Here is a 225,301-nt window from a genome sequence, read left to right as displayed (position 1 = left end):
TACCACCGATGCTGGCCAGGTTCGCAGGTAATAATGCAATACCGCTCCCCATCATATTACCGGCGACGACACCGGTACAGGCAAATAGCCCGATCTTCTTGGCAGAACTCATGGTTGTTTTTCTCCTAAGTTTATTTGGGAGGTACAGATCATGATACAGAACCATTAATTGACCCGACCAACTGCCAACAAGATTACTGATTTGTACGAGATAAGTCCTAAAGATAAAGTGAAATAACAACAAACATCAGACAAATGATATTTTGACCTTTTTCGCTTAACATATAAACATGACAACAGGGTGTCAGAAAAAGATAAACATCGTTTAGTTACATGGAGTTAGAGTGGGATGTGAGTGTTACTGAAGTGTTATTCAAAGCCTCCTGAATGCTAAATACAAATAACAACCAGAGGCTTCATGAGAAACATAAATTTAACCTCATCATGCCCAAAACCTTGCGCATGATGAGGGTTTACTTATTCTGAAGAGAGGAAATTGTCGAGATACGGTACCACCCGATTAACTGATGTCTGGAAAACACCGTTTTCAATCCAGTACAGGGTATCCCCGCCGGGCCGTAAATTAAACGCGGTGATGTAAGAATCGGCAGCCAGTCGGTTCTCTCCTTTCATCTCATAGACTTTGCCTAACAGCACATAATTCAGCCACGACATCTCTAAATCAATCGCACTGTTAATCGCGGTATTCGCTTCGTCGACTTTACCCTTACCCAACGAATCTACCGCTTTTATTTGATAATAAATCGCCATGTCTTTAATACCCGGCATCTCCCCTACCCGCTCAACCTCACTGTAGAGGGCAGCTAGCTGTTTATCGTCCAGCGGCTGCTGCGAATGGCGTAATACATCCACCAGCGTTTTTTCGGCATAGGCGTAAATAAAATCCGGCGCCCGCTTAATCACATCATCCAGCAGGCTACTGGCTTTACTTAATGAATCAACATCGCCCTTCATTAACAGCTGATGCGACTGGTAGAAATAGGTTAACGCCACGCTCTGCGAGGGCTGATATTGCCTGAGCATCGCCTGCATCCGCGCCGGCCACGGTTGCGTCAGGGCATCCGACAGGCTGTTCATCAGATCGTTCTGAATGGTCAGCTGGTTGTCGTTGGTCACAAAGTAGCGTTTATCCAGCATCGTCGAGCTGTCGGCGTTATCCACCAGCTGGACCGACATAAAGCACTGCTGCGCCCGATAGTGGCGCTGATTGACGAACTCAATGGTCAGCGTTTTCCCGGAGCTGCTCGGCTCATTGATGTTGTAGTCCGTTTTGTCATGCACCATAAAGGTCGAGAAGGTGTTCAGCGAGGTGGTGATCAGGCTGGCCAGGCCGACCGCGTAAGAGTGCTGCGACGACCAGTTGGCGCAGGAGTTACCATTGACCAGGTGGATATCGATATCGCGCGGATTGAGCAGCAGGCGCGCCTTGTTGACCGGCGGCCGCGACTCCATGCTCGACAGCGCCACCAGCGCCACACAGGTGCCCAGCGCCAACAGGAACAGCCCCCACACCAGGGCGGTGGTGAGGCGTTTGCGGGCCGATGGCGCGCTGGCGACAGCGGGAGCCGCCGCTGGCGCTGTCACCGGCGCGGTAAGATCGGCGGAGGAGTCGGGGGCTTCTGGCGGCCCACCGGCAGCCGGTGGCACGGGAATAGCGGTCGACGACGAAGGCGTCAGCGCCTCCATCTGCGGGGCGAGTTCCTCCCCCTCCTCGGTGCACCAGATCACCGGCACCGTGAGCTTATACCCCCGTTTGGGTACCGTCGCGATGTACTCAAGGCTAACGTCGTCGCCGTCTTTGAGCGACTTGCGCAGTTCGGAAATACTCTGCGTGACGACGTGGCTGGTCACAACGTTCCGGGTCCAGACGTTTTCGATAAGCTCGTCCCGGCTAAGCACTTCCCCCGGATGGCGGGCAAAAAAGACCAGAAGATCGATTAAACGCGGTTCAAGGGTAAGCTGGCGCCCCTTCCTGCTGATTTGGTTTACAGAGGGGGTTACCAGCCATTCACCGACGCGAACAACAGGTTGTAGCATACAAGAAAGCCCCAGACAAAAAGGGAAAGGCGCGATGATAACACATTTGTCCTACCTATTTTTGCCAGGGGTCACTCCCTCAGGCATTAGGTCAGAATTGGCTTTTTATCAACAATAAAAAGCAATAATTCATTAACATCGTGATCATGAAATTTATATATAGCGATAAAAACGCATTTCCGCTGCCGCAATTGCCTAAGGCAATTCCGATGGCAGAAAAAAAATGAGCCCGGAGGCTTAACGCGCTCCAGGCTCAATGCGTCGCGCGCCGCTACGGCACGCTTTTAAAAAGGTTATTTATACACTTCCGCTGTGGCTTCGAAGTTTGGACCATGCTCGCGCGCGGCGGTAATCACGTAATATTTTCCGCCTTTCTCATCGGCCAGCTTAGAGAGCTGATCGTGCAGATCGGAAGGTGAAGAGAACTCGCCACCGGACGGCCCTACCGAGATCGGTCCAACCTTGGTCAGTTTGAAGTGTTTCACTTCTTCTTTGGTGATCAACTGTGCGGCGGACGCGCCAAATGCAACGGCGGAAAGGGCTAACGCGACTATCACTTTTTTCATCCTGCAATCTCCTTGGAATTAGCCTTCAGTCAGGCTCTTTCAGTATAGACGGCGATTTACTGAGCGTGCTACCGATGCGCTTATTTTTCGGCCGAAGCGTTCAGTAACGCGGCGGTACCCCTTCCGGGCGAGTCTTAAAACGCCGGTGCAGCCACATATATTGCTCGGGCGCCATCAGGATGCACTGTTCGATAATCTGATTCATCCAGGCCGCCGTGACCTCGGCGCTCGCCAGCGGCGGCGTGCGCTCTGGCGTCAGAGAGATCAATTCATACCCCATGCCGTTGGGCTTGCGCCGCGGAACAAACGGCACAATCGTCGCCCCGGACATTTTCGCCAGCATCCAGGTGCCGGTGGTGGTCGCCGCCTGCTCGACGGCAAACAGCGGGGCAAAAACGCTGCTGGCCGGGCCGTAATCGTGATCTGGCGCGTACCAGAGGATCTCCCCCTCTTTCAGCGCCCTGACCATCCCTTTCAGATTTTTTCGATCCAGCATGGTCTTGTTCGAACGCAAGCGTCCCCAGGTCTGCAGCCAGTCAATCAGCGGGTTATCATTGGGCCGGTAGACGCCAATGCCCGGGGTAAACATGCCATACATTCGCGCCCCCATTTCGAGGGTCAGAAAATGAATACCGATCAGTAAGATGCCCTGCTTTTGTTCCAGAAGCTCCACCACCTCGTTAACGCCGCTGGTCTCGGTCCAGCGCGCCACCCGGTGCGTCGGCCAGAACCAGGCCATGCCGGTCTCCATCAGCCCCATGCCCAGCGATTCAAAGTTTTTCACCAGCAGCGCCTCGCGGTCGGCGGCGCTCATCTCGGGAAAGCAGAGTTCGAGATTACGTCTGGCAATCCGCGCGCGGCTTTTCATCACCCGCATTGCCAGCCGCCCAAGCGCCGTTCCCAGACGGTAGATCACCGGATACGGTAATTGCACCAGCAGCCACAAAAAGCCAATTCCCAGCCACAACAGCCAGTAACGCGGGTGCAAAAGCGCGCGGGAAAATTTGGGTAAATTTGACATAGTAATCCTGTTAATTCACTCAATAATAGCTGAGCAAAAACCGCGAAATAAAGTAGCGGATCCTGCATGTTATATTTTTCCAATTCGTGCGGTAATACTCAGACACAAAGGGCGTTATTATACGTCGCTCCTTGAGTAATTTCAGCCCTTGCGATGACGGCTACTCTATTATTAGGCAGATCGCGTAAAATTTCCTGTTTAATGCATAAATAAATAAACCTAACCTCTACGGCGCGGCCGATTGTCGATAAAATCGCCAGTACATTTGCCTCAGCCTCTCGACCAGTGCCTCGTTTACTCACGCTCTATTATGGCGATAGCAAACGCAAACAGGCCGTTCAGCCCGGTCTGATATGGCCAGCATGCGGTTATTTGTGACTGGGGCAAAGGTTAAGCATCGACATTGCGGATCCTTTTCCCAGATATGCTACGTTTACAGCGCTCATTCGACGCAAGTGCCTTTGCCGACGTCGCCGCTTTCAGAAGCCATAGTGAGAAGGAACTATGACAATGAATTATCAATTAGTGAAGCAAGTCAGAGAAAATAGCCCATTAAGAAAAAGCTTCATTGACCTTGCCGTTAAGACTTTTGATCTGTCTTTTGAAGAGTGGTATCAGCAAGGTTACTGGACCGACGCCTATATCCCCTACGCCTTTGTCGAACGCAATAAAGTTATCGCTAACGCCTCGGCCAATATCATCGACCTGCGCTGGCAGGGCGAGCCCCGGCGTTATATTCAGATTGGCACCGTGATGACCGAACCGGACCACCGTAATAAGGGATTAGCCGGCCAGCTTATCCATCACATCCTGCAGGACTGGCAGCAGGAGGCGGACGCCTTCTTTTTATTCGCCAATCCCACCACGGTGGATTTTTACCCCAAATTTGGCTTCACCCGCAGCGAAGAGCATCAATATATTATGCCGGTTTCCCCGCGAGCCGGTGATTTTCGTAAACTGGATATGGACAGCGCTGACGATGTCGCCCTGCTCCGCCATTACTATGAAAAATCCAACCCGTTCTCACCGCTGCGGGTGGAGCATAACTTTGGCCTGCTGATGTTTTACTGCTCAGCCTTTATGAAGCATTTTGTTTATTACTCGGCAAAAAATGAGGCAGTGGTCATCGCCATGCAAAACGGTCCGGTGCTGATCTGCTTTGACCTCTTCTGCGAGGAGGGTAAGAGCCTGTCGACGCTGGTCAACGAACTGGCCGATGACCATGTTTACCAGGCCATCCTCGGTTTTACCCCTAATGAAGACCGGCTCGGCGAGTATGAGAAAATAGAGGGAGAAGATATCCTCTTCGTCTATGACCAGAAGGAAAACCTGTTTAAAGACAGGAAGTTGATGTTTCCTTTACTGGCGCATGCCTGACGACGCCACGCCGTCAGGCCGATCAGTTATAAGTCACCACGAAGGTCGCGCTGGCGTTCGCCTCGCCCGCAGTCACTGCGGGCTGCGTCTGGATATAGCGGGCCTGATAGGATAAACGATAGTTCGTCTGACTGCCTTTATTCCCGGACCAGACCTGGCTCACCTGGTTTAGCGGCACCAGCGCGCCGCCGGCGCTGAGGATTTGCACGCCAAGTCCGGATGCGCCTTCAGGTTGGTCATCGATTTTAATCACCTCGTTGGCGGCGACAGCGCTGTCCACCGTCGCGTTAAACTGCATAAACACGCTGCCGACATTTTCACAGTTCGTCAGGTTGATGTTAAAAGGAACCGGGGCGGTGGTGCTGTTGAGCCCGGTAAACGCGGTTTTGTTATGCCGCCCGAGGAAGACGTTAATGTTTTTACTGTCGTCAGTAATCTTGCAGGTGGGTGATTTGACCTGAATACAGAGCCCACTGACGCTAAAGCGCATCGCCTGTACTCCGCCAAGATAAATATCACCAAGGTAATCGTTAAGGCAATACTCGCCCGGCGGCGGTAGACCGCCGTTATCGGCAATCCGCCAGAAATAGATGGTCGGTTTTTTATTTTCCGCCTGAAATGCGCGCTGGCCGGAAAATACCGGCGCTGAGGGCCAGGCCGTGAACAGGGGATCGAAATTAATGCCATCCTGTTCCCCCATCTGGAAGCTGTAGCCAATGCCCGGCAGGCGGTCGATGCTGTAGATATCCCCGGGCTTGCCGTCTCCCGCCGGGCCGACCCGTGAGCCGCCGATGCTCTGAAACCCGCCGGGCTCGCTGCCGCTGCAGGCGATCTCCCAGCGTTCGTTATTAGTGATAATCATCCCTCCGTAGCTGTATAGCAGGGAGCCGATGGGGCGATTGCTGACGTCAAGGTTGATACTGGCCTGGCTGACGTTCACTGAATACTCGATAGTTTTGCCACTGACCATCTGGCACGCTGCCGACAGCGAGGCGCAGTATCCGCCGGCCAGCAGAAGCGGTACCCCTGATGCGATGATTTTTTTCATATTACTTCTCCTTTATTCCCGGCCGGCAGACCTGATGCGGCGTACCGCGGCTAACCTGTTGCGCCGCGTCGCCGCGGATGGCATAGGCCAACCGGCAGCGTTGCCCGCTGCGTTCGCCCCATACTACCGAGACGCTGCCGTCGGCCTGCGGCACCCGGGCATACAGCAGCCCGCCCTGACCGACGGCGCCAACCGCCCGACCGCTGTCGTCAAACACCTCCGCGCCCAGCGGGGGCGCCGCGCCATCCGGCAGCGTGACATGGGCAAACCAGGGATAGCCGGTACGCGTGACAAATTTGACCTTCACCGCCGCGCCCGAATCGGGCACCACCGTCGTGCTGCTGGAGACAATCTCCACATGGTCGTTCAGACCCTGCGGATCGAGATCCAGCCAGTTATCGGTAAAGGGATCGAGGTAAGGGATGATCGTAAAACCCTGGCGGTTTATTGGCTGTCCGAGGCGGTTTGCCACCCGAGCGCCCGCCGCGCCGGGCGCTTCCACAATGGCGAAAGTTTCCCCCAGTTCGGGGGTGGCGGTCATTCCGCCCTGATGCGCCACCAGGGCGCCCGATGCCCCCAGCGAGTACTGCTGCTGGTGGCGACCGGCGCTGGCGCTGGCATTCAGGTACGCATAATCCGTACGCAGGCTACCGTTGCCCCCAACGCTGGCCTCGTGCGGGTTCTCCCGCGGCATGTCGTAGCTGGCGGTCAGGCCATAGCTAAAGGCATTTTTCTCGCCAGCGCTGCCGGTATAGCTGGACTGCAGCTGGCTGCCGTAGTTCTTATCATGGTTAAAGCGGGTAGTCAGGCTGCCCGCCAGCCCGAACGGCAGCGAAAAGGAGACGCCCACCACCTGATTATTGCGGTGATGAATATCCTGACTCTGCTGGGCGTACAGGTAGTAATTGAGCTGGCCATAGCGGTTGGCGTACCCCAACTGATAGGAGCGCCAGCGGTGGTGGTGGACATCCTCGCTCCAGATTCCGTTAAACGACAGGCTGCCGCTGCCGGCCTGCTGAGACAACGTCGCGCTGTAGCGGGTCATCTCCCGCCAGTCGTTGGGGTAACGGTCGTGCTCCCGGACGGCGTCGCGAATGGAACGATAGTTGCCGTCGTTGCTGTGGCTCATCGAGACCAGCATCCGCGTATCGGACGCGAAGGATTTTGATGCGGATACCCGCCAGCGATACCCCTCCTGCCAGCCGCGTTCCCTGCCCTTCGCCGCAGAACGGGAAAGATCGACCGCCAGCGCCCCCCAGTAGGTATTGAAGGCGCTGCCGACCAGCGTCGAGTAATAATCCGTCGTCGCGTTGGCGCCGGTATAGCCGCTGACATAGTCATTGAAGCCGTACTGCGCCGTGGCTTCGCCAAATCCCGGCCGCCCGGCGATCCCGTCCTCATCCAGATAGCCCAGCGACAGGTCATAGTAGACCGCGCCTGCCCGCACCAGGCCAGGCAGCGCGGCGTACGGCACGGTAAAGGTCTCCTGACTGCCGTCCGCCTCATGGATCGTTACCTGTAAATCGCCGCCGGCGTTGGTGGGATAGAGATCGTCAAAGGTGAATTTGCCCGGCGGAACCGTGGCCTCGTACAACAGGGCGCCGTTCTGGGTGACCGTCACGCGGGCATTGGTGCGCGCCACGCCGCTAACCGACGGCGCAAAGCCGCGGCGGGAGCCCGGCAGCATGCGCACATCGGTAGCCAGCCTGCCGCCGATAAAACTGACGCTGTCAAAGAAGGTTCCGTCGGTCCATCCCTGACCCAGCCGTAACGTGGACGCCCAGTTCACTACACTTCTCTCAGCCCAGGTGGCAATGCTATCCCAGTGTGTATTCCCCTCCTGCGCCTGGTAGCTGGACTGGTGATGTAAACGCCAGCCAAAGGCGCGCAGGCTGGCATCCAGCCCGAGATAATGATGGCTGCTGCTATCCCCGTCGACGATGCTCTGATAGCTGTTGGCCTGATAGCGCAGCACTGCGGCGGGCACGCCGCTATCCACCTTCTTCAGGTTCACCGCCCCCCGATAATGGGGTTGCAGTAGCGCCTGGGGCATATTCACCCGCAGGACGTTTTCCCCGCTGTCATACTCCCAGCCGATCGCCTTATTGATCTGCGAAAAGCGCAGGCAGGTGGCCGCCGCCGGCCACTGGGCATCCTTCAGCTGCAGGGCGTCGAACAGCGAGGGCGAGATGCAGGGCTCAAGCTGGCCATCGTGTTCCTGGATAACAAACGTTTCTTCCGCCAGGTCCCGGCCATTCACCGAGAGCGTGCTGCGATACTGTCCGGCGTGCAGCGGATTACCGTATTGATATTTCTGGAGATCAACCTGCGCGGCGCCGTGCAAATGGGCGCGGTTAAAACTAAACGCCTCTGCCGCCCATGCCTCCTGCCAGGGAAGGAGCAGCATCAACCCAAACTTGATCTCCCTGAGTTTCATAATAATGTCCTTACTGAGGATAATTATGATTCACTACCGCGCCGTAATCATTGATGGTGGTGAAGCTGAATTTCTCCGGCAGCGTACGCAGCGCGACCCCTTTAAGCGCGATCTCCAGCGAGGAAAAAGGGGCGACCATGCCAGCGGACTGTTTTTGTCCGTTAAGGGTGATGCTGTCGATGGTGATATAGCGCGATGAGGCATTGCTCACCCGCAGCCCATTGCCCGTGGGAGCCAGCGCCCAGCGCAGGGCATTCTCCGGCGCCATTTTTTCCGCCGCCACGCCTGCCGGACGGTAAAACAGCTTGATACGCGACCGTATCGCGAGCTGGAGGTAATTGATTGCCGTGCCGTTTTTCGGCTCAGGCGGGATGTCCAGCAGATTAAACCAGAACAGCGACTCCCGATCCTGCGGCAGACGGCTGCCGTTGAACACCAGGCGCCAACTCTGGCCCTTTCCCGGCTCGATACGCACAATCGGCGGCAGCACAATAAACGGCGCCGAATCTTTTTCCGGTTGATTTTGCACGCGGCCATCGTCGACCCAGACCTGCGTCAGAGAGGGGGTCTCCCCCATATTGGTGGCCCGGACGGCGATCTCTTTTTTGTCGCCGGGAAAAATAATCCGTGTGCCGTCAATAACCATGCTGGCGTCCGCCGAGGGTAAAATGCAGGACAGCAGCCATGCCAGAACCATACGCCGCATATTCACCTCCTCCTTGCCGGGTGGATAAACGGCCCCTGAGCGGGGCCGTGGACAGGGTTTACGGATAGACCACCGTAAAGTTGACGTAGGTAGCGACTTTTCCAGCCGTAGCGGCGTCGGTCGCATAGTAGCGGGCATAGAAAGGCAGCGAGGCGGAACCATCCTGCTCAGCCACCGCCACCGGGATCACGTCCGGGCGAGCAATGGTGCCGTCTGCAGCGACCGCCGGGCTCTCCGCGAGGTTAATCGGCGTAAACCGGGTGTTCAGCAGTTCCACATCGACGTTTTCTGCTTCCGTGCCGTCAGACAGGGTATTTTTTAGTCGGCCCTCCGTGGAAACGTATTGATCTTTCTCGAAGTACACCGAGACATCAGCCCCTGGGGTGCAGCTCGTCAGATCGATGGTGAAAGGAACCACGCCCGCCGTCTCACCCGCGCTGCTGAGCGCTGAACGCTGGACCGTCGGCAGGGTCACCGTCTTATCTTTATTCACTACCGTACAAGTATTTTCGATGACTTCACCATTAAAGGTGACTTTGCCATCAGCAGCCTGTGCCGCTACCGGAGAAAGCATCATCATCACCACGAAAGATGCCATTCCTCTGCTGTATTTTTTCATATTCACTCCTCATCACCACGCTTATGGAGAATCGTTCAGGAAATACCCCTGGCGTACTTTATACGTACAATTTATTAATGCTCATTCCATTGGATTAACCAGTTATCTTTTAACCCCTTCCCTGCACTGACATCCTACTCACTTCATTGTTTATTATTCAAATTCGCCACCAGGACCATTTCTAATTTTTATAGAAAAGTCTTAACACCACTCTGAAAAAGAAATAAAACAAATGCGCAATAAAAGCACAACTTATTGTAAATAAATGATAATTTTTATTATATGTTTTCCATAAAATATTCGCAAAATGCGATCTAAATATCTCACCCTCATTATTAACCACCTCCTCCCACGTTCTCCCCCCTCGATTGAAAGCGCAGGGAGTATGTTATTTCAGACGGGTATTCTCTACAGTAAATTGTCGAATCAGGCAGGACAGCATGCACAGCGTATTTATGCCAGGAGGTCATTATGTTGATCTGCATTGCGGATTCAGAATATTTTAATATTGCGCTGAAGGCGTATATTAATGAACCAAACAGCAAGCCTCTGGATATTAAAGAAATGCTCTGTTACCCGTTTAGCGGACAGAGTGAGATGTTCTATACTTTTTTTGCGACCGATGCCGGAGCCCGGTTAAGCACCATCCTTATTGATTACAGCAGCGTCAGCATCGAAGTACTGCAGGTCGCGCTCAGTTTAAAATCGTTTAATCCCCTGATCCGGATCTTTATTTTTGCCAAATCAGGCTACCCGTTGAGCGAGCTCGAAAGCAGCCTCGCCATTGTGCTTGGCGCAGAGTTCATCACCAGTTTTGCCGGGCTCAGTACGGCGCTTGCCCGCGCTCCGCGCTGGACGTCGCCCCCCGCCGACAAGCTCTATATCGCCATACCTGACAGCTATAACCTGACCCGTAAGGAAACTTTTTTAATCAGCCTGTTGATGGGGGGAATGCCGTTGTGTCACGTGGCCAGCACCATGCAGCTCACGATCAAACGGGTCTACTACTACCGTTCACGCGTCCTTAGCAAGCTGGCGGTGAAAAATAACGTGGAACTGATGAACAAAGTTCAGGGGATGGTGTTGCGCCACTACCGACAGGAGACAGGCCATGAAATCGTATCTCTACGCTAAAAATCGCCTCATGTTGATTATCCTGAGCTGGCTAAGCGCAGACGAGGCGTTGCCATCTCGTCACGATTTCCAGCAGACTGAAGCCATCCTCAGCACCCTGCATATACCGTATGTGCTGAAGTCTGACCTTGATCAACTGAGAGCTACGCTACAGCCATTACTCGCCACACCCGGGCCGCAGGCCTGTGAGGTAGGCGCTTTTCTCAGCGCCCTGTTGGCGCTGTATACCCGGTTAACCGAATATACCGCCGTCGAGCACTATCTGCTCTCCCGGCACCTCTGAGTGACATGCTGCCAGGGCAGGAAGACGCCGCGCGCCTCCTGCCCGTAAGGCATTACCTTGGGCCAGCAGACTGCTCGCCGCGTCGGGAGACGTAATCCCGATAGCCCTCGCCAACGTAAATCTGCCGTGGCCGGTAGATGGTCAGCGGCGCCTGGTGCATCTCGTTCCAGTGCGCCACCCAACCGACCGTCCGACCGACCGCGGTGACCACCGCAAACATCGACGAAGGCAGATTCATCGCCTTGAGGATCACCGCGGTATAGAAATCCACGCTCGGCGACAGGCCATTGTCCACAAAATAGGGGTCGGTCAGCGCCACGTCCTCAAGGGCCATCGCCACCTGCAGCAAACGGTCGGACATGCCTACCTCCGCCAGTACCCGATGGCTGGTTTCACGCAGGATCCCGGCGCGCGGATCGCGGTGACGGTAGCGCGAGTTGCCAAAACCCAGCCGGCGAAATGCCTGCGGATCGCGCTTCGCCTGGCGCAGAAACGCCGGAACCTGATCGACGCTTTCAATCTCCTCCAGCATTCGCATGCTCGATTCATTGGCGCCACCGTGCATTGGCCCCCACAGCGACGCCAGCCCGGCGGCGACGCAGGCGAATAAATTCGCCCCGGAGGAGCCCGCCGCACGCACCGTGGTGGTCGAGGCGCACTGCCCGTGATCGGCATGGAGCACCAGGATCTGGTTCATCGCCTGCTCGATGACCGGATTCAGAACATATTTCTCCGCCGGGATAGCAAACAGCATCTGCAGGAAATTTCCGGCATAGGAGAGATCGTTGCGCGGATACGCGGCGGGTTGTTCAATGGTGTACTTGTAGCTCATGGCGGCGATAGTGGGCATTTTCGACAGCAGCCGGGTGGCGGCCAGCGCCCGGTGCTGCGGATTTTCCACATCCAGGACATCATGATAGAACGCCGCCAGCGCCCCCACCAGGGCGCACATCAGCGCCATCGGGTGCGAATCGCGACGAAAGCCGCTGCACATGCGGGCTATCTGCTCGTGGACCAGAGTATGGCGGGTGATGGTCTCGCGAAAGGTTTGATAGCTGGCCTCATCCGGCGCGTCACCGTTCAGCATGATGTAGGCCACTTCGAGAAAATCGCACTGGCGAGCCAGCTGATCTACCGGATAGCCGCGGTGCAGCAGCACGCTGTTTTCTGTATCGATCCACGAGATCGCCGACTGGCATCCGGCGGTATTGGCGAAGCCGGGGTCATAGCTGCAGAATCCGGACTGATTTAGCCCGCGCATGTCGACTCCCACCGGCCCCCGCGTTCCCGGCACCTGCGGCAGGGCGATGGGCGGTTGTTGCCCGGCAAAAGAAAGCGTTAACGGTGTAGTGCTCATCCTGTTAGTCCCCCAGCAAGCTTATCAGCGACCTGAAGTCATTCTTCAGGCGGAAAGACCAACATAACCAATGTGATGCCGCTTATTCATTGATGTCATCACTATAACCCTGACAAAGAGGATATTTTGCTGGCCTTCACGGGGAAACAGGCCGTCTTTCCCCAGCCCACCGCCGGATAGCGGCACAAATCGCCAAGGATAAAGGCGATCATCGCTGTCAAAATTTACGCTGAGTAAAGAAAGGATGAAGAAGAGCTACCATGAATTTTGTGCTGTCGATGACCCTCATCTGCATTACCATCGCCTGGCTGATGATGAGCCTGCTGCCAGTGTAGATGCACCGCTAACCGCCACGCCAGTGGTCTGGATAACCCCTCCTTCAATTGATTTCCGCCGTAGTCTTCGCCTCTGAGGTTTCACAAGAGCCATATAAGAAGTACTGGTTGCATATCAGGCTGTTGCGTTTTCCCGCCGAGGGGTAGGCTAAAGGCCCACTGTTAAGGAGGTGATATGTCTGGACTGATCAATCCACATGCGGCCCCGGAAGAAGCAGCCTATGCGCTGCTGATTGAGCTCGTTCGCGCCCAGCGCGTGCCGCAATATGAAGGCGAAATTTCCGGCCTGCTGGCGATGTACGACGAAGCTGTTAAACACTTTAAAGAGAAAGAGACCGAGCGTTAGGCGTGGACATCGTGGTGCGAGGAAAGCGTGACGCCTGCGGAAGAGGCGCAGGCGTTGGCTGGATAGCAGCTTGCGTCATCAGCTGCCGCGGTAGGTAGAGTATCCGTACTGACTGAGCAGCAGCGGGATATGCAGTTTTTGATTTTGCTTTGTGACATTGAAAATAACCGGGACCACCGGGAAGAACGTATTCATGTTTTGGCTTTTAAAATAGTCACCGGTTTTAAACGTCACTTTATAAACCCCCGGCTCCATATTCTCCGCCTGCGGATAGAGCGATTTAATCCGCCCATCGGCATCCGTTTTACCGGTGGCGATATGCTGCCAGCTCTCCCCCTGCTGTTTATCCAGCTCAATCTGCACCCCCGGTGAAGGGAGCCCGGTTTGCTGATTAAGAATGTGTACGCTGAGCGTCCCCTCTGGCGCCGCCAGCGCGCTGAAGCTGAGCAGAGAAATTACGGAGGCGATAACTAATTTCATAATCGTGACCTTATTGGGCAAGTGAAAGTGCCCTAACTATAGTCAGCGCGGCGGGGAAAAAAATTAAACTTTTTGTTATCAGATTGCGGTTATTCGGCGGGGAAAGGCGCAACTGGATGTGCGCTGAAACAGGCCATAAACGGCCTTCTGCACAGGGAAAGTCGGCTAACAGATATGATCTTTTCATCTTGAAAAGCAGACCTTTTCCGGACGGCGGGTAACGAACGTCCGGGACCTGTCGCTGATGCTTATACCGTGAGCCGATCGTTGTCAGAAGAGGGATTGATTGTATATAGACTTTGGATAAATGTTTGACCAGGATGGGCTCATAGCTTGTCACTAATACGCTCAATTTTACAAGGACTAACCCGATGCCATTACCCGATCGTCTGCAACCAGCCAAAGTAAACCGCCAGAAACTGCAACAGCTAGCGGACATGGCCGAAGAGATACTGTCGCAAATTGATAATGGGGCCAAGGAAGAAGATGCCGGATTGAAAATGTTGATAGATAGCTGGAATAGTCAGGTCATTAACCCATATGCATTCTCTGATTTCCGGGACTTCTCTTCATGGACCAGTGCAAAAGACTTCACCCGGATGGCATTTAATCAAGAAAAATATGTGGCGGATTTAACCTGGGATGAGCTGATTCAGATCATCCAGTTTGTGTGTCAGGCCGAAGGTAAGGAATCTGAACAAAGCTACGCGCTGGGAGTGCTGGAGAAAAACTTTGATGCCAATCCATCCGACCTTATCTACTGGCCAGATGAATGGTTTCAGGATAAAGACATGCTTCATGTCGATTTGACGCCTGAAGAAATCGCCGGATACCTGATGGCAAAATCTGGCCGGCGGCTAAGCGATGCGCCGCAGATCGAGCTGAAGTATCCGATACCTTCAAATACGTAAGGTATATCAGCGCTCAGTTTGTAGATGTTGAAAGAATGGGATAGCGGCAAAATCACCGATCACCTGGATTTATATCAGGCGCCGCTACGCTTTCTCCTTGTCGGAGACTGGGCTTAAACTGCCGCTGGTGTGTTCCGCATCACGGCTTAGGCCAGCTACGTCCTGCTTCTGGTTATCACTGGTCATTTTGTCGCGGCTGACAATTAGGCTCCCCTGACCACGACCCGGCGCCGAAGGTGTAGCCCAGGCCACCACTGAGGCTGTTCTGCGTGTTGTCGTAGTGGTCATTGCACCGCAGGCTGGTTATCACCAGGCAGATAATGCGTCGCCTCCATTTTCTGAAATCCAGCAGAAGCAGGAAATCTGGGATCATTATTCATATCCCGCAACTTATTGCCTTGTGAAGGATTTGATTCAACCTGTTTCCAGAACGTTTGCTCATTCAAATCCCTCGGCGCTGTAAATTGTTTACCCGGCTTAGCCGTCGAGATCTTCTCCGCTGCTCTAATCAGTATTGTGTTATCAATAATACCGGCTGCTTTACCCACTAACGATAACGCTTTTTCTGCCGGGATTGACGTCAGCAGAGCCAGCGCGTAATCCTTCGCCTCTTCCGCTGTCAGCAACGCCATTACCGTATCCGAGCCCGGGTTATTACTCAGGATGGTTTTGATAATATCCGCGCTTTCCGGCAAGTCGCCGCGTACGATATCCTTTAACCCGGCCTGTACCTGCTCCGGCGAAAGATTGTTGTCCTGCGCATACTTCACCCAGGATGTGGCTGCCTGTCCGGTTTCCGTCATCCCTTTTGGCAGACTCAGCGAGTTAGTCTCAACAACAATCCCAACCACAAAGGCTGGGATCTTTTCGACATAGATTAAAATCCCTTTACTTTAAAAAGGCGGAATAATGCGAGTCCAATGCCTCCAATGCTTCCACCATAAAGTCCTAATTTTGCTCCGTGCAAAACATCTTGCCAAGTTGTATTAAAACCATCGCCAAGCAGCCACAGTAACAACGAAAAAAAAATCTTTCCGCATACAGATAATGCGATCATGAATAAAATCGTAGCAGCTAAGAGAAATAGAGACTGAACACATCTAACTCGGAGATCATTTTTCATTTTTATCTCCTATTTTTTTTATTACCTGTTCAGCTCCTTTACCGCCTCCCTCTGATATTACTGAAGCTCCAATATTACCCATATTGCCTGGAAGCTTACCAGGCAACATCTCCTTAGAGATCCCCAGTTGACCTTTAATTTCGGTATATTTCAGCAGGTCAGGATTAAACTTAGGATCCCAGCCGCCGGTTAGCCATTTACCAGCCGCATTTGTGCCTGAAGAGATTAGTTTGCCTCCCCAGTAACCGCCAGCAGAACCCAGACCATTAGTAATTGCTCCTGTTAAAGGATTGTCACCGTTGATCTGATTGGTTAGCGCGCCACCGGCTGCATTCCAGCCCACTGTTCCCCATAAGCCATTCCCTATGCTTGCAACGTTTATCCAGCCAGCAACAACAGAGTTACCTGTACTCTTCTGGCCGCTGTTGTCGACGCTCATCGACAACAAAAGTGGGCGCTCCGCTGTCGCCGTCAGGTTAACGATGGAGCCGCCAGGTTTTTCGCCCGGCTGGATTTCAATTTGCACAGGCGTCGCGCGCGTGCGGTTAATCTGCTCCATCCCCTGTTCGATATCACGCAGGTTAAGAATATGGCCTTCCAGCCCTGGAAACGCCATTGTTAACTCACGTTTAGCCGCCCCTTCCATGGTGATTTTTTCGAGCTTTCCTTCAAGAATAGTCAGATGTAATACCCCGGAACGTAAATCCTGCTCGGTCAGAAAAGCGCGGCTGGTAATATATCCCCGACTGATATACCAGTCGGAAATAATATTTACGAGTTTAGTAATACGCGCAATATCCATGCACTGCCCAAGCCAGGGCTGGACTATTTTTTGCTGCTGACGCGGATCAATAAGCGTCGCGCCATCTAACGCGATGCGATGGATAGAAAAACAGGGACCATCAGAGGCTTCAGCCTGCGCAGGCATCGCCGCGTGAAGGCTGGGCGTGGCGCGCTCCAGCGATTCACGTTGCTGCTGGTTCTGACGCAGTAATTGTTGCTGCTGTTGCTCAATGCTGTCGCGATCGGCTGGCGATAAAAAAGCGGCGTGGGTGGTCAGACTCAGCGTCATTAGTCCCAGAGCCAAATACAGAGATTTCATCCGTGTTCTCGTTATTACTTAACGTGCAGTGCAAAAACATATTCCATTATATGTTGCGCGGATTTAAGCATGAAACTTACGGTATGTGAACATGAAATAATGAATGAGGATCGTTTTGAGGATAATGACTTTTGCGCAGCAAAATAGACGGCAGGGGAAAATAACGAATGTATTAACACGTAGTTGAAATATGTTTTTCAACCGCAATAGCACAGCCAGGTTACAGGATAGGGAAAATGGTGTCCGGTACGAAAAAGCAGCAAGAGGATAAGAAGCTGATATTGAATGGCACGCCCTACAGGATTCGAACCTGTGACCTACGGCTTAGAAGGCCGTTGCTCTATCCAGCTGAGCTAAGGGCGCCCTGAGAAGCGAGTGCTTCGCGGAGTGAAACGCCTGGAATTATACGGTCCACGTCCGTTGAGTCAATCCATTTTGCCAGGAAACTGCGGGGCTTATACGATGCTGGCGAAATATCCCTCAGCAACTGTACAAGAAGCATACCACCGGAGCTCATGCGCGCGAAAATTCACTTAGTGGCCAGGCGCAACACACCAATGACCCTGGACTTAACAGGGTCAAAACAGGCTAAATTCACCGCATACAGGATAAAACAGCAAACGAGGACTGACAGCGAGGCCCGCTTCTGACAAAATATCCTCATCCCCCTTTCGTAAAGATACAGATGGAATCCTCTCTCTGATGGCAGCAAAAATTATTGACGGTAAAACGATTGCGCAGCAGGTACGCTCTGAGGTTGCGGAAAAAGTGAAGGCTCGCGTTGCGGCCGGAAAACGCGCCCCTGGGCTGGCCGTCGTGCTGGTCGGTAGCAACCCGGCCTCGCAGATTTATGTCGGCAGCAAGCGCAAAGCATGTGAAGAAGTGGGCTTCGTCTCCCGCTCTTACGATCTCCCGGAAACCACCAGCGAAGCCGAGCTGCTGGAGCTTATCGACACCCTGAATGCCGATAAGACCATCGACGGTATTCTGGTTCAGCTGCCCCTGCCGGCAGGGATCGACAACGTCAAAGTGCTCGAGCGCATCGCGCCGGATAAAGACGTCGACGGCTTCCATCCCTACAACGTTGGCCGCCTGTGCCAGCGGGCGCCGCGCCTGCGTCCGTGCACTCCGCGCGGTATCGTGACCTTGCTGGAACGCTACAATATCGACACCTACGGCCTCAATGCGGTGGTCATTGGCGCGTCCAATATCGTCGGTCGCCCGATGAGCATGGAGCTGCTGCTGGCCGGCTGCACCACCACCGTGACCCACCGCTTTACCAAAAACCTGCGCCATCACGTCGAAAACGCCGACCTGCTGATCGTTGCAGTAGGTAAACCGGGCTTTATTCCTGGCGAGTGGATTAAAGAAGGGGCGATTGTGGTCGATGTCGGCATTAACCGTCTGGAAAGCGGCAAAGTGGTCGGCGACGTGGTGTATGAAGACGCCGCCGAACGCGCATCCTACATCACCCCGGTTCCCGGCGGCGTTGGCCCGATGACCGTCGCCACCCTGATTCAGAACACGCTGCAGGCGTGCGAAGAGTATCACGACGTTGAGGAGGCCTGAGATGGCGACATTTTCCTTAGGTAAACACCCGCACGTTGAGCTGTGCGATCTGCTGAAGCTGGAAGGCTGGAGCGAAAGCGGCGCCCAGGCGAAAATCGCTATCGCTGACGGGCTGGTGAAAGTTGACGGCGCGGTGGAAACCCGCAAACGCTGCAAGATCGTCGCCGGTCAGACGGTGAGCTTTGAAGGCCAGAGCGTCACCGTCACGGCCTGACAACGAAAAGAAAAACGCCCGCTTTTGCGGGCGTTTTTTTATGGCTTACTTCCGGCGCCAGGTGGTGCCCTGCGGGCCATCTTCCAGCACAATGCCCATCTCGTTAAGACGGTCGCGCGCCGCATCCGCCGCCGCCCAGTCTTTCGCTTTACGCGCGTCCAGACGCTGCTGGATCAGCGATTCGATCTCCGCCACTTCCGCGTCGTCAACCTGCGCGCCGCTCTGCAGGAACGCCTCCGGCTCCTGCTCCAGCAGACCCAGCACCGCAGCAAGCTTACGCAGGTGGGCCGCCATGGCGTTCGCCGCGGCCGCGTCCTCGGTTTTCAGGCGGTTTACTTCACGCGCCATATCGAACAGCACCGAATAGGCTTCCGGGGTGTTGAAGTCGTCGTCCATTGCCTCGATAAAGCGTGCTTCGAAGGCTTCGCCACCCGCCGCGTCGACGGATTTGTCCGTCCCGCGCAGCGCGGTGTACAGACGCTCCAGCGCCGAACGCGCCTGCTTGAGGTTCTCTTCGCTGTAGTTCAGCTGGCTGCGATAGTGGCCGGACATCAGGAAGTAGCGAATCGTCTCCGCATCGTAATACTTCAGCACGTCGCGGACGGTAAAGAAGTTACCCAGCGATTTCGACATCTTCTCGCGGTCAACCATCACCATGCCGGAGTGCATCCAGTAGTTAACGTACTCGCCGTCATGGGCGCAGGTGGACTGGGCGATTTCGTTTTCATGATGCGGGAACATCAGATCCGAACCACCGCCGTGAATATCGAAGTGGTTGCCGAGCTGCTTGCAGTTCATCGCCGAGCACTCGATATGCCAGCCCGGACGACCCGCGCCCCACGGCGACGGCCAGCTTGGCTCGCCCTCTTTCGACATCTTCCACAGGACAAAGTCCATCGGATTCCGCTTGACGTCAACCACGTCGACGCGCGCCCCCGCCTGCAGTTGATCGAGATCCTGGCGTGACAGCAGACCGTAATTCGGGTCCGTCGGCACGTCAAACATCACGTCGCCGTTATCTGCGACGTAAGCATGGCCTTTAGCGATCAGCTGCTCGGTGATCTCAATGATCTCCGCGATATGGTGCGTTGCGCGCGGTTCGCTGTCGGGACGCAGAATATTCAGCGCGTCAAAATCTTTGTGCATTTCGGCAATCATGCGATCGACCAGCGCGACAAAGCTTTCGCCGTTTTCATTAGCGCGCTTAATGATTTTGTCGTCGATATCGGTGATATTGCGCACGTACTTCAGCTTATAGCCAAGAAAACGCAGATAGCGCGCCACGACATCAAAGGAGACGAAGGTACGGCCATGGCCGATATGACAGAGATCGTAAACGGTAATACCACACACGTACATGCCGACTTCCCCGGCATGGATAGGTTTAAATTCCTCTTTCTGGCGCGTCAGTGTATTAAAAATTTTTAACATCGAAGATTCCGTGTAGACGTGTGTGGGTAATGAAGTCTCTATAATACCCATAATTCAGACCGGACGCAGCACACATTGCAAGGTGCATCGACCCCCGCGGTTATGCTATAACACCCCCCTATATCTCACCCGACATCGGGTGCTGGCACCACACTCATCGGAACAGGATGCAAAAATGGTTACTTTCCACACCAATCATGGCGATATCGTAATCAAAACGTTTGACGACAAAGCGCCGGAAACAGTTAAAAACTTCCTGGACTACTGCCGCGAAGGTTTCTACGACAACACCATTTTCCACCGTGTTATCAACGGCTTTATGATTCAGGGCGGCGGTTTCGAACCGGGCATGAAACAAAAAGAGACCAAATCTCCGATTCAGAACGAAGCGAACAACGGCCTGAAAAACACCCGTGGTACGCTGGCAATGGCCCGTACTCAGGCGCCGCACTCCGCCACCGCCCAGTTCTTCATCAACGTGGCCGATAACGACTTCCTGAACTTCTCTGGCGAAAGCCTGCAGGGTTGGGGCTACTGCGTTTTCGCCGAAGTGGTTGAAGGCATGGACGTGGTAGACAAAATCAAAGCGGTTGCCACCGGCCGCAGCGGCATGCACCAGGATGTGCCGAAAGATGATGTGATCATCAAAAGCGTCACCGTCAGCGAGTAATTCGTGGCGACACTTTTTATTGCAGATTTGCACCTGCAAACAGAAGAACCGGCGATCACCGCCGGTTTTCTGCGTTTTTTACAGGGAGAAGCCCGCCAGGCGGACGCCCTGTATATCCTTGGCGATCTGTTTGAGGCGTGGATCGGCGATGACGATCCGAACCCGCTGCACCAACAAATTGCCTCGGCAATCAAAGCCGTCGTCGACGCCGGCGTGCCGTGCTACTTCATCCACGGCAACCGCGATTTTCTCGTCGGCCAGCGCTTTGCCCGCCAGAGCGGGATGCTCCTGCTCGCCGAAGAAGAGCGACTGGACCTCTATGGCCGTGAAGTGTTGATTATGCATGGCGACACGCTGTGCACCGATGACCCAGGCTATCTGGCGTTTCGCGCCAAAGTCCACACCCCGTGGATCCAGCGTCTGTTCCTGGCCCTGCCGCTGTTGATCCGCCGCCGCATCGCCGCCCGCATGCGCGCCGACAGCAAAGCCGCCAACAGCAGTAAATCAATGGACATTATGGATGTGAATCCACAGGCGGTAGTTGACGTCATGGAAAGACATCATGTGCAGTGGCTGATCCACGGCCATACCCATCGCCCGGCGGTCCATGAACTGCAGGCCAACGGCCAACCCGCATGGCGCGTGGTACTTGGCGCCTGGCACAGCGAAGGTTCGATGGTCAAGGTGACACCGGACGACGTCGAACTGATCCACTTTCCGTTCTAGTTCCTGCGCGAGCACAATTCCGAAACCGTCTTTTGCCCGGGTAAAGGTGCGCGCTTCCCCGCGTCCTGCATGCTAGTCTCCCACGACATCACTCTCAAGGAACGAGCATGAACAGAAAAAAGTGGAGTCAGCCGCTGATGTGGGGAACGATCATCGCGATCCTCAATCCGTTAGGGGTAAGTTATATCGCCTTAGTCGGCGTCGCTATTGGCAACACGCTGACGTTTGTCTGGTGTGCAATGCTGGCGTGGGCCATCTATTTCTATGCCATTTATTTGCTCTGTACCCGCCCTCACGATAGTCGGCTGGTACAAATCTATTTACTGGTGATGGGCACCCTGATGCTCCCTTGGGGGTTAGTGCTGCTCATCACCTGTATCATGAATGAGATAAAGGCCACTAAGCCGCGATCGACGTCATCACTGAACGAGACAAAAGACGGCTAACCATGCGCACGCAACCGTTTTCCTTGCTGGCAGTTCATGCTATTCTCTGTGGCCTCTAAAGCAGTGTGAAACACACCCACAGGAGTTTTAAGACGCATGTCTTCCCGCAATAATTCGGCGCGTATCGCCATCGTGATGGGGTCCAAAAGCGACTGGGCTACCATGCAATTTACCGCAGAAATCCTTGATGCCCTGAACGTTCCGTACCATGTCGAAGTGGTCTCCGCCCACCGCACGCCCGATAAGCTGTTCAGCTTCGCTGAAAGCGCCGAAAGCAATGGCTATCAGGTGATTATTGCAGGGGCAGGCGGCGCGGCGCATCTGCCGGGCATGATTGCGGCGAAAACCCTGGTGCCGGTGCTCGGCGTACCGGTTCAGAGCGCGGCCTTAAGCGGTGTCGACAGCCTCTACTCCATTGTGCAAATGCCGCGCGGCATTCCGGTCGGTACGCTGGCTATCGGCAAAGCTGGCGCAGCGAATGCTGGCCTGCTCGCCGCGCAGATCCTTGCCCAGCATGATGCCGAACTGCACCAGCGCCTGAGCGCCTGGCGTCAGGCACAAACCGATGAAGTGCTGGATAACCCGGATCCGCGGGGTGCGGCATGAAACAGGTATGCGTGCTCGGTAACGGTCAGTTAGGTCGCATGCTGCGCCAGGCCGGTGAGCCGCTGGGCATCGCCGTCTGGCCGGTGGGGCTGGAAGCCGACCCGGAAGCGGTGCCGTTCCAGCAGAGCGTCATCACGGCAGAAATTGAACGCTGGCCGGAAACCGCCCTCACCCGCGAGCTGGCCCGCCATCCGGCGTTCGTCAACCGCGATGTCTTCCCGATTATCGCCGACCGCCTGACGCAAAAGCAGCTGTTCGACAAGCTTGGCCTGGCCACTGCCCCGTGGCAGCTGCTGGCGGATAAAAGCGAATGGCCGGCGGTGTTTGCTCGTCTCGGCGAGCTGGCGATCGTTAAGCGTCGCGTCGGCGGCTACGACGGCCGCGGCCAGTGGCGCCTGCGCGCTGACGAAACCGCGCAACTCCCGGAGGATAACTACGGCGAGTGCATCGTCGAGCAGGGGATTAACTTCTCCGGCGAAGTGTCTCTGGTGGGCGCCCGCGCTCATGACGGTAGCACCGTCTTCTACCCGCTGACCCGCAACCTGCATCAGGACGGTATTCTGCGCGCCAGCGTGGCCTTCCCGCAGGCCAATGCCCGCCAGCAGGAACAAGCGGAAAGCATGCTGACGGCGATCATGAACGAGCTGAACTACGTCGGCGTGATGGCGATGGAGTGCTTCGTCACCGCCGAGGGGCTGCTGATCAACGAGCTGGCGCCGCGCGTGCACAACAGCGGCCACTGGACGCAAAATGGCGCCTCCATCAGCCAGTTTGAACTGCATCTGCGAGCGATTACCGACCTGCCGCTGCCGCCGCCGGTGGTCAACAGCCCGTCGGTAATGATCAACCTGATCGGCACCGATCTCAACTACGACTGGCTGAAGCTGCCGCTGGTGCACCTGCACTGGTACGATAAAGAGGTGCGTCCGGGTCGCAAAGTCGGGCACCTGAACCTCACCGACAGCGATACCGATCGCCTGAGCGCGACGCTGGAAGCGATCAAGCCGCTGCTGCCGCCGGAGTACACCAGCGGCCTGTTCTGGGCGCAATCGCAGCTCAGCTAAGCCCTGCGTGCCGGGGATTTGATCTATCCCCTTCCCCGGCACACCTTGAGGCGCGTACAATCCCCCCCTTGCTGTAAAGCCCATTTCTGTTTTGACTTCAGAGGATACCCCATGACCAATGGGACGGATTATCGCGCCATTCTCGCCAGCGATACGCCACTGATTGACGTACGCGCCCCGGTGGAGTTTAGCCAAAGCGCGATGCCGGCGGCGATCAACCTGCCGCTGATGAATGATGAAGAACGCGCCGCGGTCGGCACCTGCTACAAGCGTCAGGGGCCAGAGGCGGCGCTGGCGCTCGGCCATAAGCTGGTTGATGGCGACCTGCGCGCCAGCCGGATCCAGGCGTGGCTGGAAGCGTGCGCCCGTTACCCGCACGGTTACCTGTGCTGCGCCCGCGGCGGCCAGCGATCGCATATCGTCCAGCAGTGGCTGAAAGACGCTGGCGTGGAGTACCCCCTGATCGTCGGCGGCTATAAAGCGCTACGCCAGGCGGCGATCCAGGCCACCGACGAACTGGTACAGCGCCCGATTGTGCTGATTGGCGGCTGCACCGGCAATGGCAAAACTCAACTGGTCTGCTCGCGACCGGACGGTATCGATCTGGAAGGGCTTGCCCATCACCGCGGTTCTTCATTCGGTCGAACCCTGCAGGATCAGCACCCGCAGGCCACCTTTGAAAACCACCTGGCGGTCAGCCTGCTTAAAAAAGCCGAACAGCAGACCCGCTGGGTGCTGGAAGATGAAGGCCATATGATCGGTGCCAACCATCTGCCGGAGTGCCTGCGCCTCCGCATGGCGCAATCGCCGCTGGCGGTGGTGGAAGATCCATTTGACGTTCGCCTCGAACGGCTGCGCGAAGAGTATTTCGATCGCATGTATCGCGACTTTATCGCCGCGTATGGCGAAGAGAAAGGCTGGCAGGCATACGGCGAGTACCTCCATCACGGTCTGTTTGCCATCCGCCGTCGCCTGGGGCTGCAGCGTTTTGCTCAGTTGACTGAACGGCTCGATGAGGCGCTGGCGCAGCAGCAGCGCACCGCCAGCACCGAGGCGCACTTCGCCTGGCTGGTGCCGCTGCTGGAAGAATACTACGACCCGATGTATCGCTATCAGTTGGGGAAAAAAGCCGGGAAGATCCTGTTTCGCGGCAGCTGGCAGGAGGTCGCCGCCTGGCTGGCGAAGTAATCGCATGCGCTATTGTCCCGGCTTGCGGCGTAAACGCCTTAGCCGGGCTACTGGTCGGCGCGATTTATAGCCCCGGTAGCGCAGCGCGACCGGGGAGTTGTGACCGCTTAGAAGTCGTAGCGCAGACGCACCAGGTTCATATCCCCCAGGTTGTCGGTGCTGGAGGTAAACACGTGTTCGTAGTCAACGCGGAAACCGTAATCCAGCTGGAAGCTGATCCCCAGACCGTTATCGATACGCTGGTAGTTGCGGCCATTCACGTACTGCAGGCGGTCGCCCATAAAGTACGGCTGAATAGATTTAACAGCGTATTGATTGATCGGGAATTTATAGCCCGCAAAATATTCAATCCCCCAGGCGTCGCCGGCGAAGTAGTTATGCACATCGGTTTTTTTGGTGGTGAGGAAGTTCTGATACCAGCCGCCGCCGAAGGAGAAGGTCCAGTTATCCGGGGTCCAGCTCAGCGCGGTACCGACGATGTTCTGGTCATAGGTTTTGCTGTCGGCGCTTGACGGGTCGCGCATTTCGGCGCGGGTATAGTTCCACGCGGTACCCCAGGTCAGGTCCTTCATGATGTGGTAGTCCGCACCAACAGAACCGCCGCCTTTACGCTTGTAGCGCAGGCCGTTGCCAGGCAGATACTCACTATCTTCGAACAGATAAGAGCCGTATAGATCGACATCACCCACGGTTTTCTTATATTTCAGCATATTACGTGAACGATAGGAGCCATCGTAATCGCCGTTAATACCGTTTCCCGGGGCCTGGCCGATCATGTCGTAGTCCCAGATATCGGTTTTCACCCCCACCACATCATAGTAAATGCTGTTCTGCTGCCCGTAGGTTAACGTACCCCAGGTATCGCTTTTCAGGCCGGTATACAGCATGCGGCGGGTGGTATTGTTCGCGCCTTCCGCATAGTGGTTATCCCAGTCAAACAGCGCCGGAATGTTCACCCCCAGTTCGTAGTAGCTGATCCAGCTAATATCATCGAACAGGTAGTAATCCGCCGCGAAGCGGAAACGGGTGCCGCCGTCGAAACCATTACGCTTATAGGAGCCTTTATCGCCATCGCCGGTCATCATGTTGAACTGCGGACGAATACTCCCGCCGACGGTAAAGTTAAGCCGGCTTAACGGATCGCCCGCCTGCGGATCTTGTTTCAGCAGCGTGATCTCCGCGTGGGAAGCAAATGAAGCGAACACCAGTGTTGCGCCGATCGAGACCGCCAGCGCTTTTATTTTATGTGCCATAGTTTTTCCTTGATTAATAAGCAACCTTATATTTACCAGCTGAATATTAACCGCGAATCAGTACAGCGTGTTGTCGGTTTTTTAATGTTTTGTGCGCTTAAAAATCAACGAGTTATCAATTTGTGCGCTTAAAATAAAAGCGCCGCCAAAAACGGCGGCGCATCATCGAAATGCAATAATCTTACTGGCTAAACTGGCGGAACAACGCTTTCCCTTTTAACAAACGCAGCCCCAGCCCGCCGCCGCACAGAGATAACAACACCGCTCCCGTCAGCGGCAGCATCACCCACAAGCGCCAGTCCGGCGTCCAGGGGAAATCAAATACTTTCGTCTGCAGCATCGCCAGCGCCACTTCCGCGCCTATCGCCGCCACCAGTCCGGAAACCAGCCCCAGCAGGGCAAACTCCGCCCACAGCGTGGCGCGCAGCAGCGATTTCCCGGCCCCCAGCGTGCGCCAGACCACCAGCTCCTGATGCCGCTGGCGCATACCGACCTGGACCTGCGCCAGCAACAGCAGCACGCCGCAGGCCGTGACCAGGCCCACCATCACCTCCAGCGCCCGGCTGACCTGGGAGAGCACCTGGCCGACCTGACGCAGGATGGCGCCGATATCCAACAAGCTAACGGTGGGAAACTCGCGGTTCAACTGGGTCAACATCGCGGGACCGTTATCCCAGCGGAAGCTGGTGAGCCAGCTCTGCGGCTGCCCGTCCAGCGCCCCGGAGGGGAAAATAAAGAAGAAGTTGGGCCGCAGGCTCTCCCAGTCAACTTTGCGCACGCTGCTGACCTTCGCGCTGAAGTCCTGAGTATCGCCGGTAAAGGTCACCGTATCGCCGATCTTCACCCCCAGCCGCTGCGCCAGTCCCTCTTCAATCGATACCTCGCCCGGCTTCGGCGGCCAGCTACCGGCCACCAGCGGATTATGATCCGGACGCTGTTCGCTCCAGGTGAGATTAAGCTCGCGATTCAGCGCTTCGTCTTTGTTCCCGTCCGTGGAGTGACCGTTGATCTGCGTCAGACGAGCCCGGACGATCGGATAAAATTCCGCCGCCCGGGTCTGGTGTTCGGCGAGGAAAGTCTTCACCGGCATTATCTGCTCAGGGGCAATATTGATCAGAAAGTAGTTCGGGCTCTGCGGGGGCAACTGCTGCTGCCAGCGGTCAAGCAGATCGCCGCGCAGCACCAGCAGCAACGCCAACAGCATAAACGACAGGGAAAACGCCGCCAGCTGGCTGAGGGTCGACCACGGCTGGCGCAGCAGGCGGTTCACCGCCAGACGCAGCGGCAAGGCTTTGAGCGTCAGGCGTTTGAGCAGCCACAGCAATCCCCAGCCCACCAGGCCGCACAGCAGCGCCAGCACCACCGCCCCGGCCAGCACCGACCACAGCAGCGGGCTGCCGCCCATCAGCCAGGCCAGCCCGCCGACCACCACCGCGCAGACCACAGGAATATAGTGTTTCAGCGGCCAGACGTTAGCCACCACATCCTGACGCAGCACTCGCAGCGGCAGGGTCGCCAGCAGCAGTCGATACGGCCGCAGGCCCACCAGCAGGGAAATGACGCCTGTCGCCCCGATAGCCCACAGCCACGGCCAACCGCTGGCAGCGGGTAGTGCGGCGGGCAGCACCGGTTTGAGCATCAACAACAGCAGGCGCTCCAGCGCCAGGCCCACAACCCCGCCGCTTATCACCGACAGCGTCAGCAGCAGCAGCCACTGGCCGACGATGAGCTTGCGCAGCTGCGCCCGCCCGGCGCCCAGCGTCTTCAAAATTGCGACCAGATCGTAGCGACTGCGGCAGTAGTGGCTCATCGCCACGGCGATCGCGGCAACGGCCAGCAGCAGCGTCAACAGCGCGGATAACAGCAGGAATTGCTGCGAGCGCTCAAGGGATTTGCCCAGCGCGCTGTCGTCCTGTTCAAGGCCAGTCCAGCGATGTTCCGCGCCGAGCTTCGGCAGCAGCCATTGTTCATAATCCGCCAGCTGTTGCGCGTTACCGGCGAACTTATAGCGCCATGCGACGCGACTGCCGGGCTGCACGGCCCCGGTTTTTGCCACGTCAGCCATATTCATCATCAGTCGCGGCGCCATCTGGAAGGGGTTAAACCCTGCATCCGGCTCCTGAATCACTTCCCCGGCAATGCGCAGCGTGGCATCGCCAACGTCAATCGTATCGCCGGTTTTCAGGTTCAGGAGCGCCATCAGCCTTGGCGCCAGCAGCACGCTCCCCGCCTGCGGCTTCAGCCCCGGCGGCTGCGTCTCGAGGGTGCCATACAGCGGATAGCGGTCATCCACCGCCTTAACGTCCGCCAGCTGCGGCGTATCACCGGCGAACGTCATGGTGGCGAAGCTCAGCTGCTCGCCGACGGTCAGCCCTGACTTCCGCGCTTGCGCGATCCACTCGGCGGGTACCTCGCGCGAACTGCGCAGCGTACGGTCGCCGGCCATAAACTCACGGCTTTGCTGGCTAAGGCCTTTCTCCATCCGATCGCTTATCGACCCCAGGGCCAGCACGCAGGCCACGGCGAGGCTTAACGCCAGCCAAACGATCAGCAGCGACGGCGAGCGCCATTCGCGCCAGAACCAGCGGGCGATCATGCTTCCTCCCGCAGTTGGCCATCCACCAGGCGCAGACGGCGGTCGCAGCGCGCCGCCAGCAGCGGATCGTGAGTGACGAGGATCAGGGTGGTGCCGTGTTCGCGATTAAGCGAGAACAGCAGATCGGCAATTTTGTCCCCGGTCTGGCGATCGAGGTTGCCGGTGGGCTCATCGGCGAACAGGAGGGCCGGGCGCCCGTTGAAGGCCCGGGCCAGCGCCACCCGCTGCTGTTCGCCGCCGGAGAGCTGCGCCGGCAGGTGGTGCAGGCGTTTGCCAAGCCCCAACTGCTCAAGCAGCGCGCGGGCATCGCCCTGGCTCTCACTGTCGCTGGCGCCGCGCAGCAGCGCCGGCAGCTCGACGTTCTCCAGGGCGTTGAGCGTCGGGATGAGCATAAACGACTGAAAAACAAAGCCAACGTGCTGCGCCCGCAGCGCCGCCCGCGCCTCCTCATCCATCCGATGCAGCGGTTTGCCCAGCATCGAGACTTCCCCGCTGCTGCCATCGTCCAGGCCAGCGAGGATCGCCAGCAGGGTCGATTTACCGGAACCTGACTCGCCGATCAGGGCGATGGTCTGCCGCGGTTTGACAACCAGCTCAACTCCGGTAAGGATGGAGAGCTGATGCTCTCCCTGACCGACGGACTTCTTAAGATGATGAACTTCAAGTATGTTTTCCGCTGGCATGTGCCTTTCCTGTTTTTGTTCCTGTTTACCTGCCGCGCAATGGCGGCGGACACGCTGCTGATCCTCGGCGACAGCCTGAGCGCTGGCTATCGAATGGCGGCCAACGCCGCCTGGCCTGCGCTGCTCAATGAGAAGTGGCAGGCGAAAACACCGGTGGTGAACGCCAGCATCAGCGGCGATACCTCGCAGCAGGGGCTGGCCCGCCTGCCAGCGCTGCTTAAGCAGCATCAGCCGCGCTGGGTGCTGGTTGAGCTCGGCGGCAATGACGGGCTGCGCGGTTTTCCGCCACAGCAGACCGAGCAAACACTGCGCACCATTATTAAAGATATCAAAGCGGCCAACGCCGAGCCGCTGCTGATGCAAATTCACCTGCCGGCGAACTATGGCCGCCGCTATAATGAAGCCTTCGGCGCGATTTACCCGGCCCTGGCCAAAGAGTTCGATATTCCTCTCCTGCCTTTTTTTATGGAGGAGGTCTATCTCAAACCGCAATGGATGCAGGACGACGGCATTCACCCAAATCGCGACGCGCAGCCGTTTATCGCCGACTGGATGGCGAACCGGCTGGCTCCCTTAGTTAATCATGACTCCTGAACGCCAGGGGTCGCTGACAGGTAAAGTTATGCAAAAAACGGTTTTAGTGACAGGCTGTTCCAGCGGAATTGGTCTGGAAAGCGCGCTGGATTTAACCCGCCAGGGCTTTCGCGTGCTGGCGGCCTGCCGCAAAGCGGAGGACGTCGCGCGGATGCAGGAGCTGGGGCTAACCGGTATTTTGCTCGATCTGGATGACCCACAGAGCGTGGAGCGCGCGGCGGCGGAGGTGATTGCGCTGACCGATAATCGTCTCTATGGCCTGTTCAATAACGCCGGTTATGGCGTCTATGGCCCGCTGAACACCATCAGCCGCCAGCAGATGGAACAGCAGTTTTCCGCCAACTTTTTCGGCGCGCATCAGCTGACCATGCTGCTGCTGCCGGCGATGACGCCGCACGGCGAAGGGCGCATCGTGATGACCTCCTCGGTGATGGGGCTCATCGCCAGTCCCGGTCGCGGGGCCTATGCCGCCAGTAAATACGCCCTCGAGGCGTGGTCCGATGCGCTACGCATGGAATTGCGCCACAGTGGTATTCAGGTCAGCCTGATTGAACCGGGCCCGATCCGCACCCGCTTTACCGATAACGTCAACCAGACGCAAAGCGATAAACCCGTAGAAAATCCGGGCATCGCCGCTCGCTTTACCCTCGGGCCGGAGGCGGTGGTGGAAAAAGTGCGCCACGCTTTTACCAGCGATAAGCCAAAGCTGCGCTACCCGGTCACTCTGGTGACTCACGCGGTGGCGCTGCTCAAACGCCTGCTGCCTGCCCGCGCGATGGACAAAATTATCCACGGCTGAGTTGAAGCGCGGCATGCCGCCCCCATGTAAAACAGAAATCGACTAACGAGAAATGCCCATGTCCGAACAGAATATTGTCAATATTAGCGAAGCGAACCTGCAGCAGACGCTACAGCAGTCCATGAACGTCCCGGTGCTGTTTTATTTCTGGTCTGCCCGCAGCCAGCACTGCGAACAACTGACCCCAGTCCTCGAGCGCCTGGCCGCCCAGTATAACGGCCAGTTCACGCTGGCGAAGGTTGATTGCGACGCCGAGCAAATGCTCGCTTCACAGTTTGGTCTGCGCGCCATCCCTACAGTTTATCTGTTCCAGAACGGCCAGCCGGTGGACGGTTTTGAAGGCCCGCAGCCGGAGGAAGCGATTCGCGCCCTGCTGGATAAAGTCCTGCCGCGTGAAGAGGAGCTGAAAGCCCAGCAGGCGCTGGCCCTGATGCAGGAAGAAAAATACGCCGAGGCATTACCGCTGCTGAAGGAAGCCTGGCAGCTGTCGAATCAGGACAGCCAGATTGGTCTGCTGCTGGCGGAAACGCTGATTGCCCTGCACCGTTCCGATGAAGCGGAAAGCGTGCTGAAAACCATCCCGCTGCAGGATCAGGACACCCACTATCAGGGTCTGGTGGCGCAGATTGAGCTGCTCAAACAGGCCGCCGACACCCCGGAAATCCAGCAACTGCAGCAGCAGGTGGAACAGAATCCGGACGATGCGCAGCTGGCCTCCCAGCTGGCGCTGCAGCTGCATCAGGTCGGGCGTAATGAAGAAGCGCTGGCGCTGCTGTTCAGCCATCTGCAGAAGGATTTAGGCGCCGGCGATGGCCAGGCGCGCAAGATGCTGCAGGAGATCCTCGCCGCCCTCGGTACCGGCGATGCGCTGGCCGCCAAATACCGCCGCCAGCTGTATTCGCTGCTGTACTAATCAGAGGCGCTGACCCGGATAGCGCTACGCTTATCCGGGCTACAGATTACGCCGTGGTAGCCCGGGTAAGGCGTGAACGCCGCAACCCGGGATCGTTCATGGGTGCTTTTTCAGCTGCGTTACCACCAGCTGATGACGGGCATTGAAGAACTTCCGGTAGGTCAGATAGCCGGCGATAATCGTCGACAGGCTGGCGGTCGACAGCAGCATAAAGGTCACCATGATCTGGTACTTAATCGCCTTCACCGGGTCAATACCGGCAAAAATTAGCCCCGACATCATCCCAGGCAAGCTCACCAGCCCGACCGTTTTCGCTGAATCGACGGTGGGAATCAATGACGCGCGAATGCTCTCGCGAATCAGCCGCGCCGCAGCCATCTTCGGCGTCGCGCCGAGGCTCAGCTTCTCCTGAATCTGCTGCTGCTCGCTGCTGAAGCGCTGGCCCATATTGTTGTAGCACAGCCCCACCGCCACCATGGCGTTCCCGGCCACCATCCCGGCAATCGGGATCACCTGCATCGGCACGAAGGCGATCGACCCCGAAAAGACCAGTACCGCCAACGTTAGTCCGGCGCCAGTGGTAATAGCGATAAACGACGAGACAAAAGCTTTATCGATATATTTACTGCGCTTCTTCGCATTCCACGCCGCGTTAAAGCAGATAAACAGCACCATCAACAGCGTCAGAACCGCATGATTGACGTTAAAGATATATTTCAGCACATAGCCGACGATAATCAGCTGCACGATCGCCCGGCAAATACTCCAGATAATATCTTTTTCCAGTGCCAGTTTTTCCCGATAGCTGACCAGAATAGCGATCAGCACCAGCACCATCGACAGCGCCAGCGATTCGTTCGTAATGTTATGCCCGTTCATGCTGTACCTCCTGCATGTTTCCGCCGGCAGGTTGCAGCGTAATCACTTCATCGGCATGCGAAATTTCGTTGCGATCGTGGGTGACCCACAGAACAGCGACCTGTTTTTCCGTCGCGTAGCCATGAATAATGTCATTCACATTCTGTTTATTACTTTCATCCAGCGCGCTGGTAATTTCGTCCAGCAGCAGCACGCGCGGTAGAAATTGTAAATTGCGGATCAGCGATACGCGCTGCTTTTCCCCGCCGGACAGTTCGTTAATAGACTTTTCCAGCATATTTTCGCCAAGGCCAAAGCGCTGCAGGTCAGCCACCAGCGCCTGCGGATCGGGTTGTTTGTTGCGGATCTGCCACGGAAAAATCAGGTTATCGTAGACTGAATCACCGAACAGCGCCGGCGTCTGCGCGCAGTAAGACACCTGCTGACGATAGGTTTCCGGCGACAGCGTCGCGATATCCACATCGTCAAAAAACAGGCGTCCGGAGGTTGGGCTGAGCAGCGAGGCGATAATCTTCAGCAAGGTGCTTTTCCCGCAGCCGGAAGGCCCGGTAATCAGCTTAAATTCTCCGGGTCTGAGCTGAAGAGTGATATTGTGTAAAATAACTGCGTCGTCGGTCTTAAACCCCACACCCTCGAGACGCAAAAGCGCGTTATTTTCCTTCATGAGTCTTCCTGATTATTTTCTGAAACACCGCTAGTTTACCCCACTTTCCTTTCTCCAGGATGAGGAGAAAGATATACTCAGTTTAAACATGCGCTATTTCCTTGTAGCGCCCCACCAGGCAACAAGACAGGAGGTTTTTGATGCTGATTTTTATTCCTATCCTTATTTTCGTCGCGCTGGTCATTGTGGCCGCGGCGGTGAAAATTGTCCCGCAAGGCTATCAGTGGACGGTAGAACGTTTTGGGCGCTTTACCCAGACGCTGCAGCCGGGATTAAGCTTAGTCGTGCCGTTTATGGACCGAATCGGCCGCAAAGTGAACATGATGGAGCAGGTGCTCGACATCCCCTCGCAGGAGGTTATCTCCCGGGATAACGCCAACGTCACCATCGACGCGGTCTGCTTTATTCAGGTGATTGACGCGCCAAAGGCCGCCTACGAGGTCAGCAATCTTGAGCAGGCGATCGTCAACCTGACGATGACCAATATCCGTACCGTGCTCGGCTCGATGGAGCTGGACGAAATGCTCTCCCAACGCGACAGCATTAACACCCGTCTGCTGCATATCGTTGACGACGCCACTAATCCGTGGGGAGTAAAAATCACCCGCGTCGAAATTCGCGACGTTCGCCCGCCGGCGGAGCTTATTGCCTCAATGAACGCCCAGATGAAAGCCGAACGTACCAAACGCGCCTATATCCTTGAGGCCGAAGGGGTGCGACAGGCGGAAATTCTGAAAGCGGAAGGGGAAAAGCAGTCGCAGATCCTCAAAGCCGAGGGGGAACGGCAGTCCGCTTTCCTGCAGGCCGAAGCTCGCGAACGTTCCGCCGAAGCGGAAGCCCGCGCCACTCAGATGGTCTCCTCGGCAATCGCCTCGGGCGATATTCAGGCGATCAACTACTTCGTGGCGCAGAAGTACACCGATGCGCTGCAGCAGATTGGCGCCGCTAACAACAGCAAAGTGGTGCTGATGCCGCTGGATGCCAGTAGCCTGATGGGATCGATTGCCGGGATCAGCGAGCTGATCAAAGAAGGCGCTGGCGATCGGAAAAAATCATGATCGACATGATCTTCGCCCATCCGCATCTGTTCTGGTTAAGCCTGGGCGGGCTGCTGCTGGCGGCCGAGATGCTTGGCGGCAGCGGCTATCTGCTGTGGAGCGGCGTCGCTGGCGTGGTGACCGGCGCCCTGACCTGGCTCCTGCCGCTGAACTGGGAATGGCAAGGGACGCTGTTTGCCGTTCTCACCCTGCTGGCGGCGTGGCTGTGGTCGAAATGGCTGCGCAAGCGGGTCAAAACGCAGCGTCCGGCCGATGCTCAGCTCAACCAGCGCGGGCAGCAACTGGTGGGCCGCCGCCTGACGCTGGATGCCCCGCTGGTAAACGGCCGTGGCCATGTACGCGTGGGCGACAGCTCCTGGCCGGTGATTGCCGATGAAGACCTCGCGGCGGGCAGCAAGGTTGAAGTAATTGCCGTAGAAGGAATTACGCTACGAATCAGACCCGTCGTCCGTTAAGCCTGCGCCTTGCGATGGCAGCAGCCGGAAAGATTATCGATAATCGGGCACTCCGCGCTGTCGTCGCCGGGGCAGGATTCGGCCAGCGCCAGCAGGTGCGCGCGCATATTTTGCAGCTCGCGGATATGGTTCTCGATATCCGCCACTTTCTCCAGCGTGCGTTTTTTCACATCGGCGCTGTGCCGCGACGGGTCGTTGAACAAGGCCACCAGCTCGCGGCACTCTTCCAGGTTAAACCCCACCTGCCGCGCCTGGCGCAGCAGCGTCAGCTCATCGAGATGCTGCTGACTGTAAGTGCGGTAGCCGTTTTCGCTCCGCAACGGCGGCGTCACCAGCCCCTTCTCTTCGTAAAAACGAATCGCTTTGCTGGTTAAACCGGTTTTTTTCGCCACATCGCTGATATTCATTTTTTCTCCTTGACCTTCCCCTTGCTGGAAGGTTTAACCTTCTTAATACTCGATGAAAGAGTGGGTCTGGTCAATCGTTGACCGGAAAATTATTCAGGAGTTATTTATGTCTAACACTATCGACCTGACGCTGGATGGCCTCTCCTGCGGCCACTGCGTCAAACGCGTGAAAGAGAGTCTGGAACAGCGTCCTGACGTTGAGCAAGCCGAGGTGACCCTCACTGAAGCCCATGTCACGGGCAGCGCCAGCGCGCAAGCGCTGATTGATACCGTGAAACAAGCCGGATACGGCGCGGAGCTCAGCCACCCAAAGGCTAAACCGCTGGCAGAATCATCAATCCCGTCGGAAGCACTGACAGCGGCCACTCCTGAGCTTCCGGCAGCCCATGACGAAGATGACAGTCAACAGCTGCTGATCAACGGCATGAGCTGCGCCAGCTGCGTCTCCCGGGTACAAAACGCGCTTGCCGCGGTGCCGGGCGTCTCACAGGCGCGGGTTAACCTGGCGGAACGCACGGCGCTGGTGATGGGCAGTGCGTCCGCCGCAGAATTAGTGCAGGCGGTGGAGAAAGCCGGCTATGGCGCGGAGGCGATCGAAGACGATCTGCAACGCCGCGAACGCCAGCAGGAAACCGCTATTGCTACGATGAAGCGTTTTCGCTGGCAGGCGATTGTCGCCCTGCTGGTCGGCGTGCCGGTGATGGTCTGGGGGATGATCGGCGATAACATGATGGTCAGCGATGACAACCGTTCGCTGTGGCTGGTTATCGGCCTTGTCACCCTCGCTGTCATGGTCTTTGCCGGCGGCCACTTCTACCGCAGCGCGTGGAAAAGCCTGAAAAACGGCACCGCCACCATGGATACGCTCGTGGCGCTCGGCACCGGCGTCGCCTGGCTGTACTCGATGAGCGTCAACCTGTGGCCGCAGTGGTTTCCGATGGAAGCCCGGCATCTGTATTACGAAGCCAGCGCGATGATTATCGGCCTGATTAACCTCGGCCATATGCTGGAGGCCCGCGCCCGCCAGCGCTCCTCGAAAGCGCTGGAGAAACTGCTCGATCTGACGCCGCCTTCAGCCCGCGTGGTGACCCCTGAGGGGGAAAAGGATCTGCCGCTCGCGGAAGTTCAGGCGGGTATGACGCTGCGCCTGACCACCGGCGACCGCGTTCCGGTTGACGGCGTGATAAGCCAGGGCGAAGCCTGGTTTGATGAAGCAATGCTCACCGGCGAACCGGTACCGCAGCAAAAAGGCGATGGCGATGCCATTCACGCCGGCACCGTGGTGCAGGACGGCAGCGTGCTGTTCACCGCCAGCGCCGTCGGCAGCCAGACCACGCTGGCACGTATTATCCGCATGGTGCGCCAGGCGCAGAGCAGCAAACCGGAGATCGGCCAGCTGGCGGATAAAATCTCCGCCGTATTTGTTCCGGCGGTGGTCGCCATTGCGCTGATCAGCGCCGCGATCTGGTACGTCTTCGGCCCGGCGCCGCAGATCGTCTATACCCTGGTCATTGCCACCACGGTACTGATTATCGCCTGTCCGTGCGCGTTAGGCCTGGCGACGCCGATGTCGATTATCTCCGGCGTTGGCCGGGCGGCGGAGTACGGTGTGCTGGTGCGCGATGCCGATGCGCTGCAGCGCGCCAGCGAGCTCGACACCCTGGTGTTCGATAAAACCGGCACCCTGACCGAAGGCAAGCCGCAGGTGGTGACTGTAAAAACCTTCTCTGGCATTGATGAAGCGACTGCGGTGCGTCTTGCCGCCGCGCTGGAACAGGGCTCAAGCCATCCGCTGGCGCGAGCGATCCTCGATAAAGCCGCCGACAGTTCGTTGCCGGAAGTGAGCGGCTTCCGCACCCTGCGCGGCCTTGGCGTCAGCGGCGAAGCGGAAGGTCATCGCCTGCTGCTCGGCAACCAGGCGCTGCTCAACGAGCAGCATATCAATACCGCCGACATAGAAAGCGAGATGACGGCGCAGGCCTCGCGCGGCGCCACGCCGGTGCTGCTGGCGGTGGATGGTCAGGCGGCCGCGCTGTTCGCCATCCGTGACCCGCTGCGCGAAGACAGCGTCGACGCCCTGGCCCGCCTGCATCGGCAGGGCTACCGGCTGGTGATGCTTACCGGGGATAACCCCACCACCGCGAAGGCCATCGCCAAAGAAGCCGGCATTGATGAAGTGATCGCTGGCGTGCTGCCGGACGGTAAAGCCGATGCCATTAAACGACTGCAGAGCCAGGGGCACAAAGTGGCGATGGTTGGCGACGGCATTAACGACGCTCCGGCGCTGGCCCAGGCCGATGTCGGGATCGCCATGGGCGGCGGCAGCGATGTCGCTATTGAAACCGCGGCGATCACCCTGATGCGCCATAGTCTTCACGGCGTGGCCGATGCGCTGGCGATTTCGAAGGCGACCTTACGCAATATGAAGCAGAACCTGCTGGGCGCGTTTGTCTACAACTCGCTGGGTATCCCGATTGCAGCCGGGATCCTCTGGCCGCTGACCGGCACCCTGCTCAATCCGGTGGTCGCCGGCGCGGCGATGGCGCTGTCGTCGATCACCGTGGTGAGTAACGCCAACCGCCTGCTGCGCTTTAAACCAAAAGAGTAAACGCCGTCAGATGAAACGGGCGCTGACGTTGTTCGGCGCCCGTTTTTTGCTGACACAAGAAAAGCCCGCCGGAAGGGTGACGTGTATCACCATATGCGCTAGCATGAAGTCCTCACACTTCGGAGCGCGTATGGGCCTGTTAAACCGGATAAAAATGCTGTGGCGAGCCGCCGTCGGCTCGTCTTATTCCTGGCCTGCGATGGATATCGTCCTGCCCGGCGAACGCTATTTGCACCTCGTCGGCAGCATCCATATGGGCACCCGCGACATGGCGCCGCCGCCAGCGAAGCTTCTGAAAAAAATACGCCAGGCCGATGCGTTAATCGTCGAGGCCGATATCAGCGGCAATGAAACCCCGTTTAGCAACCTTCCCTCTTACCCGCCGCTGGCAGAACGTCTAAGCGATGCGCAGTTGAGCGAGCTAGAGGCGCGAGCCGGCGAGCTGGGCCTGTCGGTCGGGCTGTTCGACAGCCAGCCGCTGTGGCAGGTGGCGATGGTGCTACAAGCCACCCAGGCGCAGAAGCTGGGACTGCGGCCGGATTACGGCATCGATTATCAGTTGCTGATGGCCGCCCGCGAGAGCAACATAACGGTGATGGAGCTGGAAGGCGCCGACAGCCAAATCGCGCTGCTGCGCGATCTGCCCGACGGGGGGATGGCGCTGCTGGAGGATACGCTGAGCCACTGGCGGACCAATGCCCGCCTGCTACAGGTGATGATCGGCTGGTGGCTGGAGCAACCGCCATCGCGCGGCGCGGTATCGCTGCCGACGACCTTTAGCCAGTCTTTGTATGATGTGCTGATGCACCAGCGCAATCTCGCCTGGCGCGAGACGCTGCTGGCCTTGCCGCCGGGGCGCTACGTGGTTGCCGTCGGCGCGCTGCACCTGTATGGCGAAGGGAATCTGCCGGATATGCTGACCTAAAAAAATGGCCAATATTGCTATTGGCCCGTCAAAGAGGAATTTCATCATTATTATTATCCCGGGATTTGCATCCCGGATCGTCTGATTGTCGCTCAAAGTGACCATCACTGCCAACACTATTGCGCAAGATGGTACTATTTTTTAGACAACCTGCGGGCGTATTCTGACGTCACGCAAAACCGGTTGGTAAGAAGGATAGCTATGACTCCCGCCGTTAAATTACTCGAAAAAAACAAAATCCCCTTTCAGATCCACAGTTACGATCACGATCCCAATGAGACCAACTTCGGAGATGAAGTGGTGCGCAAGCTCGGCCTCAATGCCGACCAGGTTTACAAGACCCTGCTGGTCGCCGTTAACGGCGATATGAAGCATCTGGCGGTCGCCGTCACCCCGGTCGCCGGGCAGCTGGATTTGAAGAAAGTGGCGAAAGCGCTGGGCGCCAAGAAAGTCGACATGGCCGACCCGATGGTGGCGCAGCGTATCACCGGCTATCTGGTGGGCGGTATCAGTCCGCTGGGGCAGAAGAAGCGCCTGCCGACGGTGATTGACGCCCCGGCGCAGGAATTTGCCACCATCTATATTTCCGGCGGCAAACGCGGTCTGGATATTGAGCTGGCGGCCAGCGATCTGGCGCAGCTTCTGGACGCGAAGTTCGCCGATATCGCCCGCCGCGATTGAGCACACCATCCCGGATAGCGGCGCACGCGCCTTATCCGGGCTACCCAACTCGTAGCCCCGGTAAGCGCAGCGCCACCGGGGAAATAGCCAACCTGAAACCCAGGCTTACTGCCAGCTCACCTCGCTTTTCGGCTCGTAGGCTGCCGCATCCAGCGGCGAGTTCTTCTCGATATACTCTTTCAGCACTTCGGCATCGATAAAGCCGGTATTCACATACCCGGGTTTATCGGCAATGTTCGGATATCCATCGCCGCCGGTAGCGTTAAAGCTCAGCGTCGCCATCCGGTAGGTCTTCGCCGGATCCACCGGTTCGCCTTTGATTTTCAGATCGTTCAGTTTGCCATCTTTGGCCACGAAGCTGACGTTGGCAAACTGCGGATAGGCGCCGGAATCCGGCTTCATCTGCGCGACGGCGGTCAGGTAATCCACCACCTCCTTGCCGCTCATATCGACATAGGTCAGCACATTGCCGAACGGCTGGACCTTCATCACATCCTTATAGGTGATATCGCCCGCCTCGATGGAGTCGCGGATCCCACCGCCGCTCATCACCGCGAAATCCGCGTTGCTGCGCGCCATCTGCGCCGCCAGCAGCAGGTGGCCCATATTGGTCTGCACAAAGCGCACTTTACTGCGGTCGCCCTCCAGATGACCATTCACGCTACCGATTTTGACCTGCAGTTGCGCTTTGCCTTTGTTCTGGAATGGCGTCAGCAGCGACATCATCTGTGGGTTCTCTGCGATCTGCGGCGTATACAGCACCCGCTCGCTTTGGCCGTTATCGTAAGTTACTTTTTTCTTCAGGTTCACCGGGATCAACTGATAATGCACCAGCTTCATCTCACCGTTGCGGAACTCAAAATCGGCGCGGCCGACGTATTTGCCCCACTCATGCGCCTGGACGATCCAGATGCCGTTCTGACGATCCGGCGCGCACGGGGTGCCTGGCACATAATCGACCTGCTTTTTATTTTCCGACGCCATGCATACCGGATCCTGCGAGTGACCGCCGACGATCATCGCCAGCGATCCCGCAGGTAAACTCCGCGCCATTTCAACGTCGCCCGGCGCGTTAGAGCCGTGGTTGCCATTGTCGTAATGGCCCATATGGGTGGTGGCCAGGATCACGTCCGGCTTTTCATTCTGCTGCAGCTCCTGGATCACCAGCTTCGCCTCTTCCGCCGGTTTGCGGAATTCGATATCGGTGAAATATTCCGGATTGCCAATCTTGGCCGTATCGTCGGTGGTTAAGCCAATCACCGCGATTTTCAGCCCGCCGCGCTTAAACAGCGCCCAGGGTTTGAACAGCCGTTCGCCGGTGCTTTTCTGATAAATATTGGCCGACAGGAACGGGAACTTCGCCCACTTTTCCTGCTGGCGCAGCACGCTCAGCGGATTATCAAATTCATGGTTCCCCACCGCCATTGCGTCGTAGCCGATCAGGTTCATGCCGCGAAAATCGGGCTCTGCATCCTGTAAATCAGACTCCGGCACGCCGGTATTAATATCGCCGCCGGATAACAGCAGGACGCTCCCCCCTTCCGCCGCCACTTCTTTCCGGATGCCATCGACCAACGTTTTCTGCGCCGCCAGACCATATTCGCCGTAGTCATTGCGCCAGAAATGGCCGTGATGATCGTTGGTGTGAAGGATGGTAATTTTATAGGTTTTATCCTGCTCATAGGCCTGTGCGGACAGGCTGCCCAGCGATAAGGCGGCAAATAACGCCAGCGCTACGCGATGTTTAAAATACTGCATGCTTCACTCCCTGACTTAATCCCAAGTGCCGAAAGTATAGCGAGTTAGTCGCGTTGACAAATATGTTTTCAGAATTGCGACTTCCTTCACCCCCTAAGGACAGGTATGTTAGTCGGATAATAATTCCACCTGCATTCTCTATACGCCTTCGCGTTGTATGGCATTGCGTCAGCCCGTTGGTTATATTTCCCATGTAGTAGCCGGGAAAATCAGGGTCGTCGCCATGGCGTATAAATGACGAAAGCTATATAAAAAAGTGACGTGAACCTATGGCAATCAATCAGACCGCTCAACCCCTGTCCGGCCCCGCTGCGCCGCCGCAAAAAGCACGCACCTCGTTTGGCATCTTAGGCGCGATCAGCCTGTCCCATTTGCTTAACGATATGATCCAGTCGCTCATCCTTGCGATTTACCCACTGCTGCAGGCGGAGTTCTCCCTTACCTTCGTGCAGATCGGGATGATCACCCTCACCTTCCAGCTCACCTCATCGCTATTCCAGCCGGTGATTGGCTACATCACCGATAAACGCTCGATGCCGTGGTCGCTGCCGGTGGGCATGTGCTTCACCCTCTGCGGTTTGATTCTCCTGGCGCTGGCCGGGAGTTTCGGCATGGTGCTGCTGGCTGCCGCGCTGGTGGGTACCGGCTCCTCGGTTTTCCATCCGGAATCATCCCGCGTGGCGCGGATGGCCTCTGGCGGCCGTCACGGCCTGGCCCAGTCGCTGTTCCAGGTCGGCGGCAACTTCGGCAGCTCGCTTGGTCCATTGCTGGCGGCGGTGATTATCGCCCCCTATGGCAAAGGCAACGTCGCCTGGTTCGTGCTGGCCGCCCTGCTGGCTATTGTGGTGCTGTCGCAAATCAGCCGCTGGTATGCCGCACAGCACCGTATGAATAAAGGCAAACCGAAGCCGCTGATCGTTAATCCGCTGCCGCGCAATAAGGTGATTCTGGCGGTAGGTATTCTGCTGATGCTGATTTTCTCGAAATATTTCTATATGGCGAGCATTAGCAGCTATTACACCTTTTATCTGATGCATAAGTTCGGATTATCGGTGCAAAATGCCCAGCTTCATCTGTTTGCCTTCCTGTTCGCGGTTGCCGCCGGGACGGTAATCGGCGGGCCAGTTGGCGATAAAATTGGACGTAAATATGTGATTTGGGGCTCTATCCTCGGTGTGGCGCCGTTTACCCTCGTTTTACCCTACGCCAGCCTTGAATGGACGGGGATTTTAACGGTGATTATTGGTTTTATCCTCGCCTCGGCCTTTTCCGCTATCCTGGTCTATGCGCAGGAGCTGCTGCCGGGTCGAATCGGCATGGTTTCTGGCCTGTTCTTCGGCTTCGCCTTTGGCATGGGTGGCCTTGGCGCCGCGGTGCTGGGCCTGCTGGCGGACCATACCAGTATCGATCTGGTGTATAAAATCTGTGCCTTCCTGCCGCTGCTGGGTTTCCTGACGATATTTCTTCCTGATAACCGGCAAAAAGCCTGATTATCCGGCGGCCAAAGTGCAACGCTGGCCGCCGTTATCCCTTGCGCCATCAGCCTGATGCGCGCATTCCCTCCGCGATTTTCCCTTCTGTGCCTTTTGGCCGGTTAATTCCATTTTTTTGCACAATTCAAGAATTATTCATAAACAAAGTGAACGTTTTTGTCATAAACTATTACCCGGATAGGGTAGCAAAATGGACCGATACACCACTGGAAAGGAGACGGAATGCACCACGCAACACCGCTTATCACCACCATTGTCGGCGGCCTCGTGCTCGCCTTTATTCTCGGCATGATTGCCAATAAGCTACGTATTTCTCCTCTGGTGGGATATCTCTTAGCGGGCGTGCTGGCCGGACCTTTCACCCCAGGCTTTGTTGCTGATACCAAACTGGCTCCTGAACTGGCAGAACTCGGCGTGATCCTGCTGATGTTCGGCGTCGGGCTGCATTTTTCCCTGAAAGATCTGATGGCGGTAAAGTCGATCGCCATTCCCGGGGCCATCGCCCAGATAGCCGTGGCGACGCTGCTGGGTATGGCACTTTCCGCCGCCCTTGGCTGGTCGCTGATGACCGGCATCGTCTTTGGCCTGTGTCTCTCCACCGCCAGTACCGTGGTGCTACTGCGCGCCCTCGAGGAGCGACAGCTTATTGACAGTCAGCGCGGGCAGATTGCCATTGGCTGGCTGATTGTGGAAGACCTGGTGATGGTCCTGACGCTGGTCCTGCTGCCAGCGATTGCCGGGATGACGGAGAAAGGTGACGTTGGCTTCGCCTCTCTGGCCCTCGACCTCGGGATCACCATTGGTAAAGTGGTGGCCTTTATCGCCATCATGATGCTGGTCGGTCGCCGGCTGGTGCCGTGGATCATGTCGCGCAGCGCCGCCACCGGCTCACGCGAGCTGTTCACCCTGTCAGTGCTGGCTCTGGCGCTGGGCATCGCCTTCGGCGCCGTGGAGCTGTTTGATGTTTCCTTCGCCCTTGGCGCCTTCTTCGCCGGCATGGTGCTTAACGAATCTGAGCTGAGCCACCGCGCCGCCCATGACACCCTGCCGCTGCGCGACGCCTTCGCGGTGCTGTTTTTTGTCTCCGTCGGCATGCTGTTTGACCCGATGGTGCTGGTGCAGCAGCCGCTGGCGGTGCTGGCGACACTGGCGATTATTATCTTTGGTAAATCCGCCGCCGCCTTTTTCCTCGTGCGTATGTTTGGTCATTCGCCGCGTACCGCATTGACCATTGCCGCCAGCCTGGCGCAGATTGGTGAGTTTGCCTTTATTCTCGCCGGCCTGGGGATGGCGCTTAACCTGCTGCCGCAGGCTGGACAAAACCTGGTGCTGGCCGGGGCGATCATCTCGATTATGCTCAACCCGGTGCTGTTTACCCTGCTGGAAAAATATCTCGATAAAACCGAAACCCTCGACGAGCAGACGCTGGAAGAGGTGCTGGAAGATGAGAAACAGGTGCCAGTCGATATCTGTAACCACGCGCTGCTGGTTGGCTTCGGCCGCGTCGGCAGTCTGCTGGGCGAGAAGCTGATGGCCCAGGGGATCCCGCTGGTGGTGGTTGAAACCTCGCGTACCCGCGTGGATGAGTTACGCGAGCGCGGGATCAGCGCGGTGCTGGGTAATGCCGCCAATGAAGAGATCATGGAACTGGCGCATCTCGACTGCGCCCGCTGGCTGCTGCTGACTATCCCCAACGGCTACGAGGCCGGAGAGATTGTCGCTTCCGCACGGGAAAAATGCCCGAATATCGAGATCATCGCCCGCGCCCATTACGATGATGAAGTGGACTACATTATCGATCGCGGGGCTAATCAGGTGGTGATGGGCGAGCGGGAAATTGCCCGCGCCATGCTGCAGCTTCTGGAAACGCCACCGGCCGGTGAAGTCGTCACCGGCTGATGTACTGCCCTCTCCCCGTCGGGAGAGGGACGCGCTTACCGATCCCAGTACGCCTCTTCCAGGCTGTCCTCACGCTCCGGCAGGCCGCGGGTTAAACGCGGCGAGTGCTGGTTCAGTACCTGATAGCTCACGCGGTTGGCATATTTACACACCTGCGCCAGTGAGGAGTAGGTCAGCCATTTGCATTTGTGCTTGCTGGAGTTGGGCACGTTATTGCGGTGGTAGTTATTGGCGGTGATGTCATGCAGCAGCGCCGCCAGGGCGCCGTCGCCAGCGCCGTTGGTATTCATGATTTTTTCAGGCCCGCCCATATACGGGGCGATATGTGAATAGATACGCAGCGGATTAACGCAATCCTGGTGGCGCATCGCACGGCTGAATTCAAACTGGTTAAACTCCGGGATCGCCCCCGGCAGCAGCGGATGCTGGGTTTTCCGCTTCGCCTCTTCTTCGGTAAAGCCCGCCATATACAGGCCCGCCGGGCCGGCAGTGCACAGCACCAGGTCGACCCAGTCCAGCGCTTTATCCGCCGCCGACAGCGGATCGGCAAAACCGGTCAGGGCTTCCCCTTCCTCTTCATTCATCGCCAGAATCGAGACATGCTCCTGCAGGAACTGCTGCCACCACGCCGGGTTATCGGCAATCACGTATTTAGTTCCGAGAGTTAACACCACCGGCACATCATGCTTTTTGGCGTACTCGATGGCTTTCATCGTGGCGTCTGGCATCGGCTCGCCCGGCTTGCAGCGTACCAGGTAGGAGGTGAGCACCAGCGCCGAGGCGCCGGCGATCACCGCTTCCGGAATGCTTTCCGGGCGCAGCTTGTTCATGTGACCCGGGCTGATGGCGAAGGTGCGCTCGCCGCTGTCGCTGATCAGGGTAAAACAGCGGCCAATGGCGCCGTCGACGCCCTGCAGATAGTTCAGATCGGTGCGGCTGGAGGTATTGCACAGGTAGCGATAGGCATAGCCGCCGATGTCGATATTGCTGCACATCACGCCAAGCAGCACCGAGCGATCGTCCGCCAGCACCGAGTAGTTGTGCATGGTATTGCCGATGGTGCCGCCGGCAAACTGATGGGTAATGAGATTATTGCGTACCAGCTCCTGGTACAGCGCCTCGGCGACGTCATCTTCAATCACCAGCGAGTGGCCCGCGCTCAGACCATAGCGTACGATAAACGCTTCATCCACTTTCGCTTCGATATCCACCAGCGTCTGGTCGATACCGACCACCCAGGAGATGCTGGATTCATTCTCCGGCTGAATTTGCTGCAGCAGCGGGTCGCGGGCGTTGACGGGAAAATAGTGTTTGGATTTGCGTTTACCGGGAAATTTCATAGTGGCGCTTAAATGACAGGGAACAAGCGGGAAATAGTAGCATATTCCCCGCCCTGCGCGCGATCAGCGATAAGGCGCCGTCAGGTTGACCATCATCTCAATATGCGCCACATCCGCATTTAGCGCCGGAATATATTCATACTGCTCGCCACCCGCTTCGAGGAAAACTTCCCGGTTCTGAACAGCAATCTCTTCCAGCGTCTCGAGACAGTCGGCGGCAAACCCCGGGCACAGCACCTGAATATGCTTCGTCCCCTGCTCGCCAAGCATCTTCAGCGTCTCATCGGTGTACGGCGTCAGCCAGGGTTCCCGGCCAAAGCGCGACTGGAAGGTCATCATCACCCGCTCCGGCGGCAGCCCCAGCGCGGAAACCAGTTCCCGCGTGGTATCGCGACAGCGCTGGGGATAATCATCGCCCTGGTTGGCATAGCGCTGCGGGATCCCATGGTAGGAGAGCAGCAGCAGATCGGGTTCCCCGTGCACCGCGAAGGAGGCGCGCACGCTGGCCGCCAGCGCATGGATATAGTCCGGGTGATCGGCATAGTCGCGAATAAACGAGATACCCGGAATAGCGCGCTTTTTCGCAAGGATCCGCGCCAGCTCATCCCAGACGGCGGCCACCGTCGAACAGGAATATTGTGGGTACAGCGGCAGCACCACGATGTGTCCCACCCCCTGCGCCAGTAAATCATCCACCGCGCTGGCCAGCGACGGCGAACCATAGCTCATGCCCAGCGCCACCGGCGTATCCGGCAGCCTGGCGGCCAGCGCCTGCTGCTGGCGACGGCTGTATACCATCAGCGGCGATCCCTCCTCCATCCACACGGACTGATAGAGCTTCGCCACGCGCGGGGAGCGAATCGGCAGTATGACGCCACGCAGCAGCGGCCACCATAGCAGACGAGATGTATCCACCACCCGTTTGTCGCTGAGGAATTGTCGCAGATAGCGCTTCACCGCACCGGGGGTGGGCGCATCGGGAGTGCCTAAATTGGCCAGCAAGATACCTGTTTTCGTCTGATGCATTACCGCCTCTTAACCATTTGAATCGCAGCCAATTGTAGCTGAAATGGCGCTAAACGGAACCAATCATAGCAAAAGGTAGAAATGAGAGGAGTTCTCATCCTGCGGCAGCAGGATGAGAAAAGGCTTTATCAGCCGAGGATTTTTTCCAGTTCAGCGCGCACGTCAGCTACCGCTTTGGTGCCGTCGACTTTGGCATATTTGGTGTTGCCCGCCTGCGCTTCTTTGGTGTAGTAGCCGATCAGCGGTGCTGTCATCTGATGGTATTCCACCAGGCGCTTACGCACGGTCTCTTCCTGGTCGTCTTTACGGGTGGTCAGCTCTTCGCCGGTCACGTCGTCTTTGCCTTCCACCTTCGGCGGATTGAATTTGATGTGGTAGACGCGACCGGATGCCGCATGAACGCGACGGCCAACGATGCGGTCGACGATCAGTTCGTCCGGCACGTCGAATTCCAGCACGTAATCAACGGTAATACCCGCTTCTTTCATGGCGTCAGCCTGCGGAATGGTTCGCGGGAAGCCGTCCAGCAGGAAGCCGTTACGGCAATCTTCCTGGGCGATACGCTCTTTCACCAGCGCGATGACCAGCTCATCGGTTACCAGCTTGCCGGCGTCCATAATGTCTTTCGCTTGCTTACCGAGCTCAGAGCCGGATTTTACCGCCGCGCGCAGCATATCGCCGGTGGAGATTTGCGGAATACCGTATTTCTCCATGATGAACTGAGCCTGAGTTCCTTTACCCGCGCCCGGAGCGCCAAGCAGAATAATACGCATTACGAAAATCCCCTCAAAAGTCGATTCAATTTTTCAAAAACGCTAAACCATACCACCAGAACGGCGATGGCTCAAGGAAGGCGGTGCGGCTGAAACGGTTAATGGTGAGATATTTTACCGACAGGGAGGATTATGCCCCTCACCCCGGCCCTCTCCCTCAGGGAGAGGGAGAAAACCCGTCCGGCGCCGGGCCGTCCTATCAAGAAGGGGGAAACACTGCGCCGGGCCGTCCCTCACCCTTCAGGGATACGCGAGGAGCAGCGCCGGGCCGTCCCCTCTCCCTTCAGGGAGAGGGTTAGGGTGAGGGTGTCCGTTGGCGGATGAAATTTACGACGCCAGCAGCTGGTTCATACGGCGGATAAACTGGTTCGGATCTTCCAGCGTGCCGCGCTCGGCCAGCAGCGCCTGATCCAGCAGCAGCTCTACCCATTCGCCGAACTGCGCGTCATCCTGGGTATCGGCGGCGCGTTTCACCAGCTGATGCGCCGGGTTCAGTTCGAAGATGTATTTCACTTCCGGTGCCGCCTGGCCCGCTGCCGCGAACAGCTTCGCCATCTGCGTGCTCATCTCATCGGCATCGGTAGTGACAATCGCCGGGGTGTCGGTCAGACGATGGGTCAGACGCACCTCTTTCACCCGGTCGCCAAGCAGGTTTTTCACACGCTCAACGAACGGCTCCAGCGCTTTTTCAGCTTCTTTGGTGGACTCGTCCACTTCATCCTCCAGCTTGTCCAGCGACTCGTCGGCTTTCGCCACCGACTGGAACGCTTTGCCGTCGAACTCGGTCAGGTAGCTCATCATCCACTCGTCGATGCGATCGGAGAGCAGCAGAACTTCAATCCCTTTCTTACGCAGCAGTTCGAGGTGCGGGCTGCTCTTCGCCGCCGCATAGCTGTCGGCAGTGATGTAGTAGATCTTCTCCTGGCCTTCTTTCATCCGCGAGACATACTCTTCCAGCGACACGGTCTGCGCGGAGGAGTCGGTATGCGTCGTCGCGAAACGCAGCAGTTTGGCGATCGCTTCCTGGTTGCTCGGATCTTCCGCCGGGCCCTCTTTCAGCACCAGGCCGAACTGTTTCCAGAAAGTTTGATATTTTTCAGCGTCGTCTTTCGCCAGCTTATCCAGCATCTGCAGCGCGCGTTTGGTCAGCGCGGTACGCAGGTTGCGGGTCACGCTGCTGTCCTGCAGGATTTCACGGGAGACGTTCAGCGGCAGATCGTTGGAGTCGATCAGGCCACGCACGAAGCGCAGGTAGTTCGGCATAAACTGCTCGGCGTCGTCCATAATGAACACACGCTGCACGTACAGCTTCAGGCCGTGTTTATGATCGCGGTTCCACATATCCCACGGCGCCTGCGACGGGATATACAGCAGGCTGGTATACTCCTGCTTACCTTCCACGCGGTTGTGGCTCCAGGTCAGCGGGTCGCTGTAGTCGTGAGCGATATGCTTGTAGAACTCTTTGTATTCGTCGTCGTTCACTTCGGACTTGCTGCGGGTCCACAGGGCCTGCGCCTTGTTGATTTTTTCCCACGAAATCACGGTTTCGCCGTCTTTCTCTTCCTGCTTTTCAATCTCAACCGGCAGCGCGATATGGTCGGAATACTTGCTGATGATGGAGCGCACGCGCCAGTCGTTGAGGAAATCGTCTTCGCCCTCACGCAGATGCAGGGTGATTTCGGTGCCGCGATCGGCTTTGGTGATGTCGGCAACGGTATATTCCCCTTCGCCGGCGGATTCCCAGAACACGCCATTCTCAGGTTTATCGCCCGCCGCACGGGTACGCACGGTCACTTTATCCGCCACGATGAAGGCCGAATAGAAGCCGACGCCGAACTGGCCGATCAGCTGGCTGTCTTTCGCCTGGTCGGAACCCATCGATTCCAGAAACGCTTTGGTGCCGGATTTGGCGATAGTGCCGAGATGATCGATAACCTCTTCCCGGTTCATGCCGATACCGTTATCGGCGATGGTCAGGGTGCGGTTGTCTTTATCAAACGAAACCCGTACGCGCAGCTCGCCATCGCCCTCATACAAATCCGGCTGCGACAGCGCGCGGAAACGCAGCTTATCGGCCGCATCAGAGGCGTTGGAAATCAGCTCACGCAGAAAGATTTCTTTGTTGGAATAGAGGGAATGGATCATCAGGTGCAGAAGTTGCTTTACCTCTGACTGAAAACCACGAGTTTCTTGTCCTTTCATCTGATTCAACCTCAACAATGCCATTTTAAATGGGGTAAAAAACCGTTGAGTGGGAGATGGGGACTGCGGGGAAATTTTTCAAGCGGAGGCGGCGCTGGCCGCCTCCATTTGTTCAGAAAGTAATCTTGTGACGACCGGCCAGCGAGTGGGACAGCGTGGTGCCGTCGACCATTTCCAGCTCGCCGCCCACCGGCACGCCGTGGGCGATGCGGCTGGCATCAACGCCATACTGCGCGCACAGCTCCGCGATGTAGTTGGCCGTCGCCTCACCCTCAACGGTCGGGTTAGTGGCAAGGATCACCTCGGTGATCGACTCCGCTTCCAGCCGTTGCTCCAGGCGATCGAGCCCGATGTCATCTGGCCCGATGCCGTCGAGCGGCGACAGGTGCCCCATCAGCACGAAGTAGCGGCCGGAATACTGCCCGGTCTGCTCAATGGCGTGGATATCCGCCGGACTCTCCACCACGCAGATCTGGCCGTTTTCCTGGCGACGCGGGTTGCTGCAGATATTGCACACCTCCTGCTCGGTGAAGGTGCGGCAATCGGCGCAGTGGCCGATCTCCGACATCGCGCGCGTCAGCGCCTGCGCCAGGCGCATACCGCCGCTGCGATCGCGCTGCAGCAGGGTAAACGCCATGCGCTGCGCCGACTTCGGGCCAACGCCCGGCAGACAGCGCAGCGCTTCCATAAGCTGAGTCAACAGCGGGCTGGTTTGCATCAGAACGGCATCTTGAAGCCTGGCGGCAGCTGCATACCGGCAGAAACGGAAGCCATCTTCTCTTTCTGGGTCTCTTCAATGCGGCGCGCGGCGTCGTTAAACGCGGCAGCCACCAGATCTTCCAGCATCTCTTTGTCGTCTTCCAGCAGGCTTGGGTCGATTTCCACACGGCGGCAGTTGTGCGCGCCGTTAATGGTCACTTTCACCAGACCCGCGCCGGATTCGCCAGTCACTTCCAGCTGAGCGATCTCTTCCTGCATCTTCTGCATTTTGTCTTGCATCTGCTGGGCCTGCTTCATCAGGTTACCCAGGCCGCCTTTTCCACCAAACATAGGCTTCTCTCTCAGTCATCGTTAAAGGTACTGAATGCCAGTCAGACTGGCGTTCAAATGGGGCGGATACTCTCTTCATCCAGATCGGCGTCGAAGAAACGACGCAGGGTCTGAATGTTATTATCCGCGATAATGGCTTCGCGCGCCTGCGCGAGCTTTTCTTCATAAATAGCCTGCCGCCACTCCAGCGGCGTACGCATCGCGGGATTATCATCTTCCACGATGGTCAATTCAACCGGCGTACCGTACAACACCCCCAGCGCTTCAGCCAGCTTTTGCTGCGCGCCGGTGGAATTGAGGTGACGCTGGCTGGGGCGCAGATGCAGACAGACGCGGCTGCCCTCCTGCTCTTTCCACGCGTTGAGCGCCACCTGCTCGACCAGCTTAGGTACCGCCAGCCGGCTCACTTCCGCCGCCCAGCTGTCGCGCTCGACCGCTTCTTCGGCGAGCTTGGCCGCCAGCTCCGGCGTCTTCTCATGCTCCAGCGCTTTTTTCAGCGCTTTTGGCGTGGCGACTTCGACTTTGGCCTCTTCAACCACTGTCGTGGCCTTCCAGCGATAGGCCTCTTTCTTCGCCGGGGCCTGCTCAAGGGCAGCCGCCGCCGGACGAGCCTGGACGCGCTCGGTAATCGAACTCAGTCGCTCCAGCGCAGCGTTATTCACCGGCCGCGCGCGGGAAGCGGCTGCCGGTTCACTCTTTTTTGGAGTGGTTGCTCCCTGGCTGCGCTGCAGGTGGCTGCGGGCCGCCAGCACCTGGCTGGTGGTCGGCGACAAACTCTGCGACGGCTGCTGCGGCGGCGCAGCGGGGGCAACCGGCTGACGCGGCGCGGGCGCGGCGGTCTGTGCTGGCTGCACTTCCGGCTCTGGAAGCGGCTTACGCGGATGAAACGCCAGCGCGCGGAGCAGCGTCATTTCGACGCCCATTCGCCGGTCCGGCGCATAAGGCAGCTCTTTGCGGCCCATCAGCAGCGTTTGGTAGTAAAGCTGAACGTCGCCCGGCGGTACAGTTCGCGCCAGCTCGCGCATCCGCACTTCGACCGTGGCCATATCGGCGCCCAGCGCCGAAGGCGACAGCTGTACCATGGCGATGCGGTGCAGCAGGCTCTGCATCTCCACCAGCAGTGCCTCCCACTCGACGCCGCGTGCGGCGGCGTCATTGACGCCCGCCATCACCCGCTCGCCGTCGGCAGCGACCAGCGCTTCAATCAGCGACAGCGCCTGATCGTCATCAAGGGTGCCGAGCATAGTGCTCACCGATGCGGCCGTCAGTTGTCCTTCTCCACTGGCAATCGCCTGATCGGTCAGGCTTAAGGCATCGCGCAGGCTGCCGTCGGCTGCCCGCGACAAGAGCTGCAGCGCGCGGGGCTCAAAGGCAATCTGCTCTTCGCCAAGAATATGCTCCAGCTGATGGCGGATCTGTTCAACATCCAGGGCTTTGAGATGGAACTGCAGGCAGCGGGATAAGATCGTCACCGGCAGCTTCTGCGGATCCGTCGTCGCCAGCAGGAATTTGACGTGCGCTGGCGGCTCCTCCAGCGTTTTTAATAACGCGTTGAAGCTGTGGCGCGACAACATATGGACTTCGTCGATGAGATAGACCTTAAAGCGGCCGCGGGCCGGCGCGTACTGGACGTTATCCAGCAGGTCGCGGGTATCTTCGACTTTGGTGCGCGAGGCGGCGTCAATCTCAATCAGATCGACAAAACGCCCCTGTTCAATTTCCCGGCAGTTATCGCACACGCCGCAGGGGGTGGCGGTGATGCCGGTTTCACAGTTTAACCCTTTCGCCAGCAGACGGGCGATGGAGGTCTTACCGACCCCGCGGGTACCGGAAAAGAGATAAGCGTGATGAATGCGCCCTAACGACAAGCCGTTCGCCAGTGCGGTCAGCACATGTTCCTGGCCGACGACGTCAGCAAAGGTTTGTGGGCGCCATTTACGGGCTAAGACCTGATAACTCATGGGCTGGCTCTGAAACGCTGGAAGGTGAAATCACGAAGGGGTCATGCTATCACAGCCCCGCCCGATCGGCGAGGCTATGTGGAGGGATTTGCTTAGTGGCCCGGGAACGGCACCAGGCTGTAGCAGTGGATCCCCAGCTTCTCCAGGCGCTGTTCGCCGCCCAGATCGAACAGGTTGATAATGAAAGCGGCATCGTGCACTTCGCCGCCGAGACGGCGGATCAGTTTGACCGTCGCGTCGATGGTGCCGCCGGTCGCCAGCAGATCGTCCACCACCAGCACCTTGTCGCCCGGTTTGATTGCGTCAACGTGGATCTCCAGCTGATCGGTGCCATACTCCAGCTCATAGCTCTCGGCAATGGTTTCACGCGGCAACTTACGCGGCTTGCGAACCGGAACAAAGCCCACGCCCAGCGCCAGCGCAACCGGGGCGCCGAACAGGAAGCCACGCGCCTCAGTCCCTACCACTTTGGTAATACCCGCGTCTTTGTAGCGCTCGGTCAGCAGTTCAATGCTAAGCGCGTAGGCCTTCGGGTCTTCCAGTAAGCTGGTGACATCGCGGAAAAGAATGCCAGGTTTTGGATAATCCTCGATACTCTGGATGCTGTTCTTCAGATATTCAAGCTGCTGTGCAGTTGCGGTCATAAGTGTATGCCTGATTGAAACGGTGTTACCCACGGGCGTGCAAAAGGGGCCAAAGAAACATTTGTTTAACCTTTGACCAGGCTTGCCCGCGCTCGAAAACGCCAGAATTTACTGGCTGTCAGCAACAATTGCAACAGGCATTATTGCGCATCAGTGCTTTTGTTGCTTTGCGTCAACCACCGGAATGCGCCACATAAAGATCAGCAGGCAGGCCAGAATGACCAACAGCATGATGCGCACCCACGTAAGCTTAACCAGCCACAGCGAAATAGCAAAAGTCACCACGATCATCGCAATGGCGCGTGGTTTGGCGCCGCGAGGCATCGCGCGGTACTGCTGCCAGTGGCGAAGATAGCCGCCAAACCAGGAGCGATACAGCAGCCACTGGTGAAAGCGCGGCGATGAGCGGGCAAAGCACCAGGCGGCGAGCAGAATAAACGGCGTCGTCGGCAGCAACGGTAAGAAGATGCCCAGCGTACCCAGCGCTACCGCCAGCCAGCCGATAATGGTTAGAATAACAGGTGGCATAATGCGAATCGTTATCAAACAGATGAGGCTACTGTAGCACAGTTGGCTGGAAGGGAATGGAGAGGTGTGGTGAAAACAGCTCAACTTTTACAAACGCTGAACGATCAGCTCAGCGAGCTGGCCGCGCTGGTGGCGCCGCTGGCGGAGCACGCGACCCTGAGCCCACGCTTTGACCGTCAGCTCTTTCATACCCGCAGCACGCTGATGCAGGACTATCTGGCGGAAGCCCGGCAAAACTTTTCCCAACTGAGCCAGGCCGTCGAGCGCCAGCAGCTGCCGCAGGTGGTCTGGATTGCCGAGCGTCTGGCGGCGCAAATCGCCGCGCTGCGTCGTGAAACCGCCACCTGGTCCTTGCGCAGTTGGGACCACGCGTCGCCAACGCTGAGCCGCTGGCAGCGCCGTCGCCTGCAGCATCAGGAGTATGAGCGCCGCCTGCTGGCGATGCGCGACCAACGTCAGCGTCAGCTGGCGCAGGCGACCAGCCTTGACGAGCAGCAGCGGCTGGGGAAAGAAGTTGAAGCCTACAGCGGCCGGTTGGCGCGCTGCCGACAGGCACTGGACAAGATTGAAAACGTACTGGCGCGGCTGACGCGCTAACAGGAGAGCCCGATGTCGCTGGAAAATGCATCCGATGAGGTCAAACTGGCCGTCGATTTAATCATGTTGCTGGAATCGCATCAGATCCCGGCGCAAACCGTGCTGGGCGCGCTGGAAATTGTCAGGCGGGATTATGCAAACAAGTTAAAAAACGCGGAAAGCGGGTCGCAAAACCCAGAGAAGTAGGATGTTGTCTCCGGCAGTGTGCTGGCAGTCTGGTCCTCTGCGCATGACGCCACTGGAGACAATATTGATGGAAAAAGTCAGTCAAACCCCACACGACGCGGTGTTTCGCCAGATGCTCATGCATCAGGCGGTCGCGAAGGATTTTTTGCAGTTGTATCTCCCCGCGCCGTTTCTGGCGATCTGCGAACTGGATTCGCTGCAGCTGGTCTCCGGCAGCTTTGTTGAAGAGGACCTGCGCGCCAGCTATTCCGATATCCTTTACTCACTGCGCACGCGTCATGGACCGGGCTATGTGTACGCGCTGATTGAGCACCAGAGTACCCCGGACAAGCTGATGGCATTTCGCCTGCTGCGCTATGCGCTGGCCGCCATGCAGCGTCATCTGGACGCCGGCCACGACACGCTGCCGCTGGTGGTGCCCATTCTGTTTTATCACGGCAAAGTGAGCCCCTGGCCCTGGGCCCGCAACTGGCAACAGCTATTCGCCGATCCGGCGCTGGCGAAGACGCTCTATAGCAATGATTTTCCGCTGGTGGACCTCACCGTAATGCCAGATAATCAGATCGCCCGTCATCGGCGGATGGCCATGCTGGAGCTGCTACAAAAGCATATCCGCCATCGCGATCTGGCCGAGCTGCAGGTGCCGCTGATTGCGCTGATGACGCAAGGCTATCTGACCGAAGCGCAGCTGAATACGCTGCTGCGCTATATGTTGCAGGCGGGAACTACGGAACATCCGGGGGCGCTGATCCGCACGCTGGCGGCGCAGTCGCCCAGGCATAAGGAGCTGATGATGACCATTGCCGAATGGCTGGAAGAAAAAGGCCGTAAACAGGGACAGCAAGAGGGTGAGCAGGAAGGTCGAGAAGCCGCCACTCGCAGCATCGCCGCCAGAATGCTGGCGCGCGGCCTCGAACGTCAAACCGTGCAGGAGCTCACCGGGCTCAGCGATGAAGAACTCGCCGCGCTGGCACCCTGAAGCAGCAGGGGCGGCTTTGCGCCGCCCCTCTTCGATCAGGACGCGGTGGTGGGCGCCAGATCGTCCCCCTTCCCGTCCCGCTTCACTTCGGTGACTTCATCGCCTTTTTCATTGCGCAGATGAACTTCCAGCTGGTTAAAGGCAATGTTAATGTCATTCTCCCGGCACAGGCGGTCGATGGCGCGGTTGAGCTCATCCACCGTGTAGCTGCGATCGCGCAGTTCACGAACATACAGACGCAGTTCATGATCCAGCGTACTGGCCCCGAAGGTGGTGAAGAAAACCGCTGGCGCCGGCTCCTGCATCACTTTCGGATGATCGTGCGCGGCCTTCAGCAGCACCTCTTTCACTTTATCCAGATCGGAGCCATAGGCGACGCCGAGGCGGATCACCACCCGGGTCACGGTGTCGGAGAGCGACCAGTTGATCAAGCGCTCGGTAACGAACGCCTTGTTCGGGATAATTACCTCTTTGCGATCGAAGTCGGTGATGGTGGTCGCGCGGATACGGATTTTGCTTACCGTACCGGAGAAGGTGCCGATGGTTACCGTATCCCCAATGCGCACTGGACGCTCGAACAGAATAATCAGACCGGAGACGAAGTTACCGAAGATCTCCTGCAGGCCAAAACCTAAACCAACCGACAGCGCGGCCGCCAGCCATTGTAGTTTATCCCAGGAGACGCCCAGCGACCCGAACACCGTCATCGCCCCGATGGCGATAATCGCATAGTTAAGAATGGTGGTGATGGCGTAGGAGGTGCCCTGACGCATATTGAGACGCGAGAGAACCAGCACCTCCAGCAGACCCGGCAGGTTGCGTATTAGCGCCCAGGCGACCATCGACGCCACAATGGCAAACAGCAGACTGCCCATCGTGACGCTGCGCACCACGCTGGCCCCCGCTTCGGTACCGTTGTAGTGCCAGAGGGTAATGCTGTCGAGATAGGCGAAAACGGTGATCAGATCAGACCAAATCGCCCAGAACATGACCGCGAACAGCGCGATCATCACCAGCATGGTGATGCGCAGCGTCTGCTGGTTGACCTGCTCGAGAGCGATAGTCGGCTCCTCCTGCGGCTCGGCGCCTTCCGCGCCCTCCTTCACCAGATGCTGACGGCGCGCCAGCGCCCGGCGCCAGGCGATACGTCGCGCCGCCACGCTCAGACCGCGCAGCACGGTCTGGTACAGCAGGTTCCAGATCATCACCAGATACACGGTCTCGATCCAGCGTCCCGCCAGGCGCAGCGTGGTGTAGAAGTAACCGGTCGCCGTCAGCACCATCAGGGCTACCGGGACAATAGACAGCACGGTGATCGTCAGCAGGCGCAGGCTGTGTGATTCTTTATCACGCCAGCTTTCCCGACACATCGGCCAGACCAGCACGGCAATCAGCAGCAGATTGAAGAAAATCACAAACTGCCCCAGCACGTCGTCCATCAGGTTCAGTGGCGACAGCTCGGAAATCACCGACCAGAAATTCAGCGGCAGCAACGCGAGGCTGACGCGAACAATTTGTCGCCGCCAGTGGCTGGTCAACTGCGCAGGCATATTGAAGTGGCTGACCGCCACGCCGTTCTTTTCCAGCACTTTCCAGCACAGACCAAAGACCAGCCAGAACATGGCCAGCTTTTTACTGTACGCCCACAGCAGTCCGCTGATATTAAGCTGCATGGTGAGTAAGATCAGGCCAATCGCCAAAATTACCAGCACCACCGGCAAGGCCCGAATCAGGTCGATCAGGATCGCCTTTGGCGTATGCAGCTGGGTATCGTTGCGCAGCTGCCCCACCTGGGAAGCAAGCTTAGCCTGATAATCCTTCAGCCACTGCAGACGCCAGCGGATCAGGCCGGCAATCAGCAGCAATGGTAAACCGGCCAGGAAAGCGATAAACACCGCGGGCCACGCTTTTTCCCAGTTCACGGTGATTTTCATCGCCTTAAACTGACCTTTCAGCGCTTCCGGGAAGGCCTTAATCCACTCCCAGTCCATCGGTTTATTGCTGTTCACCCAGAAAATTTGTTGGGTCAGAATTTCCTTCAGACTGCTCGAGACGCTCATCAACTGCTGCTGGTTGATCTGCAGGTTGATGGCCATCATCAGCTGGTTCCCCAGCTGTTTGTTGAACTGGTCAAGCAGTTCGCGGCGCATGTCGATCACTTCCAGTAGCGCGGCGTGGACTTCATCGTTCACTTCGCTGCTGTGCCCCTCCTCCAGTTTGGCGACAAAGGCGTCGCTCTGGAACAGCGCGTCGCGCTGCTGGTTCACCTCAAACTGCTCGAGCCGCAGGTCGGCGATGCGGTTGGTCATATCCTGCAGTTCGTCCGCCGACGGCAGCGTCTGCTGTTGCTGATAAAGAATGCGCGACAGCAGCAGGCTCCCCCGCAGAACTGAAATTTGCTCTTTAATATCCCGTTCAGACTGCAGCGCGCGGTCGAGCCAGTTCTTCACCTGGATATTGCGCTGCACCAGCTGGTTACCGTTCTCCGTCGCCTGGATCAGCTTCTCGCTGAGCTGATGGTTAATATCCAGCTCCTGCTTAACCAGCGGATTGGCCTGAATTCGCGTGGTTTCGTCCGGGGTGACCGCCTCCTGGGCGGTTTTCTCCGTCAGCGTAAGCCGCTTGCTGTTCACCGCCTCCTGCAGCAGCTGCAGCTGATGCTCCAGCCGGTTGCTCCAGGCGGTGACGTAGTCACGCTGCTTCTGCAGGGTATCCTGCAGGACGGTGTTGCCTTCGAGGCTCTTGCGCTGCTGCTCAATCTGCGCGTTGAGCAGCGCCTGTTGAGCCTGCAACAGCACCTGCTGGGTCGGGCGCAGCGTCTCGTCGCCCACCGAGGTGCCATTCAGCCGATTGCGGATCTGCTGCAACTGTTGGGAGGCGTTATACATCGCGTTCTGCACACGTTCCGGCTGCGTTTGCAGGGAAACCAGCTGGCTGTTATAGGTCGCCAGATCGTTTTGCGCATTCTGCAGGTCGTCCAGCGTCTGAGTGACGCGTGATTCCAGTTGACGCAGAGAGAGCGTACTGAGCGTTTTGCGCGTGGCGGCGTCGTCGGGGACGTCGCTCAGATTGTTGAGACTATCCACCGCCTGGCGCAGCTTCGCCGGGGCTTGCTCGACCTGCTGACGCAGCTGTGCCGTCTCGCTTTTGATGCGCTCGATTTTATCCAGCGTTTCCAGCGTCTGGGTCAAATCCTGCTGGACCAGTTTGTCCTGCGGAGTCAGTTCTTTTTGCTTGTTTAACGTATTGAGCTGGCTCTGCACCTCTGCCCGGTCAGGGAGGTCCGCGGCGCGGCCCTGGACTGGGCTGAAAAGGCCAATAAAGCAGAGCAGCGTAATGAAAAAGATAAACGTGGCGCGTTGCCTGGAGATCGTGTGCAGCATAGTTAATATGAATGAATGCAAATGCCGGAGAATACCGGGGGTCGTCGCAAGCGCGCAGAATAGCACTTCTCTTCGCTGGCGAATAGCGGCGGACGGCGCTAAAAATTCACGTACATCCGCGCGCTAACGTTAAGCTGTCAGGCTCTCCGGGCCGCGTAGCGTAGGACAGAACTGATACATCTCCAGCAGGATGGCGACGTAGTCGCGCGCTTCCGCATGCAGGTCGAACGAGTCAGGGGCAAACAGCCAGTTTTCCATCAGGCCGGAAAGGTAGCTGCGCATTAACACAGCCGCCCGCCGGGTGAGTAAATTGGCGGGCAACAGCTTCGCGGCGATGCACTCTTTTAAGGTCTGCTCGATACGCTCGTAGCTCGCCAGGGAGAGCTGCCGCTGGGCCTGCTGCACTACGGTCATCTCACCGACAAACTCACACTTATGATAGATAATCTCCATCATTAATCGTCGACGTTCCTCTGTCACTGTCGCTTCAAGAACATAGACTAATATCTCCCTGATAACTGAGAGTGGATCGTTGGGGAATTTTGCCCGATACTCAATTTCGAGATCGCTAATACTGGCGTCTGACAGCTCCCAAATTTCGTTGAATAAATCTGATTTATTCTTGAAATGCCAGTAGATAGCCCCCCTCGTTACACCCGCAGCTTTTGCAATTGTTGCCAACGAGGTAGATGATACGCCTTGCTGCGAAAACAGACGCAGAGCAACATCCAGAATCAGTTGCCGGGTTTCACGTGCCTGTTGTTTGGTTTTTCGTGCCATAGGTTAATGACTTTACAGAGGTTACGTTTACATACATTTGTGAATGTATGTACCATAGCATGACCATAATAGAAAGACTGTAGTGGGTTTGTGGTTGTTTGAGCCACTGAACATTTTGAAATTGGACACTCGAGGTTTACATATGAACAAAAACAGAGGGTTAACGCCTCTGGCGGTCGTTCTGATGCTCTCAGGCAGCTTAGCGCTAACAGGATGTGACGATAAACCGGCTCAACAAGGAGCCCAGCACATGCCGGAAGTCGGTATTGTGACGCTCAAATCCGCACCTCTACAAATAACCACCGAACTGCCAGGCCGCACCAGCGCCTATCGCATTGCGGAAGTCCGTCCTCAGGTCAGTGGCATTATTTTAAAACGTAACTTCGTGGAAGGTAGCGATATCCAGGCCGGCGTCTCCCTGTATCAGATCGATCCCGCCACCTATCAGGCCAGCTATGACAGCGCCAAAGGCGACCTGGCAAAAGCCCAGGCGGCGGCGAACATGGATCAACTGACGGTCAAGCGTTATCAGAAACTGTTAGGCACCAAATATATTAGTCAACAAGACTACGATACCGCCGTCGCAACGGCACAGCAGAGCAATGCGGCCGTGGTCGCAGCAAAAGCAGCTGTTGAAACCGCGCGCATCAATCTGGCCTACACCAAAGTCACTTCACCTATTAGCGGCCGTATTGGTAAATCCGCGGTGACCGAAGGGGCGCTGGTGCAGAACGGTCAAACGACTGCCCTGGCAACTGTTCAGCAGCTGGATCCGATCTATGTTGACGTCACCCAGTCGAGCAATGATTTCCTGCGCCTGAAACAGGAGCTGGCCGATGGCCGCCTGAAACAGGAAAACGGCAAAGCGAAAGTGGAGCTGGTGACGAATGACGGTCTTAAGTATCCGCAGGCCGGCACGCTGGAATTTTCGGATGTCACCGTCGATCAGACCACCGGCTCTATCACGCTGCGCGCGATTTTCCCGAACCCGGACCACACCCTGCTACCGGGGATGTTTGTGCGTGCCCGTCTGGAAGAAGGGGTTAACCCTGACGCCCTGCTGGTACCGCAACAGGGTGTTACCCGTACGCCGCGCGGCGATGCCAGCGTCATGGTGGTCGGGGAAGGCGATAAAGTCGAAGTCCGCCAGGTCACTGCTTCTCAGGCGATCGGCGATAAATGGCTGGTCACTGACGGTCTGAAAACGGGCGATCGCGTTATCGTCACCGGCCTGCAAAAAATCAAACCAGGCGTGCAGGTAAAAGCGCAGGAAGTAGCTTCTGATGATAAACAGCAAGCCGCAGGCAACGCGCCATCAGAACAAACCAAGTCTTAACTTAAACAGGAGCCGTTAAGACATGCCTAATTTCTTTATCGATCGCCCCATATTTGCATGGGTGATCGCCATCATCATCATGCTGGCTGGGGGATTATCGATCCTCAAATTGCCGGTAGCGCAATATCCGACGATTGCGCCGCCAGCAATTTCCATTACCGCCATGTACCCCGGTGCTGACGCCGAAACTGTGCAGAACACCGTGACTCAGGTTATCGAACAGAATATGAACGGTATCGACCACCTGATGTACATGTCCTCCAATGGCGACTCCACCGGTACGGCGACCATCACCCTGACCTTCGAATCCGGCACCGATCCGGATATTGCCCAGGTTCAGGTACAGAACAAGCTGGCGCTGGCGACGCCTCTGCTGCCGCAAGAAGTACAGCAGCAAGGGATTAGCGTTGAGAAAGCGTCCAGCAGCTTCCTGATGGTTGTCGGCGTTATTAACACCAACGGCACCATGAACCAGGACGATATTTCGGACTACGTGGCGGCCAACATGAAGGACCCGATCAGCCGTACCAGCGGCGTCGGCGACGTTCAGCTGTTCGGTTCCCAGTACGCGATGCGTATCTGGATGGATCCGAACAAACTGAACAACTTCCAGCTGACGCCGGTGGACGTGATCAGCGCCCTGAAAGCGCAGAACGCCCAGGTGGCCGCGGGTCAGTTAGGCGGTACGCCGCCGGTGAAAGGCCAGCAGCTTAACGCCTCGATCATCGCGCAAACCCGTCTGACCAATACCGAAGAATTTGGCAACATTCTGCTGAAGGTGAACCAGGACGGTTCCCAGGTTCGTCTGCGCGATGTCGCCAAAATTGAACTGGGCGGCGAAAGCTATGACGTGGTGGCGAAGTTTAACGGCCAGCCGGCATCCGGTCTGGGTATTAAACTGGCTACCGGCGCGAACGCGCTGGATACCGCCAACGCTATCCGTGCAGAACTGGCGAAGATGGAGCCGTTTTTCCCGTCGGGCCTGAAAATCGTTTACCCATATGACACCACCCCGTTCGTGAAAATCTCTATTCACGAAGTGGTTAAAACGCTGGTTGAAGCGATCATCCTGGTGTTCCTGGTCATGTATCTGTTCCTGCAGAACTTCCGCGCCACGCTGATCCCGACCATCGCCGTACCCGTAGTCCTGTTAGGCACCTTTGCGGTACTGGCAGCGTTTGGCTTCTCGATAAACACCCTGACGATGTTCGGGATGGTGCTCGCCATCGGCCTGTTGGTGGATGACGCCATCGTCGTAGTCGAGAACGTCGAACGCGTGATGGCGGAAGAGGGTCTGCCGCCGAAAGAAGCGACGCGTAAATCGATGGGACAGATTCAGGGCGCGCTGGTCGGTATCGCCATGGTGCTGTCGGCGGTATTTATCCCGATGGCGTTCTTCGGCGGTTCAACCGGGGCCATCTATCGCCAGTTCTCCATCACCATCGTTTCTGCGATGGCGCTGTCGGTACTGGTGGCGTTGATCCTGACGCCAGCGCTGTGCGCCACCATGCTGAAGCCTATTCAGAAAGGCAGCCATGGCGCGACCACCGGTTTCTTCGGTTGGTTTAACCGCATGTTCGATAAGAGCACGCACCACTACACCGACAGCGTAGGCAACATTCTGCGCAGCACCGGTCGTTATCTGGTCCTGTATCTGATCATCGTGGTGGGCATGGCGTGGCTCTTCGTCCGTCTGCCGAGCTCGTTCCTGCCGGACGAGGACCAGGGGGTATTCCTGAGCATGGCGCAGCTGCCTGCCGGCGCCACCCAGGAGCGTACGCAGAAAGTGCTGGATGAGATGACGAATTACTATCTCACCAAAGAGAAGGACAACGTGGAATCCGTGTTTGCGGTTAACGGCTTCGGCTTCGCCGGCCGCGGCCAGAACACCGGCATCGCGTTCGTCTCGCTGAAAGACTGGAGCCAGCGTCCGGGTGAGGAAAACAAAGTTGAAGCGATCACCGGCCGGGCGATGGGCTACTTCTCGCAGATTAAAGATGCGATGGTGTTCGCCTTTAACCTGCCAGCTATCGTTGAACTGGGTACCGCGACCGGCTTTGACTTCCAGCTCATTGACCAGGGCGGTCTGGGCCACGAAAAACTGACCCAGGCGCGTAACCAGCTGTTTGGCATGGTGGCGCAGCATCCTGACGTGTTAACCGGCGTGCGTCCTAACGGTCTGGAAGATACACCGCAGTTCAAAGTCGATATCGATCAGGAAAAAGCCCAGGCGCTGGGCGTCTCCATCAGCGACATTAACACCACGCTGGGCGCAGCCTGGGGCGGGAGCTATGTCAACGACTTTATCGACCGCGGCCGCGTGAAGAAAGTGTACATCATGTCTGAAGCGAAATACCGTATGCTGCCGGAAGACATCGGCAAGTGGTATGTTCGCGGCAGCGATGGTCAGATGGTGCCGTTCTCCGCCTTCTCTACTTCGCGTTGGGAATACGGTTCGCCGCGCCTGGAACGCTACAACGGCCTGCCGTCCCTGGAAATTCTCGGCCAGGCAGCGCCAGGCAAGAGTACCGGTGAGGCGATGAGCCTGATGGAAGAGCTGGCGGGTAAACTGCCTTCCGGTATCGGCTACGACTGGACCGGGATGTCTTATCAGGAACGACTGTCCGGCAACCAGGCCCCTGCCCTGTATGCCATTTCGCTGATTGTCGTCTTCCTGTGTCTGGCAGCGCTGTATGAGAGCTGGTCAATTCCGTTCTCGGTCATGCTGGTCGTTCCGCTGGGTGTGGTCGGTGCGCTGTTAGCCGCTACCTTCCGCGGTTTAACCAACGACGTTTACTTCCAGGTGGGCCTGTTGACCACCATCGGCCTGTCGGCGAAGAACGCGATATTGATCGTTGAATTCGCCAAAGACCTGATGGAGAAAGAGGGTAAAGGGCTAATTGAGGCAACGCTTGAAGCAGTGCGTATGCGTCTGCGTCCGATCCTGATGACCTCCCTGGCGTTTATCCTCGGCGTTATGCCGCTGGTGATCAGCTCGGGTGCCGGCTCCGGCGCGCAGAACGCCGTCGGTACTGGCGTAATGGGCGGGATGGTGACCGCGACGATTCTGGCCATCTTCTTCGTGCCAGTGTTCTTCGTGGTGGTTCGTCGCCGCTTTAGCAAGAAATCGGAAGATATTGAGCACAGCCATCAGGTTGAGCATCATTAATCGTCACACTTGAACAAAGGGCCGCCTTCGCGGCCCTTTTTTTGTCCGTCGCAACAGGGCACATATTGCCATTGTTTATTTTTCACACTGCATTTAATATATATTGATATGGTCCTGGCTATTTTTTCACATTGCCTGGCACTTATGATCTTTACACACTCATTGACCAGGAATAATCCTAATACCAACGCCCGCGGCCGGCGGTTTCTGAACGCGACAGCTGCCTGCCTTAAGCCGATGATTGATAAGACTTCTCTATTTCTCGGGCTGTGCGCCAGGGCCTGCGAAATTAATTCGTCTATTTTTAAGATAATTTCTCTCTGATAATTGTAATTTTTCGTAATAGCACGATGAAATCTGTTGGAGAGTGGATTATAGTTAAATCAGCAGGATTACTCAGTTAGTGTCAGGTCGGTTAGTCGTGTTCATCCCACAACGGTGTTTGTTAGTCGTCGTTTAAACCACTCAAAAGGGGATGCGTTATGGACGAATACTCGCCAAAAAGACATGATATTGCACAGCTACGCTTTCTCTGCGAAACGCTGTATCATGACTGCCTTGCAAACCTGGAAGAGAGCAACCATGGCTGGGTCAACGACCCGACTTCGGCTGTCAATCTTCAGTTAAATGAATTGATCGAGCACATTGCCACATTCGCGCTTAATTATAAAATTAAGTACACTGAGGATAATAAACTGGTCGCTCAGGTTGACGAATATCTGGACGATACTTTTACCTTGTTCAGTAACTACGGCATTAACTCAACGGATTTGCAAAAGTGGAAAAAATCCGGTAATCGACTATTTCGTTGCTTTGTCAACGCCAGCCGGGAAAACCCGGCCAGTCTCTCGTGTTAGAATTATTACAATCAAAAGGTGGAATTATGTCTGATAAGCCATTAACTAAAACAGACTATTTGATGCGCTTACGTCGTTGCCAGACAATTGACACGCTGGAGCGCGTCATTGAAAAAAATAAATATGAACTGTCTGATAATGAACTGGCGGTATTTTACTCAGCCGCCGATCATCGTCTGGCTGAACTGACCATGAATAAGCTGTACGATAAGATCCCGACCTCAGTCTGGAAGTTTATCCGCTAATCGACGCGCACAACGTGGTCTGCTGACCGGACGAAACGCGTCAGCCGCCGCAGGGTATCTTTGTGATAGTCATCACATCATTCAGCTAACAGCAACCCTGTAACCGGTTTCTTTTTTATACTGCTACGGCCATCTAAAGTCAGGTATAAGGAAGACCCATGAGTGAAGAAAAACGTAAAATGATCGCCGGTGAGCTCTATTTATCTGGCGACCCAACGCTTCGCGCCGATCGCCTGCGCGCCAGACAGTTGTTACACCGTTATAATCATTCCTCCCCGGATGCGCAGGAAGAACGTCAGCATATTCTGGCCGAGCTGTTCGGTCGCGCCGGCGATGCGTATATCGAGCCAAGCTTTCGCTGCGACTACGGCTACAATATCTTTCTCGGCAACGCGTTTTACGCCAATTTTGACTGCGTGATGCTGGACGTCTGCCCTATTCATATTGGCGATAACTGCATGCTGGCGCCGGGCGTCCATATTTATACCGCCACCCATCCGCTGGATGCCGAGGCGCGTAACAGCGGCCAGGAATATGGCAAACCAGTGACCATCGGCCACAATGTGTGGATTGGTGGGCGGGCGGTAATCAATCCCGGGGTGACCATTGGTGATAATGCGGTCATTGCGTCCGGTGCTGTCGTCACCAAAGATGTACCGGCCGGGGCCGTTGTCGGCGGCAACCCGGCGCAGATCATTAAGCGCCTTCCGCTACCAAATCCGTAACTGTTATGGTTTTCTGTAACTGATCTGTTACTTTCTCCGTGGAATATTGCAACATAAAATAGCCTTCAGGCTAAGCCTGCCACGCCTGGTCCGCCGGGCGCGCACGGCTGGCTCATTGCAGAATTCGGGGACCAAGATGACAGAAATACAACGCCTGCTAACTCATACCATTGACGAACTCAACGTTCAGGAAAAACGCGATAATCGCCCGCGTTTTAGCATCAGTTTTATCCGCAACCATCCGGGGCTGTTTGTTGCCATGTATGCCGCGTTTCTGGCGACGCTGGTGGTCATGCTGCGCTCTGAAACGCTGGTAGACTCGGTCTGGTTGCTGGTGGTGCTGTTCATCCTGTTCAACGCCTTTTTCTTCTTTGATGTCTATCCGCGCTATCGTTATGAAGATATCGATGTCCTCGACTTTCGCGTGTGCTACAACGGGGAATGGTATAACACCCGCTTTGTTCCCCGGCAGCTGATCGAGCGTATTCTTCAGTCGCCGGATGTCGATAGCGAGCAGAAGGCGCAGCTCAAAAAGATGGTCGCCACCAAAGGCGAGCTCTCCTTCTACGACGTTTTTACGCTGACCCGCGCCGGTGCTGCACAATAAGACGATTTAGCGTCCGCAGCGCCAGCGGATAGCGGGAAGCAGAAGTATTACCATATCCCAGCACCAGCCCGCTCCGCCCCCGCTGCGGGTCGAGATAGAAATGACTTAACGCGGCAGGCGCCAGTTGAAACTGACGCGCCTGCTGCGCAATCGCCTGGTCATCGAACCCTTCCATTGCGACTGTCAAATGGAGCCCCCCTTCCCCGCCAAGGACCTCGCATGGCACGGTTATCTCTTGCGCCAGTGCCTCACGCAGCTGTTGTTGGCGCTTGCGGTACAGGCGACGCATGGCCGCCAGATGGCGAGCATAGTGCCCCTTCTCAATAAACCTGGCCAGCGCCCGCTGTTCCGTGCGGTGTCCTCCACGCAGCAACGTGCCAATCACATCCTGAACGGCATCCGCCAGCGCAGGCGGCATCACCATGAAGCCAATACGCAGCGCCGGAAAGAGCGTTTTGCTGAAGGTACCGAGATACACCACCGGGGCATCCGGCACCATCCCCAGCATCGCCGGGATCGGCTCTCCGCTATGGCGAAACTCGCTGTCGTAGTCATCCTCCACAATCCACGCCCCGTGCAGGCGGGCGTACTCCACCAGCGCCAGACGTCGCGCGGCGCTCATGACGCTCCCGAGGGGATACTGATGAGAGGGAGAGGTGAAGATCAGCCGGGGCGGCTCCGCGACGCCGTTGGCAATCCCCATCCCTTCGTCATCGACCGCCATTCCGCTGACCCGCAGCCCTGCGCGCTGGAAACTGCTCCTGGCCCCCAGGTACCCCGGCTCTTCCACCCACACGCTGTCGCCTGGATCCGTCAACAGCGAAGCGCATAAGTTCACCCCTTCCAGCGCCCCTTCGGTAATGACAATCTGCCGAATATCGCAACGGATCCCCCGGGAGAGCGCCAGATGACGAGCGATAGCTTCCCGCAGCAAGGGGTCGCCTGCCGCCTCGCCATAGCCCAGCAGCGCGCTGCCCTCGTCGCGTAAGACGTTATCCATCAGCCGCCGCCACAGCGGCAACGGGAAATAGTTCACCGCCGGCATGCCAGGGGTAAACAGCAGCGCCGGAGAGTCGCGACGCATCGCGGCTGGCAGCCCTTGCAGCCGCTCAGGCAGCACAACGGGCGGCACCTTCACGGCCTCTTCGCGGCAGGCGGCGAGCGGTACCACCTGCGTCCCCTGACGGCTCCGCGTCAGGTACCCCTCCAGCGCCAGCTGCTCCAGGGCAGCATTGACCGTATTCCGCGACAGCTGCAGCCGTCCGGCCATCACCCGCGATCCGGGCAAACGGCAGTTGGCCGCCAGAGTTCCCTGCAGGATGGCATGGCGCAATGTGTGGTAAAGGGCCCGCTGCAGGGTTTCATCCGATCGGTGCTGTATCCCCTGCGTCACCAGCGTAAAAAAACCATCGTCCGGTATGTTCATCTCATCTCCTCGTGGCCCTATAAAAACATACGCCTGTGGCACTTTTTATGGAACCAGTGAGCGCGTACGCTGCCTGAAAAACCCCGCTAAGGAAACCGCAATGCGTGAATACAATCAGTTTGGACAGGAACTCGGCGCCGCGCTGCCTGACTGGCAACCGCGTCCATGGCCAGCACGGCAGGTATTACAGGGCAGCCGCTGTCGGCTCGAACCACTGACTCTCGCGCATGCCAGCGACCTGTTTGCTGCTCACCAGCTGGCGCCAGACGCCCGCAGCTGGACGTGGCTGCTGCGTGAACCTGAGAGCAACCTTGCAGAATTCAGTGCCTGGGTGGAGCAGGTCGCCACGCTGGCAGACCCGATCCATTTTGCCGTCGTTGACCAGCGGCAAGGGAAGGCGGTTGGCTCACTGGCATTAATGCGCATCGACGCCACCCACGGCGTGGTAGAGGTGGGACATGTGCATTTTTCACCGTTGCTGAGCCGAACGGCTATGGCCACCGAAGCGCACTGGCTGTTAATGCAGTATGTGTTTGATACGCTCGGTTATCGTCGCTATGAATGGAAATGTAATAGTCTCAATATGCCGTCGGGCCGGGCGGCAAGACGGCTGGGTTTTCAGTACGAAGGACGTTTTCGTCAGGCACTGGTGAGCAAAGGACATAACCGGGATACGGACTGGTTTTCGGTGATAGACGGCGAATGGCCGCAGCTGGATAACGCCATGCGGCAATGGCTGGCCGCCGACAATTTTACCGCCGACGGCCAGCAGCGCCGCATTCTGGAGAGCTTCCGTTAACGACGTTTTTTGCGCCCCTGCACCGCTTTAAAGCGGGGGTTGCTCTTACAGATAACGTACAGCCGCCCTTTGCGCTTGACCAGCTGACAATCCGGGTGGCGCTGTTTGGCGCTGCGTAATGAGTTAACGACCTGCATCATGCCTTCCTTTTCGCATCAATAAAGCCGCCGAAGCGCTGACGGAACCGGGCCGCGCTGCCCTCGCTGGCGAAGGTTTTTTGTTTGCCGGTGTAGTACGGATGCGATTTCGAGGAGACGTCGATCGTTACATACGGAAAAGTTTCGCCGTCGAGTTCAATCACGCGATCGGTGCGGATGGTGGAACCGACTTTAAAATACTCATTAACGCTGGTGTCGTGAAACACCACCGTGCGATAGGGGGGATGGATATGGGCTTTCATGATGACCTCGTCATTATGTTATAACATAACATTTAAGTTACGCCGTTCCACGACAAAGATCAACCATGTTCAAATTAAGGGTAATGGGCCTAAGGCGAGTTTCCCCGCCTTAGGTTTCAGGGCGCCAGACGGTGGGCGATGGCGCGTAGCTGTTCCGCGATGGCCTGCAGATCTTTGCCTTGCTCAGTTCTGGCGCCGCTGGAATGACGTATCACCAGGCGCGCCGGCAGGATGGATGAAGTATGTGGCGCACCGCTGGTGCTGGCGAGGATCCGCCGCACCGCTTCTTTCCCCTGCAGATCGAGGTCCAGCGACACCGTACTCAGCGCCGGATAGAAAAAGGAGCTTTCGTAGGTATCGTCATAGCCAATGACGGACTTCTCCCCCGGCACCGCCACCTGGTGCTGATGGAAGGCGCTGAGCACCCCCAGCGCCATCTGGTCATTACCCACCAGCACGGCGCTGAAATTGGGCGTTTCGCGCAGCATCTGCAGCGCGCCGGCATAGCCGCTTTGCGCATCCCAGTTGCCGTGCAGAACGGTCACCGGCTTCAGGCCGTAGCCCTCCAGAGTCTCCAGCCAGCTTTTCAGCCGGAGTTTGGCCGAGACGGAGCTGTCCGGCCCCGCCAGCAACGCGATCTCCCGATGCCCCATCTCATAAAGATATTTGACGCTGGCCCGGGTGCCATCTGCCGGATTAAACGAAACGTTAAACACGGAACTGTAGGGGTCGACATCGAGAAAAAGGCAGACGATATCATCGTTGTCAGCGGCGATTTTCTGCGCCTGCTCGGTCTCCAGCGGCACGTTGATAATGACTTTATCCACCCGCTGAGATTTCAGCTCATTGATGGAATCCTGGATACTTTGGTTGACGCTCTCATCGATCATCGAAATCAGGACCTGGTAACCTTCCAGATTGGCATAGCGTTTTACCGCCGCCGCCACCTGGGAAGGCGCATGCCAGGCCAGCGAAATCGTCACCAGCCCGACCGTCTGACTCTCCTTCCCCACCAGCTGCTGCGCCAGCCGGTTTGGCACATAGCGTAAGGCCTCTATCGATTTCTCCACCTTGCGGCGCGTCGCTTCGGATACATTGGCAGATTTATTGAGTACCCTGGACACGGTCTGGTAAGAGACGCCCGCATGGCGTGCGACGTCTTCCAGAGTAGCGCTTTTAGACTTCATGGTCCGGTTCCTTATGTTGTTATCCCATGATTGTAACAGGGGCCATTTGAAAAAACGCTCACCGCCACCTTTCATCGCAAAATTACACCACAAAAAGTATTACGTTCACAACATAGTTAATTGTGAATCACCTCACCCATCACAACAAAAACCAGCATGATTATTTGCACTTAGTCACACAATAATCATATCTCGTTTGCCTGAAGTTACATTTAGGCATTTTATGACATCAGTTATGTGAACGTAATACAAAACAATAAGAGGATAGAGATGAATACGACACTGCGCGCCCTTTCCGCCGCGTTAGCCGCTGCGCTAATCGCCCCTTCCGCGTTTGCGGCGACCGCCGCAATCCCGAGTATCGATTTCCATGGCTATATGCGCGCCGGGGTTGGGGTCTCCGGCGATGGTAGTGAAGCGGAATGGCAAAAGAACAAGCTGGGCCGTTTGGGTAATGAATCGGATACCTATGGTGAGCTGGAGCTGGGCTCCGAGGTCTACAAGAAAGATGACGTCAGCTTCTATCTCGACAGCATGGTCAGCATGGTCTCCGACGGCTCTAACGATAATGAAACCACGCTGAATGATGATGCACAGTTCGGTTTACGTCAGCTGAACCTGCAGATCAAAGGGCTGATCCCCGGCGATCCGAATGCAGTGATTTGGGGGGGTAAACGTTACTACCAGCGCCACGATCTGCACATCATCGATACCAAATACTGGAACATATCCGGCTCCGGGGCCGGGGTGGAAAACTACACCCTCGGCCCTGGCGCCGTCTCGCTGGCCTGGATCCGCGGCGATGCCAACGACGTTGACTATCGTGTCGATGGCGACAGCAACGTCAATATTAACTATATCGATTTACGCTATGCAGGCTGGAAGCCGTGGTCGGGTTCGTGGACCGAATTCGGCATCGACTACGCCATGCCGAACACCACCAAAAAACAGGACAGCTACGGCGGGCTGTACGATGCCGAGAATGGCGTGATGCTGACCGGTGAAATCAGTCAGGATATGCTGGGCGGCTATAACAAAACCGTGCTGCAGTATGCCAACAAAGGGCTGGCGCAGAACATGGTCTCCCAGGGCGGCGGCTGGTACGATATGTGGAACTACGTGAACGATGCCACCGGCTATCGCGTGATTAACACCGGCCTGATCCCGATTACCGAAAAGTTCTCCATCAACCACGTCCTGACCTGGGGCTCGGCGGATGATATTACCGACTACACCGACAAAACGCGGATGCTGTCGCTGGTTGCCCGCGGGCAGTATCAGTTCACCGACTACGTCCGCCTGATTGGCGAAGTCGGCGGTTTCTATCAGAAAGACAGCTATAACAATGGCACCAGCTACAAACAGGCCGGTGAGAAATATACCATTGCGCTGGGCCTCGCGGACGGGCCGGACTTTATGTCACGCCCGGAATTACGCATTTTTGCTTCATACCTGAATGATTCTGAAGATGGTAAACCGTTTGAAGACCAGACGGCGAATAATACCTGGAATTTCGGCGTGCAGGTTGAGGCCTGGTGGTAATATCGCGCTGGTAAGACAAAAACGTTATTTATATCTCCAACTGTAAGGTCATTAATTACCCTCCGGTAATCATTATTGCCACTGCTGTCTTTGTCTTATTTTCGGGATAACCTGTTTTCAGGTTATCCCGTTTTATTTATTTCCTGGTAACAAAATGCTCATCCAGCAATTGACGCAGCGCATCGGACTGCTTACCGAAAATAGCATGCACCTGCTGGCCGAGAATAATGACGCCCAGCGCGCCCTGCTGCTGTAATGCGTCAGTATCCACGGCCGCAAGGTGACGAACCGTCACCCGCAGACGAGTAATACAGGCATCCACTTGCGTAATATTCGCTTCGCCACCAAAGGCCTGAATAAGCGCCTCGATTTGCTGTTTTTCCGCCTCGCTTAACGGCTGTGCCGGACGTGCAGGAGAGAAATAGTGCAGAAAGGATTTTAAACTCACCATCATAAGCTCCAGGTTTAAGATAAAAAAAGCCTGCTCAGCAGAGCAGGCATGGAGAAGAAGAAATTACGCGTGGCGACGAAGAATACGGCAATCCCATGCTGAGAGGTTCAGCGGGTCCGGCGCCGCCGCGTCGGTCAGGCAATCCCGATACCCCGGCGGCAGAGTCAGAGTATGACTTTGCGCGCTGTAGTTCTGCAGGAAGACAAACGTACTCTCACCGTCGGTGCGCGCGGTAGCCACTACGCCGGGCGGTAAATCCGCCGCTATCGCTCGTGGCAGATCCAGCTCCCTGCTCAGGGCAGCAAAGAAATCGCGCTGGAAGGCTAAATCGTTGCGGGAGGCGACATGCCAGGCTTTACCTTTCCCGAAACCGTTCACCGTCACCGCCGGCCGTCCGGCATAGAAATCATCCCGGTAGGTGGCCAGCGTCTGAGCGCTCTCGGTATGGATTAGTTCACAGAGATGCCGCACCTGATAGGGACCCTGCAGACCGCACTGATTCCCGGCAAGCCCCTGCACAAGATTAAACTCGCCGTCATTCAGACAGTCGATCTCTTCCGCCCAGATCCCCAGCAGATTGCGCAGCGGGCCCGGGAAGCCGCCGAGATAGCAGAGATCGGACTCATTGACGATGCCGGTCCAGTAGGTGGTCACCAGGTGGCCGCCGCTGGCGACAAACGCCTCTGCCCGCGCGGCAAAACCGTCGCGCACCATATATAACATCGGGGCAATCACTAACCGGTATGGCGTTAAATCGACATCAGCGTCAATCACATCGACGGCAATGCCCTGTTCCCAGAACGGACGGTAGTGTTCGTTGACCGTCTTCTCATACTCCATACCCAGATTGCGCGGCCCCTGGGCGTCATCAAGCGCCCAGCGGTTTTGTTGGTCGAAGATAATCGCTACTTTCGCCTCGGTGCGACAACCCCGGACCTCCGGTAGCTTGCTCAGTATCTCGCCGAGCTGGCTGACTTCACGACCAATACGGGTATCAATGTGCCCGACGTGGTCAACCACCGCGCCGTGAAATTTCTCAACCGAACCGCGGCTTTTCCGCCACTGGAAATACTGCACCGAGTCGGCGCCATGCGCCACCGCCTGCAGCGAGGAGAGAATATGCATTCCCGGCTTCTTCAGTTTGCTGGTCGGCTGCCAGTTGGTGGCGCCTGGTGTGGACTCCATCAGCACAAACGGTTTGCCGCCCTTCAGGCTGCGCATCATGTCGTGATACATCGCGGTGTAGCAGGCCAGTGCGGTTTCGTCTTTATCGCGGTGCCACATCGGATAGCTGTCCCACGAGATAAAGTCCAGTGCCTTTGCCAGTTGCCAGTAGTCGTAATCGTAGAAATACTCCATAAAGTTAGTGGTCACCGGCAGGGAGGCGTTAGCCGCCTTCAGCGGGGCAATTTCATGGCGGCAGAAATCGGTCACCTGAGCGGTGTTAAAGCGATGCCAGTCAAGATTGAGACCGTGGATTGACACCTCGCCCTGTGGCGCAGGTGATTCAATTTGCGACCAGTCGGTATAGGTATGACTCCAGAAGGTGCTCCACCAGGCCTGGTTGAGGTTCTCCAGGGTCTGGTAACGCGCCTTCAGCCAGTCACGAAAACGGTTCTGGCAGAGATCGCAATGGCATTCACCGCCATATTCATTGGAAATATGCCAGCCCAGTACCGCCGGGTGTGAAGAATAACGCTCTGCAAGCAGGGTATTGATTTTCAGGGTTTTCTCGCGATAGACCGGTGACGACATACAGTGGTTGTGACGGCCGCCGTGCAGGGCCGGCACCCGATCGCGTCCCACCCGCAGAACCTGCGGATAGCGCTGAGACATCCACGCCGGACGCGCGCCGCTCGGCGTGGCCAGAAAAACATGAATGCCGGCGGCATACAGTTTATCGAGGATAGTATCCAGCCAGGCGAAATTAAATACCCCTTCGCGTGGCTCCAGTTTCGCCCAGCTAAATATTCCCACCGACATCACATTGCATTTTGCCTGCTGCATCATGGCAATGTCTTTATCAATAATATCGGGGTCATTCTCCCATTGCTCCGGATTATAATCCGCGCCATGCAGCAGCGTACTAACCTTCGGATGTAAAGGTGCAAATTTATTCATAATAAACTTCCTGAAAAAAACGACAAAAAATTAATTAAAAACTTTTACCGACGGCAATACTTTTCCCTGGCAATCAAATAGCGCCTGATTTTCACGTGCATTGCCTTCTTTCCACTCGTCGTGGATATATTTCATCCCCGCCGGGGTAGCCCAGGTATTTCCCGGCACGGCAATCCACGTGGGCTCCCAGTAAAAAATACCTTTGCCGCGCTGGTCGGGAACATCTATGACGGCCTGCATCAGATCGTGAATATAGTGATATTGCCCCTGCACGGTGGCGGGATAACCCCCGTCCTTTTCCTCTTTCGCCTGGAAACTATTTTCCGCGTTGTCGCAGTTGGCCAGGGTATAGGCATAGGCCGCCTCGACGACGATAACGTCTTTGTTATAGCGTTTGCTGATGTCATCCATGTTAGCCTTCAGGGCGCTGATCGGGCCATTCCAGTAGGTGTACATCGACAGACCAATCACGTCATACGGTACATGGCGTTTATCAATCTCATCAAACCACCAGCGGAAGGTATCGTTCTTGGTCCCTTCGGCCAGATGCAGCATGATTTTCACTTGCTCGCCGTTACGTAGATTCTCCTTCAGGCCATCAATGGCCGCGTTCAGCAACCCGGCCAGCCGGTCGAACTCGCCGCCCCCCTGCCCCCAGCTTTTCCCTTCCGGCCACAGGATGCCGCCGTTGATCTCATTGCCGATCTGCACCATATCCGGCAGGACGCCTGCCTGCTTAAAGCGGGCGATGGTATCGCGGGTATAGTCATGAATCGCCGTTTTCAGCTGCGGATAATCCATCTTTTCCCAGGCTTTCGGCTTGAACTGCTTGCCGGGATCGGTCCAGAAATCGCTGTAATGAAAATCGAGCAGCAGTTTCATCCCCTGGGCTTTCGCCCGTTTCGCGAGGGTCAGGGTGGTGGCCAGGTCGTTATTTCCGCCGCCATAGCCCTCGCCGCTCGCCGATTGCGGATCCACCCACAGACGGAGGCGAACATAGTTGACGCCGTTCTCTTTCAGAATCGCGATCGGATCCTTGCGCTGATTATTCTGGTCGTAGAACGTCGCCCCGTGCTTTTCGGCATTCAGCAGCGTGGAGATATCCGCGCCTTTGATAAAGTCCGCCGGCATGCCCTGAAACGCGCGGGTTTCAAGCGCGTCCGCGGCCAGAGAAGAGGTGGAGAAACTGCATGCCAGACAAACCGCAAGCCATGCGGGGGTGAATCTTTTCATGTGCTTATCCTTTAGTACTGCCCGAGGTCAGGCCGGAGACAAAGTATTTTTGTAACGCCAGGTAGAGGATCGCCACCGGTACGGCAATCAGCACCGCCCCCGCCGCGTAGGTGGTGTAGCTGGCACCCATTTTTTGCGCCACCAGGTTATACAGACCGATAGGCAGCGTGTATTTATCCGGGGTACGCAGGATGGTACTGGAGAGGATGAAATCGCCCAGCGGACCGGTGAAGGAGAACAGCGCCACCACCGCGAGGATCGGCCTCGACAACGGCATGATGATCTCGATAAAGATGCGAAAGCTGCTGGCGCCGTCCATGCGGGCGGACTCATCCAGATCTTTGGGGATCGCGTCGAGATACCCCTTCATCAGCCAGGTATTCATCGGGATCATCCCCCCGACGTAGATCAGCACCAGCGCCAGATGGCTGTTAATCAGGCCAAGCAGTTGCGATAGCACAAAGATCGCAATCAGCGCGGAAAACTGCGGGATCATCTGCAGCAGCAGGAACAGCATCAGCCCGTTCTGCCGCCCTTTAAAGCGGAAGCGGGAGAAGGCGTAAGCGGTAAAGCTGACGCTAATCAGGGTCAGCACCATGGTCAGAAAGCTGATTTTCATCGAGTTCCAGTACCAGGTGAGGTAATTCACATTGCCATTGAACAGATCGGCATAGTGCTGGAACGACAGGTTTTCCGGAATGATCGAGGTACTGAGCAGGCTATTGCCGGCGTTCAGCGACGCCCCGACCGTCCAGACCAGCGGATAGATGATCACCACCGAGACCAGAATAACCACCAGCCAGGTGAGAGAGAGTCGGATCCACTTTTCGCGTTTAATACTGGGTGATTGAGCCATGTTGCTTCCCTTACGCCATGTCGTCATTTTTGAAGGATTTGGTGGCGCGGAACTGCCACAGCGCCAGGCCGACGACAAAGATCGACAGCAGGATCGTGATGGTCGCCGCGATGGCGTACTGCGACGAGGACATCGTCAGCTTATAGATCCACGACACCAGAATATCCGTCCCACCGGCGTTGGAGCCTGCCACCGCAGGACCGCCGTTGTTAAACAGATAAATGATGTTGAAGTTATTAAAGTTGAAGGTGTACTGAGTGATGATGATCGGCGCGATCGCGTACAGCACCAGCGGCAGAGTGATGGTGCGCAGACGGGTAAAGGCGCTGGCGCCGTCCATCGTCGCCGCTTCATACAGATCGTCCGGGATCGCCTGCAGCACGCCGGTGGTCATGGCAAAGACAAACGGGAAGCCAAGCCAGGTCTGCATCATGATCAGCGCCGTTTTAGTCCAGAACGGGTCGGTCAGCCATGCCTTCGGGCTGATACCGAAGAACGACAGGATCGCGTTGTTGATGACCCCGAATGAATCGTTGAACATACCGGCAAAGACGAGGATGGTGACAAACCCCGGCACCGCCCACGGCAAAATAAAGATGGTGCGGATCAGCGGCTTAAAGCGCAGATCTTTTTGATTCACCAGAATCGCCAGCAGCACGCCCACCGTACACTGCAGGGTGGTCGCCAGCAGCGTCCACACCACGGTCCACTGCAGCACATCCAGGAAGGTGGAGCGCCAGATAGAGAGGGTGAAAATATTGACGAAGTTTTTCAGCCCCACCCAGTCCACCAGCTTCGCCGGCGGCGTGTGGTACAGGTTGTAGTTGGTGAAGGCGATGGCGAAACCGAACAGAATGGGAAAGATCACCACAAACACCAGCAGAATAAAGCCCGGGGTGATCATCAGGTACGGGAAGCCGTCGCTCAGCAGCATCTGGTACTGCTTACGCACGCTGTTCAGGGCGATCCCCTCATCGCGTTTTTTGCCGTTCAGCCACGCATCCCGCAGCGAGAGAAAATAGATCAGCACGCCAAAGGCGACGATCAGCACACTGATAATCCCCTCCGCTAACAGGAAGATAGAGTTATCCCGCGGTACCTCTTCACCCAGGGTATATAACCCCCACAACCCCTCACGCAGGAAATCATAAAAAATCCCCAGAAAGCTGCTCAGCAGCACCAGGAAGACCAGCCCTTTCAGCCACTGGCGATGATAAAACTGACCGAAACCCGGCACGATTGCCAGCAGCAGGCCGCACCATGCATGGCGCCCGGGCCCGCGTGCGTCGCTAAAATTTTCGCTGGAATGGATGCTCACACTCGACTCCTTCTACAAACGGGAGGTCCCCCTCCCGCTCGGTGACTTCACGTGACGGTGAATTACTGATTGCTGGCCTGCATTGCTTCGATCTGCATCGTGATCTGTTTCACCGCGTTATCGAGCGCGGCCTGCGGCGCCTGCTTACCGGTGAGGCTCAGTTCAAGCGCGGCGTTGGCCGGCCCCCACACTTCCCCCATCTCCGGAATGCCCGGCATCGCCACCGCTCGCGCCGACTGGATGGCGACGGCACTGGCCTTTTGGTCGTTTTTAATCACCGGATCGTCAATCATCGCCTTCAGCGGCGGAATTTCGCCGGTGGCGACATAGCGGGCTTTCACATACTGCGGCTGGTTGATGAACTCGATAAACTGTTGCGCCAGCGCTTTGTCTTTACTCCAGGTCGATACCACATAGCCTTTGACGCCCAGGAAGGAGCTCATCGGCTTGCCGTCCGGCAGGGTCGGCAGGGGCGCCACGCCATAGTTAATGCCAGCGGCTTCATACGGCTGGAAGGCCCAGGGGCCGTTGATCACCGCCGCCGCTTTTTTCTCGGTAAACAGGGAATCGATGGCATTCAGCCCGTTATCGCCGAGGATCCCCGCTGGAAAGACCTTCTCGGCATAGAATTTTTTCAGGAAGGTGACGGCTTCGACGGCGCCGGGGGTATTGAGGCCCACTTGCTGCGGGTTAAAGCCACCGCTGTCGTTTTTAGCAAAGATATAGCCGCCCATCGGGCCAATCGCCCCCCAGCTGTAATAGATCTGGTCAAACTTGGCGAGCAGGCCGTATTTGTTCTGCTCGCGCTGGGTTTTCGAGTAGTCCAGCCAGGCCTGCAGGCTGTCCAGCGGCTTGTCGATCAGGTCCTTGTTATAGATAAGCACCAGGGTTTCCACTGCTTTCGGGATCCCGTACAGCGCGTTGTCCATGCGGAAGGCATTGATGGAGGCTGGCGTAAAGGCATCCTGTTTCGCCTGATCGACACTGAGCGGCGAGAGTAGTCCCTGAACCACGGCGCCGCCGAGCTGGTCATTCGGGATCACCAGCACGTCCGGCCCAATGCCCGCCGGGCCGTCGAGGCGCAGTTTTTCCAGCTGCTGGGCATAAGGCATCTCCTGGAGATTAACCTTCACGTTGTACTGCTTTTCAAAATCGCTAACCGCGGTTTTGATGCCGGCGGATTTTTTAATGTCTTCCCAGACGTTGAGCTGCCCGGCGGCGTGCGCCTGCAGGCTGGTGAGTTGCCCCGCCGCCAGGGTGGTAAGGATCAGTGCAGCAAGCGTGTTCTTTTTCATTATCAACCTCATGTGAAGGTATAACAATTTAATGGTTTTTATTGGGCTTATTTCTGCCAGTCAGAAAAATAAATCACTTCAAACTGCCGAGTTATATGAGAAAAAGGTTCCGGCTCTCTTTTGTTATACGCTACCCGTAGATCGCTGACAAAACTACCATAAGCTGCCAGTTGTGTGATCATCATTACAGAAATGAAACGCCGCTGTATGGCGCTAAAACTGCGGAAGTTATAGTCAGGGCATGATTTTACTGCTGTTGAACATCGCCACGCTGATTTGTTACACGTAATACAATTCATGCTACACACAGCGACAAAGCAACGGCAAACAACAGCTACTCACTTCGGGGAATGTGAATGTCCAATATACGACTGAGGAATGTCACCAAAAGGTTCGGCAGCACGGTGACGCTGCACCAGGTCAATCTCGATATTGAAGATGGCGAGTTTGCCGTTTTCGTCGGTCCTTCCGGCTGTGGAAAATCGACGCTGCTGCGCATGATTGCCGGTCTGGAAGAGGTCAGCGAGGGTGAAGTGCTGATCGGCGATGAGGTGATGAATGATGTCGTGCCCGCCCGCCGCGGCGTGGCGATGGTCTTCCAGTCCTATGCGCTCTACCCGCACATGACGGTGGCAGAGAACATGGGCTACGGGTTGAAGGTGAATAAAGTGCCGAAAACGGAGATCCGTCGCCAGGTGGAAATGGTGGCTAAAACGCTGCAGCTCTCGCACCTGCTGGATCGTAAACCGAAGCAGCTCTCTGGCGGCCAGCGGCAGCGCGTGGCCATTGGCCGGGCGATCGTGCGTAATCCCCGGGTGTTTATGTTCGATGAGCCGCTCTCTAACCTCGATGCGGAGCTGCGCGTCGATATGCGCCTGCATATTGCCCGTCTGCACCAGGAGCTGAAGACCACCATGGTGTATGTCACCCACGATCAGGTAGAGGCGATGACGCTGGCCGATAAAATCGTGGTCATGAACTACGGGAAAGTCGAACAAATGGGTTCGCCGATGGCGCTGTATTACAATCCGGTCAACAAATTCGTCGCCGGCTTTATCGGCTCGCCGAAGATGAACTTTTTGCCGGCCATCGTCAGCGACTGGCAGCCGGAACGCTTAACGGTCACCCTCGCGCAGGACCATCAGTTGGTCCTCAATATCGCTACCCAGCCGCTGAAGCCCGGCGCCGCAGTGACGCTGGGGATCCGGCCAGAGCATCTCACGCCCGACGTCACTACCGGTACCGTGGTGGAGTTTCAATGTGAAGTGGTGGAGCGTCTGGGTAACAATACCTATCTGTTCGGCCAGTGCTACGGCCACGATAACGTCAAGGTCCTGCTGCCCGGCGACGTCCATTTCCGCCCGTGGCAGAAAATAAATCTGGCCTTCGATGAGCGCTTCTGCATGGTATTTGATGAGAATGACCTGCGTATCAGCGCTGATATCCCGGCGCCGGATGCGCACTAGCTAACATATTGCTGTCATCTGCGCCGCGTATGCTGCGACTGAATGCCGGAACACACCCTGCCCGGCATTCACACCCTCATTTTTATTCTGCTGCATCGGAATCATCCTTCTCTCCCGGCATCGCAGCCTCTCGCGATGCCGGTTTTTTCGCGACCTCAGCTCACTTCTCTCGCTGCGCCTGATTTATCTTTCGCATATACTGATGACACCCGGCGAACGATAAGGACACAGGCATGAGGACCCGGCATCTGGTGGCGCTGTTTACAGGGGTGCTGATACTGGCCATCATCCTGCCCATCTCACTCAGCATCTGGCAGGCAGCGCGGCAGGCCAAGCTGCAGTTCTATCGTGAACTGGATGACTATTCCAACCGTATCGTCGTCCGCACGCTGCAGGTTGCCGATCAGGCCAGGGAAGCGCTACGTGAGGCCGACTCACACACCGCCGCCTCCTGTAGCCCTGAGCACCTGCTCACGCTCCGCCGCATCGCCTATACCCATCGCTACATTCAGGAAGTGCTCTGGCTGCGTGATTCCGTGCCGCAATGTTCCTCCCTGGAAGACCATAGCGTCGCGGTCACCTTTCCCCCGCCGGACCACATTGCCCCTGACGGCTATCGCACCTGGCTGACCTCAATTAACGATCTCGGCCTTAATCACCAGATGACGGCCATGGGCAGTCAACAGCATATGGTGATGATCGATCCCATCTCTTTTATCGATGTGGTTCCTGCCAGCGAGGAGAAGATCCATACCATGCTGTTTGGTTTGGATCACCTGAAAATGGTGATCAGCAGCCAACCGCTGCCGGATACGGTCTGGCAGCGTATTAAAGATCCACATGTTAATATGCTGACGCTGGATAACACGGTCTATCGGATCCAGCGCATTCCCGAGCTGGGCTCCGGCATCGTGACCTGGTCGTCGACGCTGCCGCTGCAGCAGCGTATTCGCCAGCAGCTAATCTTCTGGCTCCCTGTCGGCATCTTCACCAGCCTGCTTGCTACCTGGCTGCTGCTGCGCCTGCTGAGACACCTGCGATCACCACGCAACAGTATGCTGGACGCCCTCAACTCCAAAGCGATTCAGGTTTACTACCAGCCGATAATCTCGTTGCAGGATGGGAAAATCGCCGGGGCCGAGGCGCTGGCCCGCTGGCAGCAACCCGACGGCACCTTTTTATCGCCGGATATTTTTATTCCTCTGGCCGAGCAGACCGGGCTGATTACGCAGTTGACGGAAGATATCGTCAGGAAAATTTTTACCGATCTCGGTCCCTGGCTGCGGCAGCGGCCGGAAGTGCACATCTCCATCAACCTGTCGGTAGATGATTTACGCTCGCCCACCCTACCGACGTTGTTACACGATCAGCTGCAGCACTGGGGGATCGCCGCCGAACAGATCATCCTTGAAATCACCGAGCGCGGATTTGTCGATCCGGAGACCACCATGCCGGTGATCGCTCACTACCGTCAGGCCGGGCATCGTATCTCGATTGATGACTTTGGCACCGGCTACTCCAGCCTGAGCTATCTGCAGAAACTGGACGTCGATACGCTGAAAATCGATAAATCTTTTGTCGATACCCTCGAGTACCGGCCGCTGACGCCGCACATTATTGAAATGGCCAAAGCGCTCAATCTGGCCACCGTCGCCGAAGGGGTGGAAACCGAAAGCCAGCGCGACTGGCTACGACAGCATGGCGTCCAGTACGCCCAGGGATGGCTGTACAGCAAGGCGCTGCCGAAAGAGAAGTTCATTCTGTGGGCGGAAAATAACCTGCATGCCCATTAAGCGACAGGAGCGTTGAGCGGAACGCCAGCCGGAGCGGCCTCTTGGCCGCCCGCGCCTGGGCGCTACTTCAGATAGGATTTAATGACCTGCATCACCGTTTCCAGATCCGCTTCACGCTGTGTCTCTTCAGGCTCTTTCACCACATGGTCGGTCAGATGCCCCTGAATAACCTGCAGCATCATACCGTTGACCGCGCCGCGAATCGCCGCCAGCTGCTGTAGCACCTCAGCGCACTCATGCTCGCGATTGAGCATTTTCTCTAACGCGGAACTCTGCCCCTGAATTTTTTTCAGTCGGGTCAGTAACATTTTTTTGTGTCGAACTGTATGTGACATTGCACGATCCACCGTTTCATTCTGTCCGTGATTACCGACCTTCATCATCAGTAACGCCTGCCAGCATAGCATGATCCCTTTTGTCAGCCGCTTTTTCTACTGGGGGGTAGTATTTTACTACTGGGGGGGAGTAGGATAAACGCACTTTTGGCAAGGATCCCGATATGAACGATTTCACTTCCCTTCTGCAGCAAGGTAATGCCTGGCTGTTTATTCCCAGCGCGATACTGCTCGGTGCCCTGCACGGCCTTGAACCGGGCCATTCAAAAACCATGATGGCCGCCTTTATCGTGGCGGTACGGGGAACGTTAAAACAGGCGGTGCTGCTGGGGCTGGCGGCGACGGTTTCCCATACGGCAGTGGTCTGGCTGATCGCCATGGCCGGCCTGTGGTTTGGCCGCGGCTGGAACGCGCAGACCTCCGAACCCTGGTTTCAGCTGATCTCGGGGATAGCGATTGTACTGATTGCCTGCTGGATGCTCTGGCGCACCTGGCGCGAATCGCAGCCCCATACGCATCATGATCACCACCATGAACATGATCACCACCATGACCATCACCATGCGTCCTCATCCGCCGTGCCGCTGGTGGCGGAGGAGTGGCAGGACGCGCATCAGCGGGCTCATGCTCAGGAGATCAACCGGCGCTTTAATGGCCGCCAGGTGACGACCGGGCAGATCGTACTGTTTGGCCTGACCGGCGGGCTGATCCCCTGTCCGGCGTCCATTACTGTGCTGCTTATCTGTTTACAGCTGAAGAAATTTTCGCTTGGCGCCACGCTGGTACTGGGCTTTAGCGTTGGTCTGGCGCTGACGCTGGTGGCTTCCGGGGCTATCGCCGCGCTGAGTCTTAAACAGGCCACCCGCCGCTGGCCCTGGCTTAATGATGTCTCGCGCAAGGCGCCCTGGTTCTCAGGTTTACTGATTATCGTGGTGGGGATCTACATGATGGTTCACGGCCTGAGCGGCCTGTAAGCGTCGGCTCGCCCTCTTGCGGATAGAGAGGGCGAGTCGTTAATTCAGGAGACTATCTCCTGCGGAGTGCTGACCGCTTTGCGGCTGACGGGCTGGCGAAACCACGGCAGGCACAGCTGGATCAGCGGCCCAATCGACAGCGCGTAAATCACGGTGCCGACGCCAAACTTACCGCCCAGCAGCCAGCCAATCACCAGCACGGTAAGCTCAATAGCCGTACGGATACCGCGTAATGACCAGCCGGTACGAGCGTGCAGACCAGTCATCAGGCCATCACGCGGCCCGGGGCCAAAGCCCGCGCCGATATACATCCCGGTGGCGATAGCATTCAGCACAATCGCCCCCACCAGCAGCACACTGCGAGCCACCAGCGACTCCAGCGGCGGCAGGACGGCCAGCGTGGCATCCGCCGCCAGCCCCAGCACGATAACGTTGCTCACCGTGCCGAGCCCCGGCATTTGCCGGATCGGGATCCACAGCAGCAGCACCGCCGCGCCGGTCAGGATAATCACCGTACCGAAACTGATACCCAGCTGTTTAGCCACCCCGAGATGGAAAACATCCCACGGATCGGCGCCAAGATTGGCATGCACGAAGAGCGCCGTGGACACGCCATAAAGTACCAGGCCGATATATAACTGCAGCAGGCGACGAAGCATATTTTTTCCTCTACATCATTGCGAATGCCCTTATCATCAGCAAAAATGGACTGATAATTAATGGCCAGTTTTGGAAAAGTGGATCGCTATGTCAACCCGACGCTTTGGAACACAATCGCTGGTACGCCTGCTCGGCAACTGGCAGGAGTCCACTTCACGCACGCCGCTATGGCGTCAGCTAGCGGAAGCGCTCCGCCTGCTGATCCTCGACGGTCGCCTGACGCTGCAAACGCGCCTGCCCGGCGAGCGTGAGCTGGCGGCGGCGCTGAACGTCAGCCGGACGACCATCGCCAGCGCGCTCGGCCAGTTGCGGGAGGAGGGCTTTCTCTACAGCCGCCAGGGAAGCGGTTCGCGCATTGTTTTACCAGAACGCCCCGCCGACCTGCCGCCCCCCTCAGGCATCCCCTCCTCGCTGAATCTCTCTACCGCCGCCCTCAGCGCCGGACCGGAAGTCCATCAGGCCTTCCAGCATGCCATGACGCTGCTGCCGCCCTACCTGGGCCAGACCGGCTACGATCAACAAGGGCTGCCAGTACTGCGGGAGGCGATTGCCCGTCGCTACAGCGAACGCGGTCTGCCGACGCGGCCCGATGAAGTGATGGTGGTCAACGGCGCCCTCAGCGCCTTCGCATTGATCCTCCGCCTGTTTACCGGCCCGGGTGACCGGGTGGTCATCGATGCCCCCACCTATCCGATGGCGATTAGCGCCATTCAGGGCGCCTCCTGCCGCCCGGTCGGCGTCGCGCTTCCACAGCAGGGATGGGACTGTGATGGACTCGCGGCGACTATTGCGCAGACCGCGCCGCGTCTGGCGTGGCTGATGCCGGATTTTCACAATCCCACCGGGCGCTGTATGGATGCTCCCACCCGCCAGCGGGTCGCGGACATCGCCGCCAGGACGCGGACGACGCTGGTGATCGACGAGACCATGGTTGATCTCTGGTATAACGCGCCACCGCCCCCGCCGCTGGCCTGCTTTAATCCCGATGCCGCGGTGATCACCATTGGCTCAGCCGGGAAAAGTTTCTGGGGGGGACTGCGCATCGGCTGGATCCGCGCCAGTACGCGAACCATCGCCTCCCTTATTCAGGCTCGCGATTCCCTGGATTTGGGTACGCCTCTGCTGGAGCAACTGGCCTGCAGCTGGCTGCTGGCCAATGCCGCCACGCTGCTACCGCCGCGGCGGGAAATGCTGAAGGCGCGCCGGGACATGTGCGAAACGTTAATGGCGGAATATTTTCCCCGCTGGCGATTTTCACCGCCGAAAGGTGGGCTCTCTTTTTGGGTGGAACTCCCTGACATGCTGGCCACGCTGTTCTCTGCGCGCGCGGAAAGTCAGGGGATCCATATCGGCACCGGCACGCGCTTTGGTCTTGAGGGAGCCTTTGATCGCTATTTGCGTCTGCCATTTACACTGCCAGACGAAGCATTGCGCCAGGCCTTCTCCACGCTACAACCGCTGTGGCAAAGCCTTGCAGAACAGAAGGAAAATACGCGTTTGCGGAAAATAATATAAGAAAATATCGACGGGCTGGCATCAGCCCGTCAAATGACCATCATCCATGAGGTATATGAGATGTTTTTATAAAATTGCCTGAGTATCCTGCCCTCTGGTTATGGCATCCCGGTGACAGAAATAAGGCAATTTCATTAATGCTGGCGCGGAATAGGAAACCCTTTCAGGGAAATAATAAAGCCATCTTCATCTTTTTTAATTTTAGCGCCGGTGTCACACCAGTCGGAGGCAATGCGAAAGAACTCATCACTACCGATATTCCAGTTCAGGCGCACGTGTTTTACGTATCCTGAGCGCAACATATCGCAGGCTTCGCTATAGTTGCTGGCTGTAGAGAATTGTTGTTTCATTTTTTCTTCTTCAGAAGTTTTCTTAATGCTTTGATTTCTTTAGGGGTTAATGGGGTCGCTTCCTCTTCGGTATGCTGGCTGTCAATGTCCTCTTCCGTCACCCCCGCCTCACCTGCTGATTCCTCCAGCTGAAAAGCCAGCTGCAGCAGCTTTTCCGTTGCCGTTCCCAGGTTCTCGTTATTCACTTCCGCATAATGACGCAGCTTCTCTTTTAACTCGGCGTCAATTTTTACATTCAAAACCACTGTGGTCATAGCTACGCTTCCCGTGCAATAAAATCATCATAATTAATACACGAAGTTAACATGCTGATCCAGAGATATATTTTATAGCATGGCTCTGGCAACAAATTCCCATCAATAAGATGCCTTTTATTTATGACATGCAAATGACATTAATATTTCAGTAGCATTTCAGATTTATGACAAGTAAATATTATGGAATAAAAACGGGTTGTTTTAGCAACAAAAAATAATATGTGATCCGTATCAGATATTAATTATAGCAGGGATAAAGACCGGACAAATACAAGGGAGATATCAGGAGGGCGAAATGGGTGGGGGCCCTGCCAGCTACATCCCGGCACACACGTCGTCTGCTCTGGCTGCTTCCTTCCGGACCTGACCTGGTAAACAGAGTAGCGTTGCGGGAGAACCAACAGAGCCCCCATTGAGAGCGTTAGTTACCCAACGCGCTGGCGCATTATCCCTGCTGACCTGGTGAATTGCAAGCTCACCCCGATCGCCTGCTGGTTTATTGCACAATACGCCAATAAAACCAACAACTCACGGCCAGGCTGTGAGATTGGGAGCACGCGCTCAGCACATTGCCGGGTTATCCACCATACTTAGCCCTCTTGCGTCACCTTTAATCATCAGCACCTTGTCTCGACGGTAATCGAATGACTGACTCATCACCACAGACCATCACTCTGCCTTTACCCGCTATTGAAGGGATGACCATCGCCTTTCATGGCGTGAACTATCTGCGCCCGGAAAAAATGCTCGACTTCGCGACCATCAGCCAGACCCCCGTGCGGGCGGTCACGCCGCTGGCGCTGCTCTATTCCACCGTCGGCGTGCTGCGCCAGGTGGAACTGCGCAAACTGCCCGTCTACATCAGCGGCCGGGTGGTGTACCCCATTTCGTCGCTGACCATGCCGGGCCTGCGCGCGAAACTGATCATTAACGCCACTTCGCAGCGGTTGAAATTTCTCGAGAGCCTCATCGCCAGTTCACCGTCTGACAATGTCCATGGCATGCAGATCCTCGGCCTGGCCCTGACCTTCACTGTCGAACAACCCGCCTGAACCGAGGCAGGCTGTACAGCCTGCGCCTCAGCGCTTATGCTGGCGTTTTCCGGTTAACAGGGCTGAACATGGATCCGCACGACACATTCCCCCAACGCGTCTGGCATATCGTGGCGTCGATACCGGAAGGCTATGTCGCCACCTACGGCGATGTCGCCCGCCTGGCCGGTTCACCGCGCGCCGCGCGCCAGGTAGGTGGCGTACTGAAGCGCCTGCCGGAAGGGTCAACCCTGCCCTGGCATCGGGTGGTCAATCGCCATGGCGATATCTCCCTCACCGGGCCCGATCTTCAGCGACAGCGCCAGGCGTTGCTGGCCGAAGGGGTTCAGGTCTCCGGCAGCGGCCATATCGATCTCCAGCATTATCGCTGGGTTTACTGAAGACAAAAAAAAGCCCCCGTCAGGGGGCTCGGCGAGCTTATTGCGCAACGGGGACGGCGGTCTGCGTGACCGGAACCAGCGTCAGGTCGGTATGCGTCCCCCCCTGGTTTATCACCGTCTGCACGGTATCGGTAATGAACATTAGCTGGCCGTTCACCGCGATCGCGGCACTCAGCAGAATACGGGCGTTCGGCTGAATGTCTGCCGGATTGTAAGGCAGGGCAAAGTTAAATGGCGCCTGTTTGCCTTCGGTACGCACCGCTTTTTGCGACAACACGCGGGCTGGCGCATCTGCCAGAGAAGCATCCGACAGGGTCACCGTCAGTACCGCATCCGGCGGTAAAGCGATTCTCTGGCGGATATTAATCGTCCCCGTAACGCTCGGCTGCTGCTGTGCCACGCTCAGCGTCGCGATGCCATAAGGGTCGGGCGCGGCTGCCTGAGTCGAAGAACTGGTAGAGTGGTGATTAGCACAGGCGGTTAGCGTCGCGGCGACGGCTAAGGCACTAAACATATAGGCAAATTTCATGATGTTCTCCTTATCATCCCTTAATACCCAGGAGGATGTTCCGCCGCTTCGCCGGCAGGAACTTTCGTGTCGTCAATAAGTGTGGCACAGATCTCAGATTTGTTCCTGTTGCCCCCTCGTTATTCAGATTATTACACCCATCGGACCACTTGCGATTCCAGGTTATACTTTGCCACATCACGCGCACCGCGCTGCGCCGCTATCATTAATTGAGGATAAGTATGAGTCAGGCACTCTCTAACCTGCTGGCATTATTAGATCTGGAAAAAATTGAGGAAGGGTTATTCCGCGGACAGAGCGAAGACCTGGGATTGCGCCAGGTTTTTGGCGGCCAGGTGGTGGGCCAGGCGCTGTATGCGGCAAAAGAGACCGTGCCCGTTGAACGTCTGGTACATTCGTTTCACAGCTACTTTCTGCGCCCCGGCGACAGCCAGAAACCGATCGTCTACGATGTGGAAGTACTGCGCGACGGCAACAGCTTTAGCGCCCGGCGAGTGGCCGCCATTCAGAACGGGAAGCCGATCTTCTATATGACCGCCTCATTCCAGGCGCCAGAGCACGGCTATGAGCATCAGAAAGCGATGCCGCCGGCCCCCTCTCCTGACGGCCTGCACTCGGAAACCGATATCGCCCGCAAGCTGGCACACCTTCTGCCGCCGCAGGTAAAAGATAAATTCCTCTGTGATAAACCGCTGGAGATCCGCCCGGTCGAATTTCATAACCCGATGAAAGGCCATATTGCTGAACCGGTGCGCCAGGTGTGGCTGCGCGCCAATGGCGCTGTTCCCGACGATCTGCGCATTCATCAATATCTGCTGGGCTATGCCTCGGACTTTAATTTCCTGCCGGTGGCGCTGCAGCCGCACGGCGTCGGCTTCCTTGAGCCTGGCATGCAGGTCGCCACTATCGACCACTCAATGTGGTTCCACCGGCCGTTTAATATCAATGAATGGCTGTTATACAGCGTTGAAAGCACCTCGGCCTCCAGCGCCCGTGGCTTCGTCCGCGGCGAGTTCTACACTCAGGATGGAACGCTGGTGGCTTCAACGGTCCAGGAAGGGGTGATGCGTAACCGCAACGCATAAAAAAAGCCTCCCTGACGGGAGGCTTTTTGCTACAGGGAGAAGGGTTTTCTATCAGGCGTTGTAGGCGTTTTCGCCATGGCTGTTGACGTCCAGTCCTTCGCGCTCCTGCTCTTCTGGTACGCGCAGCCCCACGGTCATGTCCGCCACTTTGTAGCCAATGAAAGCGACAACGCCCGACCAGACGATGGTAATCGCGATACTCTCGAGTTGCACCAGCAGCTGATGGCCCATGGTGACGCCTTCTGCATAACCCACGCCGCCCAGAGAGGTGGCCGCGAAGATACCGGTCAGGATACAGCCGACGATGCCGCAGACGCCGTGGACGCCGAAGACGTCGCAAGGGTCATCAACCCGCAGCCAGCGTTTCAGCGCCGTTACGCCCCAGATGCCCGCCAGACCAGATGCGATACCCACAATCAACGCCCCACCGACACCGATATACCCACAGGCTGGTGTGACGCCAACCAGACCGGCAATCGCCCCGGAGCAGGCGCCCAGCAGTGAAGGTTTACCGCGCAGAGCCCATTCGCCAAAGGTCCACGCCAGGATGGCAGCCGCTGTGGCGACGACGGTGTTGACGAAAGCCAGTGCGGCAATTTCGTTCGCTGCGCTGGCGGAGCCGGCGTTGAAGCCGAACCAGCCCACGTAGAGGATGGCGGTTCCGGTGAACACCATCGGCAGATTGTGCGGTTTGAACGCTTCTTTGCCGAAGCCCACACGTTTGCCCATCATGTACGCACCCACCAGCCCGGCAACCGCGGCGTTGATGTGTACAACGGTGCCGCCCGCGAAGTCCAGCGCGCCGTGGGTCGCCAGCAGACCGCCGCCCCAGACCATGTGCGCAATCGGAACATAAGAGAGCGTCATCCACACCACCACGAAAATCAGCACGGCGGAGAAGCGAATACGCTCAGCCAGCGCCCCCACGATCAGCCCGACGGTGATACAGGCGAACGATCCCTGGAAGGCCACGTGGATGTACTGATAGAAGGTGCCCATTAGCGCTTTCAGTTCAATATTTTTCAGCATCACCCAGTCAAAGCTACCGAAGAAACTGCCGCCGGTGCCGAAGGCCAGGGTATAGCCATAAATCACCCACAATACGCAGACCAGGCCAAAGGTCACAATTACCTGAGTCAGCATGGAAAGGACGTTTTTGCCGCGGATCAGGCCGCCGTAAAACAGCGCGATCCCCGGGATGGTCATAAACAGAACCAGCGCGGTGCAAATCATCATAAACGCGTTATCGGCTTTGTCCGCCACTGCGGGCGCGGCCATTGCCAGTCCCGGAAGAAGGGCTAATGCCCCCAGACCCGATTTCATTGTTGCCATTTTCATTGTTTCGTTCCCCATCACTGTGTGGTCTGGAAATTACAGTGCCGCTTCGTCAGCTTCGCCGGTACGGATGCGAATGACGCGCTGCAATTCAGCGACAAAAATTTTGCCGTCGCCAATTTTTCCGGTGTAAGCCGCTTTGCTGATCACATCGATGACTTCATCCAGCTGATCGTCGGCAATCGCCACATCAATCTTCACTTTTGGCAGAAAGTTGACGCTATACTCGGCGCCGCGGTAGAGCTCCGCATGACCTTTCTGACGGCCAAAGCCCTTGACTTCAGTGACCGTCAGGCCCTGAATGCCGATGGAAGACAAGGCTTCACGCACGTCTTCCAGTTTGAATGGTTTGATTACCACGGTAACCAGCTTCATAAGTCCCCTCCAGGCAGTATTCGGTAATGGCCGCAGCTAACACGATGGATATAAAGCAAGGGCTATGCCAGAAATGAAAAAAGGCCGCAGAGCGGCCCTTTGATGGTAAAAAACAGGGGACAGGTCAGACAATTGCCTGCTGAAACGCGTTTGCAGCGCAAAAATGCACCACAACAGTGCATTTAATGTAACGTTTTTGCACCACGGCAGGCCACGCTTTCTTCGCTGCCTGCTGGTGGTGCATCAGGCGCTGAGCGACTCTTCCCGGGCGCTGGCCGCCAGCTCTTCGCCAGCCAGCTGCAGCTGATACATCTGCCAGTAACGACCCTTCGCCGCCAGCAGCTGCTGATGGGTGCCCCGCTCGACAGCCTGACCGCGATGCAGCACCAGGATGGTATCGGCCTCAACGATGGTTGACAGTCGATGGGCGATAACCACGAGGGTGGTATGCTGGCGGACTTTCGCCAGCGCCTGCTGGATCGCCTGCTCGGTGCCGGAGTCGATGTTTGCCGTCGCCTCATCCAGAATCAATACCTGCGGGGTCTCCACCAGCACGCGCGCCAGCGCCAACAGCTGTTTCTGCCCAACGGAGAGGTTATTGCCCTGCTCGCCCAGCTGAGTGTACAGGCCATCGCTCATGCTGCGCGCCACCTCCGCCAGTTGCACCGCCTCCAGCGCTTCCCAGACCTGCGTCTCACTGATATCCCGACCCAGCGCGACGTTGGCGTAGAAGGTATCCGCCAGCACCACCGGATCCTGTTGCACCATCGCGATGCCCCGACGCAACGCGCTGTGGCTGAGGGAAGCAAGCGGCCGGCCATCGATGCGGATCTCCCCGAGGGTTAACGGGTAATAGCCCATCATCAGACTCGCGAGAGTACTCTTCCCGCTGCCGGTATGCCCGACCAGCGCCACGAAGCTGCGGGAGGGAATATCCAGACTGATATCCTGCAGGACCAGTCGATCCCCCCGGTAGGCAAAGGAGAGATGGTCAATTTCCACCCGGCCGCTGCTCAGCGGCGCGTCATCCGAGCCCCACGCCTGGCGCGGGCGATCCATCAGCTCAAAAACGCGTTCGCCGGCGACCACCGCCTGCTGCAGCATCGACTGCTGGGTGGTCAGCTCAATAAGCGGCTCGTTAAGGCGTCCGAGATAGCTGATAAACGCGTACAGGACCCCGACCTCGATCGTGCCCACCGCGCTAAAGCCAAACAGCATCAGCAGCCCGCACAGCACCAGCGAGGAAAAAAGGCTCAGCAGCGGGCGCAGCAGAAAACCGTCGAGGCGCAACGTCTGCATCCGCGCCAGATAGTGGGCATAGCTGGCCTCGCGCATCCGTTCGCCAAAGCGCGCCTGCTGGCGGAACTGCTGGATCACCCCCATGCCGTTGATCACTTCGTTGAAACCATCGTTGATATCAGCAAGCCAGGCGCGCACCCGGCGCACGATCGGCGTGCTATAGCGCTGATAGATGATCATCACGATCAGCACCGCCGGGAAGATCGCGATCGCCACCAGCGCCATCCGCCAGTCGAGGCTAAACATCGCCACCAGCATCGCGCCGATCAGCGCCGCGCTGCGCAGCACCGTCGCCACCACCGTCACGTACAGATCGCGAATGACTTCCGTATCGTTGGTCACCCGCGAGATAAGCTGCCCAACCGGCTGGGTATCAAACTCGCTGAGCGGCTGATGCAGGGCGGCATCCATTACATCGCTGCGCAACTGCTGGACGACGCCGACCGCGGCGCGGTTAAACAGCAGCGACTGGTTATAGTGCAGTAATGCCGCCAGCAGCTGCAGGCCGATATAGGCTACCGCCAGGCCTGCCACCAGCTTCAGCGGGAGCGTATGCTTCGCCACCATATTATCGATGAAATAGCTGATGAGCAGCGGGCCGCTCACTTCCGCCGCCGCCGCGATCCACATCATCCCCACCGCAATGGCCAGCGGCTTACGCCAGGGATAACCATAGGCCAGCAGGCGTTTAAGCGTCGGCCAGAGTTCGGTAAAGCTACGCATCCAGGGCCTCCTCTTGCGCCTGCGGAACCTCGTCAAGCGCGGCTTCCAGCTGCTGGTAACGATACATGTCGCGGTACCAGCCTGGCTGCACGGCCAGCGCCTCATGGCGGCCACGCTGGGCAATATGCCCATGCTGTAACACCAGAATTTCACTGGCCTCGGTCAGCGCCGACAGCCGGTGGGCGCTGATAATCACCGTCCGCCCCTCCCCCCACTGGCGCAGGTTGTGCAGGATCTGGTGCTCCGTACGGCCATCTACCGCCGACAAAGCATCATCAAGGATCAAAATTTCAGCCTCCAGCAGCAGAGCGCGGGCAATCGAGATGCGTTGTTTCTGGCCGCCGGAGAGCATCACGCCGCGCTCGCCCACCTCGGTATCGTACCCCTGGGGCAGGCGCAGAATGTCGTCATGCACGCTGGCCAGCCGTGCCACGCGTTCAATCTGCGCCGGTGTCGCATCCGGTTTGCCCAGCGCGATATTATTGGCGACGGTGTCAGAGAATAAAAATGGCGTCTGATTGACCACCGCCAGCCGGGCGCGCCAGCTGTCGAGCTGCAGACGCGGCAGCGGCAGATCGTGAAAGCGGATCTCGCCGCTGGTGACGTCAAAATGACGTTGCAGCAGCGCCAGAATGGTACTTTTACCGGCGCCCGTCGGCCCGCAGATACCCAGCATTTGCCCCGGCTGGAGGGTAAAATTAACCTGCTCCAGCGAAGGTTTACTCGCCTGCGGATAGATGAAGTTGCGGATGGCAACCTGCAGGACACCGCGGCCTGCCGGCACTGCTTCAGTACCGTCGTCCACCGCTGGCGCCTCTTCGAGCATCGTGCGGATACGGCCATAGGCCGCGCTACCGCGCTCAACAATGTTAAACATCCACGCCAGCGCCAGCATCGGCCAGATCATCAGGCCAAGATACATCACAAAGCTGGTCAGCTGGCCCAGCGTCAGGCTGCCGTGGATCACCATCCAGCTGCCGCCGCCGATAGCCAGCAGGTTAGCGGCCCCAATGGCGATATAGATGGTGGGGTCGAAACGCGCGTCAATGCGTGCCACGCGCATATTTTTCGCGCCGGTATCGGCGGCATCGGCGGCAAACTGCGCCGACTGGCGATCCTCCAGCCCAAAAGCCTTAATCATGCGGATGCTGGTCAGGCTCTCCTGTGTGCGATCGTTAAGGCTGGAAAAGGCCGCCTGGGCCACGCGAAAACGTTCGTGAAGCGCATCGCCGTTGCGTTTAATCGCCAGCGCCATCAGCGGCATCGGCAACAGCGCCAGCAGGGTGAGCTGCCAGCTAATCTGCGTCGACATCACAATCAATACCGCACAGCCCATCACCATCGAATCCACCAGGGTTAACACCCCTTCACCGGCGGCAAATACCACCCGGTCAACATCGTTGGTGGCGCGGGCGATCAGATCGCCAGTGCGATGGCGCAAATAGAATGCCGGATGCTGGCGGCTCAGTTGCCGGTAAAAATCTTCCCGCAGTTCGACCGCCAGCTGGTAAGAGGCGCCGAACAGCAGCACGCGCCAGACATAGCGCAGCAGGTAGACCATTACCGCGACCAGCACCAGCGCGCCGATCCACATCCACACCTTCTCTGCGGTGTAATGTTGTTGCGTCACGCCGTCCACCACAATGCCCACCACCTTCGGCGGAATAAGCTGCAGGACGGCAATAATGGCCAGCAGGGCAATCGCGCCAAGATAGCGGCGCCACTCCCGGCGGAAGTACCAGCTGAGTTGAGCAAATAATCGCAAGCAGTAAAATCCTGATTTGTAATGGGTTACGGCGCAATACCGTTATTCGACAGGCAAGGCGGTGGTATATTTTATCTGTTCCATGGCAAAACTCGAAGTGACATCCGACAGCCCCGGCACGCTGTTCACTAAACGTTTATAAAAATCGTCATAGCGTTTCATATCGGCCACCTGCACCCGCAGCAGGTAATCATACTCTCCTGCCATCCGCCAGAAGCCGAGCACCTCCGCCATCTGCGTCACTTCGCTCACAAAATGGCCATACCAGTCGCTGCTGTGATGCTGAGTCTTGATCAGGACAAACGCCGTCAGGCCCAGCCCCACCTTTTCGGCATCCAGTAAGGCGACACGCCCGCGCAAAATACCTTCATCTTCGAGCCTTTTCAGGCGCTTCCAGCAGGGCGTGGTGGTCAGATTAACGGCATCGGCCAGCGCCTGCAAAGAGAGGGTGCAATCTTCCTGCAGCAGCGCCAGCAGCTTACGGTCAATTTTATCTAGCATAGGGCATCCGAAGAGAAAATTTTGCTCTCATAATGGTAATCCAAAGGCTAAATGGCAACAATTTTTCCTGCGCTTTCCGCTAAGCTAGGCACAAAATGACAAACAGGAAATCACGATGAATAGCGCCTGGGTTAAACATGCCATTAGCGAAATCAACGCCGACTATCAGCGCTCCGCCGACACGCACCTGATCCGTCTGGCGCTGCCCGCGTTTCCGGGCATCCACCTGTATCTGAAAGATGAAAGCACCCACCCTACCGGCAGCCTTAAACATCGCCTGGCGCGGTCGCTGTTTCTCTATGGCCTGTGCAACGGCTGGATCAAAGAAGGTACGCCGATTATTGAATCCTCCTCGGGTTCAACCGCCGTTTCGGAGGCCTACTTCGCCCGCCTGCTGGGGCTGCCGTTTATCGCCGTGATGCCTTCCTGCACCGCCAAACGTAAGATCGAACAGATCGAGTTTTACGGCGGACGCTGCCATTTTGTGCAGAGCGCCTGCGAAATCTACGATGCTTCCGAAACGCTGGCCCGCGAGCTGAACGGCCATTATATGGATCAATTCACCTTTGCCGAGCGGGCCACCGACTGGCGCGGCAATAACAATATCGCCGACAGTATTTTCCGTCAGATGAGCCATGAACCGCACCCGCAGCCGTCATGGATCGTCATGAGCGCCGGCACCGGCGGCACCTCGGCAACCATTGGCCGCTATATTCGCAGCCAGGGCCATGAGACGCAGCTGATGGTCGTTGATCCGCAGAATTCGGTCTTCCTCGAATACTGGCAGACCCGCGACGCCACCCTGCGCAGCCCGGTCGGCAGCAAAATTGAAGGCATCGGCCGCCCACGCGTCGAACCGTCATTTATTCCCGACGTCGTCGACGAGATGCTGCGCGTACCGGATGCGGCGAGCGTAGCCACCGCCCTGTGGCTGGAAACACAGCTTGGGCGCAAGGTCGGCGCTTCTACCGGCACCAATATGTGGGGCGTATTGCAGCTGGCCGCGCGGATGCGCGAGGAAGGGCGAACGGGTTCCATCGTCACGCTGTTGTGCGACAGCGGTGAGCGCTACCTGGAAACCTATTACAACCCGCAGTGGGTGGCCGCCAATATCGGCGATATCGCGCCCTGGCAGGCGGAGATCGCCGCGCTGGTCGGCAGGCGATAAAAAAAGCCAGATAGAAAACTATCTGGCTTGCCGGAAGGGTCTCTCTATTCGGGGGAATAAGGAAGATCAGGATTATCCAGCCAATGCGTTAAAAAGTGGGAGACCGCCTGATGCCGGCAGTCTCCGATAACCTGAAGATGCGGCAGCTCGGCTTTCAGCTGCGGCATCGCGTTGCCCATGATAAAACCCCGCCCAACGCTGCCCAGCATCTCGCGGTCATTCATCGCATCGCCAAACGCCATGCACTCCTGCAGGGTGAAGCCTAAGTGCTGGCTGAGCACCGCCAGCGCCGCACCTTTATTACACCCGACCGGCAGCACTTCAAGACAGTCCATCGCCGAGAAGCAGAGAAACGCGCGATCGCCCAGCGTCTCATTCAGTTGGATCCGCAGGCGGCGGAGATCGTCATGATCGCCGCAAAAACAGATCTTGGTGACATGCTGCGCCGACATGCGTTTCGGATCGCACAGTTGATAGTGAAAGCCGCTGAAGACATGCGCTTGCAACAATTCAGGCCTTGCCTGACCGGTGAACCAGCCGCCATCGTTAAACACATGCATGCTGGCCTGAGTATCCCATTTGCTGTGCAGCACCGCTTCCGCCGCCTCGGGAGCGAGATCCTGGCGATAAAGCTCCTCCCCTTCCAGCGAATGGATGCGCGTCCCGTTGCCGGTGATCAGAAATGCGTCCAGGGAAAATTCGCCAATCACATGGTGCATCTCCAGCACATGGCGACCGGTAGCGAACGTCAGGGTGATATTACGTTCCCGCAGCCGTTTCAGCGCGGTGAGCGTTTGCTCGCCGAGACGATGGTCCGGCATCAGCAGGGTGCCGTCCATATCAAATGCGGCCAGTTTTGCCATGGTGTATTCCCCGATGTGTGATGGGCTTCGCTTGTGTTGCAGTATCACCTGGGATATACGGAAGTAATAGTGAATAGATATTATTAATTGTTCCGGGTTTACAGCGGCCCGGTGGATGACGGCCCCCATGCGACTCTTACACCGTTTAAATCAATACCAGCGATTGTGGCAACCCTCAGCCGGGGCGCCGCAGCAGGTGACCGTCGGCGAACTGGCGGAGCGCTGTTTTTGTAGCGAACGCCACGTCCGCACTCTGCTGCGTCAGGCGCAGGAGGCGGGGTGGCTAAGCTGGCAGGCCAGCTCCGGGCGCGGCAAACGCGGACAGCTCTCATTTCACAAAACCCCGGAAAGTCTGCGCAACGAGATGATGGAGCAGGCGCTGAACAACGGTCAGCAGCAAAACGCGCTGGAGCTGGCGCAGCTGGCCCCGGTGGAGCTGAAAGCCCTGCTCCATCCCTTCCTCGGCGGTCAGTGGCAAAACAATACTCCGACGCTGCGTATTCCTTACTATCGCCCACTGGAGCCGCTGCGTCCTGGCTTTCTCCCCGGACGTGCCGAGCAGCATCTGGCCGGGCAGATCTATGCCGGGCTGACGCGCTTCGATGAAGGCGACAATATGCCGATCGGCGATCTGGCGCATCACTGGCAGGTCTCGCCGGACGGCCTGCGCTGGCATTTTTACATTCGCTCCACGCTGTACTGGCACAATGGCGATGCGGTGCAAACCGCACAGCTACGGCAGCGGTTACGGTTGCTGCTTGAGCTGCCCGCCTTACGGACCCTCTTCGCCAGCATCAGCCGTATCGATGTCACTCACGCCCAGTGTCTCACCATCACGCTGCATCGTCCTGACTACTGGCTGCCGTTCCGCCTGGCCAGCTACTGCAGCGTGCTGGCGCATCCCGACGATCCGGCCATCGGCTGCGGGCCATTCCGCCTGAAGCGGTTTAGTCCGGAACTCGTCCGCCTGGAGAACCATCCCCGGTATCACCTGCAGCATCCGCTGATCCAGGCGGTGGAATACTGGATCACTCCTCAGCTCTTTGACCGCGATCTCGGCACCAGCTGCCGCCACCCGGTGCAGATCACCATCGGCGATCGCGAAGAGCTCCACAATCTGCGCCAGGTCAGCAACCGTATCAGCCTTGGCTTCTGCTATCTGACCCTGCGCCACAGCCCGCGTCTTAGTAAAACGCAGGCCCAGCGGCTGGTGTCGATAATCCATCACTCGTCGCTGCTGGAAACACTGCCGCTGGAGGAGGATCTGATTACGCCAAGCCATGAGGTGCTGCCGGGATGGTCCATCCCGCAGGGACCGGAAAACAACGCGGTGCCGCTGCCGGCCAGGCTCACTCTACTCTATCATCTGCCGGTCGAGCTTCATGCGATGGCCGAGCAACTGAGGCAACGGCTGGCTCTGCTGGGCTGCGAACTGACGATCATTTTTCATGACGCCAAAAACTGGGAAGGCTGTCAGCATCTGGGGCAGGCCGACCTGATGATGGGCGACCGACTGATCGGCGAAGCGCCGGAGTACGCCCTGGAGCAGTGGCTGCGCTGCGATATGCTGTGGCCTAATTTGCTGACCGGGGCGCAATATGCCCATCTGCAGGCGACATTAGACGCCGTGCAGTCTCAGCCCGACGCCCGCAGCCGCAACGATGCGCTGCGCAACGTGTTCAACAGTCTGATGGAAGACGCCATCATGACGCCGCTGTTCAAGTATAACTATCGGATCAGCGCGCCGCCGGGGGTTAATGGCCTGCGCCTCAACGCCCGGGGCTGGTTTGACTTCGCCAGCGCCTGGCTGCCGGCCTCGTTGACGTGAGAGAGCTGGTCGCCGCGCGCGTCTGGCGCTACCATAGCGCCTTTACTCATTTAGTCAGGAATTGCCATGAAACGCGCCGTAGTTGTCTTCAGCGGAGGACAAGATTCAACCACCTGTCTGGTGCAGGCTCTGCAACAGTATGATGAAGTGCATTGCGTCACTTTTGATTATGGCCAACGCCACCGCGCGGAAATCGACGTTGCGCGCGAACTCGCCCTGAAACTGGGCGCCGTCGCGCATAAAGTGCTGGACGTCACTCTGCTCAACGAACTGGCAGTCAGCAGCCTGACCCGCGATAACATTCCGGTACCGGACTATCAGCCTGATGCCGAAGGCATTCCCAACACCTTTGTCCCCGGGCGCAATATTCTGTTTTTAACCCTGACGGCAATCTACGCCTATCAGGTGAAAGCCGAAGCCATCATCACCGGCGTGTGCGAGACCGACTTCTCCGGCTACCCGGACTGTCGCGATGAGTTTGTCAAAGCGCTGCACCACGCCGTCAGCCTTGGGATGGCGAAAGACATTCGCTTTGAGACGCCGCTGATGTGGCTGAATAAAGCCGAGACCTGGGCGCTTGCCGACTTCTGGGGTCAGCTGGATCTGGTGCGCCAGGAAACCCTCACCTGCTACAATGGCATTAAGGGCGATGGCTGCGGCCAGTGCGCCGCCTGTAACCTGCGCGCAAACGGACTCAACCAGTATCTGGGGGACAAGGTCGGCGTAATGGCGGTGATGAAGCAAAAAACCGGGCTGGCACAGGCATAGCCTCCGGGGAGCGATTTACCGGAGCTTTGACTCAAATTCCCCGGTAGCGCGACGCTTACCGGGGCTACGGGTTCATCACCTGCCGTGGGCCCGTCACTCGCACGTCGGTTGTCAGCGCAAGTTCATCTGGTCAAGTTTCTCACGCAACTCCCCTTCCAGCGGCAGCGCCTTCTGGGTTTTCAAATCGATACAGACGAAGGTAATCAGCGCATCGGCCACCACTTCGCCATTGGGGTTGAGGGTGACCACCTGACTAAGGGTGCCGCTTTTGCCGTTGAGTTGCTCCAGTTTGCTGCTCACTGTCAGCACATCGCCCAGCACCGCCGGACGACGGTAGTTAATATTGATATTCACCACCACGAAGGCGATGTTTTTCTCCATCATCCACTGAAACGCGGGGCTGTTTTCCAGGCCGTCCCAGCGGGCTTCCTCAAGGAACTCCAGGTAACGTGCGTTGTTCACATGCTGGTAGACGTCCAGATGATAGCCGCGAACTTTAATTTGTGTCTGCATAGCACTAATGCCTTTCTGTTATTGTTGTTTATGAGGTAAGAGGTCACACCACTTGATGCAACCTCTTTATCCTGGCAAAAAATCACCGCTGTGCAAGGTCTGGCATAAAATTTACAGCGTCAGATGGGCTAAATTGCGCTCCACCAACGCGCTCCCCATTCCCGGGACCTGCTTCAGATCATCGAGGGTTTTGAACGGCCCGTACTCTTCGCGGTAGCTGACAATGGCCTGGGCTTTTTTCAACCCTACGCCATTCAACGCCTGCGCCAGCTGTTCGGCGCTGGCGTGGTTAATGCTGACTTTTGTCGCCCCGTTGTCGGTGTCGCCGGGCACCGCTTCCGCCTTCGCCGAAGCGGTCGCCTGCACATTTTCTTTATTCACTACCGCTTTACCGCTGGCGGGTGCCACCTGCGCCCCCTGTACCCCTACCGCGAAAACCAGAACGCCCGCGGCCATCAGTGTTTTTATTCCATATTTCATGCTGATATCTCCTTGTGTGTAGACAGCAAGGTTACGATAGCGTCAGTGCGGATGGCCGACAAAAGGCAAATCACAGAAATGGAAAGGGCCGCGAAAGCGGCCCTTGAGGATTACATCATGTTGCTCATTTTTGCGAGACGACGCGAAATTACTGCTGCTGGTCGATGCTGTCACCCAGCTTAATTTTCGCCGCCTTGCGCAGGTTGCTCATCAGCGCTTCGAAAGCGATTTGGGCGTTGTTCTGGGTAATCCCCTGAACCATGGCCTTCTTCTGCTCTTCCGGCATGTTGCCTGCTTTCACTTCATCCAGCGCCACCAGCACCACATCGCCTTGCATATTGCTGCCAACGCCGTAGACCGGTTTGCCCTGCTGCGGCAGCGGCAGAGTGAATGCCAGCTGGCTCAGCGGATCCTGGCCGGTACGGGAAAGCGTCTGCGGCGCGCCAAAGCTCAGGCCAGCCGCCTTCATCGCTTCATCGCCTTTGCCGTCTTTCAGCGCCGCCAGCAGCTTGTCGGCGTCCAGTTTCGCCTGCTGTTCCGCTTTATTGTGCTTAACGATATCGCTAACCTGCGCCTTCACTTCAGCCAGCGGCTTCACCGCCTCGGCTTTGTGCTCGCTGATGCGCAGAACAAATGCGCGATCGCCGTCAACGGTAATGATGTCGGAGTTGCTGCCTGGCGCGCCGTTCTCACCCACCAGACCGCCGTTGAAGATAGCGTCAGCGACCGGTTTAAAGTTCAGCTCTTCCGGCAGGTTATCGCGGCCAAACCAGCCGGTTTCCACCACCTTCAGTCCGGCGACCTGCGCCGCGCCCGCCAACGACTCATTATCGTTGCTGGCCGCATCGCTCACCTTCTGCTGCAGCGCGTAGTAAGCATCCAGCGCTTTTTCCTGCTTCACTTTCGCCGCAATGTCATTACGCACGTCAGCCAGCGGCTTCACCTGCGCCGGCTGGACGTCGTCCAGACGGGCCACCAGGAAGCCAACCGAGGATTTGATCACGCCAGACAGCTGGCCTTTCTCTTTCAGCCCGGCATCTTTCAGCTCTGGCACCGTAGAGGCCTCTTCCATCCACCCCATATCGCCGCCGTTGCGGGCAGAGATAATATCGGTCGATTTTTCTTTCGCCAGCGTGGCGAAATCTGCCCCTTTTTGCAGCTCGGCCAGCACCGCTTTCGCATCGGCTTCCGTTTTGGTCTGAATCACGCTGTAGCGGTTGCGCTGCGGCTGAGTGAACTGATCCTTATGCTGGTCGTACCATGACTGAATCTCTTCGTCAGAGGCGCTCTCCTGCATGCTGGCGGCATCCATTTTGATATAGCTGACGCGGAACTGCTCCGGCGCCATAAAACGGGCCTGATTCTGCTGCCAGAAAGCGTTGATTTCCTCATCGCTGGCCGTCTGTTTTGCCGCCAGGGCATTCACGTTGATGGTCGCTTCGCGGACGACACGCTGCTGAGACACCAGCGCCGCCAGCTGATCGGACTCACCCGGCAGCATGAAGTCGGTACCCGCAATGGCGTTAATCAGCTGTTGGGTGGTCAGCTGGTTACGCAGCGCCTGAGCGTACTGATCGGTGGTCATCCCCATCTGGGCGACAATACCGCTGAAACGCTGGTTGTCGAACTTACCGTTCGTCTGGAAAGCCTGGGTCTGGAAGATCGCCTGCTTCACCTGCTCATCGCTGATGCTGAGGCCCAGCTCGCGGGCATACTGATCCAGAAGCGATTCATCGATCAGGCGGTTCAGCACCTGCTGGCGCATGGTTTTCATGTAGTTTTCGTTCGCCGCCAGCTCGGAGAACTGGTCGCCAAGCTGCTGCTGCATACGGTTACGTTCGCTGGCGACGGCATTTTCAAACTGCCCACGACCAATCTCCTGGCCATTCACTTTTGCGGCATAGTTTTTGCCACCGCCAATCAGGTAACCACTCACCCCGGTCAAAATGAACGAGACGATAATGATACCGAAAATAATCTTGAGCACGACGCTGTTGGCGGCCGTGCGTAGGTTGTCCATCATGGTGTAACAACGCTCCGCTGTAGATGACTTTAGCTCGCGCAGCATAGCACGTGATGGCCGCCGCGCGTGAGGACGTATTTTGACAAGAAAACAGGGTGATTGTCAGCCCACAAGTGGCGATAAACACACATAAAGTGGTCTGAAAAGGCAATAAAAAAGGCACATCTCACGATGCGCCCTTGTACTTCGTCACATTCCCTGACGGGAAAGCCGATCAGTTCACCGCGTCTTTCAGCGCTTTACCAGCACGGAAGCCCGGCACTTTTGCGGCAGCGATAGTAATTTCTTTACCTGTTTGTGGGTTGCGACCAGTACGGGCGGCACGTTCTTTAACAGCAAAGGTACCAAAACCTACCAGCGCAACGTCATCCCCAGCCTGCAGAGATTCAGTAACAGAAGCGATTAAAGCATCTAACGCACGTCCAGCTGCAGCTTTAGAAATGTCCGCACCCGCAGCAATTTTGTCAATCAGTTGAGATTTATTCACTGTTCTCTTCCTCTCTTTATAATTTATATCGCACCTGAGTCCTTCATAGTGCGACCGCGCAGCAGTTATATCAGGACTGTCATGCCCTTACAACAGCAGTTGTCGATGACCCCCCTGCCAGCGATCTAAGTTAGCTACACAAAAAAAGGCTGGCAAGTCCGAAATGACTTACCAGCCCTATTTTTATTAGCGCAATTTGCGCAGAATCACTATTTCGCGGTCACAACCTGCATGCCGAACGGTTCGTTCTGCAGCGCAAGTGTCAGAACTTCCTCGATTCGTTTCACCGGATGGATATCCAAATCGGCGATAACGTTATCTGGAATTTCTTCAAGGTCGCGTTTGTTCTCATCAGGAATCAGAACAGTCTTAATGCCGCCGCGATGCGCCGCCAGCAGTTTTTCCTTCAGACCGCCGATCGGCAGCACCTGACCACGCAGAGTGATTTCACCGGTCATCGCCACATCAGCGCGTACCGGGTTACCGGTCAGGCAGGAGACCAGCGCCGTACACATGGCAATACCCGCGCTAGGACCATCCTTCGGCGTCGCCCCTTCCGGAACGTGGACGTGAATATCACGCTTCTCGTAGAAGTCGGCGTTAATGCCCAGTTTGTCCGCCCGCGAACGCACCACGGTCAGCGCAGCCTGAATCGATTCCTGCATGACCTCACCCAGCGAACCGGTGTAGGTCAGCTTGCCTTTGCCTGGTACGCAGGCGGTTTCGATGGTCAGCAGATCGCCCCCCACCTCCGTCCACGCCAGACCGGTCACCTGACCGACACGGTTCTCGCTATCGGCACGGCCATAGTCAAAGCGCTGTACGCCGAGATAATCATGCAGATTCTCACCGTTAATCTCGATGTGTTTCAGCGACTTATCCAGCAGCAGCTGTTTAACGGCTTTACGGCACAGCTTGGAGATTTCACGCTCCAGGCTACGAACCCCCGCTTCACGCGTGTAGTAACGAATAATGCCGATAATGGCGCTATCGTCGACGGTCAGCTCGCCTTTCTTCAGCGCGTTACGTTCGATCTGCTTCGGCAGCAGGTGACGCTTGGCGATGTTAAGCTTTTCATCTTCGGTGTAACCGGAGAGGCGAATCACTTCCATACGGTCCAGCAGCGGCGCCGGAATGTTCATGGAGTTAGACGTCGCCACGAACATCACATCGCTGAGATCGTAATCCACTTCCAGATAGTGGTCGTTAAAGGCCACGTTCTGTTCCGGATCCAGCACCTCAAGCAACGCAGAAGCCGGGTCGCCGCGCATGTCGGAAGACATTTTGTCGATCTCATCCAGCAGGAACAGCGGGTTTTTCACCCCCACTTTCGCCATTTTCTGGATCAGTTTGCCCGGCATCGAGCCAATATAGGTCCGACGATGACCGCGAATTTCCGCTTCATCGCGCACGCCACCTAACGCCATACGTACGTATTTACGTCCGGTCGCTTTGGCGATGGATTGACCTAACGAGGTTTTACCTACCCCCGGCGGTCCCACCAGACAGAGGATTGGCCCCTTGATTTTGTTCACCCGGCTCTGCACCGCGAGATATTCAAGGATGCGATCCTTCACGCGCTCCAGGCCATAGTGATCGGTATCGAGGATCTCCTGGGCCTGGCGCAGGTCTTTTTTGACCTTACTGCGCGCGTTCCACGGCACCTGCACCATCCAGTCGATGTAGCCACGCACGACGGTCGCTTCCGCAGACATCGGCGACATCATCTTCAGCTTCTGCAGTTCCGCTTCGGTTTTTTCTTTCGCCTCTTTCGGCATTTTCGCCGCGTCGATCTTACGCTTCAGCGCTTCGTTTTCGTCCGGGGCGTCGTCCATCTCGCCGAGTTCTTTCTGAATCGCTTTCATTTGCTCGTTCAGATAGTACTCGCGCTGGGATTTCTCCATCTGCTTTTTGACGCGGTTGCGAATGCGCTTCTCAACCTGCAGCAGATCGATTTCCGATTCCATCATCGCCATCAGATATTCCAGACGTTCGTTGACGTCGGACATCTCAAGCACAGACTGCTTGTCAGCCAGCTTCAGCGGCATGTGCGCCGCGATGGTATCCGCCAGGCGCGCCGGATCGTCGATGCTGTTCAGCGACGTCAGCACTTCCGGTGGGATCTTTTTGTTCAGCTTGATATAGCCTTCAAACTGGCTGATAGCGGTGCGAACCAGCACTTCCTGCTCGCGTTCGTCAATCGCCGGCGAGTCGAGATACTCCGCTTTCGCCGAGAAATGTTCGCCATTATCAGACAGCGCAGAAATACGTGCACGCTGCAGCCCTTCGACCAGCACCTTCACGGTGCCGTCCGGCAGCTTCAGCATCTGCAAAATAGACGCCACGGTTCCAACGGTGAAAAGATCGTTTACACCCGGCTCATCCGTCGACGCTTCTTTCTGCGCAACCAGCATGATTTTTTTATCATGGTCCATGGCCGCTTCGAGGCAACGAATAGATTTTTCCCGCCCTACGAACAGGGGTATGACCATGTGCGGATAAACCACCACATCGCGCAATGGCAATACGGGGATTTCAATGCGTTCAGAACGCTCAGGATTCATAGAGCTCTCTCTTAGTTTAAAGTCCGCCAGGTAGCCGACGACGCCATACTCCACTGCATCGTCGTTAATATGTAATCCAGTATATGGGGATGTATTCCACACATTCAACGGCGGGAATGCAGGAAAAATAAAAGGGGAGATAAAATCCCCCCTTTTTGTTAACTGCTTGAGTGAAATGGTTAATTATTCACCAGATGCCTGTTGGGCTTCCGGTTTGCCGTAGATCAGCAGCGGTTTGCTCTGACCCTCGATAACCGACTCATCAATGACCACTTTCTCGACATCATCCATCGAAGGCAGGTCATACATGGTATCCAGCAGCGCCGCTTCCACAATCGAGCGCAGACCGCGGGCGCCGGTTTTACGCGCCATCGCTTTCTTGGCGATGGCGTCCAGCGCTTCGTCGCGGAATTCAAGCTCTGCGCCCTCAAGGCTAAACAGCGCCTGATACTGCTTGGTCAGGGCATTTTTCGGCTCTTTCAGGATCTGGATCAGGGCTTCTTCGCTCAGCTCATTCAGGGTCGCCACCACCGGCAGACGGCCAATGAATTCCGGGATCAGACCAAACTTGATCAGATCTTCCGGCTCGACCTGGGCCAGCAGCTCGCCTTCGCTCGCTTTGTCGGACTTCGCTTTTACCGTCGCGCCAAAACCAATGCCGGAGCCGGTTTCAACACGGTGGGAAATCACTTTGTCCAGGCCGGCGAACGCGCCGCCGCAGATAAACAGGATCTTGGAGGTATCAACCTGCAGGAACTCTTGCTGCGGATGTTTACGCCCGCCCTGCGGTGGAACGGCGGCGACGGTGCCTTCGATAAGCTTCAGCAACGCCTGCTGTACGCCTTCGCCGGAGACGTCGCGGGTAATCGACGGGTTATCGGATTTACGCGAAATTTTGTCGATTTCGTCGATATAAACGATGCCGCGCTGCGCTTTCTGCACGTCGTAGTCGCACTTCTGCAGCAGTTTCTGAATGATATTTTCGACGTCCTCACCCACATAACCCGCTTCGGTCAGGGTGGTGGCGTCTGCCATGGTAAACGGCACATCCAGCAGGCGCGCCAGCGTTTCCGCCAACAGCGTTTTACCGGAACCGGTCGGCCCGATCAGCAGAATGTTACTTTTACCCAGCTCTACGCCATTGCTGGTATCGCCATTGCGCAGACGTTTGTAGTGGTTGTATACCGCGACCGCCAACACTTTCTTCGCCTGTTCCTGACCGATGACATAGTCATCAAGGTGGTGGCGAATCTCGTGCGGCGTCGGCAATGCGCTGCGCTCGCGGTGCGGCGCAACTTCTTTAATCTCTTCGCGAATGATGTCGTTACATAAATCAACGCATTCGTCGCAGATATACACGGATGGCCCGGCGATCAGCTTACGCACTTCATGCTGGCTTTTGCCGCAAAAAGAGCAATACAACAATTTGCCCGATCCATCTTTGCGTTTATCTGTCATGAGTCCAAACCTCTTTTTAAGTTCTTTGTGCCGCACACGACGACGCAAATGCCATTCTCAGGCGCAAGCCGCCATATAGCGTTGTGCCGCCCTTCATTAGTATATACACAAAATCCTTCGCGCTACATCGAGGCGGTGGCAAAGCCTCCGGCCGCAAGCCTGACCGGCAAGCGTCCGAAAAAATGCCAACCACCCGAAAAATCGCGGCGAGAAGGATGAAGCGTAAAGCGGCACCCTTGCGCCTCGGGCATCAATTACGATGGGTCAAAATAGAGTCGACCAGCCCGTACTCCACGGCTTCCGCAGCAGAGAGGAAGCGGTCACGCTCGGTGTCACGCTCAATCTGCTCAAGAGACTGGCCGGTATGATGCGCCATCAGCTCATTCATGCGTCCTTTCACCTTCAGGATTTCACGGGCGTGGATCTCAATATCCGTCGCCTGTCCCTGATAGCCGCCCAGCGGCTGGTGGATCATCACGCGGGAGTTCGGCAGGCAGAAGCGCTTGCCTTTCGCCCCGGCGGTCAGCAGAAACGCGCCCATAGAAGCGGCCTGCCCCATACAAATGGTGCTGACATCCGGCTTGATGAACTGCATGGTGTCATAAATCGACATCCCGGCGGTGATCACCCCGCCCGGAGAGTTAATGTACAGGTAAATGTCTTTTTCCGGGTTTTCCGCTTCCAGAAACAGCATCTGCGCCACGATCAGGTTTGCCATGTGGTCTTCGACCTGGCCGGTCAGAAAAATGACGCGTTCCTTAAGCAGACGGGAGTAGATATCAAAAGAACGTTCACCGCGTGAGGTCTGTTCAATGACCATCGGCACCAGGGCCATATGGGGTGCAAAGTTGTCTCGTTCGCCACTGTATGACATTTCCGTCTCCTGGAGTAATTTTAAAATACCTGCTGCACTGATTGTAACCTTACGGACGGATTATCAGCCACAGTTTCTATCCACTGAACGCATCACCGCCTCTTCAACACGCGTGCGATAGCGGATGCAGTTGCCTCCCCCGGTAATGGGGATGGTGTTGCCATATTTCAAGCATAACAAGCTTTTGCTGTAACGCTATCATGGTAAATGCGTTTTAGCACCGTGCCTGAGGCTATCATTATCTTAAAAAAAAACCCGCCGCCTTTCGGCAACGGGTTTTTGCTCGAACCTTAAACAATCGCGGCGAAATTACGCCTGCTGGTTCATCAGTTCGTTGAAGGAAGTGGCTTTTTCAGACACTTTGGCTTTCGCCAGCACAGCTTCAACAGCCTGCTCTTCCAGCGCCACGTTGCGCATGTTGTCCATCAGCTCTTTGTTCTTGCTGTAGAACTCAACCACTTCTGACGGATCTTCGTACGCAGAAGCCATCTCTTCGATCAGGCCTTTCACGCGCTCTTCGTCAGCTTTCAGCTCATTGGTGCGAATCACTTCGCCCAGCAGCAGACCGACAACAACGCGGCGTTTAGCCTGCTCTTCGAACAGCTCACGCGGCAGTTCCAGAGCCTGTTTCTCGTTGCCACCGAAACGCTGAGCAGCCTGACGACGCAGCACGTCGATTTCGCTGTCAATCAGGGCAGCCGGAACGTCGATCTCGTTGGCTTTAACCAGACCTTCGATAGCCTGAGACTTCACGCGGTTACGCACAGCGCCTTTCAGCTCGCGCTCCATGTTTTTACGCACTTCAGCGCGCAGGCCAGCGACGGAACCATCTTCCACGCCGAAACGTTTGATGAATTCTTCAGTCAGCTCCGGCAGTTCACGCTCTTCAACTTTTTTCAGGTTGATAACGAACTTAGCCGCTTTACCTTTCAGGTTTTCTGCGTGGTATTCTTCCGGGAAGGTCACGTCGATGGTGAACTCTTCGCCCGCTTTGTGGCCTTTGATACCATCTTCGAAGCCCGGGATCATGCGACCCTGGCCCATCGCCAGTACGAAGTCAGAGGCTTTGCCGCCTTCGAACTCTTCGCCGTCTACGGAACCGGTGAAGTCGATAGTGACGCGATCTTCAGCGTCAACGGCGCCGTCTTTGTCTTTCCAGGTCGCCTGCTGTTTGCGCAGGGTTTCCAGCATGGTGTCAACGTCAGCGTCGGTCACTTCAACAACCGGTTTTTCAACTTCGATTGCGTCCAGACCCTGCAGTTCAACTTCCGGATACACTTCGAACTCTACCGCGTAGGTGAAGTCTTCGCCCAGTTTGTATTCGCCCGGAACGTAGTTCGGCGCACCGGCCGGATTGATTTTCTCTTTGATGATCGCGTCAACGAAATGACGGCTCATCAGGTCGCCCAGCACGTCCTGGCGAACGGATGCGCCATAACGCTGAGCAACAACATTCATCGGCACTTTGCCTTTACGGAAGCCGTCAATGCGAACTTTTTTCGCTACGTTGACCAGCTCGCTTTTGACAGCATTCTCGATGCTGTCAGCGGCGATAGTAATCGTTACACGGCGCCCAAGGCCCTGAGTGGTTTCAACTGAAACTTGCATCTTGTTACCTCAAAAAAATCACAGTGCTCGGTCAACTCTGGAAGCGCGTGTAGGTGGCTTCGCAGAACCGGGATGCCCTCTTCAAATCAGAAACACATTCCCTGTCGTCAGAATCATCCCGAAGACATTCATATATAAGACGCGGCATTATAGCGGCATCACTTTTGTGAGTCGAGAACGGTTGTCGCCCACTGCTGCGGCATTTTTCACATTTCCCGCTCAAATTTGTCCGCAAAAGCGCTCACTTTGCGCATTTTCCAGGCAAAACAAAACGGCCCGTAGGCCGTTTTTGCTAAATCTGCAAGCAACATACTGGAAAAGCGCCAGCGGTTGCAAATGGGATTTCTAGGCGATACTCCCCGCACCGCGGCAAGGCGGCGAGGCGAAAACCGTATCCTGTAATGCTTCCCACTCTTTTATCGTGTAGGTGTGCAGCGCCAGGGCATGCACCGTATTCGACAGCTCCTCGGTTAGCGTGCCGTAGATCATACGGTGGCGATTGAGGAAACGCTCGCCAGTGAAGCGATCGCTCACTAACACCACTTTAAAATGACTTTCAGAGCCCGCTGGGACGTTGTGACGATAACTTTCATCCACGACTTCGAGATACATCGGGTCGAACGCTGCTCTAAGTTTTGCTTCGATCTGTTCACGTATCATCATGAATTTTCTCCTCCGACAACGCTGAGATGCCGCCACTCCATTTAAATGTTAGCCGCTTTTACCGCTTCCATTAGGAGAAAACAACAAAAAATTAGCATTGTTCTGATATTTTCATTCAAAAGTATCACGTTTACTGGCTCTGGTCGCCAGATCCGCCGGGGAAAGAGCGATTAACCGTGGCGGGACGCTCAGAAAACCGCCAGGGCGATGGATTTACACGCGTTGCCACTTCCCCTTGCCGTTGGCAATGCTATGATGGCGGTAATTTTCCTTATAACAACACCATGCGTTGAGACCTGAACATGCTTAAGAAGATCCTTTTCCCGTTGGTCGCCATGTTTATGCTGGCAGGATGCGCCACGCCGCCGACCACCATTGAAGTATCGCCGAAAATCACGCTGCCGCAGCAGGATCCGAGCCTGATGGGCGTGACCGTCAGCATCAACGGCGCCGATCAGCGTCCGGACCAGGCGCTGGCGAAAGTCACGCGCGACAATCAGCAGGTCACCCTCACCGCCTCGCGCGATCTGCGCTTCCTGCTGCAGGAAGTGCTGGAGAAACAGATGACCGCTCGCGGCTACATGATTGGCCCGAACGGTGCGGTCGATCTGCAGATTATTGTCAATAAACTCTACGCTGACGTCTCCCAGGGCAACGTGCGCTACAACATCGCCACGAAAGCCGATATCGCCATCATCGCCACCGCGGCAAACGGCACGAAGATGACCAAAAACTACCGCGCCAGCTATTCCGTTGAAGGCGCCTTCCAGGCCTCGAACAAGAACATCGCTGATGCCGTCAACAGCGTCCTGACCGATACCATCGCCGATATGGCGCAGGACACCAGCATCCACGATTTCATCAAGCAAAACGCGCGTTAATGCCACCACGAACCCGGCCGCGGCCGGGTTCGTGCTTTATGCTATGTCCAGTCACTACTTACGCATTTTTCAACAGCCGAAATCAGCGATTTTGCTGATCCTTGGTTTCGCCTCAGGCCTGCCGCTGGCTCTCACCTCCGGTACCCTGCAGGCCTGGATGACAGTGGAAAATATCGATCTGAAAACGATCGGTTTTTTCTCACTCGTCGGCCAGGCCTATGTCTTTAAATTTCTCTGGTCCCCGCTAATGGACCGCTATACGCCGCCGTTTCTTGGGCGTCGTCGCGGTTGGCTGCTGACTACCCAGGTCCTGCTCCTGCTGGCTATCGCGGCGATGGGCTTTCTTGAGCCTGTCTCCCAGCTCCGCTGGATGGCGGCGCTGGCGGTGGTGATCGCCTTCTGCTCGGCGTCACAGGATATTGTGTTCGACGCCTGGAAAACCGACGTTCTGCCAGCGGAAGAGCGCGGCGCTGGCGCCGCGATCAGCGTGCTGGGTTATCGCCTCGGGATGCTGGTATCCGGGGGGCTGGCACTGTGGCTTGCCGACCGCTATCTCGGCTGGCAGGGGATGTACTGGCTGATGGCGGCGCTGCTGGTGCCGTGCATCATCGCCACACTGCTGGCGCCCGAGCCGAGCGACGTTATCCCGGTTCCCAGATCGCTGGAGCAGGCGGTCGCCGAACCGCTGCGCGATTTTTTCGGTCGCAATAACGCCTGGCTGATTCTGCTGCTCATCGTCCTTTATAAGCTGGGCGATGCGTTTGCCATGAGCCTGACCACCACCTTCCTCATCCGCGGCGTCGGTTTTGACGCCGGCGAAGTGGGGATGGTGAACAAAACCTTAGGCCTGTTTGCCACCATTCTCGGCGCCCTGTACGGCGGGGTCCTGATGCAGCGGCTGACGCTGTTTCGGGCGCTGCTGATCTTCGGTGTGCTGCAGGGGGTCTCCAACGCTGGCTACTGGCTGCTGTCGATTACCGATAAGCACCTCTATTCCATGGCAACCGCCGTGTTCTTTGAAAACCTGTGCGGGGGAATGGGGACGGCGGCGTTTGTCGCGCTGCTGATGACGCTGTGCAATAAATCCTTTTCCGCTACCCAGTTCGCGCTGCTCTCTGCGCTGTCCGCGGTCGGCCGCGTGTACGTTGGGCCGATCGCCGGCTGGTTTGTCGAGGCCCACGGCTGGTCGACGTTCTATCTCTTCTCGGTCGTTGCGGCGGTACCGGGGATCGCGCTGCTGCAACTGTGCCGGCAAACGCTTGAGCATACCCAACGCACAGCAAGCTTTATGCCGCGAAGCGAATACCCGCAAGCCTATGCGTTGGCGTTAAGGATCCTGGCGCTGGGCTGCCTGCTGCTGGCGGTATGGCTGGTACTGCTGATCATGAACGCCCTGGATTACACCGCCTTCTCTTTCCTGTCCGGTCTGCTGGAGGTTGCGGCGCTGACTGCGGTGGGCGGTATTTTGTTCGGCGGTCTGCTCGACTACCTGGCGCTGCGTAAAACTCGCCTGATTTAAGGAAGCTGCATCATTATTAGCCGTTGTAATTACGAAACGTAATTATAACGGCTTATTAACGCTTTTATATTGCCCGCCGCGCTATTTGTTGTTTTGTGCGTTTTTGATTTCTGGAAATTATTGACAGTTTTCATTCGATTCTTTAAATAATTTAACCGATTCAGCTACGGCGATTTTATTTTAGGTTTTCACAATGTCTTTTATTTGATAATTAAATGTTAAACAATTGTTCTAATTTTTGGGTGGTTATGCCCATTCGCCGCTAAGCACTCCTTTTCTTATCCCTTTCGTTATCAATCCCACGAAAATCAGGCTTTGCAAGCGATTACGTAACACTACGTAACATATGTGACAAACCAAGCAGAAGCCGCTAACACAGAACTGACAGAGATCCAATCATGTTTACAGTAATGCAACCTTACCGTAAAATGCCCGTACACTTTAAACGCCACCAGATCCCGTGGAATTGAGGTCGTTCAATGAGACTCAGGAAATACAATAAAAGTTTGGGATGGATGTCATTAATCGCAAGTACTGTATTACTCAGTGGTTGTGATTCTGCACTCCTTGACCCAAAAGGACAGATTGGACTGGAGCAACGCTCTTTGATTCTGACGGCCTTCGGCCTGATGATGATTGTCGTTATTCCCGCCGTCTTGATGGCAGTAGGATTTGCCTGGAAGTATCGCGCGAGCAATAAAGATGCGAAGTATAGCCCGAACTGGTCACACTCCAACAAAGTGGAAGCTGTGGTCTGGACGGTACCTATTCTGATCATCCTGTTCCTGGCCGTTCTGACCTGGAAAACCACTCACGCACTGGAGCCAAGCAAACCGCTTGCCCACGACGAGAAACCAATCACCATCGAAGTCGTTTCGATGGACTGGAAATGGTTCTTTATCTATCCGGAACAGGGTATTGCTACCGTTAACGAAATCGCCTTCCCGGCGAACGTACCGGTACACTTCAAAGTGACCTCTAACTCGGTGATGAACTCGTTCTTCATTCCGCGCTTAGGTAGCCAGATTTACGCAATGGCCGGGATGCAGACTCAACTGCACCTCATTGCTGACGAAGCTGGTACTTATGACGGTATCTCCGCTAGCTACAGTGGCCCGGGCTTCTCAGGTATGAAGTTCAAAGCGATTGCTACTCCGGATCGTGCAACCTTCGATCAGTGGGTTGAAAAAGCCAAACAGTCGCCGAACTCCATGGACTCCATGGCCGCGTTCGATAAAGTGGCTGTGCCTAGCGAATACAACAAAGTGGAATACTTCTCTAACGTGAAGCCGGATCTGTTCAAAGATGTTGTGAACAAATTCATGTCTCACGAGAGCATGAACATGTCCAAACCTGAAGGCGAGCACGCTGCTCACGACGGGATGGAAGGCATGGACATGAGCCACGCGGAAACCGCTCACTAAGGGGCCGAGGAAGAAAACGATGTTCGGAAAACTTACACTGGATGCAGTGCCCTACCACGAACCCATTATCGTGGTTACGGTGGCTGCGATTATCATTGGGGGACTGGCGCTTCTGGCTGCCATCACTTACTTCGGTAAGTGGTCCTACCTGTGGAACGAGTGGCTGACTTCTGTCGACCACAAACGTCTTGGTATCATGTACGTTATCGTGGCAATCGTCATGCTGCTGCGTGGCTTTGCTGATGCCGTTATGATGCGTAGCCAGCAGGTGCTGGCCTCGGCCGGGGAAGCAGGCTTCCTGCCACCTCATCACTACGATCAGATCTTTACCGCCCACGGCGTTATCATGATCTTCTTCGTGGCGATGCCGTTCGTTATCGGTCTGATGAACCTGGTGGTTCCGCTTCAGCTCGGCGCGCGCGACGTGGCCTTCCCGTTCCTCAACAACCTGAGCTTCTGGTTCACCGTTGTGGGCGTGATTCTGGTTAACCTGTCTCTGGGCGTCGGTGAGTTCGCACAGACCGGTTGGCTGGCCTATCCGCCGCTGTCGGGAATTGAATACAGTCCTGGCGTAGGGGTCGATTACTGGATTTGGGCGCTGCAGCTCTCCGGTATCGGTACTACCCTGACCGGTATTAACTTCTTCGTGACCATTATCAAGATGCGCGCCCCGGGCATGACCATGTTCAAGATGCCGGTATTCTCCTGGGCATCTCTGTGCGCCAACATCCTGATTATCGCCTCCTTCCCAATTCTGACCGTCACCATCGCGCTGCTGACCCTGGATCGTTACCTGGGCACCCATTTCTTTACCAACGATATGGGTGGCAACATGATGATGTACATCAACCTGATTTGGGCCTGGGGTCACCCGGAAGTGTACATCCTGGTTCTGCCGGTGTTCGGGGTCTTCTCCGAAATCGCCGCGACCTTCTCGCGTAAGCGTCTGTTCGGTTACACCTCTCTGGTGTGGGCAACCGTCTGTATTACCGTTCTGTCGTTCATCGTTTGGCTGCACCACTTCTTCACCATGGGTGCTGGCGCGAACGTAAACGCCTTCTTCGGTATTACTACCATGATTATCGCGATCCCGACCGGGGTTAAGATCTTCAACTGGCTGTTCACCATGTATCAGGGTCGCATCGTCTTCAACTCAGCGATGATGTGGACTATCGGCTTTATCGTGACCTTCTCCGTCGGTGGGATGACTGGCGTGCTGCTGGCGGTACCGGGCGCGGACTTCGTTCTGCATAACAGCCTGTTCCTGATCGCGCACTTCCATAACGTTATCATCGGCGGCGTAGTATTCGGTTGCTTCGCAGGTCTGACCTACTGGTGGCCGAAAGCCTTTGGCTTCACCCTGAACGAAACCTGGGGCAAACGCGCTTTCTGGTTCTGGATCATCGGCTTCTTCGTGGCGTTTATGCCGCTGTACGTGCTGGGCTTCATGGGTATGACCCGTCGTCTGAGCCAGCAGATCGATCCGCAGTTCCACCCGATGCTGGTTGTTGCAGCTTGCGGTGCAGCGCTGATCGCCTGCGGTATCCTGTGCCAGCTGATTCAGTTCTACGTGTCTATTCGCGACCGCGATCAGAACCGTGACCTGACCGGTGACCCATGGGGTGGTCGTACGCTGGAGTGGGCAACCTCTTCTCCACCGCCGTTCTATAACTTCGCTATCGTTCCTCAGGTTCACGAGCGTGATGCCTTCTGGGAAATGAAAGAGAAAGGTGAAGCGTACAAACAGCCTGCTCACTATGAAGAAATTCATATGCCGAAAAACAGCGGCGCCGGCATCGTCATTGCCGCCTTCGCTACGGTATTTGGTTTCGCCATGATCTGGCATATCTGGTGGATGGCGATTGCCAGCTTCATCGGCATCGTAGCGACCTGGATTATTAAGAGCTTTGACGAGGACGTGGATTACTACGTACCGGTTGCAGAAGTCGAAAAACTGGAAAAACAGCATTTCGATGAGATTAACAAAGCAGGGCTGAAAAATGGCAACTGATACTCTTGCGCATACTGCCCACGCGCATGAACACGGGCACCATGATACAGGACCGATGAAGGTATTCGGTTTCTGGATCTACCTGATGAGCGACTGCATCATCTTCGCTACGCTGTTTGCTACCTATGCCGTTCTGGTGAACGGCACAGCCGGCGGACCGACGGGCAAAGATATTTTCGAACTGCCGTTCGTTCTGGTTGAAACCGCACTGCTGCTGTTCAGCTCCATCACCTACGGCATGGCGGCTATCGCCATGTACAAAAACAACAAGAGCCAGGTGGTTTCCTGGCTGGCGTTGACCTGGTTGTTTGGCGCTGGCTTTATCGGGATGGAAATCTATGAATTCCATCACCTGATCATGGAAGGCTTCGGTCCGGATCGTAGCGGTTTCCTGTCGGCGTTCTTCGCGCTGGTCGGCACCCACGGTCTGCACGTGACCTCTGGCCTTATCTGGATGGCGGTGCTGATGTTCCAGGTTTCACGTCGTGGCCTGACTAGCACTAACCGCACGCGTATCCTGTGCCTGAGCCTGTTCTGGCACTTCCTGGACGTCGTATGGATCTGCGTGTTCTCGGTTGTCTATCTGATGGGGGCGATGTAATGAGTCATTCTACCGATCATAGCGGCGCTTCTCACGGCAGCGTGAAGAGCTACATGACAGGATTTATCCTGTCCATCATCCTGACGGTCATTCCGTTCGCCATGGTGATGAGTGGCTCCGCCTCGCATGCGGTTATCCTTGGCACCATTCTGGTGACCGCTGTGGTGCAGATCGTGGTACACCTCGTGTACTTCCTGCATATGAACAGCAAGTCCGATGAAGGCTGGAACCTGACCGCATTTATCTTCACCGTAATCATCATTGCGATCGTGGTTGTCGGCTCCATCTGGATTATGTGGAACCTGAACTACAACATGATGATGCACTAAGAGCGGCGAGTATGTTTAAGCAATACCTGCAAGTAACGAAACCAGGCATTATTTTTGGCAACCTGATCTCCGTGATCGGCGGTTTCCTGTTGGCCTCCAAAGGCCACATCGACTATCCGCTGTTCGTCTGGACGCTCCTTGGAGTATCCCTGGTGGTCGCCTCGGGTTGTGTATTCAACAACTACATCGACCGGGACATCGATCGTAAGATGGAACGGACGAAAAACCGGGTGCTGGTCAAAGGGCTGATCTCGCCAGAAGCTTCGCTGGTGTACGCCACCTTGCTGGGTATTGCTGGCTTCATGCTGCTGTGGTTCGGCGCAAATCCGCTGGCCTGCTGGCTGGGGGTGATGGGGTTCGTGGTTTATGTCGGCGTCTACAGCCTGTACATGAAACGCCACTCCGTCTATGGCACGCTGATTGGCTCACTCTCCGGCGCCGCGCCGCCGGTGATTGGCTACTGCGCGGTCACCGGTGATTTCGACAGCGGTGCGGCGATCCTGCTGGCTATCTTTAGCCTGTGGCAGATGCCTCACTCCTACGCCATCGCGATTTTCCGCTTTAAGGATTATCAGGCGGCGAACATTCCGGTGCTGCCGGTGGTGAAAGGCATTTCGGTCGCCAAAAACCATATTACGCTGTACATCGTTGCCTTTGCCGTGGCGACCCTGATGCTCTCGCTGGGCGGCTACGCCGGGTATAAATACCTGGTCGTGGCGGCAGCGGTCAGCGTCTGGTGGCTGGGCATGGCGCTGCGTGGCTATAAAGTGGCCGATGATAAAGTCTGGGCGCGTAAGCTGTTCGTCTTTTCCATCGTCGCCATCACCGCGCTGTCCGTGATGATGTCCGTTGACTTTATGGTGCCGGATTCACATAGCCTGCTGGCTTACGTGAGATAATCTCCCACTCCAGTGCGATATAAAGCCCCGTTTTTACGGGGCTTTTTCTTTTCTGCTTCCTCACCGCTTTCTTTCTCATTTCATACTCCCCTCCCCTCTTCCGGCCGTTTACGCTGCTCTCCTGCCAAAAAATGAGGAAAAAATGAGCTAATACACAGCGGACCTGACTCGCGCTGTGCACGACAGCAGTGCTACCTTTTGCACCGGGTTTACCCACCCATTTGGAAAATCATTACTACAAGGAATTGCAATGAAAGAGTTAACACTAAACGAAATGGAGTACATCTCCGGTGGCTTTAACCTGTTCGGCGCGGCCAGCGGCTTCGCCAGCTTTGTTGCCAACTCGGGCGTCGGCTTCACCTCTTTTGTTCTCACCTCCGGCAGCGCGTTTGCCTCCTTCGTCGGCGACAGCGCGATGGCGTTTGGTTCCTTCCTGACCGGGCAGTCAAACTGGGAAACCTTTGTGACCACTGGTAGCGAAAACTGGGGAAACTTTGTCCTCACCGCTGGCAAAAACTGGAACATCTTCGTAGATAACGCCGCCAGCAACTGGAACAGCTTCCTGAACAACGCGTCGGCGTAAGCAACATCTTTGAGGGCAGCGCATCTGCTGCCCTGTTTAGCTCACCAGCATCGCCTGCGCGCTGTAGAGCAGATCGAGATGGTCGTGACATAACGCTTCCAGCGATGTGCGCGATTGATGGCTGGTCAGACTCAGCGCGCCCCACCAGGTTCCTTCCCTGTCAGTTAACGGCACCGCCAGCACCAGCATGCCAATCTCAAACTCCTGTTCAATGGTGGCATAACCCTGGCGCCGCACCTGGGCGATTTTCTCCATCAGCAACGCGACGTCGGTCACCGTATAGGGCGTGCGTTGTTCCCGGGTAATACGCTGCAGAACCGCCTCGCACTCAGCTTCCGGCAGCGAAGCCAGCCATAACCGTCCCCCGGCGGTACAGAAGATGGGCACCCGCTCCCCAAGCCGAACCGACGTGGAGTTAAACGGCGTATGCCGGCTGCGGGCGATATAGACCAGCTCATCTTCATCCACCACCCCTACCGAGGCGTGCTCCTCGGTCCGGCTGGCGATGTATTCGACAATCGGCCGCACCATGCGGGGAAACTGCGCCGAATCGACGTAGGCCTGACCAAGCCGCAGCGTCTTCGGGGTAAGCCAGTAATAACGCCCATCGGTTTGCAGATAGCGCTCATGCAGCAGCGTCAGCAGAAAACGCCGCGCGGCGCTTTGCGTCAGGCCGCTCATTTTCGCCGCCTGGGCGACGGTGAGTTTTGGGCAGGTTTTGGAAAAAAGCTGGATTAACGCCAGCCCTTTTTGTAAACCGACGATCAGATCGCGTGGATGAATAGTGTTTTGCATATTCGCTCACATTTTTGCAACATCATTATCGATTTCCTGCGATTATCGCAGCGATCGTGCGATTAACAACCGACATGTCCGAATTCTGCGTTGTCGCTCCCAGCTTCCACTGAAATACTTTCACAACATTCATTTAACAAATGAGGTTTGAAATGGTCAGTGGAACTACCCAGGTTGTCGCCGTGATTGGTCATCCGATCGCCCAGGTCAAATCACCGGATAACTTCAACCGCTACTTTGCTGAACAGCACATGGACAGCGTCATGATCCCGGTGGATATCGCCCCGGACGCGGTAGTCGACTACCTCAACGCTCTGCGTGGCTGGCAGAACATGACCGGCGTGCTGGTGACGGTGCCGCATAAGCAGCGCGCCGCCGCGCTGGTCGACGAGCTCACCCCCCGCGCCCGCCGACTCAACGCCATCAATGTGATCCGCAAATTGGCGGATGGCCGTTTGCAGGGCGATATGCTGGACGGCGTCGGCTTTCAGCTCGCCGCCGAGGCGCAGGGTTTTCAGCCGGCAGGTAAGCAGGCGCTGCTCTCCGGCTGCGGCGGCGTCGGCAGCGCCATCGCCTGGGGACTGTGCGAGGCGGGGATCCGTCAGCTGGCCCTGCACGATCAAAACCCGACCACCCGGCAACGCCTGCATGACCTTCTGGCTGAGGCCTTCCCGGCGGTACAACTGAGCGCGCTGCCGGACACCCTTCACGGCGTCGATCTATTGGTTAATGGCTCGCCGGCCGGCATGGCCGGATTTGATGAGCTGCCCCTGCCGCAGGCGCTGCTGGATACGCTCGACAGCGCCACCCACGTGGCTGATGTTGTCACCGCCCCGGTGATGACGCCGTTGCTCACTTTCGCCGCCGCCCGCGGCTGCCGGGTGCAGACCGGGCCGGAAATGGCGCTGGCGCAGATGACGCTGATGGGCCAGTTTATCGGCGCCATCCCGCCGGCGCAGGGAGCGGCAGCATGAAGAGCTGGGATGTGATCGTCATCGGCAGCGGCGCCGCTGGCTTTGCCGCCGCGGTCACCGCCAGCTGCAAAGGGCTGTCGGTGCTGATGCTGGAGAAAGCCGGCCAGTTCGGCGGCACCTCGGCTATCTCCGGTGGCGCCGTGTGGCTGCACGATACCGATCAGGCGCGTGCGGCGGGTAAAAGCGGCAGCGCCGAGGCGATGAAAACCTACCTGCGGACCATTATCGGCGAGAGCCAGTACCGTGAAGATCTCGCCGAAGCGTTTGTTAGCGCCGGGCGTGAGGCGCTGGCCTTTCTCGAGCGCGAGGGGGCGGTGAAATATAGCCTGCGCCCGCTCTCCCCTGATTACTATCCGGATGAACCCGGCGCGGTCGACGTCGGTCGTGCGCTGGAGGTGGTGGAGTATGACGGTCGTGAACTGGGGGACGCGTTTCGCGACCTGCGTTCACCGCCGCCGGGGATGTTGCTGTTTGGTGGGATGATGGTCAACCGCGTCGACATTCAACATTTTCTCGACATGCGGCGCTCGCTACGCTCCCTGGCCCATTGCACCCGGCTGCTGCTGCGCTACGCCCGCGACCGGGTGAAGTACCCTCGCGGCACCCGCCTGGCGATGGGCAATGCGCTGATTGCCCGCATGGCGACAACGGCGCTGCGTAAAGGCATGAACCTGCGGCTGAATGTCAATGTTCTGGCGCTGTGCGAAGCGCAAGGCGCGGTCCACGGGGTGGAGATTGAGTATCAGGGGCAAAGAGAGACGCTGCACGCCCGCCGCGGGGTGGTGCTGGCCGCAGGCGGCTTTGCCGCGGGCGCGCTGGCGGCGCGCTATCGGCCACACACCCGCGAACACTTCACCATGTCGCCGCCGGCCAACGATGGCGCCGCGCTGCATCTCGCGGCGGCGCTTAACGCTCGCGAGGGAGCCGATCAGGCCTCCAACTTTTTCTGGGCGCCAGTATCGGTGCTGACCCGGGCCGACGGCAGCGAGGAGCACTTCCCCCATCTGGTAACCGACCGGGCCAAACCGGGCGTGATTGCCGTCAATCAGCGGGCGGTACGCTTCGTCAACGAGTCTAACTCCTATCACCATTTCGCCAGCGCGATGCAGCGCGCTACGGAAAATGCCCCCTGCTTTTTACTCTGCGACGCCCAGGCGATGAAGCGTTACGGCCTCGGGCTGGCACGCCCGGCGCCGGTCAATAATGACGCCCTGATCGCCGCCGGCTATCTGTACAAAGCCGACACCCTGGAGACGCTGGCGCAACAGCTTGGTCTGGATGCCCAAACGCTGAGCGAGACGGTTGCCCGCTACAACCGCGACGCCGCGCAGGGCGTGGATCGGGAATTTGCTAAAGGCGGCAACAGCTATAACCGGGCGATGGGCGATCCGGGTCATCAGCCTGACGCCTGTAACGCCCCCCTGCTCAGCGCGCCGTTCTATGCCATCAAACTCTATACCGGCGATCTGGGAACGTCGCGGGGCCTGGTCACCACCGCCGATGCACAGGTCGTCAACGTGGAAGGAAAACCCATCGCGGGGCTGTACGCGGTGGGAAATGACATGGATTCGCTGATGGCCGGCACCTACCCGGGTCCCGGCATCACCCTCGGCCCGGGGCTGACGTTTGGCTACCTCGCCGCCTGCCATCTGGCACAACACTCCCCCCACTAATCAGGAAAACATCATGATCTACGAAAAACGCACGTACACCATCAATCCGTTGAAAATGGCCGACTGGCTGGCGCTGTACCAAAGCGATGCCCTGGCGGTGCAGACCGACCATCTCGGCAAACTGATCGGTTTCTTTTTTACCGAGATCGGCGTGGTCAATCAGGTGGTGCACATCTGGGCTTATGAAAGCCTGGACGATCGCCTGGTGCGCCGCGCGCGAATGGCGCAGGACGAACGCTGGCAGACCTTTTCGCGGAAAAATCGCGAACTGGCCGCCGTTGAACGCCTGGAGTCGGTGCTGATGCGCCCCACCGCTTTTTCACCATTGCAGTAAGGAGTCCATCATGAGCAGGCCTGTGAAGGTGGATGTGCTGGTGGTCGGCTCCGGCGCGGCGGGACTCTCTGCCGCGGTCACCGCGGCCATGCACGGCGCCAGCGTCATGGTGGCGGAGAAAGCGTCAGTGCTCGGCGGGACCAGCGCCTGGTCCGGCGGCTGGCTGTGGATCCCCCGCAACCCGCTGGCGCGGGCGGAGGGTATCGACGAAGCGGCCGACGCCCCGCTGACCTATCTGCAGCATGAGATGGGGGGCGAAGCCGCCGACGTTCGCCTGCAGACCTTCCTGCGCCACGGGCCGGAGATGGTGGATTTTTTTCATCACAGGACGGCAGTGCAGTTTCTCTCAGGCAGTGCCATGCCGGACTTTCACGCGTCGCCGGGTGCGGCGAGCGGTGGGCGGTCGGTCACCGCTCAGCCCTACGATGGCCGTCAGCTCGGCGACTGGCTCCACCGACTGCGTCCGCCGCTGGAGACCATCAGCCTTGCCGGGATGGGCATCGCCGGCGGCGCGGATATGGCGCATTTTTTCAATGCCACCCGCTCGCCGCGCTCCGCGCTGTATGCCGTCCGCCGCCTGCTGCGCCACGGCTGGCAGCGGCTGCGCGCCGGACGAGGGCAGCATCTGGTCAATGGCAATGCGCTGGTCGCCCGTCTGCTGCGATCCGCCCTCGACGCCGGAGTGCGCTTTCAGCTCAATGCCCCGGTGGTCCGGCTGCTGCAGGGTCCGCAGGGTGTGTCCGGCGCGGTGCTGCGCAGCGACAGCGGGGAAATTCACGTCGAAGCAGGGGCCGTGGTGCTGGCCTGCGGCGGTTTTCCCCACGATCGGCAGCGGCTGGCGCAGGTGGTGCCCCACGCGGCGGAGGGTTACGGCCATTTTTCCGCCGCACCGCCGGACAATCAGGGCGAGGGGATCAGGCTTGGCGAATCCGTCGGCGGCCAGTTCGACACCCGCCTGCGCCACCCGCTGGCCTGGGCGCCGGTGTCCCGCGTCACCCTGGCCAGCGGTCAGCAGCTGATGTTTCCCCACCTGGTGGAGCGCGCCAAGCCCGGGGTGATCGCTGTCCTGCCCAACGGCAAACGCTTTGTTAACGAGGCCGACTCTTATCATGACTTTATCGCCGCCCTGCTGGCGGCCACACCCGCGGGCGACACGCCGCAGGCCTGGCTGCTGGCCGATCGTCGCGCGCTGCGTCGCTACGGCCTGGGCCATGCCAGACCGCTCCCCTTCACCCCCACCGCCTGGCTGCGTACCGGTTATCTGCAGCGGGGAAACACGCTGGGGGAGCTGGCGAAGCAGTGCGCCATCGACGCCAATGCGCTGGCGGAAACCGTTGAACGCTTTAACCACTTCGCCAGCACTGGCGAAGACGTCGATTTTCACCGCGGGGCATCAGCCTATAACCGCGCTCAGGGTGACCATCAGGTGACGCTCGGACCGCTGCGCGAAGGGCCGTTTTACGCGGTGCGCATTCTGCCCGGCTCGCTGGGCACCTTCAGCGGACTGCAAACCGACGAACACGCCCGGGTGCTGGATGGACAGCAGCAGCCGATACCGGGCCTGTTCGCCATCGGCAACGACATGTCGAGCGTGATGCGCGGCTATTACCCCAGCGGAGGGATAACCCTCGGACCCGCCATGACCTTCGGCTATCTGGTGGGCAAAAATCTGGCGGCAAACGTAATAAAAACAAAGCAATAAACGACCAGGGACGGCAATACCCATAACTATCTTCACCTGCAACTGTACCGGAGCCCTTTATGAACATGCGTACCCTATCGCTCGCCGCGCTGACCCTGCTCGATGTCCCTCCTCCCGAACAGGTGCGGATAGCGGCCAGAACCGGTTTTACCCACGTTGGTCTGCGGCTGCTTCCCGCCACACCGGCCGACCCGGACTACGACATGCTGGGCGATACCCCCGCCGTCCGCGCGACGCTGTCTGCGCTGATGGAAACCGGCATCCGCGTCTCAGACGTGGAGATCGTCCGCCTGACCCCCGGGTTTACTCTCGACGATCGGCTGCAGCGGTTTATGGAGACTGCGGCGCGTCTTGGCGCCGGACAGGTGTTAGTCGCCGGCAATGATGACAACCTTCAGCGCAGCGCCGACAACCTGGCTATCCTCGCCGCGGCCGGTCGCCCCTATGGGCTGACCATGAACCTTGAGCCGATGCCCTGGACCCAACTGCGCACTATCGCCGATGCGCAGGCGATGATCGCCGCCAGCGGGCGGGAGGATATCGGCATCCTGGTGGACGCCCTTCATTTCTGGCGCGCGGGAGAATCGCTCGCCGCCCTCTCCAGCCTGCCCGCGCATCATCTCAACTATATGCAGCTCTGCGATGGCGCGGCGCAGAGGCCGGAGAGCGAACAGGAACTCATCCGCCAGGCCCGCTCGGCGCGCAACGTGCCAGGGGAAGGCGGTCTGGATCTGCACGGTCTAATGTCGGCCCTGCCGGCAACGCTGCCGGTCTCCCTCGAAGTGCCGCTCGACGGCGAGCAGGGCGCCTTGCCGCCGCTCCAGCGGGCGCAATTACTGTTCAATGCCGCGCAGCCCTACCTGCGCTCCTGCGCATAAGGAATACGCTATGACACAGACTCAACGCCTGGATGTCAGAGAGTTAATAAACCGTAACCCGCTGAGCCGCTTTCAAAAGCAGATCATTTTTCTCGGTTTTTGCGTTATCGCTCTCGATGGTTTTGATATCGCGATCATGGGGTTTATCGCCCCGACGCTAAAGCTGGAATGGGGGGTAAGCAACCACCAGCTAGGCGTGGTGATCAGCGCCGCGCTGATCGGCCTCGCGCTGGGCGCGATTTTCTCTGGCCCGCTCGCCGACTGGCTGGGGCGCAAGAAAATCATTATCAATAGCGTCTTTTTCTTCGGCTTCTGGACCATCGCCACCGCCTTCTCGCACAACATTGAACAGATGATGTTTTTCCGCTTTATGACCGGCCTGGGGTTGGGCGCCGCGATGCCGAACATCGGGACGCTGGTGTCGGAGTACGCTCCGGAACGCCAGCGTTCATTTATTATTACCGTCATCTTTTGCGGCTTCACCTTCGGCGCGGCGGCAGGAGGATTCTCAGCATCGTGGCTGATCCCGCAGTTTGGCTGGCACTCGCTGATGGCGCTCGGCGGCATTCTGCCGCTGCTGTTTGCCCCGCTGCTTATCTGGCTGCTGCCGGAGTCGGTTCGTTTTCTGGTGATCAAACAAGCGCCCGCCGCACGCATTCGCGCCATTCTTAACCGTCTCTATCCCGGACAAATCAGCGACAACGTGACGTTTACCCTGCCGGCGCAGCCGGCGGCCGGCAACGCGATGCGCATTGTGCTCTCCCGCCAGTACGGCTTCGGCTCACTGATGCTATGGCTGGTCTACTTTATGGGGCTGTTCCTGGTCTATATCCTCGGTAGCTGGCTGCCAACGCTGGTTAAAGCGGTGGGAATGACCGTTAGCCAGGCGGCCATCATGACAGCGATCTACCAGGCGGGCGGCACCCTCGGCTCGCTGTTTGCCGGCTGGCTGATGGACAGGATCAACCCTCATCGCGCGCTGGGGATGATCTACGCCGTTGGCGGCCTGTTCACCATGGCGATGGGCTACGCCGCGGGCAGCTTTGCCTTGCTCTGTATGCTGGCGTTTATCAGCGGCGCCTGTCTGAACGGCGCGAATACCGGTATGAACGCCCTCTCCGCCCGCTACTATCCTACGCAGGCGCGGGCGACGGGATCCAGCTGGATGCATGGCGTCGGGCGCATCGGCGCCATTCTTAGCGCCTTTGCCGGTGCCGAGATGATGGCGCTCAACCTGCCCTTTGAAAGCGTCTTTTTGATCCTCGGTATCCCGGCAGCCCTCACCGTCGCAGGTCTGGCGGCGAAAGGCATCTTTGCGGCCGGTAATCCTCCCGCCGCTTCACCTTCCCCCGCGTCTGTGCGCGGAGCGTCATAGCGGCATCGGCTCCCCGGTGCAATCTGCGGATTGCACCGGCTCAGCGGCTAAAAAGAAAATTTATTTCATATTTGGTCGGAACGAAAAACACCCGCAAGAATCTGCTCTGTTCCGGGAGGCGATAAGCCCTCGCTCATCTTTTCAACGCAGCCCAAAAGAAACTTTCGCTAATTCGATCCCCCTCGCATATATGGAAAATAAATTCCACAACACAATTGAAACAGAACAAACATTTCCTTAAGTTAAGGTCAGTCTATCCGGATGCGCGTTGCCGCAGGCGTCGGCATTGAGCGCCTCAGAGTGCGAATGATTTCAAAAAGGAGAGCACCATGTTAAACGGCCTGAAACCCTTATCCCGCTCCCTGCGTTGGGGCATGGTCGGCGGCGGGGGAACCAGTCAAATCGGCTACAGCCACCGCTGTGCGGCGCTGCGTGACAATGTTTATACCCTGCTGGCCGGCGCGCTTGACGTCGATGCCGAGCGCGGACGCGCGTTCGGCGAGCAACTGGGCATCGCGCCGGAGCGCTGCTACGCCGACTACCAGACCCTGTTTCGTGAAGAGGCGCAGCGCCCTGACGGCATCGAGGTCGTCTCGGTCACCACCCCGAACAATACCCATTTCGCCATCACCAAAGCGGCGCTGGAAGCGGGCCTCCACGTCATCTGTGAAAAGCCCCTCTGCTTTAGCGCCGAAGAAGCACGCGAGCTGGTGGACCTGAGCAAAAAACAGAACAAAATCGTCGGCGTCACCTACGGCTATGCCGGCTATCAGATGATCCAGCAGGCGCGGCAGATGATTGCCGATGGACTGCTCGGCGAGATCCGCATCGTCAATATGCAGTTCGCCCACGGCTTTCATAACCAGGCCGTCGAGCTGCAGGCTGAATCCACCCGCTGGCGCGTGACGCCGAAGTTTGCCGGGCCCAGCTATGTGTTGGGCGATCTGGCCACCCATCCGCTGTTTGTCGCCGAAACCATGGCGCCGCAGCTCAATATCAAACGGCTGATGTGCTCCCGCCAGAGCTTTGTCCCCTCCCGCGCGCCGCTGGAAGATAACGCCTTTGTCCTGATGGAATATGACAACGGCGCGGTTGGCTCGATGTGGACCAGCGCGGTCAACAGCGGCGCCATGCACTCGCAAAAAGTGCGTATCGTCGGCGAAAAAGCGAGTATCGAATGGTGGGATGAGCATCCTAACCAGCTCAGCTATGAGGTGCAGGGCGAGCCGGCGCGCATTCTGGAGCGCGGGATGCCCTACCTGTCGCCGAACGCGCTGGCGGATGACCGCATCGGCGGCGGCCATCCGGAAGGGCTATTCGAAGCCTGGGCCAACCTCTATCGCCGCTATGCGCAGGCGATTGACGCCACGGACCGTGACGATCGCGCTTTCCTGCAAGACTTCTGGTATCCGGACGTTGAAGCCGGGCTGCACGGCGTCTATTGGGTCGAACAGTGCGTCAAATCGGCTGACGCTGGCAGCCAGTGGGTTGACTTTACTTTACCTTAATTTTTCCCCTCGCCAGTGGAGTCCCCCTCCACTGGTTTATTGATTTTTACCAACTTGTCTCATCGCGCAACAGCCCCGTAATATCTGTTAAACAAACATTTATTTACGCTTCTTACCCCCCGCCGCTACACTAGGCGCAGTTTTTATATTGAGGTGGTAATGAACGATAACAAAATGACGCCAGGGGAACTGCGCGCGACCTGGGGTTTGGGGACGGTATTCTCCCTGCGCATGCTTGGCATGTTTATGGTCCTGCCGGTTCTGACCACGTATGGCATGGCGTTGCAGGGCGCCAGTGAAGCGCTGATTGGCCTGGCGATCGGTATCTACGGCCTGGCGCAGGCGATTTTCCAAATCCCCTTCGGACTGTTATCTGACCGTATTGGCCGTAAGCCGCTGATCGTCGGCGGCCTGCTCATCTTTGTACTCGGCAGCGTCATCGCCGCGTTCACCGACTCTATCTGGGGCATCATTCTTGGCCGCGCCCTGCAGGGCTCCGGCGCTATCGCCGCCGCGGTCATGGCTTTGCTATCCGATCTCACTCGCGAACAGAACCGCACCAAAGCGATGGCCTTTATCGGCGTCAGCTTTGGCGTCACCTTCGCCATCGCCATGGTGCTGGGGCCGATTGTCACCCACCAGCTGGGTCTGCACGCGCTGTTCTGGATGATCGCCATTCTGGCGACCATCGGCATCCTGCTCACCCTGTGGGTGGTGCCCAACAGCCATAACCACGTGCTCAACCGCGAATCCGGGATGGTGAAGGGCTGCTTTAGCAAAGTACTGGTGGAACCACGCCTACTGAAGCTCAACTTTGGCATCATGTGCCTGCACATCATGCTGATGTCGACCTTTGTCGCGCTGCCCGGCCAACTGGAGGCTGCTGGCTTTCCGGCCGCCGAGCACTGGAAGATTTACCTGGTCACCATGGTTATCTCGTTCATCTCGGTGGTGCCGTTTATCATCTATGCCGAAGTGAAGCGCAAAATGAAGCGCGTCTTCCTGCTCTGCGTCGCCATCCTGCTGATTGCGGAAATTGTCCTCTGGGGCGCTGGAGGCTACTTCTGGGAGCTGGTGGCGGGCGTCCAGCTCTTCTTCCTGGCGTTTAACCTGCTGGAAGCGCTGCTGCCATCGTTAATTAGCAAGGAATCGCCGGCGGGCTATAAAGGCACCGCAATGGGCGTCTACTCCACCAGCCAGTTCCTCGGCGTGGCGATTGGCGGCGCGCTTGGCGGCTGGGTCGATGGTTTCTTTGATTCGCAAACCGTGTTCTTGCTGGGCGCCCTGCTGGCAATGCTGTGGCTGCTGGTGGCCAGTACCATGAGCGAGCCGCCGTACGTCAGCAGCCTGCGGGTGGAGGTGCCGGATGGCGTGGTGGTCGACAGCGCGCTACAGACGCGTCTGCTGAACGCCAACGGGGTTCATCAGGCGCTGGTGGTGCCTGAGGAGCGCTCGGTGTATATCAAAATCGACAGCAAGGTCACCAACCGCTTCGAGATCGAGCAGCTCATCAAAGGGGTATAAAAAAAGCGGGGAATTCCCCGCTTTTTGCTGTCTGCCGCCGCGTTAGTCGCGGAAGTTTTTGAACTGGAACGGCTGCCCCAGATCGCCGCCGCGCACCAGCGCCATCACCGACTGCAGATCGTCGCGGGACTTACCGGTCACGCGGATCTCTTCGCCCTGAATCTGCGCCTGCACTTTCAGCTTGCTGTCTTTGATCAGTTTGACGATCTTCTTCTGCACCGCGCTTTCAATGCCCTGCTTCAGCTTCGCTTCAACAAACCAGGTTTTACCGCTGTGCACGATATCTTCCGGCACGTCGAGGGAGGTACCTTCAATGCCGCGCTTAAGCAGCTTAGCGCGCAGGATATCCAGCAGCTGGTTCACCTGGAAGTCAGACTCACTCAGCACCTTAATGGTTTTGTTGGCGTCGTTTAATTCAAAAGTGGCTTCAACGCCACGAAAATCAAAACGCGACTCGACTTCGCGGCTCGCGTTGTCCACCGCGTTACGGGCTTCCTGAAGATCAACTTCAGAGACAATATCGAAAGATGGCATCTTTTCCTCTCCTTCCGTTTCTTTTGCGTTGCATAATACCTGCAACGCGGCATAACTCAACTTGTTATCCCGGAAGCTTAGCTGATTACGCAACGCTCGCGCTATTTCCCCGTGCTGCCCGACGACGCCGAATCCCCCTTTCCGTCCGACAATCCGAAAAGCGACGAGATAGACTTTAGCCATCAGCGCCTGGGGTAGCGGCAGATGAGGAGGAACAATGAAAGTAACCGTACTGGGATGCGGTGCACTGGGACAACTATGGCTGACCGCGTTGTGCAAACAGGGACATGAAGTCCAGGGCTGGCTACGCGTACCGCAGCCATTCTGTAGCGTCAATGTCATTGAAACCGACGGCTCGGTGTTCAACGAATCACTGACGGCCAACGACCCCGATTTTCTCGCCAGCAGCGAGCTGCTGATCGTCACCTTAAAGGCCTGGCAGGTGTCGAATGCGGTGAAGCACCTGGCCGGGATCCTGCCGGTCACTACGCCAATTGTGCTGGTGCATAACGGCATGGGCACCGTCGAGGAGCTGCGCGGCGTGAAACAGCCTTTGCTGCTGGCCTCCACCACCCAGGCAGCGCGTCGCGACGGGAATGTGATCATCCACGTCGCCCAGGGCACCACCCATATCGGTCCGGCGAAAAGCTACGAGGAGGACTACAGCTATCTCGCGGAAGTCCTGCAAAGCGTACTGCCGGATGTCGCCTGGCACAACCATATCTACTCGGCCACCTGGCGCAAGCTGGCGGTAAACTGCGTCATTAATCCTCTGACCGCCCTCAAAGGATGTAAAAACGGCGATCTGCGCCACTATCCGCAGGAGGTTGCCGCCATTTGCCAGGAAGTGGCGGCGGTGATGGAGCGCGAAGGTATTCATACCTCGGCGGAAAACCTGCTATTTTATGTCGAACAGGTGATTGAAAGTACGGCAGAAAATATCTCATCCATGCTGCAGGACATCCGCGCCCAGCGGCACACGGAGATCGACTATATCACCGGTTTTCTGCTCAACCGCGCCCGCGCCCACGGCGTTGCCGTACCGGAAAACGCCCGCTTATTTGAATTGATCAAGCGTAAGGAGAATGAATATGAGCGCGTCGGCACTGATTTGCCTCGCCCCTGGTAGCGAAGAGACCGAAGCGGTCACCACTATCGATCTGCTGGTCCGCGGCGGAGTGAAGGTAACCACCGCCAGCGTCGCCAGCGACGGCGGCCTGACCATCGTCTGCTCGCGCGGCGTCAAACTGCTGGCGGATGCGCCGCTGGTCGAGGTGGCCGATGGTGATTTCGATATCATCGTCCTCCCGGGCGGCATCAAGGGCGCAGAGTGCTTCCGCGACAGCCCGCTGTTGGTGGAAACCGTCCGACAGTTCCACCTCTCAGGCCGCATTGTGGCCGCCATCTGCGCCGCCCCGGCGACCGTGCTGGTGCCCCATCAGCTGTTCCCAATCGGTAACATGACCGGTTTTCCGGCGCTGAAGGAACATATCCCCGCCGATCAGTGGCAGGATAAACGGGTGGTCTGGGATCCACGGGTGAATCTGTTAACCAGCCAGGGACCGGGGACATCGATTGATTTCGCCCTGAAAATGATTGACCTGTTGGTGGGTCGCGAGAAAGCGTATGAGGTCGCCTCGCAGCTGGTAATGGCCGCCGGCATCTATAATTACTACGAAGCCTGATAGCCGGTCCGCGCCGCGGACTGGCTCCCCTTTTCCTGAGGAGTCGTAGCATGTCCCGTAGCGCATCCGATTCTCGCGATCTTGTCATCAGCCGCCTGCTCAGCGCGCCAGCCTCTGCCCTGTGGCGCGCGTGGGCCGACCCGGCATTACTCAAAACCTGGTGGTGCCCGAAGCCCTGGTCTACTGAGGTGCTGGCCTTTGATTTTCGCTCTGGCGGGGCTTTTCATACCGTGATGCACGGCCCTGACGGTGAACGCAGCGATAATCCCGGCTGTTTTCTTGCGGTCATCCCGCAACAAAAAATCGTCATGACCTCGATGCTGACGGCGGATTATCGTCCTGCCGTGTCCCCTTTTGCCATGACGGCCATCATCACCTTTGCCGACGAAAAAGACGGATGTCGCTATACGGCCACGGTGCTGCATGCGGATGATGAAACTCGCGAGCAGCATGAGCAGATGGGATTTTTTGAGGGCTGGAATATCGTCATCGATCAGCTGAATGACCTGGCGATGACCCTGCGCTAATGCGCTGGCCCGGGGATGACAAAAAGGCCTTCCATCGGGGAAGGCCTTTTTCAATATGGATGGCAACCCGTTACGGGCGATACACTTTCACGTTGCTGAAGCCCTGCTCGCGCAGATAGAGCGCCTGCAGACGGCTCATCACCCCGCGCTCGCACCACAGCAGCCAGGTTTTGCTCTGATCGAGATCGCCAAATTTGGTGCTCAGCTTGTAGAACGGCAGCGAAACGACTTCAACGCCCTCGACCTTCAGCGGCTTGTCTTCCTGCTCGTCAATGGAGCGGATGTCGAGGATCGCGTCGTTAGCGCCAAAGCCGGTCACGGTTTCCACTTCAACCACGGCGGCTTCCGTCTGCTGGGCAATATCGCGAATGTCGATATTGCTCGCCTCTTCCACCACTTTATCGAGGATGCTGAAATCGAAGTGTTCTTCTTCCGCTTCAATCTTCGCCTTCACCGCCTTCACGGTCGGGCTCTTCGAGATCACGCCGCAGTATTCCGGCATGGTGCGGGCGAAATCTTCCGTGCCGATCTCACGCGCCAGGTCGATGATGTGCTCTTTATCGTGCGAAATCAGCGGGCGCAGGATCAGAGTATCGGAGACGTTGTCGATCAGGCGCAGGTTAGTGAGGGTCTGACTGGAAACCTGGCCCAGCGCTTCGCCGGTGACCAGCGCCTGCACGCCGTAGCGTTCCGCGACTTTTGACGCGGCGCGGACCATCATGCGCTTGAGCACGACACCCATCTGACCGTCGTCCACTTTTTCAAGGATTTCGCCGACCACGGGCTCAAAGTTAATCGCCACAAAGCGAACGCGGTGCGAACTGCCGAAGCGGTTCCACAGGTAATGCGCGACCTGGCGAACGCCAATCTCATGGGCGGCGCCGCCAAGGTTAAAGAAGCAGTAGTGCACGCGGCAGCCGCGGCGCATCAGCATATAGCTGGATACGCCGGAGTCAAAGCCGCCGGAGATCAGCGACAGCACATCTTCCTGGGTGCCGATCGGGAAGCCGCCGATGCCTTCATAGCGGCCTTTCACCAGCAGCAGGCGATCGTTTTCAATCTCGAGATTGACGGTGACGTCCGGGTCGGTCAGCTTCACGCGCGCCGTTTCAATATGCTGATTCAGACCGCCGCCGACGTAGCGTTCCACCTCAATTGAGGTGAATTCATGTTTGCCGCGACGCTTCACACGCACGCAGAAGGTTTTGCCTTCCAGCGCCTCGCGCCACAGCGGCAGCGTCTTTTCAAAAATATCGTGCAGCGAGGTGAACGGTACGTCTTCGACTTCCAGAATATGGTGGATGCCGGGGATACGGGTCAGCGCATCGCGAATAGCCGGGCGCTGATTTTCATCTTTCGCGCGAACTTCGATATGATCCCAATGACGGACGACGGCCAGCGTCTCGTCATAGTTTTTGAGAACGTTACGAATGTTCCCGGTTAAGATTTTAATGAAGCGCAACCGCACAGATTGGCTTTTGATGGTGATTTCCGGGAACAATTTAATGATAAACTTCATGGCGACAATAGTTCGTTGGCAAGCCCGACGGGGCTATAAGCAAAAGTTGTAAAGCAGCGCACACCGGTGCCTGCATCCTGGGCGCGGAGTATATCACCATTGCGCGTTATTTGCTTACACGCGTGACTTCGTTACCATACCCGGTATTGCCGTCGCGACATAACAAGAGTCTACATTCACTATGCCAAAGAAAAATGAGGCCCCGGCCAGCTTTGAAACTGCTCTGGGCGAACTGGAGCAGATCGTTAACCGTCTGGAAAGCGGCGATTTGCCGTTAGAGGAAGCGCTAAGCGAATTTGAGCGCGGCGTACAGCTGGCGCGCCAGGGGCAAAGTCAGCTGCAGAAGGCCGAACAGCGCGTGCAGATCCTGCTGGCGGATAGTGAAGATTCCCCGACCACGCCTTTTACGCCGGACGCTGAATAAAATGGATTTCCCGCAACAATTGCAGGCCTGTGTGGAACAGGCTAATGGGGCATTGCGCCGTTTTATCGCGCCGCAGCCCTTTCAGAACACTCCGCTGGTGGAAGCGATGCATTATGGCGCACTCTTAGGCGGTAAACGCCTGCGCCCCTTCCTTGTCTATGCCACCGGCGCGATGTTCGGCGTCAGCCGCACCACGCTCGATGCCCCCGCCGCGGCGGTCGAATGTATTCATGCTTATTCCCTGATGCATGATGATTTGCCGGCGATGGATGATGACGATCTGCGTCGCGGACTGCCGACCTGTCATATTAAATTTGGCGAAGCCAACGCAATTCTTGCGGGAGATGCCCTGCAAACGCTGGCGTTCTCTATACTGAGTGATGCGCCGATGGCCGACGTCTCTGATCGGGACCGGCTGGCGATGGTCTCCGAACTGGCGCAGGCCAGCGGCGTGGCGGGTATGTGCGGCGGCCAGGCGCTGGATCTGGAGGCGGAAGGACAGCAGGTGGATCTGCAGGCGCTGGAGCGTATCCATCGCCACAAAACGGGGGCGTTGATCCGCGCCGCCGTCCGGATGGGGGCGCTGAGCGCCGGCGAACGCGGCCGCGCTGCCCTGCCCGCGCTGGATCGCTATGCGGAAAATATCGGTCTTGCCTTCCAGGTCCAGGATGACATTCTCGACGTGGTAGGGGATACTGCGACCCTTGGCAAACGTCAGGGTGCCGACCAGCAATTGGGTAAAAGCACCTATCCCGCCCTCCTGGGTCTTGAGCAAGCCCGGAAGAAAGCGCACGACCTGATCGCTGATGCCCGCCGGTCGTTAGATGAGCTGGCCGCACAATCTCTGGATACTTCGGCACTGGAAGCGCTCGCGAATTACATTATTCAGCGCGATAAATAAACAATAAATGAGTCTCTGATGAGTTTTGATATTGCCAAATACCCGACCCTGGCGCTGGTAGATTCCACCCAGGAGTTGCGCCTGTTGCCAAAAGAGAGCCTGCCGAAGCTGTGTGATGAGCTGCGGCGCTATCTGCTGGACAGCGTCAGCCGCTCCAGCGGTCACTTTGCCTCTGGCCTCGGCACGGTGGAACTGACCGTGGCGCTGCACTACGTGTATAACACGCCGTTCGATCGCCTGATCTGGGACGTCGGCCATCAGGCCTACCCGCATAAAATTCTGACCGGCCGCCGGGACAAAATCGGCACCATTCGCCAGAAAGGCGGCCTGCATCCCTTCCCGTGGCGCGGTGAAAGCGAGTATGACGTGCTGAGCGTCGGCCACTCCTCGACCTCCATTTCAGCCGGTATCGGGGTGGCTATCGCCGCCGCGAAAGAGGATAAGCAGCGGCGCGCAGTGTGCGTGATTGGCGACGGGGCGATCACCGCCGGCATGGCGTTTGAAGCGATGAACCACGCCGGGGATATCAAACCCGACCTGCTGGTGGTGCTGAATGACAATGAAATGTCGATTTCCGAGAACGTTGGCGCGCTGAACAATCATCTGGCGCAGCTGCTCTCCGGCAAGCTCTACTCCACCCTGCGCGAAGGGGGTAAAAAGGTCTTCTCCGGGGTGCCGCCGATTAAAGAGCTGCTTAAACGAACCGAAGAACATATCAAAGGGATGGTGGTGCCGGGCACGCTGTTTGAAGAGCTGGGCTTTAACTACATCGGGCCGGTCGATGGCCACGATGTGCTCGGTCTGGTCAGCACGCTGAAGAACATGCGCGACCTGAAAGGCCCGCAGTTCCTGCATATTATGACCAAAAAGGGCCGCGGCTATGAGCCTGCCGAGAAAGACCCGATCACCTTCCATGCGGTGCCAAAATTCGACCATACCAGCGGCGTACTGCCCAAAAGCAGCGGCGGTCTCCCTTCCTACTCGAAAATCTTCGGCGACTGGCTGTGCGAAACGGCGGCCAAAGACAGCAAGCTGATGGCGATCACGCCGGCGATGCGCGAAGGTTCAGGGATGGTGGAGTTTTCGAAGAAATTCCCCGATCAGTACTTTGACGTCGCCATTGCCGAGCAGCATGCGGTCACCTTCGCCGCCGGGCTGGCGATTGGCGACTACAAGCCGGTGGTGGCGATCTACTCCACCTTCCTGCAGCGAGCCTACGATCAGGTGATCCACGATGTGGCTATCCAGAAGCTGCCGGTGCTGTTTGCTATCGACCGCGCCGGGATTGTCGGTGCAGACGGCCAGACGCATCAGGGAGCGTTCGATCTCTCCTTCCTGCGCTGTATTCCGGATATGGTGGTGATGACCCCGAGCGATGAAAATGAATGTCGCCAGATGCTGCATACCGGCTACCATTACAGCGACGGCCCCTGCGCCGTGCGCTATCCGCGCGGTAGCGGCACCGGCGCGACGCTCGAGCCGCTGGCATCGCTGCCGATCGGCAAAGGGATGGTGAAACGTCAGGGCGAGAAAATAGCGATCCTCAACTTTGGCACCCTGCTGCCGGAAGCCGCGGCGGTAGCGGATAAACTCAACGCGACCCTCGTGGATATGCGCTTTGTGAAGCCGCTGGATACGGCGCTGATCCTGCAGCTGGCCGGCGAACACGACGCGCTGGTGACGCTGGAAGAGAACGCCATCATAGGCGGCGCCGGCAGCGGCGTGAACGAAGTGCTGATGGCCCATCGCCGGGCGGTACCGGTGCTCAATATTGGCCTGCCGGATTATTTTATTCCTCAGGGCACTCAGGAAGAGATCCGCGCCGACCTCGGCCTTGATGCCGCCGGTATTGAAGCCAAAATCCGCGACTGGCTGGCATAATTGCCCCTTCCGCTCCTGCTATGCTTAAGGGATACCCTTGATGAATAGCAGGAGCGCACTATGCACTATATCCCCCTCGGTGATACTGCCTTACGGGTTTCCCGACTCTGCCTCGGCTGCATGACCTTCGGCGAGCCGGACCGCGGCAGACACGCCTGGACGCTTCCGGAAGAGAGCAGCCGCCCGCTTATCCAGCACGCTATTGAAGGCGGCATCAACTTCTTCGATACCGCAAACAGCTACTCCGACGGCAGCAGTGAAGAGATCGTTGGCCGCGCCCTGCGCGACTTTGCCCGCCGTGATGAGGTGGTTGTCGCCACCAAAGTGTATCACCAGGTCGGCGATCTGGCGGAAGGGCTTTCCCGGGCGCAGATCCTGCGCTCCATCGACGACAGCCTGCGCCGTCTTGGGATGGACTATGTCGACCTGCTGCAGATCCACCGCTGGGACTATACCACCCCGATTGAAGAGACCCTCGAAGCGCTGGACGAGGTGGTGAAAGCCGGCAAAGCGCGCTATATCGGCGCCTCGTCCATGCATGCCCGACAATTTGCCCAGGCGCTGGCGCTCCAGCAGCAGAACGGCTGGGCGCGCTTTGTCACCATGCAGGATCACTACAATCTGATTTACCGGGAAGAAGAGAATGAGATGCTGCCACTGTGTCAGCACAACGGCGTGGCGGTGATCCCGTGGAGCCCGCTGGCGCGCGGCAGACTGACCCGCCCCTGGGGAGAGACCACCGCCCGGCTGGTTTCGGATGAGTTCGGCAAAACGCTTTACAGCACCAGCGAAGAAAACGACGCGCAGATCGCCGGGAATCTCGCGGACGTGGCGGAAGAACTCGACGCCAGCCGCGCCCAGGTCGCCCTCGCCTGGCTGTTAAGTAAACCTGGCGTTGCCGCGCCGATTATCGGTCCATCGCGTCAGGAACAGCTCGACGACCTGCTGCAGGCGGTGGATTTGACGCTTTCTCCGGAACAGATCGACAAGCTGGAGGCGCCGTATCAGCCGCATCCGGTGGTGGGATTTAAGTAACAGGTGTGGTTTCCCCGGCAGCATGATGCTACCGGGGAGAGACGATTAAAGCAGACCGATGGGCCAGTGATGGCCAATGACATACAGCACGCCGGCCGAGATCACGCCGGCGACGATATCGTCGACCATAATCCCCATTCCGCCGTGGATATTGCGGTCAAACCAGCGAATCGGCCACGGCTTCCACATATCGAAGATACGGAAAATCACGAAGCCAGCGGCCACCCACTGCCAGTCCAGGGTCGGCAACGCCATCAGGGTGATCCACATCCCGACAAACTCATCCCAGACTATACTGCCGTGGTCATGGGTGCCCATATCTTTGGCCGTGCGATGGCACAGATAGACGCCAATACAGATGCTCATCATCACCACCAGCGAGTAGAGCTGCCAGGGGAGAAAGGTCATCAGATACCAGAACGGGATCGCCGCCAGCGACCCCATCGTCCCCGGTACCACCGGGCTTAAGCCGCTGCCAAAGCCAGTCGCCAGCAGATGCCACGGGTTACGCATGCTCAGGCGGCGTAACGCCTCGTCTCGACTACGCAAAGTGATCGTATCCCTTTAAATCAAGCGCGACCGGCTTACCATCGCGGATAAATTGCAGCCCTTCGCTCTCCGGCGCAATCTGTCCGATACAGGTAAAACGCGCGCCAAGATGGCCAAGAGCCACGTCCAGCGCCCCGCGGTTCAGCTCCGGTACGGTAAAGCACAGTTCGTAATCTTCCCCGCCGGCGAGCGCCCAGCGCAGCGCCTGCTCGGGCTCCACCTGGCGCAGTATCGCGTCGGAATACGGCATGGCATCGAGATCGATGCGCGCGCCGCAGCCGCTGGCTTTAAGAATATGGCCCAGATCGGAGATCAGGCCGTCGGAAAGATCGATAGCCGATGTCGCCAGGTCACGCAGCGCCTGACCCTGCAGCACGCGCGGCATCGGGCGCAGATGACGAGCCAGCAGGTAGTCGGCGTCAGACGGTTCATCCACCGTCAGCCGGTTCTGCAGCACCGCCAGGCCGGCGGCGCTGTCTCCCGGGGTGCCGGTGACATAGATCCAGTCTCCTGGCTTCGCGCCAGCGCGTTTCATGGCGCGCCCTGGCGGCACAAAGCCGTGAATACCCAGCGTCATGGCGAGCGGGCCACGGGTGGTATCACCGCCAATCAGCTGCATATCGTAATAGTCCAGCTGGACAAACAGGCTGTCGCTAAAGGCTTCCAGCCAGGTTTCATCCACCTCTGGCAAAGTCAGCGCCAGCGTGAGCCACGCCGGTTCCGCGCCCATCGCCGCGAGGTCGCTCAGGTTCACCGCCAGCGCTTTATAAGCGAGGTCGGCAGGGTCGATATCGGGTAAGAAGTGATTGCCCGCCACCAGGGTGTCGGTGCTGATTGCCAGCGTTTTTTTCTCGGGGATATTCAGGAGCGCGCAGTCATCGCCGATGCCGGTTTCAACATCAAGGCGGGCGCTTTTAACGCGATCAAAATAACGGGCAATCAGGGAAAATTCGCCGCATGCCATACGTTATGCCTCAGCAAAGAAAAAAATAAGGCCGGGTTCGCGGGATCAGATCCTGCAAAGCCCGGCCTGGCGTTTACTTTTTGCGGGGACGAATTACCGGAGCCGCTTTGTCCAGCACGCCGTTGACGAACTTATGGCTATCTTCAGCGCCGAAGGTTTTCGCCAGTTCGATAGCTTCATTGATGGCCACTTTATACGGGACGTCGTCACGTTTGGACAGCTCAAACAGCGCGATACGCAGCACCGCTTTTTCCACCTGGCCCAGCTCTTCCAGCTGACGGGACAGGTAGGGCTTCATCAGGCCGTCGAGGTACGCGCTGTTAGTCGCCACTCCGGACAGCAGTTCACGGAAATACAGAACATCTACATCTTTTACGTCCTGTTCCGCCAGGAACTGGTATTCGACATCAGCGATGTCGTTGTGGGACAACTGCCAGGAGTAGAGCGCCTGGACGGCACACTCACGGGCGCGGCGACGAGCAGCAGGTTTCACGGAATTCCCCTTACAAAAATCAGGCCTTGATGGCTTTCAATACGTTAATCATTTCCAGCGCGGTCAGCGCAGCTTCTGCGCCTTTGTTACCGGCTTTGGTGCCAGCGCGCTCGATGGCTTGTTCAATACTTTCAGTGGTCAGAACACCAAAGGCTACCGGGATTTCGCTGTCCTGAGCGACATGCGCCAGGCCATTGCTGGCACCGCCAGCCACATATTCAAAGTGGGCAGTACCGCCGCGGATCACCGTACCCAGCGCGATCACCGCGTCATATTTACCGGTTTTCGCCAGTGCGCCAGCCGCCAGCGGCAGCTCATACGCGCCTGGAACCCAAACAACGGTGATGTTTTCATCTTTTACCTGACCAATGCGTTTCAGGGCGTCAATCGCACCTTCCAGCAGGCTGTCATTGATAAAGTTGTTGAAACGCGCAATGGTGATGGCGACGCGAGCGTCCGGGGTAGCAACGTTAGCTTCAATAATGTTCATACTCTTCCTTCGGGTTCATGTGCCCCGCAAGGGGGGCGGATTTTATCATATTATTCTGAGCGCTGCTTCCTAATAATCAGGAAAGCCTCACGCAGTGGTTAAATGCAGGCAGACATCCGGGCCAACCTGACGTATCTCATTGAATTTGAAATGGGGTGCCTGGCTCAGTTCTTCAAGCCCCGGCAGCGCGCATAATCCACGCGCCGCATTGCCTAACAGTTTAGGCGCAATATAGACGATAAGCTCGTCGACAAGGCCAGCCTGCAGCAGCGCCCCGGCAAGCGTCGCTCCCGCCTCCACCCAGACGCTGTTCACCTGCTGTTTGCCAAGCAGCATCATCAGCAACACCAGATCGAGATGGCCGTTATGTTCCGGCACCAGCAGCGTACGAACGCTTTCCGGCCACTGGCGCTCATCCGCACGCAGGCGGGCAAACAGCGTTTCTCCTGCCTGCTGCACAATACGGTGCTCAGGCGTGACGCGGTTCTGACTGTCGATGACGACGCGCAGCGGTTGGCGCAAATTCTCTTCGGGATACAGCGCCTGAGTATCCGCGCTCAGCTCCTGCCAGCGCACGGTCAGCGCAGGATCGTCCGCCAGCACGGTGGCGCTGCTGGTGAGGATGGCATGACTTTGGGCGCGCAGACGCTGCACGTCGCGTCGCGCCTGCGGGGAGGTGATCCACTGGCTTTCACCGCTGGCCATCGCCGTGCGGCCGTCCAGCGAGGCGCCCAGCTTCAGCTGCACCCAGGGAAAACCGGTGCGCATCCGCTTCAGGAAGCCCTTATTCAGCGCTTCCGCTTCGTTCATCATCAGCCCGTGGCTGACGTCAATACCGGCCTGCTGCAGACGATACAGACCGCGCCCCGCCACCTGCGGGTTTGGGTCTTGCATCGCAGCGACCACGCGGCTAACGCCGGCGGCGATCAGCGCATCGCAGCACGGCGGCGTACGGCCATGGTGGCTGCAGGGCTCAAGGGTGACGTAGGCGGTGGCGCCCTGCGCCTTTTCGCCGGCCATGCGGAGCGCGTGCACTTCGGCGTGCGGCTCACCGGCGCGATAGTGAAAGCCCTCGCCGACGATCTCGCCGTCTTTCACAATGACGCAGCCAACGTTAGGGTTAGGATGGGTGGTAAAGCGTCCGCGCGCGGCAAGCTTCAGCGCTCGCGCCATGTACATTTCGTCCTGCATGGCTTAGTCCTGTAAGCGGGCGATCTCTTCGCCGAATTCTTTGATGTCTTCAAAGCTGCGATAGACCGACGCAAAGCGAATATAGGCGACTTTATCCAGCTTTTTCAGCTGTTCCATCACCAGATTGCCAATCATTTTGCTGGCCACTTCGCGCTCGCCGGTGCCGCGCAGATGGGTTTTGATATGGTTGACCGCCATTTCCACGTCATCGGCGCTAACCGGACGTTTCTCCAGCGCTTTCAGCATCCCGCTGCGCAGCTTGTCTTCGTTGAAGGGTTCACGCACATCGTTACTCTTCACCACCCGGGGCATCACCAGCTCCGCCACTTCGAAGGTGGTAAAGCGTTCATTACAGACCAGGCACTGCCGACGGCGACGCACGGAAGAGCCTTCCCCCACCAGACGAGAGTCGATCACTTTGGTATCCACGGCGAAACAGAAAGGGCAATGCATAGCGCGTCCTGACAGGTAGTTAAACTGAAGGGTAGTTTACCGCGAAGTGACCTGACTACAAAGAAAGAGCTTTTGAGACAAAGGATCTATGAGAGAGGCAGGCGGTTTGGCTACCATTAAGCATCCTCTGCAAACGGAATCCTGACCATGACAAGACGTTACCTGAAACTCGCCATCGCGGGCAGCCTGTTTACCCTGACCGCCTGCGCCCAGCAAAGCGAAATCCGCCAGATGCACCAGAGCGTGAGTACCCTGAGCCAGGAGATGACCCAGCTCAATCAGCAAACGATCAAAATCACCCAACAAAACGCGCTGAACGCCAAATCCACCCGCGGCGTCTATCTGCTGCGGGAGGCCAAAACCCCGGCGCGGCTGGAGAGCCAGATCGGCACCCTGCGCATGTCGGTGGGCAGCATTACGCCGGACGGCGACGGGTCACGCCTGACTTTACGCATTCAGGGTGAATCCAACGATCCGCTGCCGGCCTTTACCGCCACCGTCGCCTCCGGGCAGATCACCGGCACCACCCACAGCTATCAGGAAGTCAATGTTCAGGATCAGCTGATTAGCGCCCCGGCCAGCATCCTCGCCCCCAGCGATGTGGATATCCCGTTGCGTCTGAACGTGACGCCCGACAAAGTCGGGTTTATTCGCGTCCACGATATCCAGCCCGCCGCCGCACAGTAAATCTTCACGCCGGGCCCTGCCCCGCCCGGCTACCTCCAGCTCCGTCTTTCTTATCCACTTACAACTTTTCACAAGAGTTCATTAGAAATCGTTCTGTATGGCGATTTTCAGTAGCATTTTGTCAAGAAATGCATAGAATCGTGAACGCAATCGATTACGCATGTTCTGGTTATGTGAAACAACACGTATTTTTGTGAGCAATGATTCCTATAATAGACCCCCACAGAAAGACGAAATATTTAGAAACGCTTCGGCACTTCTTTTAACGCCTTCAGGCTCAATTTAAACAGTGGCATTACTATGAAAAAAACATTACTGGCAGCGGGTGCGGTTGTGGCGCTCTCCACTTCTTTTACTGCGGGCGCGGCAGAAAACGATAAACCGCAGTACCTGTCTGACTGGTGGCACCAGAGTGTTAACGTGGTGGGCAGCTACCACACCCGTTTTGGACCGCAGATCCGTAACGATACCTACCTTGAATATGAAGCGTTCGCCAAAAAAGACTGGTTTGATTTCTACGGCTATATCGATGCCCCGGTATTCTTCGGCGGCAACAGCACGGCAAAAGGTATCTGGAACAACGGCTCGCCGCTGTTTATGGAGATCGAACCGCGTTTCTCTATCGATAAGCTGACCAATACCGATCTGAGCTTCGGGCCGTTCAAAGAGTGGTACTTCGCGAACAACTATATCTACGATATGGGCCGTAACGACTCTCAGGAGCAGAGCACCTGGTATATGGGTCTGGGTACCGATATCGATACCGGCCTGCCGATGAGCCTGTCACTGAACGTCTACGCCAAATACCAGTGGCAGAACTACGGCGCGTCCAACGAAAACGAGTGGGACGGCTACCGCTTCAAAGTGAAATACTTCGTGCCGCTGACCGACCTGTGGGGCGGCTCGCTGAGCTACATCGGTTTCACCAACTTCGACTGGGGTTCTGACCTCGGCGATGACAACTTCTACGATCTGAACGGGAAGCACGCGCGCACCAGCAACTCCATCGCCTCCAGCCACATCCTGGCGCTGAACTACGCGCACTGGCACTACTCGGTGGTGGCCCGTTACTTCCATAACGGCGGCCAGTGGGCTGACGATGCCAAGCTGAACTTCGGCGATGGCGATTTCAGTGTCCGCTCGACCGGCTGGGGTGGTTACTTCGTGGTCGGTTACAACTTCTAATTGCGGATACAGCAAGACAGCGCCCGGGCCAGCCGGGCGTTTTTATTTCTCCCACACGTCGCACCGCACTTTGCGCAGAAAATCGCTTAACGAGCGATCGGCACACTCGCTGAATCGACGCTCGGACGCCCTGACCGCCAGACAACGGTCGAGGCGAAAGTTACGATAATCATTACGCAGCTCGCACCAGGCCACCAGCAGCCAGCGCTCCCCCCAGAAAAACAGCCCCAGCGGCAGCACGTCGCGCTCGGTTACCCGGCCAGACTCATCCTGATAGCGCAACTGCAGCACCTGCTGGCCGGAGACCGCCTGATGAATGACGTCAAAATAGGTTTTGGCATAGCGATGGGCGCCGAGATCGGGGGCAAACAGACGGGTCTGCTCCGCCTGGCGCCGGCGCGCCTCCGGCAGGATCGCCAGCATCTTCTCCTGGCGGATTCCAGCGATTGCGACAGCGCCTCACCGCCCCAGGTTTTCAGCAACCGAATCGCGGCGATCAGCGCTTCGGATTCTTTGGTGGTCAGCATCAGCGGCGGCAGATCGTAGCCCGCCAGCAGGCGATAACCACTCCCCGCCTCGCCCTCCACCGGCACGCCGGAGAGGGAGAGATCGCGAATATCGCGATACACGGTGCGCTCCGACACGCCCAACCGCTCCGCCAGCAGCGCGGCGGTAGTGAGCCGCCTGCCGCGCAGGATCTGCACAATCTGAAATAAACGGTCGGCGCGTCGGGTCATGTCTCACTTCACAAAACGTTTAGGTTAAGCCGGCTGGTGCAGGCCGACGCGGTTGCCCTCGCTGTCAGTAAACAGCGCGATGGTGCCAATATCATTCGGCAGCGTCAGCGGCCCGAAAACACACGCCCCACCCGCCGAGGCAATGCGGTCCAGGGTGGCGGCAAGATGGTCTGTATGCAGGTAAATAATAGCGCCCTGCGCTGAAGGGGCGATACCCTCAAATTTGGCCAACGCGCCGCCGGGGGCCGGATCCTGATGCGGGAACACCGCCAGCTCGGCGCAGTCCATGGTTTCGCGACGCAGCGTCACCTGCATCACCGGCTCATAAAACGCGACGGCGCGATCCATATCGGCGACCGGAATTTCAAACCAGTTAATCACGTTATTCATACTTCCTCCTGCTCGTTAGTGAGTTCAGAAGGAGTGTATGGGAGGGCTCCTGACAGCATACTGTCAGCAGGTTTTATCGCGGACAAAAAAATCCCGGCCGCCTGGGCCGGGATGGCTTTATCTCAACTGAACCGGATTACGGCAGAATAGACGGCTGGTCCGCCCCTTCTTTTTCGACCTTCTGCTGCAGCAGATGCTCGCGCTTCATACCCAGTTTCAACGCCAGCGCAGAGGCGACGTAGATAGAAGAAGCCGTACCGATGGAGACACCGATCAGCATGGTCAGCGAGAAGCCTTCCAGAATCGGGCCGCCGAACAGGAACAGCATCAGGATCACCATCAGGGTGGTCCCGGAGGTGATCAAGGTACGGTGCAGCGTCTGGGTCAACGACACGTTGAAGATCTCGTACGGCGTACCGCGGCGGATCTTACGGAAGTTTTCACGGATACGGTCCGATACCACAATACTGTCGTTCAGCGAGTAGCCGATAACCGACATCAACGAGGCCACAATGGTCAGGTCGATCTCGATATGGAACAGCGACAGTACGCCCATGGTGATCACCACATCGTGCGCCAGGGCGATAACCACCCCGGCAGCCAGACGCCATTCGAAGCGGAAGCCGACGTAGATCAGGATACAGACCAGCGCGGCAATCAGCGCCAGGGCGCCAGTTTGCGCGAGGTCCGCGCCGACGCTCGGGCCGACAAACTCAATTCGCTTCACCGCCGCATTCTGGCTGGTCGATTCGTTAATCACCGTCACGACCTTGCTGCCCAGTTCCTGGCTGACGTTGGCGTCATGCACCGGCGGCATACGTACCATGATGTCGCGGCTGCTGCCAAAGTTCTGCACCTGCGGCTCTTCAAAGCCCGCTTTCTGCAGGGAGTCGCGCATCTGGTCCAGATCGACCGGCTTCTCAAGGGTAATCTCGATCACCGTACCGCCGGTGAAATCGAGCCCCCAGTTAAAGCCGCGGACGCCGATGATGGCGATCGACACAATCAGCAGAAAACCTGAAATGCCGAAGGCCCAGTAGTCCCAGCGCATAAAGTCCCAGACTTTACGGCCGTGGTTCAATTGTTCAACAGTATATTCCTGTGCCACAACGCACTCCTCAGATAGACAGCTTTTTAACGCGCTTGCCGCCGTACAGCAGGTTCACGATGGCACGGGTGCCGACGATAGCGGTAAACATTGAGGTCGCGATACCGATACCGGTGGTAATCGCAAACCCTTTAATGGCACCGGTACCGACCGCGTACAGGATGATCACTTTGATAAGCGTCGTCACGTTGGCGTCGAAGATCGAGCTGAACGCGCCGCGATAACCTTCGTCAATCGCCTGCTGAACGGTACGCCCGTTGCTCAGCTCTTCTTTGATACGCTCGTTGATCAGAACGTTAGCATCGACCGCCACCGCAAGGGTTAACACGATACCCGCGATGCCCGGCATGGTCAGCGTCGCCCCCGGGATCAGGGACATAATGCCGACAATCAGCACCAGGTTGGCAATCAGCGCCGAGGTCGCAATCAGACCGAACTTCTTATAGAAGAGGATCATGAACAGGATAGAGACCACCAGGCCGGCCAGACAGGCTTCCAGACCCTGCTTGATGTTCTGCATACCAAGGGTTGGGCCGATAGTCCGCTCTTCGACGATCTGAATCGGGGCAATCAGCGCACCGGCACGCAGCAGCAGCGACAGCTGGCGTGCTTCGTTCGGGTTGCTGATACCGGTGATACGGAAGCTGTTACCCAGACGCGACTGGATGTTGGCGATGTTAATCACCTCTTCCTCTTTCGCCAGGATAGCGCGACCGTTAGCGTCTTTCTTACCGCTGTCTTTATACTCCACGAACAGGGTCGCCATCGGCTTACCGATATTGTCCTTGGTGAAGTTAGACATGATATTACCGCCCGCGCTGTCCAGCGAGATGTTGACCTGCGGCTGGTTGTACTCATCCATGCTGGAGGTCGAGTCGGTGATATGGTCACCGGTCAGGATCACTCGCTTGTACAGCACCACCGGCTGGCCTTCACGCGTCTCTTTCACTTCCGAGTCGCCCGGCACGCGGCCAGAGGCAGCGGCGGACTGGTCCACGTTGGTATTGACCAGACGGAACTCGAGGGTCGCGGTTGCGCCAAGGATCTCTTTCGCCCGCGCGGTATCCTGGATACCCGGCAGCTCAACCACGATGCGGTCAGCACCCTGACGCTGAACCAGCGGTTCGGCGACGCCCAGCTGGTTCACACGGTTACGCAGAATGTTAATGTTCTGCTGAACCGCGTACTCACGGGCTTCTTTCAGGCGCTCATCGGTCATCACCGCTTTCAGGCTGTTGTCACCCTGAGAGGAAATAACCAGATCGCGATGGCGAGGGCTGAGATAAGAGATAGCCTGGTCGCGCGCCGCGCTGTCGCGGAAGACGATGCTCAGACCATAGTTGTCTTCCTTGCGCACGGTCGCGTAAGGAATGCCTTTGTCACGCAGTTCGCTGCGCAGGCTGTCGATGTTCTGTTCCTGCAGCTTGCCTAACGCGGTGTCCATGTCGACTTCCATCAGGAAGTGCACGCCGCCGCGCAGATCAAGACCCAGCTTCATTGGCTCGGCATAGAGTGCCGCCAGCCAGCGTGGGGTTGCCGGAGCAAGGTTTAGCGCCACGACGTATTTGTCACCCAGCACGGTAAGCAGCGCTTCACGCGCACGCAGCTGGGTATCAGTGGTGTCGAAGCGCGCAAGAATAGCGCCCTCTTCCAGTGCCACAGACTTCGCGGTTATTTTTTCTTCTTGTAAAGTTTTCTGGACCTGGATCAGCGTTTGCTCACTGGCGGCGACGCCGCGCGCGCCAGTGATTTGAACAGCCGGATCCTCACCATACAGGTTGGGAAGCGCATAGATCAGGCCGACGACAATGACGACGACCAGCATGACGTACTTCCACAAAGGATAACGGTTTAACACGGCAGTTCCCTTTGGGAAAAGTTAGATTACAGCGCCTTCATGGTGCCTTTCGGCAGAACGGCAGCAACGAAGTCACGTTTGATAACCACTTCAGTGGTATCGTTCAGCGCGATAGCAATGTAGCCAGTTTCCGCTACTTTGGTCACGCGACCGACCAGACCGCCGTTGGTCAGCACTTCATCACCTTTGGCGATGGAGTTCATCAGGTTCTTGTGTTCCTTGGTGCGCTTCTGCTGTGGACGCAGGATCATGAAGTAAAAAATCAGACCGAACACCACCAGCATCAGAATCAGAGACATCGGGCTGCCCTGCGCCGGTGCACCCGTTGCCGCTACCGCATCAGAAATAAAAAAGCTCATTGAAATTCCCTCATTATTAAAATTAATCAACGTTCAAAGGAGGCACGGTGCGCCCCTGACGTTGGTAAAAATCGGTCACGAAGCTCTCTAATTTACCCTCTTCGATAGCCTTGCGTAAACCAGCCATTAAACGCTGATAGTAGCGCAGGTTATGAATGGTATTGAGACGCGCGCCCAATATTTCGTTGCAACGGTCGAGGTGATGCAAGTAAGCGCGTGAATAATTGCGACATGTATAGCAATCACACTCGGCGTCCAGCGGTGCGGTATCGCTTTTGTGCTTCGCGTTGCGGATTTTCACCACGCCGTCGGTGACGAACAGGTGGCCGTTACGCGCGTTGCGCGTCGGCATGACGCAGTCGAACATATCGATACCGCGACGTACCCCTTCCACCAGATCTTCCGGCTTCCCGACGCCCATCAGGTATCGTGGTTTATCGGCCGGGATCTGCGGGCAGACGTGCTCCAGAATACGGTGCATGTCTTCCTTCGGCTCACCGACCGCCAAACCGCCGACAGCGTAGCCATCAAAGCCAATCTCTACCAGACCTTTCACCGAGATATCACGTAAATCTTCGTAAACGCTGCCCTGAATGATGCCGAACAGCGCATTTTTATTGCCAAGGCTATCGAAACGGTCACGGCTGCGCTTGGCCCAGCGCAGAGACATTTCCATCGAGCGCTTGGCGTAATCCCAGTCTGCCGGGTACGGCGTACATTCGTCGAAGATCATCACGATGTCGGAACCGAGATCGTATTGAATCTCCATCGATTTTTCCGGATCGAGGAAAATAGGATCGCCGTTGATCGGGTTGCGGAAATGGACGCCCTGCTCGGTGATCTTACGGATATCGCCAAGGCTGAACACCTGGAAGCCGCCGGAGTCGGTAAGGATCGGTCCTTTCCACTGCATAAAATCGTGCAGATCGCCATGCAGCTTCATGATCTCCTGACCTGGGCGCAGCCACAGATGGAAGGTGTTGCCAAGAATAATCTGCGCGCCGGTGGCTTCCACTTCTTCCGGCGTCATCCCTTTGACGGTGCCGTAGGTGCCAACGGGCATAAAGGCCGGTGTTTCCACCACGCCGCGCTCAAACACCAGGCGACCGCGGCGGGCGCGACCGTCGGTGGTATCCAGTTCAAATTTCATGCTTGCTCCTGCGTCAGAAAAACAGTCCGACGTTTTCATACTCGCCACGGAATGATTCCGTGGCTAAAAAATGCGTCATGGCGTCCAAAACGCCGGCGGGCCGGCCTTGTCAGGGACGCTCAGAAATAGCCTGCGGATTGTACGTGATAAACATCGCATCCCCGTAGCTAAAAAAGCGATATTTCTGCTCCACCGCCACCTTATAGGCGTTCATGGTGTGCTGATAACCCGCAAACGCCGACACCAGCATAATCAGTGTGGATTCAGGGAGATGGAAGTTGGTTACCAGCGCATCGATCACCTGGTACTGATAACCCGGGTAGATGAAAATCTGCGTATCGTCGAAGAACGGCGCGATCAGGGCGTCTTTCGCCGCCTGCGCCGCGCTCTCCAGCGAGCGTACCGAGGTGGTGCCTACCGCAATCACGCGGTTGCCGCGCGCTTTCGCCGCCAGCACCGCATCGACCACCTCCTGCGGCACTTCCGCATATTCAGAGTGCATGGTGTGCTCTTCAATGCTGTCGACGCGCACCGGCTGGAAAGTCCCCGCCCCCACGTGCAGGGTGACAAACGCCATCTCAACGCCTTTGGCGCGCAGTTTGTCCAGCAGCGGTTCGTCGAAGTGCAGACCGGCGGTCGGGGCGGCTACCGCGCCCGGCCTGGTGCCGTAGACGGTTTGATAGAGTTCGCGATCAGCGTCTTCGTCCGGGCGGTCAATGTAGGGCGGCAGCGGCATATGGCCGATCCCGTTGAGGATCTCCAGCACCGGACGCTCGTCGTTAAATTCCACTTCAAACAGCGCGCCATGACGCGCCAGCATCGTGGCCTTAATGCTCTCGTCATCGCCCAGCAGCAGCTCGGCGCCCGGCTTCGGCGCTTTTGAGGCGCGAATATGGGCCAGGATGCGCTTATCATCCAGCATCCGCTCCACCAGCACTTCAATCTTGCCGCCGCTGGCCTTGCGGCCGAACAGACGCGCCGGGATCACCCGGGTGTTGTTAAACACCAGCAGATCGCCGGGATTGAGCTTATCGAGGATGTCGGTGAATGTGCCATGCGTCAGCGCGCCCGTCGGCCCGTCCAGGGAGAGCAGGCGGCAGCTGCTGCGCTCAGGCATCGGATAGTGGGCGATCAGAGATTCGGGTAGTTCAAAAGCAAAATCGGTAACGCGCATGACGGTAACTCAGACTGAATAAAGAGGCGGGTAGTCTAGTGCCGGGGCGTTCCGCCTGCAACCTTTACCCCTCCGGATGAATGACATAATCTATATTCCAAATCATTCCGAATGCCGCCATGCGGCAACCGAATGCCTTACCGGTGGCAAAGGTGCCGCGCGCAGCCAGGCAGCATGCCATGCGGACACCGAGGCGCCGTTCAGCGCAACATCGGTGATTCCACCTGCCCGCTCGTATTTAAAGGATGTCGTTTTATGAATTTTCTCGCCCACCTGCACCTCGCCCATCTCGCCGACAGCTCGCTGCCCGGCAACCTGATGGCCGATTTTGTGCGCGGCAACCCGCAGGGCGACTATCCGGCGGAGATCATCGACGGCATCTATATGCATCGCCGGATTGACGTGATGACTGACAACCTGGCGGAAGTCAAAGAGGCGCGGGAGTGGTTTCGCCCGCAAACCCGTCGCGTCGCCCCCATCACCCTCGATGTCATGTGGGATCATTTCCTGTCGCAGCACTGGGCGCAGCTCTCCCCTGACCTGCCGCTGGACGAGTTCGTGCGCTACGCCGAGCAGCAGATCGTCCCCATCCTGCCCGACTCGCCGCCACGCTTCGTCAATCTGAATCAGTACCTGTGGTCGGAGCGCTGGCTGGAGCGCTATCAGGAGATGGATTTTATTCAGCGCGTGCTTAACGGCATGGCCAGCCGCCGTCCGCGTCTCGACGCCCTACGCGATTCCTGGCAGGATCTGGATACCCACTACGACCAGCTGGAGGGGCAGTTCTGGCGCTTTTATCCGCAAATGATGCGCCTGGCAGAAAACAAACAGCTGTAATAGCCACGTGATTGATAGGTAAAAGCTGGCTGAACGATTGTTAGCGCCTCTTTGTGTTATTAGCGGCCAGGCTCTATACTTGCCCGCGTTGCGTTCCAAATAACCTTAGTAATTACAGGAGAATCAAATGGTTCTGGTCACTCGTCAAGCGCCGGATTTTACTGCAGCCGCTGTGCTGGGTAATGGTGAGATCGTTGAGAAATTCAATTTCAAACAGCACACCAACGGTAAACCTACCGTTCTGTTCTTCTGGCCGATGGACTTTACTTTCGTGTGCCCGTCTGAGCTGATCGCGTTCGACAAACGTTACGAAGAATTCCAGAAACGCGGCGTGGAAGTGGTTGGCGTTTCCTTCGACTCCGAGTTCGTTCACAACGCATGGCGTAACACCCCGGTAGACCAGGGCGGTATCGGCCCGGTTAAATACGCGATGGTTGCTGACATCAAACGTGAAATCCAGAAAGCTTACGGTATCGAGCATCCGGACGAAGGCGTAGCGCTGCGCGGCTCTTTCCTGATCGACGCTAACGGCGTGGTACGCCACCAGGTGGTTAACGACCTGCCGCTGGGCCGTAACATCGACGAAATGCTGCGTATGGTTGACGCGCTGCAGTTCCACGAAGAGCACGGCGAAGTCTGCCCGGCGCAGTGGGAAAAAGGAAAAGAAGGTATGGCTGCTTCTCCGGAAGGCGTAGCAAAATACCTGACCGAAAACGTCTCCAGCCTGTAATCGGCAGGCGTTTTAATAAAAGGCTCGCTCAGGCGGGCCTTTTTTGTTAGCAGTGTCAAAATTTAAGAAAATGACCCGCCGATATTTGTGACCAGAGATACACTTCTGCCGAAAAAATTCGCCCTACCTCTCACTTTTTCTCTGTCAAATTTCAGCGTCAAAATACAAAGCCTTCATAACCCACTGAAAAATACATAAATTATTTATATCGTTTTCTGCCGGTACTTTGCCGTCGATGTGATCCCCATCAATATTTAAAACCCCGGATGTGATCTCATCCATCATTTTCATCAATGTATTTAGTCATGATTTTACTCAGGAACAGGAATACGTTCAGGAGCTGAGGATGGAAATTATTTTTGACCCGTCGTTAATCGCCCTTAAGCAGAATATTTCCCGTGCGGAAGAGGCCATCGAACTGGCGGGTTCATTACTCGCCAGGCGTCAGATTTGCAGCGCCGAATATGTCAACGAGATGCTGACGGTATATGAAGATTTCGGCGCTGCCATCGTCATAGACGACGGGATTGCCATGCCGCACGCCCGGCCGGAAAAAGGGGCATTGCAAACCGGATTTTCGCTTGTCACCACCGCCACGCCAATCTCCTTCGGCCACGATGAGTTCGATCCGGTTACCGTGATCATCGCTATCGCCGGCGCGGACGCTGACAGTCATATCAAAATGATCCAACTGATAGCCTCGCTGATCGAGTCAGATATTGTGACCTTCCTTCAGCAGGAAAATGACGTGAATTCAGTCTTACATTTCATCCAAAAACAAATGGAGTAGTCATTATGTTAGTTATCAGAACAGTTTGTGGTAACGGTATTGGCAGTTCATTGATGGCTGCGAATAATGTCAAAAAGATCTGTGAAGAATTAGGTATCAAAGCGGACGTCGCCTCGGTCGATTTTGCTAACGCCGTCGGCGAAAAAGCCGACCTTTACGTCACGATCAAAGAACTGGCAAATCAATTTCCAGCCCACTGTCATGTCGCCATCATTCGCAGCTATGTCCATAAAGCGAAAATCGCCGAGGATATTACCGACGCGCTGACCAAAATTGCGGCGAATCACTCTTAATTAACATAGAGGGAACGACCATGCAGGCTATTCTTAGTTTCTTAGCGGAAATATTCAGTCAACCTGCTTTTTTAATGGGGCTGATTGCTTTTGTCGGTTTAGTGGCGCTGCGCTCCCCCGGTAACAAACTCCTTACCGGCACATTAAAACCGATTCTAGGCTATTTAATGTTGAGCGCTGGCGCAGGCGTTATCGTTGCCAATCTCAACCCGCTGGGCGGTATTATCGAGGCCGGGTTTAATATCCGCGGCGTTATTCCAAACAATGAAGCCATTGTCTCCGTCGCCCAGAAGATGCTGGGCGTGGAAACCATGAGTATTTTGCTGTTAGGCTTTATTTTCAACCTGATTATCGCCCGCTGTACCAAGTATAAATATATCTTTCTGACCGGCCATCACTCATTCTTCCTCGCCTGCCTGTTTTCCGCTGTCCTGCAGGCGGCGGAGTTCCATGGCTGGATGTTGATCCTGATCGGCGGATTCCTGCTGGGGTCATGGTCGGCCATCTCCCCCGCGATTGGTCAGCGTTACACCAAGCAGGTCACGGAAGACGGTGGGATCGCCATGGGTCATTTCGGCTCCCTCGGCTACTACCTCTCGGCATGGATCGCCAGCCGGACCGGCAATCCGGCAAATTCCTTCGCGGATACCGAAATTTCAGAAAAGTGGGGCTTTCTGCGCGATACCACCGTCACCACCGGTATCGTGATGTTTGTTATCTACTTTATCTGCAGCGCTGTCGCCGGGTCGGCATACCTGAGCACCATCACCGACCAAAACATGCTGATCTTCTCGGTGCTGACCGGCCTGCAATTCGCCGTTGGCGTGGCCATTGTGTACAACGGTGTGCGGCTGATCCTCGGCGATCTGGTGCCGGCATTCCAGGGCATCAGCCAGAAGCTGATCCCGGACTCCATCCCGGCCGTTGACTGCGCGGTATTCTTCACCTTTAGCCCCACCGCCGTGGTGGTGGGATTCATCAGCTCCTTCGTGGGCGGGCTGGTCGGGATGCTCTTGCTCGGCGGGCTGGGCATGGCGCTGATTATTCCCGGCATGGTGCCGCACTTCTTCTGCGGCGGCACGTCCGGCGTCTTCGCCGACAAGCTGGGCGGCAAGCGCGGATGTATCATCGCCTCCTTTATCGGGGGGATCTTCCTCGCCTTCCTGCCGGCGATGCTGCTGCCGGCGCTCGGCAACCTCGGGTTTGAAAACAGCACCTTCGCCGATTTCGACTTCGCGGTATGGGGCATCATTATCGGTAACGCCTTCACCCAGTTTGGCCAGGTCACTATCTACCTGATTTGTCTGGTGCTGCTCGTCGCGCTGCTGGCGCCTTTCTGTTTCCGTCACGTACGGGTGGTTGGCGATACGCTCAGCTATGAGGAGCTCACGGCGAAGCAGAAAAATGAATAAGCGACGTCATTTTTCCCGGCGGGGAGGTCACGCTTCCCGCCGCTGACCAATAATCAGGAGTGGTTATGGCTATTTTGTCCATTGGATTTGCTTGTTTCGATCAGTTTTTCTTTCTCAATGAATGGCCTCAGGAGAATACCAAAAACTTTTGTCATGATTTTATAGAAAGCGGCGGCGGCCCAGCGGCCAATGCGGCATGGCTGCTGGGATTATGGGGTGAGGAAGTCTATTACATTGGTCATCTGCATCAGGACCTTTACGGTCAGCGCATTATCGATGAGTTTGCCGAAGCGGGCGTGGATACCAGCCAGGTGGTTTTTTCCGATGACATGATCACTCCGCTGGCCTCAGTGCTGGTCAATCGCTTAACGGGTTCGCGGACGATTATTACCCGCAAGATGCAAACGCCACCTTCCCTGACCTACGATCAAAAGCTCAAACTGGACGACCTCGCCGAGCGGCTGATTGCCAGCGAGGAGCCGGTCACCATTTTAATTGACGGCCATGAGGCAGAAATCAGTGAATATTTAATCAAGAAACTGCCCCACGCCAAAGTCGTGATGGACGGGGGTTCACTGCGTGCCAGCAATATTAAACTGGCGGCCTGGACTGACTATTTTGTCGTAAGCGAACATTTTGCCCGCGATTATATGAGCTATCGTTCACTGAGCACCGAAGCAGACATTAAAGCGGCCCTGATTGAACTGAATAAAATTTGCCGCGGCGAGGCGTTTATCACCCTTGGCGAAAAAGGCTGCGCCTTCTTAAAGAGCGGTATGCTGCAGATCGTCCCGTCCTGGCTGTGCAATGCCGTTGATACCACCGGCGCCGGGGATGTTTTTCACGGTGCCTTTACCTATGGCGTCCATTATTCGTGGCATATAGATAATATTATTTTATTTGCCAGCCTGACCGCCGCTATTTCTATTGAGAAAAAAGGTGTACGGGAATCGATGCCGGATCTGGCGGTCGTCCACCACTCGCTAAATAGCTACGAGAGAAATTTAAAGCAATATTTTGAAGAATAACTGCGTTTAATACATATCAAGAGGTGACTATGTTAGTGTCGATGAAGGACATGCTTCAGCATGCCCTAAAGAACGGTTACGCCGTCGGTCAGTTCAACATTAATAATCTGGAATGGGTCGGCGCCGTATTAAGCACCGCCCAGCAGTGCCGCTCACCGGTTATTTTGGGCGTGTCCGGCGGCACGGTTAAGCATATGCTCGGGCTAAAATGTATTCATGATATTGTGGTGAATGCCATAGATTATTTACATATTGATATTCCGGTGGCTCTGCATCTGGATCACGGCACTACCCAGGAGGCCTGCGAAGCCGCGATCGCTGCCGGCTTCAGTTCCATTATGTTTGATGGTTCACATCTGCCGTTCAGGGAAAACCTGACCATCACCCGCCACCTGGTGGCGCTGGCGCACAGCAAGGGCATCTCCGTGGAAGCCGAACTGGGGACCATCGCCGGCAGTGAAGATGGTATCGTTAACTCCGAGGTCATTTACGCCGATCCTGAAGAGTGCTACACCCTGGTGACAGAAACGCAGGTGGATTGCCTCGCCGCCGCGCTGGGTTCCACCCATGGTCTGTATAAAGGTAAAGCCCGGCTGGGATTTACTGAGATGAAAGCCATTGCCGAGCGCGTGAAGGTCCCGCTGGTGCTGCATGGCGGCACCGGTATTGCCGATGAGGATATGCGCCGGGCGATTGCCTGCGGCACCGCCAAGATTAACGTCAATACCGAAAACATGTACGCCTGGTGCCAGCAGGTGAAAGCGATCTTTGCCGCCGATACCGGGCACGATGTGAACGATCCGCGGAAAGTCATCACCCAGGGACTGCAGCCGGTACGTGAGATGATTGCCCGCCGCATGGCGCTTTTTGGCTCACAGCAGCGCTATTGACGCCGGGCCTGCGGCTGAAACCTCCGCCCCGAAGCTGCCGGGGCGGAGGCGTCAAGGTATCAGAAGGCAAAGCAGGAGCAGCCCAGCACGCCCCAGAAAGCTTGCTCATCGGAGACCGGAATCGACGACCTGCGCGCAATATCATGTTGGTGGCCGTGAACGCCGCAGCTGCCGCAGCACTGGTGCATCTGCACCATGGCGCCGATTTTAGCCGCCGCCGGCGGAGCGGAACGGTAATGGCCCGGGACCTTCACCACCGGTGACCACTCCGGTAGCACCGGAATGGGCGGCGGCGCCAGCGGCGAAAAGTGACCGGCAGCGTACACCACTTTACCATCAACCACCGTTAACACGGACTCAATGCCTTTGATCTCCTCTTCCGCGACGCTGAAGTAGTCTTTCGACAGCACCACCAGATCGGCAAGCTGACCGGCGGCCAGACGGCCTTTCTTGCCCTGCTCGCTGGAGAACCAGGCGCTGCCCGCCGTCCACAGCTCCAGCGCGACATCGCGCGGCAGGCGGTTGTCGTCGTCGTACATCGCCATCCCGCCAACGGTGCGCCCGGAGACCAGCCAGTACAGTGCGGTCCACGGATTATAACTGGCGACGCGGGTGGCATCGGTGCCCAGCCCCACCGGCACGTCCAGTTCCAGCATTTTCGCTACCGGCGGGGTATGTTTCACCGCCTCTTTACCATAGCGATCGACAAAGTATTCGCCCTGGAAGGCCATCCGGTGCTGCACCGCAATACCGCCCCCCAGCGCCTTCACCCGCTCAATGTTACGCTCGGTAATGGTCTCGGCATGATCGAAGAACCAGTGCAGGCCATTAAACGGGATATCGCGGTTCACCTTCTCAAACACGTCCAGCATCCGGCTGATAGACTCGTCGTAGGTGGCATGCAGGCGGAACGGCCAGCGATGCTCCACCAGATGGCGCACCACCCGCTCCAGCTCATCCTCCATGCCTTGCAGCAGATCCGGCCGCGGCTGCAGGAAATCTTCAAAATCCGCCGCCGAGAACACCAGCATCTCGCCGGCGCCGTTGGCGCGATAGAAGTCGGTCCCCTGCCCCGGCTTCAGCATATCGGTCCAGCGTTCGAAGTCCTCCAGCTCCTGCTTCGGCCGCTGGGTAAACAGGTTGTAGGCGATGCGCACGGTCATCTGATCTTTCGCGTGCAGCTGTTCGATAATTTCGTAATCTTCCGGATAGTTCTGGAAGCCGCCCCCGGCGTCGATGGCGCTGGTCAGCCCCAGTCGGTTCAGCTCGCGCATAAACTGGCGGGTAGAGTTCACCTGCAGATCCAGCGGCAGCTTCGGCCCTTTGGCCAGAGTAGCGTAAAGGATCATGGCGTTCGGTTTGGCGATCAGCATCCCGGTCGGGTTGCCGCGGCTATCGCGGACGATCTCTCCGCCCACCGGATCCGGCGTCTCTTTGGTATACCCCACGGCTTTCAGCGCCGCGCGGTTCAGCAGCGCGCGATCGTAGAGATGCAGCACAAACACCGGCGTATCGGGCGCCGCGTCGTTCAGCTCTTCCAGGGTCGGCATCCGCCGCTCAGCGAACTGAAATTCGCTCCAGCCGCCGACCACCCGCACCCACTGCGGAGAGGGTGTGCGATCCGCCTGATCCTTAAGCATTCGCAGGGCATCGGCCAGCGAGGGAACGCCCTCCCAGCGGAGCTCAAGGTTGTAGTTCAACCCGCCGCGGATCAGGTGCAGGTGAGAATCGTTGAGGCCCGGGATCACCGTATGCCCTTTGAGATCGACGATTTGCGTCCCCTCGGCGGCAAAGCTCATGATCCGATCGTGGCTTCCGGTAGCAACAATTTTTCCGTCGGCGATGGCCACGGCTTCCGCCAGGGGATTCGCGCGATCGAGGGTATGAATCTGACCGTGGGTCAGAATCAGTGTGGCAGTTTGCGACATAACGCACTCCTTGAGGAGGCTGACTCAGTTTTTCTTTAACCAGCCAGCAAACAGGCGGGTCACGATGGGCATCCAGAACCAGACCACCAGCGCAACCACGCAGGCATCATTGATCAGGTGCAGCAGCAGGCTCCCTTTGAGCGACGGCAACAGCATACCGGTGACCGCAGGCACCAGGTTGGTGCTGGGAAAAATCACCAGCAGGGTGATCAGAAATTGTTTCCAGCGCCGCGGCTGGCGCACGTTCGCCGTCGGCGGGGTAAACCAGAAGGCCGGCTCGGTCCGCACCTCCGTCCGATCGCCTTCCGTCAGCAGCGGCGCAATCTCTGCCACCAGCTGCCGACGGGTTTCCGACTGCGTCCAGGCGTAGAGGTGCTCCAGGGTATCGAAGCGGATTATGACGCTCCACAGATTCTGCCCTGCGGCGGGCCGGATCACATTCGCGCCGAGATGGCCGGGAAACTCGGCCGCAATGGGCATAATTTTACCGAGCCACTCCTCGTAGCGCTGGCCGTGTTGCGGATCGAGCAGATGGCTGATGACCAGGGTCACCGATTTTTGCTGCGCCATAGAGAGTTCCTTGCTTCAGGGGAATGGCGGGATTGTTCCCGCCATTAGCCACAGATGACCATACACAACATCATTCATGCTACGTCGAGGCGGCAAGCCGGCACGTCCCCCTGAGCGGAGATAAGTCAGCGACCGGGGACGGGTAAACGCAGCCGAAGATCAGGCAGCCTGAAGGATGAAGTGATTTACGCTTTACGCTCCGGCGCGCCATGCACCATGGTATAAGCGTAATCCACGCCCATCCCGTAGGCGCCGCTGTGTTCGCGTACGAGGTCCATCACCGCATCGTAGGTCGCTTTGCGCGACCAGTCGCGCTGGTACTCCAGCAGCACCTGTTGCCAGGTCACCGGTACCGCCCCCGCCTGCACCATCCGGTCAATAGACCGCTCATGGGCGTCGACAGAGGTGCCGCCGGAGGTATCCGTCACCACATAGACCTCGTAGCCCGCCTCCAGCGCCATCAAAGCCGGGAAGGTCAGGCAGACTTCGGTCCACAGGGCGGAAATCACCAGCTTTTTACGGCCGGTCGCTTTCACCGCCGCCACAAACGCGTCGTCTTCCCAGGAGTTCATCGAGGTACGTTCAATCGGCTTGACGTCAGGATGCACGGCCAATAATTCCGGCCAGATATAACCGCTGAAGCTTTTGGTCTCTACGGAGGTATAAATCACCGGCACATTAAAAATTTTGCCCGCTTTCGCCAGCGCCACGGTGTTATTTTTCAGGGTCTGGCGATCGATATTCGCCACGCCAAATGACATCTGCGGCTGGTGGTCAATAAAGATAAGTGCGGAATTAGTGGGATCGAGCAGTTCACGAATAGACATTAAATACCTTCTTAATCAATTAGTTAAAAAGATGACATGATGGTTAATGCGTCGTGTGGATCCTGACTGATAAAGCATGGTGAGTATAGCCAGTTATTTCTAACAAGTTATTAAAGTTTTTTTGTGGTTTATTTTTTGCCCGTAGCAAGGATTTGCTCGCATCCGCATTAATCAAATTTTTACGCCAAACTGTTCTGATTTATTCACTGGCATTGATTATTGTGCTTAGGTACAACAAGGGAAAATAAATTAATGGATAGCTCCCCCATGCGTGTGAATTTTGATGTACTCATGATCCTTGATGCCCTGGACAGACACGGGTCCTTCGCCACCGCCGCGGAGTCGCTGTATAAAACCCCCGCCGCCCTGAGCTATATGATCCAGAAGCTGGAGAGCGATCTGGATATTGTGCTGTTGGATCGCTCTGGCCACCGGGCGAAGTTTACCGATACCGGTAGGCTGATGCTGGAGAAGGGACGGCAGCTGTTGAGCGCCGCCAGAGATCTGGAAAAGCAGGCGCAGCAGCTGAGCGCGGGCTGGGAGCGAGAGCTGGCGATCGCTCTCGATGCTTCGTTTCCCTTTTCTGCCCTGCTACCGCTGATCGCCGAATTTTATGCGCAAAACCCGCAGACGCGGCTGAACTTCAGTCATCACACCCTCGCCGGTTCGTGGGAAGAGCTGACCCACCATGGCGCGGATATTATCCTCGGCGCCATCAATGAGCCCCCGACCTCTGCAGAGTGGTCATGGCAAACCCTCGGCGCACTGGATAATATTTTCGTGGTTGCCCCCGCCCACCCGCTGGCTCAGGCGAAGGAGCCACTGACCAATAAACAGCTCAGCCAACATCGGGCCATCGTGATCCGCGACAGCGCCCGTTATTGCCATCCGCTAAACAGCAATCTCCTCGACGAGCAGCCGCAAATCGGCGTCGATGATTTCGCCAGTAAAGTCGAACTGCTGTGCGCCGGGTTGGGCTGCGGCTTTCTGCCGCGCCATATCGCTCGCCCATGGCTGGAAAAAGGCAGTCTGGTGGAGAAAAGCGTCGCCTGCTGGCGGGAAAAAGATATCACCTACATGGCCTGGCGCAGCGGGAATGACGGGCTGGCTCAGCGCTGGTGGCGGGAGGCGCTCCTCCGCGGCGACCTGCTGAGCCAGCTCTACCGTTAACGGCCGGACCAGACGCTGGCGGAGATGGCCGGGAGGGTCAGCACCCCGTCCTGAAAGGCGCCGGCGCCTTCCAGCAGCGTCCACCCGGCCACGTTCAGCAGCGGCGAATCCTCGATAACCACCTCGCAGGCTTCCCCGCGGTTAATCGCCACCAGCACGCGCTGCTGTTTGTAGACCCGGACAAACACCACCACGTTATCCTCGGCGTAAATCACCTGACAGCCGCCGTAGCGCAGCGCCTGCTGGGCCTTACGCAGTTTCGCCATCCGCTGATACAGCGCCAGCAACTGGGTATCCTGCAGCGCCGGATCCCACGGGAACGGTTTGCGGCAGAACGGATCGTTGTTGCCATCCACGCCCACCTCGTCGCCGTAGTAGATGCACGGTACGCCCGGCCAGCTAAACAGCCACACCACCGCCAGCGGCAGGCGCGCTACGTCTTTACCAAGGAGAGATTTAAAGCGCGCCGTATCATGGCTGTCGAGCTGGTTGAACATCCTCAGCTGCTGCTGATGCGACAGCCCGGCGCGATAATTATCCATCCACGCCATGCAGGTCTGGGCGTCTATCTTCTGCGGATCGTAAGAGATATCGGTATTGGCGAGGAATCCCCAGATCGGGAAGGTAAAGCCGCGATAGTTCATCGCCGCATCTTCGGCATCCGCCTGCAGCCATTGTCGCGCATCGCCAAAATGTTCGCCAAAGACAAAGGCTTCCGGCTGCGTTTGTTTTGCCGCCTGAGTGATGCCGGCGATATGCTGCAGGTTATTCCGCGCCCCGCCGCCTTCGCCCAGCATATGCACCACGTCCAGACGCCAGCCGTCCATGCTCCACGGCGCTTTCAGCCAGTGGCGTACGATACTGTCCTCGCCGGCATAGATCTCGTTGACCAGGCTGGTCGAGCGATAGTCGAGCTTCGGCAGACTGGCATAGCCCAGCCAGTTGTGCGCCTGCCCCTCCTCTGAGAAGGTAAACCAGTCGCGCCACGGAGAATCCGGGTAATGGCCGGCGCCGCCGCTGCCCTGCTGGTGTCGGTCGAACCAGGGATGGGAATCGCCGGTATGGTTGAACACCCCGTCGAGGATCATGCGCATCCCCGCCCGCTGGGTGTTGTGGCGCAGCCGGAGCAGCGCCGCGTCGCCGCCAAACTGCGGATCGACGCGCCGATAATCCTCGGTATCGTATTTATGCACGCTGGGGGCGGCGAAAACCGGGTTCAGATAGAGGGCGGTGACGCCGAGTTGCTTCAGGTAGGGAAGTTTTTCGCTGATGCCGTCGAGATCGCCGCCGTAGAACGTCGACCCGCCCGCCTCACCGGTTAGCGGTTCGTCCCATGCCTTGCGCACAATCTCCCGTCCCGCCGCGTGATGGTAATAGACCGCATCCTGGTCGGCGTCACGCGCGGCGCTGCGGGCAAAGCGATCGGGGAAAATCTGATAGAACACCTGATCGGCCACCCACTGCGGGCCGGCGTCCGGCAGGTCAATGGCAAACTGTTCCAGCCTGGCCGGCGGGAAACGGGTGAAACCTTGTGGCGTAAACCAGCGCTGATGGTCGGCCCACAGCAGCTTAAAGCTGTAGCGGCGGCGCGGCTGGCCGCTGGCGAGAGAGATTTCACCGCGCCATGCCACCACGCCTGGCTGCGGCGCCTGACGGAGCCGCTGCATCGGCAGCGACAGCTCTTCGTTATCCTCTTCCGCGCGCAGCGTGATCCGCTGCGGCAGCGACTCACCGCTTAACCACAGGGTAATAAACAGTCGGTCCTGTTGCACCTTGATAAAGGGTGCAACCGGAAGGTGCCATGCCTTCAACATCGTGAATCCTCATTGTGCAGAATGGGCACACCTTGCCATAGCCGTCAGGCGCAGAACTCATCATCACAGGATTTTTTGGGGGAGGATAACGGGGGAGGACGCGGGACTGCAAGCCGCCCCGGTCGCGTGATGCTGACCGGGGCGGTGCATTTACTGTGCCTGCGCCAGGCGGCGATCGCGACGGGTCTTAAAGACCCAGCCCAGCAGCAGCAGGCCGATCCACGCCATACCGACATACAGCGAGATGCGGGTATCCGGATGATAGCCGATCAGGGCGATAATAAAGGCCAGGAACACCAGGCCGACTACCGTGGTCACCACTCCGCCGGGCACTTTGAATTTCAGCGCCTTGACCTCTTCGGGCGACAGACGGCGGCGGAAGGCAATCTGTGACAACAGGATCATAATCCACACCCACACCGTGGCGAAGGTGGCCAGGGAGGCGATCACCAGGAAGACGTTTTCCGGCATGATGTAATTGAGATACACCGCAAACAACAGCGCAATAGTCATCACCATCACCGTCACCCACGGAATACCGCGGCGCGATGTTTTAGCGAACACCTTCGGCGCGCTGCCCTGCTCAGCCATGCCGTGCAGCATACGGCCTACGCCGAACACGTCGGAGTTAATCGCCGACAGGGAGGCTGTCAGGACCACGAAGTTAAGAATACTGGCCGCGAAGGTAATGCCCAGATGCTGGAAGGTCAGGACAAAGGGGCTGCCGTCGGTTCCCACCTGATTCCACGGATAGATGGACATAATGACGAACAGTGTGCCCACGTAGAACACCAGAATACGCATCGGCACCGAGTTGATCGCGCGCGGAATGGATTTCTCCGGGTCTTTCGCCTCACCGGCAGTAATACCGATGATTTCGATGCCGCCGTAGGCGAACATCACCATCTGCAGCGACATCACCATCCCCAGCCAGCCGTTGCTGAAGAAGCCGCCGTTGCTCCACAGGTTATGAATGCCGGTCGGCTGGCCGCCGTTGCCGATCCCCCAGATAATAATGCCGAACCCGGCGAGGATCATGATGATAATGGTGGCCACTTTGAAGAACGAGAACCAGAACTCCAGCTCACCAAACACCTTGACGCTCATCAGGTTGACGGCGCAGATGATCAGTACCACGCTGAGCACCCAGATCCAGTGCGGTACCGTCGGGAACCAGACGCCCATGTAGATACCGAAGGCGGTGACGTCGGCGATGGCGACGATCAGGATTTCGAAGCAGTAGGTCCAGCCGGTGATATAGCCCGCCAGTCCGCCGAGGTTTTCCTGGGCATAGCGGGAAAATGAGCTGGCGGCAGGGTTATGCACCGACATCTCACCGAGCGCCCGCATAATGATATATGCCGCGACGCCACCGATAATGTAGGCCAACAGCACGCTGGGTCCGGCCATCTTAATGGCGTCGGCTGAGCCGTAAAAAAGCCCGGTGCCGATGGCGGAACCCAGGGCCATAAAGCGGATATGCCGGGTGCTTAGCCCGCGCTTAAGCTTGTTACTACTTTCCATCGTGGTTTTTCAATGCCGTTTAACACAAAAAATAAAAAACCACGGAACCCGAAGTCCCGTGGTTAAACGCTTTTCCTTAACGCCTGTTAATGGGCGCTGGAGGCCACCTGACGTCCGGCTGCACGATCCCAGATCACCGCGAGGAACACCATCACGGCGGTGGGCATCAGCCAGGCCAGGCCCTGCTCCGCCAGCGGCAGACGCGCGGTCCAGGCCGGCAGAATCGCGGCAAACGCCGATGACTTAATCCCGTCAATGATACCAAACATCAGACTGATAAACATGGCCGGCGCGATAACGCGGGACGAATTATGCCACCAACTGCGGGTAAAGCTTAATACAACCAGTGCGATACACGGCGGATAGATAGCGGTCAGCACCGGAATTGACACCTGAATCAGATGGCTCAGCCCCAGATTGGAGACCGCCATCGAGAACAGGCCAAGGATAAAGACCAGCGTGCGATAGGAGAACGGCAGATACTGGGCAAAGAACTCGGCGCAGGCGCAGGTCAGGCCCACCGCCGTCACCAGACAAGCGATGAAGATCAGCGCCGCCAGCAGGAAGCTGCCCGCCCCGCCGAAGGTGTGCTGCACGTAGGAGTGCAGAATGGCCGCGCCGTTGGCGGACTGGTCCACGAGAGTGGCGCTGTCAGAACCCAGACGGAACAACGCCAGGTACAGCAGCGTCAGGCCAACGCCTGCCATCAGGCCAGCCCAGACGGTGTAGCGGGTCAACAGACGCGCTTCGCTGACGCCGCGGGAGCGTGCCGCATTGACAATCACGATCCCGAACACCATCGCGCCGAGGGTATCCATGGTCAGGTAGCCGTTGACGAAGCCATTGGAGAATGGCGCCGTACGATACGCTTCCAGCGCGTCGCTGATCGGGCCCGCTGGCCAGATGATGGCCGCGACCGCCAGCACAATCAGGGCGATAATTTTCAGCGGCGCAAGGAAGTTGCCCACGGTGTCCAGCAGTTTGCCCGGATAGAGGGAGACCAGAATCACCAGCGCGAAATAGATAACGCTGTAGATCAGCAGCGGCAGCGGGCCGTCGCCGGTCAGCGGCGCAATACCGACCTCAAAGGAGACGGTCGCGGTGCGCGGGGTCGCGAACAGCGGTCCCACCGCGAGATAACACACCACCGCCAGCAGGATACCCGCCACTTTACCAATCGGGGTGCTCAGGCTTTCAACGCCGCCGCCGACTTTCGCCAGCGCCACCACCGTCAGCACCGGCAGACCCACCGCAGTGATCAGGAAGCCGATCGCCGCTGTCCAGACGTGCTCGCCCGCCTGTAAGCCAACCATCGGAGGGAAAATTATGTTGCCTGCGCCAACAAACAACGCGAAGGTCATAAAGCCCAACGCTATGATGTCGCGAGATTTTAACTGATGGGTCATAAATTCATTACTGCCTGTGGATGTGGTGTTGTAAAAAATGGAAAAATACCGCGCTCCCCTCTCAGGGACGATACAGCGGCCATTGCCGGTAAACTCAGCGAGATATGCTCCCGAAGCGGCGTGGGAAAGAATTGTTTTTGGTATTACCACGCAAAAGCAGTCTGTCATCGACTGCGCAGGCGCAATTTAAACGCTTATAACGTTTTAAAGCAAGGCACGATCGCAAAAGCAGATGATTATGCTGGTTATCAGTTTCACACCAGAATCATTTACCATATTGATGGAAAACCCGTGGCTTATCATGCGAACAAAAAAGCAGCACGCGTTCATTAAATAGGCGAGGAAAAAAGGGATGCCAACGAAAATGACCAGCCGGGGCTGGTCATTGGCAAGATAAGCTGACAGCACGCCGATCAGGCGTCGTTTCTGGCAATTAATCGTTCCGGGAGCAGGAAGCTAAAACGGGTTCCCTTGCCCACCGTGCTGTCGATCTCCAGCCGGCTGTCATGATGGTTGACCGCGTGTTTGACGATCGCCAGTCCCAGGCCGCTGCCCCCCGTTTGCCGGGAGCGAGCTTTATCCACCCGATAAAAACGCTCGGTCAGACGGGGAATATGCTCTGGCGCAATGCCTGGCCCATTATCCTCGACGCTGAACAGCGCCCCCTGCGGGGTCCGCTGCCAGCTGACGCGAATTTCGGTCCCCGGCGGGGTGTGGTTCACCGCGTTATAGACCAGATTGGAAATGGCGCTGCGCAGTTGCTCCTCATTACCCAGCACCTTGAGCTGCTCGTCAACGGTGAAGATCAGCGTCTGTTTCTCCTGGCTGAGAGTTTGCGCCTCGCGCTCCACCACCCGCAGCATCATCGGCACGTCGATGCGGTCATTCATCGCCAGCGCCGGCGCGGCTTCAATGCGCGACAGCGTCAGCAACTGCTTCACCAGCCCTTCCATACGCTGAGTTTGCTCTCGCATGGTGTGCAGGGCTTTTTCCCGCGTCGCCCCCTCCAGTACCTGCTCCTGCATCATCTCCAGATAGCCCTGCAGCACCGTCAGCGGGGTGCGCAGTTCATGGCTGACGTTGGCGAAAAAGTTCCGCCGCGCCCCTTCCAGCTGATGCATCTGCGTCACGTCGCGCGCCACCATCAGCCACTGCTTATCGGTGTAAGGCATCACGCGAATTTCCAGATGGCGAGCGTTATTCAGCACCAGGTTGAGTGGCTTAGAAAAATCACGCTGTTTCAGATAGTTGGCGAACTCGGGATAACGCAGGAGGTTGAGAATATTTTGGCCACTGTCGTCCGGCCAGCGCAGGTTTAAAATCTGCTGCGCCAGGCCATTACACCAGAAAATGGCCCCCTCTTCCGTGGTCAGTACAACCGCATCCGGCAGCGATTCCGCCCCGCTGCGAAAGCGTTTAATCAGGCTTCCCAGCTCGCGTCGACGCTTTTTATTACGCATCTGCATCTGATGCAGACCATACAGCAGCGGCTCCCAGCTGCCGCGTCCAGGCGGAGGAGTCATGCTCCGATCCACCCACAACCACCACGACAGGCGCATCAAATTCCAGAAATGCCAGATCAGCAAACCGGTCACTGCCGCCAGTAAAAACCACGGCAGATGACCCACAAACGCCCCCAGAATCAGGGCCGGAATACACGCTAAAAAGAGCTCCAGCGCCAGCCTTTTCCATGACAGCCGTTCCAGCACGGGTCACACTCCTGTCAAAATTCAGAAACGGGCGGAGAAACGATACCCCGTGCCGCGAACCGTTTGCACCATGCGATCATGGCCACTGTGTTCCAGCGCTTTGCGCAGGCGGCGAATATGGACGTCCACCGTGCGGTCTTCCACATAGACGTTGGTTCCCCAGACGTGGTTCAGCAACTGCTCGCGGCTGTACACTCGCTCAGGATGGGTCATAAAGAAGTGCAATAATTTAAATTCCGTCGGCCCCATGTCCAGCGGACTGTCGCCGGTCATCACCCGATGCGACGAAGGGTCGAGGCTCAGACCCTGCATTTCGATCACCTCTTCCACCGCCATCGGCGAAATACGGCGCATCACCGCTTTGATTCGCGCCACCAGCTCTTTCGGTGAGAAAGGCTTGGTAATGTAGTCGTCCGCGCCGGTCTCCAGGCCGCGAACACGATCCTCTTCTTCTCCACGCGCGGTCAGCATCACAACCGGGATATCCCGCGTCATCGCCTCGCGCTTGAGCAGCTTAATAAACTGCAGCCCCGAACCACCCGGCAGCATCCAGTCAAGGAGAATCAAATCAGGCCAGGGTTCATTGAGTTGATTCACCGCGCTGTCATAATCTTCCGCCTCGACGGGCTGAAAGCCATTTTGCTCCAGAACAAAGCAGACCATTTCGCGGATTGGAGCTTCATCTTCAACGACCAGAATTCTTCTCGCCATTATTTACCCTGTGTTTTTTAGCCATCAGTATAGAAGTGCGGCGTCATTATGCGTCACTTTTGTGACAGATTTATGAAAAAAATGACGGTCTGATGATCGGGTAATTTGAAGCATGACGCGGACTTACCCCGCGCCGACAAATGATATACTGCCGCCCATGCTTTTTTCGCTAGGGAAGATTTATGCGCCTCCTTCACACCTCCGACTGGCATTTGGGCCAGAATTTTTACAGCAAAAGCCGCGCGGCAGAACACGACGCTTTTCTTACCTGGCTGCTGGCCCGCGCGCAGGAGCATGAAGTCGACGCCATTATCGTGGCTGGCGATATTTTTGATACCGGCTCGCCGCCGAGCTATGCCCGCGAGCTGTATAACCGTTTTGTCGTCCAGTTGCAGCAGACCGGCTGTCGCCTGGTGGTGCTGGCGGGCAATCACGATTCAGTGGCGATGCTCAATGAGTCCCGCGATATTCTCGCCTTTTTGCACACCACCGTGGTGGCGAACGCCGGCTACGCGCCCATTGAGCTGCCGTTGCGCGACGGCACCCCTGGCGCCATCTTTTGCCCGGTGCCGTTTTTACGCCCCCGCGAGCTGGTTACCAGTCAGGCCGGCCACTCCGGTCGGGAAAAACAGCAACAGCTACTGCACGCCATCAGCGACTATTATCAGGAGCAGTATCAGCAGGCCTGCGCGCTGCGCGGCGATCGGCCGCTGCCCATCATTGCCAGCGGCCACCTGACCACCGTCGGCGCCAGCAAAAGCGATGCCGTCCGCGACATTTACATCGGCACGCTGGATGCCTTTCCGGCGCAACACTTCCCGCCTGCCGACTACATTGCGCTGGGCCATATTCATCGGGCGCAGGTGGTCGGTGGCTGCGAGCACATCCGCTACAGCGGCTCGCCGCTGCCGCTGAGCTTCGATGAAACCGGCAAAGCCAAATCGGTGCACCTGGTGAGTTTTAACGACGGGCGCCTCAGCGCCGTGGAAACCCTGGAGGTGCCCGTGACCCAGCCGCTGGCAGTGATCAAAGGCGATCTGGCCGCCATCACCGCCCAGCTGGAGCAGTGGCGCGGCGTCGAGCAGGACCCGCCGGTGTGGCTGGATATCGAAATCACCACCGAGGACTACCTGCACGATATTCAGCGTCATATTCAGGCGCTGACGGAGGATCTGCCGGTGGAAGTGTTGCTGGTACGCCGCAGCCGCGAGCAGCGCGAGAAAATATTGCTCAACGCCCAGCGGGAGACCCTCAGCGAACTGAAGGTGGAAGAGGTGTTCGAGCGCCGGCTGGCGCTGACCGAGATTGACGATGACAAGCGCGCCCGGCTGCACGAGCTGTTCACCCATACGCTGCATACGCTCACCGCGGAGGACGAAAACGCATGAAAATCCTCAGTCTGCGTCTGAAAAACCTCAACTCCCTGAAGGGTGAATGGAAGATAGACTTTACCGCCGAGCCGTTCGTCAGCAACGGCCTGTTCGCCATTACCGGCGCCACCGGCGCCGGCAAAACCACCCTGCTCGATGCCATTTGCCTGGCGCTTTATCACGAGACGCCGCGCCTGAATAAAGTTTCCCAGTCGCAAAATGACCTGATGACCCGCGATACCGCCGAATGTCTGGCGGAAGTCGAGTTTGAAGTCAAAGGCACCGCCTACCGCGCTTTCTGGAGCCAGAACCGGGCACGCAACCAACCGGATGGCAATCTGCAGGCGCCCCGCGTCGAGCTGGCACGCTGCGCCGACGGCAAAATCCTCGCCGATAAGGTCTCGGACAAACTGGAGCAAACCGCGACGCTCACCGGGCTCGACTATGGCCGTTTCACCCGCTCGATGCTGCTTTCCCAGGGACAATTTGCCGCCTTCCTGAACGCGAAGCCGAGCGATCGCGCGGAGCTGCTGGAGGAGCTGACCGGCACGGAAATCTACGGCCAGATTTCGGCCATGGTCTACGAACAGCACAAAGCTGCTCGCCACGCGCTGGAGAAGTTCGAAGCCCAGGCGGCGGGCATCGTTCTGCTGACGGAAGCGCAGCAGCAGGCGCTGCATGAAAGTTTGCAGGTACTCACTGACGAAGAAAAAACCCTGCTAACGCAGCAGCAAAACCAGCAACAGCAGCTTCAGTGGCTGACGCGCTGCGACGAGCTGGCGCAGCAGCACCAGCAGGCGGTTAGCCGGCAGCAGCAGGCCCGCCAGGCGCTGACCGACGCCGCCCCGGCGCTGGCGAAGCTTGAGCTGGCCCAGCCGGCCGCCCAACTTCGCCCCCTGTGGGAGCGTCAGCAGGAACAGGTGGCAGGTCTGGCGCAAACCCGGCAACGGATCAACGAAGTAAATGCTCGCTTACTTGCCTGCACCGCGCAGCGCGCGCGCATCCGCCGCAGCGCCCTGCACGCTCAGCAGCAGCGTCAGGCTGAACTGACGGACCTGGCGCAGTGGCTGGCGGCCCATGACCGATTCCGCTTATGGGGCCAGGAGATTGCCGGCTGGCGGGCGCAATTCTCGCAACTGACGCGCGATAAACAGCAGCTAACGGCTCAGACCACCCGCCTGGCCGCGCTGCGCCAGAAACTCAGCGCTCTGCCGGCCAGCTCCCTGTCATTGTCCGCAGAGGAAGTCGCGGCGGCGATGGCGCAGCAAACACAATCGCGGCCGCTGCGCCAGCGGCTGCTCTCCCTGCATGAACAGCATCAGCAGTTGCACAAACGCCTGCGGCAGAGCGCCGAGAACATCCAGCAGGCGCAAACGGAGCAGGCAAAACTCAATGCCACCCTGACGCAACGTCGGGAGCAATATAAAGACAAAAACCAGCACTATCTCGACCTGAAGGCGCTCTGCCAGCGGGAAGAAACGATTAAAGATCTGGAAGGTTACCGCGCCCGGCTTGAGGCGGGGAAGCCCTGCCCGCTGTGCGGATCCTGTGAACATCCGGCGATTGAGCAATACGCCTCCCTAACGGTCACGGATAATCAGCGCCGCCGCGACGCGCTGGAAAAAGAGGTCGCCGCGCTGAAAGAAGAAGGTCTGCTGGTCCTCGGGCAGGTCAACGCCCTGACGCAGCAGCTCCAGCGTGAGACCGAAGCGGCCCGGCGGCTCACAGAGGAAGAGCAAGCGCTCACTAAAGCGTGGCAGGAAACCTGCGCCGCTCTGCAGGTCACGCGGGATATTGCGCAAGAGATAAACGACTGGATGCAGGAGCAGGAGCGCTACGAGCAGCAGCTCTATCAGCTCAGCCAGCGTCTGATGTTACAGAGCCAGCTCAACGACCAGCAAGCGCTGGAGCGCCAGGCTCACCAGCAGCTGGAGACCACGCGCCAGGGGCTGGAGAACGCCCTGCAGACGCTGTCGCTCAGCCTGCCGGAAGAAGGCGCAGAAGCCGCCTGGCTGCACGCTCGCGAAAGCGAATTTGCCCGGTGGCAGGCGCAACAGACGCGGCATGGCGTGCTCCAGGAGCAGATCGCCGCCCTGAAACCGCTGCTCGATACGCTGCCGCCCGGCGATGAGGATGACGCGGAGGCTGAGCCGGTGATCCCGGACAACTGGCGCGAAATCCACGAGGAATGCCTGTCGCTGCACAGCCAGCTTGTCGCCCAGCAGCAACTGGAGACCGAAGAAACGGCGCGCGTACATCAGTCACAGACGCAATTCACGACTGCCCTGGCCGCCAGCCGCTTCAACGATCGGGAGGCGTTCCTCGCCGCACTGCTGGATGACGAGACCGCCCAGCGGCTGACGCAGTTAAAACAGTCGCTTGAGCAGCAGCTTCAGCAAGCGACGGTGCTCTGCGAGCAGGCGACTCAGCAGCAACAGGCGCATCTGGCGCTGCGGCCGCAAGGATCAGACGCGGACGGCCCCACCCTGCAAACGCAGCTGCACGCCCTGGCCCAGCGGCTGCGGGACAACACGACCCGTCAGGGTGAGATCCGCCAGCAGCTCAGGCAGGATAATGAAAGCCGCCAGCAGCAGCAGGCGCTGGGGCAGCAGATTGCAGAGGCGGCGCAGCTGGCGGACGACTGGGGCTATCTGAATTCGCTGATCGGCTCCAGCACCGGCGACCGGTTCCGCAAATTCGCCCAGGGGCTGACGCTGGATAATCTGGTCTGGCTGGCAAACCAGCAGCTCAACCGCCTGCACGGCCGCTATCTGCTGCAACGCAAGGCCAGCGAGGCGCTGGAGCTGGAGGTGGTCGATACCTGGCAGGCCGACGCCGTGCGCGACACCCGCACTCTCTCCGGCGGCGAAAGTTTCCTCGTCAGCCTGGCGCTGGCCCTGGCGCTGTCAGACCTGGTGAGCCATAAGACACGGATTGACTCCCTGTTTCTCGATGAAGGCTTTGGCACCCTCGACAGCGAAACGCTGGATACGGCGCTGGACGCCCTGGATGCCCTTAACGCCAGCGGCAAAATTATCGGGGTGATCAGTCACGTGGAGGCAATGAAGGAACGTATTCCGGTGCAGATCAAAGTGAAGAAGATAAATGGCCTGGGCTACAGTCGGCTGGACAGAGTGTTTGCGGTGGAGTGAGGTCTGAATTATGGCGATGTCCCCTCACCCTAACCCTCTCCCGGAGGGAGAGGGAACCGTCCGGCGCCGGTCTGTAATTTCGCACGCTATTGCGATTCCCCCTCTCCCTGCAGGGTGAGGGGTTCCCGGCCACTGCCTCAACCACCCGCACCGTACCGCTTTTCTCCCTCTCCCTGCGGGGAGAGGGCCGGGGTGAGGGGGAGCGGTTCAGGTCCCCTGGAGCGGCCATAGCCAGGCCGCGCCGCGTACTCCGCTGGAGTCACCGTGCAACGCTTTGCGGATCGGCGTTTCACACTCGCCGCCGAAGACCCACTGCTTCACCAGGTCCGGTACCGTTTGATACAGACGCTCGACGTTGCTCATCCCGCCGCCCAGCACGATAACGTCCGGGTCGAGGATATTCACCACGTGGGCCAGCGATTTCGCCAGCCGCTGTTCATAGCGGCTCAGCGCCAGTTCGGCCTTTTCGTCACCTTCGCCCACCAGACGCATAATCTCGCTGCCAGTTAACCCCTTGCCGCTCAGCCGCTGGTAGTCGGTGGCAAAGCCGGTGCCGGAGATAAAGGTTTCGATACATCCCTGTTTACCGCAGTAGCAGGGCACTTCGGCGCGATAGCGCAGCTCATCGTCGTTCATCCACGGCAGCGGGTTATGCCCCCACTCGCCGGCGTTACCGTTGCCGCCGATATGCGCCCGCCCGTTGAGCGACACCCCGGCGCCGCAGCCGGTGCCGATAATCACCGCAAACACCGTTTGCGCCCCCGCCGCCGCGCCGTCCACCGCCTCCGACACCGCCAGACAGTTGGCGTCGTTGGCCAGCCGGACTTCACGCTCAAGGCGCAGGCTGAGATCCTTATCAAAGGGCTGGCCGTTGAGCCAGGTCGAGTTGGCGTTTTTCACCACCCCGGTATAGGGCGAAATTGTGCCAGGAATGCCCATCCCCACGGTACCCTGCTGCCCGGTCGCCTGCTCGGCCATCGCTACCAGGGTGGCGATAGTCTCGATGGTTTGCCGGTAGTCCTCACGCGGCGTGGGTAACCGGTGGCGAAACAGCTGCTCTCCCTGGTCGCTCAGGGCTATCACTTCGGTTTTTGTTCCACCTAAATCAATACCAATACGCACGCTCAGCTCCTCACCCCGATTAACAATGCAAGCATAGCGACAATTCGCTATCATGCCCGCCTGATTTAACGACAAAGCCGTGGAAATTATCATGCTGTGGTTCAAAAATTTAATGGTTTACCGTCTCAGCCGCGATATCGAATTGCGCGCCGAGGAGATGGAAAAACAGCTGGCCGAGCTGACATTTACCCCGTGTGGCAGCCAGGATATGGCGAAAACCGGTTGGGTGTCGCCGATGGGATCGCACAGCGACGCGCTGACGCATACGGCAAACGGCCAGATCATTATCTGCGCGCGTAAAGAAGAAAAGATCCTGCCGTCGCCGGTGATCAAGCAGGCGCTGGAGGCGAAGATCCAGAAGCTGGAAGCCGATCAGGGCCGCAAGCTGAAGAAGACCGAGAAAGATTCCCTGAAAGATGAAGTGTTGCACTCGCTGCTGCCGCGCGCCTTCAGCCGCTTCAGCCAGACGATGATGTGGATCGATACCGTTAACGGCCTGATCATGGTGGACTGCGCCAGCGCGAAGAAAGCGGAAGACACGCTGGCCCTGCTGCGTAAAACCCTCGGTTCACTGCCGGTGGTGCCGCTGACCCTGGAGAATCCGATTGAGCTGACGCTGACCGAGTGGGTCCGCTCCGGCACCGTGGCGCAGGGCTTCCAGCTGCTGGATGAAGCCGAGCTGAAAGCGATGCTGGAAGATGGCGGCGTGATCCGCGCCAAGAAACAGGATCTGGTAAGTGACGAAATCGCCGTGCACATTGAGGCCGGGAAGGTCGTCACCAAGCTGGCGCTGGACTGGCAGCAGCGTATTCAGTTTGTGATCTGCGACGATGCGTCAATTAAGCGCCTCAAGTTCTGCGATGAATTACGTGACCAAAACGAAGATATCGATCGGGAAGATTTCGCCCAGCGCTTTGACGCCGACTTTATCTTAATGACCGGCGAGCTGGCTGCCCTGATCCAAAGCCTGGTAGAAGGGCTCGGCGGCGAAGCGCAGCGCTAAGCGCCGCTTTCCTTCCTGCCAGGCAGGAAGGAAAAAACAACCCGGCGGCAGGCGCCGGGTGTCACTCTGGCTTACAGATAGCGGCACAGATAAGAGGTTGGCTCAGCCACCTGCAGATGAAATTCGCTGTTGCCTGGCACATTGAAAACTTCGCCGGCGGCGTAAACTTTCCACTCAGTCTCACCCGGCAGCAGGACATTCAGCGCCCCGCTGACCACCGTCATCTCTTCCGGCTGCGCCGTACCAAAGGTGTATTCCCCTTCCGCCATCACGCCAACGCTGGCGCGACCGGTACTGCTGCTGGTGAAGCCAATGGATTTCACTTTTCCGTCAAAGTATTCATTGCTTTGAAGCATAAACAAGCCCTTCTGATCGTCGGTTAAAGGCTCAATATAGGGGGCGCTCCTTGCCCCTGTCACGTGAAATTAACACATTAGACCAATAGTTCTGCCGCCAGTCGGGAAACCAGCACATTCGACAGCAAAACCGGGACGTCCAGGGCTTTTTGTAACACATCGCGGTGATGCTGATAGTAACCGAGACAGTCGAGCACCAGCACGTCGGCGCCCTGCTCCAGCAGCGTTTTGCCGGCGCTTAATAACTCACTGTCGCTGCCGGTAAAAGGGTTGGCCAGCGCGTAGTACGGCGACTTTTCCAGCGAGAGCCACTTTTGCCGCTGCATAGGCATGATCTCTTCCACCGGCACGATCACCCCCACCTGATGCCCATCGACGATCGACGCCACCAGCGGCGGGATGATCCGCTGCGGCTCAAGAAGGATCGCATGGTGGGTTGTAAAACCGCTTAACTGTTCGGAGCTAAGCAACAGGATCACATCATAGTTCTGCCGATCCAGCATCGCGATCACGCTGCGGATATCGCGTTCAATTTTCTGCCGCGATACCATCACCAGCTGGTTATCATTGAGCAAGGTCAGCAGGCCCTGCTCGCCGTCACCCACCGCGTACTCTTTGGTTACCTCAGCATGTGTCATATCGCCCAGCAAACTAATGTGGGTGATCTGTTCTTCCCTGATATGTTCGGTCAGGAGCGGCAACACTCCCGCCAGCGGCACAATGCCGATGGTCAAAATTGCCATCGTTGCACTACTCATATCATGTACCTTTTCACTACCACTGCTTCAAGACAGACTTACCACACACGGCATCCGCCCCCTGGTGAGTAAAAATCAACCGTCGAGAAGCGTAGCAGTTCCGCGCCGCGGTTGAATGTAAAGATTGCCGGGCGACAGCGGCGTGCCTGAAAAATCCGTGTGTTAGATATTCATTAGTACGACTGATAAATAAAAAATGTGAGATACGCCCGATATTGCCAGTATGGCCGGCAATCCGGGCTCAGGGGTTACGACTTATCAGGATCTTCATAGCGCCGCTTGGCATCCACGGCTTCCTGCTCGGTAGGATGTTCGCTGATCAGCGAATTGGGTTCAGGATAATCCGCGCGGAGTTGATACCAGGTGACGGTCTGACCCTGCGGGCCTTTCTCTACCGCAACCACGCGCGCTTCTCTCGGATATGGGGGCCTGTTTGGCATAGTTCTTCCTTCTTCTGGTATCAGAACTATCAAGTATAGGCGCCCCTCGCCGCCTTAATGTAAGTAAATTCTTAACTTACCGGGGTTGCCGTCGCGCCGCACAGCATGGTCATAATCTGCTCCACCACCCGATCCGGGGAGGCCGTGGCATCGACAATATGATGGGCGGCATCACGGTATAAGGCTTCGCGCTGCGCCAACACCTCGCCCACTTCCTCACGTACCGGCTTACCGGTAAGCGTCGGCCGCTGTTCGGCTTTTGGGTAGGCCTCCAGACGATCAATGAGCGCCGACACCGAGGCCTGCAGATAGATCACCACGCCGTTTTCCCGCATAAACTGGCGATTACCTTCCGCCAGCACAATACCGCCGCCGGTGGCGATCACCGTATTCGGCAGAGTCACGGCCTTCAGCGACAGGGTCTCCAGTTCGCGAAAACGCGCCCACCCTTCTGCCTGCACGATCTCTGCCACCGTCCGCTGCTCATGGGCCTGCAGCCGATGATCGGTATCGGAGAACTGAAAATGCCGCGCTCGCGCCAGCGCATGACCGACGGTGGTTTTACCGCAGCCGCGTGGCCCGATGAGAAAGATTGGCTGTGTCATGACCGAAGACCCCCTGGTTCCGCCTGTCGTAAAATATGAAAACGAAAGAACGTATTATCGCTGTTTGTTCCGTAACGTAGTCGTAAACAAAACGTTACACAACTTCTTTACACCCCATCACCACAGTGACAAAAGGGGTTCTTGATGTAAACTTATCATTGCATTAAGTGTTTAACCAGCTTTACTTTCGGCTGGGCGTTATTTTTTATCCAACGCTGGCGTAAACGGTAACACATTTATGCATAGCTTTACGAAGCAACATATTTACAACATCGTGTTTCAGACGCACCCTGATGCCTATTCGACAGTGTGACAGAGGAATGTAACATGCAATCTGAAGAACAACGCCTTATTGATGGACTGTTTTCCCGGCTAAAAGAGGCTGAGGCGCACAGTGCATCGCGCGATACCAGCGCCGAGGAGCGGATTGCCCAACATGTAAGCGCGCAGCCGGCGGCCCCCTACTATATGGCGCAAACCATTCTTATCCAGGAAGCCGCGATTAAACAGCTTAACGATCGCATCCAGGCGCTGGAGAGCCAGGTCAGCCAGCTGCAGGCGGCGAAGCCCAGCAGCGGCGGATTCCTCTCCGGCCTGTTTGGCGGTGGCGGCTCGTCACGCGGCTCTGACCCCATCCCGGGCGCGGAGCAATACGGTCGCCCGCAGGCCAGCGCCCAGCCGCAGTATGCCCCGCCGCAACAGCAACAGAACTATGCCCCGCAGGCAGCGGCACGCGGCGGCGGCTTTATGGCAGGCGCGCTGCAAACGGCCGCAGGCGTAGCGGGCGGCGTGGTGCTGGGCAATATGCTGACCAACATGTTCAGCGGCTCGCACCCGCAGGAGATTGTCAATATCATCGAAGAGCAGCCGCAGCCTGCTGCCGCCGCCGCGCAGGACGCCACCGCGGGTGACGATCCGTTCCGCCAGGGAGACGATCAGTTCCTTGCCGACAACACCTGGAACGACGACTTCGACGCCGGCTTTGGCGACGATGATATTGGCAGCGACGACGATAGCTGGGTTTAACCCTGCTGACGCTTAACCGCCAGCAACCACTTCTCCAGCTCGGCAGCAAACTGTTGCCGGTCGCGCTGCGATAAACTATCCGGGCCGCCGGTCTGCACGCCGCTGGCCCGCAATGTCTCCATAAAATCCCGCATCGTCAGGCGCTCGCGGATCGTCGCCTCACTGTAGCGTTCCCCGCGCGGATTCAGCGCCGCCCCGCCCTTCGCCAGCACCTCTGCCGCCAGCGGGATGTCGGCGGTGATGACTAAATCTCCCGCCGCGCACTGGCGAACGATTTCGTTATCCGCCACGTCAAAACCTTGCTCAACCCGCAAAGTGCGGATGAAACGCGACGGCGGCACGCGCAGCGGCTGATTCGCCACCAGCGTCACCGGGGTCTGGGTACGCTCTGCCGCGCGGAACAAAATCTCTTTAATCACGTTCGGACACGCGTCCGCATCTACCCAAATAGCCATGCCAGCTCCTGTTACCTGCAATAAGTGACGCCAATGTTACCTGCTTTTCTCCCCCATGAAAGCGCCAGGATGGTAAGCTAATCAGATCGTAACGAAAAAAGCAGAGGGGAATGGTGATGGATAAGAAAATTGGCTTTATCGGCTGCGGCAATATGGGTAAGGCCATTCTGGGTGGACTGATCGCCAGCGGCCAGGTACAGCCGGGACAAATCTGGGTCTACACCCCGTCGCCGGATAAGGTTGCGGCTCTGCGCGACCAGTATGGCATCAACGCCGCCGGGAGCGCTCAGGAAGTGGCGCAGATTGCCGATATCGTCTTCGGCGCGGTTAAGCCGGGGATCATGACCAAAGTGCTGGGCGACGTCGCCTCAAGCCTGAATAAAGAGTCGCTGGTGGTCTCCATCGCCGCCGGGGTCACGCTTGAGCAACTGGCGCGCGCCCTCGGTCACGATCGCAAAATTATTCGCGCGATGCCCAATACGCCGTCACTGGTCAACGCCGGTATGACCTCCGTCACGCCTAACGCGCTGGTGAGCAGCGAAGATGTGGCCGAAGTGCTGACCATTTTCCGCTGCTTTGGCCAGGCGGAACAAATTGCCGAGCCGATGATCCATCCGGTGGTGGGCGTGAGCGGCTCCGCGCCGGCCTATGTCTTTATGTTTATCGAAGCGATGGCCGATGCCGCCGTCCTCGGCGGCATGCCGCGCGCCCAGGCCTATAAATTCGCCGCCCAGGCGGTAATGGGCTCCGCCAAAATGGTGCTGGAGAGCGGCGAGCATCCGGGGGCGCTGAAAGATATGGTCTGCTCGCCTGGCGGGACCACCATCGAAGCCGTCCGCGTACTGGAAGAGAAAGGGTTCCGCTCCGCGGTGATCGAAGCCATCACCCAGTGTATGGAGAAATCAGAGAAACTGAGCCGCTCCTGAGCCTGAGAGGGTAGGCAGCAATGCCCTGAGTGTTCAAAGAAGAAGGGAGCGGATAAGCGCTCCCTTTTTTTCAGGCTTTCTTCAGGCAGGTACTCATGAAGGTACTGCGTTCATCACCCTTCAACGATTTTGCCGAGGCCGCTTTGTTGCAGTCGCTCATCTTCTGCTGCTGAGGGGTGAGCGCTTTTCCTTGCGACGTAGTGGTCTCTTTTTTCAGGCACTGGCTCATAAACGTTTTGCGCTCATCTCCTTTCAGCGCTTTGGCTGACGCTTGCTGATTGCAGTCCGTCATCTTTTGCTGCTGTGGAGTGGGCGTTTTTTCTGCCGCGCCAACCGCGCTGATAAAGATCAAGCCAAACAGTAGAGTCATTAGTAAGGTTATTTTCATCGCACCATCCTTCTGTGAGTGGATCGTTGTAAGTCTGGACGCAGATAGAAAAAAAACCAGCCGGTGACGCGATTTCGCCACCGGCAGCGACTTATTTCAGACTCAGGGCGGCTTTCATGGTCGAGAACAGGTCGGTCTGGTCGGTCAGGCCGACGACGTTAGCCGCGTGTGGACCGTAGGCCGCAATGCGCAGCTGGGTGCCGGTATGCTCCATCGACTCTTCCTCAGAGTTGCCGTAGCTCATGACCATCACTGCGCCATCGTGGGTATTCAGAGCCTGGGTCAGTCCCGGGGCTTTGCTGTCCGCCGGAATGATCTGGCTGGCGTGCGCATGGTCGGCGGTGACGATCACCAGGGTATTGCCGTCTTTTCGCGCAAACTCCAGCGCCTTCTGCACCGCTTCGTCGAGGTCTACGGTTTCGCCGATCTGGCCACACGGATTCGCCGCATGATCCTGTTTATCGATGGAAGCGCCTTCCACCTGCAGGAAGAAACCTTTCTCGTTGCGGCTCAGCAGGTCAATCGCTTTCTCCGTCATCTGCGCCAGCGTCGGCACCGAGGCGTCGCGTTTCGGGTTTGGCGTACAGGTCACCGGCGCCTTATCGATATTGCCGTGATAAGACGCCTTCGGCCCTTCCCAGCGAACCGGCATATTGCCATCGGCGAAGAGTCCCAGCAGCGGCTTAGCCTGACTGGCGTCAGTCGCGGCGGCAAGGGAAGCCGCGTCGGTCACAATCTGGTAGCCGCGCGCTTCCGCCTGCTCGCGCAGGGTTTTGCCCTGCCACTCGCCCGCCGTCGCCGTTTCGGCAAAGGTCTTCGCCCCGCCGCCTAAGGTGACATCCGGCCGGGCGTTCAGCAGCTGTTCGGTAATGGAGCCTTTGCCCCCTTTCTCCAGCGCATTGCTGGGGCATTTTTCACTGGTGACCGTGGGGCCGTAACATTTACGCGATGTCACATGCGCCACCAGCGCTGCGGGGGTGGCGTCCTGCAGCTCGGCGGTGGAAACGTTGCCGGTGGCCAGCCCCGCCGCTTTCGCCAGCTCGAGGATGGTCTGATGCGCGTTCTCATGAATATCGACGCCCAGCGCGCCGTTATAGGTCTTGACGCCGGTGGTCCAGGCGGTGGCGGACGCCGCCGAGTCGGTCACGTAGTCCGGTTTCCCGGTTTTTTTATCCAGCGAATAGTGCGTGTACTGCCCGGTTAACGGCAAGGCGTCAATCCCTTTAAAGAAACCGCCCGCCCCTTGCGCATAATTTCGCGCAGCGGTAATTTCCGAATCACCCATGCCATCGCCAATCAGCAAAATAACGTTTTTAGCCGGCTTATTGATTAACGAGGCGCGCAGCGCTTCGGTTTGATCGCCGGTTAAACGACGCGCGCCGCCGGGAGTGGTGATATCTCCCTGCGCAGCGCGATTTTCCAGAACCGGCGCAGCAGTCGTTTCTGCATGAATAACCGGCGAGCCCAGCAGAGGAACCAGGGCAATAAACAGGGCGCTTAATTTCACTTTTGTCATCTCCATGTAAAAAATACTTAAAAAAAACAAAACGAGGGAGACTTTATAAAAGGGAGATGACAGAAAAATGACGGCATCCTTGTCGTGTCACAAAGACTAGCTACGAGGATGCCGCAACAGCTTCTTTAGATATTGCTGCAGCAGCATCGCATCCTGGTCGTTGACCGGCGGACAGGGCGTCACCTGGTCAATCGCCTGTTCTATATCCTGAATCAATGCCTGCTGGGCATCATGCTCCATATGGCGCAATAATGCGGTGACCACGATCTCCAGCGCTTCAACCTGCACCGTCAGTTCCTTTGCTTCTTCTTCCTTTTGCGCCAGTTTAACCAGTAACTCAGCAATGAGATTCTTCATAGCACCAGTTCCTTATGCGAGGCCTGTTTTTGATTGGGATGTCATACCCGATGACGGACCTCAGAATTACTTAAAATAAGAATCATCGCAACACCCAATATACAGCGAAACGTTTTACCACAACAAAATACCACTATAAATAGTATTGTTTAATCATGGTCGGGGATGGTTATAACCAGATGGTGCAGGAAATAATAAAATGGAATAGCGCTCACGGCATGGCGATAACAAAAAGTAATGGTAAATGTACCGACGGTGAATAACGCTGACGGTATCGCGATAAATACCGTCAGCAGAGGTTCAGGCGTTAGCCCGGCGGGTGCGGCGCAGCATCCATGCCAGCTGCCAGAGGTTAATGAAAACGATAATGGCGGTAGCAATAAACACCCAGCGGAAGCCGGCCATCGCCGATACAGAGGCGCCAATCAGCGGCCCGGCGACGTTGCCCAGATACATAAACGACTGGTTATAGCCAAAGATGCGTCCGGTGACGCTGTCGCTGCTGTATTTCAGCAATAAAGTCTGCACCGCCGGGAGCATCGCGCCATCGGCAAAGCCGAGCAGGAAACGCAGCGTACCCAATTGCAGCGGGGTGGTGACAAAAGACATGGCGAAAAACATCACCACTGCGCAGCAGAGCGTCGCGAGCAGGATCCGCGAGGTACCGATGCGATCGCCTAACTTACCCAGCCGTGGCGCAGAAATCAGCGCCGACACGCCAGGCACCGCGGCGATCATCCCGGCCAGAAAGGCGATATTGTTGCTGTCCGGCGCCATCGACTTGATAAACAGCGCCAGGATCGGGCCAATTGAGCCGTTGCACAACTGGATCACCAGGGTGGTGAAGAACAGGCTGATCACCAACCCCGGATAGGGTAAAGAGGCAAGGACTTGTTTTCCGGTGAGGCGCTCGCTTTTACTGACCTGAGGGCGCCCTCCCTCTTTGATCAGAAACAGGGTCACCAGAAAACTGATGGTCAGCAGGATCGCCGTAATAAAAAAGACCATCCGCAGCCCGACGTGGTCCGCCAGGAAGCCGCCCAGCAGCGGGCCGCCGATCACGCCGCTGATTTGCGCGGTTGATAGCGTGCTCAGCGCCCAGCCGCTGCGCTCGCGCGGCACCTGGGAGGCCACCAGCGCCATGGCGTTGGGGATATAACCGGAGGTTAAGCCCATGATCGCCCGCAGGATAAACAGCTGCCAGACGTTAGTGGCGAAGGCCTGCAGTAAAATAGCAATCGCCATCCCCAGCGAGGCACGCAGCAGCATCAGCTTGCGGCCTTTGCGGTCTGCCAGGCTCCCCCACATCGGCGAGACGATCGCCGAGACAAGAAAAGTCACGCTGAAGGTCAGCCCCGACCACATCGACAGCGCTTCATGCGAGGTAACGCCCAGCTGGGAGACGTAGAGGGGCAAAAAAGGGAGAATTTGACTGATCGCCAGGCCGGTAAAAAAGCAACCAAACCAGACGGAGATGAGATTAACCTTCCAGGATTCCATAACTACGCGTATTCATTAATGATTTGCCAATTATTACCTAGCTTAGCAATTTCATTCCACTGGTGTACTACCATAGATGCGCTGGCGGTGAGTTTGGTGTTTTATGAGTGTGGATGAGAACCTGACGAAGCATTTTCTGGTCATTTAGGCTACTCACAGCGCTTTATGCTCAAAAGCAGAAGCCCTGTCCGCGCATCCCCAGATGAAAATGATTGGCGTGAGCCGCATTGTACTCTGGCCCCAGCGCGTTGCCGAAGTAGTGGCAGCTGTTGTTCAACAGCGCCGCCAGCCAGGGATGCGAGGTCTCGCTCCGCCAGCCCTGCAGGACGCTGACGCGTCGGCCGTCCGCCAGGCGGAAACCGCTGACGTCCAGCGCGTCCGCCGTGGCGTGTTCACTGCGCCGCGCCTGTTGCCGATGGTAGATATTGCGGCAGGCGAAGCTGCCGAGATGATCGATCTGGCGCAGATCGCTCGCCATCAGTTGACGGGTCAGCGGTTTCGCCTGCTGCTCGACATACAGCGCACTGCTCAGCGCCAGCGGGCAGCTGGCGAGGAAACTGCTGCTCAGCGTCACGCTGCCAAAATTCGCTACCCGCACCACGTTATGCAGCGGGCAGCTTCCCTCGCTGTCGGCCACCGGCTGGCTGGCAATAAGCCGCCGGCGATTGGCTTCCGCCAGCAGGGAGGCGCACTGGTCTGCCGTCAGCCTGCGTAGCTTGAATGACGTCAACCAGCCCGGGGGATCGTTAAGCGCCAGCGGCGCCAGCGGATTCAGGTGCGGCGGCAGATAGCGGTATCCTAACAGGCCCGCGCCGAGCATCCCGGCCAGCACCAGCAGCGTCTTTCCTCTCACGCCCACTCCCGTCAATTGATCAGGTAAATATTATGGCAGGCAGGCAGCGGTTTCACATGGTATGTTATGCCCTTTGATGTTATCTGGATGGAAGTTGAAATGGCAAAGATGAGGGTTGGGATCGTTTTTGGCGGCAAGTCGGCGGAGCATGAAGTGTCGCTGCAGTCAGCGAAGAATATCGTGGAAGCGATTGATAAATCGCGCTTCGATGTGGTTCTGTTGGGTATTGATAAACAGGGGCTATGGCACATCAACGACGCCGGCAACTACCTGCTCAATGCTCAGGATCCTGCCCGCATTGCCCTGCGTCCTTCCACGGTGACCCTGGCGCAGATCCCGGGCCGAGAAGCACAGCAGCTGATTAACGCCGACAGCGGCCAGCCGCTGGCGGCTATCGATGTGATTTTCCCCATCGTCCACGGCACGCTGGGCGAGGATGGCTCCCTGCAGGGGATGCTGCGCATGGCGAATCTGCCTTTCGTTGGTTCCGATGTGCTGGGCTCCGCGGCCTGTATGGACAAAGACGTGACCAAACGTCTGCTGCGCGATGCCGGGCTCGCCGTCGCCCCGTTTATCACCCTGACCCGCGCCAACCGCGCGCAGTTCAGCTTTGCCGATGTCGAAGCGAAGCTGGGGCTGCCGCTGTTCGTGAAGCCGGCCAACCAGGGATCATCGGTTGGCGTCAGCAAAGTTAAAAACGAAGAGCAGTACCATCAGGCGGTGGCCCTGGCCTTTGAATTTGATCATAAAGTCGTGGTGGAACAAGGCATTAAAGGGCGGGAAATTGAGTGTGCGGTGCTGGGTAACGACCACCCGCAGGCCAGCACCTGCGGTGAAATTGTCCTCAACAGCGAGTTTTACGCCTACGACACCAAATATATCGATGACCAGGGCGCGCAGGTGGTGGTCCCGGCCGCCATCGCCCCTGAGATCAACGACAAAATCCGCGCGATTGCAGTGCAGGCCTACCAGACCCTGGGCTGCAGCGGCATGGCCCGCGTCGACGTGTTCCTCACCGCCGACAACGAGGTGGTGACCAACGAGATCAACACCCTGCCGGGCTTTACCAACATCAGCATGTATCCGAAGCTGTGGCAGGCCAGCGGCCTCGACTACACCAGCCTGATCACCCGGCTGATTGAGCTGGCGCTGGAGCGCCATGCCGCGGACCGGGCGCTGAAAACCTCCATGAACTAAAACGCGTTTATCGCGCCTGGCAGCAGGGGTCTCAGGCCTCTTCTGCCGGGCGGCGGCGGATCACCAGGCCCGCGGCCCAGAAGCTAATGACCCAGGTCACCAGACCGACGGCGTAGGATTGCCAGCCCTGTGTTTCAAACCCCAGCAGCCCCACCACCCCATTGAGAATAAAAATTAGCCCCAGCGCCACCGCGTAGTAGTGCCAGTCGCGGCGAATTTTATCTGTGAGCTTCATGCGACCTCCAACAGCAAAAAAACGCATCTTCGCATAGCCGCCCGCGGCGGTCTGTAGCGCGGGAGAGAATGTTGCTGGATTGCGACGCCGCTCTCCCTTTTACATTCCTGTGGCGCGGTTAACACACCGGCGAAAACAGGATTATTCCTGGACGGCAATTACCAGCAATCTGATACTGACAATGGCCCCTCACTGCCAGAATACCTGCCATAGAGCTGGAGAAAAAACCAGCAGTACAGAGGTGGGAGGGCCTATGGCTGAATTCAGTTTTTCAAAATCGCTTTTGGGAAATAAAAAAAGAGGGGCGTTGACCGGCAGCCATGTCGCCTACGGCCTGTTCGTGCTGGTCTGCTGCTGGGCCGGCGCGCAGATGCTCAGCATGCTGATCCACGCTCCGGGGGTATTTGAACGCTTGATGCAAACGCAGGACGCCAGCCGTCCGCAAGTCGACATCAGTCTCGCCGTTGGCACCCTCTTTGGCCTGATCCCTTTCCTGATCGGCTGCTCGTTCATCGGGCTGCTGGCGCTCATTGTGCGCTGGCGTCAGCGCCGTTAACGCCGCGCCATACAATTTGCCCGCCGCTCATCAACCCGTTTTGCAAACCACGCCGTCGTCAGATTACGGGTAATTTTCGGACTCTCAAGCTGGATCCCTGGCAACATCTCCCGCGGCAGAGTCTTGCCCGCCCTTTTCTCGGCGAGGCGGAAAACCTGCTGATAAAGGTCGGTCTTCTCAAACGCCAGGCTGTCGCCCTTTTTCAACTGGCGGTGGATCTCGCTGTCGCTCATTCCCAACTGGCCCGCCAGACGACGCACCGCCAGCTCGGTGCTGCCCGGTTCCTCGCTGTCGTAGCGGATAAGGTCGCCGTCGAGCGCCAGTTTCACCCCGCTGGCTTTCACCACCGCGTTCTGGAAGGCGGCGTTACGGCTGGCATACCAGCCGGCGTTGAAGTCGGCAAAGCGGTACAGCGGCACGCTGTAGCTGGCCGGGTAATTCAACAGATGATAGGTGCCAAACCACAGGCCACCGCGCAGGCTGAAGACCTCCTGGCGCACCGTCCCGTTCATTTTCCACGGGTAGCCGGAGGTGTGCTGCTCGGCAAAGGCAATGCTGACCTGCATCGGCCCCCCGGTGTGCACCGGGTTAAGTGAACCGAACAGCTTCTGCCCCATCGGCACCATCCCGATAAAGTCATCAAAAATGGCGCTCAGCTGCTTTTCCGTCTTCACATTGTCCAGACGGTCGCTATAGCTTTTACCGTTTGGCGAGGTGATCTTCAGCGCGGTATGGACCAGAAACGGCGGAATGTGCATTTTTTCCGCCCGGCGGTCAATTTCCTGCCAGGCGATTTTATTCAACCCCGGCACCACCGGATCGGACTGATAGTTAGACTCCTGCTGCGCGACCGCCAGCACCGAGCAGACATTCTCTTCCGTCGGCGCCAGCTTCTGGCTGTCAAACGCGGTGGCGATGGCTTGCGCCCAGGCCTCCCGATCCTTGACGCTGGCCGGCATTTTCTGCCGCACCACCGACGCCACGTCAACGGGCTTCTCGCCCTTTTTCAGCGTCGGGGCCTGCTGGCTGGTACAGGCGCTCAGCACCATGGCCGCCAACAGCGTCAATGAACCGGGAATAATGCGCGATAAACGTGCGGCCATCATGCTTCCTTGTCTTAATTAACGTAATGTCGGGATCGCTTCCTGCAGCGGCTTGCCGTCCAGCTCGCGTTCAAAACTGCGCAGACGTTTGTAGATGGACATCAGTTCCACCAGCGTCGTCCACGAGCTAATCAGGTACTGGAACGAGCCGCGCACCTGGCCGAAGACGTTGGTAATTTGCGTCATCAGCCCGAGGGTAATCGTACCGGCAACGATCGACGGAAACAGCAGGAAAAGGCCGAAAACGTTATCCACCTGCAGGTAGAGAATGCGGGCGATATTGAAATACATATAGTGGAAATAGAGACGGAAATAGTTGCGACGCACCGCGCTGAACAGCTCGCGCACCGTCGGCGGCGTGGCGCGGGTTTCATCGTCCTCACCGTAGACCAGCTCTTTACGATAGGCGGCTTCCACGCGCTGGTTTTTAAACTCCAGGCCCGGCAGCTTAATCCCCACCACCGCCAGCAGGCCGGTCCCCATCAGCGACCAGACGATAGCGGCAATCACCAGACCATACGGCAAATGGCCGACGATAGGCAGGTCGGGAACGTGTTCGGAGAGCGTCACCAGCACCGGCAGGAAGGCGATCAAGGTCATCACCGCGTTGATAAAGCTTACCCCCATATCTTCCAGGGTGGAGGCAAAGCGCATGGTATCTTCCTGCACACGCTGCGCGGCGCCTTCGATATGGCGCAGATGCTGCCAGTGGGCCATATAGTGTTCGTTCATCGCCGTGCGCCAGCGGAAGACGTAGTGGCTGACGAAGAAGTTGTTCATCACGCCAATGATCACCGCGATGAGCGCGATGCCGAGAAAGATGCCGATCTCATGATAAAACTGGTTGATGCTGACCTTATGCGGGGTGGCCAGCGCGCTCTGGATCAGGTCGTAGAACGGCGCATACCAGGCGTTGATCGCCACCCCGACTTCCACCAGAAACCAGGTGACGAAGATGATGAGCGACGTGCCGAGAATCGACCAGTACTGCCAGCGATGCGGGCAGTAGACAAACCAGAAGAGTGCAAACACGCCGACGCAAAACAGATAGTAAGCGTAGAACACCAGATAGTTGAGCGACCAGAAGCGCGCCGCGCTGATCGCCACATTTTGCGATGCTCCGGTGACCCGCAGCAGCCAGTCGCCGCCGCCCGCCTGCCAAAAGATCACGGCCAGCAGCGACCAGATAAAGGCAGAAATAAAAAACGGCCCCGGTTTGGGGAAAAAAGATTTAAACATCATTGTCTCCTGCTAACTTCTTATCGTTCTGCTATTGCTGTGTACGACGCATACGTCGGCCGCCGCGTGGATGCGCTCTCGCGGGGCAGACGAATGATAAGACCGGATATCAACAGCTTAGTTCTGCTGCCAGGCGTGCAGAATTGTTTCTGTGGGTTTCACCTGTAAAGGATTGCCAGGAACGGTCAGCGTACGCCACACCTCATTGTAGTGGGCGATAAGCGTCGCGGCCTGCGCGGCGGGGCGGTCGGCGGTGGTATGGGCATCTTCCGCGATCACAATACCGTACCCGCGGCTGGCGCCGTTTTTAATGGTGGTGTCGAGGCAGTAGTCGGTGGCGCAGCCGCAGATGACGAACTGCTGAATGTCGTGTTCGTCCAGCACCTGCGCCAGCGAGGTGTGGTAGAAGGCGTCGCAGGCGGTTTTGGTGACATACAGCGCGCCAGCTGGCTGTTCCAGCTCGGGAAGCAGGGCGAAGCCTTCGCTGCCGGCTTCGAGGCCGCCGGCCTCATCATGCTGAATGAAAATAACCTTGTCCGCCGCGCGCACCAGACGATTAATTTGCGCGACGCAGCGCTCGCGCGCCAGACGCGGCGTGGCGAACACGCCGTTTTGCATATCCACGACCATCACTACCCGTTGAGCCGTCATTGTTCTCTCCCACGAACTTTCAGCCAAACGGTCATCATACGCGGCAGCGGAAAAAGCCGATATCTGAAAGCGTAAAAAAGTCTTTTTTACGCACCGTTACCTTTTTCCTGCAGGAATGTCGTGAATCCCACTTTGTTCTGCGCCACTTCGTAGTATAAATACCCTCTTCTTTTTTATTTATTTAATGGATGATCTCCGTTGAAACGTAGTTTGCTCATTTTTGCTGCGCTGTGCGCGGCGTCGTGGACCTCGGTGCAGGCCGCACAGCCTACCGTTGACCCGGTTTTCGCCTCGGATGTGGTCGATCGTTACGCCAATCATATCTACTACGGCAGCGGCGCCACCGGCATGGCGCTGGTGGTTATCGATGGCAATCAGCGTGTTTTTCGCAGCTTTGGCGAAACCCGCCCGGGGAATAATCAGCACCCGCAGCTCGACTCGGTGATCCGTATCGCCTCCCTCAGCAAACTGATGACCAGCGAGATGCTGGTAAAGCTGCTCGACCAGGGAGTGGTGAAACTCAACGATCCGCTGAGCAAATACGCCCCGCCGGGTACCCGGGTGCCTGACTGGCAGGGAAAACCAATCACCCTGGTTAACCTCGCAACCCATACCAGCGCCCTGCCGCGCGAGCAGCCTGGCGGCGCCGCTCATCGTCCGGTGTTTGTCTGGCCGACCCGCCAGCAGCGCTGGAACTGGCTCTCTACCGCGACCCTGAAGACCGCGCCGGGCTCACAGGCGGCCTACTCCAACCTGGCCTTTGATTTACTGGCGGACGCGCTCTCCACCGCTGCCGGCAAACCTTATCCGCAGCTGTTTGAAGAACAGATCACCCGGCCGCTGGGGATGAAGGACACCACCTTTACCCCGTCACCGGATCAGTGCCAGCGGCTGATGATCCCGGAAAAAGGCGCCAGCCCATGCAACAACACCCTGGCGGCGATCGGCAGCGGCGGAGTCTACTCGACGCCGGGGGATATGATGCGCTGGATGCAGCAGTTCCTGTCATCCGATTTCTATACCCGCAGCCAGCAGGCCGATCGGATGCAGACGCTGATTTATCAGCGTAACCAACTGACCCGGGTGATTGGTATGGACGTGCCGGGCCGCGCCGACGCGCTGGGACTTGGCTGGGTGTATATGAAGCCGAAGAATGGCCATCCGGGGATTATTCAGAAAACCGGCGGTGGCGGCGGGTTTATCACCTATATGGCGATGAATCCGCAGGCTAACGTCGGCGCTTTTGTGGTGGTAACCCGCTCGCCGTTAACCCGCTTCAACAATATGAGCGATGGCATCAACGACCTGGTCAGCGAGCTGAGCGGCGCGCAGCCCAACATGCAGACGGCCAGCCAGTAAGTTCGCGGGGGTTTCGCCAACACGACATAACGATCGTTTTGGCGAAACATCCCCATGCCATTTCAGTTACACTAACGTCTTTCATTTCACAAAATCAGGCAAACCATGACAGATTTAATCACTCGCCCCCGCCGCCTGCGTCAATCCGCTGCGCTGCGCGCCCTGTTTGAAGAGACAACACTGAGTTTGAACGACCTGGTGTTGCCGATCTTTGTTGAAGAAGAAATTGATGATTACAAAGCGATCGAGGCCATGCCCGGCGTGATGCGCATTCCGGAAAAATATCTGGCACGTGAAATCGAACGCATCGCTAACGCCGGCATTCGCTCGGTGATGACTTTTGGCATTTCTCATCACACCGATGCCACCGGCAGCGATACCTGGAATGAAAATGGCCTGGTGGCGCGTATGTCGCGGATCTGCAAGTCCACGGTGCCGGAGATGATCGTCATGTCCGATACCTGCTTCTGCGAATACACTTCCCACGGTCACTGTGGCGTGCTGTGCGACCACGGGGTGGATAACGACGCGACCCTGGAAAACCTCGGCAAGCAGGCCGTTGTCGCCGCCGCCGCAGGGGCGGATTTCATCGCTCCTTCCGCCGCGATGGACGGACAGGTACAGGCGATTCGCCGCTCGCTGGATGCCGCCGGTTTCACTAATACGGCGATTATGTCCTACTCCACCAAGTTCGCTTCCTCCTTCTACGGCCCGTTCCGCGAAGCGGCCGGTACCGCGCTGAAGGGCGATCGGAAAACCTATCAGATGAGCCCGATGAACCGCCGGGAAGCCATTCGCGAGTCGCTGCTCGATGAAGCCCAGGGCGCCGACTGCCTGATGGTGAAACCGGCTGGCGCCTACCTGGATATTCTGCGCGATATCCGCGAACGCAGCGATCTGCCGCTCGGCGCCTATCAGGTCAGCGGGGAGTACGCGATGATCAAATTCGCTGCCCAGGCGGGCGCTATCGATGAAGAGAAAGTGGTTCTGGAAAGCCTCGGCGCTATCAAACGCGCAGGCGCCGACCTGATCTTCAGCTATTTCGCCCTCGATCTGGCCGAGAAAAAAATCCTCCGTTAAACCCGCCCCTCCCCGGTGGCGCTTCGCTTACCGGGGCTACCAAACCTCATCCCCGGTGCGCTGTATTTATCGCGACCACCACACCGTAGCCCGGATAAGGCGCTTGCGCCGCTATCCGGGGACAGGCGCTAACCAATATCTGTAGCTAAAACTTTGCGCGCCGCTTTCCACCTTCTGCGCCTTCTCCTTGGCGTACCGGATTTCGCCTTCTAACGTGTTAAACCACATCATAAATACCGAATTCCAGGAGATCCTGTGGTGGCTTATCGACGTTATTACATTAAGGGGGGAACCTGGTTCTTCACTGTTAACCTTAAAGACCGTAGAAGCATGCACCTAACTGAAAACATAGAATTATTGCGCTACTCTGTCGCCGTTGTTAAACAACATCGCCCCTTTATTATTGATGCCTGGGTGGTGTTGCCTGAACATCTGCATTGCATCTGGACACTACCTCATAATGATGACGATTTTTCTTCACGCTGGAGAGATATCAAAGGCTGTTTTAGCAGAACGTTAAAACGACAACCCCTCTGGCAACCGCGCTTCTGGGAGCATGCCATACGCGATGAAGATGATTACCGCCGACACGTTGATTACATCCATATCAATCCACTTAAGCATGGCTGGGTCACCCGGGTGATCGATTGGCCATTTTCAACCTTTCATCGCGATTTCCAGCGCGGGCTATATCCCCCAAATTGGGCTGGCGATAGCTTTGATCTTAGCTGCGGTGAACGCCGATAGCCTCTCCCCGGTGGCGCTGACGCTTACCGGGGCTACAAATCGGCGCCAACCGTAGCCCGGATGAGGCGTTAGCCGCTATCCGGGAAACCTCCCCCGCTGCGACCGAAACTTCACCCAACTGTAATCTGAACGACATCTCCACCTTCTACTGTCTGGGCAGGACGGAGGAGGAGCCACTATGTTTAGTCTCGACAACGTACTCGATGACCTGTGGCCTCAGGCGAGGCCCGCCCCCTGGCAAAAGAAACTGTTAAAAAAGCTGTTTTATGAGGAAGAGTTTCAACAATTTGCCGATCGTCATCGCCACCTGAAGGGGCTTGATACGGTCGAACAGGTACTGGAATACCTCAATATCCGCTGCGCCATCCCGGCGCACGATCTCGAACAAATCCCCGAATATGGCCCGCTGGTCATTATCGCCAACCACCCCACCGGCACCCTCGACGGCCTGGCGCTCCTGTATGCGGTATCCCGCGTGCGCCGCGATGTCAAAGTGGTCACCAACCGCATGCTCACCCACCTTGAGCCCCTGAGCTCGCTGTTTATCCCGGTAGATAATATTCATGGCCGCACCGCTAAAGCGGCGCTGCAGCAGATGGATCACCAGCTGCAGGCCGGCGGGGTGCTGATCTTCTTCCCGGCGGGGGAAGTCTCCCGCCTCACCCGTCGCGGTATCCGCGATAAAAAATGGCACTCCGGCTTTATTAAGCTGGCGGCAAAATATCGCGCCCCGCTGCTGCCGGCGTGGATTAACGCCCACAACAGCGCCCTGTTTTACGCCAGCACGCTGGTCTCCGACAACCTGCCGCTGCTCCTGCTGATGCAGCAGATGTTTCGCCGGCGCAACAGCAGCCTGCCGGTGCGCATCGGCCAGCAGATCCCCTGGTCGAGCTGGTTCGATGCCAAGTCCAGCGCTCGCGAGCTTACCGGCCGCTGCTATCAGCACCTGGAACAACTGCGCAAAGGGCTGCCGGGGCAGTTCAAAACCGAAAGCGCCATCGCCCGTCCGGAAGACCGGGCATTGCTCAAACGCGAACTGCATAAGGCCGAGTGTCTGGGCCGCACCACCGACGGCAAAGTGATTTACCTCTGGCAGCGCAACGGCCAGGAGGACGCGCCGCTGCTGCGCGAGCTGGGACGTCTGCGGGAAATCGCCTTCCGCGCGGTCGGGGAAGGCAGCGGCAAACGGCGGGATATCGACGGGTATGACGACGACTATCTGCATCTGATCCTGTGGGATGAAGACGATCTGGAAATCGTCGGCGCTTACCGCTTTATGCCGACGGCCATCCAGCTGGCAAAGCGCGGCCTGGAAGGGATCTACAGTTACAGCCTGTTCCATTACGACGGGCGGATGGACGATGTCCTGCAGCACGGCATTGAGCTGGGGCGCAGCTTTATCCAGCCGCGCTACTGGGGGCGTCGCGGGCTGGACTACCTGTGGTCAGGCATCGGCGCTTATCTGGCGCGCTATCCGCACTATCGCTATCTGTTTGGTCCGGTGTCGATTTCTGGCGGGTTGCCGCCCGCCGCCCGCGATCTGCTGGTGGCGTTCTACCGGCTGTGGTTCCCGGCGACGCATCCGCTGGCGGAGTCGCGTCGACCTTATCCGGCGTCGCTGCCCGACGTGCTGGCGCAGTTTGGCGGGGAGGATTACAACGACGACCTGGCCCGGCTGAAGTCCCTGCTCGGCAATCTCGGCTGCGCGATCCCGCCGCTGTATAAGCAGTACTCGGAAGTGTGCGAGCCGGGCGGCGTGCAGTTTATCGATTTCGGCAGCGATCCGGATTTCAATAACTGCGTGGATGGTCTGGTGCTGGTGGATCTCACCTACCTGAAGGCCAATCGCTATCAGCGCTATATTGGCGCGCATCTGGGTGCGCAAAAATCGGCATAAACGCTTTTTCCCGGCTTGCGGCGCGTTGCGCCTTAGCCGGGCTACGGTACACCATTTCCGACGGATCGGTCGCCCGGAAAAGGCGCGTCAGGCGCCGCCTCCGGGAAGCAGCGGGCAATGCAGCATCCGCTTTTCTCCGCGGCTCGCGGCTGATGCCTTAACCGGCTACAAGCATTACCCCGCCCGGTAATACGGCTTATCGCCGAGGATCGTCGCCCGGTGCATGATCCGCCGCTGCGGCAGATAGTCGGCGTTGGCGTAATGCTGGGTCACCCGGTTATCCCAGATAGCGACATCGTTCGGCTGCCAGCGCCAGCGCACCTGAAACTCCGGTTTAGTGACATGAGCAAACAGGAAGTTCAGCAGCGCTGCGCTCTCTTTCTCACTCACCTCGACAATTCGCGTGGTAAACCCTTCATTAACGAACAGCGCCTGCTTGCCGGTCACCGGGTGGGTACGCACTACCGGGTGCAGCAGCGGCGGATGCTTCGCCACCGCTTCCTGCCAGCGCCGATGCTCGGCTTCGGTCTTGTTGTACTTATACTCCTGGAACGATTTGCGGAAATCGTGTTCGGCATGCAGGCCGCTCAGCAGCTGCCGGAAAGGTTCTGACAGCGCTTCCCAGGCGGCAATGCCGCTGGTCCACAGGGTGTCCCCGCCGGTCGTCGGCAGCTCTTTCGCCGCCAGAATGGCGCCGGCGGGCGGCGTGTCGATAAAGGTGACATCGGTATGCCAGTTGTCATTATCCGGCGGATTATCGTTGTGGGTATCGAGGACGATAATCTCTTCCACGCCAGGGGCGTGAGGGTAGACCGGATGGATATGCAGGTCGCCAAACCGCAGCGCCAGGTCGCGCTGTTGCGCCGGGGTGATATTTTGCTCGCGCAGGAATACTACCTGATGACGCAGCACCGCGTGATACAGCTGTTCAAACTGGTTGTCGCTCAGCGGACGGGTTAAATCTGCCCCGGTCACCTGCGCGCCAATATAGGGCCCCAGCGGGGTAATGCTCAGACGTTCACTCATTGTACTTCTCCATGCCAGGGCGTCAGGCGACGCTGCAGCGCGCGCAGACCCAGTTCCAGTAAAAAGGCGATAATGGCAATCACCGCGATCCCCGCCAGCACCACATCGGTGGCGAGAAACTCGCCGGCAGACTGCACCATAAATCCTAATCCGCGGGTGGCAGCGATCAGCTCAGCGGCCACCAGCGTTGACCAGCCCACCCCGAGACCAATGCGCAGCCCGGTGAGGATCTCCGGCAGCGCGCCGGGCAGGATCACCAGCCACAGCACCTGCGCCCGGCTGGCGCCCAGCGAACGGGCGGCGCGAATGCGCACCTGCTGCGCGCTTTTTACCCCTGCCAGCGCCGACATGGCTACCGGCGCGAAAATCGCCAGGTAGATCAGCAGGATCTTCGAGGTTTCACCGATGCCAAACCAGATCACCATCAGCGGTAGGTAGGCCAGCGGCGGCACCGGACGATAGAGTTCGATCAGCGGATCGAGGATCCCACGCACCGTCGAGTTGAGCCCCATGGCGATCCCCACCGGTACGCCAATAAGCACTGCCGCCAGCAAGGCGATGACGATCCGCGTCAGGCTCGCCGCCAGATGCTGCCAGAGCGTCGCATCCATAAAACCCTGCGGCCCGGCGATGGTGATAAGCTTTTGCAGTACCTGACCCGGCGGCGGCAGAAACAGCGGGCTAATCAGCTGCAGCGCCGCGACCGCCCACCAGACGGCCAGCAATACCGCCAGAGTCGCCACGCTGAGGGTGAGCTGACGGGAGAGCGGCCAGCGCCACTTCAGCGTCGTCTGACGCGGTTTGTCGTTCAGTACCACGCTCATGAGAAAGCCTCCCGTTGGTCAAACACCCGGCTCAGAATGTATTCCCGCTGTTCAATAAACCGCGGGTCGGATTTGATGCTGCGGCAGGATTCGCCCGCGACAAAGCGACGGCTAAAATCAAGCCGCAGCCGCTCCACCACCCGTCCCGGCCCCGGCGACAGCAGCACCAGCTCGGTGGCCATAAAGATGGCCTCTTCAATGTCATGAGTGATCAGCAGCACCTGTTTGCCGGTCTCATGCCACAGTTTCAGCAGCAATGTCTGCATCTGCTCGCGGGTAAAGGCGTCAAGCGCGCCGAAGGGCTCATCCAGCAGCAACAGCTGCGGATTCGCCGCCAGCGCCCGGGCGATGCCCACCCGCTGGCGTTGACCGCCGGACAGCTGCCAGATAAAGCGTTTTTCCGCCCCTTCGAGACCCACCTTCTTCAGCATCTGCGCCGCCGCTTGCCGGCGCTGCGCTTTATCCACGCCCGCCAGTTGGAGGCCCAGCGCCACGTTATCCTGCACATTGCGCCACGGCAGCAGGCCTTCGTTCTGGAAGACCACGCCGCGCTCTGCGCCCGGCCCGGTCACCCGCTGACCTTCGAGGGTGATGCTGCCGTGCTGATAGGGCACGAATCCGGCAATCAGGTTCAGCAGGGTAGTTTTACCGCAGCCCGAAGGCCCCAGCACCACCAACAGCTCCCCACTCTCCAGCGTCAGGTTGATATCCGCCAGCGCCGGTTTACCGCCGTAGTCGGCGGAAAGATGCGAGATTTGCAGCATCGCCGCCTCCTTTACTTCACGAAACGGTCAGTGACGTACTGACGATAATCGGTTCCCGCCGCGGGCACTTTGCCCTGCTCTTTCAGGAAGCGCGCGGTATCGACGATGGCCTGATTGACCGGACCATTCAGCGCCTGCGCCTGCTCAGCGGCGGTCAGGTAGGTGTTCCCCTTCACCAGCCCGGGGACATCGGCTTCCGGCACGCCGCTCAGGCGCGCCAGCTTGCTGATGTTGTCCGGCTGTTTCAGCCATGTTTCCGGGTTGGCGATGTAGGGCTGCTGGGCGTCGATGGCGCTTTTAGCAAAGGCTTTGACGATCTCCGGATGCTGCTCGGCGAAGTCCTTACGGACCACCCAAACGTCGAGGGTCGGCGCGCCCCACTCCCCAACCTGCGCGGAATCGGTCAGCACCTTGCCCTCTTTTTCCAGTTCGTTAACCGCTGGCGCCCAGACGTAAGCGCCATCGATATCCCCGCGCTGCCAGGCGGCGATAATCGCCGGCGGCTGCAGGTTAATAATCTGCACCTGGCCCGGCTTGATGCCCCAGTGTTTGAGCGCCGACAACAGGCTGTAGTGGGTGGTGGAGATAAACGGCACGGCGATGCGCTTGCCGATCAGATCTTCCGGTTTGGTAATGCTTTTTTTCACCACCAGCGCTTCGGAGTTGCCGAGCTTTGAAGCGAGCAGGAACACTTCAATCGGCACCTGCTGACTGGCGGCCACCGCCAGCGGGCTGGAGCCGATATTGCCGATCTGCACATCGCCGGAGGCCAGGGCACGCACCACGCTGGCGCCGCTGTCGAATTTCCGCCAGTCGACGGTCGCGCCGCTGGTTTTGGCGAAGGTGTTGTCCGCCTGGGCGACTTTCGCCGGCTCAGCGGAGGTTTGATACGCCACGGTCACGTTGACCGCCTGCGCCTGGAAGGCGGCGACAGCCAGCGCCGCCAGAAGAGTAATTCGCGATGTGAATGCCATAATGTCTGCTTCCCCTGAGTTGTTATAGGTGCAGTATTTCCGGCATCAGGAGGGAGATGAAGTAATTAAAAATTCTGGCTAATAGCGAATCGTTTTTAGAACAAAAGCGGGAAAGGATAGTTGTTTTTGAGCGGTTGGTGAGTGGCAGAGGGTTGCCGCCGGGTGGCGGCGACGGATCGCGCAATATGTAGGCCGGGTAAGCGCAGCGCCACCCGGTACAAAACTCAGCGCTTCGCGTTAAGCGCGGCGATGTCCTTCGGCGTGGTGCGGCAGCAGCCGCCAATCAGCTTCGCCCCGGCCGCCAGCCACTGCGGCAGATAATCCGCCAGGGTGGCGCAGGCTTCGCCATGATGGTGCCAGGTCTTGCTCACCGCATCATAATGTTCGCCAGAGTTAGGATAGACCACCAGCGGCAGGGCCGTCAGGCTGTGCAGATGCGCCAGCGCCGCGGGCGTATTTTCCAGGGCGATACAGTTGATGCCCACCGCCACCACCTGCGGGTTATCCGCCAGGGCAGCCATCACCTCGCGTAACGGCGTCCCATCGCTGAGATGTTCGGCGTCGCGCAGCGTGAAAGAGTACCAGGCGCGGGCACGGGGATAGTCCTGCAGCAGGGCCGTCAGCGCCTGGATCTCAGCAAATGACGGCAGGGTTTCACAGGCCAGCAGGTCGGCGCCCGCATCCAGAAGGGCTTCGACGCGCGGGCGGTGGAAATCCTGGAACTCTGCCGCGCTGCGCTGATAATCGCCGCGATACTCCGAGCCGTCGGCGAGAAACGCGCCATACGGCCCTACCGAACCGGCCACCAGCAGCGTGCCGGCCTGCGGGTTCTCGGCGAGGTACGCCTCGCGCGCTTTGCGCGCCAGTTCGACGCTTTTGCCGATCAGCGCCCGGGACTGCGCATCATCCAGCCCGCGCGCGGCAAAGCCCGCCGGGGTGGCCTGATAGCTGGCGGTGATCGCCACCTGCGCCCCGGCGCGAAAGTAGTCGAGATGCACATCGCGGATCAGCTGCGGGTTCTCCAGCAGCACTTTCGCCGACCACAGGCTGTCGGCCAGATCGCAGCCGCGGGCCTCCAACTCGGTGGCCATGGCGCCGTCCAGCAGGACATAAGGCTGGGCGGCAAGCAGAGCAGTGAACGGGTTAGTCTGCGACATGTTGGGACTCCTGAGTCATATTCCGTGAACGAGTGAGATACCAGGCACCATAGCACAGGGCCACAAAGGGGATCCCGCACCACAGCGCAATTCTCTGGCTCGGGTCAAAGGCGAGGCCCACGCAGGCCACCAGGCACAGCACAAACCCCAGAACGGGCACCACCGGATACCAGGGAGCGCGATACTGCAGATCGCTCAGCGCCTTACCCTGCTGCAGATGGCGGCGGCGGAACATAAAGTGCGAGGCGCAGATGCTCAACCACACCGCCACTACCGCAAAACCGGAGATCGCCGACAGCGCCACAAACACCGTATCGGGCGCCACCACGCTGGAGAACAGCGCCAGCACGCCGCCCAGCATACTCACCGACAGCGCGGTCACCGGCACGCCCCGTTTATTGACTTTGGCAAAGCAGGCCGGCAGCGTCTTCTCGTTCGACAGCGACCACAGCATCCGCCCGGAAGCGTACAGGCCGGAGTTAGCCGCCGAGAGGATCGCCGTCAGGATCACAAAGTTGAAAATATCCGCCGCGTAAGGGATGCCCACCTTTTCAAACACCAGCACGAAGGGGCTTTTCTCCACCCCCGCCTGCTGCATTGGGATCAGCGCCGCCAGCACGAACACGGTGCCGATAAAGAAAATAATCAGCCGGGCGATGGTGGTGCGGATGGCGACCGGAATGACCTTATGCGGGTTTTCCGTCTCTCCGGCGGCAATGCCGATAAGCTCCGTCCCGGAGAAGGCGAAGTTCACCGCCACCATGGTCATCAGGATCGGCAGGCCGCCGTGCGGGAACCAGCCTTCGGCGGTGATATTGTGCAGGCCCGGCGCCGGCGAGCCATCCTGCATCGGAATGATGCCGAAAATGGCCGCGCCGCCGAGAATAATAAACGCGATGATGGTGATCACTTTCACCAGCGAGAACCAGAACTCGCCTTCCGCGAAGAAGCGCGTCGAAATGATATTAAGGCCGAAGATCACCGCGCAGAACACCACGCACCAGATCCAGACCGGCACCTGCGGGAACCAGTACTGCATGCAGAAACCCGCCGCGGTGAAGCTCGAACCCAGCGCCACCGTCCACGTTAGCCAGTAGAGCCACGCCACGGTATAGCCCGTCGCCGGGCCAAGATAGCGCGCCGCGTAAACGTGGAAGGCGCCGGTCTCCGGCATCGCCACCGACAATTCACCGAGGCACTGCATCACCAGCCAGACCACCAGGGCGCCAATCAGATACGCCAGCAGCGTCCCGGCCGCGCCGGTGGTGGAGATGATATAGCCGGTATTAAAAAATAAGCCGGTGCCAATCACGCCGCCGAGCGACAGCATGATCAGATGGCGCGTTTTCATGGTGCGCTTCAGTTGCCCACCTTGTTGTTGTGTTGTGCTTTGCATTTTATTTTCTCACGCCAGCCCGCTTGCCCGGGTCATGATGCGTATAAACGTATAGACATCTAAACATCCAAAAGAAGAAGTGTTATACCGTGCCGCCGCGGAAAAAGCAAAGCCGCTGCACCAGGGCACGCGCCGACAGCGTGCAGCCTGCCCCATTTTTGCGCAGCGCCAGCGGGCGCGCCACGCGCTGACGCCTCATCGCGACGGACCACGTTCTGGCACTCTCTTTGCAGCCTGTCGTTCAGAACCTTTCTATCTGGCGAGGCAACACGTATGACAGAGCAAACCACCACCTTAAAAAGAACGCTCGGCAGTTTTCGTTTATGGGGGATCGCCGTCGGACTGGTGATATCCGGGGAGTACTTCGGCTGGAGCTACGGCTGGTCGCAGGCGGGCACGATGGGGTTTATGGTCGTCGCCCTGGCGGTCGCCGCGATGTACTGCGCCTTTATTTTCAGCTTTACCGAGCTGACCACCGCCATCCCGCACGCTGGCGGCCCTTTCGCCTATGCCTACCGCGCCTTCGGGCCCACCGGCGGTTTTATCGCCGGTTTTGCCACCCTGATTGAATTCGTCTTCGCCCCGCCGGCCATCGCCATGGCCATCGGCGCCTACCTCAACGTGCAGTTTCCGGCGCTGGATCCGAAATGGGTCGCCTGCGGCGCTTACGTGATCTTTATGACGCTCAATATTCTCGGCGTCGGCATTGCCGCCACCTTCGAGCTGATCGTCACCCTGCTGGCCATCTTCGAGCTGCTGGTGTTCATGGGCGTGGTCGCGCCCGGCTTCTCCTGGAGCCACTTCACCACTAACGGCTGGGCGGGCGCGGAAAGCTTCAGCGGCCTGGCGCTGCCGGGGATGTTCGCCGCCATTCCGTTCGCCATCTGGTTCTTCCTCGCCATTGAGGGGGCCTCCATGGCGGCCGAAGAGGCCAAAGATCCGCAGCGCACCATTCCGCGCGCCCTGGGCGGCGGCATTCTGACGCTGACGGTGCTGGCGATCGGCGTGATGGTCTTCGCCGGCGGCGTCGGCGACTGGCGCGCGCTGTCCAATATTAACGATCCGCTACCCCAGGCGATGAAGACGGTGGTGGGCAATGGCAGCGGCTGGCTGCATATGCTGGTGTGGCTGGGGCTGTTTGGCCTTGTCGCCTCCTTCCACGGCATCATTATGGGCTATTCGCGGCAGATCTACTCCCTCGCCCGCGCCGGCTATCTGCCCGCCGGGCTGGCGACCCTCAACCGCCGCACCCGCACCCCGCATCTGGCGATCCTCGCCGGCGGCGTGGTCGGTATCGCCGCGATCTTCTCCGACTCGCTGATCACCATCAGCGGCATGCCGCTGACCGCCTGCATCGTCACCATGTCGGTATTTGGGGCTATTGTTATGTATATCACTTCCATGGCGGCGCTGTTCAAACTGCGCCGTAGCGAGCCGAAGCTGATCCGCCCATTCCGCGCCCCGCTCTACCCGCTGGCGCCGGCTTTTGCCCTCGGCATGGCGGTGCTCTGCCTGGTGGCGATGGTCTGGTATAACCTGCTGCTGGCGCTGATTTTCGCGGCGATGATGCTCGGCGGCTACCTGTGGTTCCGCAAAACCGCAGCGGCCCGTGAACGGGCGCCAGTGGATCCTCAACTGCGCACGGTCTCCTGAGGAGGCGGCATGTATAAAACCACGCTATCGGGCCAGGTATGGCGCTTTGATAGTCTGAAAACGTTGATGGCGAAAGCGTCGCCAGCCCGCTCCGGCGACGCCCTCGCAGGGGTTATCGCCACCTCAGCCGAAGAGCGGATGGCGGCGAAAATGGCCCTCGCCGAGGTGCCGCTGACCGACATTCTCGACAACCCGCTTATCCCTTACGAGCAGGACGAAGTGACTCGCCTGATCCTCGACACCCATGATGCGCAGGGCTTTGCTGCCCTGCGTCACCTGACGGTCGGCGATTTTCGCGACTGGCTGCTGGATGATGCTACCGATACCGCCACGCTGCAGCGGGTCGCCCGCGCCATCACCCCGGAGATGGCGGCGGCGGTCAGTAAGCTGATGCGCAATCAGGATCTGATCCTTGCCGCCAGCAAATGCCAGGTGGTGACGCGCTTTCGCAACACCATCGGCCTGCCCGGCCACCTCAGCGTACGCCTGCAGCCCAACCATCCTACCGACGACCTGAAAGGCATCGCCGCCAGTATGCTCGACGGGCTGCTGTACGGCGCCGGGGACGCGGTGATCGGCATCAACCCGGCCAGCGACAGCTTACCGGTGCTGGCGCAGCTGAACGTCATGCTGGACGATATTATTCAGCGCTTCGCCATTCCCACCCAGTCCTGCATTCTGACCCATGTCACCAATACGCTGCAGCTGATTGAGCGCGGCGCGCCGGTGGATCTGGTGTTTCAGTCGGTGGCGGGAACCGAAGCGGCCAACAGCGGCTTCGGCATCAATCTTGCCATGCTGCAGGAGGCCCGCGAGGCGGCCCTCAGCCTCAGGCGCGGTACCCTCGGCAACAATGTGATGTATTTTGAGACCGGCCAGGGAAGCTGCCTGTCGGCCAACGCCCACCACGGCGTCGATCAACAGACCTGTGAGGCGCGGGCCTACGCCGTCGCCCGTCACTTTGAACCGCTACTGGTCAATACCGTGGTCGGCTTTATCGGTCCGGAGTATCTCTACGACGGCAAGCAGATTATTCGCGCCGGGCTGGAGGATCATTTCTGCGGCAAGCTGATGGGCCTGCCGATCGGCTGCGACGTCTGCTATACCAACCACGCGGAAGCGGATCAGGATGATATGGACACCCTGCTGACTCTGCTGTGCACCGCCGGGCTCACCTTCCTGATCGGTGTGCCCGGAGCGGACGATATCATGCTCAATTACCAGAGCACCTCGTTCCATGACGCGCTGTACGCCCGTCGCCTGCTGGGCTTAAAACATGCCCCGGAGTTCGCCGACTGGCTGGCGAAGATGCAGATTATCGATCCGCACGGCGCGCTGCGGCTCACCGACGCCCGCCATCCGCTGCTGTCCGTCCTGCCGCAAGGAGCCTCCGTATGAACCGTCCCGATGCCTGGAACCCGCTGCGTGAATTTACCGATGCGCGGATCGCCCTGGGGCGCAGCGGCGCCAGCCTGCCGACCCGCGAAATCCTTAACTTTGGTCTGGCCCATGCCAGAGCGCGGGATGCTATTCATCAGCCGTTCGCCAGCCAGCAGCTGGTGGCGCCGCTGGCGGCGCTCGGCCTCGACGCCCTGACGGTGCGCAGCGCCGCGCCGGACCGTCACACCTATCTGCGGCGTCCGGATCTCGGGCGGCAGCTCGCCGACGAAAGCCGCGCCGACCTCGCCGCCAGCGGCGTCCGCCCCGCCGATCTGCTGCTGGTGATCGGCGATGGCCTCTCTTCCTGGGCGGTAGAGCGCCAGGCGGTGCCATTGATCCGCGCCCTGCTGCCCTATCTGCAAACGCTGGGTATCGGCCTGGCGCCGGTGGTGCTGGCACATCAGTCGCGGGTGGCGCTGGGGGATGATATTGGCGAAACCCTGAAAGCCCGCGCGGTGGCGATCCTGATTGGCGAACGACCGGGTCTCTCCTCGCCGGACAGCCTCGGCGTCTACCTCACCTGGCAGCCCCATCGTCAGCGTCTGGAATCTGAGCGCAACTGTATCTCCAATATTCGTCCGGAGGGATTAAGCCATGACGCCGCCGCCTTTAAACTGGCCTGGCTGCTGGAGCAGGCTTTTTTACGCCGCGTCACCGGCGTGCAGTTAAAAGATGAAAGTGATAATCCGGCGCTGCATGGAAAAATAAAACCATTGCCCCCTTTAAAAGAATAAGTCACACCAGCAGCAGAATAAATTTTAATACTACCGGGCGCACCTGAATATTATATTCGGGTGCGTGCTGAAATTGCCCGGCGGCGCTTCGCTTGAGCGGGTCTACGGAAGCCGTTCAACCGGTTTATATGGCGTATTTTCCAGGCCGGATAAGGCGCCAGTCGCCATCCGGCAAAATGCGTTCACCGTAGCAAAAACCGTGTTGTCATCAGCCTTATGCCCCTCCCTGCAGGTAATAAGAATATTGCATGAGTAAAAACGAAACGGACGTTGTAAGGTAAATCAGCGCATTAACAATACCCGTCATACTTCAAGTTGCATGTGCGTTGGCTGCGTTCTCTCCCCCCAGTCACTTACTTCGGTAAGCGCCTGGGGACTCGCTCACTTGCCGCCTTCATGCGACTCGAATTATTTAGGGTATATATCTCGTTATCTATTCAACATAACAGCCAATAATTCGTCGGACACGCTGGCGAATTATTCCTCAATGTTATGCAGTCATTGATGGTTAAAGATAAATAATCGACCGACGGAGAAATACCAATGAAATCGTTTTCCGGGAAAGCGTCTTTAATGGCCACGCTGGTTGCCGCGCTGGTCGGCGCCAGCAGCGCGCAGGCAGCGGAAATTAAAATCGGGGTGGTATTACCCCTGAGCGGCGCCCTCAGCGGCTACGGCCAGCCGTCGCAGAAAGGGCTGGACATTATTCAGGCCATCACCCCGACCTTAAAAAATGGCGATACCATCAAGCTTATCGTTATCGATGATAAAAGCGACAAAGTCGAAGCGGCCAACGCCATGCAGCGCCTGGTCTCCAGCGATAAAGTGGATGCCGTGATCGGGGAAGTCACCTCCTCCAACACCCTGGCGATGACCAAGATCGCCGACGACAGCAAAACGCCGCTGGTCTCCTCCACCGCCACCAACGACCGCGTCACCCGTAACCATCCGTACGTCAGCCGGGTCTGTTTCTCGGACAGCTTCCAGGGGGTGGTCGGGGCCAATCTGGCCTCCCGCGATCTGAAAGCCAAAACCGCCGCCATCGTGTTTGACAGCAGCAACGACTACTCCGTCGGCCTGGCGAAAGCGTTCCGCACCCAGTTCCTGAAAAACGGCGGCACCATTCCCATCGAGGTACAGGCCCCGGGCGGCAGCAAGGACTTTAAAGCCCAGCTGGCGAGCGTCAAGGCGAAGAATGTCGACATGATTTACATGCCGATCTACTACACCGAAGGGGCGCTGATTGCCGTGCAGTCTAAACAACTGGGGCTCAACAAACCGGTGGTGGGCGGCGACGGTCTGGCCGCGGATCAGGTCTTCTTCGATGTCGGTAAAGACGCGGTCAACGGCTATATGACCACCGATTATTACTCGCCGAACGCCAAAGAGCAGACCCCGGCCGGGGAAACCTTCATCAAAGCCTGGGAAGCCAAATACCAGCAGCCGACCCATACCTGGGGCGCAATGGCGGCGGACGCCTATAACGTCATCGTCAACGCCATGAACCAGTGCAGCGATCCCCACGATCGGGTCTGCGTGAATGAAAAAATCCGCGCCACCAAAGATTTCCAGGGCGTGACCGGCACGCTGACGTTACAGAACGGCGATGCCATTCGCAGCGCGGTCATCAACGAAGTGAAAGATGGCAAGCTGGCGTTTCGTACCGTGGTTAACCCTTAAGTTGTGACGAGGCTACAAAATGGACGGCGCCATTTTTCTCCAGCAAGTGGTCAATGGAATGAGTCTTGGGGGCATGTACGCCCTGATTGCCATCGGTTATACGATGGTTTATGGCGTGCTACGGCTGATCAACTTCGCCCATGCGGACGTGATGATGGTCGGCGCGTTTAGTACGCTGTTTTTATTTTCTTCGGTTGGGCTACCCTTCGGGGTAGCCGTTTTCCTGACCCTCGGGCTGTGCGGCCTGTTTGGTATGCTGATTGACCGGGTCGCCTATCGTCCGCTGCGTCAGGCCTCGAAAATCTCCATGCTGATCACCGCCATCGGCGTCAGCTTCTTCCTCGAAAACCTGTTTAACGTGCTGTTCGGCGGCAGCTCACGCTTCTTCTCCGCCCCTGACTTTTTCAACCAGACCCGCGCCTTCGGCAGCGTCATCATTACCAACGTGGCGTGGATTGTGCCGCTGATCACCGTCCTGCTGCTGCTGGCGATCCTCTGGCTGCTGTACCGCACCCGTTATGGGATGGCGATCCGCGCGGTGGCCTTTGACGTCAACACCGTGCGCCTGATGGGCATTGACGCCAACCGGATCATCTCCCTGGTCTTCGCCCTCGGCAGTAGTCTCGCGGCCCTCGGCGGCGTGTTCTACTCCATCAGCTACCCCACTATCGATCCCCTGATGGGCGTGCTTATCGGCCTGAAGGCCTTCGCCGCCGCCGTGCTGGGCGGGATCGGCAGCGTCACCGGCGCGGTGCTGGGCGGCTTTATCCTCGGTTTTACCGAAGTGGTCGCCGTGGCGATCTTCCCCGAACTGGGCGGCTATAAAGACGCTTTCGCCTTCCTGTTCTTGATTCTGGTCCTCTTGTTCCGCCCGGTCGGCATTATGGGCGACGAACGTCTGGAAAGGAGCCGTTTCTGATGCTCAACGCGACGACGACCGCCGGGGCGCAGCTGCGCAACCTGGCCATTATTGTCATCTGTATCGCGCTGCTGGCCGGAATCAACGTGGTTTTCAATGACTACATTGTTCGTGTCATCAGCACCATTTTTATCTTTATGATCCTTGCGGTCAGCTACAACCTGATCAACGGCGTGACCGGCCAGCTGTCGCTGGAGCCGAACGGCTTCGTGGCGGTGGGCGCCTACGTCACCGCCCTGCTGATCCTCTCCAGCGACAGCAAGGTAGACATGTTTGAAATGGCCGCCCCCAGCCCGTGGATCCTCAGCCTGCACGCAGGCTTCCTCCCTGCCCTGCTGATAAGCGGCCTGTGCGCGGCGGCGCTGGCGGTGTGCCTCGCCGTGCCGGTCTTCCGGGTGCGTGGCGACTACCTGGCCATTGTCACCCTCGGCTTTGGGTTTATCATCAAGATCCTCGCTATTAACAATCCGCAAATCACCAACGGCGCCATCGGGCTGAACGATATTCCGCAGCAGCCGCATCTCCTGTTCTGGTGCGGGCTGTTCGCCCTGCTGGCCACCGGCATGATCCTTCAGCTGGTGTGGTCGAAGTATGGCCGGATGATGAAAGCCATTCGCGACGATGAAGATGCGGCGATCGCCATGGGGGTCAACACCTTCCGCATCAAAACCTGCGCCTTCGCCACCAGCGCCTTCTTCGAAGGGATCGGCGGTGGTCTGCTGGCTTCGCTGCTGACCACCATTTCCCCGGGGCTGTTCGACTTTATGCTCACCTTCCAACTGCTGATTATTATCGTCCTCGGCGGACTCGGCAGCACCACCGGCGCCCTGCTCGGCACCGTACTGGTGGTCGGCAGCGGCGAATGGCTGCGCTTCCTCGACCAGCCGCTGCAGTTTTTCGGCCACGATCTTGGCGCGTATCCGGGCCTGCGAATGGTGGTCTTCTCCCTGCTATTGCTGATCATCATGCTTTTCGCCCGCGAAGGGCTGTTGGGGAAAAAAGAGATTTGGCAGATGGGAAGAAGGAACAGCAGCTATGGCGGAAAATAACGTTATCCTGCAGGTGCAGGACGTCACCATGCAGTTTGGCGGCCTGCGGGCCATCGACAACGTCAGCTTCCATGTTGATGAAGCGGAGATCTTTGGCCTTATCGGCCCTAACGGTGCGGGCAAGACCACCCTGTTTAACGTCATCACCGCCAACTATAAACCCACCAGCGGCAACGTCACCCTGGCGGGTACGTCGCTGAAGGGGCTGAAGCCCAACCAGGTGGTGAACGCCGGGATCGCCCGTACCTTCCAGAATATCCGTCTGTTTAACTCCATGACGGTGCTGGAGAACGTGATGGTCGGGCTCGACCGCGCCAGCCGCTACTCGCTGCTGGAGGCAGCTCTGCATATTGGCCGCTACTTTCCGGCCGAGCGGGCGGCGAAGGCCAAAGCCATGGCCATCCTGGAGGACATCGGTATCGCCCACTTCGCGCATATGCAAGCCACAAACCTAAGCTATGGCAACCAGCGCAAAGTGGAGATCGCCCGCGCGCTGGCCACCGCGCCGAAGCTGCTGCTGCTCGATGAGCCGGCCGCCGGGATGAACCCGAAGGAAACCGAGGACCTGGCGGAGCTTATCTTCCGCATGCGACATGACTATCAGCTCAGCGTCCTGCTGATTGAGCACGATATGCCCTTCGTCAATCGCCTGTGCGAGCGGGTGATGGTGCTGGAGTATGGTAAGCCGCTGTTCAGCGGCCTGATGGCCGAGGCGATCCAGCATCCTGACGTCATTTCCGCTTATCTGGGAGAAGCCAATTATGCTTAACGCCCGGGAACTGAAGGTCTTTTACGGCGTGATCCAGGGGCTGAAAGGTGTTGATATCGACGTCTATGACCGGGAGATCGTCACCCTGATCGGCAGCAATGGCGCCGGTAAAACCTCCACCCTCAACGGGATCGTCAACCTGGTGCGCTCCAGCGGGCGCGTCAGCTTCCTCAACGACGATATCTCACGCAGCCAGACCCACCAGATTGTACGCCGCGGGCTGGCGCTGGTGCCGGAGGGACGTCGGGTCTTTACCAACCTGACTATCGAAGAGAACCTGCGCATGGGCGCTTACAATAATCTCGCCGGCTACACCCGCCTGCGCGATCGCATGTACGCCCTCTTTCCTCGGCTCAAGGAACGGCGCCATCAGATGGCGGGCACCATGAGCGGCGGCGAGCAGCAGATGCTGGCCATCGCCCGGGCGCTGATGAGCGAGCCGGTGTTATTGATGCTGGATGAACCGAGCCTCGGGCTGGCGCCGAAAATTGTCGGCGAGCTGTTCGGCATCATTAAGCAACTGCGCGAAGAGAATATGACGGTGCTGCTGGTGGAGCAGAATGCGACGGCCGCGCTGGCTATCGCCGATCGGGCGTATGTCCTGGAGAATGGCCGGATCACCTTGTCAGGCGCGGCGCGGGAGATGCTGACTAACCCGGAAATTAAGCGGATGTATCTGGGGGGATAAGCGTGGTCAAAACTGCCTGGGCTGCGGCGGCGCATCCTGTGTTGCCGCAACCTCAGGCAGTCTCTTGCTACACAAAGCACACCTCGTTCCAGTAGGCTTCTCGCGTCCTGCGTCGCTCAGTATGTCTTATCATGACGGAACCACCGGGTTTCCACGTTGCCAATGTCCACGCCGTAGAGGCTGGCCACCGGCAGTATCGCCTCCATGACGCGCTGGGTATCCTGCTGTCCGGCTTCACCGTTGGACAAAAAAGCCAGCCAGCCCGTTAATCGTTGCCACAATGCCACTTTCATTTTCTCCTCTGTCGGGAAGCGAATCGCCTGGGTCTATTTCAACCACAGTTGGCCGGGCGCGGGAAATATTAATTCCGAATTTGCAATCCTGGCTGGCGCATATTACGCCCGCTCCTATCCCCTCACCCTAACCCTCTCCCTGAGGGAGAGGGAACCGCCCGGCAATCGTTACAGCCCCGGTATACACCGCGGGGCTAACGCCCATGCGCACGATGAACGGAAAATTACCCCTATCCCCTCTCCCTCTCTCCGGAGGGAGAGAGGGCCGCCCGGCAATCGTTGCCGCGCCGGTAAAACGCCAGCGGCACATAAAGAATACCCACAGGTTTGTTAAGTTCTTTTTCGTTATAGATAAGAATTTTTTCTTCTTTGCCGCCGACGGGGAATTTGTGGGAGCGTGATGTCCACAAAACAAAACAGGGATTCAGGGGAAAAAACATGCGCAATAAAACCACAAAAATTGCACTGGCGCTGGGTATGCTGCTGCTCGCGTCTCAGGCACAGGCAGACCAGCTGGCTGACATCAAAGCCGCCGGCGTCGTGAAAGTCGCCACCTTCGACGCCAACCCGCCGTTCGGCTCCGTGGATGCCAAAACCCACCATATCGTCGGCTATGATGTCGACTTTGCCCAGGCGCTGGCGAAAGCGCTCGGCGTCAAACTCGAGCTGGTGGCCACCAACCCGGCCAACCGTATTCCGCTGCTGCAGTCCGGCAAAGCCGACCTGATCGTCGCCGACATTACCATCACCCCGGAGCGGGCCCAGGTTATTGATTTCTCAACGCCGTATTTCGTCACCGGCCAGCAGTTCCTCGTGCCTGCCGGCTCTCCGGATAAGCTTGATGAGTACAGCAAAGCGCGCATCGGCGCGGTGAAAGGCACCACCGGCGAACAGGCCCTGCACCAGCGTTTCCCGCAGGCTCGCGTCCTCTCCTATGACGATATTCCGCTGGCCCTGACCGCCCTGCGCAACGGCAACGTCCAGGCCATCACCCAGGACAGCACCATCCTCGCCGGTCTGCTGGCGGAAGCGCCGGATAAAGCCAAGTTTAAAATTCTGCCCGACCTGCTCAGCAAAGAAGAGATTGGCGTGGGCGTGAAGAAAGGCGAACCGGCCCTGTTGAAAGCCGTTAACGATGAGCTGGTGAAGCTGGAGAAAACCGGCGAAGCCGCGAAAATCTATGATGTCTGGTTTGGACCTGCCACTAAAACGCCGCAGCCGCGCGCCTTTACCATAGAAGCGAAATAATATGTTCTCGGGTTTACTCTCCCACTCCGCGGCCCCGGCCGCGGATTTTTCACGTCTGCAGCGCGCCAGCATTACGTTCCGTGATGTGGCCAAGCGCTACGGCGATCATCAGGTGCTAAACGCCATCAACCTGCAGGTCGAGCCCGGCGAAGTGGTGGCGATCCTCGGCCCTTCCGGTTCGGGAAAATCGACGCTGATCCGCTTGATCAACCAGCTCGAATCCTTAAGCGGCGGCGAGATCCTGATCGACGATAAACCGACCAGCCGGCTGAGCGGCAGCGCCTTGCGCCAGCTGCGCAGCCGCGTCGGCTTTGTCTTCCAGCAGTTCAACCTTTACGCCCACCTGACGGCGCAGGAGAACATCACGCTGGCGCTGGAGCGCGTTCACGGCTGGGGGAAAAGCGCGGCTCAGGAGCGGGCGCTGGCGCTGCTGCGCCAGGTCGGACTGGAAGAAAAAGCGCAGCAGATGCCGGCGCAGCTCTCCGGCGGCCAGCAGCAGCGAGTGGCGATCGCCCGCGCCCTGGCCTCCTCGCCGCAGATTATCCTGTTCGATGAGCCCACCTCGGCGCTCGACCCGGAGATGATCGGCGAAGTGCTGCAGGTGATGAAAACCCTCGCCCACAGCGGGATCACCATGCTGGTGGTGACCCATGAGATGCAGTTTGCCCGCGAAATTGCCGACCGGGTGGTGTTTATCGACGGCGGCGACATTCTCGAGGTCGCCCCGCCGGCTGAGTTTTTCGCCCATCCGCAGCATGCCCGTGCACGGCGTTTTCTGCAGAAGGTGCTGGATCCGCTGCACCAGGAGAGCCTCGAGTGACGCCGATGCTTGACTGGCACGGCGTCCTGAGCGGGCAGCCGTTGCAATGGATTATCTCTGGTTTTCTCACCACCGTCTGGGTCAGCGTCGCCGGGATCCTGCTCGCCACCCTGCTGGCGGTCCTGCTGCTGGCCCTGCGCCTCGGCGGCGGCCGCGCGGGGCGCGGACTGGTGGCCGCGTGGGTCTCGTTGTTTCGCAACACTCCGCTGCTGGTCCAGCTGCTGTTCTGGTACTTTGCCGCCTGGAACCTGCTGCCACTGGCGGTGAAGGAGGTGGTGAACGACGAACACGCCTGGTCCATTTTGCCGGGTAACGTCTGGTGGCTGACGCCGGAGTTCCTCTGCTCGATGTGGGGGCTGGGGGTCTTTACCTCCGCCTTTCTGGTGGAAGAGATCGCCTCCGGACTGCGCGCCGTCAGCCACGGGCAGCGGGAAGCCGCGCTGTCGCAGGGTTTTACCCCGTGGCAGGAGCTGCGCTTTATCCTCCTGCCGCAGGGGCTGGCCAACGCCTGGCAGCCGATTGTCGGCCAGTATCTTAACCTGATGAAACTCTCATCGCTGGCCAGCGGCATCGGCTTTGCGGAACTGACCTATCAGGTACGACAGATTGAGAGCTATAACGCGCACGCCCTGGAGGCGTTTGCCGTCGGTACCGCGCTGTACCTGGCGCTGGGGGTGGCGATGGGCGTGGCGCTAACGCGTCTCGGCCCGGGAAGAAAACTGCAACGGAGCGCCCAACATGAACGCTAATCTGGCGGTGATCGCCGATAACCTCGATTACCTGCTGTGGGGCCGACTGGCGGAGGGCCAGCCCGGCGGCGTGGCGCTGACCCTGCTGATGGCCATCGGCGCCACCCTGCTGGCGCTGCCGGGAGGCATTGCGCTGGCGGGCCTGGCCTGGCGCTACGGCGGGCTGGTGCGGCGTCTGCTGTTTCTGTGGGCGGAAATTATTCGCGGCATCCCGCTGATATTTGTCATCTTCTGGCTGTGGTATCTGCTGCCGATGCTGACCGGCGGCGATCTGCCCGGCGCGGTAACCGTGACCCTGGCGCTGGCGTGGTTTACCGCCGCCTCGGTGATGCACTCGGTGCTGGCCGGGCTGCAGTCGCTGCCGAAAGGACAGTATGAGGCGGCGCTGACCCAGGGGTTCGCCCCCGGGCAAACGCTGCGCCTGGTGCTGCTCCCGCAGGCGCTGCGCAATGTTCAGCCCTCGCTGGTGGGGATCTTTATCGGCCTGCTGAAAGACACGTCGCTGGCGTTTATCGTCAACGTCCCGGAGCTGACCACCGTGGCCGGCCAGGTCAACAACCGGGTGCAAATCTATCCCCTGGCGATCTTCGTCTTCACCGGCGCGGTGTACTACCTGCTGTGCTGCGGTCTGAGCCTGCTGGCCAGCCGGCGTTTTACCCGCCGCGCGACCACCGGATAAGGGTCACTCCGCGGGACGGGGCTTCACCGGGCAGGTATCGCTGATCTTAATAAATTTGTCGTTATAAACCAGATAGTGGTTCCCCGGCTGGCGCAATGCCGGCTGGCGAACCACGTCCCCGGGACGCAGATACCACGCGTCCCCCTCCTCTTCGGTCGAATCGCATCCGGGTTTAATCAGCAGCTTGAACCAGGTATTGCCGGTGTTGCTCACCGTCCCGGCCACCTTATCGAAAGACCATTTAAACTGCACCTCGCGTGGGCGCACCACCAGAATGGTATCCATCACCACCACCGGCTCCATGCTGACCTCGCCGCCGGTCGGGCTGCGCCTCGTCAGGTTGCGGGTGGGGATTTCGCGAAACGAGACCCGATAGTAGCGCTCGCGGTTATCCCGCGGGCCATGATAGTAAAATTTAAAATACTCGCTCTCACCTGCCTGCAGCACCAGCTGGCGGGGGGCAAACAGCAGTTCGCCATCCACCGGCCGGGAGCGTACTTCGCTGCCGCCCGGACGATCGATGGCGCTGATGGCGATGCGGTACAGCCGCGCGCTTTTATTGTTGTTGACCACCCGTTTACTGGCGAAATCCGCTTCGGCCGGCAGGGAAAAGGTCAGGTTGCCGACCGAGATCGCCTGCGCCAGCGGCGCTGCCAGCAGGCAGCCCACCGTCAGCAGGGCCTTAGTTAATGTTGCGCCACGTCGCCTGGACATGAATCTCTCCTGAAGCGCTGACTTCGCCAAACCAGCCGTTATCGTCTACCGTCCGCAGCGAAATGGCGTTATCCATCGGAATCGAAAATTTCACCGTGGTCTTATCCATCTGCCCCACTTCGCCGGAGATATCGGTCCATGGCGTGGTCAGCCACAGCGCATCGGTCATATCCCGCCAGCTGTCATCGCACCCGGCATCGTAGGTCTGCGTCGTGCCGCTGCGGGTGATAAAAGAGAGCGTCGCCGGGAACGGCACTTTCGCCGTACCGTCATCAGAGCTGAAGAGACAGTAGGAACGCCCGCCAATCACCTGCGCCGGTCCGGTCACCTTGATCAGCACTTCATCGGCGGCCGTTTTACCGCTGGTGGTGACGATGTAGCCGAAATCGAGCGCCGGTTCGCCGCTGCCGACATATCCCTCGCGCGACGGCGCCGAGGTATATTCGTCGGAGATAATGCTGATGCTGAAATCACGGGGCTTGATAATCAGCGTGTTGGAGGTGGAAAACTCATACCAGCCTGACTCCGGCGAGGTGGTGTTCTGAAAGCGAAAGTTGAACAGATCCTTGGTGTTGATATCGCTGATCCCGAGGTTCACCATCTGCTTAAAGAAGTTGCTGGAGAAGAAAACATAGATTGAGTCTGAGCTCTTCATCTCGTTGAAGGTGTAGTAATAAGCGGTATTGCTCACCGGCTTCCATGAGCTGCCGTTGAGACTGAACTGCATATCGTACGCCCCGACGGCCGAGGCCAGCGACGAATTGGCGATCGCCGGGAAAATATGGATCGAGGTGTTGCTTAAACCATTGGTCTGCAAGGTATAGTTGACCATCTTACAGCTTAATCCTGCGCGGCTGCCGATGGTCTGCGTCTGGCAGTCGGCGTTCCCTTCTCCCAGGGTCGGCACGCCGTCGCTGTTGATAAACACCTCCGCCAGCGAGTGGGTATTAATCAACCGCAGGTTCGCGGCTTTGGTGTGGGTGACGTTGCGCACATACCAGTTACCGGAGGCCTGATCCTTACAGCGCGCACCGCTGCTGGCATCGTAGTTCACCGAGGTCTGACAGGCATTGATGGTCATCGTAAAGCTGCCGCCGACCGGCATCTGCTGCAAATATTGATAAAACGCGTCCGACATCATGCCGTGCATCCACTTCGCGCCGCCGCTGGTCACCGTCGCGCCATAAAACCCGCTGGCATCGGTGGTTTGCGGCAGGATCAGGCTGGTGGCCATATCGCACCCGGCGTACCAGTTGATGCAGCGCAGGCCGGTTAAGGGGTGCGAAACCGGCGAGTTTTCCAGCCACATATCAAACTTCCAGTTGGCATTGAGCCCGGTGTTGTAGCCGTTATCGATATAACCGAGACTCTGCTGATAAATGGTGCCGGAGCCGGTGTATTTTAAGCCGGTCCAGCGGTTAGCGCCGGTCATACGCGGATCCAGCGCCCCGCCGGGGGTGACGAAAAAGTTGTCGTCGGAGTTGTTTTCAACAAACACAAACTCGCGCGCCGGCGCATCCGACCAGGTGGTCTTGGTCACCGCCGCCCTGAGTGCGGCTGCCGGCCAAAGCAGCGCGAGGATCGCCAGCGCCATCAGTGCATTAACTTTCATTCTCTTCTCCTGTCTGCTGCACCGCCGCCCACGACGAGAGGCCGCTGCAGACCACATCCCCGACCCAGACGGCGCCGCGTGCCTGGCTGAGCTCCAGCGCCACTTCGCAGGTTTTATTGCCGCCGTAGCTGAAATCGATAGTGGGGTATTTCTTATCCACGTCCATGACAAACTCGCCGTTTTCATCGGTCCGGGTACGGCCGATATGGTTGTTAATCCGCGCATTCGCCAGCAGCGTGCCGTCTTCTGCACGAATACGACCGGAGACGGTGACCATCTGCTTCACCTCTGGCTCAATCACTGCGACGTTGCCCGGATAAAGGGTCAGATGACTCTTACGCCCGCTGACGATGTCGTAGCTATCGAGCGAGTTTTTGCTGTTCTGCAGCTCCACCTCATAGCGGCCATAGGGAGAGAGCGGCAGGTAGTTACGCTTGCCGCTGAGCGGGAAAATCCGCCCGTTAACCCTGGCGCTAATCTGACCATCGTCCTCCAGCCCGGTGTTGAAGATCACTCCGGCGTTACCGTCAGTTCGTCCGCTGGCGGCGATGTTTTTGCCCTGCCAGCCGACGCTGCCGCTGGCGGTGAGGTTAGTGTTGACGTAGCCGTCCGCCGCGCTGTTGACGTTCAGCGTGCCGCTGGCGTAGCGGGCGTCGAACTGGGCATACGCTCCGCCGCTGAGGGTTTTGTCATCCCCGGTATCGCCGGAGATGGCCCGCGACAGATTGGCGCCGATGGTGCGAATAGTGCCTTCATCAAACTGCTTGCGCGCTGAGAGGTTAGCCATGGTGTAGCCGTTCTGATGGGTCATCCCGGCGCTGAACCAGTTGCCCAGCGGCAGCGAGAGATCGAGAGCGATATATTTCCCGGTGTTGACGCTGCTGTCGCCATTGTTATAGCGCTGGATCCCCGCCCGCAGGCCGAGCGATCCAAACGCGCCGCTGTAGACCGTCTGATAGTAATCCGCTGTGTAGTAATGACTGTTGTAGCGGCGGTCATCGTTGTAGCTGACGCTGAACGTCCCCAGCTTCGACCACAGCGCGTTCAGGTTGAGGGTGCCGCCGATCGCCCGGTTGTCGGCATCGCTGCGCCGCAATTGATCGCCAATGCGGGTTCTCTCCTGGTTGACCCACACTGAACTGAAGCCTCCCGGCAGCGTAGCGCTGATGCTGCCGACGCTGCTCCAGGAACTGTCGCTGGCCAGCATATTCTGCAGGTTAACGTTGATCGACTCGCCCAGCGGCAGCGTCAGGCGGGTTTCCCCCACCGCCTGGTTGTCGTAGCCATAGCCCGTTGCCGCCCAGCTCAGGGTGCTGAGCGACCCGGAGGTCGAGAGGCCTGCCAGCCAGCTCTCTTTTGCCGGCCGGGTCTTTTTGCCGCTTTCCGACCAGCGATCCATATGGAAACTGCCGCCCCATACCTGCCACGCCAGCGGCGCGCCGATGCCGCGTCCCCGGCTGAACAGCTTATTGACCCGCTGGGTGCGTTTGCTGACCACCCGACCATTAACGATCACCTCCACTTCCACGTCGTAAATACCGTACGGCAGGCCGCGGGTATCCACTTCATGGTTGCCCATGGCGAAGTTCTGGACGCTCAGCAACCGGCCGTCACGGGTGAGATGCACCTCGCCCGCCGCCGGTAAAAAGGCAATCACCGGCGTGGCCGACTGACTGTTGTCGAAGACGGTGGAGCTGGCCTGATTCCCCCAGGAAAGGCCGTAAATCTTGCCGGCCGAAATAGCGGTCATCGGTCCCAGGGACTGCAGGTTCCAGGTGTCGAGCATCCCGCCGGCAAAGCGGTGGCCGGCGAAATCGCGCTCATACATGGCCTTATATAATTCACTGTCCTGCTGACCGCTGCCGATCCCGTACAGCGAGCCGTCGAGCACCACGTGATGCTCCCGCAGCGCGGTGACGTTGTTCAGCGACAGGTAGCTGGAGGTGTTGCTCCCGCCATTGCGCATCTGGTTGTTATAGACGCCGAGGTTATAGCTCAGGTTGCTGCTGAGGGTGTTCACGCTGGACTGACCGATATCTTCGCTGCGCGAGCGCAGCACGGTGCCCAGCGCCTCGCGTTTGACCACCAGCTGCAGCAGCAGCTGACGCAGGCTGAGATCCAGCTGCGCGCTGTCGGTCAGGGGAATGGTGAGTGCCTCGCTGAACGGGGCGTTGGCCAGGCCGATCAGCTGCTGTCGGGTCTGTTGGCTGACGCTGGCGTTCCCCTCGCTCTCCTCCAGTTGGATCTGCCGGACACGCAGCTGGCCGTCGTCCAGCCAGATAAAGGCGCTGCCGATCCGCTGATCGTCACGGGTGTCCTGGCTGCCGGCAAGATGAATATAGAGCGGGACGCTCATACCGTCCTGCAGCGCCCGGCTGAAGGCCTGCGGAATAATCACCCCGCCAATCTGCTGGGCACGTACGGCAGCAGCGCTGGCGTCGGGCTGAACGAACAAAAAGATCATGCCGAAGGCAAGCTGCGTTTTCAGTCCTGGGGAAATCCGTCGTAGAGGCATCGTCGTTATCCATCTGCACAACTGTCTATTTCACGGGAACAAACTGCTCACCCTGCCAAAGCGCAACCCGTCCTTTTTTATTCGCCGTGTCCACCTGCGTAAAACGGCGCGATTTACCCGGCATCAGGTAGTAATTCTCTTTACACTCCTTACCGTCGGCGGCCTTCAGGCAAGGGCCGTAGGCGAGGATCCGCAGCGTCGCATTCCCGGTGTTGGTCAGAGAGCCGTTGGCGTACTGAAAGCGGTAATTCACCTGCCGGGGCGCCACCACCAGAATGGTGCCGATGCGGGCGGACGCCGTCGCTACCGCGCTGCGGTTGGCGTTATCGCGCTGGGCATCGCTGAGTGCCTGATCGAACCAGACAATGCGGTAGTAACGCTCTTTGTCATCCGCCGGGCCTTTGTAGAAGAAACGGATGACATCGCTGGCCTGGGCGGGTAGCAGCAGGCTGGCGGGGGTAAGCAGCACCTCATCCGGTTTATCCATCGGGATAACCTGCCCACCATCCAGCGGGGAAGAGAGCCGTTCGAGATGGATATTGATCAGTCGACCGCTGTCTGTGCTGTTCTTGATTGTTTTGCTCAGCGTGCTGCTGCCGCTGTTCATAAAAGATGAGATATCGCCGACATCCAGCGCCTGCGCCGGCGACACCCCGACAAGCAGCAGCCCGAGAGCCAGAAGGTGCTTTTTCATAACAATTCCGTCCGTGAAAAAAGCAGGGGGAGCCCCCCCTGCTGGTGCATCAGAAGGATCAGCTGGTCCAGGTGGCGTCGAACTGGACGCTGACGTCGCCGCTCCAGATCCCTTCCGGCAGGGTGCTGTAATCGGTCACTGCGGTGGTGCCGTTGGTGGTGCCGCTGATGATGGAGAAAGTGAAACCATCCTGCGCGGTGGTACGGCCGCTGGCGTTGTAGCCATTAGCCAGCGCGCTGAGGTTGCCGCCCAGCACGCCGTTAGCGGTATCGATCATCACGGTATCTGCGGTTTTTTCGACCGCGGCGCCGTTATAATCCACACCCACGCTCAGCGTGGAGCCGGAAGTGTCCAGCTGGGTTAAGGTGTTGGTGATAAGGCGCGAGGTCAGCTTAAAGGCGGTCGCCGTTGCGTCACCCTCAATCGCCACGTCAAACAGACCTTTCTGCGAGTTAAAGCCTTTAATGCCTTCGGCGTACTGGAATGCCAGGCTGCCGAGCGGGGTCACAACCAGCTTGCTGGTGGTGTCTTTTTTAGCGGTCGCCGACCAGGTCGCAACAGCCTGAGCCGTTACGTCAGCAGCCTGCGCCACACCCATACCGGTAAACGCTGTTACCAGAGCTATTGCCAGAACCTTTTTTTTCATCGCTTTTTCATCCTGAGTTGAATTAAGGACATGATGTCCCGGTGAACCATTTAAAAAACAATATTGCCTGGGTGTTACTGAACTAACTTATATATTTTGGAATACAGTTTGGCCTCAGCATTGCGCCGATGGGTATATACTGTCTTCACGCTACAATTTTCAATTCTGGCGATCGATTTCGGCTGCATGCCCTGAGCGGTCATGCGGATTATTTTCATTTCCCGGTCAGTAATTTTATCTTTCTTAATATCTTTGCGGAGAAATCTGCCATTAATTACGTAGGCCAGTTCTTTTCTAATATCGCGACTCAGGCCAACATATACCACGCCGCGAATATTGCTATTGTAATACCAGTAATTTGCTAAGGCTTCTGATTTCCTGGCCGCAATCAATACGACCTGTTTCCCCTTTACCGCGGATAGCCATTCGCTATCGCGCCTGATAAATTCATTTAAAGAAGCCGTATTGAGATTGATAAACACAAAATCCTTTCTAATCTTCTCCTGCGACAGATAAATTAATTCATCGATATCCAGAATGAGTTCGGATAGTCCTTTATAGAAGTAGGAGTCATGGGCAGACCAAATGTACTTATCGGAACAGCATTTATATTCCATATAGTTTTTAACCTCATAGTCCTTGAAGTAATCATTTTTACAACTTCACTGTTTGCCAGGCCTACAAAGTTAACTGGCGTATTCGCTTCCTTTAATAAATCGCCATTAAATAAGACACGCATTACTTATCAATATTTGATAAGCCGGGTTTAATTTTAATTATTTCTGCATGGCGTTGAATTTAAGTTTTTTCCTATGGAGTGTCAACACGCGGACAGGCAATCAATTTCGTGCCTGGGTCAATATTTACAAAAACTGAAAATATCGGATTTTTGAGGAGTGGAAAAAGACATTTATTTTCATGAGGTTATTGGCAATATTACCCTCAATTCTTACTTGTGCTTTATATTACCCAGGATCTTCGCCCTATTATGTTAGGAATATTCTTAATGAGGGGCAGGATGGAGTTGTCAAATAAACCAAATTAACAACAAAATAAAGAATATAAATCTGAATATAAGCAATAACCAGGATGATTTACCAATTCATAAGCCACATGAATAGATTAACCTGCCGCACAAAATAGTTATGCATATGTTAATTCTGCGGAATGATGAATGCTAAACAAAGGTAGAAGCATTATCTATTCGATTAAACAGACCTCATTAGCAAGATAAAACGAGTTTTGCCGATAGGTGCCTGCCGTCACGGGTGCGCCAGCCTTCGCGCCCCCCGAAAGCATAGCCGCTTTTCAAGGCTTCGCCAGCGGTCAGCAAGCCGCGCGGTCGGCCTGTCATCCCCGCCTGTTCACGCTTTGTTCGCAATACCGTCATCGAAATTTCATATAAAGACCTATTAATAGTGCCCAGTTAATGACGAACCTGGACACTCTTATGAACAGCTCTCTTGCCGCGGTGGCCGAAACTGATTTCCAGCCGTTCACCGATCTCGATGCCGGCCTGCAGCGGAAGGTCTTAAGCGTGCGTAACCTGACTAAAGCCTATCATGCTCAGCACAAGGTGCTGGACGGCATCAGCTTTGACCTGCACGCCGGTGAAATGGTCGGGGTCATTGGCCGCTCCGGCGCCGGCAAATCGACGCTCCTGCATGTCCTTAATGGTACGCACAGCGCCAGCGGCGGTGAAATTCTTAGCTATCCGGAAGTCGGTATGCCACACGATGTCTCAAAGCTGAAAGGCCGCTCACTCAACGCCTGGCGCAGTCAGTGCGGGATGATCTTTCAGGACTTCTGCCTGGTACCGCGCCTCGACGTGCTCACCAACGTCCTGCTTGGCCGCCTCAGCCAGACCTCAACCCTGAAGTCGCTGTTTAAGATTTTCCCCGCCGCCGACCGGGCGCGCGCCATTGCGCTGCTCGAATGGATGAACATGCTGCCGCACGCGCTGCAGCGGGCGGAGAATCTCTCCGGGGGACAGATGCAGCGGGTGGCAATCTGCCGGGCGCTGATGCAAAACCCCGGCATTTTGCTGGCCGACGAACCTGTCGCCTCGCTGGATCCGAAAAACACCCAGCGCATCATGGATGTGCTGCGCGAGATTAGCGAGCAGGGCATCAGCGTGATGGTAAACCTGCATTCGGTAGAGCTGGTGAAGGCCTACTGCACCCGGGTTATCGGCGTCGCCAGCGGCCAGCTTATTTTTGACGATCACCCCTCCCGGCTGACGCAGGATGTGCTGCAGCAGCTGTACGGCGATGAAGTTAGCCAATTGCATTAATTTCACTCACACGGGCAACATAATGAAAAAATATATGACTGGCGCAGTTCGTTTATCCGCAGTGGTCGCGGGCATGATGATGGCATGGCAGGCGGCGGCAGCGCAGCCGAAAGAGCTGAATCTGGGCATTCTCGGCGGGCAGAACGCCACCCAGCAAATCGGTGATAACCAGTGTGTGAAGACCTTCCTCGATAAAGAGCTGAACGTGGATACCAAACTGCGTAACTCTTCCGACTATTCCGGGGTGATCCAGGGTCTGCTGGGGGGTAAAGTCGACGTGGTGCTGAGCATGTCCCCCTCCTCTTACGCTTCGGTTTATATCAATAACCCGAAAGCCGTGGATATCGTCGGCATCGCCGTGGACGATAAAGATCAGTCCCGCGGCTATCACTCCGTGGTGATCGTCAAAGCCGACTCCCCGTACAAAACGCTGGACGATTTAAAAGGCAAAGCCTTCGGCTTCGCCGATCCGGATTCCACTTCCGGGTATCTGATCCCTAACCATGCGTTTAAAGAAAAATTTGGCGGTAACGCCGACAACAAATACAACAATACCTTCTCCAGCGTCACCTTCTCCGGCGGCCACGAGCAGGACATTCTCGGCGTGCTGAACGGCCAGTTCGCGGGCGCGGTCACCTGGACCTCGATGGTCGGCGATTACAACACCGGCTACACCACCGGCGCGTTCAACCGTCTGATTCGCATGGATCATCCGGATCTGATGAAGCAGATCCGCATTATCTGGCAATCGCCGCTGATCCCGAACGGCCCGATCCTGGTAAGCAATGCGCTGCCGGCGGACTTTAAAGCGAAAGTCGTGGCGGCGGTGAAAAAACTGGACACCGAGGATCACGCCTGCTTTATCAAAGCGATGGGCGGTACCCAGCACATCGGTCCGGGCAGCGTGGCTGACTTCCAGCAGATTATCGACATGAAACGCGAGCTGGTGAGCGCGCGTTAATCCTGCCTCAACGCCGCCTGCTTGCCCCCAGGGTGAGCGGCGGCGCTACGTTGAAGATCCCCGACGCATGAAGACGACCCACACCGAATTTGAACGCTATTACCAGCAGGTACGCTCGCGGCAAAAGCGCGATACCGTCTGCTGGTCGTTACTCCTGCTGGCGCTCTATTTTGCCGCCGGCAGCGCCGCAGAATTTAATCTGCTGACCATCTGGCACTCGCTGCCCCACTTCTTTGACTATATGGCAGAGACCATTCCGCCTCTGAGTGCCGGCAACCTGTTCGCCGATGTACAGACCAAAGGCTCGCTGGCCTGGTGGGGCTATCGCCTGCCGATCCAGCTGCCGCTCATCTGGGAAACCCTGCAGCTGGCGCTGGCCTCGACGCTGGTGGCGGTCGCCATCGCCACGGTTTTCGCGTTCCTCGCCGCCAACAACGCCTGGACCCCGGCGCCGGTACGCTTTGCCATTCGGGTACTGGTGGCGTTTTTGCGCACCATGCCCGAGCTGGCGTGGGCGGTGATCTTTGTCATGGCGTTCGGCATCGGTGCGATCCCGGGCTTTCTGGCGCTGATGCTGCACACCGTCGGCAGCCTGACCAAACTGTTCTACGAGGCGGTGGAGAGCGCGCAAAACAAACCGGTACGCGGCCTGGCGGCCTGCGGCGCGTCGCCGCTGCAGAAAATCCGCTTCGCCCTGTGGCCGCAAGTGAAACCGCTGTTTCTCTCCTACGGCTTTATGCGGCTTGAAATCAACTTCCGTTCGTCGACGATTCTCGGGCTGGTGGGCGCGGGCGGTATCGGCCAGGAGCTAATGACCAATATCAAGCTCGACCGCTACAATCAGGTGAGCATCACCCTGCTGCTGATCATTCTGGTGGTGTCGGCGCTGGACATGCTGTCCGGTCGTCTGCGCCTGTGGGTACTGGAGGGTAAGAAATGAGCGTCTGGCACATGCAACCGGATATCGCCGCCAGCCGGCGGCAGCATAAACAGCTCTATCAGGTCCAGGGGCGCTACCTGCGCTACGTCGGGCTGGTAGCGCTGGCCTGCGTGCTCTATTACGTCTGGTTTTTTCTGCAGTTTGGCATCAGCGGCGAGCAGCTGACCACCGGTCTGCAGCAGATTGGCCGCTACCTGGCGCGGATGTTCGTCTGGCACGACTTCTGGAACTGGCCGTTCGGCTATTACTTCACGCAAATCGGCATCACCCTGGCTATCGTCTTCGCCGGGACGCTGACCGCCACGGTGCTGGCGCTGCTGCTCTCCTTCTTTGCCGCCCGCAACATCATGCGCGGCGTGGTGCTGGGGACCCTTGCCCTGCTGATGCGCCGCCTGTTTGATGTGCTGCGCGGGATCGACATGGCTATCTGGGGGTTGATTTTCGTGCGCGCGGTCGGCCTCGGGCCGCTGGCTGGGGTGCTGGCGATCATCATGCAGGACACCGGTCTGCTGGGACGGCTGTACGCGGAAGGACACGAAGCCGTGGACCGCTCGCCCGGGCGCGGGCTGACCGCCGTGGGCGCGAACGGCCTGCAAAAGCATCGCTTTGGCATTTTTACCCAGTCGTTCCCAACCTTCCTCGCCCTGAGCCTGTATCAGATTGAATCCAACACCCGCTCCGCGGCGGTGCTGGGCTTCGTCGGCGCCGGGGGTATCGGGCTTATCTATGCCGAGAACATGCGCCTGTGGAACTGGGATGTGGTGATGTTTATCACCCTGCTGCTGGTGGCGGTGGTGATGATCATGGACACCCTTTCCGCCTGGCTGCGCCGTCGCTATATCGGCGGCGCCGCGGTGCCGCTGTATCAGGGCGGACGCTAGCACACCTTTGCGCCGGATGGCGGCTTCGCCTTATCCGGCCTACTCGTCCAGGACTGGCTGTTGACTCACCGCCGGGCCTGGGGCAACTGAAACTGCCGGTGCTGGCGGCCTCAACATCGCTGAGACGTTCCCGGAAGGCCGGGGCAGCCCGCATGGATGC

At 57.8% G+C, this 225,301-nt stretch carries 223 protein-coding genes, 1 tRNA gene, 1 other RNA gene, 3 pseudogenes and 1 other annotated feature (1 of these 229 cut by a window edge); of the genes and pseudogenes, 106 read left to right on the top strand and 122 right to left on the bottom strand.

Annotated elements, in window-relative coordinates; all coding sequences use genetic code 11:
• The 4 genes from cadB to N438_RS15345 form a co-directional block, all read right to left on the bottom strand.
• Nucleotides 1-112, bottom strand: the start of a protein-coding gene (cadB, locus tag N438_RS15360) for a cadaverine/lysine antiporter (RefSeq protein ID WP_008805484.1). The gene continues 1,223 nt to the left of window position 1, outside the view; the window shows 112 of its 1,335 coding nt (coding positions 1-112); it begins with the start codon at nt 110-112; its stop codon lies off the left edge, out of view.
• A gap of 365 nt (nt 113-477) precedes the next feature.
• Nucleotides 478-2,058, bottom strand: coding sequence for a lysine decarboxylation/transport transcriptional activator CadC (gene cadC, locus N438_RS15355; RefSeq protein WP_022064709.1), 1,581 nt, complete (start codon nt 2,056-2,058; stop codon nt 478-480).
• 293 nt (nt 2,059-2,351) lie between these two features.
• Entirely contained in the window at nt 2,352-2,624 is a 273-nt protein-coding gene (locus tag N438_RS15350) for a DUF1471 domain-containing protein (protein WP_002892402.1), read from the bottom strand.
• 100 nt (nt 2,625-2,724) lie between these two features.
• Nucleotides 2,725-3,645 carry a Kdo(2)-lipid IV(A) acyltransferase gene (locus tag N438_RS15345; RefSeq protein ID WP_008805482.1) on the bottom strand — a complete coding sequence of 307 codons (921 nt, stop codon included), beginning with the start codon at nt 3,643-3,645 and terminating at the stop codon, nt 2,725-2,727.
• Nucleotides 3,646-4,155: 510 nt separating this feature from the next.
• On the opposite strand from N438_RS15345, the gene N438_RS15340 reads away from it, so the two are divergent.
• On the top strand, nt 4,156-5,022 hold the full coding sequence (locus N438_RS15340) for a GNAT family N-acetyltransferase (RefSeq protein ID WP_012542565.1): 867 nt from the start codon (nt 4,156-4,158) through the stop codon (nt 5,020-5,022).
• Nucleotides 5,023-5,044: 22 nt separating this feature from the next.
• On the opposite strand, the gene N438_RS15335 is transcribed toward N438_RS15340, so the two are convergent.
• Genes N438_RS15335 through N438_RS15320 form a run of 4 tightly spaced genes read right to left on the bottom strand, consistent with a single transcriptional unit; the run spans nt 5,045 to nt 9,832 of the window.
• The gene (locus tag N438_RS15335) at nt 5,045-6,070 is read right to left on the bottom strand and encodes a fimbrial protein (RefSeq protein ID WP_008805480.1); all 1,026 of its coding nucleotides are present in this window, start codon (nt 6,068-6,070) and stop codon (nt 5,045-5,047) included.
• 1 nt (nt 6,071) lies between these two features.
• On the bottom strand, nt 6,072-8,507 hold the full coding sequence (locus N438_RS15330; protein ID WP_063106188.1) for a fimbria/pilus outer membrane usher protein: 2,436 nt from the start codon (nt 8,505-8,507) through the stop codon (nt 6,072-6,074).
• Nucleotides 8,508-8,517: 10 nt separating this feature from the next.
• Nucleotides 8,518-9,213, bottom strand: a complete 696-nt coding sequence (locus N438_RS15325) for a molecular chaperone (protein WP_008805478.1) — start codon at nt 9,211-9,213, stop codon at nt 8,518-8,520.
• Nucleotides 9,214-9,271: 58 nt separating this feature from the next.
• On the bottom strand, nt 9,272-9,832 hold the full coding sequence (locus N438_RS15320; RefSeq protein WP_012542568.1) for a fimbrial protein: 561 nt from the start codon (nt 9,830-9,832) through the stop codon (nt 9,272-9,274).
• Between the two features lie 471 nt (nt 9,833-10,303).
• Between N438_RS15320 and N438_RS15315 the strand changes: the two genes are divergently transcribed.
• Nucleotides 10,304-10,966, top strand: a complete 663-nt coding sequence (locus N438_RS15315) for a LuxR C-terminal-related transcriptional regulator (RefSeq protein ID WP_008805477.1) — start codon at nt 10,304-10,306, stop codon at nt 10,964-10,966.
• On the top strand, nt 10,944-11,249 hold the full coding sequence (locus N438_RS15310) for a hypothetical protein (RefSeq protein ID WP_022064705.1): 306 nt from the start codon (nt 10,944-10,946) through the stop codon (nt 11,247-11,249). Before N438_RS15315 ends, N438_RS15310 begins: the two co-directional genes overlap by 23 nt.
• 52 nt (nt 11,250-11,301) lie before the next feature.
• Here the strand turns inward: N438_RS15310 and N438_RS15305 are convergent, their stop codons facing one another.
• Both N438_RS15305 and N438_RS28110 read right to left on the bottom strand, forming a co-directional pair.
• Nucleotides 11,302-12,606 (bottom strand): citrate synthase, encoded by a 1,305-nt coding sequence (locus N438_RS15305; RefSeq protein ID WP_023339736.1) that lies wholly within the window; start codon nt 12,604-12,606, stop codon nt 11,302-11,304.
• A 45-nt stretch (nt 12,607-12,651) separates the two neighbouring features.
• Nucleotides 12,652-12,792 (bottom strand): hypothetical protein, encoded by a 141-nt coding sequence (locus N438_RS28110; RefSeq protein WP_020804400.1) that lies wholly within the window; start codon nt 12,790-12,792, stop codon nt 12,652-12,654.
• A 324-nt stretch (nt 12,793-13,116) separates the two neighbouring features.
• On the opposite strand from N438_RS28110, the gene N438_RS15300 reads away from it, so the two are divergent.
• Nucleotides 13,117-13,287 carry a hypothetical protein gene (locus tag N438_RS15300; RefSeq protein WP_002892370.1) on the top strand — a complete coding sequence of 57 codons (171 nt, stop codon included), beginning with the start codon at nt 13,117-13,119 and terminating at the stop codon, nt 13,285-13,287.
• Between the two features lie 78 nt (nt 13,288-13,365).
• On the opposite strand, the gene uraH is transcribed toward N438_RS15300, so the two are convergent.
• Nucleotides 13,366-13,767, bottom strand: a complete 402-nt coding sequence (gene uraH / locus N438_RS15295; RefSeq protein ID WP_008805473.1) for a hydroxyisourate hydrolase — start codon at nt 13,765-13,767, stop codon at nt 13,366-13,368.
• A 371-nt stretch (nt 13,768-14,138) separates the two neighbouring features.
• On the opposite strand from uraH, the gene N438_RS15290 reads away from it, so the two are divergent.
• Nucleotides 14,139-14,678, top strand: coding sequence for a hypothetical protein (locus N438_RS15290; protein ID WP_012968793.1), 540 nt, complete (start codon nt 14,139-14,141; stop codon nt 14,676-14,678).
• Between the two features lie 284 nt (nt 14,679-14,962).
• Here N438_RS15290 and N438_RS15280 read toward each other — a convergent pair whose 3' ends face one another.
• From N438_RS15280 to N438_RS15265, 4 genes and pseudogenes are all read right to left on the bottom strand, one after another.
• Nucleotides 14,963-15,529: a hemagglutinin repeat family protein gene (locus N438_RS15280; RefSeq protein ID WP_022065134.1), complete on the bottom strand. Its 567-nt coding sequence runs from the start codon at nt 15,527-15,529 to the stop codon at nt 14,963-14,965.
• 26 nt (nt 15,530-15,555) lie between these two features.
• Complete coding sequence (locus N438_RS15275; RefSeq protein WP_100040860.1) at nt 15,556-15,801, bottom strand: hypothetical protein; 246 nt, start codon at nt 15,799-15,801, stop codon at nt 15,556-15,558.
• Between the two features lie 346 nt (nt 15,802-16,147).
• Nucleotides 16,148-16,873 (bottom strand): annotated as a pseudogene (locus tag N438_RS15270) (POTRA domain-containing protein); the annotation flags it as partial.
• Between the two features lie 316 nt (nt 16,874-17,189).
• Nucleotides 17,190-17,266 (bottom strand) — tRNA-Arg (locus N438_RS15265).
• 339 nt (nt 17,267-17,605) lie between these two features.
• Here N438_RS15265 and folD point away from each other — a divergent pair.
• Both folD and ybcJ read left to right on the top strand, forming a co-directional pair.
• Nucleotides 17,606-18,472, top strand: a complete 867-nt coding sequence (folD, locus tag N438_RS15255; protein WP_004143017.1) for a bifunctional methylenetetrahydrofolate dehydrogenase/methenyltetrahydrofolate cyclohydrolase FolD — start codon at nt 17,606-17,608, stop codon at nt 18,470-18,472.
• Between the two features lies 1 nt (nt 18,473).
• On the top strand, nt 18,474-18,686 hold the full coding sequence (gene ybcJ, locus N438_RS15250) for a ribosome-associated protein YbcJ (RefSeq protein WP_004143016.1): 213 nt from the start codon (nt 18,474-18,476) through the stop codon (nt 18,684-18,686).
• A gap of 45 nt (nt 18,687-18,731) precedes the next feature.
• Here the strand turns inward: ybcJ and cysS are convergent, their stop codons facing one another.
• Complete coding sequence (gene cysS, locus N438_RS15245; protein WP_004143010.1) at nt 18,732-20,117, bottom strand: cysteine--tRNA ligase; 1,386 nt, start codon at nt 20,115-20,117, stop codon at nt 18,732-18,734.
• Between the two features lie 175 nt (nt 20,118-20,292).
• Here cysS and ppiB point away from each other — a divergent pair, with 175 nt between their 5' ends.
• The 6 genes from ppiB to mnmH all read left to right on the top strand — a co-directional run bounded on the left by ppiB (nt 20,293) and on the right by mnmH (nt 24,817).
• Nucleotides 20,293-20,787, top strand: coding sequence for a peptidylprolyl isomerase B (gene ppiB / locus N438_RS15240; RefSeq protein ID WP_008805471.1), 495 nt, complete (start codon nt 20,293-20,295; stop codon nt 20,785-20,787).
• A gap of 3 nt (nt 20,788-20,790) precedes the next feature.
• Nucleotides 20,791-21,513, top strand: coding sequence for a UDP-2,3-diacylglucosamine diphosphatase (gene lpxH / locus N438_RS15235; RefSeq protein WP_032732630.1), 723 nt, complete (start codon nt 20,791-20,793; stop codon nt 21,511-21,513).
• A gap of 107 nt (nt 21,514-21,620) precedes the next feature.
• Nucleotides 21,621-21,959: a hypothetical protein gene (locus N438_RS15230; RefSeq protein WP_012968796.1), complete on the top strand. Its 339-nt coding sequence runs from the start codon at nt 21,621-21,623 to the stop codon at nt 21,957-21,959.
• A gap of 96 nt (nt 21,960-22,055) precedes the next feature.
• On the top strand, nt 22,056-22,565 hold the full coding sequence (gene purE, locus N438_RS15220; RefSeq protein WP_004204711.1) for a 5-(carboxyamino)imidazole ribonucleotide mutase: 510 nt from the start codon (nt 22,056-22,058) through the stop codon (nt 22,563-22,565).
• Nucleotides 22,562-23,629, top strand: coding sequence for a 5-(carboxyamino)imidazole ribonucleotide synthase (gene purK / locus N438_RS15215; protein WP_008805468.1), 1,068 nt, complete (start codon nt 22,562-22,564; stop codon nt 23,627-23,629). The genes purE and purK overlap by 4 nt, the downstream gene beginning before the upstream one ends.
• A gap of 111 nt (nt 23,630-23,740) precedes the next feature.
• Nucleotides 23,741-24,817: a tRNA 2-selenouridine(34) synthase MnmH gene (gene mnmH / locus N438_RS15210; protein ID WP_008805467.1), complete on the top strand. Its 1,077-nt coding sequence runs from the start codon at nt 23,741-23,743 to the stop codon at nt 24,815-24,817.
• A gap of 107 nt (nt 24,818-24,924) precedes the next feature.
• Here the strand turns inward: mnmH and N438_RS15205 are convergent, their stop codons facing one another.
• Nucleotides 24,925-26,070 (bottom strand): porin, encoded by a 1,146-nt coding sequence (locus tag N438_RS15205; protein ID WP_012542652.1) that lies wholly within the window; start codon nt 26,068-26,070, stop codon nt 24,925-24,927.
• A gap of 91 nt (nt 26,071-26,161) precedes the next feature.
• On the opposite strand from N438_RS15205, the gene N438_RS28105 reads away from it, so the two are divergent.
• A complete protein-coding gene (locus N438_RS28105; RefSeq protein WP_046882284.1) occupies nt 26,162-26,290 on the top strand; it encodes a hypothetical protein in 129 nt (42 codons plus the stop codon).
• Here N438_RS28105 and ybbP read toward each other — a convergent pair.
• Entirely contained in the window at nt 26,252-28,666 is a 2,415-nt protein-coding gene (ybbP, locus tag N438_RS15200) for a putative ABC transporter permease subunit YbbP (protein ID WP_038422197.1), read from the bottom strand. The genes N438_RS28105 and ybbP overlap by 39 nt on opposite strands.
• Nucleotides 28,663-29,349, bottom strand: coding sequence for a putative ABC transporter ATP-binding protein YbbA (gene ybbA, locus N438_RS15195; protein WP_008805463.1), 687 nt, complete (start codon nt 29,347-29,349; stop codon nt 28,663-28,665). Before ybbA ends, ybbP begins: the two co-directional genes overlap by 4 nt.
• On the opposite strand from ybbA, the gene tesA reads away from it, so the two are divergent.
• Genes tesA through N438_RS15180 form a run of 3 tightly spaced genes read left to right on the top strand, consistent with a single transcriptional unit; the run spans nt 29,320 to nt 31,655 of the window.
• On the top strand, nt 29,320-29,943 hold the full coding sequence (gene tesA, locus N438_RS15190; RefSeq protein WP_012542655.1) for a multifunctional acyl-CoA thioesterase I/protease I/lysophospholipase L1: 624 nt from the start codon (nt 29,320-29,322) through the stop codon (nt 29,941-29,943). The genes ybbA and tesA overlap by 30 nt on opposite strands.
• Complete coding sequence (locus N438_RS15185) at nt 29,933-30,742, top strand: SDR family oxidoreductase (protein WP_009484702.1); 810 nt, start codon at nt 29,933-29,935, stop codon at nt 30,740-30,742. The genes tesA and N438_RS15185 overlap by 11 nt, the downstream gene beginning before the upstream one ends.
• 58 nt (nt 30,743-30,800) lie before the next feature.
• Entirely contained in the window at nt 30,801-31,655 is an 855-nt protein-coding gene (locus N438_RS15180) for a co-chaperone YbbN (RefSeq protein ID WP_008805461.1), read from the top strand.
• Between the two features lie 96 nt (nt 31,656-31,751).
• Here N438_RS15180 and fetB read toward each other — a convergent pair whose 3' ends face one another.
• Both fetB and fetA read right to left on the bottom strand, forming a co-directional pair.
• Complete coding sequence (gene fetB, locus N438_RS15175; protein WP_008805460.1) at nt 31,752-32,534, bottom strand: iron export ABC transporter permease subunit FetB; 783 nt, start codon at nt 32,532-32,534, stop codon at nt 31,752-31,754.
• Nucleotides 32,521-33,198: an iron ABC transporter ATP-binding protein FetA gene (gene fetA, locus N438_RS15170; protein WP_023322156.1), complete on the bottom strand. Its 678-nt coding sequence runs from the start codon at nt 33,196-33,198 to the stop codon at nt 32,521-32,523. The genes fetB and fetA overlap by 14 nt, the downstream gene beginning before the upstream one ends.
• Before the next feature lie 140 nt (nt 33,199-33,338).
• Here fetA and N438_RS15165 point away from each other — a divergent pair, with 140 nt between their 5' ends.
• Complete coding sequence (locus N438_RS15165; protein WP_002892258.1) at nt 33,339-34,256, top strand: SPFH domain-containing protein; 918 nt, start codon at nt 33,339-33,341, stop codon at nt 34,254-34,256.
• Entirely contained in the window at nt 34,253-34,711 is a 459-nt protein-coding gene (locus tag N438_RS15160; RefSeq protein ID WP_032734897.1) for an NfeD family protein, read from the top strand. Before N438_RS15165 ends, N438_RS15160 begins: the two co-directional genes overlap by 4 nt.
• On the opposite strand, the gene cueR is transcribed toward N438_RS15160, so the two are convergent.
• Nucleotides 34,708-35,118: a Cu(I)-responsive transcriptional regulator gene (gene cueR / locus N438_RS15155; protein ID WP_002892208.1), complete on the bottom strand. Its 411-nt coding sequence runs from the start codon at nt 35,116-35,118 to the stop codon at nt 34,708-34,710. The genes N438_RS15160 and cueR overlap by 4 nt on opposite strands.
• A gap of 106 nt (nt 35,119-35,224) precedes the next feature.
• Between cueR and copA the strand changes: the two genes are divergently transcribed.
• From copA to ybaK, 3 genes are all read left to right on the top strand, one after another.
• Nucleotides 35,225-37,726: a copper-exporting P-type ATPase CopA gene (gene copA / locus N438_RS15150; protein ID WP_101858883.1), complete on the top strand. Its 2,502-nt coding sequence runs from the start codon at nt 35,225-35,227 to the stop codon at nt 37,724-37,726.
• 130 nt (nt 37,727-37,856) lie between these two features.
• Nucleotides 37,857-38,651, top strand: coding sequence for a TraB/GumN family protein (locus N438_RS15145; RefSeq protein ID WP_012542659.1), 795 nt, complete (start codon nt 37,857-37,859; stop codon nt 38,649-38,651).
• Nucleotides 38,652-38,852: 201 nt separating this feature from the next.
• Nucleotides 38,853-39,332: a Cys-tRNA(Pro)/Cys-tRNA(Cys) deacylase YbaK gene (ybaK, locus tag N438_RS15140; protein ID WP_004204728.1), complete on the top strand. Its 480-nt coding sequence runs from the start codon at nt 38,853-38,855 to the stop codon at nt 39,330-39,332.
• Nucleotides 39,333-39,437: 105 nt separating this feature from the next.
• On the opposite strand, the gene ushA is transcribed toward ybaK, so the two are convergent.
• Entirely contained in the window at nt 39,438-41,090 is a 1,653-nt protein-coding gene (gene ushA / locus N438_RS15135; protein WP_046882286.1) for a bifunctional UDP-sugar hydrolase/5'-nucleotidase UshA, read from the bottom strand.
• 269 nt (nt 41,091-41,359) lie between these two features.
• Here ushA and N438_RS15130 point away from each other — a divergent pair, with 269 nt between their 5' ends.
• Both N438_RS15130 and ybaL read left to right on the top strand, forming a co-directional pair.
• The gene (locus tag N438_RS15130) at nt 41,360-42,580 is read left to right on the top strand and encodes an MFS transporter (protein ID WP_008805454.1); all 1,221 of its coding nucleotides are present in this window, start codon (nt 41,360-41,362) and stop codon (nt 42,578-42,580) included.
• A 225-nt stretch (nt 42,581-42,805) separates the two neighbouring features.
• Nucleotides 42,806-44,482: a YbaL family putative K(+) efflux transporter gene (gene ybaL, locus N438_RS15125; protein WP_008805453.1), complete on the top strand. Its 1,677-nt coding sequence runs from the start codon at nt 42,806-42,808 to the stop codon at nt 44,480-44,482.
• Between the two features lie 35 nt (nt 44,483-44,517).
• Here ybaL and N438_RS15120 read toward each other — a convergent pair whose 3' ends face one another.
• The 9 genes from N438_RS15120 to N438_RS15070 all read right to left on the bottom strand — a co-directional run bounded on the left by N438_RS15120 (nt 44,518) and on the right by N438_RS15070 (nt 54,006).
• Nucleotides 44,518-45,822: an inosine/guanosine kinase gene (locus tag N438_RS15120; RefSeq protein WP_032753773.1), complete on the bottom strand. Its 1,305-nt coding sequence runs from the start codon at nt 45,820-45,822 to the stop codon at nt 44,518-44,520.
• Nucleotides 45,823-45,885: 63 nt separating this feature from the next.
• Nucleotides 45,886-46,848, bottom strand: coding sequence for a ferrochelatase (gene hemH, locus N438_RS15115; protein WP_008805451.1), 963 nt, complete (start codon nt 46,846-46,848; stop codon nt 45,886-45,888).
• 128 nt (nt 46,849-46,976) lie between these two features.
• A complete protein-coding gene (adk, locus tag N438_RS15110; protein WP_002892184.1) occupies nt 46,977-47,621 on the bottom strand; it encodes an adenylate kinase in 645 nt (214 codons plus the stop codon).
• A 327-nt stretch (nt 47,622-47,948) separates the two neighbouring features.
• Nucleotides 47,949-49,823, bottom strand: coding sequence for a molecular chaperone HtpG (gene htpG, locus N438_RS15100; protein ID WP_116696359.1), 1,875 nt, complete (start codon nt 49,821-49,823; stop codon nt 47,949-47,951).
• A 112-nt stretch (nt 49,824-49,935) separates the two neighbouring features.
• Nucleotides 49,936-50,541 carry a recombination mediator RecR gene (recR, locus tag N438_RS15095; protein WP_008805449.1) on the bottom strand — a complete coding sequence of 202 codons (606 nt, stop codon included), beginning with the start codon at nt 50,539-50,541 and terminating at the stop codon, nt 49,936-49,938.
• Nucleotides 50,541-50,873 (bottom strand): YbaB/EbfC family nucleoid-associated protein, encoded by a 333-nt coding sequence (locus N438_RS15090; protein ID WP_008805448.1) that lies wholly within the window; start codon nt 50,871-50,873, stop codon nt 50,541-50,543. The genes recR and N438_RS15090 overlap by 1 nt, the downstream gene beginning before the upstream one ends.
• A gap of 53 nt (nt 50,874-50,926) precedes the next feature.
• The gene (gene dnaX / locus N438_RS15085) at nt 50,927-52,834 is read right to left on the bottom strand and encodes a DNA polymerase III subunit gamma/tau (RefSeq protein WP_100751239.1); all 1,908 of its coding nucleotides are present in this window, start codon (nt 52,832-52,834) and stop codon (nt 50,927-50,929) included.
• Nucleotides 51,530-51,594: a sequence feature (DnaX frameshifting element), on the bottom strand. It overlaps the preceding gene by 65 nt.
• 92 nt (nt 52,835-52,926) lie before the next feature.
• Nucleotides 52,927-53,478 carry an adenine phosphoribosyltransferase gene (gene apt / locus N438_RS15080; protein WP_012542663.1) on the bottom strand — a complete coding sequence of 184 codons (552 nt, stop codon included), beginning with the start codon at nt 53,476-53,478 and terminating at the stop codon, nt 52,927-52,929.
• Between the two features lie 150 nt (nt 53,479-53,628).
• Complete coding sequence (locus N438_RS15070) at nt 53,629-54,006, bottom strand: DUF454 family protein (RefSeq protein WP_008805444.1); 378 nt, start codon at nt 54,004-54,006, stop codon at nt 53,629-53,631.
• Between the two features lie 69 nt (nt 54,007-54,075).
• Here N438_RS15070 and priC point away from each other — a divergent pair, with 69 nt between their 5' ends.
• From priC to N438_RS15055, 3 genes are all read left to right on the top strand, one after another.
• Nucleotides 54,076-54,603: a primosomal replication protein N'' gene (priC, locus tag N438_RS15065; protein ID WP_016160398.1), complete on the top strand. Its 528-nt coding sequence runs from the start codon at nt 54,076-54,078 to the stop codon at nt 54,601-54,603.
• A 12-nt stretch (nt 54,604-54,615) separates the two neighbouring features.
• A complete protein-coding gene (gene rsmS, locus N438_RS15060; protein WP_008805442.1) occupies nt 54,616-54,789 on the top strand; it encodes a pleiotropic regulatory protein RsmS in 174 nt (57 codons plus the stop codon).
• A gap of 67 nt (nt 54,790-54,856) precedes the next feature.
• Entirely contained in the window at nt 54,857-55,768 is a 912-nt protein-coding gene (locus tag N438_RS15055) for an Rpn family recombination-promoting nuclease/putative transposase (RefSeq protein WP_043875730.1), read from the top strand.
• A 35-nt stretch (nt 55,769-55,803) separates the two neighbouring features.
• On the opposite strand, the gene mscK is transcribed toward N438_RS15055, so the two are convergent.
• Both mscK and acrR read right to left on the bottom strand, forming a co-directional pair.
• The gene (mscK, locus tag N438_RS15050) at nt 55,804-59,151 is read right to left on the bottom strand and encodes a mechanosensitive channel MscK (RefSeq protein ID WP_012542666.1); all 3,348 of its coding nucleotides are present in this window, start codon (nt 59,149-59,151) and stop codon (nt 55,804-55,806) included.
• Between the two features lie 129 nt (nt 59,152-59,280).
• Entirely contained in the window at nt 59,281-59,931 is a 651-nt protein-coding gene (gene acrR, locus N438_RS15045) for a multidrug efflux transporter transcriptional repressor AcrR (protein ID WP_008805439.1), read from the bottom strand.
• Between the two features lie 142 nt (nt 59,932-60,073).
• Here acrR and acrA point away from each other — a divergent pair, with 142 nt between their 5' ends.
• From acrA to maa, 5 genes are all read left to right on the top strand, one after another.
• Nucleotides 60,074-61,267 carry a multidrug efflux RND transporter periplasmic adaptor subunit AcrA gene (gene acrA / locus N438_RS15040; RefSeq protein WP_008805438.1) on the top strand — a complete coding sequence of 398 codons (1,194 nt, stop codon included), beginning with the start codon at nt 60,074-60,076 and terminating at the stop codon, nt 61,265-61,267.
• Nucleotides 61,268-61,289: 22 nt separating this feature from the next.
• On the top strand, nt 61,290-64,436 hold the full coding sequence (gene acrB / locus N438_RS15035; protein ID WP_094955339.1) for a multidrug efflux RND transporter permease subunit AcrB: 3,147 nt from the start codon (nt 61,290-61,292) through the stop codon (nt 64,434-64,436).
• Nucleotides 64,437-64,918: 482 nt separating this feature from the next.
• Nucleotides 64,919-65,293 (top strand): Hha toxicity modulator TomB, encoded by a 375-nt coding sequence (gene tomB / locus N438_RS15025; protein ID WP_008805436.1) that lies wholly within the window; start codon nt 64,919-64,921, stop codon nt 65,291-65,293.
• A 26-nt stretch (nt 65,294-65,319) separates the two neighbouring features.
• Nucleotides 65,320-65,538, top strand: a complete 219-nt coding sequence (locus tag N438_RS15020; protein ID WP_002892050.1) for an HHA domain-containing protein — start codon at nt 65,320-65,322, stop codon at nt 65,536-65,538.
• A 158-nt stretch (nt 65,539-65,696) separates the two neighbouring features.
• Complete coding sequence (maa, locus tag N438_RS15015) at nt 65,697-66,263, top strand: maltose O-acetyltransferase (protein WP_008805435.1); 567 nt, start codon at nt 65,697-65,699, stop codon at nt 66,261-66,263.
• Here the strand turns inward: maa and N438_RS28095 are convergent.
• Nucleotides 66,235-66,363 (bottom strand): annotated as a pseudogene (locus N438_RS28095) (hypothetical protein); the annotation flags it as partial. The gene maa and the pseudogene N438_RS28095 overlap by 29 nt on opposite strands.
• Nucleotides 66,364-66,399: 36 nt before the next feature.
• Here N438_RS28095 and N438_RS15010 point away from each other — a divergent pair.
• Nucleotides 66,400-66,870 carry a YlaC family protein gene (locus N438_RS15010; RefSeq protein WP_008805434.1) on the top strand — a complete coding sequence of 157 codons (471 nt, stop codon included), beginning with the start codon at nt 66,400-66,402 and terminating at the stop codon, nt 66,868-66,870.
• Here N438_RS15010 and N438_RS15005 read toward each other — a convergent pair.
• Entirely contained in the window at nt 66,839-68,296 is a 1,458-nt protein-coding gene (locus N438_RS15005; RefSeq protein WP_012968814.1) for a PLP-dependent aminotransferase family protein, read from the bottom strand. The genes N438_RS15010 and N438_RS15005 overlap by 32 nt on opposite strands.
• Nucleotides 68,297-68,396: 100 nt before the next feature.
• Here N438_RS15005 and N438_RS15000 point away from each other — a divergent pair, with 100 nt between their 5' ends.
• A complete protein-coding gene (locus N438_RS15000) occupies nt 68,397-69,095 on the top strand; it encodes a GNAT family protein (protein WP_012968815.1) in 699 nt (232 codons plus the stop codon).
• On the opposite strand, the gene ykgO is transcribed toward N438_RS15000, so the two are convergent.
• The 3 genes from ykgO to N438_RS14985 form a co-directional block, all read right to left on the bottom strand.
• Entirely contained in the window at nt 69,092-69,232 is a 141-nt protein-coding gene (gene ykgO, locus N438_RS14995) for a type B 50S ribosomal protein L36 (RefSeq protein ID WP_002892018.1), read from the bottom strand. The genes N438_RS15000 and ykgO overlap by 4 nt on opposite strands.
• A complete protein-coding gene (locus N438_RS14990; protein ID WP_008805431.1) occupies nt 69,232-69,495 on the bottom strand; it encodes a type B 50S ribosomal protein L31 in 264 nt (87 codons plus the stop codon). Before N438_RS14990 ends, ykgO begins: the two co-directional genes overlap by 1 nt.
• A gap of 116 nt (nt 69,496-69,611) precedes the next feature.
• Nucleotides 69,612-70,682, bottom strand: coding sequence for a LacI family DNA-binding transcriptional regulator (locus N438_RS14985; RefSeq protein WP_008805430.1), 1,071 nt, complete (start codon nt 70,680-70,682; stop codon nt 69,612-69,614).
• A gap of 270 nt (nt 70,683-70,952) precedes the next feature.
• Between N438_RS14985 and N438_RS14980 the strand changes: the two genes are divergently transcribed.
• Nucleotides 70,953-72,224, top strand: a complete 1,272-nt coding sequence (locus tag N438_RS14980) for a maltoporin (RefSeq protein ID WP_012542669.1) — start codon at nt 70,953-70,955, stop codon at nt 72,222-72,224.
• 136 nt (nt 72,225-72,360) lie between these two features.
• Here N438_RS14980 and N438_RS14975 read toward each other — a convergent pair whose 3' ends face one another.
• The 6 genes from N438_RS14975 to N438_RS14950 all read right to left on the bottom strand — a co-directional run bounded on the left by N438_RS14975 (nt 72,361) and on the right by N438_RS14950 (nt 79,498).
• Nucleotides 72,361-72,675, bottom strand: a complete 315-nt coding sequence (locus N438_RS14975; protein ID WP_012968816.1) for a glucose PTS transporter subunit EIIB — start codon at nt 72,673-72,675, stop codon at nt 72,361-72,363.
• A gap of 63 nt (nt 72,676-72,738) precedes the next feature.
• Complete coding sequence (locus tag N438_RS14970) at nt 72,739-74,796, bottom strand: beta-galactosidase (RefSeq protein WP_116696358.1); 2,058 nt, start codon at nt 74,794-74,796, stop codon at nt 72,739-72,741.
• A gap of 30 nt (nt 74,797-74,826) precedes the next feature.
• Nucleotides 74,827-76,029, bottom strand: coding sequence for an arabinogalactan endo-beta-1,4-galactanase (locus N438_RS14965; RefSeq protein ID WP_012968818.1), 1,203 nt, complete (start codon nt 76,027-76,029; stop codon nt 74,827-74,829).
• Between the two features lie 4 nt (nt 76,030-76,033).
• Entirely contained in the window at nt 76,034-76,885 is an 852-nt protein-coding gene (locus N438_RS14960) for a sugar ABC transporter permease (protein ID WP_004204761.1), read from the bottom strand.
• Between the two features lie 10 nt (nt 76,886-76,895).
• On the bottom strand, nt 76,896-78,203 hold the full coding sequence (locus N438_RS14955) for a sugar ABC transporter permease (protein ID WP_008805425.1): 1,308 nt from the start codon (nt 78,201-78,203) through the stop codon (nt 76,896-76,898).
• Between the two features lie 62 nt (nt 78,204-78,265).
• Complete coding sequence (locus N438_RS14950) at nt 78,266-79,498, bottom strand: maltodextrin ABC transporter substrate-binding protein (protein ID WP_012542673.1); 1,233 nt, start codon at nt 79,496-79,498, stop codon at nt 78,266-78,268.
• Between the two features lie 356 nt (nt 79,499-79,854).
• Here N438_RS14950 and ugpC point away from each other — a divergent pair, with 356 nt between their 5' ends.
• Both ugpC and N438_RS14940 read left to right on the top strand, forming a co-directional pair.
• Nucleotides 79,855-80,964, top strand: coding sequence for a sn-glycerol-3-phosphate ABC transporter ATP-binding protein UgpC (gene ugpC / locus N438_RS14945; RefSeq protein WP_008805423.1), 1,110 nt, complete (start codon nt 79,855-79,857; stop codon nt 80,962-80,964).
• A 233-nt stretch (nt 80,965-81,197) separates the two neighbouring features.
• Nucleotides 81,198-82,757, top strand: a complete 1,560-nt coding sequence (locus tag N438_RS14940) for an EAL domain-containing protein (RefSeq protein ID WP_116696357.1) — start codon at nt 81,198-81,200, stop codon at nt 82,755-82,757.
• Between the two features lie 62 nt (nt 82,758-82,819).
• On the opposite strand, the gene N438_RS14935 is transcribed toward N438_RS14940, so the two are convergent.
• On the bottom strand, nt 82,820-83,092 hold the full coding sequence (locus N438_RS14935; RefSeq protein WP_012542675.1) for a metal/formaldehyde-sensitive transcriptional repressor: 273 nt from the start codon (nt 83,090-83,092) through the stop codon (nt 82,820-82,822).
• A gap of 164 nt (nt 83,093-83,256) precedes the next feature.
• On the opposite strand from N438_RS14935, the gene N438_RS14930 reads away from it, so the two are divergent.
• Nucleotides 83,257-84,066, top strand: coding sequence for a nickel/cobalt efflux protein RcnA (locus N438_RS14930; RefSeq protein WP_032753764.1), 810 nt, complete (start codon nt 83,257-83,259; stop codon nt 84,064-84,066).
• A 44-nt stretch (nt 84,067-84,110) separates the two neighbouring features.
• Here the strand turns inward: N438_RS14930 and N438_RS14925 are convergent, their stop codons facing one another.
• Nucleotides 84,111-84,725, bottom strand: coding sequence for a membrane protein (locus tag N438_RS14925; protein ID WP_008805419.1), 615 nt, complete (start codon nt 84,723-84,725; stop codon nt 84,111-84,113).
• Nucleotides 84,726-84,813: 88 nt separating this feature from the next.
• On the opposite strand from N438_RS14925, the gene N438_RS14920 reads away from it, so the two are divergent.
• Nucleotides 84,814-86,241: a PLP-dependent aminotransferase family protein gene (locus N438_RS14920; protein WP_116696356.1), complete on the top strand. Its 1,428-nt coding sequence runs from the start codon at nt 84,814-84,816 to the stop codon at nt 86,239-86,241.
• Between the two features lie 134 nt (nt 86,242-86,375).
• Here N438_RS14920 and N438_RS14915 read toward each other — a convergent pair whose 3' ends face one another.
• From N438_RS14915 to ffs, 3 genes are all read right to left on the bottom strand, one after another.
• Entirely contained in the window at nt 86,376-86,591 is a 216-nt protein-coding gene (locus N438_RS14915) for a hypothetical protein (protein WP_004142688.1), read from the bottom strand.
• On the bottom strand, nt 86,588-86,845 hold the full coding sequence (locus N438_RS14910) for a hypothetical protein (RefSeq protein WP_002891977.1): 258 nt from the start codon (nt 86,843-86,845) through the stop codon (nt 86,588-86,590). Before N438_RS14910 ends, N438_RS14915 begins: the two co-directional genes overlap by 4 nt.
• A gap of 309 nt (nt 86,846-87,154) precedes the next feature.
• Nucleotides 87,155-87,251: signal recognition particle sRNA small type (gene ffs, locus N438_RS14905), an RNA gene on the bottom strand.
• Nucleotides 87,252-87,492: 241 nt separating this feature from the next.
• Here ffs and N438_RS14900 point away from each other — a divergent pair.
• On the top strand, nt 87,493-87,900 hold the full coding sequence (locus tag N438_RS14900) for a hypothetical protein (protein WP_008805417.1): 408 nt from the start codon (nt 87,493-87,495) through the stop codon (nt 87,898-87,900).
• A gap of 68 nt (nt 87,901-87,968) precedes the next feature.
• Complete coding sequence (locus N438_RS14895; protein ID WP_008805416.1) at nt 87,969-88,280, top strand: MGMT family protein; 312 nt, start codon at nt 87,969-87,971, stop codon at nt 88,278-88,280.
• Nucleotides 88,281-88,317: 37 nt separating this feature from the next.
• Here N438_RS14895 and N438_RS14890 read toward each other — a convergent pair whose 3' ends face one another.
• Entirely contained in the window at nt 88,318-88,809 is a 492-nt protein-coding gene (locus N438_RS14890) for a YbaY family lipoprotein (protein ID WP_116696355.1), read from the bottom strand.
• A gap of 221 nt (nt 88,810-89,030) precedes the next feature.
• On the opposite strand from N438_RS14890, the gene tesB reads away from it, so the two are divergent.
• Nucleotides 89,031-89,894, top strand: coding sequence for an acyl-CoA thioesterase II (tesB, locus tag N438_RS14885; RefSeq protein WP_008805414.1), 864 nt, complete (start codon nt 89,031-89,033; stop codon nt 89,892-89,894).
• Nucleotides 89,895-89,945: 51 nt separating this feature from the next.
• Here tesB and amtB read toward each other — a convergent pair whose 3' ends face one another.
• The 5 genes from amtB to N438_RS14860 form a co-directional block, all read right to left on the bottom strand.
• Complete coding sequence (gene amtB, locus N438_RS14880; protein ID WP_012542680.1) at nt 89,946-91,232, bottom strand: ammonium transporter AmtB; 1,287 nt, start codon at nt 91,230-91,232, stop codon at nt 89,946-89,948.
• Between the two features lie 33 nt (nt 91,233-91,265).
• Nucleotides 91,266-91,604 carry a P-II family nitrogen regulator gene (gene glnK, locus N438_RS14875; RefSeq protein WP_002891893.1) on the bottom strand — a complete coding sequence of 113 codons (339 nt, stop codon included), beginning with the start codon at nt 91,602-91,604 and terminating at the stop codon, nt 91,266-91,268.
• Nucleotides 91,605-91,847: 243 nt separating this feature from the next.
• Entirely contained in the window at nt 91,848-93,626 is a 1,779-nt protein-coding gene (locus tag N438_RS14870; RefSeq protein ID WP_012968823.1) for a SmdB family multidrug efflux ABC transporter permease/ATP-binding protein, read from the bottom strand.
• Entirely contained in the window at nt 93,619-95,391 is a 1,773-nt protein-coding gene (locus N438_RS14865) for a SmdA family multidrug ABC transporter permease/ATP-binding protein (protein ID WP_008805411.1), read from the bottom strand. The genes N438_RS14870 and N438_RS14865 overlap by 8 nt, the downstream gene beginning before the upstream one ends.
• Nucleotides 95,392-95,433: 42 nt before the next feature.
• Nucleotides 95,434-95,892, bottom strand: coding sequence for an Lrp/AsnC family transcriptional regulator (locus tag N438_RS14860; protein ID WP_008805409.1), 459 nt, complete (start codon nt 95,890-95,892; stop codon nt 95,434-95,436).
• A 115-nt stretch (nt 95,893-96,007) separates the two neighbouring features.
• On the opposite strand from N438_RS14860, the gene N438_RS14855 reads away from it, so the two are divergent.
• Entirely contained in the window at nt 96,008-97,060 is a 1,053-nt protein-coding gene (locus N438_RS14855) for a PLP-dependent cysteine synthase family protein (protein ID WP_008805410.1), read from the top strand.
• Nucleotides 97,061-97,104: 44 nt separating this feature from the next.
• On the opposite strand, the gene cof is transcribed toward N438_RS14855, so the two are convergent.
• Complete coding sequence (gene cof / locus N438_RS14850) at nt 97,105-97,923, bottom strand: HMP-PP phosphatase (protein ID WP_012968825.1); 819 nt, start codon at nt 97,921-97,923, stop codon at nt 97,105-97,107.
• Between the two features lie 127 nt (nt 97,924-98,050).
• Here cof and N438_RS14845 point away from each other — a divergent pair, with 127 nt between their 5' ends.
• Both N438_RS14845 and queC read left to right on the top strand, forming a co-directional pair.
• Nucleotides 98,051-99,751: an SgrR family transcriptional regulator gene (locus tag N438_RS14845; protein ID WP_008805407.1), complete on the top strand. Its 1,701-nt coding sequence runs from the start codon at nt 98,051-98,053 to the stop codon at nt 99,749-99,751.
• 66 nt (nt 99,752-99,817) lie between these two features.
• Nucleotides 99,818-100,519, top strand: a complete 702-nt coding sequence (gene queC, locus N438_RS14840; protein ID WP_008805406.1) for a 7-cyano-7-deazaguanine synthase QueC — start codon at nt 99,818-99,820, stop codon at nt 100,517-100,519.
• A 111-nt stretch (nt 100,520-100,630) separates the two neighbouring features.
• Here queC and N438_RS14835 read toward each other — a convergent pair whose 3' ends face one another.
• The 9 genes from N438_RS14835 to bolA form a co-directional block, all read right to left on the bottom strand.
• Nucleotides 100,631-101,032 carry a YbgC/FadM family acyl-CoA thioesterase gene (locus N438_RS14835; RefSeq protein ID WP_008805405.1) on the bottom strand — a complete coding sequence of 134 codons (402 nt, stop codon included), beginning with the start codon at nt 101,030-101,032 and terminating at the stop codon, nt 100,631-100,633.
• A gap of 111 nt (nt 101,033-101,143) precedes the next feature.
• Nucleotides 101,144-101,512 carry a helix-hairpin-helix domain-containing protein gene (locus tag N438_RS14830; RefSeq protein WP_012968826.1) on the bottom strand — a complete coding sequence of 123 codons (369 nt, stop codon included), beginning with the start codon at nt 101,510-101,512 and terminating at the stop codon, nt 101,144-101,146.
• A gap of 148 nt (nt 101,513-101,660) precedes the next feature.
• Nucleotides 101,661-103,535 (bottom strand): peptidylprolyl isomerase, encoded by a 1,875-nt coding sequence (gene ppiD / locus N438_RS14825; protein ID WP_012968827.1) that lies wholly within the window; start codon nt 103,533-103,535, stop codon nt 101,661-101,663.
• 214 nt (nt 103,536-103,749) lie between these two features.
• Nucleotides 103,750-104,022: a nucleoid-associated protein HU-beta gene (hupB, locus tag N438_RS14820; RefSeq protein WP_002444653.1), complete on the bottom strand. Its 273-nt coding sequence runs from the start codon at nt 104,020-104,022 to the stop codon at nt 103,750-103,752.
• Between the two features lie 209 nt (nt 104,023-104,231).
• Nucleotides 104,232-106,586 (bottom strand): endopeptidase La, encoded by a 2,355-nt coding sequence (gene lon, locus N438_RS14815; RefSeq protein WP_004151336.1) that lies wholly within the window; start codon nt 106,584-106,586, stop codon nt 104,232-104,234.
• A gap of 183 nt (nt 106,587-106,769) precedes the next feature.
• On the bottom strand, nt 106,770-108,044 hold the full coding sequence (clpX, locus tag N438_RS14810; protein ID WP_008805402.1) for an ATP-dependent protease ATP-binding subunit ClpX: 1,275 nt from the start codon (nt 108,042-108,044) through the stop codon (nt 106,770-106,772).
• Between the two features lie 250 nt (nt 108,045-108,294).
• Complete coding sequence (gene clpP, locus N438_RS14805) at nt 108,295-108,918, bottom strand: ATP-dependent Clp endopeptidase proteolytic subunit ClpP (protein WP_002891804.1); 624 nt, start codon at nt 108,916-108,918, stop codon at nt 108,295-108,297.
• Between the two features lie 309 nt (nt 108,919-109,227).
• Nucleotides 109,228-110,526, bottom strand: a complete 1,299-nt coding sequence (gene tig / locus N438_RS14800; protein WP_008805401.1) for a trigger factor — start codon at nt 110,524-110,526, stop codon at nt 109,228-109,230.
• Nucleotides 110,527-110,871: 345 nt separating this feature from the next.
• Nucleotides 110,872-111,189, bottom strand: a complete 318-nt coding sequence (bolA, locus tag N438_RS14785; protein ID WP_002891649.1) for a transcriptional regulator BolA — start codon at nt 111,187-111,189, stop codon at nt 110,872-110,874.
• A gap of 302 nt (nt 111,190-111,491) precedes the next feature.
• On the opposite strand from bolA, the gene N438_RS14780 reads away from it, so the two are divergent.
• The 8 genes from N438_RS14780 (at nt 111,492) to N438_RS14745 (ending at nt 119,436) form a co-directional block, all read left to right on the top strand.
• Nucleotides 111,492-112,070: a lipoprotein gene (locus N438_RS14780; protein ID WP_004204800.1), complete on the top strand. Its 579-nt coding sequence runs from the start codon at nt 111,492-111,494 to the stop codon at nt 112,068-112,070.
• A gap of 43 nt (nt 112,071-112,113) precedes the next feature.
• Nucleotides 112,114-113,589 (top strand): muropeptide MFS transporter AmpG, encoded by a 1,476-nt coding sequence (ampG, locus tag N438_RS14775; protein WP_116696354.1) that lies wholly within the window; start codon nt 112,114-112,116, stop codon nt 113,587-113,589.
• Between the two features lie 479 nt (nt 113,590-114,068).
• The gene (gene cyoA, locus N438_RS14770; RefSeq protein WP_008805398.1) at nt 114,069-115,013 is read left to right on the top strand and encodes a cytochrome o ubiquinol oxidase subunit II; all 945 of its coding nucleotides are present in this window, start codon (nt 114,069-114,071) and stop codon (nt 115,011-115,013) included.
• 19 nt (nt 115,014-115,032) lie between these two features.
• Nucleotides 115,033-117,024 (top strand): cytochrome o ubiquinol oxidase subunit I, encoded by a 1,992-nt coding sequence (gene cyoB, locus N438_RS14765; protein ID WP_012542690.1) that lies wholly within the window; start codon nt 115,033-115,035, stop codon nt 117,022-117,024.
• Entirely contained in the window at nt 117,014-117,625 is a 612-nt protein-coding gene (locus N438_RS14760) for a cytochrome o ubiquinol oxidase subunit III (protein WP_002891635.1), read from the top strand. Before cyoB ends, N438_RS14760 begins: the two co-directional genes overlap by 11 nt.
• On the top strand, nt 117,625-117,954 hold the full coding sequence (locus tag N438_RS14755) for a cytochrome o ubiquinol oxidase subunit IV (protein ID WP_002891634.1): 330 nt from the start codon (nt 117,625-117,627) through the stop codon (nt 117,952-117,954). Before N438_RS14760 ends, N438_RS14755 begins: the two co-directional genes overlap by 1 nt.
• An 11-nt stretch (nt 117,955-117,965) precedes the next feature.
• The gene (gene cyoE, locus N438_RS14750) at nt 117,966-118,853 is read left to right on the top strand and encodes a heme o synthase (protein WP_002891629.1); all 888 of its coding nucleotides are present in this window, start codon (nt 117,966-117,968) and stop codon (nt 118,851-118,853) included.
• A 250-nt stretch (nt 118,854-119,103) separates the two neighbouring features.
• Nucleotides 119,104-119,436, top strand: a complete 333-nt coding sequence (locus N438_RS14745) for a hypothetical protein (RefSeq protein ID WP_004177255.1) — start codon at nt 119,104-119,106, stop codon at nt 119,434-119,436.
• A gap of 36 nt (nt 119,437-119,472) precedes the next feature.
• Here the strand turns inward: N438_RS14745 and N438_RS14740 are convergent, their stop codons facing one another.
• On the bottom strand, nt 119,473-120,231 hold the full coding sequence (locus tag N438_RS14740; protein ID WP_004177256.1) for an IclR family transcriptional regulator C-terminal domain-containing protein: 759 nt from the start codon (nt 120,229-120,231) through the stop codon (nt 119,473-119,475).
• A 152-nt stretch (nt 120,232-120,383) separates the two neighbouring features.
• Between N438_RS14740 and N438_RS14735 the strand changes: the two genes are divergently transcribed.
• From N438_RS14735 to N438_RS14700, 8 genes are all read left to right on the top strand, one after another.
• Nucleotides 120,384-121,205, top strand: a complete 822-nt coding sequence (locus N438_RS14735; RefSeq protein WP_012542692.1) for a shikimate dehydrogenase — start codon at nt 120,384-120,386, stop codon at nt 121,203-121,205.
• Complete coding sequence (locus tag N438_RS14730) at nt 121,202-122,878, top strand: FAD-dependent oxidoreductase (RefSeq protein WP_116696353.1); 1,677 nt, start codon at nt 121,202-121,204, stop codon at nt 122,876-122,878. The genes N438_RS14735 and N438_RS14730 overlap by 4 nt, the downstream gene beginning before the upstream one ends.
• Before the next feature lie 13 nt (nt 122,879-122,891).
• Nucleotides 122,892-123,212 carry an NIPSNAP family protein gene (locus N438_RS14725; protein ID WP_004204812.1) on the top strand — a complete coding sequence of 107 codons (321 nt, stop codon included), beginning with the start codon at nt 122,892-122,894 and terminating at the stop codon, nt 123,210-123,212.
• Between the two features lie 10 nt (nt 123,213-123,222).
• The gene (locus tag N438_RS14720) at nt 123,223-124,914 is read left to right on the top strand and encodes an FAD-dependent oxidoreductase (RefSeq protein ID WP_080923715.1); all 1,692 of its coding nucleotides are present in this window, start codon (nt 123,223-123,225) and stop codon (nt 124,912-124,914) included.
• Nucleotides 124,915-124,973: 59 nt separating this feature from the next.
• Nucleotides 124,974-125,792, top strand: coding sequence for a TIM barrel protein (locus tag N438_RS14715; protein WP_008805390.1), 819 nt, complete (start codon nt 124,974-124,976; stop codon nt 125,790-125,792).
• A 10-nt stretch (nt 125,793-125,802) separates the two neighbouring features.
• A complete protein-coding gene (locus N438_RS14710; protein WP_012542695.1) occupies nt 125,803-127,167 on the top strand; it encodes an aromatic acid/H+ symport family MFS transporter in 1,365 nt (454 codons plus the stop codon).
• Between the two features lie 329 nt (nt 127,168-127,496).
• Nucleotides 127,497-128,675: a Gfo/Idh/MocA family oxidoreductase gene (locus tag N438_RS14705; protein ID WP_008805388.1), complete on the top strand. Its 1,179-nt coding sequence runs from the start codon at nt 127,497-127,499 to the stop codon at nt 128,673-128,675.
• Between the two features lie 159 nt (nt 128,676-128,834).
• A complete protein-coding gene (locus N438_RS14700) occupies nt 128,835-130,199 on the top strand; it encodes an MFS transporter (RefSeq protein ID WP_116696352.1) in 1,365 nt (454 codons plus the stop codon).
• Nucleotides 130,200-130,241: 42 nt separating this feature from the next.
• Here N438_RS14700 and N438_RS14695 read toward each other — a convergent pair whose 3' ends face one another.
• Nucleotides 130,242-130,733 carry a YajQ family cyclic di-GMP-binding protein gene (locus tag N438_RS14695; RefSeq protein ID WP_002891465.1) on the bottom strand — a complete coding sequence of 164 codons (492 nt, stop codon included), beginning with the start codon at nt 130,731-130,733 and terminating at the stop codon, nt 130,242-130,244.
• 217 nt (nt 130,734-130,950) lie between these two features.
• Here N438_RS14695 and panE point away from each other — a divergent pair, with 217 nt between their 5' ends.
• From panE to N438_RS14680, 3 genes are read left to right on the top strand one after another with little or no spacing between them, the layout of a single operon-like run.
• Nucleotides 130,951-131,862 carry a 2-dehydropantoate 2-reductase gene (gene panE / locus N438_RS14690; protein WP_008805385.1) on the top strand — a complete coding sequence of 304 codons (912 nt, stop codon included), beginning with the start codon at nt 130,951-130,953 and terminating at the stop codon, nt 131,860-131,862.
• Nucleotides 131,825-132,418, top strand: coding sequence for a protein deglycase YajL (gene yajL, locus N438_RS14685; RefSeq protein WP_008805384.1), 594 nt, complete (start codon nt 131,825-131,827; stop codon nt 132,416-132,418). The genes panE and yajL overlap by 38 nt, the downstream gene beginning before the upstream one ends.
• Before the next feature lie 50 nt (nt 132,419-132,468).
• Nucleotides 132,469-132,945 carry an SRPBCC family protein gene (locus N438_RS14680; protein ID WP_022066303.1) on the top strand — a complete coding sequence of 159 codons (477 nt, stop codon included), beginning with the start codon at nt 132,469-132,471 and terminating at the stop codon, nt 132,943-132,945.
• 70 nt (nt 132,946-133,015) lie between these two features.
• On the opposite strand, the gene thiI is transcribed toward N438_RS14680, so the two are convergent.
• Nucleotides 133,016-134,464: a tRNA uracil 4-sulfurtransferase ThiI gene (thiI, locus tag N438_RS14675; protein WP_008805382.1), complete on the bottom strand. Its 1,449-nt coding sequence runs from the start codon at nt 134,462-134,464 to the stop codon at nt 133,016-133,018.
• 181 nt (nt 134,465-134,645) lie between these two features.
• Here thiI and xseB point away from each other — a divergent pair, with 181 nt between their 5' ends.
• The 4 genes from xseB to N438_RS14655 are packed head-to-tail and all read left to right on the top strand — an operon-like array spanning nt 134,646 to nt 138,705.
• Entirely contained in the window at nt 134,646-134,888 is a 243-nt protein-coding gene (gene xseB / locus N438_RS14670) for an exodeoxyribonuclease VII small subunit (protein ID WP_002891398.1), read from the top strand.
• A 1-nt stretch (nt 134,889) separates the two neighbouring features.
• Nucleotides 134,890-135,789, top strand: a complete 900-nt coding sequence (gene ispA, locus N438_RS14665) for a (2E,6E)-farnesyl diphosphate synthase (RefSeq protein WP_008805381.1) — start codon at nt 134,890-134,892, stop codon at nt 135,787-135,789.
• A gap of 18 nt (nt 135,790-135,807) precedes the next feature.
• Nucleotides 135,808-137,670: a 1-deoxy-D-xylulose-5-phosphate synthase gene (gene dxs / locus N438_RS14660; RefSeq protein ID WP_116696351.1), complete on the top strand. Its 1,863-nt coding sequence runs from the start codon at nt 135,808-135,810 to the stop codon at nt 137,668-137,670.
• Nucleotides 137,671-137,730: 60 nt separating this feature from the next.
• Nucleotides 137,731-138,705, top strand: coding sequence for an aldo/keto reductase (locus N438_RS14655; RefSeq protein WP_016160373.1), 975 nt, complete (start codon nt 137,731-137,733; stop codon nt 138,703-138,705).
• Nucleotides 138,706-138,750: 45 nt separating this feature from the next.
• On the opposite strand, the gene pgpA is transcribed toward N438_RS14655, so the two are convergent.
• The 6 genes from pgpA to nrdR all read right to left on the bottom strand — a co-directional run bounded on the left by pgpA (nt 138,751) and on the right by nrdR (nt 142,845).
• On the bottom strand, nt 138,751-139,254 hold the full coding sequence (pgpA, locus tag N438_RS14650; protein WP_008805378.1) for a phosphatidylglycerophosphatase A: 504 nt from the start codon (nt 139,252-139,254) through the stop codon (nt 138,751-138,753).
• A complete protein-coding gene (thiL, locus tag N438_RS14645) occupies nt 139,247-140,218 on the bottom strand; it encodes a thiamine-phosphate kinase (RefSeq protein WP_012542699.1) in 972 nt (323 codons plus the stop codon). The genes pgpA and thiL overlap by 8 nt, the downstream gene beginning before the upstream one ends.
• 73 nt (nt 140,219-140,291) lie before the next feature.
• Nucleotides 140,292-140,711 (bottom strand): transcription antitermination factor NusB, encoded by a 420-nt coding sequence (gene nusB / locus N438_RS14640; protein ID WP_008805376.1) that lies wholly within the window; start codon nt 140,709-140,711, stop codon nt 140,292-140,294.
• A 19-nt stretch (nt 140,712-140,730) separates the two neighbouring features.
• Nucleotides 140,731-141,201: a 6,7-dimethyl-8-ribityllumazine synthase gene (ribE, locus tag N438_RS14635; RefSeq protein ID WP_001021161.1), complete on the bottom strand. Its 471-nt coding sequence runs from the start codon at nt 141,199-141,201 to the stop codon at nt 140,731-140,733.
• Nucleotides 141,202-141,288: 87 nt separating this feature from the next.
• Nucleotides 141,289-142,392, bottom strand: coding sequence for a bifunctional diaminohydroxyphosphoribosylaminopyrimidine deaminase/5-amino-6-(5-phosphoribosylamino)uracil reductase RibD (gene ribD, locus N438_RS14630; RefSeq protein WP_016160372.1), 1,104 nt, complete (start codon nt 142,390-142,392; stop codon nt 141,289-141,291).
• 3 nt (nt 142,393-142,395) lie between these two features.
• Nucleotides 142,396-142,845: a transcriptional regulator NrdR gene (nrdR, locus tag N438_RS14625; RefSeq protein WP_002890417.1), complete on the bottom strand. Its 450-nt coding sequence runs from the start codon at nt 142,843-142,845 to the stop codon at nt 142,396-142,398.
• Between the two features lie 147 nt (nt 142,846-142,992).
• Between nrdR and N438_RS14620 the strand changes: the two genes are divergently transcribed.
• Together N438_RS14620 and N438_RS14615 are read left to right on the top strand one after the other, a co-directional pair.
• On the top strand, nt 142,993-143,532 hold the full coding sequence (locus N438_RS14620) for a DUF3251 domain-containing protein (protein WP_116696350.1): 540 nt from the start codon (nt 142,993-142,995) through the stop codon (nt 143,530-143,532).
• Nucleotides 143,533-143,832: 300 nt separating this feature from the next.
• On the top strand, nt 143,833-144,717 hold the full coding sequence (locus N438_RS14615; RefSeq protein WP_004204836.1) for a nucleoside-specific channel-forming protein Tsx: 885 nt from the start codon (nt 143,833-143,835) through the stop codon (nt 144,715-144,717).
• A 42-nt stretch (nt 144,718-144,759) separates the two neighbouring features.
• Here N438_RS14615 and N438_RS14610 read toward each other — a convergent pair.
• From N438_RS14610 to N438_RS28085, 8 genes and pseudogenes are all read right to left on the bottom strand, one after another.
• Nucleotides 144,760-145,454, bottom strand: a pseudogene (locus N438_RS14610) (YafY family protein).
• Nucleotides 145,455-145,478: 24 nt separating this feature from the next.
• Nucleotides 145,479-145,844, bottom strand: coding sequence for a VOC family protein (locus tag N438_RS14605; RefSeq protein WP_012968837.1), 366 nt, complete (start codon nt 145,842-145,844; stop codon nt 145,479-145,481).
• A gap of 136 nt (nt 145,845-145,980) precedes the next feature.
• On the bottom strand, nt 145,981-146,952 hold the full coding sequence (gene secF, locus N438_RS14600) for a protein translocase subunit SecF (RefSeq protein WP_008805371.1): 972 nt from the start codon (nt 146,950-146,952) through the stop codon (nt 145,981-145,983).
• A 10-nt stretch (nt 146,953-146,962) separates the two neighbouring features.
• Nucleotides 146,963-148,810: a protein translocase subunit SecD gene (secD, locus tag N438_RS14595; RefSeq protein WP_008805370.1), complete on the bottom strand. Its 1,848-nt coding sequence runs from the start codon at nt 148,808-148,810 to the stop codon at nt 146,963-146,965.
• A 26-nt stretch (nt 148,811-148,836) separates the two neighbouring features.
• Nucleotides 148,837-149,169 (bottom strand): preprotein translocase subunit YajC, encoded by a 333-nt coding sequence (gene yajC, locus N438_RS14590; RefSeq protein ID WP_002890398.1) that lies wholly within the window; start codon nt 149,167-149,169, stop codon nt 148,837-148,839.
• 22 nt (nt 149,170-149,191) lie between these two features.
• Nucleotides 149,192-150,319: a tRNA guanosine(34) transglycosylase Tgt gene (gene tgt, locus N438_RS14585; RefSeq protein WP_002890395.1), complete on the bottom strand. Its 1,128-nt coding sequence runs from the start codon at nt 150,317-150,319 to the stop codon at nt 149,192-149,194.
• A gap of 109 nt (nt 150,320-150,428) precedes the next feature.
• A complete protein-coding gene (queA, locus tag N438_RS14580; RefSeq protein WP_002890390.1) occupies nt 150,429-151,493 on the bottom strand; it encodes a tRNA preQ1(34) S-adenosylmethionine ribosyltransferase-isomerase QueA in 1,065 nt (354 codons plus the stop codon).
• 64 nt (nt 151,494-151,557) lie between these two features.
• Complete coding sequence (locus N438_RS28085; protein ID WP_004218831.1) at nt 151,558-151,674, bottom strand: hypothetical protein; 117 nt, start codon at nt 151,672-151,674, stop codon at nt 151,558-151,560.
• 74 nt (nt 151,675-151,748) lie between these two features.
• On the opposite strand from N438_RS28085, the gene acpH reads away from it, so the two are divergent.
• Both acpH and N438_RS14570 read left to right on the top strand, forming a co-directional pair.
• Nucleotides 151,749-152,330 (top strand): ACP phosphodiesterase, encoded by a 582-nt coding sequence (gene acpH / locus N438_RS14575; RefSeq protein ID WP_008805369.1) that lies wholly within the window; start codon nt 151,749-151,751, stop codon nt 152,328-152,330.
• A gap of 127 nt (nt 152,331-152,457) precedes the next feature.
• Nucleotides 152,458-153,060: a peroxiredoxin gene (locus N438_RS14570; protein ID WP_004178733.1), complete on the top strand. Its 603-nt coding sequence runs from the start codon at nt 152,458-152,460 to the stop codon at nt 153,058-153,060.
• 144 nt (nt 153,061-153,204) lie between these two features.
• Here the strand turns inward: N438_RS14570 and N438_RS28080 are convergent, their stop codons facing one another.
• Nucleotides 153,205-153,351, bottom strand: a complete 147-nt coding sequence (locus tag N438_RS28080; protein ID WP_012542702.1) for a hypothetical protein — start codon at nt 153,349-153,351, stop codon at nt 153,205-153,207.
• A gap of 55 nt (nt 153,352-153,406) precedes the next feature.
• Between N438_RS28080 and N438_RS14565 the strand changes: the two genes are divergently transcribed.
• From N438_RS14565 to fba, 5 genes are all read left to right on the top strand, one after another.
• Nucleotides 153,407-153,850, top strand: a complete 444-nt coding sequence (locus N438_RS14565; RefSeq protein WP_012542703.1) for a PTS sugar transporter subunit IIA — start codon at nt 153,407-153,409, stop codon at nt 153,848-153,850.
• A 5-nt stretch (nt 153,851-153,855) separates the two neighbouring features.
• On the top strand, nt 153,856-154,143 hold the full coding sequence (locus N438_RS14560; protein ID WP_012968839.1) for a PTS sugar transporter subunit IIB: 288 nt from the start codon (nt 153,856-153,858) through the stop codon (nt 154,141-154,143).
• A gap of 20 nt (nt 154,144-154,163) precedes the next feature.
• Nucleotides 154,164-155,555, top strand: a complete 1,392-nt coding sequence (locus N438_RS14555) for a PTS ascorbate transporter subunit IIC (protein ID WP_012968840.1) — start codon at nt 154,164-154,166, stop codon at nt 155,553-155,555.
• A gap of 65 nt (nt 155,556-155,620) precedes the next feature.
• Nucleotides 155,621-156,583: a PfkB family carbohydrate kinase gene (locus N438_RS14550; protein ID WP_008805365.1), complete on the top strand. Its 963-nt coding sequence runs from the start codon at nt 155,621-155,623 to the stop codon at nt 156,581-156,583.
• Nucleotides 156,584-156,618: 35 nt separating this feature from the next.
• On the top strand, nt 156,619-157,473 hold the full coding sequence (fba, locus tag N438_RS14545; protein WP_162493339.1) for a class II fructose-1,6-bisphosphate aldolase: 855 nt from the start codon (nt 156,619-156,621) through the stop codon (nt 157,471-157,473).
• 59 nt (nt 157,474-157,532) lie between these two features.
• Here the strand turns inward: fba and N438_RS14540 are convergent, their stop codons facing one another.
• From N438_RS14540 to N438_RS14530, 3 genes are all read right to left on the bottom strand, one after another.
• Nucleotides 157,533-159,401: an amidohydrolase gene (locus N438_RS14540; RefSeq protein ID WP_060619481.1), complete on the bottom strand. Its 1,869-nt coding sequence runs from the start codon at nt 159,399-159,401 to the stop codon at nt 157,533-157,535.
• Between the two features lie 24 nt (nt 159,402-159,425).
• On the bottom strand, nt 159,426-159,971 hold the full coding sequence (locus N438_RS14535; protein ID WP_008805362.1) for an antibiotic biosynthesis monooxygenase: 546 nt from the start codon (nt 159,969-159,971) through the stop codon (nt 159,426-159,428).
• Between the two features lie 185 nt (nt 159,972-160,156).
• The gene (locus N438_RS14530; protein WP_002890357.1) at nt 160,157-160,798 is read right to left on the bottom strand and encodes a hydrolase; all 642 of its coding nucleotides are present in this window, start codon (nt 160,796-160,798) and stop codon (nt 160,157-160,159) included.
• A gap of 267 nt (nt 160,799-161,065) precedes the next feature.
• Between N438_RS14530 and N438_RS14525 the strand changes: the two genes are divergently transcribed.
• Nucleotides 161,066-161,968 carry a LysR substrate-binding domain-containing protein gene (locus tag N438_RS14525; protein WP_012968843.1) on the top strand — a complete coding sequence of 301 codons (903 nt, stop codon included), beginning with the start codon at nt 161,066-161,068 and terminating at the stop codon, nt 161,966-161,968.
• Here N438_RS14525 and malZ read toward each other — a convergent pair.
• The 3 genes from malZ to brnQ form a co-directional block, all read right to left on the bottom strand.
• Entirely contained in the window at nt 161,965-163,782 is a 1,818-nt protein-coding gene (malZ, locus tag N438_RS14520) for a maltodextrin glucosidase (RefSeq protein WP_008805359.1), read from the bottom strand. The two genes, N438_RS14525 and malZ, sit on opposite strands and share 4 nt — an antisense overlap.
• Nucleotides 163,783-163,932: 150 nt before the next feature.
• The gene (proY, locus tag N438_RS14515) at nt 163,933-165,306 is read right to left on the bottom strand and encodes a proline-specific permease ProY (RefSeq protein WP_008805358.1); all 1,374 of its coding nucleotides are present in this window, start codon (nt 165,304-165,306) and stop codon (nt 163,933-163,935) included.
• 86 nt (nt 165,307-165,392) lie between these two features.
• Nucleotides 165,393-166,712 carry a branched-chain amino acid transporter carrier protein BrnQ gene (gene brnQ / locus N438_RS14510; RefSeq protein ID WP_012542710.1) on the bottom strand — a complete coding sequence of 440 codons (1,320 nt, stop codon included), beginning with the start codon at nt 166,710-166,712 and terminating at the stop codon, nt 165,393-165,395.
• On the opposite strand from brnQ, the gene N438_RS28075 reads away from it, so the two are divergent.
• Complete coding sequence (locus tag N438_RS28075; RefSeq protein ID WP_153242733.1) at nt 166,704-167,045, top strand: hypothetical protein; 342 nt, start codon at nt 166,704-166,706, stop codon at nt 167,043-167,045. The genes brnQ and N438_RS28075 overlap by 9 nt on opposite strands.
• Before the next feature lie 80 nt (nt 167,046-167,125).
• On the opposite strand, the gene phoR is transcribed toward N438_RS28075, so the two are convergent.
• Together phoR and phoB are read right to left on the bottom strand one after the other, a co-directional pair.
• The gene (phoR, locus tag N438_RS14505) at nt 167,126-168,421 is read right to left on the bottom strand and encodes a phosphate regulon sensor histidine kinase PhoR (RefSeq protein ID WP_012968845.1); all 1,296 of its coding nucleotides are present in this window, start codon (nt 168,419-168,421) and stop codon (nt 167,126-167,128) included.
• A gap of 21 nt (nt 168,422-168,442) precedes the next feature.
• Nucleotides 168,443-169,132 (bottom strand): phosphate response regulator transcription factor PhoB, encoded by a 690-nt coding sequence (gene phoB, locus N438_RS14500; RefSeq protein ID WP_002890343.1) that lies wholly within the window; start codon nt 169,130-169,132, stop codon nt 168,443-168,445.
• Between the two features lie 182 nt (nt 169,133-169,314).
• Between phoB and sbcD the strand changes: the two genes are divergently transcribed.
• Nucleotides 169,315-170,520 (top strand): exonuclease subunit SbcD, encoded by a 1,206-nt coding sequence (sbcD, locus tag N438_RS14495; protein WP_012542712.1) that lies wholly within the window; start codon nt 169,315-169,317, stop codon nt 170,518-170,520.
• Entirely contained in the window at nt 170,517-173,654 is a 3,138-nt protein-coding gene (sbcC, locus tag N438_RS14490) for an exonuclease subunit SbcC (RefSeq protein WP_049165610.1), read from the top strand. Before sbcD ends, sbcC begins: the two co-directional genes overlap by 4 nt.
• 207 nt (nt 173,655-173,861) lie before the next feature.
• Here the strand turns inward: sbcC and mak are convergent, their stop codons facing one another.
• Entirely contained in the window at nt 173,862-174,776 is a 915-nt protein-coding gene (mak, locus tag N438_RS14485) for a fructokinase (RefSeq protein ID WP_032753741.1), read from the bottom strand.
• Between the two features lie 91 nt (nt 174,777-174,867).
• Between mak and rdgC the strand changes: the two genes are divergently transcribed.
• Complete coding sequence (rdgC, locus tag N438_RS14480) at nt 174,868-175,779, top strand: recombination-associated protein RdgC (RefSeq protein ID WP_002890285.1); 912 nt, start codon at nt 174,868-174,870, stop codon at nt 175,777-175,779.
• A gap of 71 nt (nt 175,780-175,850) precedes the next feature.
• Here the strand turns inward: rdgC and ppnP are convergent, their stop codons facing one another.
• The 4 genes from ppnP to aroL all read right to left on the bottom strand — a co-directional run bounded on the left by ppnP (nt 175,851) and on the right by aroL (nt 177,938).
• Nucleotides 175,851-176,135, bottom strand: coding sequence for a pyrimidine/purine nucleoside phosphorylase (ppnP, locus tag N438_RS14475; RefSeq protein ID WP_002890284.1), 285 nt, complete (start codon nt 176,133-176,135; stop codon nt 175,851-175,853).
• 77 nt (nt 176,136-176,212) lie between these two features.
• A complete protein-coding gene (locus tag N438_RS14470) occupies nt 176,213-176,893 on the bottom strand; it encodes an AroM family protein (RefSeq protein ID WP_116696349.1) in 681 nt (226 codons plus the stop codon).
• Between the two features lie 248 nt (nt 176,894-177,141).
• Nucleotides 177,142-177,333 (bottom strand): YaiA family protein, encoded by a 192-nt coding sequence (locus N438_RS14465; protein ID WP_008805350.1) that lies wholly within the window; start codon nt 177,331-177,333, stop codon nt 177,142-177,144.
• A gap of 71 nt (nt 177,334-177,404) precedes the next feature.
• Nucleotides 177,405-177,938, bottom strand: coding sequence for a shikimate kinase AroL (gene aroL / locus N438_RS14460; protein WP_008805349.1), 534 nt, complete (start codon nt 177,936-177,938; stop codon nt 177,405-177,407).
• Between the two features lie 327 nt (nt 177,939-178,265).
• Between aroL and N438_RS14455 the strand changes: the two genes are divergently transcribed.
• The gene (locus N438_RS14455; protein ID WP_023322130.1) at nt 178,266-178,964 is read left to right on the top strand and encodes a DUF2076 domain-containing protein; all 699 of its coding nucleotides are present in this window, start codon (nt 178,266-178,268) and stop codon (nt 178,962-178,964) included.
• Here the strand turns inward: N438_RS14455 and N438_RS14450 are convergent.
• Nucleotides 178,961-179,419: a YaiI/YqxD family protein gene (locus tag N438_RS14450; RefSeq protein WP_008805347.1), complete on the bottom strand. Its 459-nt coding sequence runs from the start codon at nt 179,417-179,419 to the stop codon at nt 178,961-178,963. The two genes, N438_RS14455 and N438_RS14450, sit on opposite strands and share 4 nt — an antisense overlap.
• Nucleotides 179,420-179,535: 116 nt before the next feature.
• On the opposite strand from N438_RS14450, the gene proC reads away from it, so the two are divergent.
• Nucleotides 179,536-180,345 (top strand): pyrroline-5-carboxylate reductase, encoded by an 810-nt coding sequence (gene proC, locus N438_RS14445; protein WP_008805346.1) that lies wholly within the window; start codon nt 179,536-179,538, stop codon nt 180,343-180,345.
• 70 nt (nt 180,346-180,415) lie between these two features.
• On the opposite strand, the gene N438_RS14440 is transcribed toward proC, so the two are convergent.
• The 5 genes from N438_RS14440 to N438_RS14420 form a co-directional block, all read right to left on the bottom strand.
• Nucleotides 180,416-180,733 (bottom strand): PsiF family protein, encoded by a 318-nt coding sequence (locus tag N438_RS14440; RefSeq protein WP_008805345.1) that lies wholly within the window; start codon nt 180,731-180,733, stop codon nt 180,416-180,418.
• A gap of 91 nt (nt 180,734-180,824) precedes the next feature.
• Nucleotides 180,825-182,255 (bottom strand): alkaline phosphatase, encoded by a 1,431-nt coding sequence (gene phoA / locus N438_RS14435; protein ID WP_012542718.1) that lies wholly within the window; start codon nt 182,253-182,255, stop codon nt 180,825-180,827.
• A gap of 90 nt (nt 182,256-182,345) precedes the next feature.
• Nucleotides 182,346-182,606 carry an anti-adapter protein IraP gene (gene iraP / locus N438_RS14430; protein WP_008805343.1) on the bottom strand — a complete coding sequence of 87 codons (261 nt, stop codon included), beginning with the start codon at nt 182,604-182,606 and terminating at the stop codon, nt 182,346-182,348.
• A gap of 300 nt (nt 182,607-182,906) precedes the next feature.
• Nucleotides 182,907-184,106 carry a multidrug efflux MFS transporter gene (locus N438_RS14425; RefSeq protein WP_008805342.1) on the bottom strand — a complete coding sequence of 400 codons (1,200 nt, stop codon included), beginning with the start codon at nt 184,104-184,106 and terminating at the stop codon, nt 182,907-182,909.
• Nucleotides 184,107-184,275: 169 nt separating this feature from the next.
• Nucleotides 184,276-184,959 carry an extensin family protein gene (locus N438_RS14420; protein WP_008805341.1) on the bottom strand — a complete coding sequence of 228 codons (684 nt, stop codon included), beginning with the start codon at nt 184,957-184,959 and terminating at the stop codon, nt 184,276-184,278.
• Between the two features lie 99 nt (nt 184,960-185,058).
• On the opposite strand from N438_RS14420, the gene ddlA reads away from it, so the two are divergent.
• Nucleotides 185,059-186,156, top strand: coding sequence for a D-alanine--D-alanine ligase (gene ddlA / locus N438_RS14415; protein WP_046881810.1), 1,098 nt, complete (start codon nt 185,059-185,061; stop codon nt 186,154-186,156).
• A gap of 31 nt (nt 186,157-186,187) precedes the next feature.
• On the opposite strand, the gene N438_RS14410 is transcribed toward ddlA, so the two are convergent.
• Nucleotides 186,188-186,391 (bottom strand): DUF2754 family protein, encoded by a 204-nt coding sequence (locus N438_RS14410; RefSeq protein WP_012968852.1) that lies wholly within the window; start codon nt 186,389-186,391, stop codon nt 186,188-186,190.
• 253 nt (nt 186,392-186,644) lie between these two features.
• On the opposite strand from N438_RS14410, the gene N438_RS14405 reads away from it, so the two are divergent.
• Nucleotides 186,645-186,947 carry a YaiY family protein gene (locus N438_RS14405; RefSeq protein WP_012542723.1) on the top strand — a complete coding sequence of 101 codons (303 nt, stop codon included), beginning with the start codon at nt 186,645-186,647 and terminating at the stop codon, nt 186,945-186,947.
• On the opposite strand, the gene N438_RS14400 is transcribed toward N438_RS14405, so the two are convergent.
• From N438_RS14400 to N438_RS14390, 3 genes are all read right to left on the bottom strand, one after another.
• Complete coding sequence (locus N438_RS14400; protein WP_008805337.1) at nt 186,944-188,050, bottom strand: DUF1615 domain-containing protein; 1,107 nt, start codon at nt 188,048-188,050, stop codon at nt 186,944-186,946. The two genes, N438_RS14405 and N438_RS14400, sit on opposite strands and share 4 nt — an antisense overlap.
• A gap of 18 nt (nt 188,051-188,068) precedes the next feature.
• Nucleotides 188,069-189,289 (bottom strand): peptide antibiotic transporter SbmA, encoded by a 1,221-nt coding sequence (sbmA, locus tag N438_RS14395; protein ID WP_008805336.1) that lies wholly within the window; start codon nt 189,287-189,289, stop codon nt 188,069-188,071.
• Nucleotides 189,290-189,406: 117 nt separating this feature from the next.
• Complete coding sequence (locus tag N438_RS14390) at nt 189,407-189,919, bottom strand: isochorismatase family protein (RefSeq protein WP_162493340.1); 513 nt, start codon at nt 189,917-189,919, stop codon at nt 189,407-189,409.
• Nucleotides 189,920-190,138: 219 nt separating this feature from the next.
• Between N438_RS14390 and ampH the strand changes: the two genes are divergently transcribed.
• The 4 genes from ampH to N438_RS14370 all read left to right on the top strand — a co-directional run bounded on the left by ampH (nt 190,139) and on the right by N438_RS14370 (nt 195,023).
• Entirely contained in the window at nt 190,139-191,299 is a 1,161-nt protein-coding gene (gene ampH / locus N438_RS14385) for a D-alanyl-D-alanine-carboxypeptidase/endopeptidase AmpH (RefSeq protein WP_008805334.1), read from the top strand.
• Nucleotides 191,300-191,404: 105 nt separating this feature from the next.
• The gene (gene hemB / locus N438_RS14380) at nt 191,405-192,379 is read left to right on the top strand and encodes a porphobilinogen synthase (RefSeq protein ID WP_002890201.1); all 975 of its coding nucleotides are present in this window, start codon (nt 191,405-191,407) and stop codon (nt 192,377-192,379) included.
• A gap of 255 nt (nt 192,380-192,634) precedes the next feature.
• Nucleotides 192,635-193,126, top strand: coding sequence for a transposase (locus tag N438_RS14375; protein WP_016160363.1), 492 nt, complete (start codon nt 192,635-192,637; stop codon nt 193,124-193,126).
• Nucleotides 193,127-193,304: 178 nt separating this feature from the next.
• Nucleotides 193,305-195,023, top strand: a complete 1,719-nt coding sequence (locus N438_RS14370; RefSeq protein ID WP_012542727.1) for a GNAT family N-acyltransferase — start codon at nt 193,305-193,307, stop codon at nt 195,021-195,023.
• A gap of 174 nt (nt 195,024-195,197) precedes the next feature.
• Here the strand turns inward: N438_RS14370 and tauD are convergent, their stop codons facing one another.
• The 7 genes from tauD to N438_RS28070 form a co-directional block, all read right to left on the bottom strand.
• On the bottom strand, nt 195,198-196,049 hold the full coding sequence (tauD, locus tag N438_RS14365; RefSeq protein WP_004144604.1) for a taurine dioxygenase: 852 nt from the start codon (nt 196,047-196,049) through the stop codon (nt 195,198-195,200).
• Entirely contained in the window at nt 196,046-196,873 is an 828-nt protein-coding gene (tauC, locus tag N438_RS14360) for a taurine ABC transporter permease TauC (RefSeq protein WP_008805332.1), read from the bottom strand. Before tauC ends, tauD begins: the two co-directional genes overlap by 4 nt.
• Nucleotides 196,870-197,637, bottom strand: coding sequence for a taurine ABC transporter ATP-binding subunit (tauB, locus tag N438_RS14355; protein WP_004893960.1), 768 nt, complete (start codon nt 197,635-197,637; stop codon nt 196,870-196,872). The genes tauC and tauB overlap by 4 nt, the downstream gene beginning before the upstream one ends.
• Before the next feature lie 11 nt (nt 197,638-197,648).
• Nucleotides 197,649-198,611 (bottom strand): taurine ABC transporter substrate-binding protein, encoded by a 963-nt coding sequence (gene tauA, locus N438_RS14350; RefSeq protein WP_008805331.1) that lies wholly within the window; start codon nt 198,609-198,611, stop codon nt 197,649-197,651.
• A gap of 224 nt (nt 198,612-198,835) precedes the next feature.
• Entirely contained in the window at nt 198,836-199,768 is a 933-nt protein-coding gene (gene mmuM / locus N438_RS14345) for a homocysteine S-methyltransferase (RefSeq protein ID WP_008805330.1), read from the bottom strand.
• A complete protein-coding gene (gene mmuP / locus N438_RS14340; protein ID WP_008805329.1) occupies nt 199,755-201,164 on the bottom strand; it encodes an S-methylmethionine permease in 1,410 nt (469 codons plus the stop codon). The genes mmuM and mmuP overlap by 14 nt, the downstream gene beginning before the upstream one ends.
• 82 nt (nt 201,165-201,246) lie before the next feature.
• Nucleotides 201,247-201,363, bottom strand: coding sequence for a hypothetical protein (locus N438_RS28070; protein ID WP_012542728.1), 117 nt, complete (start codon nt 201,361-201,363; stop codon nt 201,247-201,249).
• A 74-nt stretch (nt 201,364-201,437) separates the two neighbouring features.
• Here N438_RS28070 and eat point away from each other — a divergent pair, with 74 nt between their 5' ends.
• Genes eat through eutC form a run of 3 tightly spaced genes read left to right on the top strand, consistent with a single transcriptional unit; the run spans nt 201,438 to nt 204,991 of the window.
• A complete protein-coding gene (gene eat / locus N438_RS14335) occupies nt 201,438-202,817 on the top strand; it encodes an ethanolamine permease (RefSeq protein WP_008805328.1) in 1,380 nt (459 codons plus the stop codon).
• A 9-nt stretch (nt 202,818-202,826) separates the two neighbouring features.
• A complete protein-coding gene (locus tag N438_RS14330) occupies nt 202,827-204,215 on the top strand; it encodes an ethanolamine ammonia-lyase subunit EutB (RefSeq protein WP_044612961.1) in 1,389 nt (462 codons plus the stop codon).
• Nucleotides 204,212-204,991 carry an ethanolamine ammonia-lyase subunit EutC gene (gene eutC / locus N438_RS14325; protein WP_032739168.1) on the top strand — a complete coding sequence of 260 codons (780 nt, stop codon included), beginning with the start codon at nt 204,212-204,214 and terminating at the stop codon, nt 204,989-204,991. Before N438_RS14330 ends, eutC begins: the two co-directional genes overlap by 4 nt.
• Before the next feature lie 437 nt (nt 204,992-205,428).
• Here the strand turns inward: eutC and N438_RS28065 are convergent, their stop codons facing one another.
• The gene (locus N438_RS28065; RefSeq protein WP_046881799.1) at nt 205,429-205,572 is read right to left on the bottom strand and encodes a hypothetical protein; all 144 of its coding nucleotides are present in this window, start codon (nt 205,570-205,572) and stop codon (nt 205,429-205,431) included.
• Between N438_RS28065 and N438_RS14320 the strand changes: the two genes are divergently transcribed.
• Genes N438_RS14320 through N438_RS14300 form a run of 5 tightly spaced genes read left to right on the top strand, consistent with a single transcriptional unit; the run spans nt 205,565 to nt 210,096 of the window.
• The gene (locus N438_RS14320; protein ID WP_004147267.1) at nt 205,565-206,671 is read left to right on the top strand and encodes an ABC transporter substrate-binding protein; all 1,107 of its coding nucleotides are present in this window, start codon (nt 205,565-205,567) and stop codon (nt 206,669-206,671) included. The genes N438_RS28065 and N438_RS14320 overlap by 8 nt on opposite strands.
• A gap of 19 nt (nt 206,672-206,690) precedes the next feature.
• Nucleotides 206,691-207,590, top strand: a complete 900-nt coding sequence (locus N438_RS14315; protein WP_002890128.1) for a branched-chain amino acid ABC transporter permease — start codon at nt 206,691-206,693, stop codon at nt 207,588-207,590.
• Complete coding sequence (locus N438_RS14310; protein ID WP_008805324.1) at nt 207,590-208,639, top strand: branched-chain amino acid ABC transporter permease; 1,050 nt, start codon at nt 207,590-207,592, stop codon at nt 208,637-208,639. The genes N438_RS14315 and N438_RS14310 overlap by 1 nt, the downstream gene beginning before the upstream one ends.
• A complete protein-coding gene (locus tag N438_RS14305) occupies nt 208,626-209,408 on the top strand; it encodes an ABC transporter ATP-binding protein (RefSeq protein WP_008805323.1) in 783 nt (260 codons plus the stop codon). The genes N438_RS14310 and N438_RS14305 overlap by 14 nt, the downstream gene beginning before the upstream one ends.
• On the top strand, nt 209,401-210,096 hold the full coding sequence (locus tag N438_RS14300; protein WP_004204908.1) for an ABC transporter ATP-binding protein: 696 nt from the start codon (nt 209,401-209,403) through the stop codon (nt 210,094-210,096). Before N438_RS14305 ends, N438_RS14300 begins: the two co-directional genes overlap by 8 nt.
• 116 nt (nt 210,097-210,212) lie before the next feature.
• Here N438_RS14300 and N438_RS14295 read toward each other — a convergent pair whose 3' ends face one another.
• Nucleotides 210,213-210,389 carry a hypothetical protein gene (locus N438_RS14295; RefSeq protein ID WP_012542732.1) on the bottom strand — a complete coding sequence of 59 codons (177 nt, stop codon included), beginning with the start codon at nt 210,387-210,389 and terminating at the stop codon, nt 210,213-210,215.
• Nucleotides 210,390-210,827: 438 nt separating this feature from the next.
• Between N438_RS14295 and N438_RS14285 the strand changes: the two genes are divergently transcribed.
• The 4 genes from N438_RS14285 to N438_RS14270 are packed head-to-tail and all read left to right on the top strand — an operon-like array spanning nt 210,828 to nt 213,885.
• Entirely contained in the window at nt 210,828-211,637 is an 810-nt protein-coding gene (locus tag N438_RS14285) for an ABC transporter substrate-binding protein (RefSeq protein ID WP_002890106.1), read from the top strand.
• Between the two features lies 1 nt (nt 211,638).
• Nucleotides 211,639-212,457 carry an amino acid ABC transporter ATP-binding protein gene (locus N438_RS14280; protein ID WP_008805322.1) on the top strand — a complete coding sequence of 273 codons (819 nt, stop codon included), beginning with the start codon at nt 211,639-211,641 and terminating at the stop codon, nt 212,455-212,457.
• Nucleotides 212,454-213,206, top strand: coding sequence for an amino acid ABC transporter permease (locus tag N438_RS14275; RefSeq protein ID WP_012968860.1), 753 nt, complete (start codon nt 212,454-212,456; stop codon nt 213,204-213,206). Before N438_RS14280 ends, N438_RS14275 begins: the two co-directional genes overlap by 4 nt.
• Nucleotides 213,196-213,885 carry an amino acid ABC transporter permease gene (locus N438_RS14270; RefSeq protein ID WP_012968861.1) on the top strand — a complete coding sequence of 230 codons (690 nt, stop codon included), beginning with the start codon at nt 213,196-213,198 and terminating at the stop codon, nt 213,883-213,885. Before N438_RS14275 ends, N438_RS14270 begins: the two co-directional genes overlap by 11 nt.
• 3 nt (nt 213,886-213,888) lie before the next feature.
• Here N438_RS14270 and N438_RS14265 read toward each other — a convergent pair whose 3' ends face one another.
• The 6 genes from N438_RS14265 to N438_RS14240 all read right to left on the bottom strand — a co-directional run bounded on the left by N438_RS14265 (nt 213,889) and on the right by N438_RS14240 (nt 220,683).
• A complete protein-coding gene (locus tag N438_RS14265; protein ID WP_012542735.1) occupies nt 213,889-214,599 on the bottom strand; it encodes a fimbria/pilus periplasmic chaperone in 711 nt (236 codons plus the stop codon).
• Complete coding sequence (gene ecpD / locus N438_RS14260; RefSeq protein ID WP_012968862.1) at nt 214,568-216,211, bottom strand: fimbrial adhesin EcpD; 1,644 nt, start codon at nt 216,209-216,211, stop codon at nt 214,568-214,570. Before ecpD ends, N438_RS14265 begins: the two co-directional genes overlap by 32 nt.
• The gene (locus tag N438_RS14255) at nt 216,201-218,726 is read right to left on the bottom strand and encodes a fimbrial biogenesis outer membrane usher protein (RefSeq protein ID WP_116696347.1); all 2,526 of its coding nucleotides are present in this window, start codon (nt 218,724-218,726) and stop codon (nt 216,201-216,203) included. The genes ecpD and N438_RS14255 overlap by 11 nt, the downstream gene beginning before the upstream one ends.
• Nucleotides 218,727-218,751: 25 nt before the next feature.
• Nucleotides 218,752-219,420 carry a fimbrial chaperone EcpB gene (locus N438_RS14250; RefSeq protein WP_008805316.1) on the bottom strand — a complete coding sequence of 223 codons (669 nt, stop codon included), beginning with the start codon at nt 219,418-219,420 and terminating at the stop codon, nt 218,752-218,754.
• Between the two features lie 58 nt (nt 219,421-219,478).
• Nucleotides 219,479-220,066 carry a common pilus major fimbrillin subunit EcpA gene (ecpA, locus tag N438_RS14245; protein WP_012542737.1) on the bottom strand — a complete coding sequence of 196 codons (588 nt, stop codon included), beginning with the start codon at nt 220,064-220,066 and terminating at the stop codon, nt 219,479-219,481.
• Nucleotides 220,067-220,140: 74 nt separating this feature from the next.
• Entirely contained in the window at nt 220,141-220,683 is a 543-nt protein-coding gene (locus tag N438_RS14240; protein ID WP_008805314.1) for a helix-turn-helix transcriptional regulator, read from the bottom strand.
• Between the two features lie 833 nt (nt 220,684-221,516).
• Here N438_RS14240 and phnC point away from each other — a divergent pair.
• The 4 genes from phnC (at nt 221,517) to phnE (N438_RS14220) (ending at nt 225,141) form a co-directional block, all read left to right on the top strand.
• Complete coding sequence (gene phnC / locus N438_RS14235) at nt 221,517-222,359, top strand: phosphonate ABC transporter ATP-binding protein (protein ID WP_012542738.1); 843 nt, start codon at nt 221,517-221,519, stop codon at nt 222,357-222,359.
• 22 nt (nt 222,360-222,381) lie between these two features.
• Nucleotides 222,382-223,320 carry a phosphonate ABC transporter substrate-binding protein gene (phnD, locus tag N438_RS14230; protein ID WP_032691132.1) on the top strand — a complete coding sequence of 313 codons (939 nt, stop codon included), beginning with the start codon at nt 222,382-222,384 and terminating at the stop codon, nt 223,318-223,320.
• A gap of 67 nt (nt 223,321-223,387) precedes the next feature.
• Nucleotides 223,388-224,260 carry a phosphonate ABC transporter, permease protein PhnE gene (gene phnE / locus N438_RS14225; protein WP_116696346.1) on the top strand — a complete coding sequence of 291 codons (873 nt, stop codon included), beginning with the start codon at nt 223,388-223,390 and terminating at the stop codon, nt 224,258-224,260.
• Entirely contained in the window at nt 224,257-225,141 is an 885-nt protein-coding gene (phnE, locus tag N438_RS14220; protein WP_012968865.1) for a phosphonate ABC transporter, permease protein PhnE, read from the top strand. The genes phnE (N438_RS14225) and phnE (N438_RS14220) overlap by 4 nt, the downstream gene beginning before the upstream one ends.
• Nucleotides 225,142-225,301 lie beyond the last annotated feature (160 nt).

The organism is Klebsiella sp. GL120222-02 (assembly GCF_003097195.1).
Lineage (GTDB): Bacteria > Pseudomonadota > Gammaproteobacteria > Enterobacterales > Enterobacteriaceae > Klebsiella > Klebsiella variicola.
Note: the sequence above shows the minus strand (reverse complement) of the source record. Positions and strands in the feature narration are given on the sequence as shown.

Excerpts from the sequence above, each read along its gene's own strand:
- uraH (WP_008805473.1), bottom strand. The coding sequence starts at position 13,767 with ATGAAATTAGTTATCGCCTCCGTAATTTCTCTGCTCAGCTTCAGCGCG.
- N438_RS14835 (WP_008805405.1), bottom strand. The coding sequence starts at position 101,032 with ATGCAGACACAAATTAAAGTTCGCGGCTATCATCTGGACGTCTACCAG.
- phoB (WP_002890343.1), bottom strand. The coding sequence starts at position 169,132 with ATGGCGAGAAGAATTCTGGTCGTTGAAGATGAAGCTCCAATCCGCGAA.
- N438_RS14950 (WP_012542673.1), bottom strand. The coding sequence starts at position 79,498 with ATGAAAAAGAACACGCTTGCTGCACTGATCCTTACCACCCTGGCGGCG.
- N438_RS14465 (WP_008805350.1), bottom strand. The coding sequence starts at position 177,333 with ATGCCAAACAGGCCCCCATATCCGAGAGAAGCGCGCGTGGTTGCGGTA.
- copA (WP_101858883.1), top strand. The coding sequence starts at position 35,225 with ATGTCTAACACTATCGACCTGACGCTGGATGGCCTCTCCTGCGGCCAC.
- N438_RS14300 (WP_004204908.1), top strand. The coding sequence starts at position 209,401 with ATGCTTAACGCCCGGGAACTGAAGGTCTTTTACGGCGTGATCCAGGGG.
- N438_RS14965 (WP_012968818.1), bottom strand. The coding sequence starts at position 76,029 with ATGAAAAGATTCACCCCCGCATGGCTTGCGGTTTGTCTGGCATGCAGT.
- tesA (WP_012542655.1), top strand. The coding sequence starts at position 29,320 with ATGAACTTCAAGTATGTTTTCCGCTGGCATGTGCCTTTCCTGTTTTTG.
- recR (WP_008805449.1), bottom strand. The coding sequence starts at position 50,541 with ATGCAAACCAGCCCGCTGTTGACTCAGCTTATGGAAGCGCTGCGCTGT.
- ybcJ (WP_004143016.1), top strand. The coding sequence starts at position 18,474 with ATGGCGACATTTTCCTTAGGTAAACACCCGCACGTTGAGCTGTGCGAT.
- N438_RS14455 (WP_023322130.1), top strand. The coding sequence starts at position 178,266 with ATGCAATCTGAAGAACAACGCCTTATTGATGGACTGTTTTCCCGGCTA.
- N438_RS14845 (WP_008805407.1), top strand. The coding sequence starts at position 98,051 with ATGCGACTCTTACACCGTTTAAATCAATACCAGCGATTGTGGCAACCC.
- N438_RS14425 (WP_008805342.1), bottom strand. The coding sequence starts at position 184,106 with ATGGAATCCTGGAAGGTTAATCTCATCTCCGTCTGGTTTGGTTGCTTT.
- mmuP (WP_008805329.1), bottom strand. The coding sequence starts at position 201,164 with ATGCAAAGCACAACACAACAACAAGGTGGGCAACTGAAGCGCACCATG.
- yajC (WP_002890398.1), bottom strand. The coding sequence starts at position 149,169 with ATGAGCTTTTTTATTTCTGATGCGGTAGCGGCAACGGGTGCACCGGCG.
- N438_RS14440 (WP_008805345.1), bottom strand. The coding sequence starts at position 180,733 with ATGAAAATAACCTTACTAATGACTCTACTGTTTGGCTTGATCTTTATC.
- tauD (WP_004144604.1), bottom strand. The coding sequence starts at position 196,049 with ATGAGTGAACGTCTGAGCATTACCCCGCTGGGGCCCTATATTGGCGCG.
- N438_RS14295 (WP_012542732.1), bottom strand. The coding sequence starts at position 210,389 with ATGAAAGTGGCATTGTGGCAACGATTAACGGGCTGGCTGGCTTTTTTG.
- N438_RS14735 (WP_012542692.1), top strand. The coding sequence starts at position 120,384 with ATGGTCAGTGGAACTACCCAGGTTGTCGCCGTGATTGGTCATCCGATC.
- N438_RS14780 (WP_004204800.1), top strand. The coding sequence starts at position 111,492 with ATGCTTAAGAAGATCCTTTTCCCGTTGGTCGCCATGTTTATGCTGGCA.
- N438_RS15010 (WP_008805434.1), top strand. The coding sequence starts at position 66,400 with ATGACAGAAATACAACGCCTGCTAACTCATACCATTGACGAACTCAAC.
- N438_RS15165 (WP_002892258.1), top strand. The coding sequence starts at position 33,339 with ATGCTGATTTTTATTCCTATCCTTATTTTCGTCGCGCTGGTCATTGTG.
- N438_RS14470 (WP_116696349.1), bottom strand. The coding sequence starts at position 176,893 with ATGAGTAGTGCAACGATGGCAATTTTGACCATCGGCATTGTGCCGCTG.
- N438_RS15310 (WP_022064705.1), top strand. The coding sequence starts at position 10,944 with ATGAAATCGTATCTCTACGCTAAAAATCGCCTCATGTTGATTATCCTG.
- acrA (WP_008805438.1), top strand. The coding sequence starts at position 60,074 with ATGAACAAAAACAGAGGGTTAACGCCTCTGGCGGTCGTTCTGATGCTC.
- N438_RS14310 (WP_008805324.1), top strand. The coding sequence starts at position 207,590 with ATGCTCAACGCGACGACGACCGCCGGGGCGCAGCTGCGCAACCTGGCC.
- N438_RS14715 (WP_008805390.1), top strand. The coding sequence starts at position 124,974 with ATGAACATGCGTACCCTATCGCTCGCCGCGCTGACCCTGCTCGATGTC.
- N438_RS14555 (WP_012968840.1), top strand. The coding sequence starts at position 154,164 with ATGCAGGCTATTCTTAGTTTCTTAGCGGAAATATTCAGTCAACCTGCT.
- N438_RS14975 (WP_012968816.1), bottom strand. The coding sequence starts at position 72,675 with ATGGTGAGTTTAAAATCCTTTCTGCACTATTTCTCTCCTGCACGTCCG.
- N438_RS14970 (WP_116696358.1), bottom strand. The coding sequence starts at position 74,796 with ATGAATAAATTTGCACCTTTACATCCGAAGGTTAGTACGCTGCTGCAT.
- cyoB (WP_012542690.1), top strand. The coding sequence starts at position 115,033 with ATGTTCGGAAAACTTACACTGGATGCAGTGCCCTACCACGAACCCATT.
- N438_RS14990 (WP_008805431.1), bottom strand. The coding sequence starts at position 69,495 with ATGAAAGCCCATATCCATCCCCCCTATCGCACGGTGGTGTTTCACGAC.
- ecpD (WP_012968862.1), bottom strand. The coding sequence starts at position 216,211 with ATGAAAGTTAATGCACTGATGGCGCTGGCGATCCTCGCGCTGCTTTGG.
- amtB (WP_012542680.1), bottom strand. The coding sequence starts at position 91,232 with ATGAAAATGGCAACAATGAAATCGGGTCTGGGGGCATTAGCCCTTCTT.
- N438_RS14755 (WP_002891634.1), top strand. The coding sequence starts at position 117,625 with ATGAGTCATTCTACCGATCATAGCGGCGCTTCTCACGGCAGCGTGAAG.
- ykgO (WP_002892018.1), bottom strand. The coding sequence starts at position 69,232 with ATGCAGGTCGTTAACTCATTACGCAGCGCCAAACAGCGCCACCCGGAT.
- hemB (WP_002890201.1), top strand. The coding sequence starts at position 191,405 with ATGACAGATTTAATCACTCGCCCCCGCCGCCTGCGTCAATCCGCTGCG.
- tesB (WP_008805414.1), top strand. The coding sequence starts at position 89,031 with ATGAGTCAGGCACTCTCTAACCTGCTGGCATTATTAGATCTGGAAAAA.
- glnK (WP_002891893.1), bottom strand. The coding sequence starts at position 91,604 with ATGAAGCTGGTTACCGTGGTAATCAAACCATTCAAACTGGAAGACGTG.
- lon (WP_004151336.1), bottom strand. The coding sequence starts at position 106,586 with ATGAATCCTGAGCGTTCTGAACGCATTGAAATCCCCGTATTGCCATTG.
- N438_RS14940 (WP_116696357.1), top strand. The coding sequence starts at position 81,198 with ATGAGGACCCGGCATCTGGTGGCGCTGTTTACAGGGGTGCTGATACTG.
- purK (WP_008805468.1), top strand. The coding sequence starts at position 22,562 with ATGAAACAGGTATGCGTGCTCGGTAACGGTCAGTTAGGTCGCATGCTG.
- N438_RS15185 (WP_009484702.1), top strand. The coding sequence starts at position 29,933 with ATGACTCCTGAACGCCAGGGGTCGCTGACAGGTAAAGTTATGCAAAAA.
- eutC (WP_032739168.1), top strand. The coding sequence starts at position 204,212 with ATGAACCGTCCCGATGCCTGGAACCCGCTGCGTGAATTTACCGATGCG.
- clpX (WP_008805402.1), bottom strand. The coding sequence starts at position 108,044 with ATGACAGATAAACGCAAAGATGGATCGGGCAAATTGTTGTATTGCTCT.
- thiI (WP_008805382.1), bottom strand. The coding sequence starts at position 134,464 with ATGAAGTTTATCATTAAATTGTTCCCGGAAATCACCATCAAAAGCCAA.
- ybaK (WP_004204728.1), top strand. The coding sequence starts at position 38,853 with ATGACTCCCGCCGTTAAATTACTCGAAAAAAACAAAATCCCCTTTCAG.
- N438_RS14370 (WP_012542727.1), top strand. The coding sequence starts at position 193,305 with ATGTTTAGTCTCGACAACGTACTCGATGACCTGTGGCCTCAGGCGAGG.
- sbmA (WP_008805336.1), bottom strand. The coding sequence starts at position 189,289 with ATGTTTAAATCTTTTTTCCCCAAACCGGGGCCGTTTTTTATTTCTGCC.
- sbcC (WP_049165610.1), top strand. The coding sequence starts at position 170,517 with ATGAAAATCCTCAGTCTGCGTCTGAAAAACCTCAACTCCCTGAAGGGT.
- tomB (WP_008805436.1), top strand. The coding sequence starts at position 64,919 with ATGGACGAATACTCGCCAAAAAGACATGATATTGCACAGCTACGCTTT.
- N438_RS14550 (WP_008805365.1), top strand. The coding sequence starts at position 155,621 with ATGGCTATTTTGTCCATTGGATTTGCTTGTTTCGATCAGTTTTTCTTT.
- N438_RS28085 (WP_004218831.1), bottom strand. The coding sequence starts at position 151,674 with ATGGCATGCTGCCTGGCTGCGCGCGGCACCTTTGCCACCGGTAAGGCA.
- acpH (WP_008805369.1), top strand. The coding sequence starts at position 151,749 with ATGAATTTTCTCGCCCACCTGCACCTCGCCCATCTCGCCGACAGCTCG.
- N438_RS14720 (WP_080923715.1), top strand. The coding sequence starts at position 123,223 with ATGAGCAGGCCTGTGAAGGTGGATGTGCTGGTGGTCGGCTCCGGCGCG.
- maa (WP_008805435.1), top strand. The coding sequence starts at position 65,697 with ATGAGTGAAGAAAAACGTAAAATGATCGCCGGTGAGCTCTATTTATCT.
- N438_RS14605 (WP_012968837.1), bottom strand. The coding sequence starts at position 145,844 with ATGAATAACGTGATTAACTGGTTTGAAATTCCGGTCGCCGATATGGAT.
- N438_RS15205 (WP_012542652.1), bottom strand. The coding sequence starts at position 26,070 with ATGGCACATAAAATAAAAGCGCTGGCGGTCTCGATCGGCGCAACACTG.
- ushA (WP_046882286.1), bottom strand. The coding sequence starts at position 41,090 with ATGCAGTATTTTAAACATCGCGTAGCGCTGGCGTTATTTGCCGCCTTA.
- N438_RS15070 (WP_008805444.1), bottom strand. The coding sequence starts at position 54,006 with ATGCCACCTGTTATTCTAACCATTATCGGCTGGCTGGCGGTAGCGCTG.
- N438_RS15180 (WP_008805461.1), top strand. The coding sequence starts at position 30,801 with ATGTCCGAACAGAATATTGTCAATATTAGCGAAGCGAACCTGCAGCAG.
- tig (WP_008805401.1), bottom strand. The coding sequence starts at position 110,526 with ATGCAAGTTTCAGTTGAAACCACTCAGGGCCTTGGGCGCCGTGTAACG.
- ybbP (WP_038422197.1), bottom strand. The coding sequence starts at position 28,666 with ATGATCGCCCGCTGGTTCTGGCGCGAATGGCGCTCGCCGTCGCTGCTG.
- N438_RS14695 (WP_002891465.1), bottom strand. The coding sequence starts at position 130,733 with ATGCCATCTTTCGATATTGTCTCTGAAGTTGATCTTCAGGAAGCCCGT.
- apt (WP_012542663.1), bottom strand. The coding sequence starts at position 53,478 with ATGACCGCAACTGCACAGCAGCTTGAATATCTGAAGAACAGCATCCAG.
- queC (WP_008805406.1), top strand. The coding sequence starts at position 99,818 with ATGAAACGCGCCGTAGTTGTCTTCAGCGGAGGACAAGATTCAACCACC.
- N438_RS14920 (WP_116696356.1), top strand. The coding sequence starts at position 84,814 with ATGTCAACCCGACGCTTTGGAACACAATCGCTGGTACGCCTGCTCGGC.
- N438_RS15020 (WP_002892050.1), top strand. The coding sequence starts at position 65,320 with ATGTCTGATAAGCCATTAACTAAAACAGACTATTTGATGCGCTTACGT.
- N438_RS28075 (WP_153242733.1), top strand. The coding sequence starts at position 166,704 with ATGGGTCATAAATTCATTACTGCCTGTGGATGTGGTGTTGTAAAAAAT.
- phoA (WP_012542718.1), bottom strand. The coding sequence starts at position 182,255 with ATGGAGATGACAAAAGTGAAATTAAGCGCCCTGTTTATTGCCCTGGTT.
- dnaX (WP_100751239.1), bottom strand. The coding sequence starts at position 52,834 with ATGAGTTATCAGGTCTTAGCCCGTAAATGGCGCCCACAAACCTTTGCT.
- N438_RS14710 (WP_012542695.1), top strand. The coding sequence starts at position 125,803 with ATGACACAGACTCAACGCCTGGATGTCAGAGAGTTAATAAACCGTAAC.
- N438_RS15340 (WP_012542565.1), top strand. The coding sequence starts at position 4,156 with ATGAATTATCAATTAGTGAAGCAAGTCAGAGAAAATAGCCCATTAAGA.
- N438_RS15160 (WP_032734897.1), top strand. The coding sequence starts at position 34,253 with ATGATCGACATGATCTTCGCCCATCCGCATCTGTTCTGGTTAAGCCTG.
- phnC (WP_012542738.1), top strand. The coding sequence starts at position 221,517 with ATGAACAGCTCTCTTGCCGCGGTGGCCGAAACTGATTTCCAGCCGTTC.
- N438_RS14980 (WP_012542669.1), top strand. The coding sequence starts at position 70,953 with ATGAATACGACACTGCGCGCCCTTTCCGCCGCGTTAGCCGCTGCGCTA.
- nrdR (WP_002890417.1), bottom strand. The coding sequence starts at position 142,845 with ATGCATTGCCCTTTCTGTTTCGCCGTGGATACCAAAGTGATCGACTCT.
- N438_RS14285 (WP_002890106.1), top strand. The coding sequence starts at position 210,828 with ATGCGCAATAAAACCACAAAAATTGCACTGGCGCTGGGTATGCTGCTG.
- ppiD (WP_012968827.1), bottom strand. The coding sequence starts at position 103,535 with ATGATGGACAACCTACGCACGGCCGCCAACAGCGTCGTGCTCAAGATT.
- N438_RS14730 (WP_116696353.1), top strand. The coding sequence starts at position 121,202 with ATGAAGAGCTGGGATGTGATCGTCATCGGCAGCGGCGCCGCTGGCTTT.
- N438_RS14725 (WP_004204812.1), top strand. The coding sequence starts at position 122,892 with ATGATCTACGAAAAACGCACGTACACCATCAATCCGTTGAAAATGGCC.
- N438_RS15345 (WP_008805482.1), bottom strand. The coding sequence starts at position 3,645 with ATGTCAAATTTACCCAAATTTTCCCGCGCGCTTTTGCACCCGCGTTAC.
- N438_RS14265 (WP_012542735.1), bottom strand. The coding sequence starts at position 214,599 with ATGTCCAGGCGACGTGGCGCAACATTAACTAAGGCCCTGCTGACGGTG.
- yajL (WP_008805384.1), top strand. The coding sequence starts at position 131,825 with ATGAGCGCGTCGGCACTGATTTGCCTCGCCCCTGGTAGCGAAGAGACC.
- sbcD (WP_012542712.1), top strand. The coding sequence starts at position 169,315 with ATGCGCCTCCTTCACACCTCCGACTGGCATTTGGGCCAGAATTTTTAC.
- N438_RS14525 (WP_012968843.1), top strand. The coding sequence starts at position 161,066 with ATGCGTGTGAATTTTGATGTACTCATGATCCTTGATGCCCTGGACAGA.
- ugpC (WP_008805423.1), top strand. The coding sequence starts at position 79,855 with ATGTCCAATATACGACTGAGGAATGTCACCAAAAGGTTCGGCAGCACG.
- tgt (WP_002890395.1), bottom strand. The coding sequence starts at position 150,319 with ATGAAATTTGAACTGGATACCACCGACGGTCGCGCCCGCCGCGGTCGC.
- N438_RS15315 (WP_008805477.1), top strand. The coding sequence starts at position 10,304 with ATGTTGATCTGCATTGCGGATTCAGAATATTTTAATATTGCGCTGAAG.
- clpP (WP_002891804.1), bottom strand. The coding sequence starts at position 108,918 with ATGTCATACAGTGGCGAACGAGACAACTTTGCACCCCATATGGCCCTG.
- folD (WP_004143017.1), top strand. The coding sequence starts at position 17,606 with ATGGCAGCAAAAATTATTGACGGTAAAACGATTGCGCAGCAGGTACGC.
- N438_RS15230 (WP_012968796.1), top strand. The coding sequence starts at position 21,621 with ATGAACAGAAAAAAGTGGAGTCAGCCGCTGATGTGGGGAACGATCATC.
- N438_RS14570 (WP_004178733.1), top strand. The coding sequence starts at position 152,458 with ATGGTTCTGGTCACTCGTCAAGCGCCGGATTTTACTGCAGCCGCTGTG.
- queA (WP_002890390.1), bottom strand. The coding sequence starts at position 151,493 with ATGCGCGTTACCGATTTTGCTTTTGAACTACCCGAATCTCTGATCGCC.
- N438_RS14655 (WP_016160373.1), top strand. The coding sequence starts at position 137,731 with ATGCACTATATCCCCCTCGGTGATACTGCCTTACGGGTTTCCCGACTC.
- fetA (WP_023322156.1), bottom strand. The coding sequence starts at position 33,198 with ATGAAGGAAAATAACGCGCTTTTGCGTCTCGAGGGTGTGGGGTTTAAG.
- N438_RS14410 (WP_012968852.1), bottom strand. The coding sequence starts at position 186,391 with ATGAAGCTCACAGATAAAATTCGCCGCGACTGGCACTACTACGCGGTG.
- N438_RS14560 (WP_012968839.1), top strand. The coding sequence starts at position 153,856 with ATGTTAGTTATCAGAACAGTTTGTGGTAACGGTATTGGCAGTTCATTG.
- ybaL (WP_008805453.1), top strand. The coding sequence starts at position 42,806 with ATGCACCACGCAACACCGCTTATCACCACCATTGTCGGCGGCCTCGTG.
- N438_RS14250 (WP_008805316.1), bottom strand. The coding sequence starts at position 219,420 with ATGAAAAAGCACCTTCTGGCTCTCGGGCTGCTGCTTGTCGGGGTGTCG.
- N438_RS14860 (WP_008805409.1), bottom strand. The coding sequence starts at position 95,892 with ATGCTAGATAAAATTGACCGTAAGCTGCTGGCGCTGCTGCAGGAAGAT.
- N438_RS14740 (WP_004177256.1), bottom strand. The coding sequence starts at position 120,231 with ATGCAAAACACTATTCATCCACGCGATCTGATCGTCGGTTTACAAAAA.
- eat (WP_008805328.1), top strand. The coding sequence starts at position 201,438 with ATGACAGAGCAAACCACCACCTTAAAAAGAACGCTCGGCAGTTTTCGT.
- mscK (WP_012542666.1), bottom strand. The coding sequence starts at position 59,151 with ATGCTGCACACGATCTCCAGGCAACGCGCCACGTTTATCTTTTTCATT.
- N438_RS14900 (WP_008805417.1), top strand. The coding sequence starts at position 87,493 with ATGACTGACTCATCACCACAGACCATCACTCTGCCTTTACCCGCTATT.
- phnE (WP_012968865.1), top strand. The coding sequence starts at position 224,257 with ATGAGCGTCTGGCACATGCAACCGGATATCGCCGCCAGCCGGCGGCAG.
- N438_RS14270 (WP_012968861.1), top strand. The coding sequence starts at position 213,196 with ATGAACGCTAATCTGGCGGTGATCGCCGATAACCTCGATTACCTGCTG.
- mmuM (WP_008805330.1), bottom strand. The coding sequence starts at position 199,768 with ATGTCGCAGACTAACCCGTTCACTGCTCTGCTTGCCGCCCAGCCTTAT.
- proC (WP_008805346.1), top strand. The coding sequence starts at position 179,536 with ATGGATAAGAAAATTGGCTTTATCGGCTGCGGCAATATGGGTAAGGCC.
- N438_RS15320 (WP_012542568.1), bottom strand. The coding sequence starts at position 9,832 with ATGAAAAAATACAGCAGAGGAATGGCATCTTTCGTGGTGATGATGATG.
- cyoA (WP_008805398.1), top strand. The coding sequence starts at position 114,069 with ATGAGACTCAGGAAATACAATAAAAGTTTGGGATGGATGTCATTAATC.
- N438_RS14280 (WP_008805322.1), top strand. The coding sequence starts at position 211,639 with ATGTTCTCGGGTTTACTCTCCCACTCCGCGGCCCCGGCCGCGGATTTT.
- N438_RS15335 (WP_008805480.1), bottom strand. The coding sequence starts at position 6,070 with ATGAAAAAAATCATCGCATCAGGGGTACCGCTTCTGCTGGCCGGCGGA.
- hemH (WP_008805451.1), bottom strand. The coding sequence starts at position 46,848 with ATGCATCAGACGAAAACAGGTATCTTGCTGGCCAATTTAGGCACTCCC.
- N438_RS14305 (WP_008805323.1), top strand. The coding sequence starts at position 208,626 with ATGGCGGAAAATAACGTTATCCTGCAGGTGCAGGACGTCACCATGCAG.
- htpG (WP_116696359.1), bottom strand. The coding sequence starts at position 49,823 with ATGAAAGGACAAGAAACTCGTGGTTTTCAGTCAGAGGTAAAGCAACTT.
- aroL (WP_008805349.1), bottom strand. The coding sequence starts at position 177,938 with ATGACACAGCCAATCTTTCTCATCGGGCCACGCGGCTGCGGTAAAACC.
- N438_RS14890 (WP_116696355.1), bottom strand. The coding sequence starts at position 88,809 with ATGAAATTTGCCTATATGTTTAGTGCCTTAGCCGTCGCCGCGACGCTA.
- N438_RS14925 (WP_008805419.1), bottom strand. The coding sequence starts at position 84,725 with ATGCTTCGTCGCCTGCTGCAGTTATATATCGGCCTGGTACTTTATGGC.
- cueR (WP_002892208.1), bottom strand. The coding sequence starts at position 35,118 with ATGAATATCAGCGATGTGGCGAAAAAAACCGGTTTAACCAGCAAAGCG.
- N438_RS14620 (WP_116696350.1), top strand. The coding sequence starts at position 142,993 with ATGACAAGACGTTACCTGAAACTCGCCATCGCGGGCAGCCTGTTTACC.
- panE (WP_008805385.1), top strand. The coding sequence starts at position 130,951 with ATGAAAGTAACCGTACTGGGATGCGGTGCACTGGGACAACTATGGCTG.
- ribD (WP_016160372.1), bottom strand. The coding sequence starts at position 142,392 with ATGCAGGACGAAATGTACATGGCGCGAGCGCTGAAGCTTGCCGCGCGC.
- tauB (WP_004893960.1), bottom strand. The coding sequence starts at position 197,637 with ATGCTGCAAATCTCGCATCTTTCCGCCGACTACGGCGGTAAACCGGCG.
- proY (WP_008805358.1), bottom strand. The coding sequence starts at position 165,306 with ATGGAAAGTAGTAACAAGCTTAAGCGCGGGCTAAGCACCCGGCATATC.
- cof (WP_012968825.1), bottom strand. The coding sequence starts at position 97,923 with ATGGCAAAACTGGCCGCATTTGATATGGACGGCACCCTGCTGATGCCG.
- ddlA (WP_046881810.1), top strand. The coding sequence starts at position 185,059 with ATGGCAAAGATGAGGGTTGGGATCGTTTTTGGCGGCAAGTCGGCGGAG.
- N438_RS14320 (WP_004147267.1), top strand. The coding sequence starts at position 205,565 with ATGGCCACGCTGGTTGCCGCGCTGGTCGGCGCCAGCAGCGCGCAGGCA.
- N438_RS15000 (WP_012968815.1), top strand. The coding sequence starts at position 68,397 with ATGCGTGAATACAATCAGTTTGGACAGGAACTCGGCGCCGCGCTGCCT.
- ampG (WP_116696354.1), top strand. The coding sequence starts at position 112,114 with ATGTCCAGTCACTACTTACGCATTTTTCAACAGCCGAAATCAGCGATT.
- acrB (WP_094955339.1), top strand. The coding sequence starts at position 61,290 with ATGCCTAATTTCTTTATCGATCGCCCCATATTTGCATGGGTGATCGCC.
- N438_RS14915 (WP_004142688.1), bottom strand. The coding sequence starts at position 86,591 with ATGAAACAACAATTCTCTACAGCCAGCAACTATAGCGAAGCCTGCGAT.
- N438_RS15275 (WP_100040860.1), bottom strand. The coding sequence starts at position 15,801 with ATGAAAAATGATCTCCGAGTTAGATGTGTTCAGTCTCTATTTCTCTTA.
- tauA (WP_008805331.1), bottom strand. The coding sequence starts at position 198,611 with ATGGCATTCACATCGCGAATTACTCTTCTGGCGGCGCTGGCTGTCGCC.
- N438_RS14680 (WP_022066303.1), top strand. The coding sequence starts at position 132,469 with ATGTCCCGTAGCGCATCCGATTCTCGCGATCTTGTCATCAGCCGCCTG.
- cysS (WP_004143010.1), bottom strand. The coding sequence starts at position 20,117 with ATGTTAAAAATTTTTAATACACTGACGCGCCAGAAAGAGGAATTTAAA.
- dxs (WP_116696351.1), top strand. The coding sequence starts at position 135,808 with ATGAGTTTTGATATTGCCAAATACCCGACCCTGGCGCTGGTAGATTCC.
- cyoE (WP_002891629.1), top strand. The coding sequence starts at position 117,966 with ATGTTTAAGCAATACCTGCAAGTAACGAAACCAGGCATTATTTTTGGC.
- phnD (WP_032691132.1), top strand. The coding sequence starts at position 222,382 with ATGAAAAAATATATGACTGGCGCAGTTCGTTTATCCGCAGTGGTCGCG.
- N438_RS14870 (WP_012968823.1), bottom strand. The coding sequence starts at position 93,626 with ATGCGTAGCTTTACCGAACTCTGGCCGACGCTTAAACGCCTGCTGGCC.
- N438_RS14705 (WP_008805388.1), top strand. The coding sequence starts at position 127,497 with ATGTTAAACGGCCTGAAACCCTTATCCCGCTCCCTGCGTTGGGGCATG.
- phnE (WP_116696346.1), top strand. The coding sequence starts at position 223,388 with ATGAAGACGACCCACACCGAATTTGAACGCTATTACCAGCAGGTACGC.
- N438_RS15350 (WP_002892402.1), bottom strand. The coding sequence starts at position 2,624 with ATGAAAAAAGTGATAGTCGCGTTAGCCCTTTCCGCCGTTGCATTTGGC.
- N438_RS14930 (WP_032753764.1), top strand. The coding sequence starts at position 83,257 with ATGAACGATTTCACTTCCCTTCTGCAGCAAGGTAATGCCTGGCTGTTT.
- thiL (WP_012542699.1), bottom strand. The coding sequence starts at position 140,218 with ATGGCATGCGGCGAATTTTCCCTGATTGCCCGTTATTTTGATCGCGTT.
- N438_RS14400 (WP_008805337.1), bottom strand. The coding sequence starts at position 188,050 with ATGGCCGCACGTTTATCGCGCATTATTCCCGGTTCATTGACGCTGTTG.
- rdgC (WP_002890285.1), top strand. The coding sequence starts at position 174,868 with ATGCTGTGGTTCAAAAATTTAATGGTTTACCGTCTCAGCCGCGATATC.
- N438_RS15145 (WP_012542659.1), top strand. The coding sequence starts at position 37,857 with ATGGGCCTGTTAAACCGGATAAAAATGCTGTGGCGAGCCGCCGTCGGC.
- ppiB (WP_008805471.1), top strand. The coding sequence starts at position 20,293 with ATGGTTACTTTCCACACCAATCATGGCGATATCGTAATCAAAACGTTT.
- iraP (WP_008805343.1), bottom strand. The coding sequence starts at position 182,606 with ATGAAGAATCTCATTGCTGAGTTACTGGTTAAACTGGCGCAAAAGGAA.
- N438_RS15005 (WP_012968814.1), bottom strand. The coding sequence starts at position 68,296 with ATGAACATACCGGACGATGGTTTTTTTACGCTGGTGACGCAGGGGATA.
- N438_RS14450 (WP_008805347.1), bottom strand. The coding sequence starts at position 179,419 with ATGGCTATTTGGGTAGATGCGGACGCGTGTCCGAACGTGATTAAAGAG.
- N438_RS15120 (WP_032753773.1), bottom strand. The coding sequence starts at position 45,822 with ATGAAATTTCCCGGTAAACGCAAATCCAAACACTATTTTCCCGTCAAC.
- N438_RS15090 (WP_008805448.1), bottom strand. The coding sequence starts at position 50,873 with ATGTTTGGTGGAAAAGGCGGCCTGGGTAACCTGATGAAGCAGGCCCAG.
- N438_RS15325 (WP_008805478.1), bottom strand. The coding sequence starts at position 9,213 with ATGCGGCGTATGGTTCTGGCATGGCTGCTGTCCTGCATTTTACCCTCG.
- bolA (WP_002891649.1), bottom strand. The coding sequence starts at position 111,189 with ATGATGATACGTGAACAGATCGAAGCAAAACTTAGAGCAGCGTTCGAC.
- fetB (WP_008805460.1), bottom strand. The coding sequence starts at position 32,534 with ATGAACGGGCATAACATTACGAACGAATCGCTGGCGCTGTCGATGGTG.
- N438_RS14910 (WP_002891977.1), bottom strand. The coding sequence starts at position 86,845 with ATGACCACAGTGGTTTTGAATGTAAAAATTGACGCCGAGTTAAAAGAG.
- N438_RS14530 (WP_002890357.1), bottom strand. The coding sequence starts at position 160,798 with ATGTCTATTCGTGAACTGCTCGATCCCACTAATTCCGCACTTATCTTT.
- N438_RS14830 (WP_012968826.1), bottom strand. The coding sequence starts at position 101,512 with ATGAAATATGGAATAAAAACACTGATGGCCGCGGGCGTTCTGGTTTTC.
- N438_RS15130 (WP_008805454.1), top strand. The coding sequence starts at position 41,360 with ATGGCAATCAATCAGACCGCTCAACCCCTGTCCGGCCCCGCTGCGCCG.
- N438_RS14390 (WP_162493340.1), bottom strand. The coding sequence starts at position 189,919 with ATGGTCGTGGATATGCAAAACGGCGTGTTCGCCACGCCGCGTCTGGCG.
- ppnP (WP_002890284.1), bottom strand. The coding sequence starts at position 176,135 with ATGCTTCAAAGCAATGAATACTTTGACGGAAAAGTGAAATCCATTGGC.
- N438_RS28080 (WP_012542702.1), bottom strand. The coding sequence starts at position 153,351 with ATGAAAATGATGGATGAGATCACATCCGGGGTTTTAAATATTGATGGG.
- N438_RS28070 (WP_012542728.1), bottom strand. The coding sequence starts at position 201,363 with ATGAGGCGTCAGCGCGTGGCGCGCCCGCTGGCGCTGCGCAAAAATGGG.
- mnmH (WP_008805467.1), top strand. The coding sequence starts at position 23,741 with ATGACCAATGGGACGGATTATCGCGCCATTCTCGCCAGCGATACGCCA.
- N438_RS14240 (WP_008805314.1), bottom strand. The coding sequence starts at position 220,683 with ATGGAATATAAATGCTGTTCCGATAAGTACATTTGGTCTGCCCATGAC.
- ybbA (WP_008805463.1), bottom strand. The coding sequence starts at position 29,349 with ATGCCAGCGGAAAACATACTTGAAGTTCATCATCTTAAGAAGTCCGTC.
- N438_RS14330 (WP_044612961.1), top strand. The coding sequence starts at position 202,827 with ATGTATAAAACCACGCTATCGGGCCAGGTATGGCGCTTTGATAGTCTG.
- ecpA (WP_012542737.1), bottom strand. The coding sequence starts at position 220,066 with ATGAAAAAAAAGGTTCTGGCAATAGCTCTGGTAACAGCGTTTACCGGT.
- N438_RS14615 (WP_004204836.1), top strand. The coding sequence starts at position 143,833 with ATGAAAAAAACATTACTGGCAGCGGGTGCGGTTGTGGCGCTCTCCACT.
- N438_RS15300 (WP_002892370.1), top strand. The coding sequence starts at position 13,117 with ATGTCTGGACTGATCAATCCACATGCGGCCCCGGAAGAAGCAGCCTAT.
- N438_RS14935 (WP_012542675.1), bottom strand. The coding sequence starts at position 83,092 with ATGTCACATACAGTTCGACACAAAAAAATGTTACTGACCCGACTGAAA.
- N438_RS14985 (WP_008805430.1), bottom strand. The coding sequence starts at position 70,682 with ATGAAGTCTAAAAGCGCTACTCTGGAAGACGTCGCACGCCATGCGGGC.
- N438_RS14700 (WP_116696352.1), top strand. The coding sequence starts at position 128,835 with ATGAACGATAACAAAATGACGCCAGGGGAACTGCGCGCGACCTGGGGT.
- N438_RS14565 (WP_012542703.1), top strand. The coding sequence starts at position 153,407 with ATGGAAATTATTTTTGACCCGTCGTTAATCGCCCTTAAGCAGAATATT.
- N438_RS15330 (WP_063106188.1), bottom strand. The coding sequence starts at position 8,507 with ATGAAACTCAGGGAGATCAAGTTTGGGTTGATGCTGCTCCTTCCCTGG.
- N438_RS14960 (WP_004204761.1), bottom strand. The coding sequence starts at position 76,885 with ATGGCTCAATCACCCAGTATTAAACGCGAAAAGTGGATCCGACTCTCT.
- purE (WP_004204711.1), top strand. The coding sequence starts at position 22,056 with ATGTCTTCCCGCAATAATTCGGCGCGTATCGCCATCGTGATGGGGTCC.
- xseB (WP_002891398.1), top strand. The coding sequence starts at position 134,646 with ATGCCAAAGAAAAATGAGGCCCCGGCCAGCTTTGAAACTGCTCTGGGC.
- acrR (WP_008805439.1), bottom strand. The coding sequence starts at position 59,931 with ATGGCACGAAAAACCAAACAACAGGCACGTGAAACCCGGCAACTGATT.
- N438_RS15055 (WP_043875730.1), top strand. The coding sequence starts at position 54,857 with ATGGAAAAAGTCAGTCAAACCCCACACGACGCGGTGTTTCGCCAGATG.
- N438_RS14760 (WP_002891635.1), top strand. The coding sequence starts at position 117,014 with ATGGCAACTGATACTCTTGCGCATACTGCCCACGCGCATGAACACGGG.
- N438_RS14745 (WP_004177255.1), top strand. The coding sequence starts at position 119,104 with ATGAAAGAGTTAACACTAAACGAAATGGAGTACATCTCCGGTGGCTTT.
- N438_RS14535 (WP_008805362.1), bottom strand. The coding sequence starts at position 159,971 with ATGGCGCAGCAAAAATCGGTGACCCTGGTCATCAGCCATCTGCTCGAT.
- tauC (WP_008805332.1), bottom strand. The coding sequence starts at position 196,873 with ATGAGCGTGGTACTGAACGACAAACCGCGTCAGACGACGCTGAAGTGG.
- N438_RS14405 (WP_012542723.1), top strand. The coding sequence starts at position 186,645 with ATGGCTGAATTCAGTTTTTCAAAATCGCTTTTGGGAAATAAAAAAAGA.
- adk (WP_002892184.1), bottom strand. The coding sequence starts at position 47,621 with ATGCGTATTATTCTGCTTGGCGCTCCGGGCGCGGGTAAAGGAACTCAG.
- N438_RS14895 (WP_008805416.1), top strand. The coding sequence starts at position 87,969 with ATGGATCCGCACGACACATTCCCCCAACGCGTCTGGCATATCGTGGCG.
- rsmS (WP_008805442.1), top strand. The coding sequence starts at position 54,616 with ATGTCGCTGGAAAATGCATCCGATGAGGTCAAACTGGCCGTCGATTTA.
- N438_RS14540 (WP_060619481.1), bottom strand. The coding sequence starts at position 159,401 with ATGTCGCAAACTGCCACACTGATTCTGACCCACGGTCAGATTCATACC.
- malZ (WP_008805359.1), bottom strand. The coding sequence starts at position 163,782 with ATGTTGAAGGCATGGCACCTTCCGGTTGCACCCTTTATCAAGGTGCAA.
- ribE (WP_001021161.1), bottom strand. The coding sequence starts at position 141,201 with ATGAACATTATTGAAGCTAACGTTGCTACCCCGGACGCTCGCGTCGCC.
- N438_RS15305 (WP_023339736.1), bottom strand. The coding sequence starts at position 12,606 with ATGAGCACTACACCGTTAACGCTTTCTTTTGCCGGGCAACAACCGCCC.
- N438_RS14315 (WP_002890128.1), top strand. The coding sequence starts at position 206,691 with ATGGACGGCGCCATTTTTCTCCAGCAAGTGGTCAATGGAATGAGTCTT.
- N438_RS14855 (WP_008805410.1), top strand. The coding sequence starts at position 96,008 with ATGAATAGCGCCTGGGTTAAACATGCCATTAGCGAAATCAACGCCGAC.
- cadC (WP_022064709.1), bottom strand. The coding sequence starts at position 2,058 with ATGCTACAACCTGTTGTTCGCGTCGGTGAATGGCTGGTAACCCCCTCT.
- N438_RS15290 (WP_012968793.1), top strand. The coding sequence starts at position 14,139 with ATGCCATTACCCGATCGTCTGCAACCAGCCAAAGTAAACCGCCAGAAA.
- ispA (WP_008805381.1), top strand. The coding sequence starts at position 134,890 with ATGGATTTCCCGCAACAATTGCAGGCCTGTGTGGAACAGGCTAATGGG.
- brnQ (WP_012542710.1), bottom strand. The coding sequence starts at position 166,712 with ATGACCCATCAGTTAAAATCTCGCGACATCATAGCGTTGGGCTTTATG.
- N438_RS14255 (WP_116696347.1), bottom strand. The coding sequence starts at position 218,726 with ATGCCTCTACGACGGATTTCCCCAGGACTGAAAACGCAGCTTGCCTTC.